Raw genomic sequence first — 200,696 nt, 5'->3', positions numbered from 1 at the left:
GGCGGTAGGTCTGCAAATAGTTCCGCTTTAAGGTCAGATCACTCGTGTTAATGCGCATAACAAGTTAACTTAGTTATTTAAAGTTAAGCTTGTCCCCGAATTATCTGACCTTTACAATTGCGAGCGTTAGCGTGGCAATCTCGCGGTGATTGGTCTCAACGAGATTGCCATGTCGCTATCGCTCCTCGCAATGACATGATAACTAAACTGCCATAAGTGCCCGGAGCCTTACGCCGAAATAGCGTTTATGATATCGTATTGGGTAATAATCTCAATCTTACCCTGCTCATCCTCTACCAGCACAGCAATGTTTTCTTTATTGATCATGGATGAAATCTTATCAATAGACGCATTCAGGTCAACGAATGGAAAAGGTGCCGTCATAATTGTTTTAAGCGGCTGTGATTTCAACGATGGATTTTCCAACAGGGCATCTAAAATATCGCTTTCAGTGATCTTTCCTATCACCATGCCTTGCTGGGTGACCGGGATTTGCGAAATGTTCAGCGTTTTAATGGTATTGATGGCTTCAATAACCGTCTTTTCAGTATCGATGGTTACAATTTCGGCACTCTCTTTTTTGCGTATAATATCACGGGCGGTCAACTTATCGTCTTTCAGGAAACCGCGCTCACGCAGCCAGTCTTCGTTATACATTTTGCCAAGATAACGTGTACCATGATCGGGGAAAATGATCACAACCACATCGCCTTCTTTAAAACGTTCTTTCATTTGCAGCACACCTGCCACCGCCGAACCGGTGGAGTTACCCGCAAAAATACCCTCCTGCATGGCTATCTGGCGGGTCATTAAAGCGGCATCCTTATCGGTTACTTTTTCAAAGTGATCTATCAGGCTAAAATCTACGTTTTGCGGCAAAAAGTCTTCACCTATGCCCTCGGTAATGTAAGGATAGATTTCATTTTTATCCATAATACCTGTTTCCTTGTATTTTTTAAATACAGAGCCGTAAGTATCAATACCCAAAACCTGAATAGCGGGGTTCTGCTCTTTGAGGTAACGGGCTGTACCGCTTATAGTACCACCTGTACCTACACCTACTACCAAATGTGTGATTTTACCTTCGGTTTGTTCCCAAATTTCAGGACCAGTTTGCTCGTAATGCGCCTGAGAATTAGATAAGTTGTCGTACTGGTTAGGTTTCCAGGAGTTAGGTACTTCGCGCTCTAAACGCGAAGAAACAGAATAATATGACCTTGGATCTTCCGGCTCCACGTTGGTGGGGCAAACAATAACCTCGGCACCAAAAGCACGCAAGGCGTCAAACTTTTCTTTCGATTGCTTATCGGTGCTGGTGAAAATACATTTGTAGCCTTTAATAACGGCAGCAATGGCTAAACCCATACCCGTATTGCCCGACGTACCTTCAATAATGGTTCCACCCGGTTTCAGGCGGCCATCTTTCTCGGCATCCTCTATCATTTTCAAAGCCATACGGTCTTTAATAGAGTTACCGGGGTTGGTAGTTTCTATTTTAGCCAGCACTGTAGCCTTGATATCTTTAGTTATTTTGTTTAGCCTAACCATGGGCGTATTGCCAATGGTTTCCAGTATATTATTACTCCACATAATTAGTAGACAAAGTTGGGAATATTTACCGGATTAATACCTTACAAGTTTTAAATATTACAGAAGACTACTTCACCTTGGTCACATTATAGTAATCTGGCCCACCTTCTATCGGATATCCGGGTATTTTTACTGCTTCTAAAGTAACCTGCTTATTCAGGTACTTATCTAAATCGACAGTTTTGCTTGTTAAAGCATAATTTATGTTGTTACTAATGATTGTATGAGTACCGTACATGTAAAAACTTGCTTCCAACCTTTTAACTTCTCCACTAAACTCAACAGCTACAGATTGGGTTTTGTCTTTTTTGCAGCCCAGGATTGCGCCGACCAATAGGAATAAAATTAAGATTTTCACCTTCATAACTAACAATACGGCTATTGCAAGTTATATGATACAAGCATGATTAAACAACCTTATTTAACTCATCAATCAAAGTCTTACTTAAACCGTTAAAATACCGCTTTATACCATAACCAATAACCCACTGTATACCACGGGATGCGTTGGTAATAAAAACTTCTTCGGCTTGGTGTAATATATCAGGATTGATCTGTGCTTCTGTAACAGGAATACCCCGGTCAACACATAAATTAATGACTACCTGCCGCATAATTCCGGCAACACAGCCCTCACTCAGTGCAGGCGTATATAAGTGGTCCTGATACCAAACAAATACGTTTGAGCTTATGGTTTCGCACAAAAAACCTTGCTGATTAAGCAGAAAAACATCATCAAGCCTGTGTTCGGTTTTATATAAGCCTGCCATTACATAGTTAAGCGAGTTACAGGTTTTGTAGTTGGAAAGGAAGTTAACCGGTTTTAGCATTTCGGTATAAACATCCATAATTAAACCCTTTTGATTTAAACGGTAACCCGAAAAATCATCGGGCACAAGTTCCAGGCACCAGGCAGATTTATTTTCGGTCGGGGTATACAATCCGTCCGAATCGCGAAAAACAGTGAACCGCAGGCGGCCATGTTTGGTTTTATTCCATACTGCCAGTTCTTCGGCCTTTTCCTTTAAAAACCACGAATCCAGTAAACTATATCCTTCAAGCTTAAGCGCTTTCATACCCATTTGCACACGGTTGGCATGCAAATCGGAAAACTTGAGCGTTCCGTTGATGAGGCGCATGCTTTCAAACAAACCATCGCCATATTTAAAAGCACGGTTGTTAACCGTTATCAGAGTAGTATCGGCCGGTAGTACCTGGCCATTATAATTTACAAAAAGAGGCATAATTGATTAAGATAAACAATGTTTTAGGTATTTTGCTCTACAGTGGCGGTAATATATTTTCGCCATTTTTGCAGTACCGCATCAAAGTCAGCAGGTAAAGGAGCCTCAAAGTGAACGTATTTACGTGTGGTAGGATGCACAAAGCCCAAGGTTTGAGCATGAAGCGCTTGCCGTGGCATAATTTCGAAGCAGTTCTCAACAAATTGCTTGTATTTATTAAAAGTAGTTCCTTTTAAAATTTTATCGCCGCCATACATAGCATCACTAAACAAAGGATGGCCAATATGCTTCATATGAGCACGTATCTGGTGTGTACGGCCGGTTTCTAACTGGCATTCTATGAGCGTAACGTATCCAAAGCGTTCCAACACCCTGTAATGCGTAACTGACCATTTCCCCTTCTGTTCGTCATCATAAATAGACATTACCCTCCTATCGTTCACACTGCGGCCTATGTAACCTGTTACGGTACCATCATGCTCAAGATCACCCCAGGCCAGCGCAATGTATTTGCGGGTAATAGTATGCTCAAAAAATTGGCGTGCCAGCCAGGTCATGGCGCGTTCGTTCTTACTGATGAGCAGCAGACCAGACGTATCTTTATCAATACGATGCACCAATCCCGGGCGGCCATCGTTACCGGGTAAAGTGGGTAATTGCTGAAAATGATAGACCAAGCCGTTTACCAGCGTACCAGTATAGTTGTTAAAGCCGGGATGCACCACCAAACCCGGTGGTTTATTTACTACCAGCACATCAGCATCCTCATAAGCAATGTTTAGAGGTATATTTTCAGGATAAACTTCGGTATCGCGCGGCGGATGAGGTAACACCACCGAGATCACGTCTAAGGGCTTTACCCTATAGCTCGGTTTGGCCTGCTTATCGTTCACCAGCACATTGCCCAATTCAATAGCGTTTTGTATGCGGTTACGCGATGCGTTTTCGATGCGGTGCATCAAAAACTTATCCATACGCAGCAACGATTGTCCCTTATCAACCACTATACGCAGGTGTTCATATAAATCCTGCTCTTCAGGTTCGTTCAGTGCGGCGTCATCTAACATTACTGCAAAAATAAGGGATTTTTCCGGGGTAGCCTATAGTATATATTACTGCCAGGTAAAGTGAAGACAATAATAGCATAACCTTATATTTGTTGGGCGCTACAATTAAGCTTTACAACGTTTCGCTCATGTTCGATTTAGAAATATTCAGTCCTGTTCATCAATGGCATCATCCCGAATTTGCCAAACAAGGGCTCCATGTTTTCATTAAGCGCGACGATCTCATTCATCCGTTAATATCGGGCAATAAGTGGCGTAAGTTGAAGTATATACTGCAAAAGGCCTATCAAGAGGGTAAGAATCACCTCGTTACTTTTGGCGGCGCTTACTCTAATCACTTGTTAGCTACTGCTGCTGCAGCCGCACGGTTCGGCCTTAGGTCTACCGGTATTGTACGTGGCGAGGAAGTAAACAACGATACGCTTTTTTTATGCCGTATGCATGGTATGAAGCTAATTTTTACTGACAGAGAAAGTTATCGTGATAAACCTGCGCTGTTCGATAAATTTTTTGGCCAAGACCCTAACGCCTACTTTATTGATGAAGGTGGCGCGTCGGCCGAAGCAGTTACAGGTTGCGCAGAAATGGTTGCCGAATTGCCAATAATGTACGATCACTTATTTTGCGCTTGTGGTACCGGTACAACAGCCGCCGGTATCATCACTGGCTTGCATGAAAACCGGAATCAAACTCAATTTCATGCCATACCAGTGTTTAAAAACGGGGAGTTTATGCGTGCGGAAATTGATCGTTATCTAAATATCAAAGCCAATTATGAGTTACATAAAGAGTACCATTTTGGTGGCTATGCTAAGACCACCCCACTCCTTACCCACTTTATCAAAAATTTTGTAGGTAGTACGGGGATACTCATAGAACCTATTTACACCGGAAAAATGCTTTTTGCTTTGCTCGACTTAGCCAAACAAGGGCATTTCAAAGCTGGTAGCAACATATTAGCTATACACAGTGGCGGATTGTTTGGTTTGTTAGGCATGAAAGATAAATTTAATTTCGAGCGTATTAGTTAAATTCGATCTATTCATTTCGTCTTTAAAATACTGTCATTTAACAACATAAGCATTGCTTACACATCCAAAGCTCAATAACTCATTAACCTAATAACCAAATAACTATCTTTGTGCAAGCAAAACGTTCTATCGCTGCCTGATTTAGGTTGGGCGGAGGAAAGTCCGGGCAACACAGAGCATCCTGCTTCCTAACGGGAAGGCGCCTCGCAGCGGGCGACAGCAAGTGCCACAGAGAATATACCGCCTTAATTTATTAAGGTAAGGGTGAAAACGTGAGGTAAGAGCTCACGGCTTACATAGGTAACTATGTTTGCGGTAAACCTCAGGAGTTGAAAGACCAAATAGGTCCTGAAATGAGAGCGGCTCGCTTTTGTATGCTGCGCAAGCAGTATCGTCAGGACGGGTAGGTCGCTTAAGCTGGTTAGTGATAACCGGAACAGATTAATGATAGAAACTGCCGCCAGGCAGCACAGAACCCGGCTTATAATTTTGCCGCTGTATTTAACCCTATAGGTGTAAGCTTGTAGGGTTAAATTTTTTTCAAATAAACTTAAAAGTGTTTGTTTTACTATACAAATCCCTATATTAGCAAGCGAAAAATACCCCCTAATACTGAAAAGAGAAACATGGCTAAAATATTAATAATTGACGATGAGCGTGCCATACGTAATACTTTACGTGAGATATTAGAATATGAAGATTATACCGTTGAGGATGTAGACAACGGCATAGACGGACTTCAGCTCATCTCTAAAATCGATTTCGACCTGGTACTTTGCGATATTAAGATGAATCGCATGGATGGCATGGAAGTATTAACTGAAGGCCTGGCCATTAAACCCGATCTTCCTTTCATCATGATATCTGGCCATGGTACGGTAGAAACTGCCGTAGAAGCCAGCAAGAAAGGTGCATTCGATTTTATTTCTAAACCACCTGACCTTAACCGTTTGCTTATTACTGTACGCAACGCGTTAGACCGCGGCAGCCTGGTTACTGAGGCCAAGGTTTTAAAGCGCAAAGTATCTAAGGTACGCCCTATCCTGGGTAATTCGCAGGGTATTTTAAAGATCAAGGAAACAATTGAACGTGTTGGCCCTACCGAAGCGCGGGTACTGGTTACTGGTGCCAATGGTAGCGGTAAGGAATTGGTAGCCCGTTGGTTACACGAAAAATCTAACCGCAGCAACGGGCCTATTATTGAAGTAAACTGCGCAGCTATCCCATCAGAACTAATTGAGAGTGAACTGTTTGGACACGAGAAAGGCTCATTTACTTCAGCTGTAAAACAGCGTATCGGTAAGTTTGAATCGGCTAACGGCGGTACTTTGTTTTTGGATGAAATTGGCGATATGAGCCACTCTGCACAGGCTAAAGTACTGCGTGCGCTACAAGAAAGCCGTATTACCCGAGTAGGTGGTGAAAAGGAAATTGAAGTAGATGTACGTGTAGTGGCGGCTACGAATAAAGACCTGCTGAAAGAGATCGAGGATGGCAACTTTCGGATGGATTTATACCACCGCCTGAGCGTTATTTTAATACATGTGCCACCGCTTATTGACCGCCGCGACGATATACCTCTGCTGGCTACCAGCTTCTTAGAGGAAATTTGCAACGAGTATGGTATGCCTACCAAGAAGATAAGCGATGCCGGGCTGGAAGCACTTAAAGCGTTACCGTGGACAGGTAATATCCGTGAGCTACGCAATATGATTGAGCGCCTTATTATCTTGAGCGACAAGGTTATAACTGATGCTGATGTGAAAGCTTTTGCCAATCCATCGGCTCCTATGACGGCTCCGGCGGCGGGCGCTGCAGCTCCGCAAACTGATTTTGAACAATTCAAAAACTTCCAGGAATATAAGGATTACGCCGAGCGTGAGTACATCAAATTCAAGCTGGAAAAGAACAATTGGAACGTGTCTAAAACAGCGGATGATATTGATATTCAGCGCAGTCACTTATACAGCAAAATAGAAAAGTTTGGTTTAAAAAGAGGCGAATAAATTTCGTTTTATTACAGTAAAACCTCAAAAAACTTCATTTAATTACATTTTTTTAAAGGTGGTTCACATACCGGTCAAAACCGGGTGAACCACCTTTTTTTTGTAAGGCTGAACAGTCTTATAGTGAAGTTTAGTTTGCCTTTAACTTCAATTGCTTCCCGGCAATATCTTCCCAGCGGTAATAGTGAAAAGTTTTATCATCGCTCATGGCTACAAATAAGCCATGCTTAAAGGTAGCATTGAGCGGCTGGTTCACTACATCCGAACCATCACTTTGACGGGCAACCACAGGAACTATCTTTAACAAACGGTGATCGAAAGGTTGAGCCTTGGTGCCCTCTCGGCTAAAAACCTGGAAGCGGTTGGCACCCTGGTCTGATACCAGGATATAGCCCGTGCTATCGGTTAGCTTGTAGATGGAAATACCTTCGTGATCTTCCTTAAAGCCGGTGGTGCCAAATATGGACAACTGCTGGTTGCCCCTGGCCGGGTCGGCGTAGTATTGCCTCACGCCTACCTGTTCGTCAGAATAATAAATATAGCCCAACTCGTTGTCAACTGCAATGGACTCAATTTCCTTTTTACCGCTATATTCTCCAAACTTACGTACCAGCATGGCCTTCACCTGGCCGCTGCCGTTGTCGGTCAATAAGTATTGCCAAAGGTAGCCGCCGTTTTTAGGGCCGTTTTTGCGGCCGGCTATGGCGTAACGTTTGCCGTCTTTGGCGGTATAGGTGGCAATGCCCATCAAATCGCGGTACTCAAAGCCAGTTTCGCCCTCAAACACCGGGATGCCCCCATTATCAACCGGTTTCATATCGGGCAGGGAAAACATGCGGAGCTTATGGGTCATGCGCTCGGTGGTAATGACTACGTCGGTGGGTTTACCGTTGAGCACTAAGCCTGTAATAATATCTACATTGTTAGGTCTTTTTAGGCCCCTTACCACTTTATCTTTCAGTATCTTACCTTTGAGATCGAACACGTAAAGCGCACCGTCCTCATTCTTATCTGTACCTACAACAAGGCTTTGCGCAGGATCGTGCGGGTTTACCCATATGGCCGGGTCATCGGTGTCAAACTTAACCGGCTCGGTAACTACTACCGGCTTAACATCGGGTGCATTAGCGCCTAACGAATCGGCTTTGGCCTGCTCGGCCGGTGAAGGTTGTTTGCAACCGGCAGCGAAAAATAGCAGGGCCAGCGGTGCCATAACAACAAGCGTATATTTCTTCATTTAAAAATTAAAAAGGCTGCGGACAAGCTCTATACCCGTCCGCAGCATCAATACTATAATATTAAGACAATTACTTAACACCAAATGCCCCCGCGTAAGCAGATGGCTCTGGCGATTGGTAGTTGATGCCGTTAAGGACAAGCCCTGCCGCGTGGTGGCGGGTAAAGTTGGTTTTGCCTTTGGCTAAAGCAGGTGAGCCTGCCTGCAGGTGAAAATCCCAGGCGGTGTTAAAAACGGCATTGCTGGTTGGCGTGTTCAATGGGTAATTAACAAACTTAGGATCATTTTCCCCCGCAACAGTTCCCCTCACGTTGTTAGTGCCCCCAACAATATCGGTAGCCGGTTGAAACTGGTTCACCGTAGTTTGGTCGTAGCCGTAGTAGTAATTGTTGCTGATGATAGAACGTGAATCTTCGGGACCCTTGGTATCTCTCTTAATGCCAAAACGCGTGTTAGCAAACATGTTGTTGTACAACTCGGCGCGCACGCTGGCTTCCAGCCAAATAGAACCACCTTTAGCGGTAGGCCTGCGCCAGCCGGTATTTACCATGGTGTTGTTATAAGCAATAATGTAAGCCTGCGGTGAACGGTCGCCTGCATTAGATAATTTTAAAGCATTGGTGTTGGTACTGTAAATTAAATTGTAAGCTACATCTGCCAAACACCCCGATTTAAAGTTCATGGCTTCGCCGCCGGTTACACCGGTAGTATAAAAAACGTTATTGGCAAAAATGATCTTGCCGCCTTCTATGTAGGTACAATCTTCCTGTAAATTACGGAATATGCTATTAGTTACCACCAGTTTGCCGTTAACATTAGAGAACCATAGGGCTGGCAAGTTTTCACCAGCTTTAGCTTTGTACAAGCCCTGCTTTACCGAGGTAGACGCATCGGAAGTGGTAGAACCGCCATACTCTATAATGGTATGGTCTAAAACCATTTCGGCGCAGCTTTGTGCCGCTAATATCCCACCCCAAAGTTTACCAAACTTCTTGGCATCAGTTTTATATAATTCGTTCACGGTAAAACGTACCGGGTTTTGCTCGGTACCTAAAGAGTATAAGTTACCTTTTACAATAAACTCCGGCTTTGCCAGGGTATCCATCAAAATGGTAACGCCTTCTTCAATAATCAGCGATTTACCAGCAGGCACTACCACGTCGCCTTTAATAACCTGGGTACTGCCTCTTTGCCATACGCCCGATACCTCTCCCATGGCTGTACCATTGCCCGGACTGGTATCTACATCAACGTTAGCCTTTTCGCAACCGGTGAAAACAATGGCCGATAATGCTAATGCGGTAATAACTTGTTTTAAGTGTATCATGTGCTTTGCTTTAATGTTTTGTTATAATTTATAGCGGATACCAATAAGGTAACTCTGTTTGTAATAATCGCTGCGGATGAGGGTTTGACCGTTTGATACCACATCGTCGGCAATGTTTTTATCGGCAGTATTGGTGCCTTTTACAAATAGTTTGGCCGGCGTGTTAAGTAAGTTACCCGCTTTAATAAACAGTGTAACGCCATGTTTAAATCTCTTCTCAGCCGAGGCATCCATCTGGACAAATCCTTTTTGCCACAAGTCGTTATTTAAAAATTGAGAGATGGTGTTAATACGTTCGCCGGTATAGGCTGCCGCTATTTGTGCATCCCAGCCTTTCTTAGTGTCTTTGTAGAGTAACGATACGTTGGCAACATGCTCCGATTGTCCGTAAAGCGGCCTGGTTTGGTCAACCAGGTAAGGCTCTACCTGGCCGGTACTTGAGTTTAACCTACGCATGGTTTTAGGCGTGGTAATGCGCGAATGAGTGTAGGTATAATTAGCCTTAATACCTATTTTGTTAAAAAACTTCATGTAGTCAAGCTCGACACCATAGTTACGCGCTGTACCAAAGTTTCCCGGCGTGTAGTAAATATCCTGTCCGCGGGTGGCATCGGCCTGGAAAGTAAACTCAATAGGGTCTTTAATTTTTTTGTAAAAAGCACCCACCAACAATTGCTCCGATGCGCTTGGGAACAGTTCGTAGCGCAGGTCGTAGTTATCTGCAAGCGAACGTTTTAAATCAGGGTTTCCGCGTTCTACATAGTCTTCGTTAATTGCTCCGCCCGGCACCAACTCAAAAAACCCGGGACGGTTAAGTCCTTTGAAATAAGCACCATGTAATTGCTGCTTGTTATCCAGCTTGTATTTTAAAGTCAAACTTGGTAACACATCGGTATACACTTGTTTACCCGTTGGGCGCAACTCGCCTGCCGGAAAAAGCATTTGATAACCTTGGTCTGTACGTTCTACGCGGGCACCACCAACTACTTCTAAATTTTGAACATTAAACTTAACCATACCGTAGCCGGCACCAACTTTTTCGTAAGCTTCATACGTTTGTGAATTGGCAACACCACCTGCGGGGTTAGTAACCGATAAAGCTATATTAGTATAATTACCACTGTAGTCTGCATAGTTGGTTGCAGCGTTAACGGCCGCAAAAGTGTAATTGTTAAAAAAGTTACTGCGTTGTTTGTCGCGGTACAGGCCGCCGGTGCTAAAATCAACGTTTGTTCCGCCAATATTTGCTTTGTAGGTTAAATCAAGATAACCGGCTTTGTCTTCATCTGTATTGCGCTGCCAGCGGCGTGTTACCGGCGCCGTGTTAACCAATACTGTACGGCTTTCGGCAAAATTAGTACGTAAACCGTTAATGCTAATGAGCGTATTATCGGGAACATCGTTTTTGGCTGATGAATAAACGCCAGACCACTGGATCTTAAACTTGTTGTTGAACAGGCTGTGATCGCCGTGCAGGGTGGTATTGTAAATTTGCTGCTCGGTTAAACGGCTTCGGGTGGTGTAAGTTAACTCGGCATTACCCGCCTGTGGATTGTAGATTGAGTTGTTAAAGTTCGTGGTTACCGCATCGCGCACCTGTGCATTATCCAACCGTACATACACGTTGTATAAGCTGATCTTGTTATTGTTGTTGAACAGGTAATCTACCTTGCCATGCAATGCATAACGCTTTTGATGGTCTGAAAACTGCCTGTCGCTACGGTTAACAATAGAGGCGAAAGGGTTGGTATCGGAAATAACGGAAGTACTTACGTTATAAAAAGTGCTGTTACTGCCCCGGTAAGTATTTTGATAACTCCCCGCTACAATAACTCCCAGTTTGTTTTTCAGAAAACGCTGACCTATAGATAAGCTACCTAATAGGTTTGGTGGCGGTACCTTTAAATTATAATCGAACACGCCTTTGCCAAAATCGTTAGGTGTTGCCTGGTAAGCACGACCATTAAGCTCGTAAGGTGTTTTATGATTAATGGACGATTGATCAAAACTCATAAATTTACGATCGAGAAATAATTGGTTGTAACCGGTAGAAAAGTTGCCGATAACCTGTAAACGGTCGGGCGCATTCTTCATTACCATATTTACCACGCCACCTACGGCATCGGCTTCCATATTAGGCGTAAGCGTTTTGTAAACTTCCAAGCGCTCCAAAATGTCTGACGGGAATATATCTAAAGGAACATAACGGTACTGGTTATCGGGGCTTGGAATTTTAACGCCGTTCACCAGCGTGTAGTTGTAACGTTTATCCATCCCCCTGATAATGGCATACTGGGCATCGCCGTTGCTATTACGCTCAACCGATACACCCGATACACGCTGAATTACGTTGGCCACCGTTAAATCGGGCGAAACCTCGATGGCCCGGCCCGAAACGATGTTCATGACCTGTACAGATTGCTGTTCTATACGGCGTGCCTCGCGTTCTGTGGAGCCGTTCTTTTGCGAAACCACGGTAACTTCCTGCAAGTCTTTACCGGCAGGCTCCAGATAGATAACCAGTTTAGGGTTATCTTCTTTAGCGATCTCGATTTCTTTGATCACCGTTTTGTAAGAAACATAAGAGATACGAAGGGTTAGTACTCCCCTGTCTACATCCTTAATTTCGAAAGAGCCATCCAAACCTGTAGATGTACCCTTGTTTGTTTTTTCGATGCGAACACTTGCACCTACAATGGGCTCGCCGGTTTTTTGATCGTATACATGCCCTTTTATTTTGGTGGCACTTGCGGTAGTGACAAAAATTAAAAGGTATAAAAGTGTCTGTAAAAGTTTGTTCATTTTTAAAATGATTTGATACAAATAGTGAGTTGGCTTATTGCTTGCACAAAGGTGTATACAGCACCCGTATCAAATGAAATTTATGCAGTTACAAAAAGGAAGCAGCGTTACATAAAGCGTATACAAAGCATGAACAATAAATTATAACTACCTAACAATAAGACAATTGAAATGCATTTCAATCTCCATTATCGTTTTATTACCGTTACATTAAGCCAATGTTAAGCCCAGCTATACAATAATTAACACTCGTCAACAACTAAAGTGCCTGGATGAAAGTGGACAGATTTTCGCCTTGCTCAATGTTCAATTTTTTACGCAGACGATACCTGGACACCCTTAAACTATCGAGCGAGATACCCAACAAACTGGCAATATCTTTAGAATCGAGGTTTACTTTAAGCAGCGCTATCAAACGTATATCGGCCGAGGTAAGCTCGTTACTGTGCTCTTTTAACTTCTCAAAAAAACTTTGGTGTACTTGTTCAAAAGCCGAAGTAAACTCTTTCCACTGCTGCTCGTGGTTAAAGCTTTGATTGATCTGGACAATGAGTTGCTGCATCTGGCGTTTTTGATCGCGCTTATCTTCTTTAACCATTTCCTGCAGCGTATTGCGCATACCTTCCAACAGCTGATTGTTTTTGATGAGGTTTAAGGTGTGTGTAGAGAGCTCTTTACCTTTAAGCTCTAACTGCTGTTTCAAACTTTCTTCTTCCAGCTTTTTGTTGCGCAACTCCAACTGCATTAATTCGTGCTGAGCCTCAAAAATAGAACGGTTTTGTTCGGCCAGCTTCTTCTGATCACTAATTTTTAAACGTTGCCTGCTAAAAATAACTACGCCGATAATAATAAGGAGCATCACAATGATGATTACCGAAATGGTAATAATACGGTTAGTTTTACGCAGGGTATTGAGCCTTGCTATTTCATCGCTCTTTCTATTGATATCATACAAAACCTGCAAAAAAGCGGTTTGGTTGAGGCTTTCCTTTGAATATACGTCCAATGAATAGCGGCGGCTTAATTCTACATATTTATAGGCGCTGTCCATTTGGTTGAGTAACTGGTAGCTTTTGCCTATATCGCGGCTGGAGGCTGCCAATTGGTACAAGTCGTTTGTTTTAAATGCCATTTGGTAAGCTATGCGTGTTTGCTTAATGCTTTGCGCGTATTGCCCCGTCTTTCGCAAAACATCGCCCAGGTTATTGATCACTTCAATACTGGCCACGCCATTTTTATCGTCCTCGTACAGGCGCTTGGCACGGTCAAAACATACGTAAGCCGAATCGTACCGGGTCAGATCTTCATAAATACTTCCCAGGTTCTCAAATATTTTGGCCGATCCCTGTTTAAAATTAATTTGTCTGTAGTTATCAAGCGCAAGGCGCTGGTAGTAAAATGCACTGTCGTATTGCTTACTTTTTTCGAACAGGTGACCTATATCGCCCAGCACCTCGGCCTGCCCTCTCCGGTTTCGTGTTTGGCGATATAAGGAAAGGGCCTTGTTATAAAGTATTCGGGAGTTGGCGGGTTGCCTATTGTAGTAATTTAGGCGGCCCATTTTGTTGTAGTTGTTTGCCAGCAGGTCTTTATTATTTTCCTGAGCGAAGATCTTGTCGGCGTGTAAATAGAAGTCGAGCGCTTGTGCATAATGGCCCTGGTTAAAACAGATCTGTCCCATTTGTTGCAAGCTCTGCCCGGCAACAGCCAGGTTGTTTTTAGTTAGCGCATCGGCGTGGATCTTTTTTAGCACGATCAATGCCGAATCGGCGTGGTATTGGCTCAGGGTTAGCGCTTGCTTTATTTGACCACTTTGCGCCCGGACCGGCAACGCTGACATTAACAGCAAGAAAGTAAATAGCCCGGTTACCAAAAAGCGGCAACCTGTTGGCATACTTTTAATGAACATATGAGCCACAGTTTTAAACTGCTTACTATACCTAAAATGAGCAGCAACGCAAATGAACGCTTTTAATGTTACCATAATGTTAAGTAACCTACACCAGCCTCTGCTAAAATATAACACGAGCATGGGCTGTTTTCCGGGTAATAGCTATATTTTTGCCGCATGAAAAACTATCAGATCCTTTTATGCGCTGCCGTAGCTGCCTTATCTTCCTGCAGTATGAACAGTCATAATTCGGCAGCCGGTTCAATTGATACAGCAAATACCGGAACCATGCCCGACACAACTGCCAAAGAATTAATTGCTGAGATGAGCATGCCCGCCAACGTTAAGGCAGGCGACTCGGTACTATTGAAGTTTACCGTTAAAAACAATACCGACAGTGTACAGCGCTTTTGCAAGTGGCATACCCCCTTTGAGCCTTTGCTAAGCAAGTACCTTGATGTAAAAAACGATAAAGGCGAAGACGTAGCCTACCAGGGTGCCATGGCCAAACGCATTATGCCACCACCCGAAAGCAGTTACCTTTCGCTAAACCCAAAAGACAGTATCTCTGCTAATGTGGACCTGTTAAAGGCTTATGCCATCAAAACTCCGGGAAACTATACCATTACTTATGTTGGAGAAAACATGAGCGGTTTAAAAGTTAAAAAGTCGGTTTCGTTTATTTACAGGTAAGCTAACACCGGTTGAAAACAAAAAGCCCCGGCCATTTAAATGGCCGGGGCTTTTTATTAATGGATTTGCTATTTCCAGCCTCCGCCAAGAGATTTATAAACATTGACCGTAGCGTTTAACTGCTCGGTCTTGGTGTCTATCAATTCCAGCTTAGATTCTAAAGCATCACGTTGAGTCATTAAAACCTCTAAATAATCGGCACGGGCCGATTTAAACAGATCGTTTGATATGTCTATCGATTTAGTGAGGGCATCAACCTGCTTGGCTTTCAGGTTAAAGCTTTTGCCAAGGTTTTCAATATTTGATAGCTGCGTAGAAACCTCCATGTAAGCATTCAATATAGTACGCTCGTAATTGAAGATAGCTTGTAGCTGCCTTGCATTAGCGCTATAAAATTCGGCCTTAATGGCGTTACGGTTAATAAGCGGACCTGCAATATCGCCGGCCAGCGAGTACAATAACGAACCCGGCAGCTTTACCAGATATGACGGCTTAAATGCCTGGAAACCCAAAGCAGCCGAAATAGAGAACGACGGATAAAACTCCGCACGAGCAACCTTTACATCCAGTTTGGCAGCTACCAAATCCAGTTCGGCTTGTTTCACATCAGGGCGGTTGGCCAACAATTGCGATGGTATACCTGCGCTTACGGCGGTAGGCGTTAAGCCCAAAATGTTCACCTTATCCCGCGTAATTTCCTGTGGGTATCGACCGCAAAGGAAATTGATCTTGTTTTCTGTTTCCTTGATCTTCTGCATAATATCAAACTCCAGGCTTTGCGATTTTAATACCTCTGCCTGAAATTTTTGTACAGCTAACTCGGTAACACGGCTGGCTAACTTTTGCACTTTAACAATTTCCAGCGCGTTTTTTTGTAAGGCAATATTTTGCTTCACAATTTCAAGCTGGCTATCGTAACCCCGCAATTCGTAGTATGAACTGGCCAGTTCGGCTATAAGGTTGGTAAGCACAAAGTTTTTTCCCTCGATGGTGGATAGATACCTGGCTACGGCAGCCCTCTTGGCATTATGCAGTTTTTTCCAAACATCAATTTCCCAATTGGCGGTAACCGCAGCGGTAATGTCGGTAAGCGGATCGGGTACTTCAACACCGGGAGCTATATCGGTAGAAGCATCGCCAGCACCCTGGCTGGTGTAACGGCCTACCTTTTCAACACCTAAACCCAGCCTTGCACCCACGGTAGGCAACAACTGTCCCTGCCTTACCCTGATGTCGTTCTTGGCAATGCTGATATCCTGCAAGGTAATGAGCAATTCCTGGTTGTTCTTTAACGCCGTATCTATCAGGTTAACCAGGTTAGGGTCGGTAAAAAAGCTGCGCCATTGCAGCGCAGCAGTATTGGTGGTATCCTGGCTGTTACCATTAAATGAGCCGGGAACTGTTTTATTTTCTGTGGCCTGCATTACCGCAGGAACCTTACAACTGGCAATGGCCAGGCAGATGCCGAAAAAGCCAATGCATTTGTATTTACTTAATTTATACATTGTGTTCTATTTCTTCGGTTAACGGACTTTCTTCTTCATCTTTTACGAGCACGTGTTTCTCGGCAATTCTGCCGAAAATATAGTACAAGCCCGGTATAATGAGTACGCCGAAAATGGTACCAAACAACATACCCCCTAAAGCTGCCGAACCAATGGTACGGTTACCTATTTTACCCGGGCCCGATGCAACTACCAGCGGCACCAAACCTGCAATAAAGGCAAACGAAGTCATCAAAATGGGACGGAAACGTACGCTTGCGCCTTCCATGGCTGCCTCTAATACCGATGCACCTTCCTTGTGTTTCTGGATAGCGAATTCGATAATCAACACCGCATTTTTACCCAGCAAACCAATGAGCATTACAAGGGCGGCCTGTGCGTAAATGTTATTCTCCAACCCGCAAATTTTCAGCATCAGGAATGAGCCGAAAATACCCGCGGGCAGTGATAATATTACGGCTAAAGGCAAGATAAAGCTTTCGTACTGTGCAGCCAGGATGAGGTAAACGAAGATCAAACAGATGAGGAAGATATATATGGCCTCATTACCACGGCCTACTTCATCTTTAGATATACCTGCCCAATCGATACCGAAACCACGTGGCAGGGTTTTTTCGGCTACCTCGTTAATGGCAGCAATAGCAGCACCGCTACTGTAACCCGGTGCGGACGCACCGCTTATTTCGGATGCATTGTACATATTATGCCGCGTAATTTCCGACAGACCGTACACCTTTTGCATTTTCAGGAAGGCAGAAAACGGCACCATTTCGTCTTTATCATTTTTTACATACAACTTCAAAATATCTTCGGGCAAGGCGCGGTATTGTGGCAGCGCCTGCACCATTACCTTGTATTGCCTGTCGTATTTAATAAAGTTGGTTTCATAGTTACTACCTACCAGGGTAGAAAGCGTATTCATGGCGTTATCAATAGTTACACCTTTTTGTTGCGCTATATCATTGTCAACCCGTAACATATACTGCGGGAAACTGGCACTGTAAAACGTAAACACCGATGCTAATTCGGGGCGTTTGCTTAGCTCACGCACAAAATCACGACTTACGGTTTCCATCTTCTTATAATCGCCCGAACCGGCTTTATCCAGTAAGCGCAGCTCAAAACCACCGGCTGCACCGTAACCCGGTACTGCGGGAGGTTGAAAATACTCAATAGTAGCGCCGGTAATTTCTTTAGACCGTTCTTCCAGCTCCTTCATAATATCCTGAACGGAGGCTTTACGGTCTTCCCAGCTTTTAAGGTTGATCAAACACGTACCCGAGTTAGAGCCGGTACCTTCTGTCAGGATCTCATACCCGGCCAGCGACGATACCGATTGTACGCCCTCAATACCCTCCGCAATTTTCTGAAGCTTTTCGGCCACCTGGTTGGTTCTTTCTAATGATGAACCAGGGGGCGTTTGAATAATGGCATAAAACATACCCTGATCCTCATTGGGGATAAAGCCCGAAGGCAGGGTGCTGTTTAAAAAGTAGGTACCAATACAAAATGCAACCAGTATAAGGAAGGTTACCGTACGGCGGTCAATCATTGAACGCAGCAAGGTTTGGTACTTGCCGGTTAACCGGTTAAAGCCGTTGTTGAAACCATCCAGAAACTTATCAAGCCCGTTCTTCTTTTTCACCTTGCCATGGTTATTGCGCAGCATCATGGCGCAGAGTGCAGGTGTAAGCGTTAACGCAACCAAACCTGATATGATAATAGCCGTTGCCATGGTAATAGAGAACTGACGGTAAAATATACCAACCGGGCCCGACATAAATGCCACCGGCACAAACACCGCCGCCATTAAGAAAGTAATGGCAATAATGGCCCCGCTAATTTCGTGCATGGCCTTTTTGGTAGCTTTTAACGGCGAAAGATGAAACTCTTCCATGTTGGCGTGCACGGCTTCAATAACCACAATGGCATCATCTACCACCACACCAATGGCGAGTACCAAGGCAAATAAGGTAATGAGGTTGAGTGTAATACCAAAAAACTGCATGAACATAAAGGTACCCACCAACGATACAGGCACCGCAATGGCCGGTATCAAGGTAGAACGCCAGTCGCCCAGGAAGAGGAACACCACTAAACCTACCAATATAAAGGCTTCTACCAATGTGTGAATAACCTTTTCAATAGAGGCATCCAGGAACTTGGAAACGTCATAGCTGATCTCATAGTCAAGTCCTTTAGGAAACGAACTTTTCTTGATCTCTTCCATTTTGGCTTTTACATCCTTAATTACCTGACTGGCATTACTGCCGTAAGATTGTTTAAGCGTGATAGCTGCCGATGCATGGCCATTAAGGTTGGAGTAGATATCGTACATGGAGCTACCAAACTCTATTTGCGCCACATCTTTCAGGCGAAGTATTTCACCGTCGGAGCTCGATCTTAAGATAATGTTTTCATACCCTTCCTTGGTGGTAAAACGGCCGGGGTATTTCAATACGTACTCAAAAGATTGCGAGCGCTTACCCGAGCTTTCGCCCGTTTTACCCGGCGATGCTTCTAAACTTTGCTCGTCCAAGGCTTTCATTACCTCATCCGAAGAAATTTTGTAAGCCAGCATCCTGTCGGGTTTAAGCCAAATACGCATCGCATATTCACGGTTACCCAAAATATCGGCAAAACCCACACCGTCAACACGCTTAAGCTCCGACAGGATGTTAATATCGGCAAAGTTAAACAGGAACTTTTGATCCATAGTAGGATCCTTGCTGTACACGTTGATGTACATCAGCATGTTCGATTCTTCGCGCGTGATTTTTACACCCTCGCGGACAACAAGCGGCGGAAGTTTGTTTACCACCGATGCTACCCTGTTCTGGATATTTACCGAAGCCTGGTTAGGGTCGGTACCTAAATTAAATACTACTTGTATGGTGGCCTCGCCGTCGTTACCGGCATCAGATGCCATGTACTTCATACCCGGTACACCGTTAATTGCACGCTCTAACGGTATAACTACCGATTTGATGAGCAGCTCGCCGTTTGCTCCGGGATACTCAGCCGTAATATTCACCTTAGGCGGCGATATAGACGGGAATTGCGTTACCGGCAAATGGGTCATAGCCAGCACGCCCAAAAACACAATAATGAGCGATATTACTATGGAGAGGACTGGCCTCTGTATAAATTTACTAAACATTTGAATTTACTTGTTTTAGGAGGTAACCACTATTCGGCCTTCAGGCGCAGGTTGGAAATAATTTCCTTTGGCGACACGTATTCAAATTTGATTTGATCATCATCCTTAACTTTTTGAACACCTTCCAACAGAATTTTATCATTTTCGGTAATGCCGCTGGCCACTACGTACAAGTCGGGCATTTCGCTGCGGATGGTAATTGCGCGGGAATGCACTTTACCTTTGCTGTCAATTACAAAAACGTAGGTTTTGTCCTGTATTTCGTAAGTAGCTTTTTGCGGAATAACTAATGCATTTTTAAGCGGAACGGTCATTTGAACCTTACCGGTTTCGCCATTTCTGAGCAGCTTGTTTGGGTTAGGGAAACGCGCCCTGAAAGCAATATTTCCTGTTTCGTTATCAAACTCGCTTTCAATGGTTTCTACATCGCCTTTATATGGTAAAGGCTGGTTGTTAGCTAATAGTAAGCCTACTTTGCGGTCGCCACGATCTTTGGTATTGGTTTCATAATCTAAATACTCAGGCTCCGAAACGTTGAAGTAAACGAACATCTGGCTATTGTCAGAAAGGCTGGTCAGTAATTCGCCCTCGTCAATTAAGCTTCCCAGTTTTTTAGGGATACGGTCAATGGTACCATCAAACGGGGCACGTATTTCGGTAAAAGATAAGTGAAGCTTGGCCAGTGAGGTTTCGGCACGTGCCTGGTCAAGTTTTGACTTAGCCATGGCCAGCTCATTTTTAGACACAATGTTTTTATCAGATAGTGTCTTGGTGTTTTGCATTTCAATTTCGGCAGACTTTGCTTCAGCTTGTGCTTTCAGTAATTCGGCCTCGTAAACCTTGGGCATAATTCTGAACAATAACTGCCCTGCTTTTACCGACTGGCCTTCATCAACATAAATGTTTTGCAGGTAACCTTTTTCTTGTGCGCGCAACTCAATGTTACGCACCGATTTAATTTGCGAAACATACTCTTTGGTAAACGAGGTGTCGATTTTTAAAGCACTGGTAACCGTAAACTTGTCGGCTTCTTCTTTTTTTTCTTGTTTAGGGGTGCAGCCTGTTTGATAAAGCACGGCAAAAAAGCCTGCCAGCATGAGAATTCTCTTCATGATTTTATATAAAATATTAAGCGATTGTAAACCTGGAAATCGGAGATTTCTTTGGACTTAGAAATGGGAATTCAGCTGCGTTAAAACAACCGGCACATGGTATTGCTAATTGAGTTTATACCAATAGCACAGGCAGGTATACCGGTGATACCTGCAGGCAACTGAACAATAAAATACAGATCAGATTCTTATAGCTCTTTGTACAATGTACTTGTAAGAGCTTATATAAGATAGATGCCTTAGTACAGGCAAACGTACTTCTAAGCGGGTAATTAGGTAGCTTAATACTAAAGTATAAGCAACAATGAGAGCGTATTTGGCCAACAGCACGTAACGCCTGGCCGAAGAATCGTTTTCATCCTCATCAAGATCACTCACCAGCGAGTCGCCGTCTTTAACCTTGCCATGTGTTTTTAAAATGGCGCCATCGCGTTTGAGAATAGAATAATTTAATTGTTTTATTTTATCGGTAGTTTGCGCCACAGTGGTCCTTGCTCTACTGGCAGGCACATTACTATGGGCATAGTAATGTCTTCCAACAAAGAGGAAACTCAGGAACAAGAAAAATAAAACAATAGTTCTCATTAAAAGCTCAAATATAATATTTAAGGCTATAAGTATACGTTGTTGCCATAATTTTATTGCAATTATTACATTTCAATTTTAAATGCAGCAATAACTTTCTTTAAATGAAATATTTACATTTTTTAAATTTAAAAACAGGACAAATTATGCCAGGGCAAAGCCAATCAAACTTGCCCTATCTTACTATGAAAGCTTCAATGATCCATTGATGAAATAAGGCTACACAGGTTCTGTTTAAAACTACAATTATTATAGCTGGACAGTAAAATAATTGTGCTACACGAATATGCCTGTGTTGGTCGGATTTTTGTTAATAAGAAAATATAATAAATACTGGTTAATAATTGCGTTGATAAACGTATATACACTTTTTTAACCTATTAACATTTACCCTTTGGAAAATAACCAGCACATTGCCATTTTAGGCGGAGGCCCGAGCGGTCTTTTCATGTTCAAACGCCTTGTGGAATCGGGACGTACCGACCTAAGCATAGATATTTTTGAAAAGAACGCCAAGCTTGGCGCCGGTATGCCTTACAGCGAAGACGGTGCCTGCTACGAACACATTACCAACGTATCGGGTAATGAAATTCCTGATATAGTTACCCCTATAGCCGAGTGGATAAAAACGCTACCCCAGGATACCCTTAACCGGTTTAAGCTGGATGCCAAAGCATTTAATGACTATAAAGTTTTGCCGCGCCTGCTGTTTGGCCAGTACCTTACCGCACAATTTAAGTTACTGCAGCAACAAGCCAAAGACTTGGGTATGGCAGTTACAGTGCATTACAATACCCGGGTAACCAATATTACCGATAAACCTGCACTCAATAAAGTGCTGGTAGAAGCCGACAACGAAAAAGAGTACTTATACGACCAGGTAATTATTTGCACCGGGCATAATTGGCCGGTAAAGCATGAAGGAAAAGTAGCCGGCTACTTTGATTCGCCCTATCCCCCATCAAAGTTGGCTTTTGAAGCCAACCATGCTGTGGCCATCCGTGGCTCATCGCTTACGGCTATTGATGCTATACGTACGCTGGCCAGGCGCAATGGTTCGTTCTCTAAATCTGAGGCAGGTTTGGTAAGCTATAAGTTGAATGATGGTACTCCTGGTTTTCGAATGGTGATGCACTCACGTAACGGTCTACTACCGGCGGTTCGTTTCCACCTGGAGGATTCGCATTTGCTGAAGGACTCGGTGCTGAGCAAAGAAGAAATTGATGACAACAGGGCACAAAACGATGGCTTTCTATCACTTGACTACGTTTTCGATCAAAATTTCAAATCGAAGATTGCAGATGGGGATCCGGAGTTTTACGAACAAATTAAGGACATGAAGATTGAAGACTTTGTGCCTTTTGTAATGGAACTGCGAGAAAAGCTGGATGCCTTTGAACTCCTGAAAGCCGAATACGCCGAAGCCGAAAAGTCTATAAAACGCAAGGAGTCCGTTTACTGGAAAGAGATGCTGGCCGTATTAAGCTTTGCCATGAATTACCCGGCCAAGTACCTGTCTGCTGAAGATATGCAACGCTTGCAAAAAGTTTTAATGCCATTAATTTCGGTAGTTATTGCCTTTGTGCCTCAAAGTTCTGCGCAAGAATTGCTGGCTTTGCATAATGCCGGTGTATTAGAATTGGTGACCGTGGGCGACGATAGTGAAGTAACCCCATTACCAACGGGTGGAGCAAACTACTGCTACACCGATGAAAACGGCAAGCAGCACGAAACCTATTATGCCACCTTTGTAGACAGCATAGGCCAGCCGCATTTCCCTTTCGAAAAATTCCCCTACCGCGGACTGCTCGATAACAGAACCATTAGCCCGGCCGTGCTTAAGTTCCAGGATGAAGATTGTGCTAAAGAAGCACAGGAAAAAGATCCGGCTAAAGTACGAACAGATGAGGCGGGCAACTATTATCTTCAGGTTCCGGGTATTGCTATCAATGATAACTTCCAGGTTGTAGATGCTTACGGCGCCCTGAACCCCCGAATATATATCATGGCAGTACCTTACATTGGCGGTTACAACCCCGATTATTCGGGACTTGATTTTAGCGAGGCGGCCTCGGCATTGATCATTAAGAGTTTAGTGACTGAAGAAGATGATATATTATTGGTATAATTAAACGAGTTTTTCTTAAAAGTTTAATATAGTATAAATTGATAAAATTTTAAACATAACCTGCGTTCTTTTGTAAGTAAATTGCTACAATTACGTTCAATGCACTATACGTTTGCCCCTGACAACGTGTACTTGACGAATTTAAACTGTAGACGCATACTATGTACTCAAGCTCTTTAGTAAAAAATACGCCTCAGGGCAACTGCCGCCTGGCCATGATTGATGATAACCCCATGGAGCACCTCATTTTTAAAAAATTGTGCGAGCGCTACCAGTTATTTTCAAATGCAACGCATTTTTCGGATGCGCGCATGATGCTCAATTTACTGACTCAAGAAGATGATACAGAGGTTTGTACACCCGACGTGATCCTGTTAGACCTGCAGATGCCGGATTTTAATGGATGGGATTTCCTTCAGCATTTGGAATCGGTTTATACGCAGTTTAAGAAGCCGGTTTACGTTTATGTTTTTTCATCCTCTATAGATCCGGCTGATAAGGCAAGATCGAGTTCATACTCTTTCGTGACCGATTTTATATCAAAACCTATGAGACCGGAGATTTTGCGAATGATGTATGAAAAACACGCTAACGTAGCTTAAGCACAATATCAAACTAATTATAGTTTCCCATAAAAAGGTTTTAAGCCGCCAAAATCAATAATTATACGGTTTAAAACTACCCCCGGGTCAATCATATATATCTTTAATTGATGCTTACCCGCAGGTAATGCACTTAATTTTACCGAGCGCATGGTTGTGTTGCTTAACACGTTTTGCTTCCACTCATTACTGCGTCCTACAGTCTTGAAATTAAGTATTGTTAACGGTCCATCATCAACACTTACCGCATAACGCATCCCAAAACTATTATTTACCGGGAACGTTGGCAAAGTGTAAACTTTTACCTCGGCCGGCTTGCTTGCCTGCGTATAGAAATCATAAGTCACGCTTGGATTATTTTTTATAGCCGAAGCGCTGGTATCAGGTACTGCGGCGGTGAAGGGAACAGCCTGCAAACTTTTGCCAGCGTACCCCAAGCCTTCAATAACGGTCCAGCTTTTTGAAACCGAATTAGTTTTTGCGCTATAATCAGCAGCATTCATGCTAATGTAACCGTTAGCTTTATAATCAGCAGTGAGTTGGTTACGCAAGGCTTCAACAGCAATGCTCACGCTTCTGTTACCCGCATTAACCACTACTTGTCCCTGTAATTTTCCATCTTTCGGTACGCTGTCCCAATCAATACTCACCCATATACGTTGCTGGCTTTGGCTGCCATCAGGCAACAATTTACCAGTCTGCTTTGAAACCCTGATCCATTTTTGCGATGCCGTTATTGTAAAATCCAATGCTTCGGGCTTGCATAAATAAACATCTAAAAAATATGGCTGAGCGGCTGCCTGACTAAACGTGGGCAGTATAAGGTTATAAAGAGAATCTTTAATAGCATAGCCTTCGGGCCTTACCTGCCAGCTTACAGGTTGCTGCTTAACATTCACCTCTAATTTGGGCTCCTGGTAAACCGGCAGATCCCGTGGTTTCATTGACATTATGTTAGCCCATTTACCGTTAGCCAGCTTTTCGTTGTAGTACCGCGTTTCCTTCGCAATTTCTTTATAAGCGCTATCCGACAGCTGTGCATAGTTTTCGGCACTTAAACGTCCTTCACCGGCATATAGTAAAGCCTTATCACGGTATAAAAACTTTTTGTTCATCAACGATGAACCCACCACGGGGTAATAAACCAGTTCGTAAAAAGCATCTTGTTGATCTTCTTTAATGAGCGACTTAATTGATCTGGCATTACTTTCCAGCGCAGCATAGCTGTTAATCCGTCGTTGGGCTTGGTCGCCATACTGGTAATGGTTGTAAGCCGTCATGTTTACCGGCGTAGTAGGTTCGGTTTGGCTCCAGCCCATAAATTCGGGCTTGCGCTCAAAGGCCAAATTGTAATACTGCCACATCAAACTGCCGATTGCAGCTGCATTAGCATCTCCAAAAATCTTACCTGCCCAGTTTGTCAAATGCATTTTTGAGTAAGCGCTGTTTTGAAAAGGCTTAATTTGATAAGCCATGTCCATAAATAACTGGATATTATATTCTGAAGGCTTAATATCACCCACGTTAATCACCCAAACGTTTCGGGCATCCAACTCGTAAGCCTTAGTCATTTCTTCCCTGATGAGTGCCGGATGCGTGGTACTCAACCATAAATAGTCATGCGGGCGTCCCCAGTAAGATGCATGGTAGTAAACACCAGAGCCACCTTTCCGTTTACGTTCCTGCGGATTACTTAGCCGTTGAATGTAACCGTAATTATCATCGGGCCAAACCAAGGTAATGTCTTCGGGCACTTTTAAGCCGTTATCGTAAACATCCAATACTTCTTTGTATGCGGTAAAAACCTGAGGTACTTTTGTAGCATCGGGGTTAATATACTTTTGGAACAAGCCGCGCTGGTCGGCTATAATTTGTTCCAGCAGTGGCACCGCTTCTTTCGGCCCTTTTACCCCTTCCATCCCACTATCATGAACACCGCGCATCCCCATAGTATAAATGGCCTGGTTGGTGCTGCTTTCTTTTACACGGCTTTCCCAGTAATTATAAACCTGCTGTTTATTGGTGATATAATTGAAATGCCCCATGGTTTTCTCATTCCATTCGCCAACGTTATTGCGCAACATAGGTTCGGCGTGCGAGGAGCCCACCACAATATCATAATCGGCCGCTATCTTTTTATTACCGGGGTACGAGTAAAATGCTTTAGTGCTGGGATGCATGGCCGGCCAAATCAAATTGGCTTTTAAACGCAGCAAAAGTTCAAATAATTTGGCATAGGTTTTCGGGCCAATGTCGCCGGTTTCGGGTTCAAAAGTTTTGGCAGCCCATGGCTGTAAACCCCAGTCTTCATCATTTATAAAGATGCCCCGGTACTTAACCGATGGTGGTGCCGACACTGTTTCTATAACATTTAGGCTTATACTTGCCTTACTGGGGGGCTTTACATCGGCCCACCAATACCACGGGTTTACTCCTATTTGTTCGGAAAGGCTAAACACACCATAAGCTGTACCCCGGCTATCGCTACCTGCAATGATCAACGCCTGGTTAATGCGGGCGGTGGGCTTGCTTACAACTTTGTAACCATAGCATTCCCACTTGCCCTCAAGTTGTACAAGGGTTCCATTTTTTCCCTGCGTCAGGCTTTTCAGCAGCGCAGAATTTATTTGACCAATTATAATGCAATTACCGTTGGCTTTATTAAGATTATTGTACACCGGAGCTACATAGCCCGATACCATTTTTATATCCTGCTGTAATAAATAGGCGGCTATAGAATCAAGCTTGCTCCCTTTGGCATCGTATACAATGCAGGTTTCGGTAGTCTTGCTAACTATCGTAAACTCTTTGGCAACTGCTGCATTGAAGCTGAATAAGCAAAGGACAAAAAACACAAACTTGAAGTTTCTTCTACTCATAAAGACAGACGGTTTGAGAAGTATTGATTTTTAAAATCCAATATTACCAAATTGTGCCGATGTAAAGGCTATTGATTTTACCCGTTGCCGGTAGAAAACTATATTAGTAGCGGTTTAAGCTAACTTTGTTGCCGACTAAAGGCTGTAATTAGCCACAACCAAATTGAGTAATTAGTTTATTATACACTTAATAAGTTTAATGGCTGTAACTTTATACTTCATCTGTACTATCCGTAAAATCAATAGATAATGAAATTGCAGCACAGCTGGATAATTTTTTGCATACTCTTACTACCTTTAAAACTAAGTGCCCAACGCACGTTGCAATACTACGACGATCAGGTATTGCTCGATCTGGCTAAGTCGCGTACCCCCGGTCAAACTAACATATACATGTTCTTATCGCGCAATTATAAGATCATTAATACAGCCATACCGGTGGGCCTGCTGTTAGGCGGCACAATAGGCAATAACAAAGAAATGCGTCAGAATGCCGTCTATATAGCCAGCAGTACGTTAGTAAGTTACGGCCTCAACGCTATTATTAAAGGTTTGGCTAAGAGAAGGCGGCCTTTTATCAGAAATATAACTATTGTACCGGTTTACGAGGCTAACCGTTATTCCTTTCCCTCGGGCCATACTTCGTCTACCATGAGTACGGCCACGGCTTTGTCTATTGCCTATCCTAAATGGTACGTCATCATCCCTTCTTTTGCCTGGGCAGGCGCCACCAGTTATGGGCGTATGTATTTAGGCGTTCATTACCCTACCGATGTGGCCGCAGGTTTGCTATTAGGCCCGGCCACGGCGGTCTCCATGCAATTTGTAAAACCCAAACAAGCTGTCCAGTAGCTGCGTTTGGTCACGAGCAGTTCATATTTGTGTTAAGAAAGTGCTAAATCGTATCTCCTACCCTCGAATTTTCATTAATGTTTGACATTTTTGTAAAACATTATGGCAATCAAAGATAAAGGCACCGAGCAACTCATTAAAGATACCGCAAAACGAATCTTCTTTGCAGAGGGCAAATTACACTCCACCACGCAGGATATTGCCAATGCAGCCGGCGTAAGCCGCACGCTGTTGCACTACTACTTCCGCTCTAAAGATCAGCTCATTAATATTGTTTTTAAAGATGCTATGGATGAGCTGGGAAGCAGGCTTGATAATGTGATGGATGCCGACCGGCCGTTTAAAGAAAAAATGGAAAACCTGATAGACGTTTTTGTAACCGAAGCTATGGCTTTCCCCTATCAGGAAACTTTCCTCATTACAGAGATCAATTCGGCAAATAGTGTTATCTACAATGAATACAAAACTGCCAAGCTGAAATCTTTTCTAAAACAGATAGAATCAGAAATGGTGGCAGGCAACATCGAAACCATGAATCCTATACATTTCATGATGAATTTATTTTCTTTAATGGCTTATCCGCTGGTTATGTCACCGCTTTATAAACAGTTCTTCAAACTTTCTGACAAGGCTTTTAAAAATCTCATCATCGAGAGAAAAAAATTGATCTGTAAAATGATATTTAAATAATTTTCTTACCCAATGATTGACAAAATTGTCAAACTAAATAATCAACTATACTTTAGCATCCTATGTATTTATCCTCAAAAATCAATCTGAATATGAAAACTCAGGCACTCTCTGCTTTTTTTATAAGCTCGGCCTTACTCCTGCTCTCCGCTTGCGGTAACAACCAAACCCAGGGAGGCGGCGCACCGGCGGGTGGTGCCCCACCTGTACAAAGTTTCCCGGTGTTTAAAATATCGCCTCAAAATACAACGCTTAACAGCGATTACCCGGCTACCTTACAAGGGCAGCAAAACATAGAGATACGGCCAAAAATTGACGGCTATATTGAACAAATTTATATTGACGAAGGATCGGTGGTAAAAAAAGGCCAGGTGCTTTTCCGCATCAGTGCACCACAGTACGCGCAAGAGGTTAATAATGCCGCCGGGGCGGTAAGCAGTGCCGAAGCCGATGTTAGCACAGCCCAGTTACAAGTAAACAAAACCAAACCACTGGTTGAAAAAGACATCATCAGCCACTACGAATTAGAATCTGCCCAGTTAACTTTACAAGCACGCAGAGCTGCCTTAAAACAAGCCAAAGCAAACTTAGCTAACGCCAGAACTAATTTGGGTTATACTACAGTAACCAGCCCGGTAAACGGCGTGGTAGGTACCATTCCTTATAAATTAGGTAGCTTAATTAACAGCAACACAGCACAGCCATTAACCACGGTATCAAACATTGGTAATGTTTACGCTTACTTTTCCCTGAATGAAAAGCAATTGCTCGATTTTTCACGCCATTATGAAGGCCGCACGCTCGATGCTAAACTGAGCAAGCTTCCGCCGGTATCATTAATCTTGTCTGACGGTACAAATTACCCTGAAAAAGGACGGGTAGAAACCATAAGCGGATTAATTAATACCGAAACAGGTTCGGCAAGTTTCAGGGCATCGTTTCCTAACCCAGTACGCCTTATTCGCAGTGGTGGAAGCGCTACGGTGCGCATACCGCAAGCATTCACCAATGCTATACTGGTTCCTCAAAAATCTACCTACGAGCTACAGGGCAAACACTTTGTGTATGTGGTTGATGCAGGCGGTAAGGTAAAAAGCACCGAAATACAAATTATGAACCAGGCAAGCGGTCAGTTCTTCGTGGTTACCGCAGGTGTAAAAGCGGGCGACACCGTGGTTTTAGAAGGCACCTCGAACCTGCAGGATGCCATGACCATTAAGCCCGAGATGCAAGCCGACAGCAAAGTATACCAGAACTAACCTAATTTATTAAGCAGAAAGCATGAAGCTTCTGCTACACTTTTCAACGTAAAAACATATTTATGTTACGCATATTTATTGAAAGACCGGTACTATCTACCGTTATATCGGTCATCATAGTTATTCTGGGTATTTTGGGACTAACCACGCTGCCCATATCCCAGTATCCCGAAATTGCGCCGCCAACGGTGCAGGTTTCGGCCTCTTACCAGGGCGCCAACGCCGAGGTGGTCATGAACAGTGTTATTGTACCGCTCGAAGAGCAAATTAACGGTGTAGAGAACATGACCTACATGACCTCTACTGCCAGCAACAGCGGTACAGCTACCATTACCGTTTACTTTAAATTAGGCACCGACCCCGATTTGGCTGCGGTAAACGTACAAAACCGGGTATCGAAAGCAACCAGCTTGCTACCGGCCGAAGTAACCAAGGCTGGTGTTACCACCAGTAAGCGCCAAAGCAGTATGGTAATGGTATTTACACTGCACAGTAAAAATCCATCGTACGACCAAACCTTCTTACAGAATTACGCCAATATTAACCTGTTACCACAAATTAAGCGTATTAACGGTGTAGGTGAAGCCAGCGTATTTGGTTTGCAAGATTACTCCATGCGTATATGGCTAAAGCCTGATGTAATGAGTACCTACGGCTTAATACCCGATGACGTAAACGCAGCCCTGGCTGAGCAAAACATTGAAGCAGCTCCGGGTAAATTAGGCGAAAACAGCAATCAATCGTTTGAGTATGTGCTTAAATATAAAGGCCGGTTAAAAAGCCCAACCGAGTTTGAAAACATTGTGGTGCGCGCTACCAATAACGGTCAGTTACTGCGCCTTAAAGACGTAGCAAGGGTTGAATTAGGCGCTCAAAGCTACTCGAGCAATACCCTTACCGATGGTAAACCGGGTATCGGTATCGCTATTTTTCAAACCGCAGGTTCCAACGCACACGAGCTTATTCAAAATTGCCAGGCTGCTATTGACCAGGCCGCCAAAACGTTCCCTCCAGGCGTATCGTACAGTAACATGTTCGATGTGAATGAGTTTTTGGATGCATCTATTGAGAAGGTGATCCATACACTTATTGAAGCCTTTGTGCTCGTATTTATCGTGGTATTTGTTTTCTTGCAAGATTTCCGTTCTACACTCATCCCGGCTATTGCCGTGCCAGTAGCTATTGTAGGTACTTTCTTTTTCCTTCAGCTATTTGGTTTTACCATTAATTTGCTCACGCTATTTGCCTTGGTTTTGGCCATAGGTATTGTGGTGGATGATGCTATTGTGGTGGTGGAGGCTGTACATGCCAAGTTAGATAACGGTGCCAAATCGGCCAAGAATGCTACTACCGAGGCCATGGGTGAAATTAGCGGAGCTATTATTTCTATTACCCTGGTTATGGCAGCTGTCTTTATCCCGGTGTCGTTTATTACAGGTTCGGCGGGTGTATTCTACAAACAGTTCGGTTTAACGCTGGCCATTGCCATCTTAATTTCGGCCGTAAACGCCCTTACACTAAGTCCCGCTTTATGCGCCTTATTGCTGAAACCTCATCCCGAAGGTGAGCATCATAAAAGCGGGTTTTTACAGCGCTTTTACACGGCCTTCAATGCAGGTTTTGATTCGTTGACCGGCAAATACAAAAAATCGGTTAATTTCCTGATCGGTAGAAAATGGGTTGCCATTGGCGGTATCGCTCTTTTCGGAGTTTTATTCTGGTTCCTGCTGAAAACAACACCATCAGGCTTTGTGCCTAACGAAGATCAAAGCTTCATCATGGGCGACGTATCGCTCCCGCCATCTTCATCGCTCGAACGTACTACCGAGATCGTTAACCATGTGGCCAGCATAGCGCGTACATTACCTGAGGTAGAAACGGTTACCCGTATTGCAGGACAAGGTTTATTGAGCGGTGCCGGCGGTTCGTACGGTATGATGTTAATTAAACTCAAGCCCTGGGATAAACGAGGCGGTAAAGGCTCTGACATTACAAGCGTTACCGGCAAGCTTTTCGGCATGACGGGTAATATTAAAGGTGCGCGAATTATCTTTTTTGCGCCACCAACCTTACAGGGTTTTGGTACCAGTAATGGTTTTGAGTTCCAGGTACAAGACCGTACAGGCGGTAACATCAGTAAGTTTTCGGAAGTGAACGGTAAGTTTTTGGCGGCCCTTAGTCAGCGCCCGGAGATACAATACGCTTCGACTTTCTTTAACACTAACTTTCCGCAGTACGAGGTTGATGTTAATGTAGCCAAGTGTAAAGAAGCCGGCTTAACAGTTAACGCGGTTTTAGGTACGCTGCAAGGTTATTACGGTGGTTTGTATGCATCCAACTTTAATGAGTTTGGCAAGCAATACCGTGTAATGATACAAGCCGATGCTCAATATCGCGGTACGCCAGAAAGCTTAAACAACATCTACGTGCGCAACGCCAATAATGTGATGGCCCCTATTTCGGAGTTCGTAACGCTTAACAAGGTTTATGGTCCTGAGTCTATTAACCGTTTTAACTTGTTCACATCCATATCGGTAACAGGTGCACCTAAACCGGGCTTTAGTTCTGGCGATGCCATTAAGGCTATCCAAGAGGTTGCAGCCAAAACGTTACCCGCAGGCTATGGCTTTGAATTTTCGGGTTTAACCCGTGAGGAACTGGCCAGTGGCAGCCAAACCGTTTTCATTTTTGCTTTGTGTTTGATCTTTGTATACTTCTTATTAAGTGCTCAGTATGAGAGTTATATATTGCCTTTTGCTGTATTACTTTCACTACCAATAGGTTTGGCCGGTGCATTTTTATTTGCCTGGATCTTTAAAATCGAGAACAACATTTACCTGCAAATTACGCTCATTATGCTCATTGGTTTGTTAGCCAAGAATGCGATTCTGATTGTGGAATTTGCCGTAGCACGCCGCCGCGAAGGTGAGAGCATTGTACAAGCGGCTATTAACGGTGCAGTTGCCCGTTTACGACCTATCTTAATGACCTCGTTTGCCTTCATCCTGGGTTTAGTGCCGTTGATGCTGGCATCTGGCGCGGGTGCCGAAGGTAACCGTTCTATTGGTACCGGTGCTGTGGGTGGTATGTTAATAGGTACTGTATTTGGCATATTTGTTATACCGGTACTATTTATCATCTTCCAATCGCTGCAAGAACGTATCAGCGGCAGACCGACACCAGAGGATACCGACAGCACTCCAAAGCTTGAGGTAATTTAAACCGCATTCATTCACCATTGAACACATCACCAACAATGATCACCATAGATAAAAAGAAAGCCTATGCCGTGCTGGCAGCAGCACTGCTATTGGCCTCTTGCGTAACCAAAAAATACCAGCAGCCGGGATTGGATTTTAAAGGTAAATTGTACCGCGACACCACCGTTACCGATACTACCACTATAGCCAACCTGCCCGTAAACCAGTTGTTTACAGATACCGTTTTACAAAACCTGATCAACGAAGGTTTGCGTGAAAACCTTGATTTGAAAACGGCCGTACAGCGCATTAACGAAGCGCAAGCTAATTTACAGCAAAGCAAGGCTGCGTTTTTGCCGAGTTTAAGCGGTAGCGTTCAAGCTACGCGTGCCAAACAATCGGCAGCAGGCTTAAACTTTCCGCCTGAGTTTGCAGGCGCTTTTAATTTAGTAACCACTACTTACCAGGCCGGTTTAAATACCAGTTGGGAAGCCGACATTTGGGGTAAGCTCAGCAGTGCAAAAAGGCAGGCTTTAGCCGGTTTATTACAAACTGATGCGGCCAAACGTGCTGTACAAACTCAGTTAATTGCCAATATTGCCAACAGCTATTATAACTTGCTGGCATTAGACAAACAACTGCAAATAACCGAGCAAACGCTAAAAAACCGCATTACTGATGTGGAAACGATGAAAGCTTTAAAAGAGGGTGCCATTGTTACCGGTGCGGCGGTAGTGCAAAGCGAGGCTAACCGCTATGCAGCCGAAGTAACCATCCCCGACCTGAAACGCAGTATCCGCGAAACAGAAAATTCGCTAAGTATTCTCTTGGCCAGAAGTCCGGGCAGCATCAAACGTGCCTCGCTCACCGAGCAGGTACCCTACCAAAACCTGCAAACAGGTGTGCCGTCGCAACTGTTAAAAAATCGCCCTGACGTGCAGCAGGCTGAGTATTCGTTCCGAAGTGCATTTGAAAACACTAATGTGGCACGCGCTTACTTTTACCCCTCACTAACCATTACGGCACAGGGTGGCGTATCATCGTTAAGGATCAAAAGCCTGTTCGACAACTCTATATTTTATAATATTGTTGGCGGCCTTACGCAGCCTATATTTAACAAAGGGCTAAATAAATCGAGGTTACGGATAGCTCAAGCACAACAGCAGGAAGCTTATTACGCCTTCCAGCAGTCATTACTTACTGCCGGCAGCGAGGTGTCTAATGCCTTGTATGCTTACCAAACCGCAGTAGAAAAGCAAAACTCAAGAGCCAAACAACTTAAAGCCTTAGAGAAAGCGGTTGATTATACGAAAGAATTGCTACGCTACAGTTCATCAACCAACTACACTGATGTACTAACCTCAGAACAAAGCTTACTGAGCGCACAGTTAAGCAGTGTTAACGACAGGCTGCAAGAGTTGCAGGCCATAGTAAACCTGTACAAAGCCCTTGGCGGAGGCTGGAAACAATAACCTGGATATTCATTGGCATCATGGTTCAATACAGTGATGCCAATGAATATTTATATTGCCTTTATGTAACGTGCAATTAGAAAAAAATAAATTATTCACTTGTATTACAGCCGTTAAAATAAGACAGGCCGTTTAGCCAGTCGATGTTAAGCACTGTGTATGAAAGAAAATTGTTAAGTTTGATGCGCTTTGAAAAAAGGTTCAGGAGAGATGTCAGAGTGATCGAATGTGCCTGATTCGAAATCAGGTGTACTGTTAAAGGTACCGGGGGTTTGAATCCCTCTCTCTCCGCAGATAGCAGTTTTTTTAAATAGATAAAATCCTGCAAATCAATGATTTGCAGGATTTCATTTTAGTGTTGAAATTGCTTTTTTATGCACTAAAGCACTTCAAATGTGTACGCATTTCGGTGCGTTATTACAGCACACCCACGAAGCCTCTTTATTTCTCAAAAGGAAGACTACATATCCATGAAAAAACTGTTAGAAAAAGCCAAAAAGATATTGAAGACTTCCAAAGCATCCTTGAGCGAGATCGCCTATGAACTGGGCTTTAAGCATCTGAACTCATTTGGCAATTGTTCAAGATCAAAATAGTACTTACGCCACTTGAATTTCGGCAGCCTTTGAGTCGAATTGATCTGAAATTTGAATCTGATAGATTTTCGGTTATGAATTACCTACATACGGACAAACACCAGTTCTTCATACAAGCAGTGCACAACTAAGATAAACACAGAAATACCGTTTTCAATATATAATAGCAGGCGCTTAGTTATTGAAAAGAATTCAAATTCATTATAATAAATTAAACCCTCTTCCGAAGGGCTTAATTCATTGATTTGAAACTTCAAAATTTGGAAACAATGCGAACCATTTGGTAGTAGATCAATCGAAAACTTAACCCCCCAAAATTAAACGTTGCTTAAATTATTCCCCATTAGGTTTGGCAGAGACTGACGGTGGCAACATCTTCTGGTATTTGATGAAATTTAATTCGTCGGTATTTAAAACTTCGCTAATATCAAATATATTAACAATCCAAATTTAATATCTGAGTAATGTAGCCAATTATCCTCCATGAAACTTCTTATTGATTAACTCATCGACATCTTCCCACGTTTCACTCAAACTTAATCAAGACACCGCTGTTAAAAGCATAATCTATTTGAAATGCTGACGAAGTTTGCTCACAATTATCCGTCTGTCTTATTCACTGAACCTCCCCATTCAGAAGTTAAACTGATGGTGATTGTACCTGTTAAGAACGAAGAAGATGGTCTAATACTTACCTTAAATGCGCTGAGGCTTCAGGTCGATGCTAATGGTGAACAACTCGATGAAAGTGTTTATGAAGTTTTACTACTAGTTAATAATAGCACTGATCAAACCCATCATTTAGCAACGCAATATCAACGAAGCTTTCCCGAATTCAAACTACATGTTGCAGTAATTGAACTGCAGAAAACTGATGCTCATGTTGGTATGGTAAGGCGCCTACTCATGGACGAAGCCTACGAAAGGTTTAAGAGTATTGGCAAACCTGAAGGTATCATCGTTTCTACCGATGGCGACAGCCAGGTAGATCAGCATTGGGTACATTATATTTTGAAAGAAATTAGTCAGGGCAATGATGTGGTCGGCGGACGAATACTCCCTAAAAACACACCCCAGCTATCGAAAATCCATCACTTACGTGATGTAAGTTACCGTTACCATTTAAGCAGGCTTGAATCGATACTTGACCCTTGCATGGCAGATCCCTGGCCGAGGCATTTTCAATGTTACGGACCTAGCCTGGCTGTGACCTGCGCTATCTACGATAAAGCCGGAAGAATTCCGCCGATTCCCTACCTTGAAGATGAGGAATTTAGGAAGGCCTTATACCGTATTGATGCCAAAGTACGAAAATCGCCGAAGGTTAAAGTTTACACTTCTGCAAGACTAGCCGGTAAAGTTGAGTTTGGTTTTTCTGTACAATTGCAACAATGGGGCAATATGACTCTTGAAAACCAGCAACAGCATGTTGAACCCCTTTCGGCACTTATCAAAAAAACAACGTTGAAAGGTGAGCTTAGAAAAATGTGGCGCAGCAGGCACGATGCTGCCGACCATCGCCTTCAGCTACTAAATGTCAGCAAAAAACTTCTGCTGGACGATGCCTGGTTGAAAGGAAAGTTTTACGCATGTCAGTACTTTGGCGAGTTGTGGGAGTTGGTAGAGACAGAACTTGAGCAAGGTAAATGGCGAAAGCAAAATGCACTTCAACCTATTTCGGAAGTAATTAAAACTTTTAGAAAATATTTTTCTGAGTTGCCCATAGCCTCATGACCGGGATATCCGTTATAACTATAGTAAAAGACAGAAAAGAGGCTCTCGATAATACATTAGCGGGACTGATGTTTAATTCGGTTCTTCCAGCTGAAGTAATTATCGTGCATATGAATGAAAATTTATATGAATTAAAGGCGATGCCTTTTCCAATTCATGCGGTTAAGTTAAATTCCCCGGTTTCGATGCCGCTTGCTGCAGCTCGTAATTATGGTGTTAGGCACGCCAAATATGAAAAGATAGTTTTCTTAGATGTCGACTGTATACCATCGCCCACGTTACTTGATGATTATGATGTAAATTGGGATATGGGTGCTTTACTATCAGGCCATGTACGTTACCTGTCAAAACATGCTGTGACTCAACCATTAACACCTGCTAATTTAGACCAACATAGTATGCCCGACCCTATCAGAGGCAATCTATCATCAATATCCTACGAGCTTTTTTGGTCGCTTAACTTTGCCTGTTCGAAATCTGTATTCAACAAAATTGGCGGGTTTGACGAAAACTTTGAAGGCTATGGCGGTGAAGACACTGATTTTGCATTTGCAGCAAGAAATAAAGGAATCAAAATTACAAGTGTTAACGCAACCGCTTACCATCAGTATCATGCCAGTTACGCTCCTCCAATTAACCACTTAGTTGATATTGTTGATAATGCGCAAAGATTCTATGGTAAATGGCAGTGCTGGCCTATGGAGGGCTGGTTGGTTAGATTCAGAGATTTAGGCTTAATTCAATGGGATCGTATATCTATTAGAGTATTACGAACGCCGTCTACGAACGAAACACAACAGTATTTGAAAGTTTAACTAGCAGGTTTTAAGTGATTCCACCGCTAAATGATGTACTGCCGAGGCTATTTCGTATAGCGCTTTTTGATTAATCATTCCTTTCCAATTGATTGATTCATGCTCAACGTTATCAAGTAATTTCGGCCAATCAGTAAGATACAGATCGGCAGGCAATACGATGTTAACGTAATGAACAGCAGCTATCATTTCGGCTTTGTGCAATTGTTCGTCATATGGCCGCCGCTCAGGAACGCATATGAATGTTTTGTTTAGTTGTGCCACTTCCATAACAGTATTATGACCAGCGTTACCAATTACAATACGGCAACTCTCTAATAATTTTAAAGGATCTTTTAGCTCACCATGTAAGGTGATGTTTTTTATATTACACGCTACTGTTTTTCCCATATCTCCAATACCATGAAAGTGATACAATGGACAACTTTTTGCCAGATGAATTAAAAATGCTGAAGACAAACTCGTACCACCTTTTCCACACATGACGGCTACTTGTTTAGGATCCCCTTCGTTAACGGCATATTTAGCAGAAGTATACTTACTAAAGCCGCCTGAAAACAACGATTTATCATCTACCCAAGTTGGACTGCCCGACTGTAATTGCCTTGCATAAGGAGCAATTAGTAAAGAAGCACTTTGATAGGCGGCTAAATGTGCCGGATCGTTTCGATGACCATGCTGCCGCATTACAATTGTTGGAATGCTGCAAAGCCTGGCCAGTAACGCGACCTCTACGGATACATCCACTATGAAAATCATAGGGAACGATGATGCAAAGAAGTTGCACAGCATTTTATTACGGTCACGGATGCCTTTCACATTTAAAGGAGCATAATGCAATACATTTACAGCATTGCCATCACGGTAACACTGATCCTGATAATCTTCAACATCCGTGGGCAAATGGATACAGGTTACCTTTTGCGGAATAAGATGTTCATATGGTTTTAACCCACTGCCTAATAAAGTAACGCTGGCATCAAGCTGTGAAGCAATGGCTAATGCACGCATTAAATGCCCTGAACCATGATGGTGGACGTAATAACCTATTTGATAATCCATGTTATATCAAAGTGAAAACATCAAGCCTGTAATCGGTCGTACGGGTGAAGGATTTATGCAATAACCGATCATCTTTCAAAAACACTTCATGCACCTGGTCTCCGGTAAGAGGGTAGTCTACCACATAATGTGTCCAGTGCACTAAAATGAGCGTACCGCCCTGTACTAAACTATTAACGATCTTATCTTTAGCAAGCAACAGATCTGGCATAGATAAATAATAGCCCACTTCGCTCATCACTACCAAATCATAATTTCCATCAGGGAAATTATGCGGAATTGCTCGTACCTCAAACTCTACTTCCAAATAATCTTTTAGTCTTTCCTTAGCTACCTGTAAGGCCGTGTCACTAATATCAATAGAAAGTAAGTGACTGCATTTGGTACGGAGCATGCTGGTTAATACACCAATGGAACAGCCAATTTCAAGCGCATTTGGATATGGCGAATCAGGTAAAAAGTCAAGCGTGGTTTGATATTTTTGCCGTTCATAGTCACTGGCCTCAAAATTCCATGGATCCCTGGTCTGCTGGTATAAAGACTGGAAATAATCGGCGGAAAGGGTTTTCTCTTTTTGAAGTGTTGCCCGCTCTAAAAAGTATTCTTTACCCGTCAAAAAGTTTTCAATCATGTCGGCGGTAAGCAGGAATCCTTCGGGGTCGTCATCAATTAGCCGCGTAATTTGAGATACATGGGTATGTATTGCCGCCGTTTTTTGAGGTAAGTATGAGGATATCTCAACGTATTTGAGTTCCCCTTCTTGTAGTTGAGGAATATCTTCAGGCTTAGCTAAAGCATATAGCCAAATGGGATATTCCCAAACCGTAATGCCATTATTTTTTATCTCACTTAACGCAGAATTCAATAGTTGCCAGGTAGCGCGGTGATCACAATGAGGATCCAGTTCATACGGCACCAGGCAAAGTTGTGGCTTAACCCCGACTAATATTTCCTTAAGTAAGTTTTTATATTTAAAGAAATCCGGATCTTCCTTAACTGGCAAGGCAGCATCTTTGCCATTCATGAAATGAATATCTTTTGGTGAAACCATCAATACAGACAGTGCCATTTCTATTTCCTGCTTACGTATGGCAATACGATCCCCTTTGGGGAATTTAACAGAATTAGGATGCGACTGACTACCGTCGGTGGTTACCACTATGGTTACCCGGCAGTTTTGCTGCCTAAGTAATGCAATGAGCCCGCCACAGCCCAAAGATTCATCATCCGGATGCGGAACCATTATCAAGCAACTGGTAATGGATTTTAAAAAGTCAGTATCTACGGCGATCGCAGCTTGATGAAAAGCGTGTTTGTCGAATGGGTTATGCATCTGGCAAATGGTTATGATTGATAAAATAATCTGCAATGGCAAGCCGGGTCGCATCAGGAGCTGGTTGTCGCAGGTAGAAGGTTAAGTCTCTGTTCAGCCGTTCTAAAGGCGATGCAGCCATCAACCCGCGTGCACCTACGCTCCTGTTACTTTCATTCATTACCCGTATACCAATTTCTTCAATAACCGTTCGGGTCATATTTGCAAACGCAATTAATCCATCCGATTTAGCAGCATCTGCAGACCATTCATCAAAATTCTTTCCGGCCTGCTTTATCCATAAGTCACCTGTTGTAATGTCAGTTATCATGGAGGCCAAGCGGGTTTTTTGCATAGGGTCTTCCGTTCTGTCCATGGAGCGCAAATAATTCAGCGTGTACTTTACTATAGCCTCTGCACCCCCCAGCTGCACTGCCGCAAAACGGATAGCACCACCATTAAAGTGAGGCTGACCAAAATAGTCGCCGGGTTCTCCTAACAATTCATTTTCGGTTACCTGGTAACCCGAAAAATCGGTAGTAAAACTACCTGAGGCCTTCATGCCTAACGTTTGCCAAGTATTACGATCTATTCGTTCATCCGCAATATTTCTCATATCTACTATGATCATTTGCCAGCCGTTACGGTGAGCAGAGCTAATGTTGCCTGTAATTAGCGCATGAGTTACAATGGCGGCTCCCGAACAAAATGTTTTCGCACCCTTGAGTACCAGATTATGTTCATCACTTTCGTAAACTATCCCATTCTGATTCTGCGTGTTCCAAACGCCAAACAATGCATTGTCACGAGTCACAGCATCGTACCATTGTTTTTTTTGTTCAGGGGTGGCGTATAAGTGAACAAGGTAAAGTGCATTAATATGCCCTTCGTAAATTCTTCCTACTGATAGATTTGCCGCACCAACTCGTTTTAGCAAATCCAATAACGCAGCTGAGTTTGGACGGTTAAAGTCCAGTTCCTGCCCGGGTAGCACAACTTTCAACGCTCCGCATTCGGCAAGCCACTTAAATTCTTCGATGGGCGCGAGCTGACTATCGTCTATCAGTGATGCATGGTCAGCTATTAGCTGAAGGCAGTCCTTTAGCTCTTGAGAGTCTGTGAAACTAGACTTAGATAGTTTAATATTAGGTATCATCACTGGTTGTTAGCTGGCTATTTTCGTTTTGTTTTCTACAAGAATTTCAAATAATTCTTCATATTGTGTAAGCATAGTTTCTATGCTCAAATTTGATTCGGCATACTGTCTTATCTTTTTACGATCAAGTTTCGCTGCCTGATGTATAGCTTCCGACAGACCAGTCAAATCACCAGGATTCACTAAAAACCCGCATTCATCGCCAAGCACTTCGGGCAATGCGCCAGCATTAATGCCAGCCACTGGAGTGCCGCAGGCTAAGGCCTCGGCTACCACCAAACCAAACGGTTCCTGCCATACCGGAGTAATCAGGCATACCTTAGCTTCGCCAATTAACTTGTTAATGTCTTTATGATTTAGTAAACCCAGCATTTCTATGTTTTCATCCAGTAAAGGCTGAATCTTATCTTTGTAATACCGCTGGTCTGCAATGCCTCCGGCCACTTTAAGTGTTAAGCCGGCAAGCTTTGCCGCTTTAATAGCTATATCTAACCCTTTATCCGGGTGTATTCTGCCAAACCAAACGGCGTAGTTACCTTGGCGACCAGTTTCGTAGTAGTCCCATTTTTCTACCTCGATACCATTTAAGATGACAGGGCAGTTCTCAATACATTCCCCCCAGTTATCGGCATTGCATTTAGAAACTGTAACATAATTTAGTGCTCCTTTTTTTTCTGCTGCGGTAATTGCATTCTTCAACTCGTAAAAAGGCGGCGTATGTAGCACCGTTACGAGTGGCGTAGTAATTAAATTAGCCATGGTTATAGGCACATAATGCAGGCAATTATTGAAAATAATATCAAGCCCGATCATATCGATATCTGTCATTAACTGATAGTAAGCATGATGCTCGGCAATATATTCCGAACTCATATCTGGCCGTTTGTGCCTTACACCTGATTGCTGCTCATAACTGCTATCATCTAAAATGGAGTACAATTTTCCGGAAGCTTCGGAAGACGAACTGGCAAATAAAATAACTTCATGACCTCGTTCAGTCAGCTTTTGTGCAACTTGGTAGGTAAAAGCTTCTAAACCGCCGGCAAAAGGCGCTTTTATAGGGTGTTTAAGATGGGCGATAATGCCTATTTTCATATCGGATTAGCAAACGCTTTGCGAAGTTGCAAGGCAGTTAATGCCGAACAAACGTATTTAACTACTTGTTTGATGTAAAATTAGTATAGTTAATCACGTCAAAGTGAAAGCGAAATACAGACGGTAAGTTAATGTTAGGCAGGGAGATCTTATAGCACGGCCAAATTTTACCTGGCTTAACAAGAAGCATAAGACATAGAAGCGCTATACTCTGGAAAAAGTGTTAGCACCTTGCCCGGCCAGCAGGCGTGCAAAAGACATTGCAGAATTAACTATTAGCAGCTAACAGCGGACTGTTGTATTGCCACCTCTGTTTTAATGGCTAAGCAATTATCGTATTACACATGTAACGTTTCCCCCTTTAATAATCGAAAGATCATTTACGAGATCACCAACATCATCGCTACAAATACACTCTGCTTTGCCGCCATTCACCGAGATAATATTTTTTTAAATTAGCCTACAAGGGAAGTCCGTTAACGCTTACATCAACATGCATTACTATAGGTAATTACTCTATTCGTTTTAGTTGAGACATAGGTAAAAAACCTACCGTTTCTTTACCGGTCTTGTTGATAAAATAAACATACAACCAGTTCTTTTTACTCGCGGCAATCCTGTCCATATCCAGTGTAACCTTATCTCCTTTCAGCACATAAGTTTTACGCTTTTTGCTGGTATCAGGCGTTTTGTAAAAGTATACTTTAGGCGTGGTTACCACATAATCGCCGGCCACGCCGTCGGTTATTTTAGTGTAAAGGCCGTTAAATGCGTCTGTTAGGTGGTCAGTACCGCAATTGGCGAAAGATGCTTTAACTTTATCCTGAAATACACTAAGAGTTACCTTGCATCCGGGTTCGTTTTCATCGCTATGCAGCACAGCCGTATTATTTTTCAATACACCGGCACCATTGTAATAACCGGTTTGTGCGTTGGTAGAATTCCACCACGCAAATATTTGTGCTTTTACCTGGTTTCCTGATCTTTGAAATGAAATGGCGCAGTATGCTCCGTCATAAGCTTTTTTTTCAAAAGTTCCGTTTTGAGCAAAAGCAGTTATACTTGAAGCTATTGCAAACGCTGACAAAATGAGCGTCTTTTTAAGTTGATTTTTGAAAACCGCAATGTTTGTTGTCATAAAGGCGTAGTAGTTTTTTTCATTGAAATAAAAGTATTGATTGCTTACTTTGACTTGATAAAATCACTCAGGTAGCTACATTCATTTACAGCTTTTTGATAAAATGCTGTTGATTTGTATTGCTTCATCTCTTTAAAGTAGCTGTTTTGCCTAAGCTGTTTGGTGTATAGTTTTTCGAGTTTATCATAAGTTTCATAGTTATCCCCATAAGATGGGGCTTCATGTTCCTTCTGCTCACACTTAGCCGCCATAAAGGTACATTTGGCTTTGATTTCCGGGTCTTCACTTAGCTCAAAGGCTTTTAAGTAATACTGTTTAGCTTTTGAGGCTTTAATATAATCTCCGTCATAATAATAAAGCAGCTTTCGGCCAACGTCGGTAGCCGACCAAGTGTAGGCGATAAGCCCCCAAGAATTGCCATAAGTAGAAGTGTTATATAAGCCATTAGCCATTTGATAATAAGCCGCAGCATTTTGTGGTTGTGTTTGAGTTTGGCGCCACAATTCTGCCATCTTTTGGGCAAACGTTAGTTTTGTATACCGTTTGCCAGCAAAGTTTTTGGGATAATCATTAATATCCACAACAAAAGGATCGCCCTGGTTACTTTCGCCGTCACTGTAATAATCCTGCCCATTGTATGCCTTATTAATGAGTTTCTTGTTTTTGATTTGCTGAAACGCAGTTACGGCTTCGGGGTATTGATGCTCACGCAGCTCAATTGTTCCTAACAGTTCATACAAGTTATCGGTATTCACCCGGTTTAGTTCCTTACTTAAAAACGCCAGGAATTGGTTTGCTGGGCGATTAGTTTTCCAGTCAATTAATTGTTTAAGCTGAGGTGAGTGTACAAAGTTGAACCAAAAATCAGGCATATCCTGGTTTATATACAAATTGTTGGCCGCCATACCATTACGACCGCTATTCAGCATAGCTAGGGCTGCCCTGGCGGTATCACCCTGGCGCAGGTAGGCTGGCGCCAATACATAGGTATAAAAATTGCGCTGGGTTATTGCAAATTGGTTATTGTTATCTGGTGTATAAGGGTATACATCTGTTCTAGGTTTACCACCTGCTATTACTTTAGCATTAAGCCATTGTAACGATGGTAGCAGTGAAGCCTCATCAACCCCTTTAAGTTGTTTAATGCGTTGAGCCAATAACAGTAAGTTTACAATTTGCTTTTGATCGCCGAGTTTTGCGCTAAGATTTTTCCCATCCAATTTCTTGAGTGCAGCAATACCATCGTCTGGCTTATTCTGCATGAAACATAGGTAAGCATTAGCTAATGTTCCTATTTGCGGTTCCTTGTACCTGGCGTCGCTTGTAAGTTTTGTACAAAAGCTTCGTAGCTTTTCAATATGCGAATCATATTTGCTTTTCAAACTGTCGGGCAGGGCAACAAAAAAGCTACCTTGTGGTAATTGTTGGGATTGGGGTGTTCCATTTGACCGGTGCGTGAAAAACCACACCATGCAAATAGTGCCCGACAGGGCTAACAGGCCACCGGCTATCTTAATAGCCGGCTTGCCAGACTGCCCTTTAAAACCCACAAGAAACACTACCGCACCAGCAACGAAAACCACCAGCCCAATCCATATCAGCCATTTTTTGTCATTGGTAGGCTGCGGTCTTTCAGACTTAGCTAAATGCCCATTACTATAAAACTGATCGGTATTATTGTTGAGCGCCGGTGTAAGATAATATTCCTCTAGTTTATTAATTTCTCTTACCAGTAGCACACCCACCAGCGCTGATGAAGGTGCATTGTTGTAAACCTCTTCTAGGTTGTCAAGTCCAATTTCAGGATTTGCAAAACCTTGTATGGCATAAAGGTTAGCCTTTTCTTCAGGTGTGTGCGCAAGTTTTATAACCTCATTAAATGGCGCATTAATGTAATGATAATTGCGATAGGCCTGTAAGCGGCGCTCGGGGTAATTGGCAAACACTTTCGAAAACAAGTAAGCAGCCTGAACAGTATCTCCCAGGCGGCGATCTTCCCCAGCTTTTAATGCCAAAGCCCAGCCTTTGATATGGCTGGACGATGTAGTTTTTGCAATATGTTGTTCGTAGATATTTTTAGCCTCGGCAAAGTTGCCCGCGTAATGGTTTAGTTTCTGCGCCTGATAGAAGTATCGTAACTTTAAAAAACTGTCGTTCTCTGCCATTGCAGCTTGTACGGCTTCATTGGCAGTATTTTTTAGCCCTGCTGTATCCAGCGGTGCAGGTTCCCAATAATTGTAATTTGATTGCCCCAAAAGTTCTGCCTGTATGGCAAACTGGTAATACTTTCTGGCTGCATCATGTACAGGATCTTTCAAACTCCACAAAAAACTGCTCCTTACCAAACTATCTGCCACTGGTAGATCTTGTTCAAAAAAGTGATAAGCCCCTTCTTTTCCTGCGGAGTCCAGGTGGTACATAATCTTTTCTACATCAGTAGTTTTTACCTTACCGCCTAAATATTGTGCCCATTCGGACGAATTAATAGCAGCTTCGCTTGCCGGTTCTTCATTGCCATAAGTAAACTGATAATCGGTGAAGTAAAAAGCGCCGAAATCTTTCTTGCCCTGAATGTCAGGGTGAAAAAACGAAGTGTAATAGTCGTAAGGGTCGGGCTCATCCGAACATGCCACAATGATGGCCACACTAACTAGGCATAAGCCGGTAATGCTAACGAAATACAGCAGTAGTTTTTTCCAGGTCTTCATAAGTGTAGTGTTTAAGTGTAGGTTCGTCTAAATGAAAGTAAATGATATTTACGGTATCTGAGGATATATATTTCTGAATATAGTTAGCAGCAGACAGCAGCTGGCCGGCAGACAGCTGTTCCCATCTAACCTCATCGCCACGCAATAACCCGTAGCGAGGAAGGTGCTTTTGCAATGTGTACAGGTTACCGCCATTTGCTTTAAATATTTGGTGATCGCTAAAGTCTTCCTGATGCAACCTTTTGGAAATACCAGCATACTGTTTTTGCCGGAAAACCACAGCCCAACTAAAAATAGGCAACCCAACATCTACCGGCATTGGATAATTACTTAGGTTTTTACCCACGTATTTCTCCAGTTCACTTTGCTCCAGTACAGAATTTTGATTCCCGTATTTGCGTAGGTTACCCATATTGTAACACATAAGCATTACTTTATTGACCGGTGGTATGCCACTGCTTTTTTGGTTCTTGAGTTGATGCAGACGTAGGGTGGCCGATATTCGCTTATTTTTAAGACTAATATTGGTTTTAATGCAATTAAGCAGGTAGAAATAGTTATCGCGGGTGGTTTGTGTCCAGTCGCAATCAAGCTGTAACTCCTTGTAAGATGCTCTGCCTGATGGTCTGATCCGACCATTAACATAATATACAATTTTACCGGCCAAGCCTTTTATTTGCTGGTGTGTTTGATGTTTGAGTACATCATTAACAATAAAAACGACAGGAACAAGTTCTACCGAATCGGGAAGTGTTCCATTGAAGATAACCGGCGATACAGGTACAGCACCGTTGTCGCCGTTATTCACATCCATAATGCGAATATATAGCTTTTTACAGTGTAGGGTGTCAAAATACCGTTTTTCGGTAGCATTGGTTTCATAAACTGTTTTCCAGTAGTAAAACGAGGTATTAACCACCCGGCTCTTGTGGCAGGATGCTAGTCCAAGCAAAATCATGAACGCTGTTAAATACGCAGGCACTTTAAGCATCCTTATACAATAAGCCGCCGAATATAATCATGCTATATTTATTATTTAGTGGAATTAATGCCGCAGATGAGCGCATGTTTAATATAATCGTATAAATAAACCGACTTGAACCCATCTAAATTCAAATGCTGTTTCATAAAACCTTAAAATTATAAAGCCGCTAACATGATGCCATGACTGTTATGAGCGAACATGCTGATGGCTAACCATCTCGATATGCTCTATGCCATCTTCATCATAAGGATCGCCTTCTGCGACGAACCCTAATGATTCATAAAATGCAGTGGCATACGTTTGCGCGCCGATACGGATAGTTTTGGTGCTGAACAGATCCAGGCAATTTTGCATAGCCAGCTCCATCACTTTTCTGCCTATCCCCTTACCTCGGAATGCAGGCGAAGTAACCACCCGCCCAATTGACACTTCTACATACGACAAACCCGCCGGAACCAACCTGCAGTAGGCCGCCAGTTGGCCTTCGCAAAACAGCAACAGGTGGTAGCATTGCTGGTCTTTGTTATCCTGATCCAGGAAGATGCAATTTTGTGCCACCACGAAGACCTCACTCCGTAGCCGTAACAGTTCGTAAAGTTCGTTCGTGTTCAATTCCCCGAATGCCTTAACCTTGTGAATATAGTCCATATAATGGCTGTAAAGATAAGGTTTAACGTCAGCTATACCGGAATTTCAAGCATTAAAGGAATTGCCGTTTATATTAAAATGTGTCAGGCATGGCAAAACGTTTACAATCATCACATTGAACGCTGTACCTCAATACGTTAGACAATCCTGTTTTATTCCTGAACATTTTTTGATAGCTTCGTTCCCTTTTTGCTTCAACTGCCATGAGTAAGTACCTGTACGGAATAGATTTTGGAACCACAAATTCCGCTTTAGCCATATATAACGAGGAAACTCAAATGATTTCCCATACGCTGATCATTCCTTCGCTCATTTATTTTTTTGCTGACCGAAACGCAGGCTATGTCGTAGGCGATGAAGCCATTGCCGCTTACCTGGCCGACGGGATGAAAGGCCGTTTCATCAAGTCTGTCAAACAGATTTTGTCCCGAAGCAGCTTTATTGAAACCCGTATTCAGGGCAAGCGGTACAACGCGTCCGACCTGGTGGCAATCATCCTGACCGAGCTGAAGCAACGGGCTGATCACTTGATACAAGAGAACTGCCGGAAAGCAGTGATCGGCAGGCCTGTATTTTTCGATGATGATGACACCCAAAAAGACACGCTGGCTCAAAACCGGCTGAACAAAGCCGCGGAACAGGCCGGCTTTACCGAGGTGCGCTATCAGTATGAACCCATAGGCGCAGCTTTTGCTTACGAAAGAACACTGATGCAAAAGGAAAACGTGCTGGTAGCCGACCTGGGTGGCGGCACCACCGATTTTACTTACCTGGTACTTGACCCAGCCATGGCTGGCAATAAAGACCGCAAAAAAGACATGATAGCAACGGGCGGCGTCTACGTTGGTGGTGACAGTTTGGATGCCGCTTTTATGTGGGAAAAAGGGACGCCTTACTTTGGCAAACATACCCAATACCAGGCAGCTCCAGGCAAGTATTTGACCGTACCCAAGTCGTTATTTGCCAATATCTGCTCCTGGGAGCAGATGAATTTCTTCAACAGCCTGCGCATTCAAAAAGACATGGAGAACTATTACCATTATTCGGGCAAGGACAGAAAGTTTAAAAACCTGATTACCCTGTTGGAAAACAACCTGGGCTATTCGGTCTTCCAGGCTATTGAGCAAACCAAAATTACGCTATCCGCTGATGACATTGCGCTATTCAGCTATCACCAGATGGAAATTGATATGGAAGAACAGGTGACCTTGGATGAATATGAGCAGGTTATTGCTAAAGAAGTTGACCGGATCGCGGTGGCACTGGATGCATTTATGAACAATCATGGTATTGAACCGCGGGATGTGGATACACTTTTCCTCACTGGCGGCACCTCCCAGGTGTGCCTTATTCAAAAACTATTCAGCAAGAAAATGCCTCACGTGAACCTCCGGTCGGGAGATAATTTTCAAAGTGTAGCTAAAGGCCTCGCTTATAGCGGCTATTTGTTCGGGTAAATAAGGTATAAAGCCAAAGGTTGATTCAATTATTGCGCTTGTATGAGTAAGTTTTACTAAATCAAGTGAAGGTAAATACTGCTACTGAAAGATGGTTGCTTCTACCCGGGTCTTCACTTTATAGGGAGTAAAGCCCCGTTCCATCTGCATAATCTCAAACTCACGGATATCTTCATTAGGCGTAAGTATGGTGCAGGGCTTATGCTCGAACCCATCATTTACGCCTGCATCCAAGAAGTCATAATTTTTTAATTTCTTCGAGGCTTTTAAGTTCGATGAACTCACCCCCTCCCTGTAACCCGCTGTTTGTTGCATTAACAGATACTTTTAATTTTGCTCCTGATTTATTGTGCTGTAAGCCTACCTATTATTTAAGCGTCGTCATAATTACCTTGCGGTACCTATCTCCAGAACTTTACATCGAGAAGATACATAACATGCTATTTTATGAACCTAACGTAATACATAGCATTCAATCCATTACAATTTTTGTTGTTCAGAGTCAATCAAATTGCGTATATTCTCGTCTTTAAAGTTCTTTAATAATATTTTAATGAGCCTGTTGGTCGGGCTGGACGGATACTTTTGCATAAACTGGTTAAACTCTTCTATATTCTCAGGGTTTATGTATGCCTTTTCAGAATTTTGAAATTCAATAGTCGAGGTATTATCCAACCCGAACAAATAATCGCTTTGATAAGATTGATATTGCTGTTTTATTTTATCGATGAGTTTGCTTGAAGGATATTGTGCCAACAGTTTTTCCCAAACAATAACCCTCTCCCCGATTTCTTTGAAAGAGATAAGCAGCCCTGCGTCAGCACTGTAGGGCACTTTATCTTCTTCCTTTTTAATTGCTAAATAAGCTTTATAGTCATCTGAAACATAGTTTTTAAAAATATTATCGTAAAAGTCGCTTTTGGTTTTTATTTCAACTATACCTTCTCCAATTTCATCATACTCTAAATCGTATTTTGCCAATAAGTTGCCTAACTTCTTCACTCTTGTTTGGTTTACAGCATCTTCATTATAGAATTTATCCAGTAGATTAAGTTCAGATAACATGACTTTCGCAACCAGCGCCTCATTTGTTTTCAAATAACTGTCATACAAGTCATTAGCTTCAGTTTTTGATAAAGTTGGCAACTTTGCCTCAATATCATCTTTATGCCTTCGAATCAGAGACAATAGCTGTTCTGTGGTCATGACATCATTTCGCCCAGCCATGATGTCTACTTTGGCCGACTTACTGCTATCAGGATTTGGAGAAACAACTTCTGTACTGTCTGTCTTAACTATGGTTTGATTGGATGTACCTGCCCCTTCATGACAAGATGTGATGATTAGGGCGAAAGAAAGGCAACAGTATAGTTTTTGTTTCATAGCGTAATGTGTTGACGGATTAGAGATACCTTTCATCTGTTTACAGAAATTGACTATTCATAAAACAAACGGAAGCTTAAAAGTTTAATTAATGTGATTTAGGTTTAAATCCAGCACACATTTTTCCAGTATCTATAGCATTTCAAAGTTTATATTATCTAAGTGTTGTGATCTAGGGCACGTCTTTCAACTGTTTACTTACAACAACTCGGTGCGGAGTTGTTGTGCTGGCTTAGTCTTTCCACCAAAAAGGGTTTTGTGAAGACTTATCATGATCTAACCAATTACTAAACCACTGCAAAAATGTCATGGCTGGTTTGGAGGGCGAGATACCAACATCAGTTATTTGCCAAACAAACCCTCGCTGTTCCCCCCGACACTATAAGTGTCCAATCTATTTTGCAACCGTCTGTGCCTAAGTATATGTTGCCGTCCAATATTCTGTCTTGTAATTCTACGTTTATAACCTCATCGTCTTCCCATATCCACTGTTTGGAAAACGGAAACGGGATTTTGATGTTTTCAAAAGTCAGCCATGCACTTCTTTGCTTGTTTAACCACCAACTTTCGCCTGTCATTAAATGTTTTATACCATACTCGGGCGGCCCATCGCCACCATTACCAATGTGTTGAATAAAGAGTTTGTAGTCAACGAGCCATACCTGCAACAATACTGTTATAGTCACGATGCTCTAACCCAAATTCCCTATTTTCCTCAAGCACTAACGCTTTAAACCCTATTTCATTTTTATATCATCAGCAGCTACTAATTCATTTTTTTATTATGATAAATTACAAGAATACATTTTAGCGTAGCTACACCATAAGGCCGGGCTTCTGCAAAAGGTTTCCATTAACATTCACCCCGTAAGTCTTCATAAGCTTTACTTGCGATCTCAGGGAATTTTCCGTTGAGCTTTTCGGCGGTAAAGTCAGCGGCGTTTAGCATATTTATACCAATACGTGGCTTTTTCTGAGATCGCTTTTAATACTCAATGTCCTGTAACTGCATTTAATTAAGTCTGAATTGGCGGTATATTATTATAAGATGCTGATCTGAGTAAAGTTTGAATTTAATGGCCACGGACCAATTAAAGCCAATTTAAAGGATTTGCCTATTAATTACTTGATAAATGATGTTTTTTGTACGTAACGTTAATTCATTGATAACTGATTATAGCGGCTTAAGGCCTAATAAATCTGGCCACCCTCAAACATAAACGTTGTTGAACGCTTGTTCAATTGGAGCCTTAAGGCTCCAATTGATCCATTACCCTTTCTCCTGGCTAAAGAACGGACCATTACCCAAATGCCCTTAAAAATTATATAATGACAACCATTCAAAATGTTAGCCCTTTAGGTGCGGAAAAGCTATTCGGTATTTTAAAAACCGAATTCGGAACTTATATAGATGCTAAACTCGGTACCAACCTGGCCATCGAGTATGCCCATGTGTATGATGTGATCAATGTGTCTTTTCCTGAGATTATTGAAGGCAAGGTATTTACCTTAATCGTCAATGACGTCAGCATCGAACTGTCTAATAATGGTGATAATGCAGAGTACAATACAGACTTGCTGGAACAGCATTTAATTGAATTCCTAAATCAGCACTGTAATTAAGCTCAATAACGAACGAATAAAACCAAGCACTATGGAAAAGAAACCGGATCAGTCGGTAGTCGAACACATCAGACAACTGACAGAAAAAGAAGAAGAATTATATGGCAAGGAAGACCTTACAGACGAAGATGTCAAACACCTGCACACTGTAAAATCTAAGCTGGACCAGTATTGGGACCTCCTCCGCCAGCGCAGGGCATTTCGCGATGCCGGCGAAGACCCGAACCGGGCAAAGATGCGTTCGAATGAAACGATCGACAATTATAAGGAATAATTGTTTTTAAATCGTAGTCGAAGTTAGCCTTATCAGTTAATCAATTAACTAACACAAGGCTAAATCCTAACGGGCTATACTTAGAAATTGATTCAAATGATGAGCAGAATGGTATTGGGTTATCCCTGGTAAGTTTACATGACCATTCCTAATGAAACTTTATATTTTATTTCTTTTAGATTTTAAGTTCAAATGCCATACTAATTCTGAGTTAAAACAAATTACTAATTTTTTTATTTAAAATTTGTTCGTTAAAATCACATAAGCCATGAAATATACCTTTTGCTTAGTTGTCCTGTCTTTTTTCGCGTTCAATACGTTCGCCCAAAAGATAATTGTACCAGGAAGCGCAGACATTAATACCTCATTTTTGAAAACAGGTACATCCTTGTATACAATTTACTATGTAAAAGGTACCATTTGGACAAAAAAAGGGTCTTTCACTAACGATGTCAGCATCTCTGGAAATAAACTCCGGCTGGTATCCGAATATAAGGATCAGAATGGCAAATGGTACCGAAAAAGGACATCGTTGGCCAACGTTACTACACTAGCACCAATCAGTTACAAACTTGAAGGAACCAAAAGCAATTTAGAACTCAACTTTGGAAATAACATTACAGGTAGATATTACGACCTGGGCACAAAAAAGGAAGTCCCCGTAACTTTGCAGGCCAAGGATAAATACGTCGACTATTCAATTGCAGATCATCTAATAACTACTCTGCCGCTTAAAACAGGCTATAAGGCCACCTTCCCAGAGTTTTATTACGACAGCAAGACGGAAAAGCTAATTACCAACTACATCATCAAAGAAGTGAAAAGTTATGTATACCGTTCACCTAAAACTGGCGACCATGAGAGTTGGCTAGTGAATGTACTCGAAGAAAGCACCGGAGCTCTTTATTACTATGTGGTAGATAAAGCCCAACACCGCCTGTGGCAAAGAGAAATGTCAGTTGCCGGCGGTACTTGGGAGATATGTGTGGACGAAGAACTTGATTATCAGCCAATCAAAAACAAATTCAACAAGGAAGAGGCGTTGGCAAAACTGGAAAAGGGAACTAGTGTAATCATTGGTACAAGTTATGCAAGGGATCACGCGCGCGGAGGGATTGCCCTATTGAATCTCAATAAAGCACAATTTGCACCCAAGGGAACCATAGTTACCATCATTCCTAATTCGCCTTATATAGAGGAATGGAAAGAAGTAAACAAAAAGATAAGAAAAGGCAAAAAGCTGATCGAAGTTCCAATAGATCCCAATGTTCAGGCCTGCATAAAAACAACAAAAGTGTATGATGATAAAGGCCATTTCGAATTTACTAACCTAATGCCTGGAGAATATCTGTTGAGCACCTCATTTGGTTACACACATAATTATGCTTACAGCTATCAGTCTGGCACCTCCTATCTGATGCATCCCAGTGGTGCTGTTCTTTCGTCCAATGCAGTTTACAGTACCGCAAGCGGCTCAACTGGTGTTAAAGCAGACATTGAAACGGCAGTCACCATCAAGGAAAATGGAGAACAAGTAAAAGTGAACCTAAAAGATGTAAGATAATAAAAGCTGGTTAGCAAAAGGGAAACGAAAAACAGTTCAAGGGATTAGGTACACGACTATACTTGGAAATTAGACCGCGGCATAGGTAGCGACTGCGTATTTGCCTGGAATTAACATGATGCGGCTGACTGTTTAGATGCTACTACAATTATGTGGTGAGGAAACAAGGCTTATCATTGGTTAGATTTAACCAAAAAAATAGAATTCTTAAAAATGCCGATCGAAGAGATGAGGCCAGTTTAGCTGCGCAGCTTATGTGTCAGATTAGCAAATATTTATAAAATAAAAAGCCAGAGTTATTTTGCTTATAGTATGACTTTGCAAAAAAAACTCATGAGCGAAGCAAGCAGGGAAGATTTTTATCTGAAAATATTTTAATCGATTGCCTTCTGATATTTTACTTGTTACATTTGGGACAACAGCATTGTGCTGTTTAACCAATTACCAACCGTCATCATGGCACACATTAAACTTACTAACGAGGAGTTACCGGGTATTATTGGCCTGCTTAACCACCGGCCCGAAACTGCAAAACCATTGCTAGATTTGGCTGAAACATTATTACGGGGTACGTCTACCCTCACCAGCGGCGAAAGGGAGATCATTGCAGCATCAGTATCTTATTGGAACGATTGCCACTTTTGCCATACCTCGCACGCGGCCGCTGCTGCTGCACACTTAAATTTAGGACTCCCTTTAATTGACGACATTAAAGCCGGTTTACCTGAAACGCCAATTAGCGCTAAAATGCGTGCATTGCTCAACATTGCTCACCAGGTACAGCGTGGCGGTAAAAACGTAAGCCTTGAAGATGTTGACGCTGCGCGTAATCAGGGTGCAACCGATGATGAGATCCACGATACCGTGCTCATAGCGGCTGCATTTTGTATGTACAACCGCTATGTAGACGGATTAGGCACCTGGGCGCCTCAGGCAAACGAAGATTATATAGAAATGGGCGAACGCATGGCCCACGTTGGTTATGGCAAATTTTAAAGTTCTTTTTATTTCAACCTAAACACCGATTGCAACCTGATATCATCAGAAGCGCTGCCTATCATCAATTTGAACTGGCCCGGCTCGGATACCCATTGCAGGTTGCGGTTATAAAATGACAGCATCTCATTTGTAATCGCAAACTTCACTATTTTGGATTCGCCGGGCTTTAGTGCAATTTTTTGGAAGGCTTTGAGCTCTTTTACGGGTCGGGCCAACGAAGCAACAGGATCTTGAAGGTATAGTTGAACCACTTCCTCCCCTGCATATTTGCCCGTATTGGTAAGTTCAAATTCTATGGATAAAACTTCATTTTTGTTTATTAAATCCTTATTTAACTTCAAATTCTCGTAAGAAAATGTAGTGTAGCTTAATCCGTAACCAAATGTATAGCGGGGGGTGTTCGGCATGTCGATGTAAGCCGATTTGTACTTGATGTCATTCAAATTTTTTATGGGCCTGCCGGTACTGTAGCTTGCATAGCTCAAAGGTATTTGCCCAACCGAACGCGGAAAGGTAGACGGCAATTTACCTGACGGATTGTAGTCGCCAAACAAAACATTGGCTATGGCGTTGCCCCCTTCGGCACCCAGCCACCAGGCATAAACTATGGACTGTGCCTTGTCCGAAATCGTATCGAAAATTAACGGACGACCTGCCATAAGTACCACTACGATAGGTTTGCCAGTAGCACTAATAGCCTTAAACAGTTCCTCCTGCCTGCCGGGCAGATGAATATCGGTACGGGATTTTGATTCGCCGCTCATATCCCAGCTTTCGCCCAGAACCATAATCACGACATCAGCTTTTTGGGCGGTGGCTACAGCCTCATCAAAGTTGTTCTGATCTTTCCCCATAATATCAGTCCCTTGGGCATAGATCAATTTCGTGTTTCTATCTAATTTATTTCGAATGCCTTCATATAGGCTGGTAACCAGCGTGGTATCTGATTGTCGAATCCAACTTCCCTCCAGATCACGTTTAGCTTTAACAAGGGGGCCTATAATGGCTATAGTTTTGGTGGTCTTAGACAACGGCAATAAACTTAGTTCGTTTTTGAGCAAGACGATGGATTTCTGTGCTACATCGCGTGCTATCAGCTTATTCTCCGGGTCGTTTAAAACCTGTTGCTCGCGTGTTTCATTGCAAAAGCGGTACGGATCATCGAACAAGCCGAGCTCAAATTTCTTATACAGAATGCGTTTTACAGCATCGTTTACCAACTTAATGTCTACCTTTTTACTTTTTACCAATTGAGCCAAGCTGGTAATATAAGCATGGCTTTCCATATCCATATCGCTACCTGCGGTGATGGCTTTTAAAGAGGCATCGGTATTGTTGGCTGCATAACCCCAGGCTACCATTTCGCCAATGGAACCCCAATCGCTCACCACAAAGCCTTTATAGCCCCATTTGTCTTTTAAAATATCGCGCTGTAAATAACTGTTACCAGTTGCAGGGATACCATTAAGTGTGTTAAACGAGTTCATGAACGTGGCCACCCCGGCATCTACCGCGGCTTTAAATGGCGGCAGATATGTTTCCCACAGCATGTTATCGCTCATATCCACAGCGTTATAATCGCGGCCACCTAAAGCAGCCCCGTAGGCGGCAAAGTGTTTGGCACAGGCCATTACGGCATCGGTACCGCCCAGCTTTTCACCCTGAAAACCTTTTACCCGCGCTTTAGCAATTAACGACCCCAGGTAAGTATCTTCCCCTGCTCCTTCCATTACCCGTCCCCAGCGCGGGTCGCGGCCAACATCAACCATGGGTGCAAACGTCCAGTGTATGCCTGCGGCTGCGGCTTCTTTCGCCGCTATATGGGCAGATGAACGTATGGCATCTAAATCCCAGGATGCCGCCTCTGCCAATGGGATGGGAAATATGGTTTTATAACCATGAATAACATCTAAGCTAAACAGCAGCGGAATTTTCAGGCGCGACTGCATGGCCACCGCCTGTATCTCGCGCGTAGCTTTAACCCCTTTTACATTCAGCATAGAACCTACCAGTCCGTGCTTAATGTCATTCAATTGGTTGGTTTTGCGCTCGCTTAAAGGTCCGGTAACTTCCTTACCTGAGTATTGATTGAGCTGACCTACCTTCTCTTCCAGCGTCATTAAATTCAGCACACTGTCTACCCTTTGGTTAATCGTCTTTTTTTGTGCCTTTACGCCAAAGAACGGCAGCATCAAAGTACTTAACAGCAGTGCTCTTACTTTATATCTTAACATCGTATTTTACAATAATTTGTTCCGGCTACTTAACGCCATCAAGTATGCCCTGGTACGCCGGCTTACGGTTATAATTACTATCAAACGGCAGTGGCCAGTCAGGGCGGTTATAGTTACCGGTTATCCAGGTGTCGGCATCACTCACGTTCCAGGTAGTAATGCCAAATTGCTGTGCTTTAGGGATGGCATTGTAGGCCTTAACTATAAACAGGTACTTTTGTGCCTGTGTTTCGGCCAGCGCCGTAGTAAGTGTTAGGTTTTGATTATTATCGGGGTTCAGCGCAACATCCAACTCCGATATATGCACCTTTAAGCCGGTTTGCGCGGCGGTGGTAATGGCGGCTGTCCAATTACTTTCGGTCATGTTGTAGCGCGTGTGCATTTGCATGCCTATGCCATTAATGGGGATGCCGCGGCTTTTCATATTATTAATCAGGTTTAATATGACTGTTCGCTTGGTAGCGCCATACTCATGGCCAAAATCGTTATAGAAAAGCTGTGCGTCGGGGTCTGCTTCATGGGCATACTGAAAACAACGGGCAATATAATCAGGCCCCAATTTTTGTACCCAGATGCTGTTACGCAGGGTACCGTCGTCTTCAAAGGCCTCGTTCACCACATCCCACGAGGCAACCTTACCTTTAAAATGAGTAACGATGGTTTGGATATGCGTTTTCAGCAAGTTTTCCCATGCGGCAGTATTACCTTGATAGTTTTTGATCCATGAAGGTAGCGATTTATACCAAACCAGGGTATGACCGTGTACGCGCTTGTTGTTCTGCCTGGCAAAGTCCACTAAATAATCGGCATCATCCCAATTGTAAGTGTTTTCCTGCGGATGAAGCGTAGCCGGTTTCATGGCATTTTCGGGCGTAAGGCTATTGTATTCTTTAATAACCAATGCCCGGTATGCCGTATTGTTTTTAAGCAGGTTTACGTTTACAGCGGCGCCGAATGGAAAAGGCAAACTGCCCTGCAATGTTACGCCCGCTGCCAATGGTTGTATAAATGGTGGAACGTACGTGGGATCGGTGGTTACGCCACGTTTTGAACATGCCGATACAATGGATACCGAAAGCATGGCGGCAAAAAATATCTTCTTCATAACTTGGTGATTCATGATTAGGAATTAAAAAAAACGTTTATCTACTTCTATAAATAGATAACTTATATAAACATAATAGTCTATTTATTAATAGTTTATATGTATCTACTTATACTTCTTTTCTAATTCATCGTAAAAGCTCTTAAGCACAAAAAATGCCTGTTTCTTTTTACCGGTTTCGGAAATAAGACCTTTACGGTTCCAGAAGGTTTGGTACACTGGGTGCTGGCGGCGTGGTGATCTGAAATCGGCCAGGATCCATGGAGTCATACCGCGCAGGGCGGTTATTTTACTCAGCATAGCTATCTGGTTTTTGTATAGCGCTTCCTGGTATTCTTCGCTCCAGCGGGTGTTAGCATCGGCATGATAGCCCGATAAGGCATCGCCGCCAAACTCGGTGATCACTACCGGTTTATTATACTTAATGTTGAAGTTATACTTGGTGATGCCAGATGGATCGCCACCCCAGTACCAGCCTGCATACTCGTTAAAGCTTACCAGATCCAGCTTCTCTCCCAACGGATCATCCACAATGGCCTCGTTACCCTTACGGTGAACTTCCAGTGCAGCAGCTACCAGCCGGGTATTATCTAAGCTGCGGGCTTTGCTTGCCAGGTTACCCATAAATTTCAGGCGTGGCTCGCTCACCGGTGTTTCGTTGCCTATAGACCATACAATGATACTGGCACGATTGATATCGCGAGTAATCAACCCTGTCAACTGATTTTCGGCATTCTGATAGGTAGCCGGGTTTTCCCAGGATATGGTCCAGTACACAGGTACTTCGGCCCAAACCATTAGTCCCATTTCATCGGCCAAACGCAGCATTTCCTCGTTATGCTGGTAGTGAGCCAATCTCACATAATTACAGTTCATCTCCTTTGCCCAGGTAAGCAGCATTTTAAGATCGCCGGTTGAACGGTTGCGGCCCTTCAGCAGCGGGTTTTCGTCATGAATGGATATTCCCCTTAAAAATACAGATTTACCATTGAGCATAATATCGGTCCCTTTTACCTGTATGGTGCGGAAACCAATTTTATCCGAAACATTATCAGTACCGGCAGCAACATTTACACTATACAATTTAGGGTTTTCGGGCGACCAGTAACTTATCTTTCTCACCGGGATATTAATTACCGCACGGCCTGTGGCATCTGTCTTTACCGTAGTTTTAATACCAGCTTCGGGAATATTCAAAGTAACATCCTGAGAAAGATCGTTGCCGTTTAACTGCACGTAGCCTTCTATGTGCGCGGCATCATTCTTAGCCAGTTGCACCTTATAATCGGCTATATAAGTATCTGGGACTTCGGCTATGAATACGTCTCGGGTTATGCCACCGTAGTTCCACCAGTCGGTATTAATGGTGGGTATTTCGTCTTGGTGGCGGGTGTTGTCGGCCTTTACTACAATGAAGTTCTCGCCTGCTTTTAGCTTTCCGGTAACCTCAAATTGAAACGAGTTGAAGCCACCTTTGTGCATACCCAGCTTCTTACCGTTTAAGTACACATGAGCTTCATAATTAACTGCAGCAAAGTAAAGTATATAACGCTTCCCTGGTTTAACCGCTGCGTTAAACTTGCGGCGGTACCAAACTGTACCTTCATACATTTCCAGCTTTTCTACCTGTGAGTTCCAATCGCCAGGAACATTGAGTGTAGGCGAATAATCAAAATCGTACTCGATCAGTTCGCCCTTGTCTTTCGGCTTTTTATCGTCATAAAAACCTCCTGTGCCCGATGTGGTTGCATCAAAAGCTTCGTGCCGGTAATCGTAGTAGCCGTTTTCGTAAGGGTCTACAATGTAATTCCAGCGGCCGTTAAGGCTTAGCACATTGCGGGCCTGAATGTTTTGAATAAGCGGTGCTTGCTGTGCAATACTGCTTTTCATGGTTACTAATAGTAATGCAATTAGTAAGTAGTGTAATTTGCGCATATGGTGTATTGTGGTAGTTCTTGTTGTTTGGGCAGGTTATGTTTTGAGTCTAATTAATAACCCGGGTTTTGCTTTAGGGCAGGTGCACGGTTCAACTCGGTTTGAGAAATCGGATACAGGTAGTTTTTATCGGTGAATACCCGGTTTTGCACCTGGAAACGCTCATAATTAAATGTTCCGGCGGCGTTGGGGGTAATGCGCATACCAGTAACGGGCACATTGAAAAAACGGGCTCCTTCTTTCCAGCGGCGTACATCAAAAAAGCGGTGACCTTCAAAGCAAAGTTCTACCCGGCGTTCGTTATGGATACGCTCGCGCATGGCCTCTTTGGTAGGCTGTACATAGCCGTTACCCGTGAGGTTGCCGGTTTGTAATGCCGGGAGCGCAATACCGGTACGCTGACGGATTTGGTTAACGTACCGCAATACATCGGCCGTAGGGCCTTGCGCCTCGTTCAGGGCTTCGGCGTAATTCAGCAAAATTTCGGCATAGCGAAAAATTACCCAAGGGCGACGCGAACTGGTATTGCTCTGCTGGTTCCAGGTAACACCATCGTTAAAAAACTTGCGCATATAATAGCCGGTTTTGGTGGCGTTTACGTTAGCGCCAATACCATCCTTACCGCCTATATAAGTGTCGATAGTTTTGCTTTTATACGTTTTGCCGTTATAATGGATAACGAGGTCGAAACGTGGATCGCGGTTGGTGTAGGGTGCCGAGGCACTGTAGCCCGAAAGCGGGTCGGTAATTAAACGGCCAGTAGTCTTCATTTCGAAAGCATCCACCATTTCCTGCGTGGGGTTAGTTCTTCCCAAGGCACCGTCGTAGCTTACCGGGGCATTGTTTTGTTCAATATCGTTACGACTGGATGGTTGTCCGGAAAAGATCACCTCTTTGTTATAAGGTGCCGTACCGAACAGGAACACATTGACATAAGGGTTGATGATGGAGTGCAGGTTGCGGTCTATTAATGCCTTGGCTGCATCGGCCGCTTTTTGCCACTTGGCAACATCGCCCGATGGATTGTATTGCGGACTTGCCGCATACAGCAGCAGCCTCGATTTTAAAGCCATAGCAGCAGTTTGCGTAGCACGCCCCTTGTTACTGGCCGACCAGGAATCGGTGTAGGGCGGCAATCTCAAAATCGCAGAGTCGCAATCTATCAGGATGCGGTTTACGCATTCATCGAAACTGTTGCGGGGCAGGTTAAGCTCCTCATCAGTATTAAACACACGGGTGGCCAATACGATGCTGCCATAGCGCTCCAATAACTCAAAGTGGAAATAGGCGCGAAGAAAGAAAGCCTCCCCTTTTAACCTTGATTTTTGCCCGGCCAGGGTCGAATCGTAAGATGCCCTTACGGGATCGGCATCCTTTACAACCTCCGATGGAGTGCTTACTATATTACTTGCATCAACATTCGCAATAAACATATTGGCACGCCTCAAGCCGGTATACATATTGCTGTATACATCATCTACGGTACGGAACGGGCTCCAGGTACCATTGGTAAACGTATAGATGCTGGAGTTTAGGTTAGAGTTTACGGCTTCATCCGTAGCTGATGCCTGCATGGCACCGTTATCGTCGAGGTTGTAACGGTCGGGCACAATGGTGTACGCGCTATTCAAAACACCGCGGGCATAATCATTATTAGCCCATACCTGCTGCTCGGTGATGGGACCTTCGGTAACGCTGCCATCATCCAAGTATTTTTTACAACCAGCACCTAATGCAGCAATGAGCATAATGGTTAGGTAGAGTATATATTTTGTACTTTTCATGTCATTCAAAGTATAGATCAGTTAAAATTTCACGTTTAGACCTAAAGAGTAGGTACGCAGGTTTGGATAGGCAAACACATAACCCGACTGAGGCATTTCGGGGTCTATATTTAAGCCATCAAGCTTATCGAACGTCAGCAGGTTAAAGCCGCTCACATACACGCGGCACGATGATATCTTGGCTTTGCTTACCCAAGCCGTAGGCAGCGTAAAACCTATCTCGGCATTTTTAAGGCGTAGATAATCGCCGTTTCGCAGCCAGAAATCAGAGTTTTGCGTATTGTTTGCCCTATCGGCCACTAACAGGCGCGGGTATTGTGCGGTTGCTGCGTTAGCAGGCGTCCAGCGGCCAACACTAAACTGGCTTAGGTAACCATTGCTTGCGGTGCCGCTGTTAACCAAGTTGTTAATAGATATAGTACGACCGGTAGTACCCTGAAACAGGAAAGCCATATCGAAAGCTGTATACTTAACCGAGCCACCGAAACCGTAATAAGCTTTGGGTACAAAGTTGTAATCGGTACGTACAAAGTCAAGGTTGTCGATCACGTTATCGCCGTTGATATCTTTATACTTAATATCACCGGCTTTCACCGTACCGGCAAAGCGCTGCACCGGCGAAGCCGCTACTTCGGCATCCGTTTGAAAAATGCCATTGGCCTGCAAAAAGTTGCTTACATAGCTGGTACTGCCCGAAGTGACCTGCATTACACTGGCTATAGAATGGCCTAAAGACTTTTGATAGGCGGGTAAGCCTGCTTCTTCGTTAATGGCTAACACTTTACTTTTTTGATAAGTGTAATTACCATAGATGTTTAACTCTACTTTATTGATCTTTTTGTAGAAGTTCAATTCGGTTTCATAACCGCGGTAGCGGGCTTTACCGGCATTGACTTGTATAACCGACTGACCAATGATTCCGGGTATTAACGAGTTGGTCAACAGATCGCTTCTTACTTCCTGAAAGTAATCGGCGCTCAGGGTAATCATTTGACCAAAAAGCTTGGTATCAAAACCTACGCTTGTCTTCTTAGCTTTCTCCCAGGTAAGGTTTGGGTTGGCCAGCGCGTTTTGCGTGGTGGCTGCCGGGGCGGCGAAGCCGGTTCCTAAAATGAAGCCTGTTTGTCCTCTGCTGAAATAGTTGTTATACGCATATCGGCGACCAAGGCTGTAAGCATCGCTGCCCACAATACCATAAGAACCGCGCAGCTTTAAATAGTTCAGTACTTTTACCGATTTCAAAAAGTTCTCGTCAGAGATGATCCAACCGGCAGATACCGCAGGGAAAAAGCCCCATTGTTTACCCGGTGCAAATACCTGCGAGCCCGAATAGGTACCTATTACATCAACAAAGTACCGTTGATTGTAGTTGTACGATGCACGATTAGACCATCCCTCCGACTTATTATCAAGCGTACCCGGCGCGGCCATTACGGTGCGGCTATAACGGGTTGAAAAATTGATGCCATGCTTGCCAAAGTTCCTATCGTAATCAAAGCCGCCCCAAAACTCATTGCTGCGTACGTTGCTGTTGAAATCGGTATTGGCAAATACCAGCGGTGTTGCTGTGCCGTAAGAATTGTAAGTGCCTGCAGTGCTGCCGGGTTCGTACACGGCAAAGTCCTGCGCATAGCCCGAGGTATAACTACTCCTGATATCGTATGAATACAATACGTTGGCCGATAAGCCCGGGATGAAATTGATCTTTTGACGAGCTGTTAAGGTGGCCAGCAAGCTGCGGGTCAAGTCAGTCGTGTTGCCATCTGCTGTAAGCAAGGCTAACGGATTGCTTCTAAACAATGACGTACCGCCAAACGAACCATCAGGATTTAGTAATGGGAACGCATTGGCCGGTGTGGTATAAATGGAACCTAAAATGGTGGCGTTAATAGCATCGGCGTGGGTAAAGCTGTTGATACGGCCGCCTACATCTACCTGCACATCAAGGTTCTTGTTCACATGCAGATCGAGGTTGGTGCGGAAATTATAACGTTTAAAATTATTGTTAGCATCGTAAGTTGGGTTACTTGCTCCCTTAAATAAACCGCCCTGATTAAAGTAACTGATCATAGTAAAATAGCGGGCAAAACCGTTACCACCGCTCACGGTAGCTACATAACGCTGCACCGGGGCCGACTTTTTAATAAATTGATCAACCAGGTTATTGTTAGGATACAAATTTGGATTGCTGCCGTTCTGGTAAGCATCCAAAGCTGCCTGGTTGTACAATGCCGTACCTCCGCTGTTTACCTGCGCCTCGTTGTATAAATTGGCGTAAGTAAAAGCATCTAACGGACGGGTTAAACTCATGGGTGTTTGCAAACCGCCCTGAGCGTCAAAAGTGATGCGGGTGCGGGTGGAAGACCCCCTTTTAGTGCGTACCGATACAATGCCGTTGGCGCCATACATGCCATACCACGATAGAGAAGCTGCATCTTTAAACACGCTTACGCTTTCTACCTCGTTCAGGTCCATATCGGTAAAGTTACGCTGAACGCCATCTACCAGTACCAGCGGTGCCTGGTTGCTGTTGTAAGAGGAGCGGCCGCGGATGAGGAAGGTTGCTTCATCAGCACCGGGACCAACATCGGTTTGTTGAATGTACAAACCGGCTAAACGGCCAACCAATACGTTGTTTAAAGTCGACGATGGCAACTGCGGTAACTGGCTGCCTTTAATAGCGCTGATGGTGCCCGTAAGCTGCCTTTTCTTTCGTACGCCGAATGGTATATAAACGTTATCATCGTCGCCTGCCTCAATAAGCGAAGGCTGCATGGTTAACGTTGCTCCGGTTAGTTCACCTGCAATTTTGGTAAAAGTGATGTAGCCAACGTACTGAAAAACGATAACATCTGTAGGTGCAGCGCTAAACGAAAAGCTACCATCGGCCCCGGTTTGTACCGCTTGCGATGACTCTTGTTTAAAAACGCTCACGCCTGCCAGCGGCTGTTTATCGGCGTTGACCACCTTGCCTGAAACGGTAACCGGTTCGTCGAGCCGTTGAGCCATAACTGTGCCTGCCATTAGCAAGCAGCACAGCATGGCAACTATATATCTGTATTTACTAAAGTTCATAATGGATCTTTGGTTGTAAAAATTCCTGATTGTAAACTGCCTGATCACCAGCCCGGGTTTTGGATAAGTTTGCCGTTACTCTTGTAGATCTCTGAGCGAGGGATGGGATACCTATGCATGTAATCTTTAAATACCTTTTGGTAATTGGCAGGCATCACTACCCTGGTGTAGGTAAAAGAACCATTGGCGTTTTTAACCACATTCATGGCATAAATAGGTTGTGCCACTATTTCAGGACCTTTTTTCCAGCGCATAATGTCGTACCAGCGGTGGTCTTCAAAGGCAAGTTCTACAGCCCTTTCATGACGGATGGCATCGCGCATGGCTGCTTGCGATAAGCCGGCGGGCAGTCCCGGCATGTTTACATCGCCGCGTGCCCTGATCTGGTTAATGGCTGCGTAAACACTGGCATCAGGACCAACCGCTTCATTTTGTGCTTCGGCGTAGTTTAATAGGATCTCTGCATACCTAAAAAACAGGAAGTTAATATAAGTTGCACCGGCTACTTTATTGATATAAACCTCGGGCCACATTTTACGGCAGTAATAACGGGTGGCGGTGTAAATAATATTATTAGCGTTATAATCACGACCGTAAGTTACGGTACCGTTGGCGTTTACCTGCGACCACATTTCTATTTTGCGCGACTGGTACGTTTCGTCGTTATAAATTACGTTCCAGGTCATGCGCGGATCGCGGTTAGCGTAGGGCTTTTGCGGATCGTAACCCGATGTTGGATCGGTGATGGCCTTTCCATTAGTCATCTCGTATAAATCCACATGGTTTTGAGTAGGATTCATCTGTCCGTTTTGACCGCTTGAACCCGGCGATTGTGCAAAGTCGATGATCTTACCATCGGTATTAGGACGGGTTGCCCTTACCTTCATCATGATGTACTCGGTTGATGAGGTAACGTTTAAAATGTCCTTGTAGGTAGGTTGTAAGGCGTAAGTACCCAAGTCCATTACCTCTTTAGCCGCCGCGGCAGCTTTTGACCATTTAGCCAAATCATTACTTTCATTATTGAGCGGACTGGCAGCATAAAGCAGCACTCTTGCTTTTAACGATTTTGCTGCGCCGATGGTAGCACGGCCGTTTTCTGATAATGCCAAATCTTCGGCGCGAGGCAATTGGGCTTCGGCCTTTTCCAGGTCGGCTAAAATGAAGTTTACACAGTCGGTATAGCTGGCGCGTGGAAAGTCAATATCATCATTAACGCCATAAACCTTGTCCAAAATGGGCACGCCGCCAAAGCGTTTGATCAATTCAAAATAGAAGAATGCACGCAGAAAACGCATTTCGCCCTCAATACGGATGGCGGTTTGCGGGTTTGTCCATGGCACTATTGCCATTTTCGATAGCATCATATTAGTGATGTTTATACCGTTATACTCACGGCTCCAAATGTTAACAATATCGTTTAGCGATGCCACCTTTTCAGAATGGTCGTGAAATAATCCCTGGTTCAGGGTAAGTACCGAAGGATCGAGGTTACCCGATACGGCTTCGTCTGATGCCTGCGAGGTGGTACCGCGGTGATCGTTGAAGCGCACGTAATCATCAACTAAAAAGTTATAGGCATTGATGGCATATTGTGAGGCAAGTGTGGGGTCTGCAAATACGGCATCTTCTGGCAGAGTAGCACCGGGTGTTCTGTCGAGAAAGTCTTTTTTGCACGATACCTGCGTTAACAGTAATACGGCAATTGTTATAGTGAATATTTTATACGTTCTCATGGTTATTAAAATTGAATGTTCACACCAAAGTTGTATACACGTGATGATGGGTAAAGCGACTGCTTAGAGAAACTGGTGTTAGAGAGATTGACGTTCTCGGGGTCTACATACATTTTGAATTTAGTCCAGGTAACTAAATTTTGCCCGTTGGTGAATACCCTGACATTACCCAGCTTCATGGCTTTAACCCAAGCCGATGGAAGCGTCCACGATAGTTCGGCATTCCGTATTTTAAGGTATGAGGCGTTTTGCAGAACGAAATCATTCAATTGATAATTGGGATACGAACTTGAGCGTGAGTGTATGGCTGGCCATGTGGCTGTGGCTGCCGTTTGCGGCGTCCATCGGTCGAGCATGAACTCGTACATCTGTTGACCGTTGTTCTGTTCAGACAAGAATACATCCGAGCTAACATTGGCAACGCCCTGGAACAACACCGACAACGAAATGCCTTTGTAAGCAACACGAGGTGTAAAACTGTAAGTATATTCGGGGAAGCGCGAATAGCCGATAGGTACGCGGTCATCCGAATTGATCAAACCATCGCCGTTGTAATCAACATATTTTAGATCGCCCGGGATAGATCTGTCGGTAAAAGTGATTTTTGGAGAATTATCTATATCCTGCTGCGAAGTAAAAAAGCCGTTGGTTTTGTAACCAAAGAACTGCCCTACCCTGTGGCCCTCCTGCTTTTGATAGTCGGGCGCACCAACAGGCTCATCCGCATTATCAATTCGGTTGCGTGCAAAGGATACCTGCGTATTGAAGCCTATGGTAAATTGGCCAACCTTACGCTGGTAGTCTATTTCCGCCTCATAACCTTTGTTGTATACCTTACCTACGTTAAGTGAAGGATACAAGTGACCAAAGGCTAAAAGTCCCGATCTTCTTTCGCTCAGAATGTCCGAACGTTTTTCATCAAAGAAATCGACGTTTACTTTTAAACTGTGGTTGAAAAATTCACTCTCGAAACCGATATTACGTTTGATACCAGTTTCCCAGGTTACCATATCATTACCCAAACCGTTGATAGCAGGTGTACCCGTTCCGTTAGGCAATACAACCACCTGCCCATTGGTTGGTGCAGTTACCTGCCCAAATTGCACGCCGTTTGCAGTAACTGCATAGTTTGTTAAAAACAGGAAACGCTGGTCTAACTGGTCGTTACCTACCTTGCCGTAGCTACCCCGTAGTTTCAGGAAGTCAAGCCACGATACATCTTTCAGGAAGTTTTCGTTTGATAAGGTCCAGCCTGCAGAAACCGCCGGGAAAAACCCATACTGGTTGCCCTTAGCAAAGTTCTCTGAACCATTGTAGCCGGCATCGGCTTCAAAGAAATACTTTTCTTTATAATTATAGGTAACTCTGCCCAATACACCTTGCGCAGCACGCGGAGGTATGGTGTATTGGGTGGTTCCTTCACCATTAATCAACTGGCGCGTACCCAATATTAACGCACTTACGTTATGATCTTTGTTGAACGAACGGTTATAGTTAAATCCTGTTTGAATGTTGGTTCTTAACGTACCGCCGCTTTCAGATATCAATGTGCTCAAAGGTTCGTCGCGCGGCCTGTCGCTCGATAGCGTGATTGCGCCGGTTAACCTGTCGTAGGTGTAAGCAGCCCATAAGGCGTTGCGGCGGGTATTGCTGGTGTAGTAAGAATCGTAGCCGAAGTTGGTGGTAAAGGTTAAGCCTTTGGTTAGCTTGTCCAGTTTCCAGTTAAGGTTAAAGGTGCTTTCTACGGTGTTGTTATCATCGTTACGGGTTCCCCAGCGGGTAATTACCGCTAAGGGGTTCCAAATATTGGTGCCTACGTCAACGTTTTGCGCAATGCGGCCATCGGGCAGCATAACCGGGTATGCAAAAGACGGCGTTTGCAAAATACGGGAGATCATACCCTCCAGGTTATCATACGAAAAGTTACCAGACGAAGCCCTTAAACCCGCAGGCTGATACCTTTGCTCTAACCTGCCGCCTAATTTAACACTAACAGTAAGGCTTTTGCTCAGGTTAATATCGATATTACTGCGGAAGTTATAGCGATGATAATCGGGCACGGAGTTTATACCGAACGGAGAATCAAACTTTTTGAAGATGCCGCTTTGCGCCAAATAACCAGCTGATACCGCATACCTTATTACATTGGTACCGCCACTTATGTTAACGTTATGTTGTGTTTGCGGATATAGTTTGCGGGTAAGGTAATCGAACCAATTCACATCGGGGTAGCCCAGCGGGTCGGAGCCGTCTTTAAACTTTTGAAGCTCGGCGTCTGTCCAGCGTGGTGCCAGGCCCTCGTTGCGCAAACCTTCGTTCATGAGCATGGTATTATCGTAAGCATTCAACGCTTTTGGAATGCCGGTATATCCTTGCAAGCTGAAATTACCTGTGTAATTTATCCGGGGTTTGCCAATACGCCCTACTTTGGTAGTTACCACAATTACACCATTGGCACCACGAATACCATATATGGCTGTTGAAGCCGCATCTTTCAGGATACTGATATTCTCTATTTCGTTCGGGTCTATATCGCCAAAGTTGGGACGCTCAATACCATCTACCACCACAATAGCGCCCGAATTATTATAGGTAGATTGCCCGCGAACGTTCAGGGCAGCACCATCGGCGCCCGGTTGCCCGCTACGCTGAACCGCGGTAACACCCGTAACCCTTCCCACCAAACTGTTGGTAGTGTTTGCTGTGGGCGATTGTAATATCTCGCGCCCGCTCACGGTACTTACCGCTGCCGTTAACGATGATTTCTTTTGCTGCTGGTTGTAACCTAATACAACTACCTCGTTAAGGCCGGTTGCATTATCGCCCATGGTTACATCTATAACCGTGCGGCTGCTAACCACCACTTCCTGCGTACCAAAGCCTATAAAGCTAAATACGAGCGTGGCGTTAGCGCTAACCCGCACATTATACTTACCATTGGCATCGGCAGTGGTGCCCGCCTGCGAATCTTTTACGCGGATACTTACGCCGGGCAGGGCCTCGCCTTTAGAGTCTTTAATGGTACCGGTTACGGTTATAGGCTGCTGGGCGTAAACATTAAAGCCTGTACAAAGCAACAGCATAAACAAGAGTTTATACCCTATTTGCCTTATACTAACGCCCGCAACAAACACTTTTACATTGTAAAGTTTGTCCATATTTGAGAGTATGTATGGTTAATTGATTTCGGGAAAATAACTGGAAACGTAACAGGAATTGGCGGAGCCGACATACCTGAACACAGCAAGGTGGCCAGTATACATACAGTCATCCTTACGCCGTAGCGGGTAAAGTGATCTTATCATAAAATGTTTATTTTGGTTAGGCAAATATGTAAGGAAACAAGCCTGCGCAGGGGTGTCAAACGTCCTTAATTGGGGGTAATATCTTCCTTTAGCAACTAATTAAAAGCTTTTAGCCGCTTAGAATTGAAGATTATAAGTAAAACAACGATTAGTTCATTGGAACTTCTCCCTTGTTGGAGAGGTACTCGGATGGAGAAAGATTATATTGCTTTTTAAATTCTTTGCTGAAATATTTGCGGTCGTTAAAACCAACGGCAAAGGCTACTTCTGCAATGCTTAATTTATTCGATTCGAGAAGTTGTGCGGCTTTTTGCAGGCGAATAGATTTGATGAAATCGGCAACGGAAAGATTGGTTAGTGCCTGCACCTTTTTATAGAGCACGTTCTTGCTCATGCCTATTTCGTCTATCAATTCGGTAACGCCAAATTCAGAGTTATCCATATGCTTTTCGATAAGGCTCATGAGCTTGCCCAGAAACTTTTCATCGGGCGAGAGCAGGTTTGACTTTTGCGGCTGCATCAGGTACTCGCGACTAAATTTTTGCCTGATGGCCAACTTAGAAGCCAGAATATTGCCTACCTGTAACAACAGCATTTGCAAGCTGAAAGGTTTGGTTATGTAAGCATCGGCACCATGTTCAAAGCCGCTAAGCTGGTGTATTAAGTTGGCCCGGGCCGTAAGCATTACTACCGGTATATGGTTTAGCCGTTCATCCGTTTTAATGTGGCGGCATAGTTCCATACCATCCATCTCCGGCATCATCACATCGGTAATGATCAAATCAGGAAGTTGTTCCAGCACTGCCGACAATCCCGCTACGCCGTTTTCACTTTGAATAATACGATAGTGCTCTTCGAGTGATTGAGTGATAAATTGCCTTACCTCTTCATTATCTTCCACCACCAGTATGGTATTTCCGGGTGTATGCGTTACCGGCGCAGCATTATCATCTATAATATGATCTACCTGCGAATGGATATAGTAATGCGAGGCTTCTTCCCCACCAGCATCATGTGCCACTATACGGTTGGGTTCGAGGTGAGCCGTGCCTTTTTGAAGTGATACAGCAAACTCCGTTTCACCGGGCTGTCCATTTATCGAAGGTTTGCTGTGTACCTTGATAGTGCCTTTGTGCAATTCGATGATATTTTTAGACAAAGCCAAGCCTATCCCCGTACCAATATGGTGCGCCTGCGGATCTTCTACCTGAAAGAAATCTTCAAAAAGCTTTCCCTGCATGTTTTCGGAGATACCCTTGCCATTATCTTTGATGCTGACGCTAACGGCATCTTCGCTATTGCTAATCACAACATTAATACATCCGCCATTGGGGGTAAACTTAAAAGCGTTGGAAAGCAGGTTGAAAAATACCTTTTCCAGCTGGTCCCGGTCAAAATAGATGAACTCCGGTGCTTCAACCGACTGAAAGTTATAGGTAATATTTTTGCTGAGGGCCAGATTTTGAAAAGAAACAAAAATCTCCTCTACGAATTTCACAATATCATTTTCAGCATAATAGAGTTTTAAATGACCGGCCTCGGCTTTTCGGAAATCGAGCAGTTCGGTAACCAGGCGCATCAGTCGGTCGGCATTGTTCTTCACATTGCCCAATTGCCGGTATACATTCAGGTTTTCGCGTGTGGCATCCATCAGCTTTTCCAGCGGACCTAAGATTAGTGTAAGCGGCGTGCGTATTTCGTGAGATATATTGGTAAAGAAATTAAGCTTTAACTGATACAGTTCTTGCTGCCGCTCGTTGTGCAAGTGCTCATGATATAGATCACGCTCCAACTTCGCCCTAATCCTGAAAAACCGGATAATAACATACAAGACCGATGCAAAGCTGAGTACATAAAACAGATAAGCCCACCACGTACGCCAAAAGGGCGGCAAAACGGTGATTGACAAGGTTGTTGGATTGTTATTCCAAACCCCATCATTATTAGCAGCCTTCACCTCAAACGTATAATGGCCGGGCTCGAGGTTGGTATAACTTGCCGTGTGCTGATGCCCGACGTAATGCCAGCCCTCGCCGTTGCTTAGCCCCTGCATGCGGTAGGCATACTGGTTATTTTCGGGATTATTATAGTTTAAAGCGGCAAAGTCGAGACTTATGTAGCCCTGGTCGTAACTAAGCGTAATTCGACGCGATTGGGTAATTGATTGTCTTAAGGGCGAGTTTGCGGTATTAATGGCAACTGGCTTGTTCTTTATAGCTAAGCCGGTTAATACAACAGGTGGCCGGTAACTATTTTTAAGCAGCTGGTTAGGATTAAAAATGGTTAAACCGTTTATACCGCCAAATAACAACTCGCCGCTCTTTATTTTCGTTCCCGAATTGGTTAGGAATTGGTTACTGGCCAAGCCATCGTTAGCGGTGTATTGCGTAACTTCTGTATTTGCTTTAGTAAACGGAAACTTTCCATCTTTAAAATAAATTCTGAACAGGCCATTATCGGTGCTCACCCAAATTTTTCCGGCACTGTCTTCAACAATGGTATGTATAACTTCATCATGTATGCCCAGGCTTTGGTCTATGGTGTAGAAACGCTTGCTATGCTCATCAAAACAGTTAAGGGCCCCACCCTCAGTTCCAACCCAAAGACGTTGTTTTGAATCGTAAAACAGATTAAGTATAGTTGCATGGCTCAACGGATACTTACCCGACCTTTTGTAACACGCCGTAATTTGCTTTAAAGCCTTATCATAGTAATTAAGCCCATTTTGTGTACCTATCCAAAGATTGTCTTTTACATCTTTAATTAAGGCAGTGACGAAATTATCGCTAAGCGAACGGGGGTCACTAGCATCATGCTTTAAGGTGATATAGCCTCCGGTATATTTTAAGAATTGCAGCCCACCGCCATTGGTACCCGCCCAAACGCCATTGGTGTCCGGCAATACATAGTTGATCAAATTTTCACTTAACTTCCCTTCCTGTATGGCAAACTTGTAGTAGCTAACTGCCTTGGTTTCTTTATTAAACTTGCAAAGCCCGTCCAGCGTACCTATCCATAAGTTGCCTTTATCATCTTCAGCTATGGATTTTACTCCATTGCTTGAGTTGCCTTGCCGGTTGCTCTTAACTGAAAAATACTGACTCGTACCCGTTTCTCTGTTAAGTAAATTAATACCACCTCCGTAAGTCCCTATCCACAATTTGCGGTCCGAGTCTTCTAAAACGGCATTAACCACCGGGTGGTTGAGGCCCATTTCGCCGCTTACACGTTCGCCTATGTTGCTGAAATTATTATTGCCCGGGTAGTAAATGTTGATGCCGCCTGCAAACGTACCTATCCACACGCCGTTGGCATTGTCCTGCAAAAAGCTCCATATGGTATTATCGTTCAGGCTGTTATTGTCTGTTGGATTGTGGGTATAATTTTCAAATCTGTTTTGGCTCTGGTTAAAAATGCTGAGACCACGACGTGTTCCTACCCAAATGGTGTTATCGTTTCGTACCAGAATGGCTTTGATCCAGTCGGATTGTAACGATTTGGGGTCGTTGTCGTTGTGCTGGTAAGATATGCAATTGCCTGTTTTGGCGTCGTAGCAGAACAAGCCCGAGGTTTCGGTGCCAAACCAAATGTTTTCATACTTATCCTGACGTATCACCAGCACTTTGGCAGCCATCAATGCAGCGTTGCCGGTTATGCTGGCTGGCAGGGGCAGCACCTTACCAGTTTTAGGATTGAAGCGCTTTACACCATTACGGGTACCAACCCAAACCGTTGAGGAATGATCCTGGTAAAGTGTGAAGGTAATGCCGCTGGCGATGTCTTCGTCGCCCGATTGTTTAAAAGCATTAACATCTCTTAACTCATGGGCCAGTGTATCTACACGTTTAACGCCACCAAAGGTAGCCACCCATAAATTACGGTTGCTATCTTCAATAACCGACGAAATATAGTTGCGCCCGCCTTTAATGCTTTTAATGATATTAATATGTTCAAAAACTTCTGTTTGAGGATCGTACCTGTTTAAGCCATTCGAGGTAGCTATCCATAAACGCTTGTTAGCATCCTGGCAAATGGCATTAACCCGGTTATTACTCAGGCTGTGTACATCGGTATCTTTATGTTTAAAGGTGTAAAACTCGTATCCATTGTAGCGGGTTAAACCCTTCCAGTTCCCAATCCAAACAAAACCTTTATCATCCTGAAAGATAGCCGAAATAGGACTCTGAATAAGCCCTTCTTTAAAAGATAAATGATTGAAATTTAAAGGCGCAGACTGAGCAGACACCTCTTTACAGAAAATTAACAGGGTGGCAACAAAAAGAAATAACTTTATTAACGATCTGTAAATAACCAAGGTTGGTCTATATTCAGGTTTAAAACGTAAATATAAAGTTTTAACTTTTGATAGATGAGAATTTTTGAAGGTTTAAATGAAGATGGTCAATTAAACAATTACTTATCATTTTGATGAAAAATGCGGAGGGTTTTCATGTAGCGGCCCATGTAGTAGGTATTTAAAGGGGTTTGGGTAACGCCGTACGCCTTCCCCGAGGTAGCATGTAGAAACGACAACGGCATACCGGGCTGGGCTACCAGTATGCCCATATGACCTACTACCTTAATTGCACTATCGGTTCCGGTGAAGAGGATAAGGTCGCCGGTTTTAGCTTCGTTGAGGTTAATTGGCCTGTTAACCGAGGTATATTCTACCGAACTACGCGGAACACTGATGTTAAAATGATTAAACACATAAGTAATAAAACCCGAGCAGTCGAACCCCTGTTGCGGGTCTGTTGATCCATATCTATAAGGAATGCCCTGCAATGTACTTGCAAATGTTACCAATTGTGCCGGTGTGATATTTCCAGTATTAATAATTGTTTGACTTTTTTCTGTGTTAAGTGTAGAAGCCGGCTGAGTATTAACCTGAGAGGTTTTTACTGTAGAGTCTGTAAGTTCGAAAGACGGTTTACGCTTACCTGCATCTCCACAGCTTAATAGTACAATTACGAATAAGATATACACGGCAGTTTGCATACGTAATAATATGCAAAATTACCGTAGTTTACACTACCCAGTAATTCAATATCTTAACTATACACGCAATTACCATCCTTATTTTAATGTCCGCCTACAACCAGTAACATACCGTTGGGTGTAGGACTACTGTTAAGTTTCTTATCCTCTCCTTTTATTAGTTCGGTTAAATTAAAATAAGATGCCTCCTCACCTTACAGCAATGCTTGGTTGACGATCAGGAAAAAGGGGTATCTTTTAAGAGGCAGACCGCCACCAATCATTGTAAGAGCTGACCTCAAGCGGCGGCAATTGTTTGATACCGACAACGTCCTTATATTTTTGTTTGATACTTTAAATAGCAAAATGGCTCAAAATTTGTTACCTCAATAGTACTATCGATGCCTTTTCAGGCATTTAAACCAATTATAGCCAGATACTCAATTATACCGTACTGAATTGCGTTGGTAATGACTAACCTTTTCAAGACTGTATATAACTGTACATCAAAGACTATAAATAAATGTATTATACTAATGGAAAACGAGAACTATAAAGTATTAAAGGGCTACGACAACTCATGCCTGGAGATCATACAATCTAAAGTGACCGATATAAAAATAAAAGTGTACAATTCGCAGCAGGCCTCCTTTATACCTGATCCGAACGAGATACAAATGTATGCCGAAGACAATAATACACGGCTCATTTTTGAAACTATGGACCTTTCAGTAACCAAAGGAATTGATGTATTTAACGCTATAAAGTGGTACGTAAGGCTGCGCTTCAACAATACCAGCCCGCTTATAAAACACTTCGAGAATTAAACGAAGCTTACAAACGCAACAAAACCCCTATTGTTAACCCTGCGTATAATTTAGTACTTAAATGAAGTAAAGGGCTATTGATTCATAACTTCGCTTTTTTACAAGTGAAGAATTAATGCGTCAACCCCAAAATAAGATAAACACCAAAGATCTTACCCTACGCCAGCGGCTGGCTGCTTTAAGTAATTTACCCGCTTTTTTTAAGCTGGCGTGGCAAAGCAGCCCGTCTAAAACGCTTTTGAGCTTTATTTTGAGGCTGCTGCGCTCGGCCATGCCTGTGGCATTGCTTTACGTGGGTAAGCTTATAGTTGATGAGGTTGTGTTGCTTAATCGTAACACATCGTTTGATAACCATAATTACTTATGGCAGCTTGTTGCCCTGGAGTTTATATTGGCTATTGTAACCGATGCTTTAAACCGCTTGATAAACCTGACTGACAGTTTATTGGGCGACCTGTTTTCCAACTACACTTCCGTTAAGATTATGCAGCATGCGGCTACTTTAGATCTTGATCAGTTTGAGGATTCGGTATTTTACGATAAACTGGAGCGAGCCCGCCAGCAAACCATTGGCCGCACCATGCTGCTTACGCAGGTAATGAGCCAAGTGCAGGATATGATCTCCATGGCGTTTCTTATTACTGGATTAATAGCCTTTAACGCATGGCTTATAGCCTTGCTCGTAATAGCCATTTTACCCGCCTTCTTGGGAGAATCGCACTTTAATAATCAGAATTATGCGTTATCGCGCAGTCAAACACCTGAGCGCCGGGAGCTTGATTACCTTCGCTACTTAGGTGCAAGCGATGAAACTGCCAAAGAAATTAAGATCTTTAACCTTGCCGGTTTTGTGATAGACCGGTTTGAAACCCTGTCTGATAAGTTCTATACCGATAACAGTAAGCTTGCCGTACGCAGATCGGCTTGGGGAAGCTTTTTTTCTATGCTGGGCAGCACCGGGTATTATGCGGCATATGTATTCATCATCGTTAAAACGGTGGATGGCAAGCTATCTGTGGGCGATCTTACTTTTCTGGCAGGTTCGTTCAGGCAGTTACGTGCCTTAATGGAAAGTGTGCTTTCGAGGTTTACCTCCGTTTCTCAGGGTGCTATTTACTTAGATGATTTTTTAGACTTCTTCAAAATAAAGCCGCGTATCACTATAGCTTCAAAACCTCTGCCTTTCCCCAACCCTATTAAACAGGGCTTTACCTTTGAAAACGTGGGCTTTCAATACCACAACAGCCAGGCCTGGGCCAACCGTTATTTAAATTTCACTCTGCACCCTGGCGAAAAACTGTCACTGGTGGGCGAGAATGGTGCCGGCAAAACCACCTTAGTTAAGCTATTAGCCCGGCTTTACGAACCCACCGAAGGGCGTATATTGCTTGATAGTATTGACCTTAGAGACTATGCCATTGAAGAGCTAAGATTAAACCTTGGCATTATATTCCAGGATTATATACGGTACCAAATGACGCTGTCGCAAAATATTGCTGTGGGCAATATCGCCGAAATTAATAACAAGGTTTTAATTGAAAAATCTGCCCAGGAAAGCCTTGCGGATGCTTTAGCGCAAAAACTGCCTAACCAATATGATCAATGGCTGGGGCGGCGTTTTAACGATGGTATTGAATTATCGGGTGGTGAATGGCAAAAGGTAGCTTTGGCCCGTGCTTACATGAAAGATGCACAGGTGCTTATATTGGATGAACCTACCGCCGCGCTCGATGCACGTGCCGAGTACGAAGTTTTTCAGCGTTTTGCAGAAATGACACAGGGAAAATCGGCCGTGTTGATCTCGCACCGATTTTCAACAGCGCGTATGGCCGACAGGATCATGGTGCTTGATAAAGGCCAGATCATAGAAATTGGTACCCACGAGGAACTGCTGTCGAAGAATGGACGCTACGCAGAACTGTTCTATCTACAGGCTAAGGGCTATCAATAAAGCTAAGCCAGTACTTCGTAGATAGTTACCGGTTTCGATTTATTTTTGAGTATCACATCACCAATTTTTTCGCAACTGAAAGATTCTTTGGCTTTATGATATACGTCTTCGGTAATGATAATTTGTCCGGCCTTAGCTGCCGATTGCAAACGTTGCGAAAGATTCACAACATCGCCAATTACCGTATAATCTAATCTTTTCAGCGAAGCCGAGCCAATATTACCTGATACCATTTCCCCCGAATTAATGCCAATGGATACTTCGGGTTTATAAGTTACATCTCCTGCCTGTATTTCAGGTGTTTTGCTCAATTGTTCCTTGGCAGCAAGAGCCGCGTCAATAGCCCTATCCAGATGGTATTCTCCTCTGAATACAGCCATCACAGCATCGCCCATAAATTTATCTACATGGCCGCCCTGCGCAATAATTTCTTTCACAATTTTATCGAACAAACCGTTAAGCAAATTAACTACCGTATTAGCGGGTATTTGCTCAGTAATAGAGGTAAAGCCACATACATCAAAGAAAACCACCGTTGCTTCGAGCACTTCATTCTTAAGCAGGCTACCTTCAAACTCCTTGTGTGTCATGAAGTTGAGTACGTTCTCGTCAACATACATTTTAAGGATGTTGTTCTCTTTAATAGCCTTAATGGTTTCCTGTAACTGCCTTACATGGAGTATGGTTTTTTCCATGGTTAGGTCCAGGTCGGCAAAGTCTACGGGCTTGGTAATGAAGTCAAACGCACCGCGGTTCATGGCGGTACGTATATTTTGCATATCGCCGTATGCCGATACCACTACCGCTTTAAGCATAGGGTTGGCTTCTGGAAGGCGGCTTAGCAGCGTTAGCCCATCCATCACCGGCATATTAATATCGCTAAGTACAACGTCTATATCGGGATGATCTTTAACGCGTTCCAGGGCTTCTTCCCCGTTTTGCGCGAATACGAACTCGTAAACGTTTTCCCTTATTTTTTTACGAAACTTTTGCTTAACCAACAATTCCAAATCGGCCTCATCATCTACCACCAGTATTTTAGCCATTATACAATTAAGGGTTTAAGTTTTTCTTTTAATAAGTTAAAATCGAGGGGCTTGGTTAAAAAGTCGTTAGCTCCCTTATCCATTGCCTGTTGGTAGCTTTCCTCGTCGCCATAAGCAGTAATCATCATTACCACAGGCGGCGGTGGTATACCGTAATCGTTTCTTATCCTGGTTAACAGGTCGAAACCACTCATGCCAGGCATGTTTATATCGCTCAAAATGAGCACAACTTCCGAATGCTTTTCTTTCAAATAGTCCAATGCTTCTTCGCCAGACAGGGCAAAGTTAAACTCGAGTTCATGATTGCGTATCTCTTTGCGAAACCGCTGTAAAAAAAGCGGCTGTACATCCGCCTCGTCGTCAACAACCAATATTTTCATATGAGGCTCAAATATAATTAAAAGTTAATGTGCTGCGGAGGTCCTTAAACAATCAAATGCTTTAAAAGCGCAAATTAATTGGTTAGGGGCAACTTTATGGTAAATTGAGTATAGTCGTTCTCTTTACTATCTATATCAATGGTACCGTTGTGAGCCTTTACAATAATGTCATAACTCAAAGATAAGCCCAATCCTGTACCTTCTCCTGTGGGTTTGGTGGTAAAGAACGGCTGCATAATTTTCTCCTTGATCTCATCAGGTATACCCGTACCGTTATCCTTTATCCTGATCTGTATAAAGCCGATCAGCAATGCAGTGCTTACCTCTACGGTAGGCTTATAATCAGAACTCGATTGCTTTTGCCTTTGTTGCACTGCATAGAAAGCATTATTAAACAGGTTAAGTATTACACGGCCTACATCCTGTTGAATAATGTTAACCTGTGGTAAGCCGGGCGTAAAGTTAGTGACCAGTGTAGCATTAAAAGATTTGTCTTTAGCCCGCAAACCATGATACGATAAACGGAAATATTCATCGGCCAGAACATTGATGTCGGCCAGTTCTTTTTGACCTGTGCTGGCCCGGCTATGCTGCAACATGCCTTTCACAATACCATCGGCACGTTTGCCGTGAAAGCCAATTTTTTCAAGGTTCTGTTTAACATCTGAAGCTATGGCTATAGCTTCTTCAATATCTCCGCGCTCCAGTTCCTGCTCCATTTCCTCGATAAGCTCCATACTTACCTCCGAAAAATTATTGACAAAATTTAGCGGGTTTTGAATTTCGTGCGCTATGCCGGCGGTTAGCTCTCCCAATGAAGCCATTTTTTCGGCCTGAATTAACTGCGCCTGTGTAGATTTTAGCTCGGTTACCGCCTGCTCCAGTTCGTTTTTCTGTAAGGTAAGTTCAGCTGTACGTTCTTTAACTAAGGCTTCAAGTTCTGCTTTCCGTTCTGCAGCCACCCTCAGGGCTTCGTCTTGCTTTTTAGAATTGGCAACCCGTGCAAATATCCAGATAAATGCACCTACTATAGCAATTTGAAAAACGCTTGAAAAATCTTCGTAGAAGTCCTCATTAATTAATCTCACACAGGCGCCTATGAATGCTGCGGCCAGCAAAGGCAAATGCGAAAAAAGGTAAGAATGAAAAGGTTTGAAGTCGGGTTCATTATATAAGTAGTAAAGCAAGCTTCCCAGAACCGCAACCCCCACAAAATCATTTAAAACACCATGCTTATCTTTCAAAAATGCGAAGAATAACACCACGATGGTAGCTGTACCTACCCAAAACATATTTTTCCATTTGGGCAATAACGGACTAAACTTCAGTGATCGTTGAAGATGTCTGATAAGTAGAAAGGCTGCCAAAAATGGAAAAAAATGCATGCTTTAAAGGATATAAATTATGATGGTGACGGTGTAAGTGATTTGTTGGTTAATTAACTACAAAATTTGCTAATAAACAAATACCTGCTATTAATATGTAGTTTATGGTATATTGTAACCATTTAATGCGTGTTTAGACGGGCATGGTACTGAAACATTTAATATCTTAGTCGGCAAAACGCGGAAAGCTTTATGCAATTTGAACAGTCAGGCAATTATATTATGAACAAGCTACGTAAAGAACTGCCTGCGCACCTGGTATACCACAGCATTGATCACGTTGCCGACGTTTATCAGGCTGCTGCCCGGCTTGCTGCGCTTGAGCACTTAAGCAAACCCGAAACTGAACTATTGCTTACTGCCGCACAATACCATGATGCCGGTTTCACGGTAAAAGCCGAAGGACATGAAGAGGAATCGTGCCGGATAGCACGGCAAGTTCTTCACGGTTTTGAGTATACACCCGAAGAAATTGAGCAGATCTGTAGCTTAATTAAAGCTACGCAGATTCCGCAATCGCCTAAGAACCATTTGGAAGAAATATTGGCAGATGCCGACCTTGATTACCTGGGGCGCGAAGATTACTTCATCATAAGCCAAAAACTTCATGAAGAGCTGGCGTTGACCGGAGAGATCAGCGCCAGTGAAGATTGGAAACAAACGCAAATCAATTTTCTCGAAAACCATCGTTATTTCACTTCAACTGCCATAAATTTGCGGCAAGCAGTAAAAGAAGAAAATTTAAGAAAGATAAAAGCATCCTAAACCACCAGCTTTATTTGAATGAAAGGCATACAACTACCCCATTGGCTTACTGATATAACATATACACTTATAGGTATCCTGTTTTGCGGCTTTGCCCTAAAAGGTTTCCTGGTACCCAACAAGTTTTTTGATGGAGGGGTTACCGGTATATCGTTATTACTTCATGAGCTTTATCATTTTAACATCGCTTATGTCATTGTGATTGTAAACTTGCCTTTCATCATTATGGGTGCATACCAGGTAAACAAGGCATTTGCCCTTAAAACACTGGTAGCCGTTATTGGCCTGGGGCTTTGTTTGTTGTATGTGCCTTATCCGCAAATAACGTCGGACAAGTTACTGGTTTCTATATTTGGTGGGGTGTTTATGGGTATTGGTGTGGGATTGGCCATACGTGGTGGTTGTGCATTAGATGGTATTGAGGTGTTAGCCTTATATACTGGTAAGCGTATCAGCTTCACTATCAGCGAGATCATCTTGGGAATAAACATAGTAATCTTTCTCATTGCAGCGTTTGAACTGGGCTTACCTACCGCCTTATATTCTATATTGACTTACTATACCGCATCGCGGACTATCAACTTTGTAATTGAAGGTTTGGAAGAATATACAGGAGTGACCATTATATCGGGCCAAAGCGAAGTGATTAAGCAGCAGTTAGTTATGCAATTAGGCCGTGGTATTACCGTTTACAAGGGTGAGCGTGGTTTTTTAAAGGACAGCTTCGATATTAGCCACCCGGTAGATATTGTATTTACCGTAGTTACCCGCCTGGAGATACGCCGGATGCGCAACCTGATCCACGTTATTGACCCTAAAGCTTTCGTGTTTACCAGTACAATTAAAGAAGCAACGGGCGGTGTGTTAAAGCGCCGTGCAAGACACTAATAAGCTCATAATGAACTAAAAACAAAAAGCCCTTGCTTTACAGCAAGGGCTTTTACGTTAAATTTATAGTGATATTTAAACCAATTTTACATTTACCGCGTTCAAGCCTTTACGGCCTTCTTCTACATCGTAAGTTACTTTATCATTCTCACGTACTTCGTCGATCAAACCAGATGAGTGTACAAAAACGTCTGATCTGTCTTCGGTTTGTGAGATAAAGCCAAAACCTTTTTCGGTATTGAAAAACTTTACTGTTCCTTCTTTTTGCATTGTATTGTATTTAATAAGTGCGCAAGATACGCATTAACATCCGCATATTTTCCTTATGGTGAAATTACTTAACAAAGCATTAAATTATGTAGCCGAAAGTTGTAATGTATTTTCAATTTACCACGCCTCACAGTTCCACACATAAATTCATATTTCCTTCAAAAAAGTTCATAGAACTTCAAATTATTAGATAACTGAACATCCTGGTTTTTCAAGGCTCGAAATTCAATTGAACCTCTGAAATGGAGATCAATAAAAAAGTGTTCTAAGAAAAAAAAATCGCCTGCAATGCGATGGCAATTAGTGCGGCAATTAAGGTGTTTAAAAAGTTAACGGCGTCATTCTTCAGAAACCCCTTGCGCTCCAAAACCGCACCCAAAATTGAGTCGGCCAGGTTGCCTGCCGTACCTGCCACTACAATGATCATGATGTACCATGCCCCGCCAAAACCTGCATAATACATTAAGGCAATTAAGACACTGCCCAACACGCCTAAAAATGTTCCCTCCAGACTTACTACGCCATCCAATCCGCGCTGGTCGGGCTTCCAGGTAATGATGTTGTAAAAGCGTTGACCATATAGAGTTCCCAGTTCGGAGGCCAGCGTATCGGCGGTGGCCGATGAAAAGCAGGCTGCAATGGCCAGGCTCCACCAATTGATATAAGCCGGAAACAACAAAGCTAATGCCCCGGCTATGGCGGCTACACCAGAATTTGCCAGTACCTGCCCGGCATTACGCCCGGCATGATCGGCTTCGGTAGTTTCCAGCTTTTTCTTGTCGGCTCTCCGCCATGAAGTGGCCGCAGTACCGGCAACAAAAAAGGCCGTCATCATGCCAATACCTGTAAAGCCGGCACCTGCAAAAGCTAATAAAGCGCATAATCCGCCGGCAATGGCACCCCATGCGGTAAGCTTTTTAAACCAAACGCTACACACCATGCCGGTCAGCAGGAAAACGGCCAATAAGAAATATACATTGAAACCTATCATATCATCAATTCAAATATATGAAGGTTTACAGGCTTGCGTGTATTATCCTCTAATAAGATTAATAGTTAGCTTTGCCTTCATGAAAGATGTACTGGGGCAAGCTATTTACGATCATCACACAAAAAACTCGCATGGCAAACTTTGGATACACAATACCTATGGTCCCAAAGAAGCCATGCCCATAGACGCTTACTTCAGGGAGGAAGACGACATGCCCGACCTGGAATGGCTGGCCCTGAACGAGTGTCGCGGCCGCGTGCTTGATGTAGGCGCCGGTGCAGGCAGCCACGCCTTGCAATTACAGGAGCGTGGTTTTGAAGTAAAAGCTATTGATATATCGCCGCTGGCCGTTAAGGTAATGCAGGAACGTGGTGTTAAAAATGCCGATACGCAAGATATATTTACTTACGGCGGCGAACAGTTTGACACCATACTATTATTGATGAACGGAATAGGCTTAGCCGGCGATATTAAAAACTTAAATAAATTATTAGCTATATTTAAAAATATGCTGGCCAAAGGCGGGCAGCTGTTGTTCGACTCGTCGGATATTGCTTATTTATATGATGGCAACTTACCGGCCGATAAATATTATGGAGAAATAACTTACCAGTACGAGTATAAGGATCAAAAAACGCAATGGTTTAACTGGTTATATATTGATGAGCATAAACTTACCGAGGTAGCCCTATCCGCAAGCTTTATTACAGAAGTTTTGTATGAAGACGAATTTAAACAATACCTGGTGAGGCTTACAACTGCTTAGTTAATGCAAATATTGTGTTAGCGCTTACTTTTTTGTAAAAAACATGATGCAAAGCCAATCATTTCCGGTTTTATTGGAGGTTTTGGTTAACTTTCATCGCATTATTACTGCTAATTAACTCAATAAGCTTTATGAAACAAACCCTATTTTGTGCCTTATTGCTATCAACCAGTGTTTGGGTAAAAGCCCAGGACGCCGTTGGATACCAAAAGCCGCCGCAGGCAATGACAGAGTTGCTCACGGCCAAACCAACCCCTACCGTAAGCATCGATTCGAAAGCCGAATGGATGGTATTGAGCGACCGAAACGCCTTACCTTCTGTTGAAGAACTTGCCCGCCCCGAAATGCGGATTGCCGGTATGCGGATTAACCCTAACAACTTTGCACCCAGCAGGCAGGTAATTTCTTTCAGTGGTTTAAGCTTAAAGAACATTAAAACCGGCAAAGTGTACCCTATTTTAGGTTTGCCAGCCGGTCTTAATGCAAGCGGCGTGAGCTGGGGCCCCGACGAAAGCAAATTTGTGTTCACGCAAACCAATGCCAAAAACGTTGACCTCTACCTCGTAAATGTACTTACCCACAAGGCAACCAAAGTAAACAAACTACCATTAAACAATGTAATGGGCGGCTTTGGCGGCGGCATTACCTGGGTAGATAATAACACCATGATGTATAAGGTTATTGTTAAACCTGCTACCATGGCGCCTGTACGTCCGCTTACCCCTACCGGTCCGGTGGTACAGCAAAACTTAGGAAAATCGGCACCAAGCGTTACTTACCAGGATTTGATCAAATCTCCTTATGATGAAAAATTGTTTGAGTTCTACTGTACTTCGCAATTAGTGATCAACAAAAACGGTATCGAAACTCCTGTTGGCAAACCGGCAATCTATGCTTCATTTACCTTATCTCCTGATAAGAAATATATCATGATGCGTACCTTGCACAAACCGTTCTCTTACCTGGTTACGGCACAAAGCTTCCCATCAAGCGTAACCATTACCGACCTGACCGGAAAAACCGTTAAAACGCTGGCCAACCTGCCATCGGGCGAAGTAAGGCCATCGGGTTATGATAACCTGCAAAACGTTCCGCGTAGTTTTGACTGGCGCGACGACGAACCGGCTACCATTACCTGGGCTGCACCGTTAGACAGTGGATTGATCCGCAAGAAAATGGATTATCATGACGTGGTATATGCTTTAAGCGCACCTTTTACCGGCGAACCTAAAGAACTATTCAAAACAGAGACCCGTTTCCGTAACATACAATGGGGCACTGCCGACCTGGCGCTGGTAAGCGAGGGTTTACGTTCTAAACAAACCTCAAAAGTTAGCCGCTTTAACCCAACTACTGGTAAACTGGAAAAACTTTGGGAACGCAACCAAACGGACGTTTATGGTAACCTGGGCGACCCGGTAACCAACAAAAATAAATATGGCCGAAGTGTAGTTATGCCTATCGAAAACGGCACTAAGTTGCTGATGAACAACGTAACCGGTTCGTCGCCTAAAGGTGATTTGCCTTTTTTGGCCACGTTTGATTTGAATACCAAAAAGAGTGATATCATTTGGCGGAGTAACGAAGGTCAGTACGAGTATGTTTACGACGTTATTGACCCGGCTAAGCTGACTTTGATCACCCGTAAGGAAACACAAACCGAGGTTCCGAACTACTACATCAAAAATCTAAAACTCAGAATTGCCGACCAGCAAATTACTTCGTTTACCAACCCTTACCCGCAAATGCAGGGTGTAACCAAGCAAAAAATATCTTACAAACGCGCCGACGGTGTAGATATGACCGGCGATTTGTACCTGCCTAAAGGTTATAACAAAGAAAAAGACGGACCGTTGCCGGTATTGATCTGGGCCTACCCTGCCGAATTTAACTCTGCCGATGATGCCGCACAGATTCGTGGTTCAAAAGACCGCTTCATCACCATTAACCCGGGTGGCCCTATATTCTTTGTTACCCAAGGTTATGCGGTTTTAGATAATGCATCAATGCCAATTGTTGCTAAAGATGGTAAAAAACCTAACGACACCTTTGTTGAGCAGTTAGAGATGAATGCCAAAGCAGCCATCAACAAACTATCAGACTTGGGCGTGGGCGACCGCAACCGCATGGCTGTTGGTGGCCATAGCTACGGTGCCTTTATGACGGCTAACCTGTTAGCACATACCAACCTGTTTAAAGCCGGTTTGGCCGAGAGTGGTGCTTACAACCGTACCCTTACGCCTTTTGGTTTCCAGAATGAAGAGCGTACTTATTGGGACGACCCTAAACTTTACTATGAAATGAGCCCTTTCAGCTATGCTGATAAGATCAAAACTCCATTGTTATTAATACATGGCGATGCCGATGATAACACCGGTACCTACCCTATTAATAGTGAGCGCTTATTTGCTGCGGTTAAAGGCTTTGGTGGTACCGTTCGCTTTGTGTTCTTACCATACGAAGCACACGGTTATCGCGGTCGCGAAAACCTGCTGCACAAATTGTGGGAGCAATACCAGTGGATGGAAACGTATGTAAAGAAAGCTAAACCAGCAACTACAGCACAAATGGATTAGTATATTATGCGGAGCTTACCGAAGAATTAGCCAGGCGGCGAATGATTCGATATGCGCAGCATGACAAGTTTTGACAAAAGAGCCTTCACTGCTATAGTAGTGAAGGCTCTTTTGTTTTTGTATCACTATTAATCGTGTCAGTCTGAGCTTGTGGAAGACTCAGCAAGGCGGCTAACGCTTCAGCAGGACCAGCATGATATGATCAAAAATCTACTTTTGCTTTGAAGCATTCTTACTTGCACCCTTTACCTTCATCTGGAAAGTGTAAACTGCTTTAGAGGCGGTAATAAAAAGCACATCGCGGTTCTTTCCGCCAAAGCATAGGTTTGCGGTCCACGGTTCAGCAATTTCAATCCAGCCTACCTTCTCTCCTTTGGGGTTAAAAATACTTACCCCCTTACCGGTTAAATACACGTTACCTTCATCATCCAGCGTCATACCGTCTGAGCCTTGGGCTGTAAACAATTGCTGTTCGGTTAGTGCGCCGTTTGCACCGATGGTAAAGCGGTAAGTTTTATCGCCGCCAATATCGGCAACGTAAAGGTATTTGCCATCACTGGTGCCGGCAATGCCATTGGGCTTTTTCAACTTATCGCTAACCATAATGGCCTGGGTTTGGCCAGGTGGCAGGTAATAAACCTTTTCACCGTCAATCTCAGGGTGCTTGCGGGTCCAGTAATCGCGCTGGTAGTAAGGGTCGGTAAAAAAGATACCGCCTCTACCATCAACCCAAAGATCATTAGGGCCGTTAAATTTATGTCCGTTATAGTCGTTTATCAATACTTTATACTTTGTGCCATCGGCCGCAATGCTCCAGATCTGGTTTTGCTCATCGGCGCAGGTCAGCAGGTTGCCATGCTTATCAAAGTACATTCCGTTAGAGCGGCCGGTGTGGTTGCTAAATAAGGTAAGTTTACCATCGGTGGCATATTTCCAAATCGAATTATTAGGCTGATCGGTAAAAAACACATCGCCATGTGTATTGGCAGCGGGGCCTTCAGTAAAAGCGAACTGCTTGCTAACTAATTGCGGCTTGGTTTGCGGGTCGAATAAATTTGCAGGGCCGTGCGTTATGGTATCCATGGGTTGAATGCTTATGGTTAAGTTTGCCCTCGGGCTGTTGCTAAAATGTATGGCAGAAAATAAGCTTAACGGTAACAGCACTGTTAAACATGCTTTAGGTAAAAAATTCATAGGTGATAATTTTTTCTAAACATCGTAATTAGCAATTTGTAAAACAACAACGGTTATAGCGTATTAGTTTACTCATGTATTCAAAAGAACAGGCATCGCAAATAAAGCAAAGTTTTTGGACCACCTTTGGCCAGTACATCGCTCCGCAATTATCGGCAGAGGGTATGAAAATTAATTGGGTTAATTACAAAACAGGGATTAAACATGTAAACTTTCGTATGCAGGCCGAAAGCCGTATAGCCAGCATTGGCATAGAAATAACCCATCCCGATGCCGGTATACAGGAACTTTTTTTTGAACAATTTAAAGAGCTAAAATTAGTACTGACCGGTGCGTTGAACGAAGACTGGGAATGGGAATTGCACGGGCACGATGAATACGGAAAAACGGTGAGCCGTATATATCATCAACTTAACAACGTCAGCATTTTTAACAGGAACGACTGGCCTGCGCTGATCTCCTTCTTTAAGCCCCGTATTATTGCTTTAGACGAATTTTGGAGCGATGCAAAGTACAGCTTTGATGCATTAAAGTAAATATATTTAATGCAGGGGCACGATTTGTGCTAAATAACTAATATGTTTCAATTAATAATATTAACGCTGTTGAGTGCCTACACTACTTCTTCCGACAAGAGAATGTTGCTCATTTTTGCAGACAAAGCCAGCAACCCGGCGCTAAAGGAACAAATGCAAGCGCTTAAAGCCGACACCAGGGGTTTAGCCGAGCGCGATATTGAAATACACACTTACTACGGCGACCGCGACATCAAGATGTTTAAGCATAAAAAGATCAGGTCAAACTACACCGTTATATTAGTTGGTAAAGATGGCGGCGATAAATTGAGGGTAACCAGCCCTGTCACCTTAAAAACGCTATTTTCTACCATTGACGAAATGCCCATGCGCCAAGCCGAAATGGCCCGGCTGGTGAAGTAGTGTATTTGTAAATACATTAAATACCTATATTTGCGCTTTATATAAAAAATCGTAGATATATGCCGGAGTTATCAGTTGTTATAACTGTGATGAATGAGAGGGAAAACATTAAACCCCTTATTGAAGAGATACGAAAAGCTTTGCCGGCTATTGACTATGAAGTAATTTTTGTAGACGACGGATCGGAAGACGGCACGCAGAAAGAAATTGTAGCCAACGCCGATGAACGTATTAAACTGGTTGAACTTCGTAAAAACTATGGGCAGAGCACAGCCATGACTGCCGGTATTGACCACACCACAGGCGAATACATTGCCCTACTAGACGGCGACTTGCAGAACGACCCTAAAGATATTCCCTTTATGTTGCAGAAGCTGAAGGATGAAGATTGGGATGTGGTAGCCGGCAACCGGGCTAACCGCCAGGACGGTGTGTTTCTACGCAAAATTCCAAGCAAAATAGCCAATGCACTTATCCGTAAAATGACCGGCGTTTACATTAAAGATTACGGCTGTACGTTAAAAATATTCAAGCGCGAAATAGCTGAGGATTTAGGCATATACGGCGAGCTTCACCGTTTTATTCCTGTATTGGCCAAATTACAGGGTGCCAGTATTACGCAGGTAGATGTTACGCATCATGCCCGCATATTCGGCAAGTCTAAATATGGTATTAACCGCACGTTCAAGGTTATCAGCGATTTGATCCTGATGGTGTTCTTCCGTAAGTATATTCAAAAACCAATGCACCTTTTTGGAAGCGTAGGTTTTGTAGCTTTCTTCCTGGGAATTATTATTAACGCTTACCTGTTGGTGTTGAAACTGATGGGCCACGATATTGGCGGCAAGCCTTTATTAATACTGGGCCTAATCTTTTTATTAGGTGGCGTACAACTCATTACCCTGGGTATATTAGCCGAGGTGAATGTGCGGACCTACTTTGAGTCGCAAAACAAGAAAACCTACCAAGTACGTAAGCTCTATGATGGAAAGAGGTTTATTAAACCACAAACCAGTCAGCAAATAAATACCATAGCATAAAAAAAGGGCTTCGAATCATCGAAGCCCTTTTTCGTTATCCACTATTGTGGAGGATTTGTTTTGGTAGTATCTCTTTTCATTGTGTCGCGAGCCGTACTATCGGTTGTGGTAGTAGTTGGCGTTGTCGACATGGTAGATGATGAGTCGGTAGCTGTGCTGTCACCGCTTCCGCTTGCTGCGCGCTCAGAGCTGCATCCTGCTGCTACTGATGCTATGATTGCCGTTATAAAGGCAAAACTTAAAAATTGCTTTTTCATAGGATTTCGATATTTGTTAAATCTTATAACAGGTATTATTCTGATATTGTTTAAGTTGTATTTAAAATAGTTGCATTTATACCTGTTTAACGCCTATTAGGCCACAAATTTTGCCGGTTTATACCAATCAATTTCTTCCATACGTTATATATTAGCGCCTGTATTATCAGCCAAAAGCATTAGTAACGTGAGCTTAACCGATCAACTTTTAAAAGCGGGGTATACCATATCAACAGATAAGAGCTTACTGGATATTGAGGCCATACACCATTACCTGGCGTATGAATCTTACTGGGCGGCCGGATTAAGCAAGGAGAAACTGCAACGTTCCATTGAAAACTCAATTTGCTTTGGTATTTACCACGAAAATAATACCTGCGGTTTTGCACGCGTAATAACAGATAAGGCTACATTTGCTTACATCTGCGATGTGTTTATACTTGAACCCTATCGTGGCAAGGGCCTATCAAAGTGGCTCATGCAAAACATTAAAGAACACCCGGAGTTAAATGGATTAAGGCGCTGGTCTTTAGCAACGGCCGATGCCCACAACTTATACAAACAGTTTGGTTTTGTACCCATAAGCAAACCCGACCTTTGGATGGAAATTTTTACGCCCTATGTCAAATCAGAACTACCATAATAAGGCAAATCTTAAAAGGCTGATCCTGGAGGGTGAAGGGGTATCTCTCGATTTTAAAAAAACCATAACCAGTTGCGAAAAGATAGCCAAAACCATGGTATCCTTTGCCAACAACAAGGGGGGCAAACTACTGATTGGCATATTGGATGATGGCACCATTAAAGGCGTAAAATCTGAAGATGAGGAACGCTACATGATAACCCGTGCGGCACACTTTTTTGCACGCCCTGCCCTGGAACCCATTTTTGAAGAAGTTTATGTAGACGATAAAGTTGTGTTGGTTGTAGAAATTGAACCCAGCATCACCAAGCCACACTACGCCCTGGCCGACGATGGCAAATGGTGGGTGTACATCCGCATAAAAGATAAAAGCGTACTGGCCAGTAAGATTGTGGTAGATGTATTGAAACGCTCGGAAGATAGCCAGGGCGTACTGATCGAATATTCTTCGAAGGAAAAAGCCTTGTTAGAGTACCTTGACCTGAACGACCGTATCACCGTAAAAGAATATTGCGTGCTCCTGAACATGAGCCGCCGACGGGCGCAGCGCATACTGGTTAACCTCGTATTATCTGGCGTTATACGGGTGCATACTACCGAGAAGGAAGAGTTTTACACAGCGGCATAACTCTAAATTTTCGCATTCAGGTTTCCTCAAAGTTTCAATAACCTTACCTTTGCTGTCCAATTGTTCACTATGTATTTCTCTATCCAGCAATACCGCCCCTTTTACCGCGAAAATTTACGACTGGCCGTGCCGGTGGTTATTTCGCAACTGGGCCATACGCTGGTGCAGTTGTCAGACAGTATTATCGTTGGGCACTTTGCAGGTACCACTTCACTGGCAGCCGTATCGCTGGTTAATAGTATTTTCATTGTAGCCCTGGTTATGGGTTTGGGCGTAGCCTATGGCATAACTCCCTTAATAGCACAATTTAACGGGCAAAAGAATTACAGCGAATGCGGCCGATTGCTTTCTAACAGCATTTTTATCAATCTTGTATTCAGCATCGTATTGTTTGTACTCATCTACTTTGGTGCCGGTAATTTGCTCGACCATCTGCACCAATCGCCCGAGGTATTGAAGCAGGCCAAACCCTTCCTTCTGCTTATGTCGGCCTCTATTGTTCCGCTTATGATGTTTACCACGTTTAAGCAGTTTACCGAGGGTTTGGGTTTTACCAGGCAGGCCATGAGCATCTCTATATGGGGTAATGTGCTGAACATTTGCCTGGGGATCATTTTCGTAAAGGGATTGTTTGGCGTAAAACCTATGGGAATCAGCGGCGTGGGTTACAGCACCCTGATAGACCGCACGGTGATGGCCTTAGTGATGGGAATTTATGTGTTCAGGTCGGCTAACTTTAAACAATACCTTATTGATTTTTCCATGACCTACATCAAACGTTCGCGCTGTTTGGAATTGGTGCGTATAGGTGCTCCTGTGGCTATGCAATATACCTTTGAGGTGAGTGCCTTTAGTGCTGCTGCGGTCATGGTAGGCCAAATAGGCGCCGTGCAGCAGGCCGCACACCAGGTGGCTATCAACCTGGCTTCCATGACTTATATGATTGCCAGTGGGGTTGCCTCGGCGGCGGCCATCAAGTCGGGTAATTACTTTGGCGCACGCAGCTTTACCGATTTACGGGCATCGGCCATTGCCAGTTATCATATTGTGCTGGCTTTTATGACCGTTACTGCGCTTGTGTTTGTGGTATGCAATCGTTGGCTCCCGTGGATCGTTACTTCTGATGTAGAGGTAATAGCTGTGGCTGCGCAGCTTTTAATTATCGCCGCCATATTCCAATTGTTTGATGGTGCACAGGTAATTGGCTTAGGTATTTTACGTGGAATGGGCGATGTAAACGTACCTACCATTATTACTTTTTTAGCTTATTGGGTAATTGGTTTGCCCCTCGGCTACTGGCTGGGCCTTTATTTAGGCTTGGGTGCCACCGGTGTGTGGTACGGGTTGGTAGCTGGATTAGGTGTAGCTTCCATCCTATTGTACCTGCGGTTTACCATAACAACCAAAAAGCACATTGAGAATTACATCTTCGATGAGGCCTTAAAAATATAGATCGAGCGCCATGCGGTAGGTGTTGCAATGCGCATCTACAATATCTTTAATTTGTGGTGAATAGCCACCGCCCATGCTTACCTGCACCGGGACGCCGGCTTGTTTGCATTGTTCAAGCACTAAGCGGTCGCGCTCTTTACAGGCTTCTTTACTCAGAGCAAGTTTTCCCAATTTATCCGATTCCAGCACATCTACGCCAGCCAGGTAAAATATAAAATCAGGCTTTTGCTGAGCAATTAACCGGGGCACCTGCTGCTTCACGATCGACAAAAATTCATCATCGGTAACGCCATCGGGCAACGGAATATCAAGGTCTGATCGCTCCTTTCGCGCCGGAAAATTATTAGCGCCATGCATGGAAAAAGTAAATACCCTCGATTCGTTTTCGAAGATCTGTGCCGTGCCGTTCCCCTGATGTACGTCTAAATCAATAATTAAGATAGAATGAGCCAAATTATTATGCAACAAATAATTAGCTGCAATAGCCTGATCGTTCAACATACAAAAACCTTCACCCCAGTTAGTACCGGCATGATGGGTTCCACCGGCTACGTTAAAGGCAACTCCATTCTCCATTGCAAAGTGGCAGCCGTCTATCGTCCCTTTGGCAATTCGTATTTCGCGTTCAACCAATTGCGCATTCAGCGGGAAGCCTATGCGGCGTTGTTCTTTTGCCGGCAGGGTAAGATCGCGCAGCTGGTGCCAGTAGCTTTCATCGTGCGTCCATAAGATAGTTTGTTCATCAAGAGGCTGTGGCGAAAACAAATTATCAGTAGTGATCAATCCCTCATGCAACAGCTGTGCGGGTATCAGCTCATACTTAAGCATTGGAAACCGATGGCCCTCGGGCAGCGGGTGTGCGTAAATGGGGTCGAAAGCTATTTTGAGCATATACCGGCTATCCCAAAATTTCGTTAACGTGTTTTTTGATGTTGCTTGCCAGGGTATCTAAGGGCAAATCATTTTCATCAAAACCAAATGGGTTCTCTATTTCCTCGGCAATCAGCTCAATACTGGCCAGCACATAAAGTACAAAAGCGATGATGGGAATAATGTAATAATGCAACTCAAATGCCCAGGTTAAAGGCAAACTCATTACGAAAAAGAAGATGAACTTCTTAATGAATACGCCGTAATTGTAAGGAATAGGCGTGTTCTTGATACGCTCGCAGGCACCGCATATATCGGTAAAAGACATTAACTCCGCATTAATGCTCATTAACTGCTCCGTATTCAATTGACCACCTTTATTGAGCTCGTACGACCTCCCAATCATTAACGAGGCTATCTGGTTAGGCAGATGCTTGCTGTCGTCTAAAAAGCTGTCGTAATTACCCTTCAAATCCTGCCGTAAATGGTCTTTTAATACCTCAGCATAAAGCGGAATATAACGGTTGTAAAATTGCACATCATCCTGGTTACCTAAATGCTTGATCTTGATAGCCAGGTTACGGCTGTTGTTGACCAGGCTTCCCCAGAGTTTACGGCCTTCCCACCAGCGGTCATAAGCAGAGTTAATGCGAAATGCCAACAGTAACGACAATACAAAGCCCAGCGTGGTGTGCACCACATTAGTTTTATGAATTACACTACTATCGGGCAGGTGCACATAATCCAGCAAGAGCCAGGTTACAAATGCCGCGTACACGCCAACCCCGATCAACAGCGGAAATAACTCACGCAGGGTGTCCGATTTATGGAAGCGGAACAAGAAAGTAAACCACTCTTTAGGGTTATAATTGATCATGCTTTGCTTATTTGGGTCGCGGCTTCGGCCATGTAATGTGCAGCCTCATAAACATCTGTAAATGTGTTGTATAAAGGCACCGGACTCAAGCGTATCACATCAGGCTCGCGCCAATCGCCAATAACGCCTTTGCTCACCAGGTGATCAAACATAGCCTTCCCGTTATGCTTGCATATAACAGATAACTGGCAGCCTCGCTCCTGCTTGTTTTTAGGGGTAATGATCTTAAAAAGCTGCTCCCCTTGTTGCTGATTGATTTGCTCGATCAGGTATTCGAGGTACCCTGTAAGAAGTTCACTCTTTCTTCGCAGCGCAGGTATACTACCGGCTTGCTCAAATAACTGCAAAGCTGCATTGTGCGCCGCCATCAATAAAATAGGGCTGGTACTTACCTGCCAGCCTTCGGCCCCCGGCTCAGGGTCAAAACCCGGTATCATTTTAAAACGCGTATCGTTTCGGTAGCCCCACCAACCGGCAAAGCGGTTTAATTCTTTATTTTGATGATGCTTTTCGTGCACAAATATGCCGCTAATGCCGCCCGGACCGGAGTTCATATATTTGTACGAACACCAGCAGGCAAAATCGGCCTGCCAATCATGCAATGCTAAAGGTACGTTACCGGCAGCGTGTGCCAGATCGAAGCCCACATAAGCACCTGCTTCATGAGCCGCACCGGCAATAGCTTTCAAACCAAAAAACTGGCCGGTGTAATAGTTAATACCGCTGAACAGGACCAGCGCCAGTTCATCAGAATGCTCTTCAATTGCGCTTAAAATATCAGCAGTTTGCAAGGTGCTTTCCCCCTCACGTGGAAACACCTCAATTACGGCATCTTTGGGGTCGAATCCATGGAATTTAACCTGGCTTTCTACCGCGTATTGATCCGACGGAAAAGCGCCGCCTTCCATCAATATTTTATAGCGTTTGCCTTTGGGCTGGTAAAAACTTACCATGAGCAAATGCAGGTTAATGGTAAGCGAGTTCATCACCGTAACCTCGTGCGGCAAGGCGCCTACAATATTGGCTAACGGCGGCAGCAACTGTTTATGGTACTCGTGCCAGGGGGCATCACCCTGAAACCATCCCTCCACGGCCAGGTTTTGCCATGCGCCTAATTGTGTTGCAATCTCTTGCTGTGCGGCTTTAGGCTGCAGCCCTAATGAATTGCCACACAGGTATATAATATCTTTTCTCTGATGCTGGGGTATCAGAAATTCATTTCTAAAATTGCTTAGCGTATCCTGCTCATCCAACCGCTGTGCAAATGCGGCGCTGTTTTCATATTCCATTAGTCAATATTACAAAAAAGGGCAGATTAAACTGCCCCTGCTTTTATAAATCAACTTTATCATGTTCGCCCGGCTCAAAGGGCGTACCGGTAATAACCGACTTCAACCATTTAAATGCTATGCCTACGGCACCTGCACTGCTATCCCAATACTCGGCATCGCTTACATCTACCCTAAGCAAAGTAAGCGCAGGGTCTTCTAAGCCGCCTTTAAAAAAAGCTTCCACAAACGGGTCCCATAGCTCCTGCATCTTCACACGATCATCAACCACCTGCGCTACGCCGTTAATGCTGATATAGGTAGTTGCGCTGCTATTAGAATAAGTAACATTCACTTTATTATCGTGAGATATTTCGGCAACTTTAGAGGAGAACTCATTAGTGAAAAACCAAAGACTACCCTCTACATCTAATTGTGCAGTAGCCATTGGGCGGCTATGAAAGCCATTATTTACAGTGAACGTAGTTAGCATGGCTGTTTTCGATTTATCGATCATGCCGCGCAGGTGTTCAATATTTTCCAGTTTCTTCAAATCATTTTGGTAATCCATGGCAATGTTTTTAGTTTGATAAACTATTAACCCACGAACACCGTTTTTGATTGAATTTTTAACGATTTGGTTTACTTACATACACATTACCCTTTACATAAAAGCGGTATGGCAGCAAAGCATCTTCGGCAGCATAAGCCACGCCAATGCGCGGTACTGCGGCTATTTCATCGTCGGTGAATGATAATCCCTGATCTTCTATCCACAGTTCATTACTCTGAAAACTAATGCAGTTCAGTTTGCGTGAGATACCTAACGCCTTACCTACTGAACCCGGACCGGCCGTAATATTGGGTTTCACCACGGTCATGTTACGGCGGTACAGCATTTCCTCAATACCCACGGTTGGATTTACCGCACGTATCAACACCGCATGAGGCTGACCTTCTACCGATGTAACCACATTCAGCATTTCATGTATGCCGTAACAGAGGTAAACGTAAGCTACACCTCCCTTGGCAAACATGGTTTGTGTTCTGGCAGTTTGCCGGTTGCCATAAGCGTGAGAGGCCTTATCTATAATTCCATTATAAGCTTCTGTTTCAACAATGTATCCTCCGGTAATTGCACCTTCAATACAGGTGAATAAATATTTACCCAACAGTTTGCGGGCAACCTCGGTTACGTTATTATTGAGGTAAAATGACTCAGGCAATTTCATTATTCAAAATTTTGAGGACGATCTTACTAATTTCCTTTCCGCGCGTGTAAACCATATCATGACTTCCGCGCTCTACAATGTGAGTTGCGGTTGATATATACTTATGCGGGAAGATGAGATCTTTGTTACCGATGATTTGATGAATGGGCGCCTTTAGCGGTTTAGGCTGCCACCGCAACACCGCGTGCATGGCCCAGCGCATAAACACCGGCGATGTATGGCGAATCATATCTACAAACAAGAAACCGGTTTTACCCTTGGTATCGCCAAACAAAGGTTTGATAATGTTACCCATAGAAGTATAAAAGCGGTGCGGCAATATTTTGTAAACGGGCAAGCGACGAAAGAATTTGAAATACGGCGGTATCTCTGCAGACTGTTTAATACTCGAAATAATGATGGCATTTTTTAACGACAGCAAACCGCTTATTTCTACCGTGAGGATACCTCCTAACGAAACACCGATCACATGATCGTTAGTCTGAATGCCGTAGTGGTCGATCAGCTTTTGAGCATACGACGGTATAGTATCGTGCTTCTCCGGCTCAATCCAGTCGGCATGTATTAACTCGTAGCCGGGCAGCACCAGTTTATCAAACAAGCGGCGGTCGGCTCCAAGACCGGCTATCAAAAACACTCTTTCCATTAAAAGTTAAGCAGTTTTACCAGTTCTTCCAGGTATAGGGCATCGGTTTCATCAAACTGGTCTAACAATTCGCTATCTACATCTAACACCCCTACTACTTCACCGTTGCTGAACAAAGGCACTACAATTTCTGATTGAGATAGCGAACTGCAGGCAATATGCCCTGGGAAAGCTTCCACATCGGGCACGATCAGCGTTTTCTTTTGCTCCCAGGCCGAACCGCAAACGCCTTTGCCTAAATTGATACGTGTACAGGCCACCGGACCCTGGAACGGACCTAACACCAGCTGACTCTCTTTAACCAAATAAAAACCAACCCAAAACCACTTAAACTGCTCTTTTAAGGCCGCAGCCATGTTGGCCAGGTTAGCCGTTAGGTCGGTTTCGCCATGTAGCAACGCCTCTATTTGAGGAAGTAACGATTGGTATTGTGCAGCTTTATCGCTGCTTTGGAGTATGTTTAAATCTTCGGCCATGATTAAATGCAGATGTCTTATATTTGGGGTAAAAATACAGGAATGTCAACAGTACTGCGACAAAGAAATATTTTTGTGACGAAAGTATTTGAAATAACTACTAAATCGTTGAAGGTTAAAAATTCTAATCTGTTCAAGTCTATTGAACATGATTTCTCATTTGAAGAAATGACTGATAAAATTATTAACAAGCGTTTTATTTCAATGCCATTAGTATGTTTAACGATAATATTTGCATTGTTATCATTTAAAGAATTTATATCAATTTATATTTCTGATAAACCAACCATTCCTCTCGATTACTTGGCGGCATATCTATTCATTACAATCGTATTAGTCGCAATTACTTTTTTGAAAAAAACTGAAATAACATATCTTGTTTTAACGAACGGAATTAGAATTGAATTATACAGTAATAAACCTAGCAAATTTATAGTTAACGATTTTTTAGCGCTTTTACAGTCAGAAAAGAGCACTTATCTTACTAAGAAAATAGTCTAATAAAATTTAAGCATATAACCTAAGCCTAAAGACTCCTTTAATAAAAATAAACTTAAACATATCGTTTAATTGACGTATAATTTATAATTTGATAGTTAGCCTCACCATAGTACGTTACCGCAAAGCTTTTATACCGTTTGCTTTATTAGCTATGGCTCTGCACCGCCTGCCTTTAATGTTACAAAAAGGTTGCACCTTTTGGAAGCTGATGGGCTGCGGCCGCAACGGCAGTTTTGACTTAACGCCCGACTGGCAGCAATGGGGCTTACTGGCCTCCTGGAACACCCGCGAAGATTTCGACCGCTTTTACCAGGGGTCTTTCATCACCGGCTGGTGGAAAAAATTAACCACCGAAAGCTGGACATTGTTGGCCGAGCCGCTGCAAGCGCATGGTAAATGGGATGGCACAGAACCGTTTGGACACCCTAACGTGAAAGATTATACCGGCTCTATTGCCGTGCTAACACGCGCTACCATCCATTTGAACCGCTTAAAGAATTTTTGGAGCCATGTAGATGTTGCCGCTCAATTAATGGCAAAATCAAAAGGATATATTACCTCTGTAGGCATAGGCGAAGCACCGGTTTTCAGGCAGGCTACCTTTTCTATTTGGGAAAGTGTGGACGATGTGAAAGCCTTTGCTTATGGCTCGCGCGAACACGCTGACATTATTAAGAAGACACGCAGCGAAGGCTGGTATAGCGAAGAAATGTTTGCCCGTTTTAAACCCGTTGCCGCCTGGGGCACTTTAAATGGTACCGACCCGCTGCAGGGTAAAATTAAATTTGATTAGTTATGAGAATTATTGCCGAAATACCTCACCCCGATTTTAAGGTGTCTATACTAAACATGAACCGCAAATTCATTGTCAAGATAGAGCAAGGCGCTTTAGAGCAAACCTACAAAGTAACCGAAATGGACTTGATGGACGGCGTAAACAGCGTATTCGAGCTCTTAGACGAGCCGTTCTACAAAGCCGTAGCCGCCCGCTTTACCGAAATGCGTAAAGATTGGAAAGAGACTTACAACCGGTATAATTAAGATTAGTGCTTACTAAAAAAATTGGCTGTCATGCTGAGCTTGTTGAAGCATTCGCCGCTTTGCTAAGTCTTCAACAAGTTCAGACTGACAGATCCGTCCCTGCAAACTCATATTCCCGTATAAACTTCCAGGGACCACCCAGATACTCAAACAAGGTCAAGCCTGTTCCGGTAATCTCAAAAGGAGTAAACTCCAGTTCCAGCACATCTTTTAGCTGTTTAGCCACATCAGGATTTACTTTATTCTGAACAGTGATATGCGGCCAGAGCTTTTGCCTGTCCTGGGGAATAAGCCATGGCTGCCAGGTGGTTTGTAGTTGTTTGTGTATTTGCTGCAATTCAGCACTTTCCATAGAAAAAGCCACACCGTTTCCAATACTCTTTAACCCGGTAACTTGTAATTGAATTTTAGAGTGATGTTTAGTTAAGTTTTCTAACGCTTCGGTAATTGCTTTTTCTGCTTGCGGTAAATGGTGAAACAAGGTCAAGTGTGCATCCAAGTAATTACGCTCAGGCGGAAAATGGGCTTTACGGAGACTATTGAAGTATTGCTGACTTGCGCTGTTTAATGTGAGTGTTAATATAAGCGGGGCTTCTGGCATTGTATTTAAAAGTTTCAGATGTTTTACAAGCCAGTAAGTAAAGTGTTTTGATTTGCTTCGATCCTACGCCATGAATTAATTTACAATACCATAACGTTTTAATAAACTTTTTACTTGCATAAATAAAATTTATTTGAATACTTTGCACAAAAAATAAATACACGTTAATACATCAGTAAAATAATGAACATTCAAAGCATACAAAAGCACGCAACTGCAGTTTCTACTGCCCGGTTTGCTGCCGCTTTGAACTCCAGTATTTTAGTGAATTTCCCGTCACGACGACGATTGTATATCCCCCGGGTTTGATCAGGTATCATCACAGCACTACAACCCAACTGAAGTTTATGCAAACTTCTTTCAATCAGAATCATTAATAACATAAGGCTTTTAAGCCGGTATTTTAACGGTAAGTCGTTTTATAATCATGACCTTACAAGATTTTAATATAATAGTTGCCAACGAACAACACGCCGATTACGCACCGCAGATATGCGATGAAATGGCTTCATCTGCCAAAGCACGGGGTACGGGTATTGCCCAGCGTTCGCCCGAGTATGTGGCTAACAAGATGCTGGAAGGTAAAGCAGTTATTGCGCTGCACAAAGATGGCACCTGGGCCGGCTTTTGCTACATTGAAACATGGAGCCATGGCGATTTTGTGGCTAACTCAGGCTTGATAGTTAACCCTGAATTCAGAAAAGTGGGTTTGGCTAAGGCCATTAAGGTAGCTGTGTTCGAACTTTCGCGTAAAAAATACCCTCATGCTAAGATCTTTGGCTTAACCACAGGTTTGGCCGTGATGAAGATCAACTCCGATTTAGGCTACGAACCCGTTACCTATTCAGAACTTACCCAGGACGAAGACTTTTGGAAAGGCTGCCGCAGCTGCGTGAATTACGATATCTTAACCTCTAAAGAACGCAAGAACTGTATGTGCACCGCCATGCTGTGGGACCCGGTGGAAAAACAGCGCGATTATGAAGAGCGCATGAAAAAGCTTACCCACAAAGCTACCCTGTTAGAGCGCATTGAAAACGCCATTAAAAACAGCGTAAAAACTATATCCTTTTAACAATAATATACATTTGGTTACCCCAAACTCATGAAGAAAAAAGTAGTATTAGCCTACAGTGGCGGATTAGATACCTCATTTTGCTGCATATACTTAACCCAGGATTTAGGCCTGGAAGTACACTCGGTAATTGTGAATACCGGTGGTTTTAGCGATGAAGAGCTAAAGCAAGTAGAAGAACGTGCCTACAAAATGGGCGTTACCTCACACCATGTGGTTGATGAAACCGCCAACTTTTACGATACCTGCGTACGCTTTTTAATTTATGGTAACGTATTAAAAAATAACACCTACCCCCTTTCGGTGAGTGCCGAGCGCGTGAGCCAGGCTACGGCTATTGCCAACTACGCCAAAGAGATTGGTGCCGAGTATGTGGCCCATGGTAGCACTGGTGCCGGTAATGATCAGGTTCGTTTCGATATGATCTTTAACATTCTGGTGCCTAACGTGCAAATCATGACACCAATCCGCGATCTGAAATTAAGCCGCGAAGAAGAAATTCAATACCTGAAAGATCATGGTGTGGAAATGAATTTCGAAAAGAATAAATATTCTATTAACAAGGGTATTTGGGGTACATCGGTTGGCGGTAAAGAAACGCTGACTTCTCACCAGGGCTTACCTGAAGATGCATGGCCTACCCAGGTAACTGCAAGCGAGCCTAAAAACCTGGAACTCGTTTTTGAAAAAGGTGAGCTGGTAGCTATTGATGGCACCAAGTACGATCATCCGGCTAAAGCCATACAGGCGTTACAAGCTATTGCCCAGCCTTACGGTGTAGGCCGCGATATTCACGTGGGAGATACTATTATAGGCATTAAAGGCCGTGTAGGCTTTGAGGCTGCTGCACCTATGATCATTATCAAAGCTCACCACACTTTGGAAAAACACGTGTTAACCAAGTGGCAGTTATCATGGAAAGACCAGTTATCATCTTTCTACGGAAACTGGTTGCACGAAGGTCAGTTTCACGACCCAATTATGCGCAACATAGAGGCTTTCCTGACCGATACCCAGCAAACCGTTAGCGGTAAAGTATTCGTGGAACTACATCCATACCGCTTTATGGTGACCGGTATTGAGTCTGACCATGACCTGATGTCTAACAAATTCGGTACCTACGGCGAGATGAACAACGCCTGGAGCGGGGAAGATGTTAAAGGGTTCTCCAAGATATTTGGCAACCAGGTGATGATCTACAACAAGGTGAACGGTAAATAAAAATGGAATCGCTTTTTTCAAAAGAAAATTGCTTGAGTCAATACCCATGGGGTGATGGCTGCCACAGCTGGAATTTTGTAGACTCCGATGCTTTATCGGTGAAACAAGAGCTGATGCCGCCTACTGCTGTTGAAAAGCTGCATTACCATGAGCATGCTACACAATTCTTTTTTGTACTGAGCGGCACCGCCATATTTGTTGTAGATGGACAAGTTATTTTGGTTAAACCACAACAGGGATTAGAAATACGTCCAGGCCAAAAACACCGGATCAGTAACCATGCAGAAACTGACTTAAAATTTATACTATACTCACATCCATCCACCAAAAACGATAGAATTGATTGTGAATAACTCAACAGAAACTGACCCCAACCCGCAGGTTGGAGGTTTTAAAATAAAAGCCGGTATTATAGGCGGAGCGGGCTACACTGGGGGCGAGCTACTTCGTATATTGATTAATCACCCGCAAGTAGATATTGCTTTTGTACATAGCAACAGTAATGCCGGCAACTACATCTACGAAGTGCACACCGATCTTTTCGGCGATACCGAATTAAAATTTACCGGTGAACTTTCCCATCAAATAGATGTATTGTTTTTATGTGTTGGCCATGGCGATGCACGAAAGTTTTTAGAAGCGAATCCGTTTCCTCAAAGCGTTAAGGTGATTGACCTTAGCCAGGATTTTAGGTTGAAAGAAAAATCTTCAATTTCTTATCAGGCAACAGACAACTCACAACCGACAACTGAAAGCCGCTCCTTTACTTACGGCTTGCCCGAGTTAAACCGTGAGGCCATTAAACAGGCCGATAATATTGCCAACCCGGGTTGCTTTGCCACTTGTTTACAATTGGGTTTGCTGCCTTTAGCCGCAAGCAATAATTTAAATAGCGAAGTACATATTACAGCCACTACCGGCTCTACCGGTGCAGGTCAAAGCCTGGCGCCTACTTCGCATTTCACCTGGCGCAATAATAATGCATCGGTTTATAAAGCTTTTGATCACCAACATTTGAATGAAATTGGTGAATCGCTTACCCAACTGCAACCAGCGTTTGATAAACCGGTAAACTTTATTCCTTACAGGGGAGACTTTACACGCGGAATTATTGCCTCGATTTACTTAGATAGCGATTTGTCGGCCGATGAGGTTGTAAAATTGTACAGCGATTACTACGCAGGGCATCCGTTTACGCATGTTACCACTCGCAACATTGATTTGAAGCAAATTGTAAATACCAACAAATGCTTTATTCAGGTTCAAAAGAAAGGCAATAAAGTATTCATCATCAGTATTATGGATAACCTGCTTAAAGGTGCATCAGGGCAAGCGGTGCAAAACATGAACCTCATGTTTGGACTGGAAGAAACAACCGGACTTCGTTTAAAAGCCGCTGCTTTTTAATTTATACATATATTTTCTAACGTTTTAAATTCATTGTGTAATGAAACTATTTGATGTTTACCCAATAAATCCAATAGAGATTGTAAAGGGTATTGGTAGTTTGGTTTATGACGACAAAGGTACCGAGTACCTCGATCTTTACGGCGGTCATGCCGTAATTTCGATAGGCCATACCAATCCACGATATGTAAAACGATTAGAAGATCAACTTCACAAAATAGGGTTTTACTCTAATTCCATCGAGATCCCTTTACAAAAAGAACTGGCCGAAAAGTTAGGACAGGTATCGGGCAAAACCGATTACCAATTGTTCTTGTGTAACTCCGGTGCCGAGGCTAACGAGAACGCCTTAAAACTGGCTTCCTTTTACAACGGTAAAAAGAAAGTAATTGCCTTCCGCAAAGCATTTCATGGCCGCACCTCATTAGCGGTTGCTGTTACCGATAATCCCAAAATTGTTGCCCCGGTAAACGAAACGGACAATGTAATTTTCCTGCCTTGGTGCGATGAGGCCGCTTTAGAACAAGCCTTTGCCGAAAATGAAATATCATCCGTCATTATTGAAGGCATACAAGGCGTAGGTGGCATACAGGTAGCTACAACCAGCTTTTTACAAAAAATAAGAGCACTTTGCGATCAATACAACGCCGTTTACATAGCCGATTCGGTTCAATGTGGTTATGGCCGTACGGGTAAATTTTACTCGCACGATTTTGCCGGTGCAGATGCCGATATATACACCATGGCTAAGGGCATGGGTAACGGCTTCCCTATTGGGGCCATCAGCATAGCGCTAAAAATTAAACCATCGTACGGTATGTTAGGTACCACCTTTGGCGGTAATCATTTAGCCTGTGCTGCTGCTTTAGCCGTGCTGGAAGAAATTGAAGCCAATAACCTAATGCAAAACGCTGCCGAAGTTGGCGCATACCTAATTGATGAACTTAAAAAGTTTGAGCAAGTAATTGAGGTACGCGGCCGCGGGTTAATGATCGGTATTGAATTGCCTGAAGAACTAAGTAATGTGCGTAAAAAACTGCTTTACAAGCACCACATCTTTACAGGCGAAGCTAAACCCAACGTGGTACGCTTGCTGCCAGCGTTAAACTTAACCAAAGCACATGCCGACCAGTTTTTGGAGGCCTTTGCACAAACATTAAAAGCTGCGCAAGTACCAGCGTAAATATATACTATGTCATTGCGAGCGATAGCGCGGCAACCTCCGACTGCATGTACAACCATCAAACTGAGATTGCCACGTTACTATCGTTCCTCGCAATGACATCTGAAATTTGATAATTTCCATAGAACACCGGAAAGATAAATGAAGCAATTCACCTCTGTACACGACGTTACCGATATTAACGCCTTAGTGACCGAAGCCCTGGCGCTCAAAAAAGATCCTTATGCGTTTCAGCATCTGGGTAAAAACAAAACCATAGGCTTGGTTTTTTTAAACCCAAGTCTGCGTACCCGCATGAGCACACAAAAGGCAGCGCTTAATTTAGGCATGAACGCCATGGTGCTCAACATTGATAAGGAAGGATGGGCTTTAGAGTTGCAGGATGGCGCCATCATGAACGGCACTACGGTAGAGCACGTGCGCGAGGCTGCGGCAGTATTGGGCCAGTACGTCGACTTTTTAGGTGTACGCTCGTTTCCGGGTTTAAAAGATCGTGAGGAGGATTATAGCGAAACCATATTTAACAAATTTGTAGAGTATTGCGGTGTACCGGTTGTCAGCCTGGAATCGGCTACACGACACCCGTTACAAAGTTTGGCTGATCTGATCACCATTACCGAACTTAAAAAGGTAGAACAACCTAAAGTGGTTTTAACCTGGGCGCCACACATTAAGGCCTTGCCACAAGCGGTACCCAATTCTTTTGCCGAGTGGATGTGCCATGCAGATGTTGATTTTGTGATTACACACCCCGAGGGTTATGCTTTAAGTGAAGAATTTACAAAAAACGCTACCATTACGCACAACCAGCAGGAAGCTTTGGCGGGGGCCGATTTTGTATACGTAAAAAACTGGTCGGCTTACGAACCATATGGTGAAATGCCCGGCAGCCATGAAGACTGGATGTTGACCAACCAGATGCTGGAAGCCACTAACGATGCCAAAGTAATGCATTGCCTGCCCGTCCGACGAAACCTGGAACTGTCTGACGAGATCTTAGACGGGCCACACTCAGTAGTAATTCATGAAGCCGGTAATCGTGTTTGGGCTGCACAGGCAGTATTAAAGCAACTGCTTGAAAGTATATAAAATCAGGAAGTAACAACAACTTTTCACATTAAAACACATCATGGCTCCACAAAATGGGGCCATTTTTATTTATATAAGTTATCATTTAATAATAACCTAATGCTCTATGTACATACCTAAACCATTTCTAATAACAGATCATCAAGAATCTGTAGCCTTTATGCAGCGTTACAGCTTTGCTACGTTAATTAACACAGCAGATGCTGTACCAGTTGCTACCCACCTACCGTTTATCGTGAAGCTGGAAAATGATCAGTTGATATTATCATCGCACCTGGCCGTTGCCAATCCGCAATCACAGCACCTAATCAATAACACTTCGCTGGTTGTATTTACCGAACCTCATGCTTACGTAGCACCTAAGTTATACGAAAAGACCTTAAATGTTCCCACCTGGAACTACATTGCCGTGCATGCATACGGCAAGGCAAGCATTGTAACCGATGAAGCGGCACAATTACTATCATTGGAAGAGATGATAGCGTCTTATGATGCTGATTATGTAAAGCAATGGAAAACGTTGCCTATAGACTACAAACTTAAAATGGCTAAAGGCATAGTGGTGTTTGACATATTGGTAACCGACTTGCAGGGGAAAAAGAAGCTAAGCCAGAACCGCTCAACTGCCGATTTTGAAAGTGTTGCCAAAGCGTTAACTCACAGCGCTGATTTGAACGAACAAACCATTGGCGAATACATGAATTTAGAACCAAGAGACTAAAAAGACATCGTTAAAAGAATAAGCCGGTTAATTACTTAATTAACCGGCTTATTCTTTTAATCTAACTTAAAAGCTTTTACTCACTGCCTTCTAATTTCACTAATTTGTTGTAAAGGCCCAGCAGCAAGAAAGGTGCAGGCCACTGACCAACAAATAAAGCTTCTTTGTCTTTTTTCATGATTTTAAGAACGGCAGAAGCTGCAATTGCTCCTACGGCTGCCCATAAAAACAGATCTGACGGCAGCTTTGCCGTCTGTTGTTCGATAGCTTTGGCTACTGGCCCTTCGCTATGTTCGGGATTGGAATTTGTTGGCATGATTGAAATTTTTAGTTACTTATTATAGTATCAACAACATTTATCAACTATTGTTAAGATAAATTAACTAAAAGTTTACAAATTTCTTTAATTGGCAAATTCTTTATTTAGCAATAGGATCAACCATTTTTGTTTCCGTGTCATAATACCTGATAATCAACCTATTATCTGTATTTTTTGTAAAATAGTTAATTAACCAATTACAAAATACCACCAACTTGTTGCTGAACCCAGCAAGGGACATAATGTGCACAAACAACCATACAAACCAAGCGAAAAAGCCCTGAAACCGAATTTTACCTAAATCAGCCACGGCACGGTTACGGCCAATGGTGGCTAACGAGCCTTTATCGTGGTATTTGAATGGCTCCGTGTGTTCGCCTTTAACCAGGTGGATAATGTTTTTAGCCAAATGCCCGCCTTGCTGTATAGCAACAGGTGCTACACCCGGGTGCCCTTCGGGCGATTCAGGTGTAATCATGGCGGCTACATCACCTATGGCAAATATATTTTGAAAGCCTTTTATGCGGCTAATTTCATCGGTTTGGATACGTCCGCCCCTTACAACAACGTCTTGCGGTATGCCGACGGGTACTTCGCCTTTAACTCCGGCCGCCCAAAATACATTTCGGCTTTTAATATTAACGCCGTTATCAATCACCAGTTGGTCGCCATTGTAACTGGTTACATGCACATCATTATAAATCGTGACACCCATATCCAATAAAAACTCCTTAGCTTTTACCGATGCTTGTTCAGACATGGCCGCAATAAGCTTAGGCTTACCCTCGGCCAGGTATACCTTCATATCTTCGGGGCGCAGGTCGGGGTAATCTTTGCAAAGCATATTAAGCCGCATCTCGGCTAACGATCCGGCAAGTTCCACACCGGTTGGTCCGCCGCCAACCACTACGAAAGTGAGTAAAGCGGCACGTTCGGCTAAATCTGTGGTTACAGCTGCCTTTTCGAGGTTTTGCAGGATGAGGCTCCGGATGTTCAAAGCTTCGGGAATATTCTTCATGGGCATGGTATTCCGCTCAATTTCCTTGTTGCCAAAAAAATTGCTGTTGGCACCGGTAGCAACCACCAGGTAATCGTAATGGATATCGCCCAAGGTGGTGGTAACAGTATTTAAACCGGGATTGATCTGCTGCACTTCGGTCATGTGAAAGCTAAACCCCTTTTGCCCTGTAAAAATACGGCGCAACGGAAAAGCCACGGCATCACTCTCAATGGCACCAATAGCAACCTGGTACAATAGTGGCTGAAACGTATGGTAGTTATGCTTATCTACCATTACTACGTCTACTTGGGTATGTTTTAATTTACGTGCCAGGTTAACGCCGCCAAAGCCTCCGCCTATAATAACCACGCGTGGTTTGCCCGTAGTTTTACCTAAATACATCTCTGCCATCTATCCTTATTTTTGGGAATTTCTATATAGAACCGCTATATATACTATATGTTTTGAAGCAAGTTTGTGAGCATTGAACTAAACGTTGTAAAAAACCTGGAAATGCTGCGCTAAATTGTCCAAGTCAGGTGTCTTCTCAAATATCCCAAACACCGATGCCCCACTCCCGCTCATGCTGGCGTACAAAGCGCCCGACCGGTAAAGTTCTTCTTTGACCTCTTGAATTATGGGAAAGGCTTTAAAGATATGATCTTCAAAATCGTTTTTAATGGTCGCCTTCCATTCGGTTACAGGCTTCTTAACCAGCTCTTGAAGAGATGATTGCACAGGTGCTGGTTTAATGCCCCCGTATGCCTGCGCGGTAGATACATGGGCCGGAGGCATTACCAGTACCAGTTTGTATATGGAAAGATCTAAGTCAATATCCTCAAAGCTGTCGCCTTTTTCGTAGGCATAAACCGCTTTATTGTTGATAAAAAAAGCGCAATCGGCACCCAACGGGCGGGCGTAATCCATCATTGCATCAGCGCTCAATCCTAAGTTAAATTGCTGGTTAATAAGCTTGATAACAAAAGCCGCATCAGCCGATCCTCCTCCCAGCCCTGCACCAATAGGGATGTGTTTATGCAAGTGAATACTTAAAGGTGGCAGATCAAAATCTTTTTTGAGCGCATAGTAGGCCTTTAAACAAAGGTTATGCTGCTCATCGCCCGGAATAGATATGCCTGATGATTGAAAGGTCAACACATCGCTTTCAACCGCCTCCAGTGCATCTTTGATCATGAGCGGATAGAAAATGGTTTCGAGGTTGTGGTAGCCATCGGGCCGGCGCTGGGTTATGTTTAAACCTATGTTGATCTTGGCGTTGGGAAAAACAATCATAAAAGCATCATATACCTGCCTAATTATACACATTAGTAGGAAAGCCAAAATAGATTAATTTTATTTGTAACCGCAAGCATTATGAAACAATACCACGACCTGATGCGCCACGTGCTCGACCATGGCGCCCAAAAGCACGACCGTACCGGTACCGGAACCATCAGTGTGTTTGGCTACCAAATGCGTTTTAATTTGCAGGAAGGTTTTCCGTTGGTGACTACTAAAAAACTACATTTAAAATCTATTATACACGAATTGATCTGGTTTTTAAGCGGCGATACCAATATCAAATATTTGAAGGATAACGGCGTACGCATTTGGGACGAATGGGCCGATGCAGAAGGCAACCTTGGCCCTGTTTACGGTTACCAATGGCGCTGCTGGCCAAAGCCGGATGGCGGTCAAATTGACCAGATAACCCAGGTGGTTAAACAATTGAAGACCAATCCCGACTCCCGCCGTATCATGGTATCGGCATGGAACGTGGCTGATGTAGAGCAAATGGCTTTGCCTCCTTGCCACAGCTTGTTCCAATTTTATGTGGAGCCTGCTGACCCTGTAAAGGGGGAGTTGAAAGGGAAACTTTCCTGTCAACTTTACCAGCGCAGTGCCGATATATTTTTAGGTGTACCATTCAACATAGCCTCTTACGCACTGCTTACCATGATGATGGCACAGGTATGCGATTTAGATTGCGGAGATTTTATCCACACGTTTGGCGATGCGCATATTTATAATAACCATATAGAGCAGGTTAACTTACAGCTAAGCCGCGAGCCCCGCCCCTTGCCTACTATGAAGATCAATCCTGAGGTGAAAGATATTTTCGGTTTTAAATTTGAAGATTTTACGCTGGAAAACTACGATCCATGGCCGCATATCAAAGGGGCTGTAGCAGTGTAACACAGAAAGATAATGAACATTAACATCGTAGTAGCCATTGCTGCTAATAACGCCATCGGCAAAAACAATAAACTGCTTTGGCACCTGCCTAAAGATCTTAAGCATTTTAAACAATTAACCACCGGCCACACCGTTATCATGGGCCGTAAAACGTTCGATTCGGTGGGCAAACCACTGCCTAACCGTCGTAATATTGTGGTTACCCGGCAAAACATTCAAATAGAAGGTTGCGAAGTGGTTAACTCATTAAACGCTGCATTGGAACTAGCCAAAGGCGAAGCCGAGGTGGATATTGTAGGTGGTGCAGAAATCTATCGGCAGGCTATGCCGATAACCAATTTCATCTATTTAACCATTGTGCATCAGGACTTTGAAGCCGATACCTTCTTCCCCGAAATTGATAAAAACCAATGGCAGGAACTCGACCGCGAGGACCATCAAACTGATGAAAAACATGCGTTTCCTTTCTCATTTATCACCTTAAAAAGCCGCTAACATATCGCGCGTTTATTTTGTTTTAATTAAGGTGCTACGCTTACGAAATTTTATTAGATTTGCCGTCTTAATTTAAAAAGCTTATAAATTAATTTTACACATAGATTACACCATGCAAGGTAAAGGGGTTATTAAATTTTTAGCCGTAGTGTTGGCGATAGTTTGCTTATATCAACTATCGTTTACTTGGGTTACCAAATCAGTTGAAGATGATGCAAGGGCCTACGCCAAAGGTAGTACTGAAAAAGAAAAAGCATATCTTGATTCTATTTCTGCACAACCGGTTTATCCGTTATTTAAACACAGTTACCAATACTGTAAAGACCGCGAACTGGCCTTAGGTCTGGATTTGAAAGGCGGTATGAACGTTACCATGCAGATCTCGTTAAGCGAGCTTATCCGCACACTGGCTAACAACAGCACCGATGTAACCTTTAACCAGGCTTTACACAATGCCGATGTAGCGTCGAAAACAAGTCCTGAAGACTACATCGACATTTTTATGCGCGAGTATAAAAAGATAAGCCCTAGCGGTAAACTTGCTCCTATCTTCTCTACACAATCAAACCAAGCCAGCCTGAAATTTGACGCCAGCAACGGTGATGTTGAGAAATACCTGCGCGATCAGTCTAAAACTGCGGTAGATCAATCATTCAACATTCTGCGTAACCGTATTGATAAGTTTGGTGTAACTGCACCTAACATTCAGCAACAAGCTGGTAACCGTATTTTAATTGAGTTACCGGGTGTATCTGAATCAAGTAAAGACCGTGTTCGTAAGTTATTGCAAGGTTCGGCCAAGCTGGAGTTCTATGCAACTTATGATAATAGCGAAGTTTACCAGTTATTAGGTAATATTAACGGCATTATTGCTGCTAAAAACAAAACTACCGGTAAAAAAGATACTACCGATGCACCGGCTACTACGCCTGCTGCAGCTACCGATACTGCTAAAAAAGGCGGTAGCTTATTAAGTAAGGTTAAGCAAAATGCAGCTAAAGACACTTCGGCTGCTGCGTTAAAAAACAAAAATCAACTGGCCGAAACCAACCCTTTATTTGCGGTACTGCGTCCGGCTATTGGCCAAGGTGCTAACGGACAAGCGCAGTTAATCCCTGGTCCTGCTGTAGGATACGCCGAAGTTAAAGATACTGCTAAGGTAAACTCATTATTAAAAAGCGACGACGTACAAGCGGTTATCCCTAAAAACATGCGTTTGCTTTGGAGCGCCAAGCCAAACAATAATACTAAAGTATTACAGTTATTTGCCATTAAACTTTCTGGTGCCGAAAACGGCCCGGCTTTAAGCGGTGAAGCTATCACAGATGCCCGCAGCGACATGGATCAAACCAATGGTGGCTACGAGGTAACTATGGAAATGAACTCCGATGGTGCTAAAACCTGGAGAAAAGTTACAGCCGAAGCTGCGGGTAACCCTGCCGACCAAAGCGACAACCGCGCCATTGCCATTGTATTGGACGATAACGTAGTATCTGCCCCTAACGTAAGCAATGAAATTGCCGGTGGCCGTTCTTCAATAAGCGGTACCTTTACACAAGATGAAACCAAAGATTTAGCCAACGTATTAAAAGCCGGTCGTTTACCTGCTCCGGCACGCATCGTGTCTGAAGATATAGTAGGTCCGTCATTAGGTCAGGAAGCCATTAACGATGGTTTAATTTCTTGCGGTGTTGGTTTGGCTATCGTGCTATTGTTCATGATAGTTTACTACAACAGTGCCGGTACTGTAGCCGATGTTGCCGTATTCGTAAATATCTTCTTCCTGATGGGTGTGTTAACCAGCTTAGGTGCGGTGTTAACGTTGCCGGGTATCGCAGGTATCGTATTGATCCTGGGTATATCGGTAGATGCCAACGTATTAATTTATGAGCGTGTACGTGAAGAATTAGCACTGGGCAAATCAAAACGTATTGCCATTGCCGATGGTTACAAACATGCCTTATCTTCTATCCTCGATTCGCAGATCAGTAGTTTCTTAACCGGTTTAATCCTGTTCATCTTCGGTTCAGGTCCTATCCAGGGTTTCGCTACCACGTTAATGATCGGTATCGTAACTTCATTGTTCTGCTCATTATTAATCACCCGCGTAATTTTTGAATGGATGTTGGACAAGAACATGGATATCAAGTTCTCAAACGCCTGGAGCTCAAACCTGTTCAAAGGTTCTAACTACGGCTTCGTGAAAAACCGTTTTAAATTCTATGCTTTCTCGGGTATTTTCATCCTGGCCGGTATCGTATCTATGGTAACCCGCGGTTTCGATTACGGTGTTGATTTTCAGGGCGGACGTAGCTACATCGTTCGTTTTGATCAAAGCACCTCTACCGAAACTGTACGTGATGCCATTGACCAAAGCTTAACCGGTGGTACCGAAGTAAAATCTTTCGGTGGCGATAAACAAGTACGTATCACTACCAATTATTTAATTGAAGACAACACTACAAGCGGCGACAATAAGGTAGAAAGCACCTTACGCACAGGCTTAAGCAAGGTGTCTCCTAAATTCACCATATTAAGTTCGCAAAAAGTAGGTCCTACCATTGCCAATGATATTAAGAGTTCGGCTGTTTGGACGGTTATCATCGCTATCCTGGTCATCTCTGCTTACATCCTGATCCGTTTCCGCAGATGGCAGTTTAGCTTGGGTGCCATGGTGGCAACCGCACACGATGCCTTGCTGGTATTGTCGTTCTTCTCTTTGTTCAGAGGTATCTTACCTTTTGCACTGGAGATTGACCAGGCGTTCATTGCAGCTATCCTAACAGTTATTGGTTATTCTATTAACGATACCGTGGTAGTGTTTGACCGTATCCGTGAGTTCTTAGGTTTACACCATGCCAAAACCGATGATCCATCGGTGGTAGTTAATCAAGCAATTAATAGTACGCTAAGCCGTACCATTATTACCGCTTTAACTGTTATCTTTGTGCTCATCGTTCTATTCATATTCGGTGGAGATGTTATCCGCGGATTCTCGTTCGCATTGTTAGTAGGTGTAGTATTTGGTACTTACTCCTCTATTTGTGTAGCAACCCCGATTATGCTCGATTTTGGTGGAAAGAAGCTCAATTCATAAGAATTAACTTATAATTTATTAAAAGGCTTCAAAGAACATTTGAAGCCTTTTTTGTTATACAAAAAGACATCAACCTTACACAACAACTGTGAAAAATAATATGGATGCAAAACAAAACACAAAATTTCCACTGGTAGTTATTGTAGGCGGCGGGTTTGGCGGTATTGAACTGGCTAAACACCTGGCTAAACAACCGGTAGAAATATTACTGCTCGATAAACATAACTACCACTCTTTCCCTCCGCTGCTATACCAGGTTGCTACCGGTAGTTTGGAGTGTGAAGCCATAGCTTTCTCATTAAGGAAAAATTTTGAAGGCCAAAAAAACCTTCGCTTCCGCGTAGCCGAGGTTACCGGTGTTAATCTTGAGAACAATTACCTGGAAACTACCATTGGCGAAATTGCTTATGATTACCTGGTAATGGCTACCGGCTCAACCACCAACTTTTTTGGCAATAAAGACATTGAGCATAATGCCATGCCAATGAAAACTATTCCGGAGGCATTAAACCTGCGCTATATGTTTTTGCAAAACCTGGAGCAGGCCGTAATTGCCACCACACCCGAAGAACGCGAACCTTACCTTAACTTTGTGATGGTGGGTGCAGGCCCTACCGGTGTAGAATTGGCCGGTTCGTTTGCCGAGTTGAAAAATCACGTACTGTCTAAAGACTACCCTGAACTTAATAAAGAAGAAATGCAGGTTTACCTGGTAGATTTTCTTCCCAAAGTTTTAGGGCCAATGTCTGAAGAGGCTTCTAAAAAAGCACAGGGCTACCTGGAAAAAATGGGTGTAAACCTGATGCTGGGTGTTAAGGTAGAAAGTTATGATGGAACTGAACTTAAGTTTGAAGACGGCCGTGTGATCCGTACCAAGAACGTAGTATGGTCTGCCGGGGTAATGGGCGTTGTTCCAAACGGTATTTCGAAAGATATACTGGTACGTGGTAACCGTATTAAGACAGACGAGATTAGCCGTGTAGCGGGTACCAAGAATGTATTTGCCATTGGCGACGTAGGTGCTACTATTACTGCCGATACGCCTAACGGTCACCCGGGTGTAGCCCAGGTAGCTATACAGCAAGGCAAGCAGTTAGCAAAAAACATTGTAAACCTTGTAGAAGGCAAGCCAACCGAACCATTCAAATACAACGATTTGGGATCGATGGCTACCATTGGCCGTAACAAAGCCGTAGCCGATTTAGGAAAGATTAAACTGGGCGGTTTTATTGCCTGGTGTATCTGGATGTTTGTCCACCTTATATCGCTACTCGGTTTTAAAAATAAGGTAATTACCTTTATTGCATGGCTGGGTAGCTACGTAACGTATAACGGTGGCACCAGGTTAATCATCAGACGGTACGTGCGCGAGGCTTCGCCACAAGCAGCTGCAGCGGTGCAATTGCCAAAGACTGATTGATCGGTATTGAATATACAAAGCCCTGATAGTTTTGCTATCAGGGCTTTTTTATGGAGGTTCTTGACGTTTTGTTGGGCTAATAATCTCACAACAAACGTTTGAATTGTCAGTCTGAGCTTGTCGAATACTTAGCAAGGCGTACAAGTCTTCGACAAGCGTAGACTGTAAAGCTTTCCGTTTCGAAGACTTGCAAGGCGTACAGGTCTTCGAAAAGCTCAGACTGACAGTGGGCGAATTAGGATTATAGTATTGATATCACTAACAATAGAAGTTGCTATACATTGTTAATGGCTTTAGTACCAACAAAAAAGCAGGCCAGGAAAAGTATCCCTGGCCTGCCTCAATCACTCTAAAACAATCACCTCTACTTTAAAGAAGTATTTTAAACGCATTTATAGCGTACAACATATTATCATTTTCAATTATTTGTCTTTGCAGGTTACGGATGACAACAGTACAGCATTGGTATAACTGCTTGAACCGGAACAAATAACTGGTTATTATTTAATTATTAACTTTCAAATCGTTAATCTATTGTAATACGCACAGGTAATTGTGAGCCAATTTCAAACAATTAATGGGCTTAATTACTTTAGTAAATTCACCCTAAAACTATGATAAAAACACAAGATGACTTGCCACCGGGTTTAGTAGAACTATCGCATAGCCTTCCGCCTTTCGTTTGGAATATTATTATTGCGGTTAGCGCCATTATCATAGGCCTTATCTTAAAAACTATTACCTCTGCCCTGCTCAAGCGGTATGCAAAAAAGGAAGAGACGGACTATTCGTTCTTTCGCTCTATTATCACTTACCTCAGCGTACCTATTACTTATTTTATTCCGCTGCTTATTCTAAAGCTGTCCATCCCGCTTATGCGGATGAATGTGGCATACATCAACTTGGTAGACCGCATTATCAGCATCCTGCTTATTGTTTCATTTGCCAGTTTGCTCATTAGGGCAATTAACGTACTGGAAGATTACGTGTATCATATTTACGATCTTAATAAAGCAGACAACTTAAAAGAACGTAAAATACGCACGCAATTACGCTTTGTGCGTAAGCTGGTGGTAGCCATTATCGTATGCGTAACTATAGCGCTCATACTCCTTAGTTTTGAAAGCTTCAGAAGGTTGGGTACAGGTTTGCTTACCGGTGTGGGTATAGGTGGAATTATTATTGGTTTTGCGGCTCAAAATTCTTTAGGCAACCTGTTGGCAGGTATGCAGCTGGCGTTTACACAACCCATCAGGATAGACGACGTGTTAGTGGTAGAAAACGAATGGGGTCGCGTGGAAGACATTACGCTTACCTACGTGGTACTGCGCATTTGGGATCAGCGCAGGCTAATTTTGCCTATCAACTATTTTATTCAAAAGCCTTTTCAAAACTGGACGAGAATATCGGCCGATATTATTGGTACCGTATTCATTTATATGGATTATACCATTCCCCTCGAGCCTTTGCGCGTGGAGTTTAACCGTGTGCTGGCGTTATCACCGCTGTGGGACAACAGGGTAAGCGTATTACAATTGACAGATGCCAAAGAGCATACCATTGAGATAAGGATGCTGGTGAGTTCCCGAAATTCGTCTGATGCATTTGATCTGCGCTGCTATATACGCGAGAACATGATCAGCTTTATTCAGCAAAATTACCCGGACAGCCTGCCTAAACTGCGGACAGATTTGAAAGACAAGTTTCCGCAGGCCATCCGGGATGTTGACCCTAAGCTGCTTTAGCCAAACCGGCACCGGCACCTACTACCAGTGCATCTTCAATGCCACCAATAATAGGATCAAAAATTTTAGTGCCTTTAACGGTAGCCTTACGCAAGTAAAAGCTGCCGAAAGTAGATAGTATAGCTGCGCTTCCGCCCAATATCGCACCTATATATGCCTTATGCCCCTTGGCTTTGTAGATGCTGGCACCAGCCAACGCGCCCGATAAAAAGCGCGTAGTTATTGCCGGGAAAGCAATACGGTTAGGTGTAGAAGGTAGTTTGTCGCCTGCAAATTCGGCCAAGGCCATAAGTTTAAATGCCAGTGCAGCTTTGTCATTTTGCATAAAGCTGAGCGGCGTATGGCTCAAGCCCTTTGATTGGTGATGGCTTAATATATGACTGGTTAAGGCCGGCGCCGACATTGAACGCAGCCCGGCTATAGTGCCTAAACTTATGGCCTGCCAAAACGGATTTGATATTTTAAGTTTCATAGATGCTGGTTTAATTATATTATGTGTACATCAAAAGCCGGCAATGTGTTTTACCACAATCATTTAAATCAATAATTAAATACTGTTGTTATACTCGAAATAAAAATTACTTATGAGAACACATCAGGACAATGCTTTGGGAGAATTAGCCGGCGCAATAGGTAAAGGTTTACTGGCCGGTTTAGCTGGTACGGCGGCCATTACTCTATCGCAAATGATAGAAATGAAAATAACCAAGCGTGAACCAAGCGACGCGCCGGTTAAAGTGGCCTCTCAAGTTACGGGAGCTGCCCCGGCAGATGATAGCCAAAAAGAAAAATTGAACAACGAAATTCATTATGCTTACGGTACCTCTTGGGGCATAGTACGTGGCTTGTTAGGTTTTGCCGGTTTAAAAGGCATACCGGCCACCCTTGTACATTTTGGCGCTATTTGGGCAACGGAATTAGTAATGCTGCCTAAATATGATGCTGCACCACCTGTTAATGAGCAGGAACCTAAATCGGTAGCTATTGATGCCCTGCACCACGCCGTGTATGCTGTAGCGGCCGGTTTAGTTTATGATGCTTTAGACGCGGGCAGTCCGCAACAGCAAAAACTGAACAAACTCAACAAGCTGATCAAAGGAATGAATGCTTCTGCTTTTTAATACTTTAAAAAGCCAGCAAAAAAGCTGCACCTAAACAGATGCAGCTTTTTTGTTTAAGGAAGTTACATTCCGGCTACTTTGTTAACTTTGGCAAAATTTTAATTTATGTCGCTAACCTCGCTTATGGCCATATCACCTGTTGATGGCCGTTATCATAATGCTACCGTATCGCTGGCTCCTTATTTTTCCGAATTTGCACTCATCAAATACCGGGTGCAGGTAGAAATTGAATATTTCATAGCCCTTTGCCAGCATCCGTTGCCTCAGTTAGCAGCATTCAATAAAGCGAAATACGCGAACCTGCGGGCTATCTACCAGCAGTTTTCAGAAAGCAATGCCCAGGTAATTAAAGACATTGAGAAAACTACCAATCACGATGTGAAGGCAGTAGAGTATTTTATTAAGCAAGAATTTGATGGTTTGGGTTTACAGGATTACAAAGAGTTTATCCATTTTGGACTAACCTCACAAGATATTAATAACACCGCAATCCCTTATTCATTTAAGCAAGCGCTACACGATGTTTATTACCCTGCTATTGATGATTTACTTGGCGTGCTAAAAGGTTATGCGCAGGATTGGAAAGCCGTGCCTATGCTGGCACACACTCACGGTCAGCCCGCTTCGCCAACACGTTTGGGAAAAGAAATTGAAGTATTTATTGAGCGCGTAGAAGGTCAGTTGATCTTAGCTAAAGCCATCCCTTATTCGGCAAAGTTTGGCGGTGCCTCCGGTAACTTTAATGCTCATTATGTAGCTTACCCTACTATTGACTGGACTACCTTCGGAAATAATTTCGTGAACGAAACATTAGGCCTTAAACGTTCGCAGCACACTACACAGATAGAGCACTATGATAACTTTGCCGCCCATTGCGATGCTTTAAAGCGCATCAACAATATTATTTTGGATTTAGACCGCGATATGTGGAGCTACATATCCATGAACTATTTTAAACAAAAGATCAAAGCCGGCGAGGTTGGCTCATCGGCTATGCCGCATAAAGTTAACCCTATAGATTTTGAAAACTCAGAGGGCAACGTAGGTATAGCTAATGCATTATTTGAGCACCTGGCCGCTAAACTGCCTGTATCGCGCCTGCAACGTGATTTAACCGACTCTACCGTTTTGCGTAATATCGGCGTTCCGGTAGCACATACCCTTATTGCCATTAAATCAAGCATTCGTGGTTTAAGCAAGTTATTGCTTAACGAAGCTGCAATACAACAAGACCTTGATGATAACTGGGCAGTAGTTGCTGAAGCAATCCAGACTATACTTCGCCGCGAGAATTTTCCAAACCCTTACGAGGCCTTAAAAGACCTTACACGCACCAATCAAAAAATAAACGCTGAAAGCATTGCCGAATTTGTAAACGGACTTGATGTAAGTGATGCCGTGAAGACTGAGCTAAAGCAAATTACGCCGTCAAATTACACCGGCGTATAAGTCATGTTGAAGTAAAATGACTATGCACTTCATTGTTAAATCAAAAAGCTGTTTAAATTTGTTCTAATTCAAAATAGTCTCTTATGAATATCAACGTATATACCGAATCTACGCCGAACCCGGCAACTATGAAGTTCATCGTGAACAAACTGCTGATTAATGGCAGCGTAGATTATCCAAATAAAGAAAGTGCAGAAAAATCTACTTTTGCGAAAGAGTTATACAAGTTTTCGTTTGTTAACGGTGTGTTTTTCGCCAGCAACTTTGTAACGGTAACTAAAACTGAGGGTACCGACTGGGAAGACATTGAACCTATACTGAAGGAGTTTGTTAAAGGTGCCGTTGAGTCGGAACTGACCGTTCAGGAAGCTGAGCAGGAAGAAGTGAACTTTGAAGGTACCGATTCTGAGATTAAAATACAGCAGATTTTGCACGATTATGTACGCCCTGCAGTAGAGCAGGATGGTGGCGCTATCAGCTATAAATCTTTTAACGAAGGCGTGGTTACTGTAGAGTTGCGTGGTTCATGCAGCGGCTGCCCGTCATCAACCCTTACCCTTAAATCCGGTATAGAGAACCTGCTAAAACGCATGGTTCCCGAAGTGCAGGAAGTAGTATCTGAAGCGCTTTAAGCAGCAAATACAGCATAAACAAAAAAACCATCGCTTCATAAGAAGCGATGGTTTTTTTGTTTAGCCTTATCTTGTTATACTTATCTGGCAGCTATTTAGCCAAATGCTCTTCTTGCTCATCTAAAACGCTTTGTATTTCCTTGATCAAGCGCATGTTAGCATCTTTAAGTGCAATGTCGCCGTCAAAGTCCTGGTCAAAAAGCACTTTCTTAGTTTTATCTTTATAAACAAACTCAATTAAGTAATGCAGGGTTTTGATCTTCTTATCGCCTGTTGTATCTCCTCTTTCAACTTCAGGGAAGTTCCAGAAACCCAGATCGGCTGCCTTACGGTGTAGGTAAAGGAGGTTATCTTTCGATAACTGCATGTTCATCTGTTTCAATTTGCCGCTCTTGGTGGTGTACTGGTAAAATCCGGTTTTGGAGTTATACTTATTCACCATACTATCGCCCAACCCATACTCAAAGCGCAGGTACTGGAAATCTGCAAAACGGTACGGGGCATTCTTAACCATCATACCATAATAGTAAAAGCAGTAGGCCAGTATAGGAACAATGATCGTAAGCGCGAAAAATATCTTCTTTGATTTATCAGTCATGTTTGTTCTAAAAATTGCTTCGTTATAAAGCCGCAAAAATAGACCAATTGTATTTAATTATACAGTCATTTTTACATGAATAAGCATATGCAGAAATTATGAGCAACACTCGCGGGCTTTGCAATTTTAATCTTTGAGTTCTCCCTCCCACTTGCTCACTACCGCAGTGGCCATGGCATTACCTAAAACGTTGGTAGCCGAACGGCCCATATCCAACAAAGGATCTATCCCGATCAGTAAAGCCAAACCGGCTTCAGGGATATTGAACATAGAGATGGTGCCTGCAATAACCACCAGCGAGGCACGGGGCACGCCCGCAATACCTTTACTGGTGAGCATAAGCACCAACAACATAGAAAGCTGTTGACCAAAACTTAAGTGAATACCGTAAGATTGCGCCAGGAACAATGAGGCAAAGGTCATGTACATCATACTACCGTCCAAGTTGAAAGAGTAACCTAAAGGCAGAACAAAGCTTACGATCTTGTTATTGCAACCAAAGCGCTCCAGCTCCATTAAGATGCGTGGATAAGCGGCTTCACTGGTTGAAGTACTGAAAGCTATCAGCATAGCATCTTTAATGCGATTAACCAGCGTTAATGCACGTTTACGCAATACCACGAACCCAGCCAATATTATAACCAGCCAAAGCACAATTAATGAGAAATAAAACTCACCAATAAATATGGCATACGTAGACAAAATTCCTAATCCCTGCCTTGCAATAACCGCTGTTATAGCGCCAAACACTGCCAGCGGCGCTACCAGCATTACGTAACCGGTTATCTTTAATATTACATGCGCAATGGCATCCATTGCTTTGATCACCACTTCTCCTTTTTCGCCAATGGCACCTGTGGCCACACCGAAGAACAAGGCAAACACTACAATTTGCAGTATCTCGTTATTGGCCATGGCTTCCACAAAGCTTTTAGGGAAAACATGGCTGATAAAATCGCGTAGGGATAATGCCGCTTTTTGAATACCTGTGCTTAAATGACTGTCGGGCAGCGGAATGTGCATCGTTTCGCCGGGTTTAAAAAAGTTAACCAGCAGCATACCCAACGCTAATGATACCAGCGTGGCACTTACAAACCAAAGCATGGTTTTACCCCCAATACGGCCAACGGCGCCAATATCGCCCACCTTGGCTACCCCTACCACCAATGTGGTGAATACCAGAGGCGCTACTATCATTTTAATAAGGCGCAGAAATATATCGCTTAAAATGCTAAAGCCAACCAGCTTGTCTTCGCGGATGGTATCATTCTCTTTACGTGTTGCAGCTACTTTTACGCGCTGGGCTTTAAGGGTGGCATACTCCGTTACGGTGGTATCGGTTAACTTAACCAATCTGGTATCTATAGTCTTTGTACGGGCTTCGGCAACGGTTATATTATTGTTATACTCGTTAATAACATATACGTTATATAAATAACCGGCAATAACACCGGCTACCAGGGCAATAAAAATAAAAAGGGTAAGTTTACTTTGTTTCATGCAACGGATTAAGGGAACTAAGCTACAATTAATTATAATTTTGGTAAAATTTAATGTGACGGTATGGGGGTAAACACTTACAATTTACAAGCAATAAAAAAGGAATTACAGCACTTAAGCGGCAGCCAGCTGGCCGATTTGTGCCTGCGCCTGTCTAAATATAAAAAAGAGAACAAAGAACTGCTGTCTTACCTGTTGTTTGAGGCCAATAATCACGATGGCTACATAGAAGGCATCAAGCAAGAAATGGACACCTTGTTTAACGAGCTGCCCTCCCATTACTATTATGCGGCTAAAAGCATGCGTAAAATTTTGAAATTGATTACCAAGCACACTAAATTTATGGCTTCTAAACCAGCCGAAATAGATCTGCTGCTCTACTACTGCCAGCAATACGTTAATCATGTAGACAAACGCACAGGCTATAAACCCCTGCGTCAACTGCTTCATAAACAGCTGGAAAAAGTAGCGAAGCTTATAGGTGCTTTACATGAGGATTTGCAATACGACCACCAGGCCGGGTTTGAGAAGGTGGTGCAAGAGGCTGATGAAAAGCTGAGCTGGATAAATAAACAAGATTACCTGTAACAATTCTTATCTTTCGCCAATCTAAACATCACAACTAATCATAATTTCAACCGTGGCTGATAAAGATGCTGCCTTCAGGCAGATATTTGAATCGAACTCAAAAAAGATATACCGTTTGTGTTACGGCTATACCGGCGATGAAGATGCGGCGCATGACCTGTTACAGGAAACTTTTGTGAAGGTTTGGCAAAACCTCGACAAGTTCCGCAACACGGCCATGATCTCCACCTGGATCTACCGTATAGCGGTAAACACCTGTTTAACTTATTTACGCTCAGAAAAACGACAAGCCAAAGAAGAACTGACTCCTCAACTGGCCGAAACCCGGAGGGAAGAGTTTTCGGAAAAGAACGAACAGATAGCTTTGCTGTACAAGTGTATTGCCAAGCTCGAAGAATCTGAAAGGATAATTATTACTATGGTGCTTGATGAACTGCCCTACCCCGAAATTGCCGAAATATCGGGTATATCCGAAGGTAATCTTCGCGTTAAAATTCATCGTATTAAACAAAGGCTAACCGATTTATATAACCAATATGAAAGACTTTGATCACCTGCTATCGGTTTGGCAAGAACAACCAAAGCAACCCAGGCTTTCGGTGGATGATGTGCTGAAACAGATAAAAAAGGGAATAAATATATTAGAGAATAAAGTACTATGGGGAATTATAAGTATCTCCATTGCTATTGTGTTTACCGTAGGCTTAACCCTGTTTGCCGTATTTGAGCAGCGCTTGAGTTATATCGGCTTATTTGTGATGCTGGCCGGGATGATAAGCTATCTGGTTTTGCAGATAGGCGATTACCGCACCATTTCGCGTCATGATTTAACGCTTAACCCTGGCGCTTACCTTAACAGCTTAAAAGAATATCAAAAACGCCGCGCTTACCTCAATGGCAGGTTTTACTATTGGTTTGCGCTGATGCTTTGCCTTGGTATTTCGTTGTACACCATCGAGGTATTTCAAAACAAGCCCCTAATATTCAAAATCATCTATTATACTGTTTGCGCGGCCTACATTTTATTTTCCATATTCTACCTTAAAGACAGGCTTATTAAACGCGAAGAAAAGCGTGTTAGCTATTTAATAGAGCGTCTGGAAAGATTAGAAGGGCAATTTGAATAGTTACGAGGATAATTAAATAATGACTCCTTCTGTAATTAAGATACAATCTATTACCGTGGCAGATGTTGACCTGTTGGCTAACATGAGCAGTGAAACATTTTATGCTGCTTTTGGGCATTTGAATAATGCCGATGATATGGATGCTTACGCAGCCCAGTCATTTACCATCCAACAGCTCACCAACGAATTGAAAACACCCGGCTCCAACTTTTACTTTGCGCTGGTTAGTAATGAGGTAACCGGTTTTTTAAAGCTCAATACCGGGACTGCCCAAAACGAATTTAAAGATCAAAACAGCCTGGAGGTGGAACGCCTGTATGTACTCGCTGCTTACCAAGGCAAACAAATAGGAAAACAACTGCTCGACATTGCCTTTACCCAGGCATTAAAAAACAATAACGACTTTATTTGGCTTGGCGTGTGGGAACACAATTACAACGCCATTCACTTATACGAACGCATGGGCTTTAGCCACTGCGGAAGCCACGACTTTATGCTGGGCAACGACAAGCAAACCGATTTGTTGATGAAAAAAGAGCTGAAGTAAATAAGCTTATCGCTCTAAACTTCTTTTCATTTCGAGTAATAACAAGATGACAGCATTCTCAATAAAATCCCGTGTCATTTCGAGTGATAACGAGAAATCCTGTTCGAACATGCGTGTCGTAAAACTTTGCATTTTGAACAGGATCTCTCACTGTCGTTCGAGATGACAAAGTCTTATAAAAACCCGTCATTGCGAGGTACGAAGCAATCTCTGCACGATAGGTAACCGACTGGTTTTTGTCATGCAGCGATTGACAATGTAACAGAGTACATACTACACTTTCAGTCTGAGCTTGTAGAATACTTGGTAAAGCGTACAAGTCTTCGACAAGCTCAGACTGACAAGCCATTAATAAGTATTACTTATTAGGCTGTGGCGTTATGCGCAAATATGGTTTAACGCGGGTATGTCCTTTAGGAAACTTGGCTTCTACGTCCTCATCTTTAACAGCAGGCGTAATTACAACGTCCTCTCCTTCTTTCCAGTCGGCCGGTGTGGCTACGCTGTACTTGGCGGTTAATTGCAGGGAATCAATCACCCGTAAAACTTCCTGGAAATTACGACCGGTTGATGCTGGGTAAGTGATGATTAATTTAATAGTTTTATCGGGCGCAATAATAAATAACGAACGTACCGTTGCCGTTAACGATGCATTGGGATGAATCATATCATAGGCTTCAGATATTTTACGATCCTCGTCGGCAATGATAGGGAAGTTTACTTCTACCCCTTGCGTTTCGTTAATATCCTGTATCCAGCCATAGTGCGACTCTACCGAATCTACACTCAAGGCAGCCACTTTTACGTTACGCTTTTCAAATTCATCTTTAAGGGCGGCAGTACGGCCTAACTCGGTAGTACAAACTGGTGTATAATCGCCGGGATGCGAAAATAATACTCCCCAGCTATCGCCTAAAAATTCATAAAAATCAATTTCTCCAGCAGAGGTTTGTGCCGTAAAATTTGGGGCTTTATCGCCTAATCTTAAACTCATGTTATTTATAATTTAGATGTTTAACGCTTTAATTGCTACAATGTTGATGAGCAAATATATAAAGCTTTCAGCAAAGTCTATAAACTTAGTAGAGAATATGATTTTAGGTAGACGGTATAGCTTTGGCAAATATTAAATGTCATTTCGAGTGTTAAAGAGAAATCTTGTTCGAAATAACAGTTACACTTAGCACCTCGAACAGGATCTCTCACTATCGTTCGAGATGACATTTTTGCATTTGCTTTAATTTCTTTATTGCTGCGGACTGGCGTCCTTCTTTTTTTTCAGCATAGCCATGCTATCTCTTATTAGAAACTTAGTTTCGAGCCAGCCAACTTTGTAAACATCCCAAAGTGCAAATTTCTCATATTTCTGCAGCCAGTGGTAGCTAATGATCATGCCGGTAATAATAGGCAATATGGTGGCCAGCGCAACCCCGTAAATATTACCAAATATCCATATGCCCGCAAAATCACCTATAACGTTGGCAGCCAGCATAAATATCAGCTTGATCATATTCACCTTGGGCTGGTTAATGGCATCCAGCGTGAGGGCCATAAAGCGCTCTACCGGGTAAAGTAGCGCAAAGGTCATAAATACCCGCAGCACGTTGGCCGCCTCGGTACTCAAATACTTTTTATCTACGATCCATATGGCCACTTCGGCAAAAAACAACGAACCTACTACCACAGGGATCAATATAATGGTAAGCAAGCCTGAGTACTTTTTAAGCAGGTAAATAACATGATACTTGTTACCCTGGTTGTACGCAGCAGATAATGGAGGCATTACGGTAGCAGCAAAGCTACGCAACGGAATTTCGACCAGTTCCATTAACCTCACGCCTAAATTATAAACAGCCAGTGTACCCGGACCCAGCATAAAGTTGATGATATAGGTATCTGAATTGCGAAACAGGTTACTGCCTAATGATGTACCCACACTGTATTTACCAAAGGCAAACAGGGCTTTCATGGTTTCGGTAGTTTTCTTGAAAATGGTGCCTATACGCGACCAGCCCAAAACAATGGTCATTAAACTGGTTGCACCACCGGCAATAAAGCCTGCATACACTAATGACATTAATGTAAGATGCTTGGTAAAGATTAGCGCCAGCACTAAAACAATAGATAAACCGGTACTAACCGTACGGATGTATAACAACCTATCGAAACGCTGTTCGGCTTGGGCTATGCAACTGGCTATGAAGGAAGGCAGGGTAATGATGAACACCAAACCGAACCATTTAATAAACAAGTCGGCACCTCCATCTGACATATGAAACGGAATTACGAGGTAGACCACGTTAACTAAAACGAACACACCTGTAATAAGCGCCGATAGAAACCAGGCCGAACCAGCTACTTCGGCCGAACGTTCTTTAGAAGTACCGGCGTAAGAAGTGATAAAAGCAGTAGTGAGTAAGCCAGCCCTAAAGGTATCTACCAGCCCAATAGTACTTTGAAAAATGATGTAGTTACCCATCCCCTCTTTGGAGAGGTAATTAAATATGATGGCCGCCTGTATAGTATTAAGCACCGTCATTATGGCGTTGCCTACCAGGTTTACAATGTGCGGGTTTTTTAGCTTTTCAAAAATTTGCTTTAACTTAAATAGCATTGCAATAATTATAGTGCTTTAATCTCTACCAAAAAATCTCTCTCTGAACGATGCTATCTTAGCTTATTAAGCTTCAACGTACTGTTAACCACCTTACCCTTCAGGTATACCGACCGGAGTAATTTTATAAATATAGAATTACTCAGCTTCCATTTGCTGCGTACCATGGTATTAGGTTCAATAGCACCATGCTCGTGCAGGAAAAGGTCGGGCCCTTTAAACATGAGCGCTTTACCACCCTTTAATATAAACTGCATGCACATGTTATATTCGGTTGGGTCGCCGCGTTGCCCCTCGAGGTAACGACCAAATTTTTCAAGAAAAGTAGATCTGCGTAAATGCGGGTGATCGCTGTATAACCTGAATTTTAAATGGTTAAGGTGCCATAATGTAGATTTGAACAGCATTTCTGCATAATTGTACTTGTAATCTTTGAGATACGGGAATGGTGCCCATGGAAAAGTGTAAAATCTTATGATATCCCAGTCTTCCGCATCCATTAACTTAACGGCGTTACCAAAATTGGGCGCAAAGTCGGCGGTGGGTTCAAAATCTTCCTGTACGTATAAGGTATAAGGCGTTTTAACAGCGTCTTGTCCCTTATTGATGTTATTACCCAAGCCTTTGTTAACCGGCGTAGTAATTAATCTGAAAGCATAGGTATCCTGCAGCTGTTTTACGTGAGCCAGATGCTCGGGCTTACTGCCATCATCAGAAATCACTACCTCTTCAAAAGACAGGTCCTCTTCGGCGCAGCGTTTAAGCAAATGCTCTAAAGATTTGCTCCTGTTATAGTGCGTTATTAAAAGGGTTACCCGGTCAAAATTATGTTTAGCCGCCATGTATCTATCTTAGTTATTAACCGGTTATTTTTCTTACAAAGCGTTTAATCATGCGAACGCGGCGGGTAAGTGCTCCTACCAGTTTGAAATCTTTCCAGGCGGTTTTATTGAGGTAATCAAAAAATATGTCTTTATATTTTTGACTATATGAGTAATTGGTATAAATAGGCTTATTGCCAATATAGTGCAGCAACTTAGCGCCTGGCTTTTCGTTATCTACCAGGTGGTTCCATTCGGGGTCAAGTTCCAGCCAGCGGTTGGCCAGCACGGCATTTAGGCAATACTGATCGCCGTATACAATATGCTTTTGATATTTTACCGCTGCATCAAGTGCTTTGGTACATACATCAAACTCGTTCCATTTTTTAAGGTTGATCAATAACAACCCGGCGTTCAGGTATTTATCTTCCGATTGATAGCCAAGCTCGGCATAGTTGCGTACACCCCCCCCCCATGAGCAGCCTAAAGTTTTAATACCCGGATCTTGCACCGCAGCAACAATCTTATCGCCAAAGTCTACTTCCCACAGTTCGGCAATATTACCCAGCACAATCATATCCGAATCGAGGTATAGAACCCGCTCGGTACCTTCAGGAATAAAGGTGTGTACAAATAAGCGAAAAAAGGTGGTTACCGGTAACGCGGCGTTATTAAAATACGGAATAGTGATCTTGCCAACCACATCTTTCACCAGCAAGAACTTTAGTGTAATTTCGGCTGTACCAATAGATTCAATCAGCTTTTGCTTGCTGGAAGCGCTTATACCATCGTCTATAATGTAAATGTCTTTTTGCGACCCGGCCGAATTAATTTCCAAACTTTTTATGGATGCCGCCAGTAGAGGTACAAAGTTGTTATCGCAGGCATAAACAACGCTTAAACGCCTATCAGTACTTATCATATTATAATATTCGGCTCTGTGATGTGTTAATTAGTTATAGCAATAAAATAGCCAGCTTGTGTAATCGTAAATCAAAGCCTCGCTCCTGCCCAATTGCAGTTATTATCTCTGTAAATCTACTATATATTTTTTATACGTAAAATTTGCAGTGCCGGTTATTATAATTTGTTAACAATTTCCGGGAAATACATTCCCAATAATTTCATAAAAAAGCCCCGTAAACAATTACGAGGCTATTATATTAAATATTACTGATTATACCTGGTAGGCCTTAACCGTTTGCTTTTGTGTGCCTAATCCGTCGATACCCAACTCAACTACGTCGCCGGGCTTTAAGTAAACAGGCGGATTAAAACCCAGCCCTACTCCTGCCGGTGTTCCGGTAGAAATAATATCGCCGGGCAGCAGCGTCATAAACTGGCTCACGTATGAAATCAGGAAAGGTATTTTAAAGATGAGATTAGCTGTAGTGCCATCCTGCATACTTTTACCGTTAACGGTCAACCACAAACGGAGGTTATCTATCTCTGCAATTTCATCGGGCGTGGCCATGAAGGGGCCTAATGGTGCAAAAGTGTCGCAGCCCTTACCCTTATCCCAAGTGCCATTGCGCTCCAATTGAAACTCCCGTTCAGATACATCGTTGTGCAGCAGGTAACCGGCTATACACCCGGCAGCTTCGGCTTCGTCTACATAACTGGCTTTCTTGCCAATTACTACGGCCAGTTCAACCTCCCAGTCGGTTTTTACCGAGCTTTTAGGAATCACCACATCATCATAAGGGCCAACAATGGCAGTGGTGCTCTTCATAAACAATACCGGTTCGGGCGGCATGGGCGCGCCGGTTTCTTTGGCATGATCGGCATAATTTAACCCTATGCATAATAATTTAGATGGCCGCGCAACAGGGCTGCTTAAACGCTCGTGGTTATCTACCAACGGCAGATTAGTACCATGCTCTTCAACCAGTTCTTTCAGCTTGGTGAGCCCGTCGGTTTCGAAGAAGGTTTCGTTAAAGTCGGGGATAAATCCCGATACGTCATAACGTTTATCATCTATTAATACTCCCGGTTTTTCCTGACCCGGATGGCCAAATCTTATTAATTTCATAGTTTATAAATGTATAAGGTTTTATAAAGTTTTTTGCTAATTATTTCTAACTTTTCCAACTTTCATCAACCTCATTCAGCAGCGGACGGATAACCGGCCACACCTTACCGGCAATAATTTGATACCCCACCGCAGTTGGATGAAGCCCGTCGCGCAGGTTAAGATGAGCTACCCCGGCAACGCCTTCTAACAAAAAAGGCACAAAAGCCATGTGGTTAGCCTGCGCTATCTGCTTAAATACCGCCCTGAATGCCCCCGCAAAAGCGCCCGGTATCCACTGTGGAAGTTCCATGCCCAGCAGCACCAGTTTAGCCTGAGGGTGGCGCGCTTTAACCTTGTTTACAATAGCCTGCAAATTAGCAGCGGTGGTTTGTGGTGGTATACCGCGTAATATGTCATTAGCGCCCAATTCCAGTACAAAAACATCTACTGGTTTAGTCAACAGCAGGTCTATTCGGGCTAAGCCGCCTGCGGAGGTTTCGCCGCTTACACCTGCGTTAATTACATGGTAAGGCAGTTTGTCGGTCATAATTTTTGCCTGAATTAAGGCCGGTAGCGACTCGAGCGATACGTTGAGCAAGCCATAACCCGCGGTAAGGCTGTCTCCAAAAAATAGTATATTCTTCAATGTTTCTTTCCTTCTAATTATAACAATTAAGCCTTTTGGCTATGATTATATAACGTTTAACTATCAGCAATAATTTTAAAAGTAAAACATGATGAAGCTTGTTTTACACTTTTTTAACTTAGCCGCATGATTAGCATTTTAGGTTGTGGGTGGTACGGCATGGCATTGGGCAAAGCCCTTGCACAGGATGGTGAAAATGTAAAAGGTTCAACAACATCTAACGCACGTTTCGATGCCATTACTGCTGCGGGTATTATACCATATTTATTAACACTTTCTGCAGAAGAGCTGATTACCAACGATGATTTCTTCGCCTGCAATACACTGATAGTGAGCATACCACCGCGTATGCGAAGCGGTGAAACCGACTACACAGCCAAAATACAGCAACTTATTAAGGCCATAATTAAGCAGGGTGTTCAGCAGGTTATTTATATAAGTTCAACCGGTGTATATCCAGACGGCAATAGTGATTTAAACGAAAACGACCATCCTGCACCGCAAAGCCAATCAAATACCACATTATTTGAGGCAGAAGAACTTTTTAGGAAACAAACCAATTTTAAAACCGCGATCATCCGTTTTGGAGGATTGGTTGGTCCTGGCCGTAACCCCGGGCGTTTTTTTGCAGGGAAGACCAACGTCCCCAACGGACAAGCACCGGTAAATTTGATCCATTTGCAAGATTGTGTGGCACTTACCAAATCCATATTAAACCAAGAAGCCTTCGGCTATACCTTTAACGCGTGTTCGCCACATCATCCACAAAAAGCTCAATTTTATACGCAAGCTACACTACACGCAGGTTTAGAAGCACCCTCGTTTAATGATGAGCTACTTGAGTGGAAAACCGTCAGCAGCATTAATGTACCGGCTGTGCTCCATTACGAATATGCAATTAACAATTGGGATGATTGCTTTGCCGGCAACTGCTTTTAATTAGTTTAAAAATACCTGGTACTGTACTACAAAGCTGTTTTTACGCTCAGTTTGAATAGCTTTAGCTCCCGGAGTCAGTGTTTCATACACTGGCCGGTTTTGATAGGCAAAGGTTAATTTTGAGGTATGGCCTTTGAGCAGCCAACTGGTGCCCAATTCATAATAATTTATTTTGTTAGCCAAACGATCATAGCTGGCATGTTGTAAACTGGCATAAGGCATTAAAGTGGTGCTGCCTATTAAGTTGTTCTTAAACTTATAGCCTACCTGCCCATACCACAAACTGCCGTTTCCAAAAGATGGATAACCATTGCCCGCCCCATTAAGTACAGAGGGTTGTGTGGAACCATTGGCCGGATTCATAGTAGCCTGGTTACGAATATAACCCTGACCATGATCTAAGTGCACATACGTGGCATAAGCACTAATGGCTGTTCCGGTTGATGCGTTCAGAGGTGCATCATAGAATGCATCAACAGCAAAATGGCGCATAGGTGTAGTTATAGTATCATTTATAGCGGTACCCTTACGCCACATGGCATCGGGCTGGTATTGGAAGCCTGCACCTATGTTGAACACACGCTTAGTACCTAAGTAAGTGCCTGTTGCGTAAGGCGTGGTGTTGGTTTCCTGATCTAAAAATTGCCATTGAAAATATCCCTGCCATTGCATTTTGGCAGGCATAGGCGAATATGTTGAATACTCTGTGAGTGCGGCCGAGTAGCCATTTGATTTTTGCACGGCCATAGGGCTACTCATTACCAGGCGATAATCCAATTGCCCCAATTTACCTTTGGCATAAACACTTAACTTTCTTAAAAATTGGTCGGTTACATCGTTTGTGGTTTGCTCAAAAAGCGGTGCATCCAAACCCATAATACTACCTACCGATGGTGCCGAAAACCGGGTTAAGCCATTCCAGGCGGTTAAGCCAGCACCTAACGACAGCTGCTTGCGGACAACCTCGTATTCGCCTGTAATATCGTGGATAAAGAAACCAGCTTTACGATCGGAAAGGAAATTGAAATTGTTCATTCCTATTTGGCTGTAGATAAACACCCTGTCGGCAATTTGTCCGTAAGCCTGGAGTCTTGCCCGCCTTATGCCTATATCGGTGTAGTTATTTTTTGCATAACCATTAATGGTGGTGCCCGGGTTCATATCAGTATTTCTGATCCATACCTGCGATATCAAAGTGACCTTAAAATAATTACTACCATCCTCATTAAGCCACAGTTTACCGTCCTGAATTTTTTGTGCCCCGGCGGTGAAAGCAGACATAGACAATAAGAGTAGCAGCAGAAATCGGGTAAGGTTTGTAATCATTATTCAGAGTTTGTATCTCCTTCAAACTTTGCGAAAATATACGACATTGTAAATTATAGTTCTACAAAACCCATTAATTGCTTTAAGGCTCGAAAGGTCTAAGATAAAACCTGGCTTGTTACAATCATTCAATCCATCCTTTGGCATGGTTATTAACTGTATGCAGGAAAATATTTAGTTCATGCCCGACTTTGATCCGAAGCAAATACTTTGTACACCCGATGCCTTGAATGAACGCGGGAAGCAACTGGCCGCACAATATCCTAATGCAATCACAACACCTGTTAAGCAGCATAATAAACTTACCGAGATAGGAGATATTCCGCATTATAAAGCAAAGTCAGACCTGCTGGTGTTAGGGCGTTTAAAAACGCTTGATATTAAATACAGCGGACGAAGCTCAGACTATATTGCGCCAAGCCTGGCAAATGGTTGCTTTGCCGGTTGCACGTATTGTTATGTAGACCGCCATAAAAAGATCAACCCCATCACCATTTTTACCAACGTAGACGAAATTATGGCCAAGGTTGATCAGCATGTCATGAGCCAGCCCTGGCCCCGGGTACCTAATCAAACCGACCCGATATTTTATACTTATGATGTGGGCTGCAATTCTGATGTTGCCATAGACTACGATATATCGCCGGGAATTGCCGATGTATTTAAATTTTACATTGCGCACTCACGGGCCAAAGCCACTTTTGCCACAAAGTTTGTGAACCGCAATATGCTGGAGCTTGACCCCGGCCGTAAACTGCGTATACGTTTTAGCCTGATGCCCGCCGATGTAAGCCGGTTAGTTGATGTACGCACCGATAGTATTGAAAAACGACTACAAGCCATTAATGATTTTTACGAAGCAGGATATGAAGTGCATGTTAACTTTTCACCCGTAATAGTTTACGACCGTGTACGCGGTGTTGACCGCGATTGGGAAGAAGATTACCGTGAGCTTTTCAGGCAGTTAAATGCCGCGGTTAGTGCTGCCGTTAAGGAGCAGATGCAGTGTGAAGTTATCTTCTTAACGCACAACGAACAACAGCACATCAGAAATATTGATATTAACCCCAAGGCCGAAGAGCTACTTTGGTTGCCAGCCTTACAGGAAACCAAACGCAGCAGTTATGGCGGCATTAACATACGCTACCAGTACCAGTTAAAAGCTCAAATGATCAATACATTTGTGAATATGCTTACCGAAGAGATTCCATGGTGTGGTATCAGGTATATATTTTAGCTAAGAATAATTAACTGTAAAAAACGCCTTTTTTAGTTATGTTTAGTTAGCCGACGTTTTACTAAGCGTTTCTTCCGACTCTTTTACGATGGCCCTAATTTTATCATCTAACTCATAAATGGTAGTTTCCATCATGGGGTAATAACTATTGTAAACGCACGATTCATCTAACTTTAAAACCTCAATTAAACCCATTAATGAAGCAACCGGACGGCGCAACTCATGCGATTGTATAGTGGCTATGCGCTCCAATGCAGCGTTTTGCTGTTCAATTTGCTCCGCATCAAGTTTATTCGAAGTAATATCAGTAGCATTGATAGCCACGCCAATTACGTTTGAATTACTGCCTTCAACAGGTTCAAAAATTATGTTTAGCCAGTTAGCGGCATTATCAGCAGTTTTAACCAACCAATCTACGCTAACAATTTCTCCGTTAAGTGCCTGTTCAATGTTATCAATGGTCATCTTGGCAAAGCCCTCGTTGGTAACGGTAAGCAAATGCGCCCCCGTTTTTAATTGTTTGCCGTAATTGGTTTTGATGTAATTATAAGCTGCTTTATTAAAAGCCAATACTTCCATATGGCGGCCTATCAATAAATGAATATCGCGCGAACTATCAAACACAGCTTTTAGTTTGATCTCCGAGTCTTCAATAGCCCTTCTTTGATGCTGTGTGCTCAAGTTTTGCTCCATCAGGCTTTGCATGCTCCAATTCAGCTCAATCAGATTTAACACCTGTTTAGATAAAACTCTCATTGTATTTATCTGCAATTCCGATAGTTCAATGGAATCTACGTGAAGTATACACATGCTGCCCACGGCATAACCATCGTAAGTGATGAGCGGAGCACCTGCATAGAACTTTATATGCGGGGGGCCGGCTACAATAGGCAGTTTTGAAAACCGTTCATCTTTAACAGCATCAGGAACAATGAGAATATCGTTCTGCAATATGGTTTCCTGGCAAAAAGACAGGTCTCGCTCATTGCAATTAATATCACCAGTGCCTACACTGGCTTTAAACCATTGCATTTTATCATCAATAAGACTTATCAGAGCAACCGGCACATTACATATCTGCGCTAAAAGGTTTACCAATTCATTTAAATCTTTTTTGATACCAATATCCAACTTCTTGAAGCGATTAACCGCTTTAAGCCGCTCTATCTCATTGATCATAATTAAGGTTTATAACCAGGTGAATAATTTAAAAATTTAATTTATCTTAATGATTTAGTGTTATAATGCAAGGCAATATTTACAACTAAAAGTAGTGTAAATATTGCAACTAAAAAAACACATTACTGTTTGAGTTTGGCTTTGAAAACTTTCTCAAGCTTGTCAACCTTTGGCAAAATAACCATGCGGCAATATGGTTCGCGGCCATTTAACTTAAAATAGTTTTGGTGGTAGTTTTCGGCCACGTAAAAATTGGAGAAAGGTGCTATCTGCGTTACAATTGGATCAGGATAAACCTTTTCCTTATTCAGTTCAGTTTTGTAGGCTTCGGCCAGTGTTTTTTGCTGAGGGGTATGATAGAAAATTATGGAACGGTATTGTGTACCTACATCGGCTCCCTGGCGGTTAAGCGTAGTAGGGTCGTGCATTTTCCAGAAAATTTCCAATAACTCTTTGTAAGAGATAACCTCAGGTTCAAATGTTACCTGCACAACTTCGGCATGGCCGGTATTACCGGTACATACATCCTCGTACGTAGGATTTTTGTAATTGCCGCCCGCATAACCAGATTCAACCTTCACCACACCTTTTAAACGCTGAAATATAGCTTCTGAACACCAAAAGCATCCCATACCAAAGGTTGCCTTTTCGATTTTAGCAGATTGTGCTTTGGCGGCAGTTAGTCCATTAACTACGAGAGCTATGCCCAGTACAAATGCCAGTACTTTAATTTTACTCATACTTTAAAGTACGAAACTCTTTGCTAAATAGTTCAATGCTGTTTGATAATTACAATATGCTGATTTAGCTATTATAAGAGTGCTCGCCAATTTCGCGGCCAAGGTGCTGTATTTCTTCAGCATCGAGTAATAATGCTGCATGCGCATGGGGTTCATATATCCACACGCTGTTTTCGTTTTGAAACATACAGCCGCATAGCTGATCGCAATAATACAGGTCAAAAACATTAGCCGATTTTTCATCCTCTCGGCGTTGTACTATCACCGACATAGGGTGATCTTTTCTCGGTATATCAATTTCAAAAGAATTAGCCATAGTTGTTATAACTTTTAAATAGCAGGTTGGTTGGCTCCTGCCCCATTATTATTTTTATTAAACTGTTTTAAAGGTAGATTTATTCTTAGTTGCTATTTAAATTTAATTCTGTACCTAATTTCTTAACCTCAATTATGTCGCCTATTTTAATTATTCCATCGCCATCATGAATAAGATTTTGGCCAAAGTAAATTTTCTTATTGGCTTTACGATAGCCGGATAAGGTTTTCAAGGGTTCGGCACCACCAATAGCAGTACCCTGATCAATGGTAGTCATTACACAACGTGCGCAAGGCTTTACACCGTAAAAGTTAATATGGCCGGCAGTAAAGTGAGTTATCCTGTCTTCTTCGTAAGGTGCGGTACCTTTAATAACCATATTAGGTCTAAAACGATCCATAGAAACCGCCTGACTTAAGCGGCCGTTCAGATCATCTAAAGAAGATTGCCCTATCAATAACATAGGGTACGCATCAGAAAAAGAGGTAATAAGCCCGGGAGCTGCATATTTTGGATCGACCGGGCGGAGATCATCATCGTCCATGTACACCAACCGACAGTTGATTTGCAAAATATGGCTGAACCATTGGTTGACCTCTTCGCTCACCACCGTTGCACTGCAGCTATCATCCCATATACTCACCGTTATCTTTTCGTTAGTTTGCGGCTGATATGGAATGGTAATAGTTGCGTGGGTTGGTTTATAGGTTACCACTATCCCCACTGAAGTTACAGCAAGCGCAAACAGCGCTAATTGAGCATGACTGCGTTGCGAAAGAAACCGGTTATTGTTATCGATCAGCATCCAGCGCCTGTCATGCTGTAAGCCCCGGCTGGTTACCTGGGCCTGCTGCAAAGCAATGCCGCCCAAAGATTTTACCGGGTAAATATATAGCTGACTAATTTGCGCCATGAGACATTATTGTGACCGCAAATATACACCTCTTAAGGCTATTAAAAATATTGACTATTTGTGTTTGCCTTTATCAACCCAAATTTGCATATTTGCACCGCAAAAAACATTAGGGTTTCCCTTAATATTTGATGTGATGGTCCCATAGCTCAGCTGGATAGAGCAACTGATTTCTAATCAGTAGGTCTCAGGTTCGAATCCTGATGGGATCACTTTTCAAAAAGCGGTTTTATTTATAATTAAAGAGGCTTTTCCTGTTCAAAAAGGCGCTTTTGAGTGCCTGACCTCCTGTTTCAACTACCGTTGTTTCGTCAGCATTTACATGTTTTGTGATTAACTTAACGTAAAAACGTCACAAATACTTCACAGAATTTGCATTCAAAAAATCATGCATAACTATCCTATCGTATTTAAACATGATAAAATGAAGATCATTATTGTTATGTAAAATTTAAATTTATCATAATGGTGAGAAAAGGTATTGACAAGAAAATATTCTTGAACCGATAGCACGGCACGAAAAGATTTGACTTTAAACAATGTTTATAATGTAATTAAATCAACAAACGCTCAATGTTGATTGGGTTTGTCGTCCAGAAAAAAGTCAGTGATAAAAACAATTGGTATCGGATCTTATTTATAAAAGCATGATCCCTATTAACAATTTAGTTATACCAGCAGCACGTAAAGGCGAAAAAGCTGTGTTACAGGAATTAATTAAGCAAGGTGCTGATTTAAATATCAAAGATGAAAAGGGGTACACACCTTTGATCATTGCCTGCTATAATGAGCAATATGAGGCTGCAGAGTTACTGCTTGATGCAGGTGCTGATGTTAACGCAGCTGATTTGGGCGGCAACACAGCACTTATGGGCTCAGCCTTTAAGGGCTATCCTGAAATTGCCAAATTGCTGATAGATCGAGGAGCCGATTTAAACCTGCAGCACGGTAACGGCGGCACGGCGCTAATGTTTGCTGCCATGTTTGGCCGAAATAACCTAGTTAAGCTCTTGCTGCAAGCCGGTGCGGATAAAAACATTCATGATTCGAGAGGCTTAACGGTGCTTGACCTTGCTGTTCAACAAAACAACGAAGAAGCTATTCAGCTTTTACAATAGTTAACAAGCTTATAACTAAAACAGCCCTGCGATATTTGCAGGGCTGTTTTTGTTATAAGCTTGTTATTGATAATTAAGCAGGAATTTTACGGGGCTTTTCGCGCTCCCAAAAACGGTGTTGCTTAATGGCATCAATAAACGATGTGGCCAGCTGTGCGGCATCACCACTTACAATTACGCCTTCATCGCTTTCCATTTTTTTGCTAAAATACGTAGCTTCTAATACCTGTATGGCTTGGTCATCAGCAGCTATTGCCTTGCAGTGTTTAAAGGCTTCGTTTAAAAAGTATACCGCATCGGCATCTGCTTCTAACGTGGCTACACTGTTTAATCCACCCGGAATATACACGGCATCAAATAAAACCGATGCAGCACCAAGCAAGCTTTCGTCTACATGGATCTTTTCATCGTTAGCCGATGTTAAAAAGCCTAAGCGTGGTGCAATAACCTCAGTTACACCCCCAGCTGCTTCAATAGCTGCCTTAACAGTGTTTAATGATTTTTCATCTACACCATCGGCAGCCAGTATGGCCACCTTACGGGTATTAATGCTGTCTTTAATGGTATTAGCCATGCTCAAGGCTTCTGATTTAGTTAAAGAAGCCTCCACCTGAAGTGAAGCGTAATCAGCCGGATCAGCATCTGCCGGGATATTTTGATTCAATTCGTTTTCCAACTTTTCAGGGATATGTAAGCCAAGAGCATAAGCCACTTCTGCTGCCAAACCCTTATCTATTTGGGTAAGATATACCAGCATACGCTCTCGTATGGCAACAGCCTTTACCTTACCTAACTCAAAGCATAAAGCATCGGTCAAGTGGTTTTTTTCCGGGTCAGACTGACTGTTCAAAAACAATTTGGCTTGGCTAAAGTGATCAAAGAAACTTTTGCTGCGTGCTCTTATTTTACTGGCCGAAATTCTTTCGGGGTAAGTCACAAAACCGCCTTCGGCCGCTGTGGCCTGGCGCGGATCATTGTCACCAATGGCGTTAGGGCTGTAACTTGTTTTACCTTTATTAATGGTTTGGCGCATATGGCCGTCGCGTTGGTTGTTATGCACCGGGACCACAGGACGGTTAATTGGTATCTCCTGGAAATTTGGACCACCTAAACGGGTTAGTTGCGTATCAGTGTACGAAAATAAACGACCCTGCAATAACGGATCGTTACTAAAATCAATACCCGGCACAATGTGTCCTAAGTGATAAGCTACCTGTTCAGTTTCAGCAAAAAAGTTATCTGGGTTACGGTTGAGTGTCATTTTACCTACGCGCTGTACCGGCACCAATTCTTCAGGAATAATTTTGGTTGGATCAAGCAGGTCAAACTCAAATTTTAATTCATCCTCCTCGGATACAATTTGTACGCCTAATTCCCATTCAGGGAATGCGCCGCTATCAATGGCATCCCACAGGTCACGGCGGTGAAAATCGGGGTCTTTACCTGAAATATTTTGTGCTTCGTCCCAGGCTACCGAGTGAACGCCTAACAACGGTTTCCAATGAAACTTAACAAAGCAAGCCACACCTTCGGCATTCACCAAACGGAATGTATGTACTCCAAAGCCTTCCATCATACGGTAACTACGTGGCAGGCCGCGGTCGCTCATGGCCCACATGACCATATGTGCCGATTCGGGTGTTAGTGAGATAAAATCCCAAAAGGTATCATGTGCCGATGCAGCCTGTGGTATTTCATTATCAGGTTCGGGTTTAACAGCATGGATCAAATCAGGAAACTTAATGGCATCCTGTATAAAAAATACGGGCATGTTATTGCCCACCAAATCAAAGTTACCTTCCTGGGTATAAAACCTAACGGCAAAGCCGCGCACATCACGGGCTAAATCAGTAGAGCCCTTTGAGCCTGCTACAGTAGAAAAGCGTACAAAAACGGGAGTTTCTGTTTCGGTATCATTTAAAAACAGTGCCTTGGTTACCGGGGCCAATGATTCGTAAACCTTAAACACACCATGTGCACCTGAACCACGCGCGTGCACAACCCTTTCAGGGATACGCTCATGGTCAAAGTGAGTAATCTTTTCGCGCAGGATAAAATCTTCCAACAATGTTGGTCCGCGATCACCTGCTTTTAACGAGTTATTATCGTCATTAATCTTCAAGCCGGTATTAGTGGTCATGAACTCACCGGTAGAATCAGCCGTATGTGGGGCCAGGTTTTCTGTTTTAAGGTTAGCCACCTGTAAACCTTTATCTAACTTTTTGGTATCGCCTGTAGCGTCAACACCTTTATCTGTAACTTTCTTGGTTGCCATATTTTTGATCAATAAAAGGTTATGCTTCTTCAGATGCTTTGTAATTCACATCGCTTTCGGCAACATCGGTCAATAGCTGATCGGCAGCCTTTTCTTCCGTAAGGGTTTGATACAGCAATTCGGCCACATCATGATGCCCCAGGGTTTTAGCCAGTTGAGTTAAACCACCATAAGTAGCAATCTCATAATGTTCAACTTTTTGAGAAGCCAAAATAATGCCTACATCACGTGTTGCAGTACCGGCTTCGGTACTTTCCACAATACCCTCGCCTTCTTTTGTAAGGCCTTCCATGGCATCACATTTTTTGGCTAATACTTTTTCACCTAACATTTCAAATACCTGTTCCAAGCGGGTTACGTGTGTTTTGGTTTGTGCCAAATGGTCAGTTATAGCATTCTTCAATTTGTCGGAAGTTGCAGATTCGATCATTTTAGGAAGGTTTTTTACCAAATGGTTTTCTGCCCAAAAGATATCCATAATGCCGTCCATAAATAATTCATTTAAAGCGGGTTCGGCTTTAGGCGAGGTTTTGGTGGTGAACTTAGGTTCGGCACCCGTTTCTTTTTTCATAAGAATATTTAATTAATAATAGAGAAAAGTAATTTATATTTAACCTATAAAAATTGTTTATGTTTTGATTTTGGCTACTTTAACAGGCTCTAACCCAAATAAAAATGAGATGATCTGAGAACCTTGCCTGGATGACATTTATAACTTCGGTTAACTTCCTATCATCCGCCGGTGATAAAGCTTGCCACTTAATTGCAAGAAAGATATTGCTTTGCAATAAACTTTAAAAACCATATATAGGATGAAGATGGAAAAGAAAATGTGGAAGTGGTTTCAACCAATAAGAATTAAAGATACATTTCACGCTCAATTAGAACTAATAAGTACGGAGCGGATATAAATATTGTATTCAATAACACGGAATTGGTAGGGTGTGTTTTAATCAGCTATTTTGACAACTAAAATTCCTGTTTTAAAATATTTACTATGAATTTTTCTTTATCTATGAAAAAAGACTATTTAAATTGGGTAAAATGGTGAGGCTCTAAGCCAAGAACTTTTGAACTTGTACGTACTACCTTCGCTATCAGATCTTCTATATATTGCCTGAGATTGGCTGACCAAAGAATGATATCAATTACAGAAGTTTGTTACACTTGGGTAAGACAGTTTGATCATTTCTTAACGTAACAATTGATTACGACCAGCAAACAATTAACTTAGTGTAACTACCGCTATTGATGCAATTTCTTACTTTTCAAAAATTCAAGCATTTGCTTAGGCCTGTCGGTTTGTATGCATGTTGCGCCGTGGGCTATTAACCAGTCCCAGCTATCTTTGGTATTGCCTTGCTCTACCGCCAGGTCATCTTCATGTCCGGCGTTAAGCGATGCCCAAAGCGAGTTTAACCAAACCCTGGCGCCTGTGTTAGTAATGAACCGGTTATCTTTTAACACCGACGAAGTATCCTTGCCAAAATTTAGTTCAAAAGCAAAAGGCTTCATCTTATTAAGATAATCCGTAATGATCTTTTTGGCACCAGGTTTATCCAGGTTTACAATGGGCATATATATAATGCTGTCTATCAAAGTCGGGTACTTTTCTTTCAGTTCAGCATAGGTAACTTCTGCTTTAAAGATGGCTTGTTTAAGCGTGCCGGTTTCTTTCAGTATACCATAAGCCTCATGATAATAAGGATAACTTTTATCAAGATTAACCATCACCTTTTTTCCTTTAATAGCCAGCATAACGTCTTTAAGGGTTGGAATATGATTGTATGTAACCCGGCCTAAGCCATTTCTTAAACCAAATTTGCTTATGTCTTCAAAAGTATAATCGGCAGGTTTGCCTTTCCCATTTGTAGTACGATCAATAGTTTGATCGTGCATGATGACGATGACACCATCTTTGGTCTTATTCAGGTCAAGCTCCACTACATCTACCCCCATGGCGGCCGCATTTTTAAAAGCCAGCAAGGAGTTTTCGGGAGCATTGCGCCAGTCTCCACGGTGGGCAACCACCATAACCTTGTTTTGGGCAACAGCGCAATAGGTTACGGCTTGTAAAGCAATTGCGGTAAAAATTATCTTGATTTTCATAGGTGATTTAAGAATGTTCAGTTATTGCATATCAATGTTAGATATCCATTGATCTTTTGTTCCCCACAGTTTGTTGGGTTTATCTGATGCGGTAATCATCAAAGTCCCGCCTTTTGATATTTCTTCGTGGGTTAACCAATTTCGGTTAAGTGCTTTACCGTTTAATGTGGCCGATTGTATGTACCGGTGGTTAGGCGCATAGTTGGCCACTTTAATGGCAAACTTATTTTTGCCTGTATTAATTGCCACTTCATTAAACAACGGCACACTCAGGTAATAAACCGGCCAGCCTGTGCAAGCGGGAAAAATACCTGTGGCTGCAAAAATATACCAGGCCGACATAGCCCCGGCATCATCATCCATGGTGCGAATATAAGTATCGGGTTTGTTTTGGTAAATGACATCCACAAACGGGTCTATACCGCGGCTGTTATCGTTAAAGTAGTATTGTACTACGGTGTCTACCGCATATTTTTGAACGAGGTATTGAGACCTCCAGGGCTGCGATGTTGCGTTAAACATTAACGGGGCTTGTATATCGGGCTCGTTGGCGTGGTTGTAATAATCATCGTCAAAAAACCGGTTCAGTTCTTTCAGGTAGCCCTCTTCCCCACCCATCAATTCCATCAGTCCTTTGTTATCAAACGGTACAAGCCAGCGATATTGCCAAATAGTTCCCTGGTACATGCCACGGGCCGATACGCGGTCAACGTCGGGCTTGGTAAGGTCTTTAAAATCCTTGTTCCAGTAACTTTTATAGGCTAATGCTTTTTGTTTGTACTTAGCGGCTAGTTCGGTTTTACCGGTAATGCTTAATATCTGCGACAAAGCCCAGGTATCGTAGCTCGATTCCAGTGCCTTATCGGGCGTTTTAAAATCAAGGCGGTCTACCTCGGCAACGAGCGAATCGGTTATACTTTTGAAATCAACCTCAAAACCTTTGCGGTATGCATCCAGTAAAACTACAATAGCATGCTCGGTACGCACCGTGTTAGAGGGCTCGTGCTGGGTGGCATAATCTTTTTTGCCGTATTTATACATTTGGGCAATGGAGTTTACCATGTACTTGTACTTTTCGGGATAAAGCATAGCCAGCAAAGGCAGCTGCGTACGGTAATTATCCCAAATGGCCCAGCCATTATAAATCTCGCCCGTGGTGTGCTGTAAGCTGCCATCGGTAGTACGGTAGCTGCCATCTTTTTCTGATACCAGGTAAGGCGATTGCACCGTACGGTAAAGCAGCGAGTAAAACAGTTTTTCGCGGGCCGGGTCGCCCTTAACGCTAATGCGGCCAAGCACATTATTCCAGCTTATTTGGCTGCTTGCTGCAACTGCATCAAAACCATTGGTGTTTAACGCTGCTTGCGCGTGTGCCACATCAACGCTGGAGAAAGCTATATTTAACTGTACCTGTGCGGCACCAGTACCGGCCAGCAACTGATGATTATTAAGGGTACTGATTTGCACAGGAACATTGAATTTAAGCGCGTAATAGATACGGTAAGTTCCTGCATTGCAGGTAGTGCGCGAGTCTATCCAACCGCTTATACCATTGTTTTGCAGTTGGTGTTCTTCGGCTACAAATTTATTGGACAATGTATGGCTTAGGTCTATATAGAAGCCCCTTTTTGAGTTTTCGGGGAAAGTGTAATGCTCTGTTCCGGTGTTATTATTAACCGCAATATTCACTTTTATATGATTGGTAAAGGCAACTTTATAAAAGCCCGCACCAGCACTTTCTAACGATTTAGTTAAAACACATTGACCTGCATCGGCACCAATGAACGGTTTAATTAAGATATTGCCACCGCTACCCTGGCAACCTACGCCCTCAAAACGGTTGTGCGTAAAGCCTAAAAACGTTTTGGCTTTATGCTCGTAGCCCATGTGCAGCTTTGGATAAGTTTGCGGCCCAATGCTCAGCAAGCCAAACGGAGACGAAGCCGCAGGCGACATTTGACCATGATCTCCAGAAGAGCCTAAAAATGTATTGACCTTTTGGGCGGTTTGCGCTGGAACATAAACCCAGGAAAATAAAAATAAAATAAACAGTAATAATTTCATGCCTTTAAATAACTAAAAAGGAGAGACATATTATATCCCTCCTTTCTATGTGAATATCAGAATCTATCTGTAACCCGGGTTTTGATACATTTTTTCCGGATTGAGCTTATACTCATCAAACGGAATCGGGAAATACCTGTCTTTCGTGGTAAAGTTGGCCAGCTTGGCTATACCAAAATCGGCCTGGCTTTTACTTTTGAAGTAATTAACCAGTTCATCGGTACTAAAGGTACGCAGTAAATCAAACCAGCGGTGATGCTCAAAGGCGAGCTCAACACGGCGCTCATGCAAAATTGCCAGGCGCAGATTTGGATATTTTGCGTTATAAGTTGAGTTAGCTGCCGATACTGCATAAGAAGGCATACCCGCCCGTGCACGTATCATGTCGATGTATGAAATAGCACCGGCACTATCGCCCAGGTAATTGCTTACTTCGGCCAGCATCAAAATTACATCGGCATAGCGTATCAAGATCCAATCGTTGCCGCCGTAGCCTAAATTAGAGGCACCTGAGCTGGCATCGCGAAATTTGGTGATGAAGTAATCTTTAACAATGGGGTCGTTCGCAAATTTTACAGAGAAGGTCATACGGGGGTCATTAGTCTCATAATCTTTAATCAGATCGGGTGTAACGTTACCACCAGAGCCTGATGAGGGTTTCAGAGAATTAATAGTTTCGCCTTTGGCTTGGTTATTAGCTGCAATTGATGAACTGTAAGTTGGGTCGCCTTGTTTGTTAACAATCTGCCATATAATTTCGGGGCAGGTTGCTTTCTTGGTCACATCAAATACATCGGCATACGGGATAGTACTTAAATCGCCGAACGTGCGCATATTATAAGCGGCTAAAAGGTAGGTTTTTGCATCGTTAAGGTTGGCCTGGCGATTGGCCTGATCTTGCGTAGTAGCCATGGTTAAACAAACCTGACCCAAGGTGGCATTTATAGCCGCCTTTGAAGCGCGCCCAATGCCTGCACCAGTTTGCAGGTTGGGCAGGTTGCTATTCAAAGCATCTTTTAAGTCGGCCACAATTAGTGCGTACACGGCAGCCTGCTTTTCGCGGAAGGTATTGGCAGAAAGCTCATCCAGATCGCTGAAAGCGACAGTAACCAGCGGCACATCGCCCCAGGTACGTACCAGTTCAAAATACATTACCGCACGTAAAAATTTAGCTTCGGCTATGTATTGTTGTTTCACAGCCGCGTCGGTAAATGTCACCTTATCTATATTAGCTAAAACCGTATTTGAGCGCGATATAGTATTATATAACGATACCCAATGGCTTTTTAAGTAAGTGTTACTTGGCAATATAGAAAAATCGCCGAATTGGAACGGCTCACCGGCATTACTCTGGTTGTCGTTACGGCCAGTGTCGTCAGAGCGCTCATCTGTCCAGAGTCCGCTGTTTTCGCCAATATTGTTACTGCTGCGTAACGATTGGTAGATACCATTTACTGCTGTGAGCACATCATTTGGCGTACGAAAGCTTGTAGAAACTTCTACCTGGTTGGGAGGTACCTGCTCTAAAAAACTTTTTTTGCATGAAGTACTTACCAGCGTTAAAGCTGTAAGGCAGGATATGGTTATAATTTTTGTCTTCATTTCTAATTCATTAATACTTTAGAAAGTAATTCTCAGGCCTAAGTTATAAGAGCGCACCAACGGGTAAACGCCGTAATCAACACCTGGGGCAAGGTTGGTTGGCTGTGTGCTGTTAGACCCGCCCGAAGAGTTGTTATAATCAACTTCAGGGTTATATCCCTTATACTTTGTTATAGTAAAAGCATTCACCACCGTTGCAAAAATGCGGGCATTGCTTATACCTAATTTAGCATCAACAGCTTTGGGTAGCGAGTACCCCAGGCTGATGTTGTTACAACGCAAGAAGGAACCATCTTGCAGGTAAAAGTTAGAAAGGCGGGTACTATTGCTTTGAGTGCCCGCACGTGATGCACGGAACACGGTTCCATCGCCCGGCTGTGCGGCATTACGGTAGCGGTTAGCTACATCGGCATAGTTATTACCCGAACCCTCCATGTTATACAAGTAGTAATCTTGTCCGTCTAGAACATCGTTACCTTTTGATCCACTGAAAGATGCGTTAAAATCAAACCTTTTAAAAGTAGTGCTTAGGGCAAAACCGTAAGTAAAATCAGGGTAAGGGTTACCAATAACGGTTTTATCGGCATCGTTTACAATACCGTCTTTGTTGGTGTCTTCAAAGTAAAGGTCGCCTACGTGTAACGGGTTAGATTGCGAGGCCGATGGTGCCACAGTACCAATGTTTTGTGGGGTTACCATGCCTGCTACTTTAAAGCCGTAAAACATACCTACAGGCTGGCCCTGCTGTGTTATATTAGTTAAGTAAGAACGTTCTGCACCATTAATGATAATACTGTTATTTGCAGGAAACTTAGTTACCTTATTACGATTCACAGATATGTTACCGCTTAAGTTAAAGGTAAAATCTTTAACGCTCACCACACGGCCATCAAGCTGTAAGTCAAGACCTTGATTACGTATTTGTGCGTTACGCAAGTTGGTTAAAACAGATGTACTGCCCGAGATGGCTGATATAGGCTGCGTGTACAATATATTGCTTGAGTTACTGAGGTAATAGTTAACAATAGCCGATAACCTGCCTTTTAACAGACCTAAGTCGGCACCGAAATTGTACTGGGAGGTAGATTCCCAGCTTAGTCTCTCGTCGGCAATACCGTTAGAGTAAGTTCCCGAAACCACCGCACTGGTGTTGCCAAATACTACACCTGTTGGGCTTGATAAAAATTGCAAGTAGCCGTAGTTAGGAATGTTATAGTTACCACTCTTTCCCCAACTGGCCCGTAATTTAACTGTTGACTGCTCGCCTAACCAGCTATGATAAAAAGATTCTTGCGAAAGGTTCCAACCGGCAGATACAGATGGGAAGTAACCATACTTATTTTTAGGGCCAAAACGCGATGAGCCGTCGGCCCGGAAAGTACCCATCAGAAAATACTTACCGTCATAGTTATAGCTTACCCTGCCTAAATAAGACAGCAGCGTATTGGTTGCTTTTCCGGTGGGTGTTAAACCTGTTACACCTAAACCTGTGGCTGTGTTTAAATTAGCCTGATATAACCTGAAAAAAGCTGCATCGGCTCCCTTGCCTGTAATTTCAGGAACGTTGTCATTTTGAAAACCTGTGGCAATAACGCTCACAATATCCTGGCTGTTTTTTTGAATGGTGTAACCACCAATTGCATCAAAATGGTTTTTACCAAAATCTTTTTTGTAGTTGAGTGTAAACTCAGCCAGTTGATCGGTTACATCGGTAGTTTGAGCTGCTGCGGTTGCCGCTGCAATAGATTGTGGCGAGCCCGGAGGGTTGGCACCGTTACTTAAGTTGGTAGGCAAATAGTAATCGTACTTTTCGTTATACTTAGTTGTACCAAGAGTTGCCTTAAAAGTAAGATCGTTTAATATCTTGTAACTTGCATTGGCATTTATTAATGTACGGTAGCCCCTACGGTTTATTTTGGTGCGGGTAGCCAGCGCAACAGGGTTTTCGATGCTTTGATAACCATATGCACCCGATTCTGCAGCAGCCCTGTTGGTAGCCAACGAGCCATCGGGGTTATAGGCCGGGAAGAAAGGCATGTAGATTAGAGCGCCCAAAATTGGGCCGTGGTCAAAACGGCCTTCCTGAATTTCGCGGTTGTAATTTTGAGTGTAAGCAGCACTGGCTCCAACATGAAGCCTTTTGCTAACGTCGGCATCAATATTACTTCTAAAGTTATAACGCTCCTGTCCTGAACTAACAATAATACCTCCCTGGTTTTGATAACCACCACTTAAATAATACTTAACACCGTTTGCACCACCCGAAAATGATAGTGTATGACGCTGATAAAAGGCATTACGGTAAAGCTCATCCTGCCAATCGGTGTTTACCGTTTGCGGAATTAGTGACTGGGTAGCAGAATTGTATAAATAAGTTGGAATACTCACGCTGGCGGCGTTACCTACATTGGCAATACGGGTAGCATTATTGTCTGAATACATAGCATCGTTCCATGCTTTGCCAGCGTTTGTCCACAGATCATAATAAGCGTTGTTGCGGCCATCAATTACCAGTTGTGCAAATTGATCTGAGTTAAGCAGATTTACTTTTTTAGCAAGCTGGCTATAACCCGTCTGTACATCGTAATCAAACCTCCCTTTACCCTCTTTACCGTGCTTAGTAGTTATAATAACTACCCCACCCGATGCTCTTGAGCCGTAAATAGCGGCCGAAGCAGCATCCTTTAAAATGTCTACAGATTCAATGTCTTCAGGATTGATATACACATCGTTATTAGCCGGATAGCCGTCAATAACGTATAAAGGATCTGAACTGGCAATAAGTGAACCAACACCACGTACCCTTATTTTAGTTGTTTGGTAAGGTGCACCGCTGGTTTGCGAAATTTGTACACCGGCAACCTTGCCTACCAATGCCTGGCCCAAGGTTGGGGCGGCCAGGTTAAGCTCGCTCGCCTTTACGCTGGAGATAGCACCGGTAACATCGCTTTTGCGCATGGTTTGGTAACCAATGGCTACCACCTGGTTTAGCTGATTGTATTCTGGTTTTAAGGTTACGTTTATTGAGCCATCGCTAACGGTTACTTCCTGGGTTATGTAACCTATAAAACTAAACACTAATACAGTGCCTTTGTCGGCATTTAAAGTGTATTTACCATTAGCATCAGTAACTGTCCCGGTGGTACTATTTTTAATATGTACCGATGCGCCGGCAATAGGCAGGCTATTTTCGTCATACACGGTGCCCGATACAGGCATTGCTCTGAAACTTTTGGCTGTGGCTGCAGTAGCCGTTAAGGTGGTAATTAACAGTAATACAAGAAATATGCTGTTAAAAATACCTTTCAAAAGATTAGGGGTAATCTTTTTATTCATACTTTTATTAATTAGAGAGTTGAGAACTTATGCAATGAGTTAATTGACAACGAATAACACAGAACCGGATGATTGTTGGCGCACTCTCCGGTTCTTGTATTACTTAAGTATTTGTGCGGAGTTGTTTGAACTTGTTTACATTTTACATAGGCAATGTTGTGAGCGAGGGTGGCTATTTATTAATAATGCTTAAGATCTAATCCTGTCTTGAATAGTATTTAAAACTTCGAGATATTTTTTATCATTATGGCAACAAAGCTACCTTCAATATCTTAAGCCAATGGGCTTTGCGTATTAATTTTCCATTAAGAAAACTTTAGCTATATTAACTTTGTGTAAATAAACATGGCGTTAATTGATAGCGAATAGATATTAGCATCAGATCCTTTAAAACAAAAAAGCCGTACTTCTTAAAGACGGCTCTTAACAATGGTTAAGTTGATTTACCACATGGTCGTGGTGTAATTGATATTATTCTTGCGAGCAGATGTTACCGCAATTCCTTTTTGGGTATTGTTTAAAAAAGTAAAGCCTTCCAATTCATCGGTCCGGTTATTAAGGTCTGTTTGTTTAATAACCACCATTTTACCAGCTTCTACCGATTTGGCAAAGTCTACATAGGTAAAGCGCCACCTGCGCCCTTCAACCTGGTTTTGGATAAGCACCAAAACGCCTTTTGAGTTAATCCAGTGCAGGTTTTGTACCCAGGGCGTACAAGTAAACTTCTTGAACAAGACACCGGCTTCAGAGGTTTTTTTGCATTTGGCCAGCTTTTCAGGATCGTATAGGCGTACTTCGTTACCATGTTCGCCATAATCGGCGGTGGCTACATACCATCTTTTATTATATTTCACATACTCCGGGCGGGTGCCTTGTATACATACATCATCCTCTATGGTATTAAGCAGGTTGCCGTCAAGCGTTCCGGTTTTAAGCAAGCCGTTCCAGTTCACGTTGTATATTACGGCCTTCCATTGCGTTCCTTCGGGGTTTAACCTTATTGAATTACCTATGAAAACCGGAAGGCTCGAATGGTAAGCGATACCTGTTGGGTGGCCAATTACATCAATACCTTTAAGCGTTAGTTTATATTCTTTACCAAGATAGGTCAAACTATCTTTTTGCAATTTAAACTCGCGGATGATGCCTGTTTCGCGGTCGCCGTATAAAAACACACGACCGTTTTGGTAAGACACACCCTGGCATGCACCCAACGAGTCGACAGTTGTTTCGCGTTCAATGGTCGTGGTTACTTCAGCGTTTATAAAGGCTGTTGCACCGAAAACCAGGAGGACTGCTGGTATTAGCCACAAATTTTTCATCATATGAATACTCAGTAATAAATTAAGGATCCATTGGCTCGTCGGCATCAATCTGCAGCGAGGTGATGACCGGATAAAACTCTAATGCTGTTTCTGAAATACGCTTGCCCAATTTATAGGGAACATATTTTAACTCGTTAAGGCATCGTTTTTCCATATTGGCGATGCTATTATTTTGAAATTTATCAGTTATAATAAGCGCGGGTTTATCCATTGGTATACCATACCTGAAAATCAATCTAACATCGTTACGTATGTTGGTTGTGGTATGGCGGGCATGTGGTTCAATAATTACTGCATTTTCGGGTACATGCAGTGTGCCAACCATGTACTTCTTCATTTCCACAGCCTCATTATACTTGGTTTTATAGGGATGCACACTTCCACCCGAAACTACCACAAAAGGCGCCTTACCCAATTGATATTGCCGGGCTGCGGTTTTGCAGCGTAGCATACCCTCACCGCTTAATGGTGTTGTCAGATTTTCGGGGCCGGCACCAGGCACCAGGATGTGTGAATAAGGGTACGATGCCCATTTGATTTGCTTTACACGTTCGGCAGAGGTTTTATTGGCGGTGGTTGCCATAGGCTCATAGTCGGCGGCATTTCTTCGCTCGTTTACTTCCAGGTACAATAATGCTGCTTGCAATGCCGGTTCAAAAAATAACGAACCTGGCTTAATTAAATCAGTTACCTCGGTTGAACAGTTGTACATCAAAGCGAAGTAAGCCCGCTGTTTAGTATCATAACTAATTGAATCTATTTGCGGATAATTAGGTTTTTTGCCTTCGGCATAAACACCAATGGTATAATTTACGGCTTTTGCGTCCTGCTCCCACGCATTAATCAAAAGTTCGGCAGGGGTTTTCGCATCGTACATGATATAAGTGCCAGAGGGTATCAATTGATTTTTCACCAGCAAATCCAACGCATTGCCGGGCTTGTATAATGCGGTTAAGCGTGCGCTTACCAGGCTAATTTCCTCATCGGTGAATTTAATTTGTGCAGGTAAGCATAAAGCATCTTTACATTCGGTAAGTGAACTATGTAATGCATTTGTCTTCTGCTGCATCAATTTTAAAAGTTCGGAATCGGCTAATAAAAGATTACTAACAGCTTTATCTTGTTCAAATAATGTGAGCAAATAATAATTCTTGGCCTTTACCCAGTCGTTACCCGAAACAAGTTTATAGTTTGGATTGGCTGATTGTAATTGTGCAAATGCCGACGTGCCCGTAAAGCACAGGGCAAATGATAATAATAGTAGTTTATGCATGCTCATATTTCTTTTGCAAATTAGAGTTTTGTTTATGAACAAGAGGTTAAGATAAAATTACGAAGTTCTCTTAACAAGAAGTTTTACAGCTCGTATTTATAAAAAGCAATACCTGTAAGTGCTGCTTAAAGTAGGCGCTACAACTTATTTGATGCCGTGCTTGTTAAGGATATCTATTATTTGAGGCTGTATATGTTTAAGCATACGGTCGTAGCCTAAATCGTTAGGGTGTGTGCCATCTATAGTGCCCTCATGATCGTTACCAATCATATTTTCGGAAGTGATAAAATATAGATTTTTCATCCCCTTTTGCAGTAAATAGAGCACTTCGGTTTGCACATTTAAGTTTTGCTGTTTAACCTGCGCTCCAAGCTGTTTATCCCAATATCCGGTTTCACGCACCAAACTTTGTAATACAATTATTGGTGCACTGCTATGCTTATTCCTTATGGTGTTGATTAGATTGGCTGTACGCTCGGTTACTAATTTGGGGTTGGTATTAGGTACGCAATCCAATATGTAGGCGTCAGCATCAATGGCGGCCACCATGTTGGCTACCTCAGGTTCCATTTTGGCGCTGCCGCTTAAACCTAAGTTTATAAAATTAATTCCGCTTGCCCTTGATAATCTTGCCGGGTAAGCCATGCCCGGCCGGCTGGCTCCTGTTCCCTGCACAATACTCGAACCATATATCAGAACCCGTTTTTTAAACGGATCTTCGTTGCTGCTGATGGATGCCTGCTTTTCGATACCAATTTCCACCTTATCAACCACATCGTATAACGGCAAGTAAAGAAGGCACTCCTTTTCTCCTTTGTCCATGTGGCTAATGAGTATCTCATCATTGCACACACCACTCACCCGCCCAATTCCAGCAAACTGCCATTGATCTCCATTTTTTATGTAAAGATCTACCCCCTTTTGTGCTGTGGGCATCATGTTGGGCAAAGCCCTGCTTTTTGACACACACCACTTTGCCGCTATTACGGAACTATTTGTTTTGAAAGAAATTGCCAACCCGGCAGCATTGGTAAGCAACTGTGCTACTCGCGGCGGTAAACCTTTGTATTTATTAGTGTCAATACGGTCGTACCTGTTAGGAGTTTCCTCACTCTTACCAACTAAGGTAAATGAGCTGGCACTGGTAAAGTTCAGGTTTTCCACTTTTTGTGCGCGTGCTTCAAAATAAAGGGCACAGCACAGTACAATCAATAAATATCTCATCATCTAAAGCGCTTTTCTTTTTAAAATTAACAGCATGGGGTAATGATCCGAAAGTGTATCGGTAAGATTGTCCTTTACCAGGGTAGCATCAACCAAATATGGAATGAGCGCCTGGCTTACGTTGATGTAATCGATACGGGTATAATTTTGGTGTTTTCTCAGTTTGGTTGGCGCGCTTTTATCGTACGTTGAATTGAATTTGCGCCAGGTATCTATGAGTCCGGCATCTAATAATTTTTGTATCGCGGTGTAGTCAATCTCGCCGTTCCTGGTTATTTTAACATCAGCATTGTTCTTCTCACTGTTAAGCACCAGTTTCATTTTCGTGTCGTTGTTATAATCAGACTTATCTAAGGGCGACATGTTATTAAAATCGCCCATCAGGATAAGTGGTTCATCTTTGGGTACACGGTTTATATACTTTAGCAAAGTATCAACTTCTATAATCCGCTTTTCATAAGTTTTAGGATCAAGATGCGTAACCATGATGTGGTAGCCAGCTGTTTTTACATACAGCATCCCATGCTGCATGTCTTCTGTAACTTTCACAACATCCGTAATGGGATATTTGGACATAAGCGCCAACGGAAAACCGGCTCTTTTCTGCAGCACAGTATAAGGATAGCCCATAGCTTTGGCCATTTCTACCATTTGAGCCTTTGATATGCCATTGAACTCCTGGAAAGCAATTACGTCCGGGCTTCTTTTGCTCACCCATTCCTGAAAAGATCTGATTAGTGCGCTGTCTCTCCTAAAACCCTCCAGCACATTGTACGAAAGCACCTTAAAGAGCCTTGGGTCTTGTTTCTTCGAAAACAGTGCCTTGGTTTTTTCGTAGGCAGCAAGATTTTCTACCGTTTGTGCATTTGCTGCGAAAAACCCAAGGCACATAAATGCAACAATAAACAGATGCGGTTTTATATTAACCATTTTATCTGTTTAAGATCAGCACCATTGGATAATGGTCAGAAGCATAATCGGTAAAGGTGTCTTTCACCAAGTATGAATCAACATAACTATTCACTAAGGTGTTGTTCATCCATATATAGTCTATCCTTGTAAAGTTGTTGTGATTACGAAGTTTAGTTGGTGCACTTTTGTCATACTTATTGGCGCGAAATAGTTTCCAAGTGTCTTTGTAGCCCTCATTAATTACACTTTGAATGGTACTATAATCTATCTTCCCATTGTTTAAGATCTTCGTGCCCGGGTTGTTGATCTCCGAAGCTCTCACCAAATTCATCTTGCTGATGTTGTTATCGTAAAATGAAGAATCTTGCGGCGACATGTTGTTGAAGTCACCCATCATTAACACTTTTTCGGTACTGGGAATAAGCCTGGCCCGGTCAAGAATAATACCTATTTCTTCTTTACGTTTTTCGTAAGTATCGGGGTTAAGGTGTATAACAAAGAAATGATAATCGAGCACGCTTGCCTCAATAAGGTGTAATGTGGATGGTTTTGATTTGATATCGGTGATTGGAAATTTGGAGATCAAAGCTACAGGCAATCCGTTTACATGGTGTATAAGCGAATAGTTGAAACCAATGCTGGTTGCTAAAGCTTTCAAACCGGTTGGTCCAAATCCCTTCATTTCCTGAAAAGCAATCACGCTGGGTTTAAGGGTGTCTACCCACTGTTTAAACTGTGCTATACGTGCAGTATCACCCCTAAAACCTTCATAAATATTGTAAGAAAGCACTTTAAACTTCGTACTGTCAATGTTAATACTTCGGGCTTTCTTTACCCCGCTTACAGGAACATCGGTGGTTAGTTTAGCCGCTTCTTTGCGGCATGAAATAAAAATGCAGCTTAGCACCAGCATAAGTGCTGCAGCGCGTTTCAATAAAGATAATTTCGTTTTCATATATTGTTTTTTAGTTTTGCCACCATACTTTGGTTGATAAATTATCGCCACCTATTCGTGCTGCAGCAGCAGTGTAACTTGCGTTATTGGTGGCTTTTGTAATTAACGGATATTCGAACCGCTTGGGCAGTATACCGTTGTTGCCTGTTGCCGGTCCTATAGGTAATACAGGGTATCCGGTGCGCCTGTAATCGTACCATGACTCAAAGCCCGAAAAGAACATTGCAATATATTTTTGACTCATTAGCCGTTCCATTGTGGCTGTAGTGCCGGTAAACCTAACGGTAGACCTGGCCAAATAGGTGGTACCGGCGGTACCATCCCAAGTACATTTCCACTGCTTCCACGACGCTTCAACGCCTTTATTGTAATAAGACTGGGCATCAGCCGTTATCCAACCCTTCAATGCGGCTTCGGCCAGTAAAAAATTAACTTCAGACCAGGTAAGGATGGGAAACGGATAATCGTCTTCCTTCAATGTGGTTGCCAAGGTAGAGGTCTTTAGTCCACCGTTGTCGGCAAATGCAATGGTTTCCTGTTCATTATAGCCGCTGGGAATGCCTACGTAAGCTCCCGGCGTATTTTTAGTAGCATACCTGAACCTGCGGCCATCAACCGTAGTATTCATTATATCCATCAATGGTTTCCCCATTCGCCTGCTTCCGCTAAACTCGGCTGCAGCCATTTCAAAAAACAGGTTGATGAACGGCTTTACACCAGTATATTTCATCATAGCCTCATCATCATTACTGCCTATAAGCGGGTATTTAGTGGGGTTAGTAAACATTTCGGCAATTTGGGCCGGTGCATTCATTTCACTTCTGTTAGATACACGTACCAATAAACGCAGGCGCATTGAGTTGGCAAACTTTTTCCATTTCGCAGCATCACCCGCATAAATCAGGTCTGTACTTTCAAACGGTTTAGTTTCGTTAAAAAGATCATTCGCCGTTTTCAGATCAGCCAGTAAGGAGGTATAAATAGACTGCTGGGTATCATATTTTGGATAATCAAGATCTTCTCTGCCTCTTAAAGCCTCGCTATAAGGTATATCCCCAAACATATCGGTAAGATTGGAAACAAACCAGGTTTTCATTACCAATGCAGCTCCCATATTATTTACATCATTGCGCTGCTTCGCAATCTTATACATCTCGTTCATGTCATTAGCCTTCACATAAAGCCCCGACCAAATGGCATCAAATTCATTTTCTTTAAATTCATAACGGGCAAAGTCGTTGAGCGCACCAGTTTCTACCGTATACTGCATCAATTCATTGTTAAGCCGGTGAGCCCTCCTGGTAATTATCCACATGCCGTCAAATTGTGCCGGTGCTAATAAAGTGCCGGGAGCTACGTTGGTAACCTTAACCGGATCAGTATTCAGCTTTTCAAAATCTTTAGTACAAGAGGAGGTCAAACTCACAGCGATAATAGACGTGAGTAATAAGATGTGTTTAGATAAAAATTTCATATCAAATTGTTAAAATGATGCTTTAATAGTAGCTCCAAAACTTCTTGTGGATGGGAATTGCCCTGTTTCAAAACCCGGTTCTATACGATTTCTGTTTAAGGTGGCTATTTCGGGGTCATATAATGGAAACTTGGTGAATAACAACAAATCCCTGCCATACACGCTAAATGCGGCATTTTGAACACCTATGTTTTTGAGCAGTTTAGCTGTGAACCTATATTCTATTGACACTTCACGCAGTTTGATGAAAGAAGCGTCGAAGATGTTGGCTTCAGCATTATCTCTTAAGTATTTCTGGTTATAGTAATCTCCGGGAGTGGCCACAATGTCGTTAGGGCGGTAACTCCCATCGGCATTTTGTACTACTCCTTCTCCAATGATACCCTCGTATCTTCCAGGCAACGTTGATTTCAACTTACCGGCTCCTGCCAAAACCGAGTTTGAGAACGAATAGATATCGCCTCCTTTTTGACCATCAAACAAAAATGAAAGACTGAAACGGCCATAGTTCAACTGATTTTGTATCCCAGCCTTAAAATCAGGAACAGCTGAACCTAATACTTTCATATTTTCAGTGTCGATTAAAGGGAGCCCTCTTGAATCATGTACAATTTGCCCATCAGGAGAACGGACATACCCCGATGCATAAATGTCGCCAATGGCACCACCCACTATAGCTTTAATGAAGCCTCTTGGCCCGGTAGCCATAATAATTTCACTAACATTGGGCGCCAGTTCTTTTACACGACTTTTGTTAGATGAGTAGGTTAACGTTGTTCTCCATTGCAATTTACTGCCTTTGCTTAGCAGGCTGGCATTAGCAGCGAGTTCGAACCCCCTGTTGTTAATTATTCCGGCATTAAAAGTTCGGCCGGTGAAACCTATCGCTGGTTCTCTAGGAACAGTTAAGATCTGGTTGGAACTGTTGGCATTATAATAAGTTAAGTCGAAACCCAGCCTGTTGCCAAAAAACCTCACGTCAACGCCTATCTCCCTGTTAGTTATAATTTCCGGCTTCAGGTTATTACCCCCCGGCAGTGTGGTGGGGTTGGTGTAGCTTCCACCAAATTCAGAAGGTGAAAAGTAATAATCTGTACGGTAAGGATCGGTATCGTTACCAACCTGAGAAACAGAACCTTTGATCTTGAGGTAAGATAATGGCTTTATGGATGACAGGTTGAACAGTTCACTGACTATTACACTGCCCGAAGTAGAATAGTAAAAATATGAGTTGTTAGCTTTAGGTAATGTGCTCGACCAGTCATTTCGACCGGTTACATCTAAAAACAAATAGTCTTTGTAGTTAAACTGCGCCAAACCATAAAGGCTTTGTACCTCTTTACTTGCCGGCGCAAGTACTATCAGCGGACGGTCTTTAGCATTACCCAAGGTATAAATTCCGGGGGCACTAAGCCTTTCGGCTGTGATAGTATTGTTTTTTATGTTGTTTTTAAATATACTTCCACCAGCCGACAGCGAAAGACCAAGCTCTTTAAACAATTTATCGTCGTACTTATACAGGAAATCGTAGTTCTGTTCCTGCATAGTAACCGATTGTTCTTGGTAACGGCCTACAGCAAAGCGTATGCTGCTATATGGCCTGCGTGTAGTTCTAAATGATGAATTTTGATCTATACCGCCCCTTACCATTAAACTCATCTTTTTGTTAAAGCTATAGGTTGCTGTAATATTTCCAAAAATTCGGTCTTGGTCCAGGGTATTCAGATTTTCGTACAAGATGAAGTAAGGATTATCAACCGATGGGTTGAGCAAGTTATTTTGATCAACATCTTTAATATCCCAATAATCTCTGTACCAGTTGTTAGGAATGTTGGCCGAGCGGTACATTAGCCCATACATAAATGAATTAGTGTTGTAACCCGATAGCGGCAGGTTATCACTTTGCTTGTGGTAATAATTTACCCTTGTTGATAGCTGCAACTTGTTCAACTTGCTGTTACTTGAAAATGCCAACCTATTGAACATATAGCCAGTATTGGGCAAAATGTAATTATTACGCACATCGTTATAAGAAAGCCTGACCGAATTTTTACTATCGCCACCTGTAAGTGTAAGACTGTTATTATAAGTGGTACCTCTTACAAAAGCATCTTTTATATAATTTTTATCGGCCACCCAAGGCGTTCTGTTAACACCCCTCGCTTTGGTTGCCGGATCGAACTGATAATACAACTGACCATTAAAAGCCGGCCCAAACGAACGGGTAGAATTGGTACTTGGCCCATCAGGGCTGGCACCATAAGAAAAATAGGTGTTGATGGCATTACCTGCACCATATTCGTATTGAAAATCGGGGTAGTGTAACACTTCATCGAAAGTTACACTGCTGGTAAAAGACACACCCAGCTTTTCTTTTTGATTGGTATTGCTTTTGGTGGTGATTAAGATAGCACCAGCACCAGCCCTTGAACCATACAGAGCAGCGGCAGATGGACCTCTTAAAACAGTTACTTCCTTAATATCTTCGGGGTTAATGTCGCTCAGGGCGTTGCCGTAATCAACCGGTGGTTCTGTATTACCGGTGGCACCATAACTTAAACCGTTGTTACCTACCATACCGCTCAGCACGGGAACACCATCAATAACAATCAGGGGTTCTCCTTTATCAAGATCTAATGAATTTTGCCCGCGCAGGGTTATCCGTACCGTGCCTCCCGGACCTGCCCCGGCACGCGTTATATTAAGGCCCGGTACTTTACCAGATAAGGCATTTACCCAATTGCTAGGCGCTGTTTTAGAAATTTCGTCGCCATCAATTTTGGTGACCGCATAGCCTAAACTTTTTTCGGCTCTTTTGATGCCTAATGCGGTTACCACAACATTGTCTAACGTTTGTACTTGTGCCGCGAGTTCAATAGTTAACGCACTGCTTCCGGATTTTATATTTTGTACGAGTTTTGTTTGGTAGGATACATGGCTAATTTCAAGATTATAAACTCCTTGCGGAACAGATAGCCTGAAAATGCCATCTACATTGCTGAATGTGTTTTTACCTGTTTCAAGCACCGTTATGTTTGCACCTGAGAGTACTTGCCCTGTGCCATCTATGATCTTTCCGCTGATGGCAGCTTCTTTGCCACTATTGATCGTTTTGCTTACAATAACAATTTTATTGGCCTGAAAGATATATCTGAGGCGGGTATCTTTCAGTGCTTGTTCCAAGGCTTGTGATACCGGAAGGTTGTCTGCATTAACAGAAACGTTATTGTAGGCCTTTATTAGTTGCTCATTAAAAACAACTTGTATGCCCGAAGTTTTTTGTATGCCCGAAAGCACAGTTCTTAAATTTTGATTTTTTAACTGCAGTGTGATCTTCACTGCGGCAGGCGATTGAGCTTTTGAATTTGTAGCCAGGAATAACTGACTACAGATCAAAAGCAATAGAATGTGATAAAGAGGTTTCATTTAATGTCTTCTTGTCGTTTTACACAGCTATATCCATGAAACCTACCGTTGGTAGTAGAAGAAATTGAAATATTTTAAAGAGAACTAAACTTGGGAAATATTTACCTTATTGCTTACGAAAAGTTACCGTTTGCCCCTTTCTATCAAACAACAGATTATTTGCGCTTGCCAGTATGCTCACGATGTCGTTAATGTTGTCTTTAGCCACAAACCCTGCTGTGATGCGGTAATCTTCAATTTCCTTTTCGCGAAATTGAAAATTAAGCTTGAATTTTTTTGAAAGTGCAGCGCATACGTCAATCAACCGATCGTTATTAAACGAGAACCCGCCACGTTGCCATGCGGTGATTGCCGGCATGTCTATTAACCGCTTGCTCATGCTGCCGCTCCGGCCGTCAATAGTTAATTGCTCGCCAGGCATTAAAATAGCAGAATTTATTCCGGTAGTATCTGAAACGCGAACTTTACCCCGGGTTACCGACACCTGAAGGTTACTGAGATAATGATAAGCCTTTACATTGAACGCAGTGCCTAACACCCTTGTATTAATATTTTTAGAAGTCACAATAAACGGATGAGCAGCATCGTGGCTTACCTCAAAATAAGCTTCGCCTTCTAACAAGTATACCTGGCGTTTACCTTGGGTAAAGCGGTTGGGGTAACTAAATTTACTACCGGCATTTAGCAAAACTACAGAACCATCGGGAAGGGAAAGTTTGAATTGCTCTCCATCGCCAACCTTTTTCTCCAGCATCACCACAGGATCGGTGAAATTCCGAATCTTATCTCTGAACAGCAAGGCGCTGCCCGCAACTAAAAACAATATTGCCGCAATACGTAATAAGTGCCACATTGGCCTGCTTGCAAACAGTTGCTGGTCAATGTTATTCTTAATGCGTTTACTCGCTGCGGCTTGTTGTGGTTCACTCCACTCCCAATCGCCTTTTGCAGCGTGGGCGTCAAACCATTCTTCTATAGCCTTTTTTTCCTCAACAGTACATTGACCATTGCGGTAACGTTCCAGAAGTTGGTTTACACCCTTTAAATCCATCATTTAACTATATCCCGAAAAATAGGTGTTGGTAGTAGATATTTCAAAAATAAATTTACGAATTGTGGCGAATTAACGATAATGTGCTCTGTTAAAGAAAAATTGCCCAGTGAATGACTAAGCCCACACACAATATAGCGTCTCTGCTTAGTACCAGTTTAAAATGCTTAAGAGCATTATTGATCTGCTTTTTTACTGTCTTGTCCGAAATCTGTAACTTCTCCGATATTTCCTTATGGCTGAGCTGATCGCGCCTGCTGAGCACAAAAACATCGCGCATTTTAGGAGGCAGCTTTTCTATTTCCTTGTTGATAATGAGGTTGAGCTCTTTAGCCTCCATCAAGTCGTCCAGTCCGTCTTGCGATGCATTAAAATGATTGATGAGACTGTCGGCATGTTTCCCTTTTTTTAACTGATCTTGCACATAGTTAATTCCCTTGAAACGTGCCGCCGTAAACAAATAGCCTGAAAGTGTACGCTGTTCGGTGATCTCTTGTCTCCTCAACCACAACGAAACAAATATCTCCTGTACAATGTCTTCGGCTGCTTCACTATCTTTAATTACCTTAACTACGTACAGAAACAAGCGTTTCCAGTACAAATTGTAAATTTGATCGAAAGCTTCCTTATCTCCTTCGCATAACAGGCGAAAAAGTTTTTCTTCATCCGGGGGGAGTTGCTGAGAAACGTGCATCTTATATGCTGCGAAACTAAATCAGCAACATTAATTCAGCGTTTATTAAACATTACTAAAAAGCTCAGGATTGGTATGAAGAAGTCCTGTATTAAAACAAAAACGTGTCCTGCCGAATTTGTACAGTTTAAATGACAACAAAGAATAAAGCTTAACCGGGCGGGCTCTTAATTCAAAAATTATCCCGCACGGGTAAAAATAATAGACAAGATGCTTCCCATTAATACGCGACGATACCTTGGCTATTATTGGATGATATAAAGATGAAAGCAACTATCTGTCCATCTATTACTGTTAATCTTGTTACTTTCTTTCATATATATATCATTTAAGATACCATGACTTTAAAAGTTATCGATCCGTTAAATCTTCATAAATTGTTTGGTCATTTTTTACAATCTAAGTAGAGCGATTTGTTAATTTGTTATCAATTGCATAAATGAATTGGTGTGTTGGCTTAATAGTACTGGTCTACTTTCGTCCAAAAATTAAGCACAACAATATGTTGAAAACCCTACACAGTCTTTTTACTGTACTACTATTGACGATCTGCCTTTGCCAAACTACGGCTACACAGGCACAAACCTCGCAAGCTGGCATCACCGGAACCATTACCGACGACAAAAAAGACCCTATCCCCGGGGCTACTATTCGTGTGCGTAATGAATCTACCGGCTTTAATACCACCACCTTAACCAACCAAAAGGGAGAGTATAACTTTAAGCAACTCCCTTTGGGCGGCCCTTACAGTATTGATATAACCTACGTAGGTTATGGTGCGCAAAAAAGAAGCGGCTATATGCTTAACCTAAGCGATGTACTGAAACTGGATGTGCAGCTGCAGGTAACTAACAATACGCTGAATGTGGTAGAAGTGAACGCCAACAGTATGCAAAACAATATCCCCAACCTGGGCGCCTCTACTTCGGTTAACGCCAGGAACATTCAAAAGCTGCCTGTTAACGGGCGTAACTTTACTTCACTAATCGATCTTTCTCCACTAAGCCGGGGCGGTAGTGTTTCGGGCCAGTTAGCTACCTCCACCAATTACACTATTGATGGTATGAGTGCAAAAAACCCAACCTTTGGCGGCACAGCGGCGCCAAGTTCGCCATACTCCATCTCTATTGAGGCCGTGCGCGAATTTAAAGTGGTTACCAATCAGTATGATGTTACTTACGGGCGCAGTGGCGGTGGTACTATCAATACAGCAACTAAATCAGGTACCAATACCTTAAGTGGAAGTGCTTTCGGCTTTATGAGAGCCGATGAGTTATCTTCAAAGTACGATACCCGTGGTAATAAACGCAATGTTCCCTTTTCTACCTATCAATATGGTTTTTCGTTAGGAGGACCTATCATTAAGGATAAAGCACAATTTTTTGTTGCCTTTGATAACCAGCGCGACTCGAGACCACTTCAGATTGCCGATATACAAGGCGCTGCTGATGAAGTGCGTTATGGTATTAGCCAGAGTACTTTAACTAATTTTGTAAATATAGGTCGTAGTAAATATGGCTTAGCTGCTACGCCACAGGTTGGCTCTTTCGATAAAAAAGAAACTACAAGGGCATTATTTGCACGTGTCGATTTCCAGCTGAACAGCAAAAACCTGTTAACTGTAAGCAACAACTACATTTATGATTTGAATAACCAAAATATTGGTGATAATACGGCTATTACGTTGTACGAAACTTATGGAACCACGCGTAATAAAAGCAATAGTACGCTTGCTACCTTGCGTTCAACCTTGTCGCCACGTTTAACTAACGAGTTAAAGTTTCAGCAAATGTCTGCATCGTTAGAAAGCCTTCCCGGCAATCAATTACCGCAAGGAACTGCTACTATACCAAGGGCAATTGTATCCAATGTATCCTCCATCGTTGGTAGAGATACCCTGAAAACTTCGCTGCAATTAGGCGGACAGCGTTATGCACCCGAATATTTTTTCAGTAATATTTCACAGCTAACCGATAATTTATATTTCAACACCGATAAGATCAACTTCACCTTCGGTACAGATCTCATGTATACCCACATGAACTCCAGGTATGGCAGTGAAGTTAACGGCCGTTTCTATTTTACCGGTATAGATAACTTTAACAATTTATTGCCGGATCGTTATGCGAGAGAAATACCCTTGGTTGAAGACCCGAGCGTAAGACAGAACTTTATTAACACTGGTTTATATGCCCAAATGCAAACCAAACTGGCCAAAGGTTTAGATGTAATGGCCGGCATCAGGGCAGATTATACCAACTACTTAAACAAGCCTAATTTTAACCAGGTAGTATTTAATGATCTGGGCTTAAGAACAGATCATTCTTTAACTACCTTTCAATTACAACCACGGGTACAATTTACCTGGGATGTTAATGAGCAGCATAAAGATATTATCCGCTTAGGTGCTGGTATTTTTGGCTCAGATATTTTGAATTATACCATGATCAACAACATGGTTTTCGACGGAACAAAATTGGCAGCTGTTGATATTACCCGCCCGAACTCAGGCCCTAACCTAGTGCCGGTTCCCAACTTTCCCCTTTACCGTGCCGACCCATCTAAATCGCCGGGTGCCGAATTATTTAACATACCTGGTGTGTCTAAGCTATCTACCATCAACTTAAACCGTGAAGATGTTAAGATACCGGTAGTCTATAAAGCTAACTTTTCGTACAACCGTTTTATAACCGAACGTTTAAGATTAGGTGTAAGTGCCTACTTAACCCTGGCACGCAACAACTATATGTATACCGATGCCAACATGGTTGAACAGCCGTACTTTACCTTATCAAATGAAGGTAACCGCGGGGTATATGTGCCTGCTTCTACCATAGTAACCAGAAACGGCGCTGCCGATTGGACCCAAGGTCGTAAAACGCAAAATATTGGCCGTGTGCTTGCCTTAAACAGCGATGGTAAAGTAAACCAGTATGCTTTTGTATTTGATGGTACCTACCGTTACTGGAGAGACGGCGAAGTATCATTTAGCTACACTTATAACGACACTAAGGATAATACTTCCTATAATGGTAACGTAGCCAACTCGGCAACACTGGCGTTGCCGGTAAAAGACGACCCGCGCGATTTAAGCAAGATGACAGCTTCAGACAACCAGTTTCGCAACAAGATAGTATTTTACGGTACACTGCCAAGTTTATACGGTTTTAGCGTTGGTTTCCGCTACTCGGGTATTGGCGGTACAAGATATTCGCTATTAGCCGGCGGTAACGTAAATGGCGACTTTGTAGCCACCAATGACCTGGCTTACGTTTTTGACCCCAACAACCTGGCTGTACCGCAGGCAACCCGCACTGCCGTTCAAAAGTTGTTAGATAACCCGGATGTAAGCTCGAGCCTGAAAGACTATGTACGTAAGAGCATTGGTAAGGTAGCAGAAAGAAATGGCGGTATTAACGGCTTTTATGGCCAATGGGATATTCGCATTGCAAAACGCTTCAGAACTTTTACCAAGAAACAATACATTGAGTTTTCGGGCGATTTGTTTAACGTAGCCAACTTATTTAACAAAAACAGAGGTGTATCAAAAAACCTGGGTGCTACTAATATTTACGCCTTAAATGGTTTCAATACTACCACTAATAACTACAATTATACCGTTAATCCTAATGCGGGTGTGGTTGTGCCCGGCGGTAACCCTTACCAATTTCAGTTAGGCTTTCGTTACGGCTTCTAATTTAATATAAAACTATCAAAGCAATGACTAAGTTAATTATGTCAGCATTGTTGTGCCTTGCCCTTACCGGGGTTAAGGCACAGCAATTAGCCGCCCCTTTACAAAAGAACATACAATCGCCGCAGGTTGAAAAAAACGGTGCAGTAACCTTCCGTTTCCAGGCGCCTAATGCGCAAAAGGTATTGCTTATTATGGATGATGCCAAACCGCGCCTCATGACCAAAGATACCGGCGGGGTTTGGAGCTACTCGGAAAACTTTGCACCTGACGTTTACCGCTATACCTTTTCGGTTGATGGCACCGTTTTGCCCGACCCTAACAACCCTTGCATTAAACCCTTATTTAAACGCGCTTTGGGCCAAAGCCTGGCCCATGTGCCCGGGCCGGCAAGCTTAAGCTGGGAATTGAACGATGTACCACATGGTGTTTTAAGCCAGCATTTCTTCAAATCAAAACTTATTGGTGACAACCGTGATATGCGTGTTTACACGCCACCCGGTTACGACCCTAAGCGCAAAGAACCCTACCCTGTGCTGTATCTTTTTCATGGACTAACCGATGAAACAAGTGCATGGGTAACTGCCGGCCGCGAAAACATTATCATGGATAACTTAATTGCGCAGGGCAAGGCCAAACCCATGATCATCATTAACACGCTTGGTTATGGCGCACCGGAGATGTTTGACCCGGCAACAGGCCAACGCAGTAAAGAAGCGTATCAAAAAAATGAAAAACTATTTGTTGATGCGCTTATCAATGAGGTGATCCCTATGGTGGAGGGTTTATACAACGTGGGCAAAACCAAAAAGTACCGGGCAGTTGCTGGTCTGTCAATGGGAGGCGGCCAATCGCTCGATGTAGGCTTTAATCATGCAGATCTGTTTGATTATATGGGTTCGTTCAGTCCGGCAGTCGTGCTTTTAGATCCGGATTTTAATAAGGCCTTTCCAAACTTAAATGAGTCGGTAAACAAACAATTAAAGCTGGCATGGATAGCCATAGGTAAAGACGATTACCTGGCTCCATATGACCGTAAATTTATTGACTGGCTTAAATCTAAAAACATCAATCACCAATACAAGGAAACCGAGGGAGTGCATAGCTACCAGGTTTGGCGCAGGTATCTTACCGAGTTTGTACCTTTACTTTTTAAATAAACACTTCACAATCGATATATGAAAGCTTTATTAATATTACCTTTTTGCTGCCTGCTATTAAATGCAACAGCGCAAAAATTAGATACTCAAGGCCACCGCGGCGGGCGAGGCATTATGCCCGAAAACTCTATTCCGGCTATGATAAATGCCGTTAAGCTTGGCGTTAGAACTTTGGAGTTGGATTGCGTAATTTCTAAAGACAACCAGGTGGTGGTATCGCATGACACTTATATGTCTGCCGATTTTATGATCAAGCCGGATGGCAGCCCTGTTAGTAAAGCCGAAGAGAAAAACCTGCTAATTTACACCATGCCATATGATAGTGTTAAGCTTTATGACGGGGGCACAAAACCGCATCCGCAGTTCCCGGATCAGAAGAAAATGAAAACGTATAAACCGCTGTTAGCCGAGTTAATTGACAGTGTGGAACGCTATATAAAGATCAATCACTTAAAACCGGTTTATTACAATCTGGAAATTAAGAGTGCACCTGCACGCGACGGAATTGAACACCCGCAACCGGAGGCTTTTGTTAAGCTGGTAATGGATGTGCTAAACAAAAAGAAAGTGGCTCAAAAAGTTACTATTCAATCGTTTGGCGCAAGGCCCCTACTGGTATTACATCAAAAATATCCAAAGCAAACCCTATCATATCTTATTGCCAATAAAGATAGCTTTACAGATAACATAACTAAGTTAGGATTTACCCCACAGGTTATTAGCCCCTATTATACCCTGATAGACAGCAATTTTGTAGAGCAGGCCCATCAGGCTAAAGTACAGGTATTGCCCTGGACCGTTAATGATGAGGAAGGCATGAAGAAAATGGCAGACCTCAAAGTAGACGGCATTATTTCTGACTTTCCTGATAAGTTGATCAAGTTGTTTGGTAGCTATCAGCAATAAGCGTTACCGGGTGCTTACAGCTTAAATGTGAGGAAAATCATTTATCAAGCGCAGTTTGATTTAGCATTATTGTGCCCGTTTGAATACTTTAATTTATAAGTCTTCAAACGGGCAATCAAACGGCGGTGATGTTGATAGTGCAGAACTTACTTTAAACTCTGCATCAATTATCAATAGGCTTAACGGTATTGTCAGACTCCTTTTCTTTCTTAAAATCGAGCTTACCAAAACGCCATGAAAAACTCAGGCCGAACGACTGATAAGGTACGCGCCTTAAGTTATAGCTGTTGTAGGTTTGGCCGTTGGTGGTAGCGGCTTGGGTAACGGTGGTTAACTGGTTTACATATTTAGCAAATGGGTTGGCGGTGGTAAAACCAACACTCGCCTTTTTATTCATAAACTGCTTACGAATGGCAAAATTGTAAGTTAGAAACATAGGCGTACGTCCCTGAATGTTTTTCATGGGCGAATTGTAATTGCCAAAGGCTTCGGCCACAAAAGTATTTGAAAGCTGGTACGTAAGGTTAACATTGGCGCGCACAACTACTGCATTAACTGATGGACCGCCGTACACTTTATTCACAATGTACTTATCAGTTACAGTGGTGTTAGTCCGCAGATTTAGTTTTTTACTGAAAGGCACCGAGCTCGAAATACTTACACCCGTATTTTGCTCGGTGCCTATATTTTGCCGGTTAGTAACAGATACATTGCGGTAGACGGAATCGCCAACACGGTATTCGCTGTAAAAGTTGGTATAGGTTTTAACATCATTGCTGTTATGACGCGAAAATAACGCTACATACAAGTTGCCCCCCGCCTCTAACGATTTATTATAACCCAGCTCAAATACGTTACCAATTTCGGGCTTTAGCAGTGGGTTGCCGGTTGTAATGTTATAGGGATCACTCAGGTTAATAAAAGGATTTATTTCCCGGTATTCGGCCCGTTCTACCCGTTTGGTGTAGCTTATTTTTATGGTTGATGATGTATTTATCTTGTGTGATATTACAGCCGTTGGCACCCAGGTATTATACGAAGGGATAACGGTGCCCGGAAAATCTATATGGGTGTCGGTATGTTCAAGGCGGCCACCCGCTTTAATGTCGAAAAAATCGAACGCAGTAAAGCCTAACGAAATATAGCCTGCATATATCTTACGATTGTATTTGAGGCTGTATGATTGATTGGGGTCAAAAGCGTAAACGGTCGAATTTGGATCGTAAGCAATAACAGCGGCAGTACTGTTAATGTCTTGCAAAACAGTTTTAGCACCGGTTTCAAAAGTGATCTCTTTAGATAAGGGCTGAGTATAATCAATAGAAATATTGGTTTCCTTATCTGTTCCCGGGTTGTTACTCGATGACGCTGAAAAAGGGTTGGCTTGCCCGTTATAAACCTGGCTTTGACTATAGGCCGAATTATTTTTTCCAAAACTCGAGTTGTATAGCACTTCCAGTTCCTGTCCGTCGGTTTTAAACTTGTGCTTATAATCCAGGCTCCAATCGTAGCTGTGTGCGTTAAACTTGCTTAACGAATTACGTTGACTTAAAACATCGGCCAGGCCGCTTGTTTGCAGACTTTGTGCTGTTGCTCCTACGTTTTGATTATTAAAATAGTCGTAACCAACAGAGCCGGTAATATTGTCTATTTTTGATAGCGACCAATCAAAGTTTATACCCGATTCGTAACCGCCTCTCTTAAAATTGCTATAACCATCTTGCACTAAACGGGTGCTCCTGCCCAATGCATCTGTTGAAGTACGATTATTAATATTTAATGTACGGGTATTTACCTGTGCGTTGCCACTAAAAAAAGCTGATATTCCAAAATTTGCATTGCGTACATTCAAGTTGGCTGAACCGTTATTCATACGAGTTCCGGCCGAAAAGTTGATGTTTCCATTAATACCGCGTACCTTATTGTCTTTTAGTATAATATTGATGATACCGCCCAAACCCTGTGCATCATATTTGGCACCCGGACTGGTGATCACTTCTATACTTTTTATCTGGCTTGCAGGTAATGATGCAAGCACATCGGCCAAACTGCTGCCAAACATGGTTGATGGTTTTCCATTAATTAAAAACCGTACACTTGCTATACCTTGTAACTCTACATTACCATCAATATCAACACTTACCTGCGGTACTTTTTTCAGTATATCCAAAGCTACGCCGCCCTGAGAAGTGATATCGTTGGCGGCATTGTAAACCATCTTATCAATTTTGTTCTCAATTACGGGTATTTTAGCCGTAACCGTTACAGCACCCAATTGCTTGCTTGATGGCTGCAAACTTATGCTGCCAACATTTACAGTATTTTGCTTAATGTTGAAAGGGCCTGCTGTGTAAGACTGGTAGCCAATGAAATTTACAACAACCCGGTACTGCCCATCGGCCAGTCGATCAAGTATAAAATTGCCCTTATCATCGGTAATGGTTCCGCCCGACGGTTTTTCGCTTCCCTGCTGATATATGCTTACCGTAGCGTAGTCAATGGCTGCTTTGCTATTGCCATCAACTATTTTACCCGTTATCTTTCCCTTGTTTTGTGCTGATACGATAGTGCTTACCAAGGCGAGCAAAAGTGTAGTGATCCATTTCATTGGCTGCAAAACTCAAGGTCGAATTTGGATTAAATCTGTAGTTTGTATTTTCATACTGTTATTACAAGATGATTATATTAGCCCATTGTTAGGCTTACAGATTTTCTCCAGAATTATACAGTAACTTTAATTAAAAACAACAGTGAAACTACTGGTTATTGAAGACGAAGCCGGGCTACGGGAAAGTATTGAAGAGTACTTTACCGAAGAAGGCAACATTTGCGAATCGGCTTTCAATTTTGGTTCGGCCATGGCGAAAGTTAACCTCTATCGTTATGATTGTATAGTGCTTGATATTACCCTTCCTGATGGCAGTGGTTTAGATATCTTGAAGCATCTAAAACTGGAACAGCATACGGATGGAATACTTATTATCTCAGCAAAAAACTCGCTTGATGATCGCCTTAATGGCCTTGATTTAGGAGCCGATGATTACCTCACCAAACCTTTTCATCTTTCAGAACTTCGGGCCCGTGTAGCTGCCATTGTACGGCGAAAATCTTTTGATGGCAATAATCATTTACGGTTTAACGAAATAGACATCGAACTTTCGGCAAAAGAAGTAAAGATAAATGCACAAACAATTAAACTAACCCCAAAGGAATATGCTTTACTGCTTTACTTTTTGGCCAATAAAGGTAAGGTGGTATCTAAAAGTGCCATCGCAGAGCATCTATGGGGAGACAATGTTGATACTGCCGACAATTTTGACTTTATTTATTCGCACATTAAAAACCTGCGCAAAAAAATGACGGAAGTAGGCGGTAATGATTATATTCAGGCAACCTATGGCATGGGCTACAAGTTTAACACCGCATGAAACTCCTTACCCGCTATAACCGCTCCACAATTGCCATTACTACGGCTATTATGCTGGTTGCCGCGATAGCCTATTATTTTGCTATAACAGCTGTACTGTCACGGCAGGTTGATAAAGCGCTTGAGGTTGAAGAACATGAAGTTCACGATTATGCTAAGCTGAACGGCACTTTGCCACACGTTTTTAGCACCAATCACCAAGCTATAATTTTTACACGTGTTAACAGCGCCATCGAAAGAAAATTTGCAGATACGGTTTACCGCGACCTTAAAGACGAAGAACTGGAACCTGCGCGGGCGCTTTATACCTGGGTTAAGGTGCAGGGTAAGCAATACAGGGTGGTAGTGGTTCAATCTAAGGTAGAAAATGAAGACCTTGTTAAAGTTATATTCCTTATTACACTCGGGCTTATTGCAGCTTTACTGGCGGCACTGTTCTTCCTCAACCGCATCATCCTCTCCAACATATGGAAACCATTTTACAAGATACTCGAGCAAGTGAAAGCATTCAATCTTGCCGATAAGCGTTCTATTAAAACAGTTCCATCTGATATTGATGAATTTAAGGAATTGGATAGCGCAGTTAGCTTAATGGCTGACCGCGTTGAAGATGATTACCACGCGCTGAAAGCTTTTACCGAAAATGCTTCGCATGAGTTAATGACGCCCATTTCGGTGATTAACTCTAAACTGGATACTTTTCTGCAAACCGGTGAGTTCTCTAAGGCTCAAAGCAAATTGCTGACTGATATGTATGCTTCGGTAACCAAGCTCACCCGCTTAAACAAATCGATGCTTTTGTTGGCTAAGATTGAAAACGGACTGATTACCGACAAGCGGGAGATCAATCTAAAAACGCTGATTGAAGATAGTCTTGATCACTTTGAAGATTTAATAGCAGGACGTGAAATTGTTATTGAGCGGCTGCTTGATGATAAAACAATGAAGGTTAGCTTACTTTTGATGGAAGTACTCATTGGTAACCTAATCAGCAACGCGTTAAGACATAATGTACCGGGAGGATTTATAAGTATTGAACTTAACCATCTTAAATTACACGTGAGTAATAGCGGAAACCCGGAAGTACTGGATATGACTAATATGTTCAGAAGATTTAAAAAAGCCGCTTCGTCTGAGGGCTCGGGACTAGGCCTTACCATCAGTAGACAAATTTGTGATATGTACGGCTTTAATCTCGATTATGTAAACCTCAACAGCGTGCACCATTTTATAGTAACCTTTGCACCCGGTGTATCATAATACAGGATTATAACAAACTATAAATATACTGTAAATTAAAAGCTGGCAACAAAGGTCAACCCCAACGCTCCGTTTTGGTAAGATGGCATTAATAACGAAGAATTTGTCTTTTCTTTCCGTTTTATTTCTGAAGCTTTAGTTTTTTCATTCTCCTTAGCTTTGAAAAGTGCGTTACGTAAATATGGGTATAACAGATATGCTCCCTTGGTAGCCAGAATACCAAAACCTGCTCCTGCAATTACGTCGCTTAACCAATGATCCTGGTGGTAAATACGAAACACACCAGTTGTTGTGGCAAATGCATAACCTAAGGCGCTGTAATAGGGCGACACTCCACCTAGCTCCTGCGCCATAAATTCTGCCCCTGCAAAAGCGTTACCGGTATGCCCCGATGGGAACGAAAGGCGGTCACCTTCGTTAGGGCGTAAACGCTGAGTTGAATGCTTTATGGTATTCAAAGTCAATTGCAACATTCCTTGCGACATTACGAAAATCAGGGTACGGTCAATAAAAGTATTTTTACCGTGTACGCCCACCAGGTTAAGTCCGTAAACTAAAATAACCGGTGCATTTTGAAAATAATCTTCCAATGAAGCACGTGTAGCTATGTTATGTTCATTTGCTTCTTTATAAACATAATGATCCAGCCTGCGAAGCGGCCGCACATAAAACGATGCCACACCATAACTGATCAGTGCAGCGGGTGGTATAAGTGATGCAAATTTACTCCGCAGGTGCTGCACTGTATCTGGGACCGTTAGCAAGTCTTTTTTTAGCGTGTCAACAATGTTTATACGGGTGGTATCCTTGTTACCTGTTTGGGCAAATACATTGATCGAGGTAAAGGATAAAATGAATAGTATATAAATAAAAAATTTCATAAGTAAAATCAAGACCTGCTATTTACCAAAACAAATTGTAGAAATTCTGTAGGCTTAGTTAAGTACATAAACGAACTATTAAGCGTACTACTTTTAATGAAATAACCATCATTTGAATTGACTAAACGGATTAGCAAACCAATAAGCAATCGCGATGCCATTTTAACCGCGTCAATTCCACTTACTTGAGCAGATACTACTTTTTTATAAATTGTTGCATGCAATTTCCGTCTTGCTAAATCGTAGTCAGACATTAAATATACCAACATCCATAGCCTCTTTTAACCACTAATTCAAGAATATTAGTCGATCTATAAAACAATATACACTTTGAAAGTTTAACCAATTATCATGACAAACATCTATATATGGTTAATTTCATTTTTAGCCATTGCCGGCGTTATTATCCGTCCGTTTAAAATACCCGAGGTTGTATGGGCTTTATTGGGCGCTGTTATATTGTTAGCATTCGGTTTTATAAATCTTAATGATGGCTTTAGCGGTGTTGCCAAAGGCACCGACGTTTACTTGTTTTTAACTGGTATGATGCTGTTAGCCGAAACAGCCCGCGAAGAAAAACTTTTTGACTGGCTGGCAGCCCATGCCACCCGCATGGCAAAGGGCTCGCCTAAACGCTTATTTTTGCTGGTGTATTTGGTTGGTGTGGTGGTTACCACTTTCTTATCTAATGATGCTACAGCCGTAGTGCTTACACCTGCGGTGGCAGCTGCAGTCAAAGCAGCCAGGGTTAGCAAACCTTTACCTTATTTGTTTATTTGTGCATTTATTGCCAATGCGGCATCGTTTGTATTGCCTATATCAAACCCGGCCAACTTGGTTATCTACGGTAACCATATGCCTACCCTACTGGTTTGGATGTCGCATTATATCATCCCTTCCGTTGTATCAATTGTAGTCACCTATTTAATACTATTCGCCACACAGCGCAACCAATTACAAGAACCCATAGAGACCGATATAACCATTCCTGAACTTACCGCCGGAGGTAAAACAGCTATGATCGGAATTTGCGCTACGGCAATTATCTTACTTATTTCTTCCGCTTTGGATGTTCAGTTAGGCTTGCCTACGGCAGTAACGGGTATCTTAACCTCGGCCATTGTAATTTTAAGGGCTCGAAAAAATCCGTGGGTGGTAATCAAGGGTGTTTCTTGGGCGGTACTGCCGCTGGTTGCCGGTTTATTTGTAATTGTAGAGGCTTTGAATAAAACCGGGCTTACCGAAAAACTTGCCGGCTTATTACAGCCAAGTGCTGCATCCAATCTAACTGCCGCTACCTGGGGAACCGGGTTAATAACAGCCTTTGCCTGCAATTTAATGAATAATTTGCCTGCTGGGCTAATTGCCGGTAACGTAATACAGGCAGGCCATGTACCCGAAATGGTGAAGAGTGCTACACTCATTGGTATAGATCTGGGGCCAAATTTATCGATGACGGGCTCATTGGCTACAATATTATGGCTCGTGGCATTGCGCCGCGAAGGGCAAGAAGTAAGTGCCTGGCAATTTTTAAAACTCGGCGCTGTAGTAATGACTGTTACCCTGCTGTTCGTGTTAGCCTCACTTTGGATTTGATAAAAAAGCAAAAAGCCCCGGCTATTTAAACCAGGGCCTTTACGCTACAGATAAGAAATTATTTAGCGGTAATAGCTATCATGCCATTTTTTAAACCTTTAGCCGAGGCAGTTACTTGTATTTGACCTTTGCTTTCTTTAGAATTGATAACGGCTACCAGCATGCCGCTGAAAGCATTCATCATCGGTGCCTGGAAAGACTGAAGATTTGCAGCATCGCCGTTGGCAATTGCATTAAAGCTGCCTGCACCGGTTACTTTGAAATTGAGCAGGTTAGTTGCATCGGGGCATAAGTTACCGGCTGCGTCACAAACTTTTGCCGTTACAAAGGCTAAGTCATTTCCATCAGCATCTATGCTTGTGCGGTCGGTTACCAATTCAATATGATGTGGTTTTCCGGCTGTTTTAACAGTTTCTTCACCAACTGCTTTGCCGTTGTCATCATAGGCTACTACTTTTATGGTTCCGGGTTCGTATTTCACGTCCTTCCACATCAAACGGTAACGGGTTTGATTATCTTTTTTGTTCTTGGTTTGTTTACCCATGCTTTTGCCATTTATAAACAATTCAGCCGAGGGCGAATTGGTGTAGCAAAAAACTGGGGTAACCTGTCCTTCGCGGCCCGGCCATGTCCAGTGTGGCAACACATGCAATGTTGTTTTATCCGGGTTCCAATGACTTCTGTACAGGTAAAACCTGTCCTTAGGTAAACCAGCCAAATCTATAATACCAAAATATGAGCTGTGCGAAGGCCATTTGCTATCGTAAGGTGTAGGCTCGCCCAGGTAATCAAAACCGGTCCAGACAAACTCGCCTATCACAAATCCAAGATCATCTTGCTTTACAAACTCATCATCGGGCACCTGCGACCACGGGCAAGCCTCAAAATCGTAAGACGAACTTTGGTTATCATCGTATTGCTTATCCTTGAAAAACTCTACCGGAAACTTATATACACCTCTCGAACTTACGGTTGAAGCCGTTTCTGTTCCTAATATAAAGCCTTGCGGTAGTTTTCCGTTGGCTTCATCATACCTGGCAGGCTTGTAATTGAAACCCGGAATATCTAATAACGAAGCAAAGTTATTTTTCAAAACATCGTCTAAACGGTCCATGCCTGCTGTTACCGGGCGGGTAGGATCTTCGCGGTGACAAATATTCTGTAGCCACTTAGCTATTTTGTTTCCATCTTTCTTGCTTTGATCGGGCACTTCGTTGCCTATACTCCACATTATAACGCTGGGATGGTTGCGGTCACGATGTATCATGTTCATCATGTCTTTTTCGGCCCACTCATCAAACAACAGGCTGTAACCATTTTTAACCTTAGGCGTTTTCCACTCATCAAACGGCTCAACCATCATCATAAAGCCCATTTCGTCACACAATTTAACCAATTCTGGTGCTGGCATATTGTGCGTTGTACGTATGGCATCGCAGCCCATATCTTTTAAAATGGTTAATTGCCTGCGTAAAGCAGCTGTATTTACGGCAGCACCTAACGGACCCAGGTCGTGGTGGTTACATACTCCCTTAAATTTGCGCACTTGTCCGTTTAGAAAAAAGCCCTTACCGGGTTCCAGCTTTATGGAGCGTATGCCAAAACTGGTACTGTACTCATCTACCTCGCGCCCGTCATCATAAAGCTTTGAAACTGCTGTGTAAAGTACCGGGGTTTCGGGCGACCACAATTGCGGATTTTTAACCACCAGGTTTTGTGCAAAAGCCAGTTGATCAGTTTCAGTCAGGGTTGAAGTATTTTCTGAAACTGTTTTACCTTGCGGGTCTTTGATGATGGTAACCATCTTGAGCGGCTTAAATGCCTGATCTCCTGTTTCAACGTTGGTTTTGATGGCTACTTTGGCAAAATCTTTTTCAATAACCGGCGTAGTTACGTAGCTCCCCCATACGGGGATGTGCGTAGCATTGGTAACCAGCAAATGTACATTGCGATAAATACCGGCACCTGGATACCAGCGCGATGATTGCGGCAGGTTTTCCAAGCGCACAGCAAGCATATTTTCTTGACCGGCTTTCAATGCACTGGTAATATCAAAGTGAAAAGAGTTGTAGCCATAAGGCCATGAGCCAATTTCTTTACCATTTATAAATAGCCGGGCATGGCTCATGGCACCATCAAAAATGAGGCTTGCCTTTTTACCTGCCGAAAACTCGGGCACTTTAAACTTAAGCCTGTACCAGCCTATACCTACAAACGGCAAGCCACCTGTTCTACCCGACTTAACCGATGCTTCCTTTTCACCGTTTTGCTCTATTTTTACCTTTTGTATATCGTTATTACCACTGAAGGGGCCGGCAATAGCCCAATCATGCGGCACGGTAACGCTCTCCCATTTAGCATCGTTATAACCATTAGCTTGAGCGCCCTCCTGCTCATCTTTGCTAAATTTCCAGCCTTTTTGGAGCAGGTATTCTTTGCGGCTTTGCGCCCGGGCCGTTACAATGGTTAGCACGGTGAGTGCGCACAGCAGGGTAGTTTTACAGTAACTTTTAATAGTTAATGATGATGGCATAAGTAGATCTTTAGTTTTAATGCTATTGATAGATAAAAGTAACGGCTTGATAAAACACGAAGCTGTATTGTACCCGTATTTTAAAATTGGGGTAAATTAGTAATAGTTGTCCGATAAGACAAATTTGCTTCGATAACTCAACACATCCACCCTTCGCAAAAGTGGGTCTTGAGCTTTGCTTAATCTCGCAGGGTTTATTTAACCTTTCGTCAGTTATTCACAAACCAATTCGTTACTTTTGCAGCGCTTTTGGTTCCCGCAGCATCGCTCTACGGGATTAAAAGGGAATCCGGTGTAAATCCGGAACTGTCCCGCAGCTGTAAGTTCTATTCAAACCAAAGTCCATTCTTTAGTCACTGTGCACCTCAGCGTGCATGGGAAGACGGATCAAGGGGAACAAGTCAGAATACCTGCCTCGAGCATTTATAATTCATAGCTTTCGTGGATTGAAGCTAAGTGAAGATACTTTTCGTGTTTTTCATTTGTAGTGTACAATTTTCGGTTTGCTGTGGGGTAACTAACTCACAACACACATGAAATTAACAGTGCTTTTTACGCCTTTAAAGCGTAGTGGCCATGGTTTGCCTTTTCAGTTTGCTGTTGCGCTTTTCGCAGCGGCCCTGTGGTGCTATGCCCCTGCTTTAGCACAAGTTAAAAAGCCGGTTAACTCACAAAACAGCGATACCACCCGTACCTTGAAGGAAGTACAAATCAACGCCAAACGCGCTACGGTACCCAATATCTCCCCTACATCTGTACAGGTACTCAAAGGCGGAGAACTGCAACGCCTCAACAGCCTTTCTGTAGCCGATGCCCTGCGCTATTTTGCCGGTGTGCAATTGAAAGATTATGGCGGCATAGGCGGATTAAAAACAGTGAACGTACGCAGCCTGGGCACTAACCACACCGGAGTTTTTTACGATGGTGTAGCTATTGGTAATGCTCAAAACGGACAAACCGATTTAGGCCGTTTTTCCTTAGATAACTTAGAAGCTGTAGAGCTTTACAACGGGCAAAAAAGTAGCCTGTTGCAACCGGCACGCGCCTATGCATCTGCCAGTACACTTTACCTGCAAAGTAAACAACCACATTTTTCCAACAATGAACGCACACATGCACGGGTAAGTTTAAGATCAGGCTCGTTTGGATTGATCAACCCGGCGCTGCTTTTGGAGCAGAAGCTAAGCAATACTGTTTCCGGCAGTTTTAGTACCGAATGGATCAAAGCCAACGGCCGTTACAAATTCAGGGAAACTAACGGAACTTATGATACCTCCGCCACACGCACCAACGCCGATATTGATGCCTACCGCTTAGAAGCAGGCTTAAACGGTACACGACCCGATAGCAGTACCTGGACCGTTAAGGCCTACTTATACCACTCAAACCGCGGCTTGCCGGGTGCTATTGTACGGGGTAGGTTTGATTACGCTGAACGTCAGTGGGACAATAACTTTTTTATTCAGACCAGCTATAAAACAGCCGGTAAATATTACAACTTGTTAATCAACGGTAAGTATGCCAACGATTTTACCCGCTACCTCAATCCGCAATATAGCAACATCAATGGGTACCTTGACAACCGGTATCGTCAGCAGGAAGCCTATCTATCGGCAGTTAATTTGTTTCACGTAGTTCCGCAACTGGATGTCTCCCTGGCTACCGACCTTCAGTACAACGTGCTTAAAAAGCTGGATGCCGATCAATATCGCTTCGTATATCCTGAGCGCTACACAATGTTGAACGCCTTTTCAGCCGAATATCATATCGCTCGCTTTAAGCTACAGGGAACCATCCTAAATACACTGGTTAAAGAACAGGTAAAGTTATACAGCGGCGCGGCTAACCGTAATATCTTTTCACCCTCGCTTTCGGCCATTTGGCAACCGTTTAAAAGCAACGATTTGCACCTGCGTGGATTTTACAAGCATATTTTCCGGATGCCCACTTTTAACGATTTATACTATACCTTAATTGGCAATACCAGCCTTAACCCCGAATACACCACCCAATACGATGCAGGTATTACCTACCATAAACTATTTGAGCACCAGCATTTACAAAAGCTTTCTGTAGAAAGCGATGTTTACTATAACCGCGTTAAAGATAAGATCGTAGCTATACCTACCACCAACTTATTCCGTTGGACGATGCTCAACATTGGCCTGGCCGACATTAGGGGCATGGATCTTAGCATCAAAACTACCTGGTATGGAAATCAAAAGCTTAGCTGGCATACAGGCGTTAACTACACCTATCAAAACGCGCGAGACGTTACGCGCGGAGCCGATTCCTCTCCCTTGCAAGGTCAAATTCCTTATGTGCCTAAGCACAGCGGGTCGGCTATCGTGGGATTGGATGTTTCACGCTTACAGCTTAATTACAGCTTCATTTATACAGGTGAGCGCTACAATGCTAAAGACAATATCGCCGCAAACTATGTGCAGCCATGGTATACACATGATGTTTCAGCCTCGTGGCTGCAGGGCTATCACTCGTGTCAGCTTAAGTTCTCGGGGGAGATTAATAATTTGATAAATCAAAACTATGATGTGGTTATTGGCTATCCGATGCCTGGCCGCTCCTATCGTTTCACTTTAAGTATAAGCTATTAAATATATGAAAAACAAATATTTACATCTGATTACTACCACTGTGCTACTTTGCATACTTGCATCCTGCCGTAAAGATGGCGGACAACTCCCCTCCGAAGAGGAACAGGTAGGCGGCGGCAGCACTGGTAAAATAAAAGGCCTGTACGTAGTTAACGAAGGCAATATGGGTTCTAACAAGGCCAGCCTCGATTATTACGATTACGCTACCGGCATATACAAGCGAAACCTGTTTGGCGAAACCAACCCAGGCATTGTATTAGGCTTAGGAGATGTAGCTACCGATGTGGCCATCTACGGCGCTAAAATGTATGTGGCGGTCAACGGCTCAAACCTGGTAGAGGTCATGAATGCGCGCACTGCCAAACACATCAACACAATTAAGGTACCCAATTGCCGTTACCTTAAGTTCTATCAAAATAAGGTATACGTTACCTCATACGATGGCTATATAGCCGTGGCAGATACCGGGTCATTAACCGTTCAAACCACCATTAAAGTGGGCCGCCAGCCCGAACAAATGGCTGTAGTAGGCACTAAAATGTACGTGGCTAATTCGGGGGGATATACACCATCCAATTATGACCGCACCGTATCAGTGATAGACCTAAACACCAGCACCGTAATCAAAAATATAGAGGTAGCCATAAACCTTGATCATATAGTTGCCGACCAGTATGGGGACGTCTACGTTACCTCCCGCGGCGACTATTACAACATATCTTCCAAGCTTTTTGTTATTGATACCAAGACCGATGCCGTTAAAAAGCAATTTGATATTCCCGCCGGCGAGATAGCCATTAATAATGACCTGGCTTACATCTACAGTGTGGAATTCAATTACAATACCGGCGTTAACAAAACGAGCTATACCCTGCTCGATGTGAAAACCGAAACCCTTCTTAACCGCAGCTTTATTACCGACGGTACAGAGAAAGATATCAAGACCCCGTATGGATTAGCCATCGATCCCATCTCAGAAGACATTTACCTAACCGATGCCCGCGATTACGTAAGCTCGGGCATGCTGTATTGTTACGATAAAACCGGCCGGAAAAAGTGGTCGGTTACTACGGGAGACATTCCTGCACATTTCGCATTTCTCTATCAATAATATATTAATCAAGTACTCAAATGAAAAAAATGTTACCCTGTTACTCAAAAACCGCGCTGACTTTATTGGCCGGGTTAACCCTGTTTTTAGGCTCCTGCAAAAAGGATGATGATAGCAGCTTTAAAGAGCCTGAAATTAGCAGCACCAAAGGTGTATACATGCTGTGCGAAGGGACATACGGCTCTAATAATAGCGATATATCCTATTATGACATTAGCAGCGGCACCACACAAAAAAATTACTATAAGAAAGTAAACGGCAGTAATTTAGGCGAAACAGCTAATGATTTACAACGCTATGGTAGTAAAATGTACTGTGTAATTACCGGAATAAAAGGTACAGCCCAATCATTTGTCGACGTAATGGACGTGGCTACAGCCAAATCTATTAAACGAATTTCTTTTAACTCGGGCAATGCTGGCTTTTGTCCGCGTTCAATTGCTTTCTATCAAAATAAGGCTTATGTGTCTTGCTATGATAATAAGGTAAGGCGCATAGATACCGCTTCTTTATCGATTGATGGCGAGGTTACATTAAGTGAAGGATTAGAAGGATTAGCGGTGGCAAATGGCAAGCTTTATGTAGCCAACTCAGATCATTTTCAATTTGTAAACGGTCTCAAAAATGTGGTATCAGTAATAAATCTCAGCACATTCACCAAAATTAAGGATATAGTGGTGACCTACAACCCACTTAAAGTAGCAGCCACTGCAACCGGCAATGTGTATGTAATCAGTACCGGCGATTATATCAATGTGGCTCCCAGTCTTGACATCATTAATAGCGCAAACGACACCAAAATACAATCAAGCACAGGTGTTGATGATTATAGCGTTCTAAGTATCTCGGGTAATAAGGCTTTATTGACTACCGATATCTACAGCACTGACGCCACCGTTAAAAACATTGATTTATCAACAGGTAAAATCGGAAATAAGTTCATTTCGGATGCTACGATCGTTACGACCTTCTATGGCTTAACAATTGACAGTTTTAACAATGATGTTTATGTAGCCGATGCAAACCGCTACAACAGTACAACTGGCAAAGCTATTTGCTTTGGTGCCGATGGTAAAATAAAATTCAACTTCGAAACAGCTGGCCTGCCTCAACACGCCGTGTTTATCTACAACTATAAAAAATAACACCTATGACTATCTTCAACAACACCAATAAGTTTTTACTCACCCTGTTAGCTGCAAGCACTTTATTAACAGCCTGTAGTAAGGATGGCCATGAAAACCCCGAGCCCGAACAAGTAGCTACTATTCGCCCGGTTACAGCACAAAGCAATGCCTATGTAACTACGTTATTAGGTTATACACCGGCACCCGGCCAGGCCATAAACAAAGGCATTGGTACGCCCGATGCTGCTAAAACCATACTCGGCACAAAGGGTTTGGTTAGCCTGGGTGCTTTTGGTGGTAACATTATTTTAGGGTTCGACCATACCGTAATTAATCAGGACAATAAAGAAGACCTAATGATCTACGGTAACGCCTTTACCGGTTTTGCCGAACCGGGCGTGGTTTGGGTAATGCAGGATACCAACAACAATGGTCTGGCCGATGATACCTGGTACGAACTCACCGGAAGTGCCGAGGGTACAGCCGGCATTGTCCGTAATTATGCCATTACCTATACCCGCCCGACTGCGGGTACCGGCGACGTAAGCTGGACAGATAACCGGGGAGGATCGGGTGTTGTTAAGACTAATGTATTTAACACGCAACCTTACTACCCGCAATGGATCACTACTAATACCTATACGCTAACCGGTACGTTGTTACCTGCAACCAATATTAATACTTCAAGTTCGGGTATTATTACCAGTAATGCTTTTGCTTATGGCTACGCTGATAACACTGCTGGAGGCGATAAGGTAGATATTGCAAACGCTATAGATGCACAAGGCAAAAAAGTCAATTTGAAAGGAATAGATTTCGTAAAAATTCAAACCGGTATTCCTTACAATTTAGGTGCGCTGGGCGAACTGTCTACCGAAGTTTCGGGGGTGGCCGACATTAGTTTACTTAAGTAAACACCAGTTTAAATAAGAAAGGCTGCACGTTGCAGCCTTTCTTATTTTATTGAGCTTGTTCAATAACCGACAAAATATTTCCGGCCGGGTCTTTAAACCAGGCAATCAAAGGACCGCCATCCCGGAATATGCCTCGTTCATCGGTTTTGAAATTTTCTTCATTATAGATCTCAAACTGAACACCCCGTGCCGTTAACTCATCAACGGCCTTGGCTATATCAGCTACCGGGAAATTAAGGATAGTAAAAGTTGCAGGTGCATGATTAGGCTTGGTATAAATTAAAATGTGGCTGCCACCTGCTATATGCAAACTCAACAAGCCGGGCATTTCTAATTCTTCAACGTCGATGCCTAATATATTGCCGTAAAACTCTCTGGCTTTTTGCATGTCGTCTACCGAAAATCCGCTGAATGCTTTGGTGTGTTTAAACATGATCTTGTATTTGATATAACTACTATTTCAAATTGGCGCGGTCACCAAATAATAACCGGTCTAATGAAAACCGGCCTGCCCCTGCTGCCAGTAAAACTACAGCTACGCAAAAATAAACTGCAGCCGGTTCAAATGAGCTACCTCCTTTAGGATTCATAAACGGATCGCCCATGGTAAACGCATGCGTGTATACTGCTACCGCCATAGTACACAAAATACCCAAAGCAGCCAGGCGTGTAACCAGCCCTAAAATGATGGCTATACCACCGCCGAATTCGGAAACAGCCGCCAGCAATTGTAAAAATCCCGGCGTGGTAGATTGCGGGCCCATCCAGTCCATAGGGTGCTGAATTTTACCCCAGCCATGTAGTATGAACGCGTAACCACAAACCAATCTAATTAATAACAGGGCTAAATCTAAGCCAACAGGCAAATTGTAAGGTGCAAAAAACTTTTTCATCGGGTGTTTATAATTGAGGCGAAAGAGCCGCCACAATTAACAACACAACGATAATGCCGGCAATAATTCCTAAAATAGTAACCATCATAAAAGGTTAATAAGGGTGATTTATGAAAAGTAAATATAAACACCAAAAAATGAATAATGCGGTGTAAATGCGGCAAAATCAGGGTGAATTAAGACTTTTCTTCGTTTTATAAACTTACTTGTGGACGGTCAAAACAAATTAGAGTAAGGTTTACTTTAATTCTGTATCGGGCTTTGAGCAGTCATAGCCTATTTAAACAAGACTTACCTAATATTATATAATTGCCATGGCCGCCTCAAAACCGCATTCCTATTTCTACCGCAATAGCTTAACTATCGTATTCCTTATTCTTTTCGTAGTCACACTGGTGGCACAGGCGTTTACCGGTTGGAAAGAGAACAACCAGGAAATTGAAGATCAGGGCGGCAAACCACTGGAATTTGCGCAATACTTAAATACCGGGCATTTTATTTCGGCCACATTCGAAAACTTTCAAAGCGAGTTCCTGCAAATGGGCCTATATGTTATTCTAACCGTCAGCCTTAGGCAAATTGGCTCTGCAGAATCTAAAAGTTTAGACGAACCTGAAGAGGTAGACCGCGAACCACAAGCTACTAAAGACGCACCATGGCCGGTAAAACAGGGCGGCTGGATATTGTATTTATACAGTCAGTCGCTCTCGCTAATATTCATCATCTTGTTTTTTGCAAGCTGGGCACTGCATTTTTACGGCAGTTGGTTAGACCATAACGATAAACAATTACTAATGCACAAGCCAACCGATACTGCACTCCAGTTTATAGGGGAGCCTACCTTTTGGTTCGAAACCTTTCAAAACTGGCAAAGTGAGTTTTTATCAATTATAGCTATTGTGTTTTTTACCATCTATCTGCGCCAAAAAGGTTCGCCGCAATCAAAACCGGTTGATGCACCACATATGGAAACCGGCGAATAATAACTTATGCATCTTCGATCTTAGAAGTTAAATCCACATCTCTTTTAAGATCGCGCCTCATTTAAATTGCTCGCATAATTTTTACATTGCAATCGATTGCGTATTTCAAATATAAATACGATTTTAGCCATTCGTTAACCAATTACTTCCCGTATATCTATTGAATATGAAACTCGTAACCAGGCTTTCCTTATTATGTACCACGCTATTTACGCTTGGCGCCAATGCGCAGGTGCGCTTACCTCAATTGGTGAGCGATGGTATGGTTTTACAGCGCGATGCCAAAATAAATTTGTGGGGATGGGCATCGCCCGGCGAAAAGCTGTCTGTTAAGTTTAATGGTAAAACTGTTCGCACTGCAGCAGGAGCCGATGGTAAATGGGCCACTGCCCTACCTGCCCAAAAAGCCGGCGGACCTTACACCATGCAAATTGATGCAAGTAATCATATTACCTTGAAAGATGTTTTAATAGGTGATGTTTGGTTTTGCTCTGGCCAGTCTAACATGGTGGTGAATATGGAGCGGGTTAAAGAAAAATATCCGCAAGATATAGCCAGCGCTAACTATTCGCAAATACGTAACTTTTTTATACCCACTATATCTGATGTAAAGAGTTTACATGATGATCTTCCGGCAAGCCACTGGGTAGCTGCAAGCCCGAAAGACGTATTAACATTTGGTGCCGCTTCTTACTTTTTTGCCAGGCAGTTATATTTGAATTACCATATCCCTATAGGTATTATAAATTCCAGTGTTGGAGGTACTCCAATTCAAGCCTGGATAAGTGAAAGCGGTATACAAAGCATACCGCAATATGCCAGCCGCGTTGGGCAGTTTAAAGACACTGTTTACCTTAATAAACTTTTAAACCCAACCAAACCGGTTGACAACGGAAAACGGAACTTACAAAAGCCGGATAAAGGTATGACGGAATCCGTAAAATGGTTTGATAGTACTTACGTTGCAGAAAATTGGCATAAATACTGGTTGCCCGGTTATTGGGCAGACCAGGGCATCAGAGGACTAAACGGCGTTGTGTGGTTTCGTAAAGAAGTTACGGTGCCTGCCAGCATGATTGGTAAGCCGGCAATGCTGTTTATGGGCCGCATCATAGATGCCGACGAAGCCTACGTTAATGGTAAATTGGTGGGCAACACCACCTACCAGTATCCACCCCGCAGATACGTGATACCTGCAGGTTTACTTAAAGCTGGTAAAAACATCATCGTAATGCGCATAACCAACACCTCGGGTAAAGGTGGCTTTGTTCCTGATAAAAATTATTCATTAACCAACGGCACTGAGAACATAGATCTTCGCGGCGATTGGACGTACAAGGTTGGGCAGGTTTTCGTACCTTCTGGTAACTTTAATTTCAATGCTTTTTCTGCACAAAACGAACCTACAGGTTTATACAACACCATGGTGGCGCCTGTTCTTAATTATAATATTAAAGGTGCAGTATGGTACCAAGGCGAATCAAATACAGGCAAGCCTCAGGAGTATGCGCCAATGCTTAAAGCTTTGATAGCCGATTGGCGCGCTAAGTGGAAACAGCCCAATTTGCCTTTTGTATATGCACAACTACCAAATTTTGGCGAAACGCAATATTCACCAACCGAAAGCCAATGGGCCGAACTTCGGGAATCGCAGTTAATGGCATTATCGGTACCTCACACAGCTATGGCGGTAAACTACGATGCAGGCGAATGGAATGACATTCACCCCTTAAATAAAAAAGATGTAGGCGAACGCCTGGCACTGGCAGCCCGCAGCGTGGCTTACCATGATACTAAAGTAGTGCCAATGGGTCCTATCTATCAATCGGCAACGGTGGAAGGTAACCGTATTATTGTTACCTTTAACAACATTGGCAGCGGACTAATGGCTAAAGGCGGCGGAGAGCTAAACTACTTTGCCATTGCCGGTGCAGATAAAAAGTTTGTTTGGGCCAAGGCAGCTATCGAAGGCAACAAAGTCATTGTATCGAGCGATGACATACCTAACCCAATGTATGTAAGATATGCTTGGGCCGATAACCCGGAAGGTGCCAATTTATACAACAAAGAAGGGCTGCCAGCCTCCCCTTTCCGTACAGACAAACCGGGCCAGTAACCATAAAGCTACATTTTAAACATGAAGAACATCATCCTTTTAGCCGGCCTACTATCCATCTGTTCTTTGACAGCAAGCGCACAAAGCCCACAATTGTGGAATAATAAGCAATGCGCCGTTGTGCTTACCTATGATGATGCTATTGATGTTGATTTGGATAACGTTATACCAGCCCTCGATTCGATGAAATTGAAAGGTACTTTCTACCTCATTGGCTCGTCGCCGGTAGTTGATAAGCGCATGCCGGAGTGGCGCCTGGCTGCCAAACACGGGCACGAGTTAGGCAACCATGCGTTGTACCACCCCTGCGATGGCAGCCTGCCCGGCCGCAGCTTTGTTAGCCCCGACCATGACCTCAGTAAATACACGGTGAGCCGTGCTGTGAGCGAAGTAAGACTGAATAATACTTTACTCAAAGCTATTGACGGTAAAACCGAACGCACCTTTGCCTATCCTTGCGGCGATCTTTCTATCGGCGGCGTGCTGTTTTACGATCAGCTGAAAAAAGATTTTGCCGGTGCCCGTGGTGTAAGCCCGGGTATGCAAACTGCAGCCAATGTAAAGCTGGATAACATCAGGTGCTACGGCATCAACGGGCAATCGGCCGAGTACATGATCAACCTGGTGAAACAAGCGCAGCAGAGCCATACCCTGCTGGTTTTTCTTTTCCACGGTGTGGGCGGTGGTCATAGCTTAAATGTTGACCTTCAGGCACACAGCAAGCTTTTACATTATCTTAAAAACAATCAAAAAACTATTTGGGTTGCGCCAATGGTTGATGTGGCGAAAATTATTGCGGCACAACAGGCAAGCAAAACAGCCATCCCTAAAAATATCATGAAAAACTAAATCAACTTCGGCCCTATTTCTGTTCCATTTAGCCTATATATTTGGGCTCGCGCTAAAACAGACAACCGATGACGATCAACTATTTTGAATTTTACGATATACCCGAGTCTTTTGAACCGGATGAGGCACTGCTTAAAAAGAAATTTTATGCCTTAAGCAAGCAGTATCATCCCGATTTTTATGCCAACGAAGATGAGGCTAAACAACAAGAGATACTCGAAATATCAACCATCAATAATAAAGCTTACCAAACGCTGAGCAACCCGGCCAAGCGCCTGGAATATATCTTAAAACAGCACGAACTGGTAAACGAAGGCGCTAAACCACAACTCCCCGCCGACTTTTTAATGGAGATGATGGACCTTAACGAGCGGCTTATGGAGGTAGATGATGCCGAACAATTGGCCTCTATACGTGCCGAAGCATTAGCTGTAGAAGATGATTTGAGCAACGAACTTAAAGGACTTACTGCTGACTATGAGATGCTTAATGACACTGCTAAAGAAGACCGCCTTAACAGCATTGCAGATATTTATTACAGACAAAAATATTTGTTGCGAATTAAGGAGAGTTTGAATACATTTGCATCCCGCTTCTGAGGAAGTGGTTGCTAATGCCCAGCTGGCGGAATTGGTAGACGCGCTGGTCTCAAACACCTGTGGGAAACCGTGCCGGTTCGACTCCGGCGCTGGGTACAAAGCCTGATACGAAAGTATCGGGCTTTGTTGTTTTAGTACCGTCCGTAAGCAATCGTTCAACTTACCCTCCCCAGATACCTTTGTAAGTATAGCCGTTAGCAATATTGTAGCAAATTTTCGTTTTTGCTATAAATACGGCAAAAGTCAGCGGCATTCAATTACAACCTACAAGAATATTACTTAAATTTGCCGACTGAAAATTGTAATTGAACTCAACTTTTAAAGACGATACTTTACGGCTTACCACTAACGCCGATACGATGATTATGACCGAACTTGTCAGAGATTCTGCCTTATGGGATTTTTTTCAACTTAATAGTTTACCCATGTGGGTGTTTGACCTTCATTCGCTCAAATTTTTAGAAGTTAACCCAGCTGCCATTATCAATTACGGTTACAGCCGGGCCGAGTTTTTAGAAATGACCATTCAAGACATTCGCCCGCCCGAAGCGCTCAAAAGCTTGCATGAAGAGCTCAGCAAAAAGTTAGATAGTTTTGAAGACCAAAACAACTGGGACCATCTTAAGGCCGATGGTTCGGTAATTTGGGTAAAGGTGACCAGCTTTTTGGTGAATTACCAGGGCCGCGAAGCTAAACTCGTGAACGCCATTAACGTTAGTCAGCTTATTGCAGAAAAGGAAGTACTGGCCGAGGCACACCGCAAAATCTCATGGCAACACTCGCACATCTTGCGCGCACCGGTGGCCAACATCCTTGCATTATCCAGGTTGTTTAAAAATGGAGAGAACACCGAAGAGGTCGCCCACCTCTTAGAGCAGGAAACTACCCGGTTAGATCAGATCGTGATTAATATTATTAACGCTGCTAATATCTAAACAGCTCTAAAAAATCTCAGCCCTCCTTAAAACTTCATATCCAGATCCCACTTTTTGGCCAGCCTTTGTGCTTCCTTGCGGGTTATCTGTATAACAGCCGGATGCTTAGGCACGCTAAAATTGGTAGATTTCATCACCCCTTCGTTAAAACGACCAAGGTTTTTAAAATTTATAAAGTCAGAGGTTTCACTGAAACCGAAGTTGTGGGGATTAATGCGATAGATGTCGTAAATAAGCACCCATTTGTTTTCTCCTATCCGTTTGTAAACTGTAGGAGCCTCGCAGCCCACAGGCTCAGGGTCGTACCATTTAGGATCGTATACGTAGCCGGTATTCACCGAATCGGAGACAGCCTGTTTAACTCCTGACGTTCCATCGTGCGAGGCATAAAACATATGATACTTGTTGCCCACTTTGGTTATATCGGCATCAATATAAGGCACACCGTTCGGGTATTCAAAAAGCGGCTTGGGCAAGGTCTCCATTGCTGTAAAATCTTTATTCATATAGGTGTAATACACCTTTTCCTTACCCGTTCCAAAACGCATGGTGAAGTAAAGCATTGTACGCTTTTTAGCTTCGTCATATATCATTTCGGGTGCCCAGGCACAGCCAATATCTGCCAATTCAGGGAAAGCTTTATCTACCCGCAAAACCGAGTGCGTCCAGTTAACCAAATCGGCCGATTTCATGAGTACAAGTCCGCGGTTATTGCCCCAGCCATATTGCTTGCCGTCGCGCTCCCACTGGGTGCTGCGGTAACCGGCCTTGTCGCCATAAATATGCAAATCGGTTAAGGCGAGGTAAAACATCCCATCAGGACCGCGGTAAATATAGGGGTCACGGATGCCTTTTTGCTCGGCAATGGTATCGCCTGCTATAATGGGCTTACCGCTGTTTACATCGGTAAAGCTATAACCGTCTTTACTTAAAGCCATATATAAACCATGAGTATCATCCTTAAAATATACCATCAGGTAGGCACCCATATCTTTTTCCTGCGGCACTTTTACCTTTTTTTGTGCCAAAGCGTCAAATGCTGACAGGCATAAAAAGATCACTATATATTTAAGACGAATGCTATTCATGGTTTATAAGCGGTTTGAAATATTGGTGCAACAAATCTAAAGATAAGTGTCATAGCAACAATTAAATACTTTTACACAGCTTACAATTCACATTTATCGACATTATGAATTGTAAATTCTCTTTAGGCAACAATGCGTTTACAAATTTCCCAATTTATGTAATTAATAATATATTTACCTCTTACAATTGATTCTTACATGAGATTAAACTTCGGAAATTGGATGCTTGCAGCCGCCCTTTGCGTTTCGGCAAATGTGTATGCGGCTGATGGAGGAAAGCCCGGGAAAGCGAAACCGGCTCCGCCTAAAAAATTTATTGATCCTGCCAACATGGATCTGACGGTAAAACCCGGCGACGACTTCTTTGAATACGCCAACGGCGGCTGGATGAAAACCAACGCCATCCCGGCTAAAGAAACCCGCTGGGGAAGCTTTAACATCCTGAACGATGATAACAAAAAGAAACTTCAGGGTATTGTTAAAGAAGTAAGTGCTAAATCGGCCACGGCAACAAAGGGCAGTATACAGCAACGCGTGGGCGATCTGTTTGCAAGCGCTATGGATACCATGTCTATTGAAAAACGTGGCTTCACTCCTATTGAGGCCGATTTAAAACGTATTGATGCCATTAACAGCATTGATGGCGTAGTTAACGAAATAGTTTACGAGCGTGCCAACGCTATTGGTAGTCCGCTTTACAGCTTCGGCGTACGCCAGGACCCTAAAAACGTAAGCAAATATGTAGTTGGCTTTGGCCAGGGTGGTACCAGTTTGCCAGATCGTGATTATTATCTGAAAAACGATGCCCGTACGGTAAAAATTCAAACCGCGTACAAGCAATACATAACCGATTTATATACGTTAACCGGTAGCTCTCCCGAGGCTGCTGCTAAAAATGCCAACACTATATTTGGTATAGAAACCAAACTGGCCGAGGCACAAATGAGCCGTGTGGCCATGCGCGATCCAAACAAAACTTACAACAAGTTTGCAGTGGCCGATCTTAGCAAAACCACCCCTCACTTAAACTGGGCGCAAATACTGCCTAAGCTTAAAGTGGGCAACCAGGATACTGTATTGGTTTCTTCACCATCGTTTTTGGTAAGTGCAGATCAGTTATTGGGTTCTACCCCGGTTGAAGACTGGAAAGTATATTTAAAATGGGGCATTTTACGTGGTTCGGCAGGTTCTTTAAGCTCGCCTTTCGTAAAATCGCAGTTCAAATTCAGCAGTGTGCTTAGCGGTCAGCAAGTTCAGGCACCACGCGATGAGCGTATGGTAGGCCTGGTTGATGGCAGCTTAGGCGAACTGTTAGGCCAAATTTATGTAGAAAAGTACTTTACCCCTGCTGCCAAAGCATCAATGCTGGCATTGGTAAACAACCTGAAATCTACCCTGGGCGATCGTATTAAGCGTTTAGACTGGATGACCCCGGAAACTAAAGAGCGTGCGCTTAAAAAGCTGAACGCCTTTACGGTAAAAATTGGTTATACCGACAAATGGGAAACTTATGCCGGTTTAACTATTGACCGTAACGATTACTTTGGCAACCTGCGCCGCATTGGTACCTGGAGCTATAACGACATGGTAGGCCGCTTAGGCAAACCGGTTGATAAAACAGAATGGGGTATGACGCCGCCAACGGTTAACGCGTACTACAACCCGGTAAATAACGAGATCGTTTTCCCGGCCGGTATTTTGCAATTTCCGTTCTACGACTTTAAAGCCGATGACGCCGTTAACTACGGTGGTATTGGTGCAGTTATAGGGCACGAAATGACCCACGGTTTTGACGACCAGGGCCGCCAGTATGATGCTGATGGTACCCTGCGCGACTGGTGGAAAAAAGACGATGCCGATAAATTTAAAACCCGTGCCGATATGGTAGTTAACCAATACAGTGCCTTTACTGCTATTGATACCCTGCACGTAAATGGTAAGTTGACCCTGGGCGAGAACCTTGCCGATTTAGGTGGTGTTAACATTGCTTACGAGGCATTTAAGAAAACCAAACAAGGCCAGTCTACCACTAAAATTGACGGCTTTACGCCCGATCAGCGTTTTTTCCTTTCTTACGCACAAGTATGGAGAGGTTTACAACGCCCTGAAGCATTAGCATTACAGGTACAAACCGATCCGCACTCGCCGGGCCAGTTCCGTACCAACGCGCCTATTACCAATGTTGATGCATGGTATAAAGCGTTTGATGTAAAACCAGGCGACAAAATGTATAAAGCGCCTGCCGACCGCATTAGGATATGGTAAGCTGCAAGAGCAAACCGTTCTAATTTTAAATCCCAAAGCCCGGCCAATAGGTCGGGCTTTTTTGTGGCCTTTGTCTCGTTTACGTGGTACATTTCTATCTTTACGGGCACGGCACTACATTTCAACAGCACCGATACAACCCTACCGCATATCAATTATCTATAATGAAGAAGAACAAACAGTGGTATCTTATTTTAATTGGTGTATTTTGTATACAAACAATTTATGTAGCATGCAGCGTTAAGCGAAGTGATAGAGGTTTTAGTAAAATTCAAAAATACAGCAACACAGTTTTGGCAGAACAATACAAAAAAGCTTTGCTAAGCACTAATAATGATGTTTTTGTCCCCTTTACCTACTTGAGTTCTGATTCGCATACAATTAAATATAGGTTGTTAAGCCCCGCCAAAGTAAAGTCAGGCGAAAGCTATCCCCTTGTTTTGGTACTACACAGCTCAGGGCAAATAGGAGCAGATAATGTTTCTCAGTTGGGTGTATTGGCCAAGCTTTGGGCAACGCCTGGTGTAAGGGAAAAGTATCCGGCTTATGTTATTGCTCCTCAATTTCCTACACGTTCATCTAATTATGTGTCACTTAATGGCAGCAATATATTAACGTCTTCGCCAGATTCTAGCCTGAACAGCGTTTTACGACTAATTGACTCTTTAAAGGAGGTACTTCCCGTGGATAAAAGGAAAATATATGTAATAGGATTTTCTATGGGTGCGTCAACCGCAATAAATTCGGTTAGCTTACGCCCTGATTTGTTTGCAGCGGCAGTATCCATATCAGGCATTCCCGAATTTAAGGCTATAGCAACGCTTGCTAAAACGCCCGTATGGTTTATACACGGCAATGCCGACACCGAGAACCCTATTACGAGCGATTCTTTATTATATACGCAACTGCAATTAAAGCATGCCAAAGAGATTAGGTACTGGGAAATTAATCAACTCGAACACACTATTTACCCTCCTTTATTCATGGAACATTTAATACCCCAATGGCTTTTCAGGCATAAGAAGCAAGAAAATCAACTGCTTTACGCCCCTCATTTGCAGGCACATACTTGTCAGCATTTAAACCTCAAGGCAAATGATGTATTTATAAAGCCTAATAAGTATTCGTATCTATTTCACCGCCGTTAATCCGAAAAAACGATATTGCCCACCCTCTTTTACAAACTGAAAAGCATAGCGCTGGCTTTCAAAGCCTTTGATCTTATCGCTTTCAGGCGTTACATACCAAACGTCATATAATTCCAGCATGGCATCATCGTTGAGCTTCAAATTCTGCGGATGATAATTCTTAATGCGTTCGGTTAGGATGCGTTGTTTGTTACTCTTAATGGCGGTCCACAACCTGGTTTTAGGTAAGGTGTATAGCATGCTCTTAATAAACGCATCAGCCGATACCAAGTCATAGTCCGTTCCGGCCTGTATGGCGCAGGGCTGGCAATATACTTGGGGTAAAGAGAGCCGCTTTAGAGTACGTGTATTTTTAGACGATAAGGCTTTTACATACTGCTTCCAAACGCCAGACACGGCAAGCGAATCGGCCGCAGGAGTTTTAACCATTTTCATTTGTTGTCCGCACGAAGCAAAAAGGAAGGTAGCAATACAGCCTATTAATATTGAGTATCTGATCATAGTAAGTGAATATAATGTATGGATCGGTTTGATCTAATTTACTAACGTATCCGGGCATGACTCCCGTATAAACGTAATTTGTTGCATAGTGTGTGTTTGAGCAGGGCGTTTTTATTGAAGATCAATTTTGCACCACGCTTGATGGCACTATGCTGACCAAAAGCGGCAATAACTAATTTCTACAAAGCACTGTAAAACTTATCTTTGCGCCAACATGCTTATACATCAATTTTACGATACTGATCTTGCACATGCATCTTATGCAGTTTTACGTTCCGGCCAGGTCATCCTAATAGACCCGGCGCGTAATCCGCAGCCGTACTATGATTTTGCTGAACTGCACGAGGCCGATATTACCGGTGTGGTTGAAACACACCCTCATGCCGATTTTGTAAGCTCACATTTGGAGATTCACGAAACCACAGGCGCCACTATATACGTAAGCCACCTATTGGGTGCAACATACCCTCACCAAACCTTTGATGAAGGCGATGCAATAGAATTGGCTGATATCAAATTAAAGGCCATCAATACGCCCGGTCATTCGCCCGATTCTATTTGTGTGCTGGTAGAAGATGAAAATGGCATAAGCACCGCCCTCTTTAGTGGCGATACGCTTTTTGTGGGCGACGTAGGCCGCCCCGATCTGCGGGAGGAAGCCGGTAGCATTACAGCTAAAAAGGAAGACCTGGCCCGGCAGATGTATCACAGCACCCGACAAAAGCTGATGAAATTGCCGGAAGATGTAATAGTCTACCCTGCTCACGGGCCCGGTTCGTTATGCGGTAAAAGTATGAGCCCCGATTTGCAAAGTACCATAGGCCGCGAACTGCGCGAAAATTACGCATTGCAGTTGATGGATGAACTCAAATTTGTGCAGCAATTAACCGCAGACCGGCCGTTTGCACCGCGATATTTTGGCTACGATGTAGAACTTAACAAGCATGGCGCACCATCCTTTGCACAAAGCCTGGCCGGTATACCGCATTTGAAAGCAAATGACGAATTTGAGGCAGAAACCGTCATTATAGACACCCGCCCAAAAGCTTTATTTAACCAGGGACATATTAAAAACGCTATTAACCTGCAACTACAAGGCAAGTTTGAAACCTGGCTTGGCTCAGTAATCAATCCGCAGGAGCCCTTTTATTTGGTTGCCGAAGATGATACTAAGCTGGAGTTGGCTTTGGCACGTGCCGCGAAAATAGGTTATGAACAGCAGATCAAAGGCGCGCTGTCATCACCGGTAAATGCAACTGAGCAGTCGGCCGAGTTAGACCTTGATGATTTTAAGGCCAACCCCGACCAGTATACCATTATTGATGCCCGCAACTGGAACGAGATCAACGCAGGTTTGCTTTTTGCAAACGCGCTCACCATTCCGTTGCCTGAAGTTCGCAGCCGCTTACAAGAGATCCCGACCGATAAACCTATTGTGGTACATTGTGCAGCAGGTTACCGTTCGGCAGCAGCCAGGAGTATCATTGTGAGCAAGATAACCACCGTGCCGGTTTATGATTTGAGTGATGTTGTCGTAGAGTTTAACCCCTCCCCATCCCTCCCCGGTAGAGAGGGTGATAAAACAGGAGATTTGCAAGTCCTCCCTACCGGGGAGGATTTAGGAGGAGCTGATGTCTAATCTGTCTATAGTCACCACAGCTGATGGTTCTAAAACCATTTTTAATGCCCAAGTAGGAGAAAATTATCACTCCAAACATGGAGCCTTGCAGGAGAGCCAGCATGTATTTTTAAACGCCGGTCTTAGGTATTATCTGGCTGATAAAGAGCAAAATGACATATCTATATTAGAAGTTGGTTTAGGTACAGGTTTAAATTTTCTTTTAAGTGCGGAGTACTGTGCTGCAAAGCAGATTGAACTTAATTATGTTGGTATCGAAGCATTTCCTTTAACAGAGGAAATGATCGCACAGACCGGATATGACGAATATGTATCATCAACACTATGGAACAACTTTATGCAAAATTATCCGCAATCCTTGCAGCAAAGTGTGCGGTTAAATCCATTTGTTCAATTGCAAACAGCGCATACCCAGCTTATCAATTTTCAAAGTGATCAACTGTTCGACGTCATTTACTTTGATGCCTTTGCTTCCATCCATCAGCCCGAAATGTGGAACGAAGAAGCCATTGCCCATACCGTTCAATTTTTGAAACCCGGCGGTGTTTTCGTCACTTACGCCATCACCGGTAATTTAAAGCGTATGCTGAAAGCCTTGGGCTTAAAGGTGGAAAAAGCACCCGGCGCACCCGGTAAACGCGAAATGCTGCGTGCCACCAAGCCTTTATAACAGCCAACAATCTTACTCAACCAGGTAAGCCTTATCGCATCAATACTTACTTTTGTTTAAAACATCTGCCATGCCAATCATTCCTCCTGTTACTGCCAACGAACCGTTAACTGCGTTCGACCGCCTGCTCACCATCATGAATGACCTGCGCGAAAACTGCCCCTGGGATAAGAAGCAAACCCTCGAAAGCCTGCGTCATCTTACCATTGAAGAAACGTATGAGCTATCAGATGCTATCCTGGGAAATGACATGAACGAGATCAAGAAAGAACTGGGCGATGTTATGCTGCACCTCGTTTTTTACGCGCGCATAGCCTCAGAAACCAACGCCTTTACCATTACCGATGTACTCAATAGTATTTGCGATAAGTTGATCAACCGGCACCCCCATATTTACAGCGACACCGACGTAAACAATGAAGAAGATGTGAAACGCAACTGGGAGCAAATTAAGCTGAAAGAGGGTAACAAATCTGTCTTGGGTGGTGTACCCGCTTCTTTGCCGGCACTGGTCAAAGCATCACGTATTCAGGAAAAAGCACGAGGCATTGGCTTCGATTGGGAAAACAAGGCACAGGTTTGGGAAAAGGTGGAGGAAGAAATGCAGGAGTTCCGCCAGGAATACAATGCTGAAGACGATACCGTGATTGACCAGGACCGCGCCGAAGGCGAGTTTGGTGACCTGCTGTTCTCGCTCATTAATTACGCCCGTTTCATCAATATAAACCCTGAGAACGCATTGGAGAAGACCAACCGAAAATTCATTAAACGGTTTCAGCACCTTGAGGAGCGCGCCCGCGAAAATGGCAAGCAACTACAGGATATGACCCTGGCTGAAATGGACGTTTATTGGAACGAAGCAAAAACGCTGTAATTTTTTATTGCCTGCTGTTACAATAGCCCTGCAAGTTTCGTATGGGCTTACAACAGACAAGTTGAGGCGTTTATGAAGAAACAATTATTATATATTTTATTGGGTGTGACCATACTTTCGGTAGGATGTATAAAAAATACGAATGATAGCGACCCGGTGCAACCGCCGCAAGGTAAATTTGCGGGTAAGTTTTTCAGGATACACCGCAGTTTAAATAGTTTTATAAAGGATACGGTAAAAATTGACGTGACCATGGAAATGGTAAATGATACCTACAGGTTCACCGGCGATACCTCCAAACATGCAGGCAGTTATGGTAAATTCAATTACAATCAATCGTACATTGAGTGGGTAGACAATACCGTGCCTGCCGGGGTTAACAGCACCACTTTACCAAAACCACATTTGAACGGCCTGTACCCATATGTTTATGATGGTACTACTTTTAAATTTGCGGCAAGCAGCGTGCCCGATACCCTTACCTATTATTACGAATTAAAGAAACAAGCTAACTGATCCGAATATCGGGTTAAGAGCTAACTACCTCCTGAATGCTTGAAAATACAAGCAATGCCGAATATGAACTGATACAGCATTGCAAAACAGGCGGCTTAAAACACCAGGAAGTGCTGTATAAACAGTACTATGGCTATGCTATGGGTGTTGGTCTTCGTTATTGCGCCAGCCGCGACGATGCCATGGAGGTAGTCAACGATTCGTTCATTAAGGTTTTTAACACCATAAAAACGTACAATGCCGAGCGCTCATTCAAAGCGTGGATGCGCCGCATCATTATTAATACGGCTATTGACCGCCGTCGTAAAGATTTAAAGTACCAGCTACATACCGATATGGAATATGCCAGCCATATAGGTAATCATAACACTGCCATACAGCAGTTAAACGCAAAAGATATATTGAAGTTAATGGACGAACTGCCCGCTTTGCAACGGGCCATATTTAACCTGTATGAAATTGATGGTTACAACCATGATGAAATTGCCGAAATGCTCAGCATCCCTTCCAGTTCATCGAGGGTGTACCTGAGCAGGGCCAAAGAGAAATTAAGAAAGGCATTAACCACAGAAGCACAGAGCCATGAGTGAACAGTTGGATAATGAATTAAAGAACCGCATTAACCAGGTATTCGATAACTATGAGGATACCGCACCTGCCGAAGAGGGTTGGTTGTTGCTGCGCGAAAAATTCCCGGAGAAAAAGAAACAGCGTATACTTCCTATCTGGTGGAGTGCAGCCGCTGTATTTCTTCTGTTGAGCATTTTAGGCGTGTGGATTTACACACAACCAACAAAAAATAATATAGTTACTACTAAACCGGTATACAAACCGCTGGACAAAAGTGAACAATCAGCAAAGCCACAGGAAGATACTCTACCAAATAATCAAACTGAAAGCACTTTGGATAATGGTTTGCCAGCTGTAGAACAGCAGTATGTTGCGTCAAGTGGTAAAAATCTTCATAACTCCTCACCTACTGTTGAAAGGGTACCCGATGGTTATGTATATCCTGATAAGGTAGAATCCTCTGATCAGCTTGCAGTAAACGCTGTAACGAAATTAAGCGCACCAACGGTTATCACTTTACCTAAAAATATAATTAAGACAGCAGATAGCCTTAAACAGGCGCATTATTCAGCGCCTATTCAGCAAGATGTGTTAGCACAGCAAACGGTTAAATCCCAACAAAACACCAATCCCGCTTTGAAAGCAGACTCTGCCCAAACCACTGGTCAATCTAAAATGAGCATTTACCTGGCTAACGAGCAGAAAAAAGAAGCAGCTAAAATGCAGAAAGCAGACACCAAGGCAGCCGCCGATAGAAAGGTTTTGTACAGCGTATACGCAGCTACCTATTTTAATTATGCCGAGGGCAGCAAAAGCCAGATCAATACAGGTGCAGGTGTTAGTACCGATATTAAGTTAGCGGGTAATTTTAAACTATCTACGGGCTTAGCCATCGGCAAAAACACCTTGAACTATAATAGCCAACCGGTGCAGGCCAGCATAACGCAAGATGCTGTACGTGCAGCATCGGCATCCGCATCAAGATCGGGTGTGGCTTATGATGCCGTACCCAATCCGTCGGCATCACAATTTGGTTTTTCGTCGCTAAAGGTTTTGTCTTCGCCGGTGGTATCGGCTTATAACGTGAGCCTTACCGGGCTTGATGTGCCCATTAACCTGAAATATGAATTTAACCCTGCAAAAACGGATAGCTATATTTCGGCTGGTTTAAG

The 200,696-nt window shown here is 43.0% G+C and carries 165 protein-coding genes, 3 tRNA genes, 1 other RNA gene and 1 riboswitch (1 of these 170 running past the window's edge); of the genes, 82 read left to right on the top strand and 87 right to left on the bottom strand.

What is annotated here, in order from left to right; genetic code table 11:
* Window positions 1–228: 228 nt before the first annotated feature.
* From IEV61_RS10085 to IEV61_RS10070, 4 genes are all read right to left on the bottom strand, one after another.
* Window positions 229–1,590, bottom strand: a complete 1,362-nt coding sequence (locus IEV61_RS10085) for a cystathionine beta-synthase (protein WP_188416223.1) — start codon at window positions 1,588–1,590, stop codon at window positions 229–231.
* 67 nt (window positions 1,591–1,657) lie between these two features.
* Window positions 1,658–1,954: a hypothetical protein gene (locus IEV61_RS10080; RefSeq protein WP_188416222.1), complete on the bottom strand. Its 297-nt coding sequence runs from the start codon at window positions 1,952–1,954 to the stop codon at window positions 1,658–1,660.
* A 43-nt stretch (window positions 1,955–1,997) separates the two neighbouring features.
* Complete coding sequence (locus IEV61_RS10075) at window positions 1,998–2,834, bottom strand: aminotransferase class IV (protein ID WP_308472324.1); 837 nt, start codon at window positions 2,832–2,834, stop codon at window positions 1,998–2,000.
* 23 nt (window positions 2,835–2,857) lie between these two features.
* Window positions 2,858–3,901 (bottom strand): RluA family pseudouridine synthase, encoded by a 1,044-nt coding sequence (locus tag IEV61_RS10070; protein ID WP_188416221.1) that lies wholly within the window; start codon window positions 3,899–3,901, stop codon window positions 2,858–2,860.
* Between the two features lie 128 nt (window positions 3,902–4,029).
* On the opposite strand from IEV61_RS10070, the gene IEV61_RS10065 reads away from it, so the two are divergent.
* From IEV61_RS10065 to IEV61_RS10055, 3 genes are all read left to right on the top strand, one after another.
* Complete coding sequence (locus IEV61_RS10065) at window positions 4,030–4,932, top strand: 1-aminocyclopropane-1-carboxylate deaminase/D-cysteine desulfhydrase (protein ID WP_188416220.1); 903 nt, start codon at window positions 4,030–4,032, stop codon at window positions 4,930–4,932.
* A 113-nt stretch (window positions 4,933–5,045) separates the two neighbouring features.
* An RNA gene (rnpB, locus tag IEV61_RS10060) (RNase P RNA component class A) lies at window positions 5,046–5,432 on the top strand.
* 126 nt (window positions 5,433–5,558) lie between these two features.
* Window positions 5,559–6,938 carry a sigma-54-dependent transcriptional regulator gene (locus IEV61_RS10055; RefSeq protein WP_188416219.1) on the top strand — a complete coding sequence of 460 codons (1,380 nt, stop codon included), beginning with the start codon at window positions 5,559–5,561 and terminating at the stop codon, window positions 6,936–6,938.
* Between the two features lie 130 nt (window positions 6,939–7,068).
* Here the strand turns inward: IEV61_RS10055 and IEV61_RS10050 are convergent, their stop codons facing one another.
* From IEV61_RS10050 to IEV61_RS10035, 4 genes are all read right to left on the bottom strand, one after another.
* Complete coding sequence (locus IEV61_RS10050) at window positions 7,069–8,175, bottom strand: phytase (RefSeq protein WP_188416218.1); 1,107 nt, start codon at window positions 8,173–8,175, stop codon at window positions 7,069–7,071.
* Between the two features lie 70 nt (window positions 8,176–8,245).
* Window positions 8,246–9,502: a right-handed parallel beta-helix repeat-containing protein gene (locus tag IEV61_RS10045; RefSeq protein WP_188416215.1), complete on the bottom strand. Its 1,257-nt coding sequence runs from the start codon at window positions 9,500–9,502 to the stop codon at window positions 8,246–8,248.
* 21 nt (window positions 9,503–9,523) lie between these two features.
* Complete coding sequence (locus tag IEV61_RS10040) at window positions 9,524–12,304, bottom strand: TonB-dependent receptor (RefSeq protein ID WP_188416213.1); 2,781 nt, start codon at window positions 12,302–12,304, stop codon at window positions 9,524–9,526.
* A gap of 259 nt (window positions 12,305–12,563) precedes the next feature.
* The gene (locus IEV61_RS10035) at window positions 12,564–14,288 is read right to left on the bottom strand and encodes a tetratricopeptide repeat protein (RefSeq protein ID WP_229747089.1); all 1,725 of its coding nucleotides are present in this window, start codon (window positions 14,286–14,288) and stop codon (window positions 12,564–12,566) included.
* Between the two features lie 84 nt (window positions 14,289–14,372).
* Between IEV61_RS10035 and IEV61_RS10030 the strand changes: the two genes are divergently transcribed.
* Window positions 14,373–14,888, top strand: coding sequence for a protease (locus tag IEV61_RS10030; protein WP_188416211.1), 516 nt, complete (start codon window positions 14,373–14,375; stop codon window positions 14,886–14,888).
* 68 nt (window positions 14,889–14,956) lie between these two features.
* Here the strand turns inward: IEV61_RS10030 and IEV61_RS10025 are convergent, their stop codons facing one another.
* From IEV61_RS10025 to IEV61_RS10010, 4 genes are all read right to left on the bottom strand, one after another.
* Complete coding sequence (locus IEV61_RS10025; protein ID WP_188416209.1) at window positions 14,957–16,393, bottom strand: TolC family protein; 1,437 nt, start codon at window positions 16,391–16,393, stop codon at window positions 14,957–14,959.
* Complete coding sequence (locus tag IEV61_RS10020; RefSeq protein ID WP_188416207.1) at window positions 16,386–19,553, bottom strand: efflux RND transporter permease subunit; 3,168 nt, start codon at window positions 19,551–19,553, stop codon at window positions 16,386–16,388. Before IEV61_RS10020 ends, IEV61_RS10025 begins: the two co-directional genes overlap by 8 nt.
* Before the next feature lie 29 nt (window positions 19,554–19,582).
* Entirely contained in the window at window positions 19,583–20,665 is a 1,083-nt protein-coding gene (locus IEV61_RS10015; RefSeq protein ID WP_188416205.1) for an efflux RND transporter periplasmic adaptor subunit, read from the bottom strand.
* A gap of 180 nt (window positions 20,666–20,845) precedes the next feature.
* On the bottom strand, window positions 20,846–21,250 hold the full coding sequence (locus tag IEV61_RS10010; RefSeq protein WP_188416203.1) for a hypothetical protein: 405 nt from the start codon (window positions 21,248–21,250) through the stop codon (window positions 20,846–20,848).
* 394 nt (window positions 21,251–21,644) lie between these two features.
* On the opposite strand from IEV61_RS10010, the gene IEV61_RS10005 reads away from it, so the two are divergent.
* Together IEV61_RS10005 and IEV61_RS10000 are read left to right on the top strand one after the other, a co-directional pair.
* Entirely contained in the window at window positions 21,645–23,378 is a 1,734-nt protein-coding gene (locus tag IEV61_RS10005) for an FAD/NAD(P)-binding protein (RefSeq protein WP_188416201.1), read from the top strand.
* Window positions 23,379–23,539: 161 nt separating this feature from the next.
* Entirely contained in the window at window positions 23,540–23,980 is a 441-nt protein-coding gene (locus IEV61_RS10000) for a response regulator (RefSeq protein WP_188416199.1), read from the top strand.
* 17 nt (window positions 23,981–23,997) lie between these two features.
* On the opposite strand, the gene IEV61_RS09995 is transcribed toward IEV61_RS10000, so the two are convergent.
* Entirely contained in the window at window positions 23,998–26,859 is a 2,862-nt protein-coding gene (locus IEV61_RS09995; RefSeq protein WP_188416197.1) for a glycosyl hydrolase 115 family protein, read from the bottom strand.
* 249 nt (window positions 26,860–27,108) lie between these two features.
* On the opposite strand from IEV61_RS09995, the gene IEV61_RS09990 reads away from it, so the two are divergent.
* From IEV61_RS09990 to IEV61_RS09955, 9 genes are all read left to right on the top strand, one after another.
* Window positions 27,109–27,711 carry a phosphatase PAP2 family protein gene (locus IEV61_RS09990; RefSeq protein ID WP_188416195.1) on the top strand — a complete coding sequence of 201 codons (603 nt, stop codon included), beginning with the start codon at window positions 27,109–27,111 and terminating at the stop codon, window positions 27,709–27,711.
* Between the two features lie 102 nt (window positions 27,712–27,813).
* The gene (locus tag IEV61_RS09985; RefSeq protein ID WP_188416193.1) at window positions 27,814–28,401 is read left to right on the top strand and encodes a TetR/AcrR family transcriptional regulator; all 588 of its coding nucleotides are present in this window, start codon (window positions 27,814–27,816) and stop codon (window positions 28,399–28,401) included.
* A gap of 92 nt (window positions 28,402–28,493) precedes the next feature.
* A complete protein-coding gene (locus IEV61_RS09980; RefSeq protein ID WP_188416191.1) occupies window positions 28,494–29,660 on the top strand; it encodes an efflux RND transporter periplasmic adaptor subunit in 1,167 nt (388 codons plus the stop codon).
* A gap of 62 nt (window positions 29,661–29,722) precedes the next feature.
* Complete coding sequence (locus IEV61_RS09975) at window positions 29,723–32,881, top strand: efflux RND transporter permease subunit (protein ID WP_188416188.1); 3,159 nt, start codon at window positions 29,723–29,725, stop codon at window positions 32,879–32,881.
* Window positions 32,882–32,916: 35 nt separating this feature from the next.
* Complete coding sequence (locus IEV61_RS09970) at window positions 32,917–34,332, top strand: efflux transporter outer membrane subunit (protein WP_188416186.1); 1,416 nt, start codon at window positions 32,917–32,919, stop codon at window positions 34,330–34,332.
* A 204-nt stretch (window positions 34,333–34,536) separates the two neighbouring features.
* Window positions 34,537–34,623: transfer RNA gene (locus IEV61_RS09965), tRNA-Ser, on the top strand.
* A 179-nt stretch (window positions 34,624–34,802) separates the two neighbouring features.
* Entirely contained in the window at window positions 34,803–34,928 is a 126-nt protein-coding gene (locus IEV61_RS20685; RefSeq protein ID WP_262890600.1) for a hypothetical protein, read from the top strand.
* 576 nt (window positions 34,929–35,504) lie between these two features.
* The gene (locus IEV61_RS09960) at window positions 35,505–36,662 is read left to right on the top strand and encodes a glycosyltransferase (protein WP_188416184.1); all 1,158 of its coding nucleotides are present in this window, start codon (window positions 35,505–35,507) and stop codon (window positions 36,660–36,662) included.
* The gene (locus IEV61_RS09955) at window positions 36,659–37,477 is read left to right on the top strand and encodes a glycosyltransferase family 2 protein (RefSeq protein WP_188416182.1); all 819 of its coding nucleotides are present in this window, start codon (window positions 36,659–36,661) and stop codon (window positions 37,475–37,477) included. The genes IEV61_RS09960 and IEV61_RS09955 overlap by 4 nt, the downstream gene beginning before the upstream one ends.
* Here IEV61_RS09955 and IEV61_RS09950 read toward each other — a convergent pair whose 3' ends face one another.
* The 8 genes from IEV61_RS09950 to IEV61_RS09915 form a co-directional block, all read right to left on the bottom strand.
* The gene (locus IEV61_RS09950) at window positions 37,478–38,539 is read right to left on the bottom strand and encodes a glycosyltransferase (RefSeq protein WP_188416180.1); all 1,062 of its coding nucleotides are present in this window, start codon (window positions 38,537–38,539) and stop codon (window positions 37,478–37,480) included.
* Window position 38,540: 1 nt separating this feature from the next.
* Complete coding sequence (locus IEV61_RS09945) at window positions 38,541–39,872, bottom strand: bifunctional PIG-L family deacetylase/class I SAM-dependent methyltransferase (RefSeq protein ID WP_188416178.1); 1,332 nt, start codon at window positions 39,870–39,872, stop codon at window positions 38,541–38,543.
* Window positions 39,865–40,845: an acyl-CoA dehydrogenase family protein gene (locus IEV61_RS09940; protein ID WP_229747091.1), complete on the bottom strand. Its 981-nt coding sequence runs from the start codon at window positions 40,843–40,845 to the stop codon at window positions 39,865–39,867. The genes IEV61_RS09945 and IEV61_RS09940 overlap by 8 nt, the downstream gene beginning before the upstream one ends.
* Before the next feature lie 171 nt (window positions 40,846–41,016).
* On the bottom strand, window positions 41,017–42,102 hold the full coding sequence (locus tag IEV61_RS09935; RefSeq protein WP_188416174.1) for a glycosyltransferase family 4 protein: 1,086 nt from the start codon (window positions 42,100–42,102) through the stop codon (window positions 41,017–41,019).
* A gap of 511 nt (window positions 42,103–42,613) precedes the next feature.
* Window positions 42,614–43,240 (bottom strand): hypothetical protein, encoded by a 627-nt coding sequence (locus IEV61_RS09930; protein WP_188416171.1) that lies wholly within the window; start codon window positions 43,238–43,240, stop codon window positions 42,614–42,616.
* 44 nt (window positions 43,241–43,284) lie between these two features.
* Complete coding sequence (locus IEV61_RS09925; protein ID WP_188416169.1) at window positions 43,285–45,948, bottom strand: hypothetical protein; 2,664 nt, start codon at window positions 45,946–45,948, stop codon at window positions 43,285–43,287.
* Window positions 45,911–46,906, bottom strand: coding sequence for a hypothetical protein (locus IEV61_RS09920; RefSeq protein WP_188416167.1), 996 nt, complete (start codon window positions 46,904–46,906; stop codon window positions 45,911–45,913). Before IEV61_RS09920 ends, IEV61_RS09925 begins: the two co-directional genes overlap by 38 nt.
* Window positions 46,907–47,119: 213 nt before the next feature.
* Entirely contained in the window at window positions 47,120–47,491 is a 372-nt protein-coding gene (locus IEV61_RS09915) for a GNAT family N-acetyltransferase (RefSeq protein ID WP_229747088.1), read from the bottom strand.
* A gap of 293 nt (window positions 47,492–47,784) precedes the next feature.
* Between IEV61_RS09915 and IEV61_RS09910 the strand changes: the two genes are divergently transcribed.
* Window positions 47,785–49,038 carry an Hsp70 family protein gene (locus tag IEV61_RS09910; protein ID WP_188416163.1) on the top strand — a complete coding sequence of 418 codons (1,254 nt, stop codon included), beginning with the start codon at window positions 47,785–47,787 and terminating at the stop codon, window positions 49,036–49,038.
* A gap of 81 nt (window positions 49,039–49,119) precedes the next feature.
* On the opposite strand, the gene IEV61_RS09905 is transcribed toward IEV61_RS09910, so the two are convergent.
* The 3 genes from IEV61_RS09905 to IEV61_RS09895 form a co-directional block, all read right to left on the bottom strand.
* Window positions 49,120–49,353, bottom strand: coding sequence for a hypothetical protein (locus IEV61_RS09905; RefSeq protein ID WP_188416161.1), 234 nt, complete (start codon window positions 49,351–49,353; stop codon window positions 49,120–49,122).
* 165 nt (window positions 49,354–49,518) lie between these two features.
* Window positions 49,519–50,421, bottom strand: a complete 903-nt coding sequence (locus IEV61_RS09900) for a hypothetical protein (RefSeq protein ID WP_188416159.1) — start codon at window positions 50,419–50,421, stop codon at window positions 49,519–49,521.
* 338 nt (window positions 50,422–50,759) lie between these two features.
* Window positions 50,760–51,107, bottom strand: coding sequence for a hypothetical protein (locus IEV61_RS09895; RefSeq protein ID WP_188416157.1), 348 nt, complete (start codon window positions 51,105–51,107; stop codon window positions 50,760–50,762).
* A gap of 643 nt (window positions 51,108–51,750) precedes the next feature.
* Between IEV61_RS09895 and IEV61_RS09890 the strand changes: the two genes are divergently transcribed.
* The 4 genes from IEV61_RS09890 (at window position 51,751) to IEV61_RS09875 (ending at window position 54,878) form a co-directional block, all read left to right on the top strand.
* Window positions 51,751–52,044 carry a hypothetical protein gene (locus IEV61_RS09890; protein ID WP_188416156.1) on the top strand — a complete coding sequence of 98 codons (294 nt, stop codon included), beginning with the start codon at window positions 51,751–51,753 and terminating at the stop codon, window positions 52,042–52,044.
* Window positions 52,045–52,075: 31 nt separating this feature from the next.
* Window positions 52,076–52,318 (top strand): DUF2630 family protein, encoded by a 243-nt coding sequence (locus tag IEV61_RS09885; RefSeq protein WP_188416153.1) that lies wholly within the window; start codon window positions 52,076–52,078, stop codon window positions 52,316–52,318.
* A 268-nt stretch (window positions 52,319–52,586) separates the two neighbouring features.
* Complete coding sequence (locus tag IEV61_RS09880; protein ID WP_188416152.1) at window positions 52,587–53,882, top strand: DUF3108 domain-containing protein; 1,296 nt, start codon at window positions 52,587–52,589, stop codon at window positions 53,880–53,882.
* Between the two features lie 456 nt (window positions 53,883–54,338).
* The gene (locus IEV61_RS09875) at window positions 54,339–54,878 is read left to right on the top strand and encodes a carboxymuconolactone decarboxylase family protein (protein WP_188416150.1); all 540 of its coding nucleotides are present in this window, start codon (window positions 54,339–54,341) and stop codon (window positions 54,876–54,878) included.
* An 8-nt stretch (window positions 54,879–54,886) separates the two neighbouring features.
* Here IEV61_RS09875 and IEV61_RS09870 read toward each other — a convergent pair whose 3' ends face one another.
* The 9 genes from IEV61_RS09870 to IEV61_RS09830 all read right to left on the bottom strand — a co-directional run bounded on the left by IEV61_RS09870 (window position 54,887) and on the right by IEV61_RS09830 (window position 75,053).
* A complete protein-coding gene (locus tag IEV61_RS09870) occupies window positions 54,887–57,115 on the bottom strand; it encodes a glycoside hydrolase family 3 N-terminal domain-containing protein (RefSeq protein WP_188416148.1) in 2,229 nt (742 codons plus the stop codon).
* Between the two features lie 25 nt (window positions 57,116–57,140).
* Window positions 57,141–58,235 (bottom strand): endo-1,4-beta-xylanase, encoded by a 1,095-nt coding sequence (locus tag IEV61_RS09865; protein WP_188416146.1) that lies wholly within the window; start codon window positions 58,233–58,235, stop codon window positions 57,141–57,143.
* A gap of 90 nt (window positions 58,236–58,325) precedes the next feature.
* Window positions 58,326–60,110 carry a glycoside hydrolase family 2 protein gene (locus tag IEV61_RS09860; RefSeq protein WP_229747087.1) on the bottom strand — a complete coding sequence of 595 codons (1,785 nt, stop codon included), beginning with the start codon at window positions 60,108–60,110 and terminating at the stop codon, window positions 58,326–58,328.
* A gap of 98 nt (window positions 60,111–60,208) precedes the next feature.
* A complete protein-coding gene (locus IEV61_RS09855; protein ID WP_188416142.1) occupies window positions 60,209–61,939 on the bottom strand; it encodes a RagB/SusD family nutrient uptake outer membrane protein in 1,731 nt (576 codons plus the stop codon).
* Window positions 61,940–61,960: 21 nt separating this feature from the next.
* Complete coding sequence (locus IEV61_RS09850; RefSeq protein WP_188416139.1) at window positions 61,961–65,014, bottom strand: SusC/RagA family TonB-linked outer membrane protein; 3,054 nt, start codon at window positions 65,012–65,014, stop codon at window positions 61,961–61,963.
* A gap of 44 nt (window positions 65,015–65,058) precedes the next feature.
* A complete protein-coding gene (locus tag IEV61_RS09845; RefSeq protein WP_188416137.1) occupies window positions 65,059–66,750 on the bottom strand; it encodes a RagB/SusD family nutrient uptake outer membrane protein in 1,692 nt (563 codons plus the stop codon).
* 5 nt (window positions 66,751–66,755) lie between these two features.
* Window positions 66,756–69,908 carry a SusC/RagA family TonB-linked outer membrane protein gene (locus IEV61_RS09840; RefSeq protein WP_188416135.1) on the bottom strand — a complete coding sequence of 1,051 codons (3,153 nt, stop codon included), beginning with the start codon at window positions 69,906–69,908 and terminating at the stop codon, window positions 66,756–66,758.
* 295 nt (window positions 69,909–70,203) lie between these two features.
* Window positions 70,204–74,301, bottom strand: a complete 4,098-nt coding sequence (locus tag IEV61_RS09835) for a hybrid sensor histidine kinase/response regulator transcription factor (RefSeq protein WP_188416134.1) — start codon at window positions 74,299–74,301, stop codon at window positions 70,204–70,206.
* 167 nt (window positions 74,302–74,468) lie between these two features.
* Complete coding sequence (locus IEV61_RS09830) at window positions 74,469–75,053, bottom strand: C40 family peptidase (protein ID WP_188416133.1); 585 nt, start codon at window positions 75,051–75,053, stop codon at window positions 74,469–74,471.
* A gap of 515 nt (window positions 75,054–75,568) precedes the next feature.
* Between IEV61_RS09830 and IEV61_RS09825 the strand changes: the two genes are divergently transcribed.
* Entirely contained in the window at window positions 75,569–75,859 is a 291-nt protein-coding gene (locus IEV61_RS09825) for a hypothetical protein (protein WP_188416132.1), read from the top strand.
* A 115-nt stretch (window positions 75,860–75,974) separates the two neighbouring features.
* Entirely contained in the window at window positions 75,975–77,810 is a 1,836-nt protein-coding gene (locus IEV61_RS09820; RefSeq protein ID WP_188416131.1) for an ABC transporter ATP-binding protein, read from the top strand.
* Window positions 77,811–77,812: 2 nt separating this feature from the next.
* On the opposite strand, the gene IEV61_RS09815 is transcribed toward IEV61_RS09820, so the two are convergent.
* The 3 genes from IEV61_RS09815 to IEV61_RS09805 all read right to left on the bottom strand — a co-directional run bounded on the left by IEV61_RS09815 (window position 77,813) and on the right by IEV61_RS09805 (window position 80,621).
* Complete coding sequence (locus IEV61_RS09815; RefSeq protein ID WP_229747086.1) at window positions 77,813–78,856, bottom strand: adenylate/guanylate cyclase domain-containing protein; 1,044 nt, start codon at window positions 78,854–78,856, stop codon at window positions 77,813–77,815.
* Complete coding sequence (locus IEV61_RS09810) at window positions 78,856–79,236, bottom strand: response regulator (protein ID WP_188416130.1); 381 nt, start codon at window positions 79,234–79,236, stop codon at window positions 78,856–78,858. Before IEV61_RS09810 ends, IEV61_RS09815 begins: the two co-directional genes overlap by 1 nt.
* Before the next feature lie 74 nt (window positions 79,237–79,310).
* A complete protein-coding gene (locus IEV61_RS09805) occupies window positions 79,311–80,621 on the bottom strand; it encodes a sensor histidine kinase (protein ID WP_188416129.1) in 1,311 nt (436 codons plus the stop codon).
* Window positions 80,622–80,813: 192 nt separating this feature from the next.
* Here IEV61_RS09805 and IEV61_RS09800 point away from each other — a divergent pair, with 192 nt between their 5' ends.
* Both IEV61_RS09800 and IEV61_RS09795 read left to right on the top strand, forming a co-directional pair.
* The gene (locus tag IEV61_RS09800; RefSeq protein ID WP_188416127.1) at window positions 80,814–81,386 is read left to right on the top strand and encodes an HD domain-containing protein; all 573 of its coding nucleotides are present in this window, start codon (window positions 80,814–80,816) and stop codon (window positions 81,384–81,386) included.
* An 18-nt stretch (window positions 81,387–81,404) separates the two neighbouring features.
* A complete protein-coding gene (locus IEV61_RS09795) occupies window positions 81,405–82,274 on the top strand; it encodes a YitT family protein (protein ID WP_188416125.1) in 870 nt (289 codons plus the stop codon).
* 75 nt (window positions 82,275–82,349) lie between these two features.
* On the opposite strand, the gene IEV61_RS09790 is transcribed toward IEV61_RS09795, so the two are convergent.
* Both IEV61_RS09790 and IEV61_RS09785 read right to left on the bottom strand, forming a co-directional pair.
* On the bottom strand, window positions 82,350–82,544 hold the full coding sequence (locus tag IEV61_RS09790; RefSeq protein ID WP_188416123.1) for a cold-shock protein: 195 nt from the start codon (window positions 82,542–82,544) through the stop codon (window positions 82,350–82,352).
* 265 nt (window positions 82,545–82,809) lie between these two features.
* Window positions 82,810–83,535 carry a DUF92 domain-containing protein gene (locus IEV61_RS09785; protein ID WP_188416120.1) on the bottom strand — a complete coding sequence of 242 codons (726 nt, stop codon included), beginning with the start codon at window positions 83,533–83,535 and terminating at the stop codon, window positions 82,810–82,812.
* A gap of 79 nt (window positions 83,536–83,614) precedes the next feature.
* On the opposite strand from IEV61_RS09785, the gene IEV61_RS09780 reads away from it, so the two are divergent.
* The gene (locus IEV61_RS09780) at window positions 83,615–84,301 is read left to right on the top strand and encodes a class I SAM-dependent methyltransferase (protein ID WP_188416118.1); all 687 of its coding nucleotides are present in this window, start codon (window positions 83,615–83,617) and stop codon (window positions 84,299–84,301) included.
* A gap of 131 nt (window positions 84,302–84,432) precedes the next feature.
* Window positions 84,433–86,877 (top strand): alpha/beta hydrolase family protein, encoded by a 2,445-nt coding sequence (locus IEV61_RS09775; RefSeq protein ID WP_188416116.1) that lies wholly within the window; start codon window positions 84,433–84,435, stop codon window positions 86,875–86,877.
* A gap of 210 nt (window positions 86,878–87,087) precedes the next feature.
* Here the strand turns inward: IEV61_RS09775 and IEV61_RS09770 are convergent, their stop codons facing one another.
* The gene (locus IEV61_RS09770; protein ID WP_188416114.1) at window positions 87,088–87,960 is read right to left on the bottom strand and encodes an SMP-30/gluconolactonase/LRE family protein; all 873 of its coding nucleotides are present in this window, start codon (window positions 87,958–87,960) and stop codon (window positions 87,088–87,090) included.
* A gap of 185 nt (window positions 87,961–88,145) precedes the next feature.
* Here IEV61_RS09770 and IEV61_RS09765 point away from each other — a divergent pair, with 185 nt between their 5' ends.
* The 3 genes from IEV61_RS09765 to IEV61_RS09755 are packed head-to-tail and all read left to right on the top strand — an operon-like array spanning window position 88,146 to window position 90,049.
* Window positions 88,146–88,607 (top strand): DUF4268 domain-containing protein, encoded by a 462-nt coding sequence (locus IEV61_RS09765; RefSeq protein WP_188416112.1) that lies wholly within the window; start codon window positions 88,146–88,148, stop codon window positions 88,605–88,607.
* A gap of 42 nt (window positions 88,608–88,649) precedes the next feature.
* The gene (locus IEV61_RS09760) at window positions 88,650–89,009 is read left to right on the top strand and encodes a DUF4174 domain-containing protein (protein WP_188416110.1); all 360 of its coding nucleotides are present in this window, start codon (window positions 88,650–88,652) and stop codon (window positions 89,007–89,009) included.
* Between the two features lie 59 nt (window positions 89,010–89,068).
* A complete protein-coding gene (locus IEV61_RS09755; protein ID WP_188416108.1) occupies window positions 89,069–90,049 on the top strand; it encodes a glycosyltransferase family 2 protein in 981 nt (326 codons plus the stop codon).
* Between the two features lie 41 nt (window positions 90,050–90,090).
* Here the strand turns inward: IEV61_RS09755 and IEV61_RS09750 are convergent, their stop codons facing one another.
* Window positions 90,091–90,306, bottom strand: a complete 216-nt coding sequence (locus IEV61_RS09750; RefSeq protein ID WP_188416106.1) for a Vmc-like lipoprotein signal peptide domain-containing protein — start codon at window positions 90,304–90,306, stop codon at window positions 90,091–90,093.
* 187 nt (window positions 90,307–90,493) lie between these two features.
* Between IEV61_RS09750 and IEV61_RS09745 the strand changes: the two genes are divergently transcribed.
* From IEV61_RS09745 to IEV61_RS09735, 3 genes are all read left to right on the top strand, one after another.
* Window positions 90,494–90,949 carry a GNAT family N-acetyltransferase gene (locus IEV61_RS09745; protein ID WP_188416104.1) on the top strand — a complete coding sequence of 152 codons (456 nt, stop codon included), beginning with the start codon at window positions 90,494–90,496 and terminating at the stop codon, window positions 90,947–90,949.
* Window positions 90,927–91,577, top strand: coding sequence for an AlbA family DNA-binding domain-containing protein (locus tag IEV61_RS09740; RefSeq protein ID WP_188416102.1), 651 nt, complete (start codon window positions 90,927–90,929; stop codon window positions 91,575–91,577). Before IEV61_RS09745 ends, IEV61_RS09740 begins: the two co-directional genes overlap by 23 nt.
* A 69-nt stretch (window positions 91,578–91,646) precedes the next feature.
* Entirely contained in the window at window positions 91,647–93,029 is a 1,383-nt protein-coding gene (locus IEV61_RS09735) for an MATE family efflux transporter (RefSeq protein WP_188416100.1), read from the top strand.
* Here IEV61_RS09735 and IEV61_RS09730 read toward each other — a convergent pair.
* The 7 genes from IEV61_RS09730 to msrC are packed head-to-tail and all read right to left on the bottom strand — an operon-like array spanning window position 93,018 to window position 98,398.
* The gene (locus IEV61_RS09730; RefSeq protein WP_188416099.1) at window positions 93,018–93,920 is read right to left on the bottom strand and encodes a histone deacetylase family protein; all 903 of its coding nucleotides are present in this window, start codon (window positions 93,918–93,920) and stop codon (window positions 93,018–93,020) included. The two genes, IEV61_RS09735 and IEV61_RS09730, sit on opposite strands and share 12 nt — an antisense overlap.
* A gap of 7 nt (window positions 93,921–93,927) precedes the next feature.
* On the bottom strand, window positions 93,928–94,776 hold the full coding sequence (locus tag IEV61_RS09725; RefSeq protein ID WP_188416096.1) for a bestrophin family protein: 849 nt from the start codon (window positions 94,774–94,776) through the stop codon (window positions 93,928–93,930).
* Window positions 94,773–96,065 (bottom strand): kynureninase, encoded by a 1,293-nt coding sequence (gene kynU, locus IEV61_RS09720; RefSeq protein ID WP_188416094.1) that lies wholly within the window; start codon window positions 96,063–96,065, stop codon window positions 94,773–94,775. Before kynU ends, IEV61_RS09725 begins: the two co-directional genes overlap by 4 nt.
* A 43-nt stretch (window positions 96,066–96,108) precedes the next feature.
* Window positions 96,109–96,615 (bottom strand): pyridoxamine 5'-phosphate oxidase family protein, encoded by a 507-nt coding sequence (locus IEV61_RS09715; protein ID WP_188416093.1) that lies wholly within the window; start codon window positions 96,613–96,615, stop codon window positions 96,109–96,111.
* Between the two features lie 58 nt (window positions 96,616–96,673).
* Window positions 96,674–97,276 carry a DNA-3-methyladenine glycosylase gene (locus IEV61_RS09710; protein ID WP_188416092.1) on the bottom strand — a complete coding sequence of 201 codons (603 nt, stop codon included), beginning with the start codon at window positions 97,274–97,276 and terminating at the stop codon, window positions 96,674–96,676.
* The gene (locus tag IEV61_RS09705) at window positions 97,263–97,922 is read right to left on the bottom strand and encodes an alpha/beta hydrolase (protein WP_188416091.1); all 660 of its coding nucleotides are present in this window, start codon (window positions 97,920–97,922) and stop codon (window positions 97,263–97,265) included. Before IEV61_RS09705 ends, IEV61_RS09710 begins: the two co-directional genes overlap by 14 nt.
* On the bottom strand, window positions 97,922–98,398 hold the full coding sequence (gene msrC, locus IEV61_RS09700; RefSeq protein ID WP_188416090.1) for a free L-methionine (R)-S-oxide reductase MsrC: 477 nt from the start codon (window positions 98,396–98,398) through the stop codon (window positions 97,922–97,924). The genes IEV61_RS09705 and msrC overlap by 1 nt, the downstream gene beginning before the upstream one ends.
* 12 nt (window positions 98,399–98,410) lie before the next feature.
* On the opposite strand from msrC, the gene IEV61_RS09695 reads away from it, so the two are divergent.
* From IEV61_RS09695 to IEV61_RS09685, 3 genes are all read left to right on the top strand, one after another.
* Window positions 98,411–98,899 (top strand): hypothetical protein, encoded by a 489-nt coding sequence (locus tag IEV61_RS09695; RefSeq protein WP_188416089.1) that lies wholly within the window; start codon window positions 98,411–98,413, stop codon window positions 98,897–98,899.
* Between the two features lie 88 nt (window positions 98,900–98,987).
* Complete coding sequence (locus IEV61_RS09690) at window positions 98,988–99,692, top strand: DUF3291 domain-containing protein (protein ID WP_188416088.1); 705 nt, start codon at window positions 98,988–98,990, stop codon at window positions 99,690–99,692.
* Window positions 99,693–99,694: 2 nt separating this feature from the next.
* Window positions 99,695–99,940, top strand: a complete 246-nt coding sequence (locus IEV61_RS09685) for a hypothetical protein (protein WP_188416087.1) — start codon at window positions 99,695–99,697, stop codon at window positions 99,938–99,940.
* Between the two features lie 79 nt (window positions 99,941–100,019).
* Here the strand turns inward: IEV61_RS09685 and IEV61_RS09680 are convergent, their stop codons facing one another.
* A complete protein-coding gene (locus IEV61_RS09680) occupies window positions 100,020–100,541 on the bottom strand; it encodes a 2'-5' RNA ligase family protein (protein WP_188416084.1) in 522 nt (173 codons plus the stop codon).
* Between the two features lie 427 nt (window positions 100,542–100,968).
* Between IEV61_RS09680 and IEV61_RS09675 the strand changes: the two genes are divergently transcribed.
* The 7 genes from IEV61_RS09675 to IEV61_RS09645 all read left to right on the top strand — a co-directional run bounded on the left by IEV61_RS09675 (window position 100,969) and on the right by IEV61_RS09645 (window position 107,237).
* The gene (locus tag IEV61_RS09675; protein WP_188416082.1) at window positions 100,969–101,616 is read left to right on the top strand and encodes a GNAT family N-acetyltransferase; all 648 of its coding nucleotides are present in this window, start codon (window positions 100,969–100,971) and stop codon (window positions 101,614–101,616) included.
* A 30-nt stretch (window positions 101,617–101,646) separates the two neighbouring features.
* Window positions 101,647–102,837, top strand: coding sequence for an argininosuccinate synthase (gene argG, locus IEV61_RS09670; protein WP_188416080.1), 1,191 nt, complete (start codon window positions 101,647–101,649; stop codon window positions 102,835–102,837).
* A gap of 2 nt (window positions 102,838–102,839) precedes the next feature.
* Window positions 102,840–103,190, top strand: a complete 351-nt coding sequence (locus tag IEV61_RS09665) for a cupin domain-containing protein (protein ID WP_188416078.1) — start codon at window positions 102,840–102,842, stop codon at window positions 103,188–103,190.
* The gene (gene argC / locus IEV61_RS09660; protein WP_188416076.1) at window positions 103,183–104,244 is read left to right on the top strand and encodes an N-acetyl-gamma-glutamyl-phosphate reductase; all 1,062 of its coding nucleotides are present in this window, start codon (window positions 103,183–103,185) and stop codon (window positions 104,242–104,244) included. The genes IEV61_RS09665 and argC overlap by 8 nt, the downstream gene beginning before the upstream one ends.
* Window positions 104,245–104,284: 40 nt before the next feature.
* Window positions 104,285–105,427 (top strand): aspartate aminotransferase family protein, encoded by a 1,143-nt coding sequence (locus tag IEV61_RS09655; protein ID WP_188416074.1) that lies wholly within the window; start codon window positions 104,285–104,287, stop codon window positions 105,425–105,427.
* Between the two features lie 141 nt (window positions 105,428–105,568).
* Window positions 105,569–106,516: an N-acetylornithine carbamoyltransferase gene (locus IEV61_RS09650; protein ID WP_188416071.1), complete on the top strand. Its 948-nt coding sequence runs from the start codon at window positions 105,569–105,571 to the stop codon at window positions 106,514–106,516.
* Between the two features lie 106 nt (window positions 106,517–106,622).
* Complete coding sequence (locus IEV61_RS09645) at window positions 106,623–107,237, top strand: FMN-binding negative transcriptional regulator (RefSeq protein ID WP_188416069.1); 615 nt, start codon at window positions 106,623–106,625, stop codon at window positions 107,235–107,237.
* Window positions 107,238–107,313: 76 nt separating this feature from the next.
* Here IEV61_RS09645 and IEV61_RS09640 read toward each other — a convergent pair whose 3' ends face one another.
* The 3 genes from IEV61_RS09640 to ispE form a co-directional block, all read right to left on the bottom strand.
* Entirely contained in the window at window positions 107,314–107,553 is a 240-nt protein-coding gene (locus IEV61_RS09640) for a hypothetical protein (RefSeq protein ID WP_188416067.1), read from the bottom strand.
* A gap of 103 nt (window positions 107,554–107,656) precedes the next feature.
* On the bottom strand, window positions 107,657–108,967 hold the full coding sequence (locus IEV61_RS09635; protein WP_308472323.1) for an NAD(P)/FAD-dependent oxidoreductase: 1,311 nt from the start codon (window positions 108,965–108,967) through the stop codon (window positions 107,657–107,659).
* Between the two features lie 78 nt (window positions 108,968–109,045).
* Window positions 109,046–109,849, bottom strand: coding sequence for a 4-(cytidine 5'-diphospho)-2-C-methyl-D-erythritol kinase (gene ispE / locus IEV61_RS09630; protein ID WP_188416065.1), 804 nt, complete (start codon window positions 109,847–109,849; stop codon window positions 109,046–109,048).
* 81 nt (window positions 109,850–109,930) lie between these two features.
* Between ispE and IEV61_RS09625 the strand changes: the two genes are divergently transcribed.
* The 5 genes from IEV61_RS09625 (at window position 109,931) to IEV61_RS09605 (ending at window position 117,509) form a co-directional block, all read left to right on the top strand.
* Entirely contained in the window at window positions 109,931–110,752 is an 822-nt protein-coding gene (locus IEV61_RS09625; RefSeq protein ID WP_188416063.1) for a thymidylate synthase, read from the top strand.
* Window positions 110,753–110,764: 12 nt separating this feature from the next.
* Window positions 110,765–111,247, top strand: coding sequence for a dihydrofolate reductase (locus IEV61_RS09620; RefSeq protein WP_188416061.1), 483 nt, complete (start codon window positions 110,765–110,767; stop codon window positions 111,245–111,247).
* A gap of 112 nt (window positions 111,248–111,359) precedes the next feature.
* Window positions 111,360–114,344 carry a protein translocase subunit SecDF gene (gene secDF / locus IEV61_RS09615; RefSeq protein ID WP_188416059.1) on the top strand — a complete coding sequence of 995 codons (2,985 nt, stop codon included), beginning with the start codon at window positions 111,360–111,362 and terminating at the stop codon, window positions 114,342–114,344.
* A 100-nt stretch (window positions 114,345–114,444) separates the two neighbouring features.
* A complete protein-coding gene (locus tag IEV61_RS09610; protein ID WP_188416057.1) occupies window positions 114,445–115,764 on the top strand; it encodes an NAD(P)/FAD-dependent oxidoreductase in 1,320 nt (439 codons plus the stop codon).
* 614 nt (window positions 115,765–116,378) lie between these two features.
* The gene (locus tag IEV61_RS09605) at window positions 116,379–117,509 is read left to right on the top strand and encodes a mechanosensitive ion channel family protein (protein ID WP_188416056.1); all 1,131 of its coding nucleotides are present in this window, start codon (window positions 116,379–116,381) and stop codon (window positions 117,507–117,509) included.
* Here IEV61_RS09605 and IEV61_RS09600 read toward each other — a convergent pair.
* Window positions 117,496–117,981, bottom strand: coding sequence for a DUF4126 family protein (locus IEV61_RS09600; RefSeq protein ID WP_188416054.1), 486 nt, complete (start codon window positions 117,979–117,981; stop codon window positions 117,496–117,498). The two genes, IEV61_RS09605 and IEV61_RS09600, sit on opposite strands and share 14 nt — an antisense overlap.
* Window positions 117,982–118,093: 112 nt before the next feature.
* Here IEV61_RS09600 and IEV61_RS09595 point away from each other — a divergent pair, with 112 nt between their 5' ends.
* The 3 genes from IEV61_RS09595 (at window position 118,094) to IEV61_RS09585 (ending at window position 120,711) form a co-directional block, all read left to right on the top strand.
* Complete coding sequence (locus tag IEV61_RS09595; RefSeq protein ID WP_188416052.1) at window positions 118,094–118,630, top strand: hypothetical protein; 537 nt, start codon at window positions 118,094–118,096, stop codon at window positions 118,628–118,630.
* Window positions 118,631–118,735: 105 nt separating this feature from the next.
* Complete coding sequence (purB, locus tag IEV61_RS09590; RefSeq protein WP_188416050.1) at window positions 118,736–120,079, top strand: adenylosuccinate lyase; 1,344 nt, start codon at window positions 118,736–118,738, stop codon at window positions 120,077–120,079.
* 83 nt (window positions 120,080–120,162) lie between these two features.
* A complete protein-coding gene (locus IEV61_RS09585; RefSeq protein WP_188416048.1) occupies window positions 120,163–120,711 on the top strand; it encodes a NifU family protein in 549 nt (182 codons plus the stop codon).
* Window positions 120,712–120,802: 91 nt separating this feature from the next.
* Here IEV61_RS09585 and IEV61_RS09580 read toward each other — a convergent pair whose 3' ends face one another.
* Both IEV61_RS09580 and IEV61_RS09575 read right to left on the bottom strand, forming a co-directional pair.
* Window positions 120,803–121,309 (bottom strand): hypothetical protein, encoded by a 507-nt coding sequence (locus IEV61_RS09580; protein ID WP_188416046.1) that lies wholly within the window; start codon window positions 121,307–121,309, stop codon window positions 120,803–120,805.
* A gap of 126 nt (window positions 121,310–121,435) precedes the next feature.
* On the bottom strand, window positions 121,436–122,809 hold the full coding sequence (locus IEV61_RS09575; protein WP_188416044.1) for a dicarboxylate/amino acid:cation symporter: 1,374 nt from the start codon (window positions 122,807–122,809) through the stop codon (window positions 121,436–121,438).
* 63 nt (window positions 122,810–122,872) lie between these two features.
* Here IEV61_RS09575 and IEV61_RS09570 point away from each other — a divergent pair, with 63 nt between their 5' ends.
* Genes IEV61_RS09570 through IEV61_RS09555 form a run of 4 tightly spaced genes read left to right on the top strand, consistent with a single transcriptional unit; the run spans window position 122,873 to window position 125,071 of the window.
* Window positions 122,873–123,397: a hypothetical protein gene (locus IEV61_RS09570; RefSeq protein ID WP_188416042.1), complete on the top strand. Its 525-nt coding sequence runs from the start codon at window positions 122,873–122,875 to the stop codon at window positions 123,395–123,397.
* Window positions 123,398–123,449: 52 nt separating this feature from the next.
* Window positions 123,450–123,947, top strand: coding sequence for an RNA polymerase sigma factor (locus IEV61_RS09565; RefSeq protein ID WP_188416040.1), 498 nt, complete (start codon window positions 123,450–123,452; stop codon window positions 123,945–123,947).
* Entirely contained in the window at window positions 123,934–124,524 is a 591-nt protein-coding gene (locus IEV61_RS09560) for a hypothetical protein (protein ID WP_188416039.1), read from the top strand. The genes IEV61_RS09565 and IEV61_RS09560 overlap by 14 nt, the downstream gene beginning before the upstream one ends.
* A 19-nt stretch (window positions 124,525–124,543) precedes the next feature.
* A complete protein-coding gene (locus IEV61_RS09555) occupies window positions 124,544–125,071 on the top strand; it encodes a GNAT family N-acetyltransferase (RefSeq protein WP_188416037.1) in 528 nt (175 codons plus the stop codon).
* A gap of 358 nt (window positions 125,072–125,429) precedes the next feature.
* Here the strand turns inward: IEV61_RS09555 and IEV61_RS09550 are convergent, their stop codons facing one another.
* From IEV61_RS09550 to IEV61_RS09525, 6 genes are all read right to left on the bottom strand, one after another.
* On the bottom strand, window positions 125,430–126,065 hold the full coding sequence (locus IEV61_RS09550) for a peroxiredoxin (RefSeq protein WP_188416035.1): 636 nt from the start codon (window positions 126,063–126,065) through the stop codon (window positions 125,430–125,432).
* A 252-nt stretch (window positions 126,066–126,317) separates the two neighbouring features.
* Complete coding sequence (locus IEV61_RS09545) at window positions 126,318–127,685, bottom strand: lipopolysaccharide biosynthesis protein (RefSeq protein WP_188416033.1); 1,368 nt, start codon at window positions 127,683–127,685, stop codon at window positions 126,318–126,320.
* A 53-nt stretch (window positions 127,686–127,738) separates the two neighbouring features.
* Window positions 127,739–128,527 (bottom strand): glycosyltransferase family 2 protein, encoded by a 789-nt coding sequence (locus IEV61_RS09540; protein WP_188416031.1) that lies wholly within the window; start codon window positions 128,525–128,527, stop codon window positions 127,739–127,741.
* Between the two features lie 16 nt (window positions 128,528–128,543).
* Window positions 128,544–129,428 (bottom strand): glycosyltransferase family 8 protein, encoded by an 885-nt coding sequence (locus IEV61_RS09535; protein ID WP_188416029.1) that lies wholly within the window; start codon window positions 129,426–129,428, stop codon window positions 128,544–128,546.
* Window positions 129,429–129,683: 255 nt separating this feature from the next.
* A complete protein-coding gene (locus IEV61_RS09530; protein WP_188416027.1) occupies window positions 129,684–130,538 on the bottom strand; it encodes a fumarylacetoacetate hydrolase family protein in 855 nt (284 codons plus the stop codon).
* A gap of 46 nt (window positions 130,539–130,584) precedes the next feature.
* Entirely contained in the window at window positions 130,585–131,166 is a 582-nt protein-coding gene (locus tag IEV61_RS09525) for an arylesterase (protein WP_188416026.1), read from the bottom strand.
* A gap of 126 nt (window positions 131,167–131,292) precedes the next feature.
* Between IEV61_RS09525 and IEV61_RS09520 the strand changes: the two genes are divergently transcribed.
* Window positions 131,293–132,105 carry an NAD-dependent epimerase/dehydratase family protein gene (locus IEV61_RS09520; protein WP_188416024.1) on the top strand — a complete coding sequence of 271 codons (813 nt, stop codon included), beginning with the start codon at window positions 131,293–131,295 and terminating at the stop codon, window positions 132,103–132,105.
* Here IEV61_RS09520 and IEV61_RS09515 read toward each other — a convergent pair whose 3' ends face one another.
* Window positions 132,106–133,386, bottom strand: coding sequence for a hypothetical protein (locus IEV61_RS09515; RefSeq protein ID WP_229747084.1), 1,281 nt, complete (start codon window positions 133,384–133,386; stop codon window positions 132,106–132,108).
* 226 nt (window positions 133,387–133,612) lie between these two features.
* On the opposite strand from IEV61_RS09515, the gene IEV61_RS09510 reads away from it, so the two are divergent.
* Complete coding sequence (locus IEV61_RS09510; RefSeq protein ID WP_188416020.1) at window positions 133,613–134,668, top strand: spore photoproduct lyase family protein; 1,056 nt, start codon at window positions 133,613–133,615, stop codon at window positions 134,666–134,668.
* A 42-nt stretch (window positions 134,669–134,710) separates the two neighbouring features.
* On the opposite strand, the gene IEV61_RS09505 is transcribed toward IEV61_RS09510, so the two are convergent.
* The 4 genes from IEV61_RS09505 to IEV61_RS09490 all read right to left on the bottom strand — a co-directional run bounded on the left by IEV61_RS09505 (window position 134,711) and on the right by IEV61_RS09490 (window position 137,816).
* Window positions 134,711–135,847: a GAF domain-containing protein gene (locus IEV61_RS09505; protein ID WP_188416018.1), complete on the bottom strand. Its 1,137-nt coding sequence runs from the start codon at window positions 135,845–135,847 to the stop codon at window positions 134,711–134,713.
* 122 nt (window positions 135,848–135,969) lie between these two features.
* Window positions 135,970–136,587 carry a peptide-methionine (S)-S-oxide reductase MsrA gene (gene msrA, locus IEV61_RS09500; protein ID WP_188416017.1) on the bottom strand — a complete coding sequence of 206 codons (618 nt, stop codon included), beginning with the start codon at window positions 136,585–136,587 and terminating at the stop codon, window positions 135,970–135,972.
* A gap of 64 nt (window positions 136,588–136,651) precedes the next feature.
* Complete coding sequence (locus IEV61_RS09495) at window positions 136,652–136,903, bottom strand: hypothetical protein (RefSeq protein WP_188416016.1); 252 nt, start codon at window positions 136,901–136,903, stop codon at window positions 136,652–136,654.
* A gap of 85 nt (window positions 136,904–136,988) precedes the next feature.
* Window positions 136,989–137,816: an MOSC domain-containing protein gene (locus tag IEV61_RS09490; RefSeq protein ID WP_188416015.1), complete on the bottom strand. Its 828-nt coding sequence runs from the start codon at window positions 137,814–137,816 to the stop codon at window positions 136,989–136,991.
* Window positions 137,817–137,954: 138 nt separating this feature from the next.
* Between IEV61_RS09490 and IEV61_RS09485 the strand changes: the two genes are divergently transcribed.
* Both IEV61_RS09485 and IEV61_RS09480 read left to right on the top strand, forming a co-directional pair.
* Window positions 137,955–138,028 (top strand) — tRNA-Arg (locus tag IEV61_RS09485).
* Between the two features lie 435 nt (window positions 138,029–138,463).
* Window positions 138,464–138,934, top strand: coding sequence for an ankyrin repeat domain-containing protein (locus IEV61_RS09480; RefSeq protein ID WP_188416013.1), 471 nt, complete (start codon window positions 138,464–138,466; stop codon window positions 138,932–138,934).
* A 73-nt stretch (window positions 138,935–139,007) separates the two neighbouring features.
* Here the strand turns inward: IEV61_RS09480 and IEV61_RS09475 are convergent, their stop codons facing one another.
* The 15 genes from IEV61_RS09475 to IEV61_RS09405 all read right to left on the bottom strand — a co-directional run bounded on the left by IEV61_RS09475 (window position 139,008) and on the right by IEV61_RS09405 (window position 162,654).
* Window positions 139,008–141,209 carry a catalase gene (locus tag IEV61_RS09475; RefSeq protein WP_188416011.1) on the bottom strand — a complete coding sequence of 734 codons (2,202 nt, stop codon included), beginning with the start codon at window positions 141,207–141,209 and terminating at the stop codon, window positions 139,008–139,010.
* Window positions 141,210–141,228: 19 nt separating this feature from the next.
* Window positions 141,229–141,780: a YciE/YciF ferroxidase family protein gene (locus tag IEV61_RS09470; protein WP_188416009.1), complete on the bottom strand. Its 552-nt coding sequence runs from the start codon at window positions 141,778–141,780 to the stop codon at window positions 141,229–141,231.
* Window positions 141,781–142,454: 674 nt separating this feature from the next.
* Window positions 142,455–143,318: a glycerophosphodiester phosphodiesterase family protein gene (locus tag IEV61_RS09465; RefSeq protein ID WP_188416007.1), complete on the bottom strand. Its 864-nt coding sequence runs from the start codon at window positions 143,316–143,318 to the stop codon at window positions 142,455–142,457.
* A 21-nt stretch (window positions 143,319–143,339) separates the two neighbouring features.
* Complete coding sequence (locus IEV61_RS09460) at window positions 143,340–145,382, bottom strand: glycoside hydrolase domain-containing protein (RefSeq protein ID WP_188416005.1); 2,043 nt, start codon at window positions 145,380–145,382, stop codon at window positions 143,340–143,342.
* A 63-nt stretch (window positions 145,383–145,445) separates the two neighbouring features.
* On the bottom strand, window positions 145,446–146,984 hold the full coding sequence (locus IEV61_RS09455) for a RagB/SusD family nutrient uptake outer membrane protein (RefSeq protein ID WP_188416003.1): 1,539 nt from the start codon (window positions 146,982–146,984) through the stop codon (window positions 145,446–145,448).
* 18 nt (window positions 146,985–147,002) lie between these two features.
* Window positions 147,003–150,320, bottom strand: a complete 3,318-nt coding sequence (locus tag IEV61_RS09450) for a SusC/RagA family TonB-linked outer membrane protein (protein ID WP_188416001.1) — start codon at window positions 150,318–150,320, stop codon at window positions 147,003–147,005.
* A 443-nt stretch (window positions 150,321–150,763) separates the two neighbouring features.
* Window positions 150,764–151,645, bottom strand: a complete 882-nt coding sequence (locus tag IEV61_RS09445) for a hypothetical protein (RefSeq protein ID WP_229747083.1) — start codon at window positions 151,643–151,645, stop codon at window positions 150,764–150,766.
* 19 nt (window positions 151,646–151,664) lie between these two features.
* Window positions 151,665–152,918, bottom strand: coding sequence for a YdcF family protein (locus tag IEV61_RS09440; RefSeq protein WP_188416000.1), 1,254 nt, complete (start codon window positions 152,916–152,918; stop codon window positions 151,665–151,667).
* A gap of 144 nt (window positions 152,919–153,062) precedes the next feature.
* Complete coding sequence (locus IEV61_RS09435) at window positions 153,063–154,145, bottom strand: SGNH/GDSL hydrolase family protein (RefSeq protein WP_188415999.1); 1,083 nt, start codon at window positions 154,143–154,145, stop codon at window positions 153,063–153,065.
* Window positions 154,146–155,072: an endonuclease/exonuclease/phosphatase family protein gene (locus IEV61_RS09430; protein ID WP_188415997.1), complete on the bottom strand. Its 927-nt coding sequence runs from the start codon at window positions 155,070–155,072 to the stop codon at window positions 154,146–154,148.
* Between the two features lies 1 nt (window position 155,073).
* Window positions 155,074–156,009 carry an endonuclease/exonuclease/phosphatase family protein gene (locus IEV61_RS09425; protein ID WP_188415995.1) on the bottom strand — a complete coding sequence of 312 codons (936 nt, stop codon included), beginning with the start codon at window positions 156,007–156,009 and terminating at the stop codon, window positions 155,074–155,076.
* A 10-nt stretch (window positions 156,010–156,019) separates the two neighbouring features.
* Window positions 156,020–157,483 carry a SusD/RagB family nutrient-binding outer membrane lipoprotein gene (locus IEV61_RS09420; protein ID WP_188415993.1) on the bottom strand — a complete coding sequence of 488 codons (1,464 nt, stop codon included), beginning with the start codon at window positions 157,481–157,483 and terminating at the stop codon, window positions 156,020–156,022.
* Between the two features lie 9 nt (window positions 157,484–157,492).
* The gene (locus IEV61_RS09415) at window positions 157,493–160,909 is read right to left on the bottom strand and encodes a SusC/RagA family TonB-linked outer membrane protein (protein WP_188415990.1); all 3,417 of its coding nucleotides are present in this window, start codon (window positions 160,907–160,909) and stop codon (window positions 157,493–157,495) included.
* Window positions 160,910–161,015: 106 nt separating this feature from the next.
* On the bottom strand, window positions 161,016–161,963 hold the full coding sequence (locus tag IEV61_RS09410) for a FecR family protein (protein WP_188415988.1): 948 nt from the start codon (window positions 161,961–161,963) through the stop codon (window positions 161,016–161,018).
* A gap of 88 nt (window positions 161,964–162,051) precedes the next feature.
* Window positions 162,052–162,654, bottom strand: a complete 603-nt coding sequence (locus IEV61_RS09405) for an RNA polymerase sigma-70 factor (protein WP_188415986.1) — start codon at window positions 162,652–162,654, stop codon at window positions 162,052–162,054.
* Window positions 162,655–163,156: 502 nt separating this feature from the next.
* Between IEV61_RS09405 and IEV61_RS09400 the strand changes: the two genes are divergently transcribed.
* The 3 genes from IEV61_RS09400 to IEV61_RS09390 are packed head-to-tail and all read left to right on the top strand — an operon-like array spanning window position 163,157 to window position 168,414.
* The gene (locus IEV61_RS09400) at window positions 163,157–166,351 is read left to right on the top strand and encodes a TonB-dependent receptor (protein ID WP_188415984.1); all 3,195 of its coding nucleotides are present in this window, start codon (window positions 163,157–163,159) and stop codon (window positions 166,349–166,351) included.
* A gap of 23 nt (window positions 166,352–166,374) precedes the next feature.
* A complete protein-coding gene (locus tag IEV61_RS09395) occupies window positions 166,375–167,508 on the top strand; it encodes an alpha/beta hydrolase-fold protein (RefSeq protein ID WP_188415982.1) in 1,134 nt (377 codons plus the stop codon).
* An 18-nt stretch (window positions 167,509–167,526) separates the two neighbouring features.
* A complete protein-coding gene (locus IEV61_RS09390; RefSeq protein WP_188415980.1) occupies window positions 167,527–168,414 on the top strand; it encodes a glycerophosphodiester phosphodiesterase family protein in 888 nt (295 codons plus the stop codon).
* A 163-nt stretch (window positions 168,415–168,577) separates the two neighbouring features.
* Here the strand turns inward: IEV61_RS09390 and IEV61_RS09385 are convergent, their stop codons facing one another.
* On the bottom strand, window positions 168,578–171,022 hold the full coding sequence (locus tag IEV61_RS09385) for a TonB-dependent receptor (RefSeq protein ID WP_188415978.1): 2,445 nt from the start codon (window positions 171,020–171,022) through the stop codon (window positions 168,578–168,580).
* A gap of 142 nt (window positions 171,023–171,164) precedes the next feature.
* On the opposite strand from IEV61_RS09385, the gene IEV61_RS09380 reads away from it, so the two are divergent.
* Both IEV61_RS09380 and IEV61_RS09375 read left to right on the top strand, forming a co-directional pair.
* On the top strand, window positions 171,165–171,842 hold the full coding sequence (locus IEV61_RS09380; protein WP_188415976.1) for a response regulator transcription factor: 678 nt from the start codon (window positions 171,165–171,167) through the stop codon (window positions 171,840–171,842).
* Window positions 171,839–173,101 (top strand): sensor histidine kinase, encoded by a 1,263-nt coding sequence (locus tag IEV61_RS09375; RefSeq protein WP_188415974.1) that lies wholly within the window; start codon window positions 171,839–171,841, stop codon window positions 173,099–173,101. The genes IEV61_RS09380 and IEV61_RS09375 overlap by 4 nt, the downstream gene beginning before the upstream one ends.
* 35 nt (window positions 173,102–173,136) lie before the next feature.
* Here IEV61_RS09375 and IEV61_RS09370 read toward each other — a convergent pair whose 3' ends face one another.
* Window positions 173,137–173,982: a phosphatase PAP2 family protein gene (locus tag IEV61_RS09370; protein ID WP_188415972.1), complete on the bottom strand. Its 846-nt coding sequence runs from the start codon at window positions 173,980–173,982 to the stop codon at window positions 173,137–173,139.
* Between the two features lie 351 nt (window positions 173,983–174,333).
* Here IEV61_RS09370 and IEV61_RS09365 point away from each other — a divergent pair, with 351 nt between their 5' ends.
* Window positions 174,334–175,578: an arsenic transporter gene (locus tag IEV61_RS09365; RefSeq protein ID WP_188415969.1), complete on the top strand. Its 1,245-nt coding sequence runs from the start codon at window positions 174,334–174,336 to the stop codon at window positions 175,576–175,578.
* Between the two features lie 58 nt (window positions 175,579–175,636).
* Here IEV61_RS09365 and galB read toward each other — a convergent pair whose 3' ends face one another.
* Window positions 175,637–178,111, bottom strand: coding sequence for a beta-galactosidase GalB (galB, locus tag IEV61_RS09360; RefSeq protein ID WP_188415967.1), 2,475 nt, complete (start codon window positions 178,109–178,111; stop codon window positions 175,637–175,639).
* A 233-nt stretch (window positions 178,112–178,344) separates the two neighbouring features.
* A riboswitch (cobalamin riboswitch) is annotated at window positions 178,345–178,543 on the top strand.
* A 101-nt stretch (window positions 178,544–178,644) separates the two neighbouring features.
* Here galB and IEV61_RS09355 point away from each other — a divergent pair.
* From IEV61_RS09355 to IEV61_RS09340, 4 genes are read left to right on the top strand one after another with little or no spacing between them, the layout of a single operon-like run.
* On the top strand, window positions 178,645–180,726 hold the full coding sequence (locus tag IEV61_RS09355; protein ID WP_188415965.1) for a TonB-dependent receptor plug domain-containing protein: 2,082 nt from the start codon (window positions 178,645–178,647) through the stop codon (window positions 180,724–180,726).
* Between the two features lie 4 nt (window positions 180,727–180,730).
* Entirely contained in the window at window positions 180,731–181,837 is a 1,107-nt protein-coding gene (locus IEV61_RS09350; RefSeq protein ID WP_188415963.1) for a YncE family protein, read from the top strand.
* A 20-nt stretch (window positions 181,838–181,857) separates the two neighbouring features.
* Complete coding sequence (locus IEV61_RS09345) at window positions 181,858–182,982, top strand: YncE family protein (RefSeq protein ID WP_188415961.1); 1,125 nt, start codon at window positions 181,858–181,860, stop codon at window positions 182,980–182,982.
* A 5-nt stretch (window positions 182,983–182,987) separates the two neighbouring features.
* A complete protein-coding gene (locus tag IEV61_RS09340; protein ID WP_188415959.1) occupies window positions 182,988–183,878 on the top strand; it encodes a cell surface protein in 891 nt (296 codons plus the stop codon).
* Window positions 183,879–183,924: 46 nt separating this feature from the next.
* On the opposite strand, the gene IEV61_RS09335 is transcribed toward IEV61_RS09340, so the two are convergent.
* On the bottom strand, window positions 183,925–184,311 hold the full coding sequence (locus IEV61_RS09335) for a VOC family protein (RefSeq protein ID WP_188415958.1): 387 nt from the start codon (window positions 184,309–184,311) through the stop codon (window positions 183,925–183,927).
* 22 nt (window positions 184,312–184,333) lie between these two features.
* Window positions 184,334–184,771, bottom strand: coding sequence for a DoxX family protein (locus IEV61_RS09330; protein ID WP_188415957.1), 438 nt, complete (start codon window positions 184,769–184,771; stop codon window positions 184,334–184,336).
* 314 nt (window positions 184,772–185,085) lie between these two features.
* On the opposite strand from IEV61_RS09330, the gene IEV61_RS09325 reads away from it, so the two are divergent.
* The 6 genes from IEV61_RS09325 (at window position 185,086) to IEV61_RS09300 (ending at window position 190,253) form a co-directional block, all read left to right on the top strand.
* Complete coding sequence (locus IEV61_RS09325) at window positions 185,086–185,754, top strand: DUF6766 family protein (RefSeq protein ID WP_188415956.1); 669 nt, start codon at window positions 185,086–185,088, stop codon at window positions 185,752–185,754.
* A 166-nt stretch (window positions 185,755–185,920) separates the two neighbouring features.
* Entirely contained in the window at window positions 185,921–187,870 is a 1,950-nt protein-coding gene (locus IEV61_RS09320) for a sialate O-acetylesterase (protein ID WP_188415955.1), read from the top strand.
* A gap of 21 nt (window positions 187,871–187,891) precedes the next feature.
* The gene (locus IEV61_RS09315; protein ID WP_188415954.1) at window positions 187,892–188,719 is read left to right on the top strand and encodes a polysaccharide deacetylase family protein; all 828 of its coding nucleotides are present in this window, start codon (window positions 187,892–187,894) and stop codon (window positions 188,717–188,719) included.
* Between the two features lie 68 nt (window positions 188,720–188,787).
* Window positions 188,788–189,318 (top strand): Fe-S protein assembly co-chaperone HscB, encoded by a 531-nt coding sequence (gene hscB / locus IEV61_RS09310; RefSeq protein ID WP_188415952.1) that lies wholly within the window; start codon window positions 188,788–188,790, stop codon window positions 189,316–189,318.
* Between the two features lie 16 nt (window positions 189,319–189,334).
* A tRNA-Leu gene (locus IEV61_RS09305) sits at window positions 189,335–189,414 on the top strand.
* 209 nt (window positions 189,415–189,623) lie between these two features.
* On the top strand, window positions 189,624–190,253 hold the full coding sequence (locus IEV61_RS09300) for a PAS domain-containing protein (protein WP_188415950.1): 630 nt from the start codon (window positions 189,624–189,626) through the stop codon (window positions 190,251–190,253).
* 26 nt (window positions 190,254–190,279) lie between these two features.
* Here the strand turns inward: IEV61_RS09300 and IEV61_RS09295 are convergent, their stop codons facing one another.
* Window positions 190,280–191,341 carry a glycoside hydrolase family 43 protein gene (locus tag IEV61_RS09295; RefSeq protein WP_188415948.1) on the bottom strand — a complete coding sequence of 354 codons (1,062 nt, stop codon included), beginning with the start codon at window positions 191,339–191,341 and terminating at the stop codon, window positions 190,280–190,282.
* Window positions 191,342–191,539: 198 nt separating this feature from the next.
* Between IEV61_RS09295 and IEV61_RS09290 the strand changes: the two genes are divergently transcribed.
* Together IEV61_RS09290 and IEV61_RS09285 are read left to right on the top strand one after the other, a co-directional pair.
* Complete coding sequence (locus IEV61_RS09290; RefSeq protein ID WP_229747082.1) at window positions 191,540–193,606, top strand: M13 family metallopeptidase; 2,067 nt, start codon at window positions 191,540–191,542, stop codon at window positions 193,604–193,606.
* Between the two features lie 164 nt (window positions 193,607–193,770).
* Window positions 193,771–194,754, top strand: coding sequence for a carboxylesterase family protein (locus IEV61_RS09285; RefSeq protein ID WP_188415946.1), 984 nt, complete (start codon window positions 193,771–193,773; stop codon window positions 194,752–194,754).
* Here the strand turns inward: IEV61_RS09285 and IEV61_RS09280 are convergent.
* A complete protein-coding gene (locus tag IEV61_RS09280; protein ID WP_188415944.1) occupies window positions 194,737–195,255 on the bottom strand; it encodes a hypothetical protein in 519 nt (172 codons plus the stop codon). The genes IEV61_RS09285 and IEV61_RS09280 overlap by 18 nt on opposite strands.
* A gap of 214 nt (window positions 195,256–195,469) precedes the next feature.
* Between IEV61_RS09280 and IEV61_RS09275 the strand changes: the two genes are divergently transcribed.
* The 6 genes from IEV61_RS09275 to IEV61_RS09250 all read left to right on the top strand — a co-directional run.
* Window positions 195,470–196,894 (top strand): MBL fold metallo-hydrolase, encoded by a 1,425-nt coding sequence (locus IEV61_RS09275; RefSeq protein WP_188415942.1) that lies wholly within the window; start codon window positions 195,470–195,472, stop codon window positions 196,892–196,894.
* A complete protein-coding gene (mnmC2, locus tag IEV61_RS09270; RefSeq protein ID WP_188415940.1) occupies window positions 196,887–197,564 on the top strand; it encodes a tRNA (5-methylaminomethyl-2-thiouridine)(34)-methyltransferase MnmC2 in 678 nt (225 codons plus the stop codon). The genes IEV61_RS09275 and mnmC2 overlap by 8 nt, the downstream gene beginning before the upstream one ends.
* A gap of 70 nt (window positions 197,565–197,634) precedes the next feature.
* Window positions 197,635–198,438, top strand: a complete 804-nt coding sequence (gene mazG, locus IEV61_RS09265; protein WP_188415938.1) for a nucleoside triphosphate pyrophosphohydrolase — start codon at window positions 197,635–197,637, stop codon at window positions 198,436–198,438.
* A gap of 72 nt (window positions 198,439–198,510) precedes the next feature.
* A complete protein-coding gene (locus IEV61_RS09260) occupies window positions 198,511–198,954 on the top strand; it encodes a hypothetical protein (protein WP_188415936.1) in 444 nt (147 codons plus the stop codon).
* 35 nt (window positions 198,955–198,989) lie between these two features.
* Window positions 198,990–199,544: an RNA polymerase sigma factor gene (locus tag IEV61_RS09255; protein WP_188415934.1), complete on the top strand. Its 555-nt coding sequence runs from the start codon at window positions 198,990–198,992 to the stop codon at window positions 199,542–199,544.
* Window positions 199,537–200,696: the 5' portion of a hypothetical protein gene (locus tag IEV61_RS09250; protein WP_188415932.1), read on the top strand. The gene runs 295 nt beyond the window's last position; the window shows 1,160 of its 1,455 coding nt (coding positions 1–1,160); it begins with the start codon at window positions 199,537–199,539; the stop codon falls past the right edge of the window. Before IEV61_RS09255 ends, IEV61_RS09250 begins: the two co-directional genes overlap by 8 nt.

Origin of the sequence: Mucilaginibacter galii (genome assembly GCF_014635825.1) — a bacterium.
GTDB classification, from domain to species: domain Bacteria; phylum Bacteroidota; class Bacteroidia; order Sphingobacteriales; family Sphingobacteriaceae; genus Mucilaginibacter; species Mucilaginibacter galii.
Note: the sequence above shows the minus strand (reverse complement) of the source record. Positions and strands in the feature narration are given on the sequence as shown.

Bases quoted from the DNA above. Each gene is read 5' to 3' on its own strand.
- galB (WP_188415967.1), bottom strand. From the start codon at position 178,111: ATGCCATCATCATTAACTATTAAAAGTTACTGTAAAACTACCCTGCTG.
- purB (WP_188416050.1), top strand. From the start codon at position 118,736: ATGTCGCTAACCTCGCTTATGGCCATATCACCTGTTGATGGCCGTTAT.
- IEV61_RS09320 (WP_188415955.1), top strand. From the start codon at position 185,921: ATGAAACTCGTAACCAGGCTTTCCTTATTATGTACCACGCTATTTACG.
- IEV61_RS09345 (WP_188415961.1), top strand. From the start codon at position 181,858: ATGAAAAAAATGTTACCCTGTTACTCAAAAACCGCGCTGACTTTATTG.
- IEV61_RS09980 (WP_188416191.1), top strand. From the start codon at position 28,494: ATGAAAACTCAGGCACTCTCTGCTTTTTTTATAAGCTCGGCCTTACTC.
- IEV61_RS09455 (WP_188416003.1), bottom strand. From the start codon at position 146,984: ATGAAGACAAAAATTATAACCATATCCTGCCTTACAGCTTTAACGCTG.
- IEV61_RS09810 (WP_188416130.1), bottom strand. From the start codon at position 79,236: ATGAAAATATTGGTTGTTGACGACGAGGCGGATGTACAGCCGCTTTTT.
- IEV61_RS09920 (WP_188416167.1), bottom strand. From the start codon at position 46,906: ATGATTTTGCTTGGACTAGCATCCTGCCACAAGAGCCGGGTGGTTAAT.
- IEV61_RS09855 (WP_188416142.1), bottom strand. From the start codon at position 61,939: ATGAAAAGTACAAAATATATACTCTACCTAACCATTATGCTCATTGCT.
- IEV61_RS09540 (WP_188416031.1), bottom strand. From the start codon at position 128,527: ATGGCGGCTAAACATAATTTTGACCGGGTAACCCTTTTAATAACGCAC.
- IEV61_RS09930 (WP_188416171.1), bottom strand. From the start codon at position 43,240: ATGACAACAAACATTGCGGTTTTCAAAAATCAACTTAAAAAGACGCTC.
- IEV61_RS09450 (WP_188416001.1), bottom strand. From the start codon at position 150,320: ATGAATAAAAAGATTACCCCTAATCTTTTGAAAGGTATTTTTAACAGC.
- IEV61_RS10080 (WP_188416222.1), bottom strand. From the start codon at position 1,954: ATGAAGGTGAAAATCTTAATTTTATTCCTATTGGTCGGCGCAATCCTG.
- IEV61_RS09585 (WP_188416048.1), top strand. From the start codon at position 120,163: ATGAATATCAACGTATATACCGAATCTACGCCGAACCCGGCAACTATG.
- IEV61_RS09375 (WP_188415974.1), top strand. From the start codon at position 171,839: ATGAAACTCCTTACCCGCTATAACCGCTCCACAATTGCCATTACTACG.
- IEV61_RS09625 (WP_188416063.1), top strand. From the start codon at position 109,931: ATGAAACAATACCACGACCTGATGCGCCACGTGCTCGACCATGGCGCC.
- IEV61_RS09820 (WP_188416131.1), top strand. From the start codon at position 75,975: ATGCGTCAACCCCAAAATAAGATAAACACCAAAGATCTTACCCTACGC.
- IEV61_RS09550 (WP_188416035.1), bottom strand. From the start codon at position 126,065: ATGAGTTTAAGATTAGGCGATAAAGCCCCAAATTTTACGGCACAAACC.
- IEV61_RS09695 (WP_188416089.1), top strand. From the start codon at position 98,411: ATGTCTTATATTTGGGGTAAAAATACAGGAATGTCAACAGTACTGCGA.
- IEV61_RS09365 (WP_188415969.1), top strand. From the start codon at position 174,334: ATGACAAACATCTATATATGGTTAATTTCATTTTTAGCCATTGCCGGC.
- IEV61_RS09990 (WP_188416195.1), top strand. From the start codon at position 27,109: ATGAAATTGCAGCACAGCTGGATAATTTTTTGCATACTCTTACTACCT.
- IEV61_RS09960 (WP_188416184.1), top strand. From the start codon at position 35,505: ATGCTGACGAAGTTTGCTCACAATTATCCGTCTGTCTTATTCACTGAA.
- IEV61_RS09800 (WP_188416127.1), top strand. From the start codon at position 80,814: ATGCAATTTGAACAGTCAGGCAATTATATTATGAACAAGCTACGTAAA.
- IEV61_RS20685 (WP_262890600.1), top strand. From the start codon at position 34,803: ATGAAAAAACTGTTAGAAAAAGCCAAAAAGATATTGAAGACTTCCAAA.
- IEV61_RS09385 (WP_188415978.1), bottom strand. From the start codon at position 171,022: ATGAAATGGATCACTACACTTTTGCTCGCCTTGGTAAGCACTATCGTA.
- IEV61_RS09255 (WP_188415934.1), top strand. From the start codon at position 198,990: ATGCTTGAAAATACAAGCAATGCCGAATATGAACTGATACAGCATTGC.
- msrA (WP_188416017.1), bottom strand. From the start codon at position 136,587: ATGAGTAAAATTAAAGTACTGGCATTTGTACTGGGCATAGCTCTCGTA.
- kynU (WP_188416094.1), bottom strand. From the start codon at position 96,065: ATGGAATATGAAAACAGCGCCGCATTTGCACAGCGGTTGGATGAGCAG.
- IEV61_RS09335 (WP_188415958.1), bottom strand. From the start codon at position 184,311: ATGTTTAAACACACCAAAGCATTCAGCGGATTTTCGGTAGACGACATG.
- IEV61_RS10055 (WP_188416219.1), top strand. From the start codon at position 5,559: ATGGCTAAAATATTAATAATTGACGATGAGCGTGCCATACGTAATACT.
- IEV61_RS09975 (WP_188416188.1), top strand. From the start codon at position 29,723: ATGTTACGCATATTTATTGAAAGACCGGTACTATCTACCGTTATATCG.
- IEV61_RS09545 (WP_188416033.1), bottom strand. From the start codon at position 127,685: ATGCTATTTAAGTTAAAGCAAATTTTTGAAAAGCTAAAAAACCCGCAC.
- IEV61_RS09510 (WP_188416020.1), top strand. From the start codon at position 133,613: ATGCCCGACTTTGATCCGAAGCAAATACTTTGTACACCCGATGCCTTG.
- IEV61_RS09275 (WP_188415942.1), top strand. From the start codon at position 195,470: ATGCTTATACATCAATTTTACGATACTGATCTTGCACATGCATCTTAT.
- IEV61_RS10000 (WP_188416199.1), top strand. From the start codon at position 23,540: ATGTACTCAAGCTCTTTAGTAAAAAATACGCCTCAGGGCAACTGCCGC.
- IEV61_RS09995 (WP_188416197.1), bottom strand. From the start codon at position 26,859: ATGAGTAGAAGAAACTTCAAGTTTGTGTTTTTTGTCCTTTGCTTATTC.
- IEV61_RS09515 (WP_229747084.1), bottom strand. From the start codon at position 133,386: ATGTCTGCTTTCACCGCCGGGGCACAAAAAATTCAGGACGGTAAACTG.
- IEV61_RS09520 (WP_188416024.1), top strand. From the start codon at position 131,293: ATGATTAGCATTTTAGGTTGTGGGTGGTACGGCATGGCATTGGGCAAA.
- IEV61_RS09400 (WP_188415984.1), top strand. From the start codon at position 163,157: ATGTTGAAAACCCTACACAGTCTTTTTACTGTACTACTATTGACGATC.
- IEV61_RS10020 (WP_188416207.1), bottom strand. From the start codon at position 19,553: ATGTTTAGTAAATTTATACAGAGGCCAGTCCTCTCCATAGTAATATCG.
- IEV61_RS09870 (WP_188416148.1), bottom strand. From the start codon at position 57,115: ATGTTAAGATATAAAGTAAGAGCACTGCTGTTAAGTACTTTGATGCTG.
- IEV61_RS09295 (WP_188415948.1), bottom strand. From the start codon at position 191,341: ATGAATAGCATTCGTCTTAAATATATAGTGATCTTTTTATGCCTGTCA.
- IEV61_RS09775 (WP_188416116.1), top strand. From the start codon at position 84,433: ATGAAACAAACCCTATTTTGTGCCTTATTGCTATCAACCAGTGTTTGG.
- IEV61_RS09685 (WP_188416087.1), top strand. From the start codon at position 99,695: ATGAGAATTATTGCCGAAATACCTCACCCCGATTTTAAGGTGTCTATA.
- IEV61_RS09330 (WP_188415957.1), bottom strand. From the start codon at position 184,771: ATGAAAAAGTTTTTTGCACCTTACAATTTGCCTGTTGGCTTAGATTTA.
- IEV61_RS09260 (WP_188415936.1), top strand. From the start codon at position 198,511: ATGAAGAAACAATTATTATATATTTTATTGGGTGTGACCATACTTTCG.
- IEV61_RS09325 (WP_188415956.1), top strand. From the start codon at position 185,086: ATGGCCGCCTCAAAACCGCATTCCTATTTCTACCGCAATAGCTTAACT.
- IEV61_RS09935 (WP_188416174.1), bottom strand. From the start codon at position 42,102: ATGAAAATAGGCATTATCGCCCATCTTAAACACCCTATAAAAGCGCCT.
- IEV61_RS09350 (WP_188415963.1), top strand. From the start codon at position 180,731: ATGAAAAACAAATATTTACATCTGATTACTACCACTGTGCTACTTTGC.
- IEV61_RS09790 (WP_188416123.1), bottom strand. From the start codon at position 82,544: ATGCAAAAAGAAGGAACAGTAAAGTTTTTCAATACCGAAAAAGGTTTT.
- IEV61_RS09640 (WP_188416067.1), bottom strand. From the start codon at position 107,553: ATGCCAACAAATTCCAATCCCGAACATAGCGAAGGGCCAGTAGCCAAA.
- IEV61_RS09535 (WP_188416029.1), bottom strand. From the start codon at position 129,428: ATGATAAGTACTGATAGGCGTTTAAGCGTTGTTTATGCCTGCGATAAC.
- IEV61_RS09850 (WP_188416139.1), bottom strand. From the start codon at position 65,014: ATGAACTTTAGTAAATACAGATATATAGTTGCCATGCTGTGCTGCTTG.
- IEV61_RS09890 (WP_188416156.1), top strand. From the start codon at position 51,751: ATGACAACCATTCAAAATGTTAGCCCTTTAGGTGCGGAAAAGCTATTC.
- mazG (WP_188415938.1), top strand. From the start codon at position 197,635: ATGCCAATCATTCCTCCTGTTACTGCCAACGAACCGTTAACTGCGTTC.
- IEV61_RS09730 (WP_188416099.1), bottom strand. From the start codon at position 93,920: ATGCTCAAAATAGCTTTCGACCCCATTTACGCACACCCGCTGCCCGAG.
- IEV61_RS09705 (WP_188416091.1), bottom strand. From the start codon at position 97,922: ATGGAAAGAGTGTTTTTGATAGCCGGTCTTGGAGCCGACCGCCGCTTG.
- IEV61_RS09430 (WP_188415997.1), bottom strand. From the start codon at position 155,072: ATGGTTAATATAAAACCGCATCTGTTTATTGTTGCATTTATGTGCCTT.
- IEV61_RS09860 (WP_229747087.1), bottom strand. From the start codon at position 60,110: ATGAAAAGCAGTATTGCACAGCAAGCACCGCTTATTCAAAACATTCAG.
- IEV61_RS09530 (WP_188416027.1), bottom strand. From the start codon at position 130,538: ATGAAATTAATAAGATTTGGCCATCCGGGTCAGGAAAAACCGGGAGTA.
- IEV61_RS09765 (WP_188416112.1), top strand. From the start codon at position 88,146: ATGTATTCAAAAGAACAGGCATCGCAAATAAAGCAAAGTTTTTGGACC.
- IEV61_RS09595 (WP_188416052.1), top strand. From the start codon at position 118,094: ATGAGAACACATCAGGACAATGCTTTGGGAGAATTAGCCGGCGCAATA.
- IEV61_RS09735 (WP_188416100.1), top strand. From the start codon at position 91,647: ATGTATTTCTCTATCCAGCAATACCGCCCCTTTTACCGCGAAAATTTA.
- IEV61_RS09410 (WP_188415988.1), bottom strand. From the start codon at position 161,963: ATGATGGATTTAAAGGGTGTAAACCAACTTCTGGAACGTTACCGCAAT.
- IEV61_RS09650 (WP_188416071.1), top strand. From the start codon at position 105,569: ATGAAGCAATTCACCTCTGTACACGACGTTACCGATATTAACGCCTTA.
- IEV61_RS09770 (WP_188416114.1), bottom strand. From the start codon at position 87,960: ATGGATACCATAACGCACGGCCCTGCAAATTTATTCGACCCGCAAACC.
- IEV61_RS09465 (WP_188416007.1), bottom strand. From the start codon at position 143,318: ATGAAAATCAAGATAATTTTTACCGCAATTGCTTTACAAGCCGTAACC.
- IEV61_RS09315 (WP_188415954.1), top strand. From the start codon at position 187,892: ATGAAGAACATCATCCTTTTAGCCGGCCTACTATCCATCTGTTCTTTG.
- IEV61_RS09740 (WP_188416102.1), top strand. From the start codon at position 90,927: ATGTCAAATCAGAACTACCATAATAAGGCAAATCTTAAAAGGCTGATC.
- IEV61_RS09830 (WP_188416133.1), bottom strand. From the start codon at position 75,053: ATGCAAACTGCCGTGTATATCTTATTCGTAATTGTACTATTAAGCTGT.
- IEV61_RS09655 (WP_188416074.1), top strand. From the start codon at position 104,285: ATGAAACTATTTGATGTTTACCCAATAAATCCAATAGAGATTGTAAAG.
- IEV61_RS09785 (WP_188416120.1), bottom strand. From the start codon at position 83,535: ATGATAGGTTTCAATGTATATTTCTTATTGGCCGTTTTCCTGCTGACC.
- IEV61_RS10015 (WP_188416205.1), bottom strand. From the start codon at position 20,665: ATGAAGAGAATTCTCATGCTGGCAGGCTTTTTTGCCGTGCTTTATCAA.
- IEV61_RS09805 (WP_188416129.1), bottom strand. From the start codon at position 80,621: ATGCATTTTTTTCCATTTTTGGCAGCCTTTCTACTTATCAGACATCTT.
- IEV61_RS09395 (WP_188415982.1), top strand. From the start codon at position 166,375: ATGACTAAGTTAATTATGTCAGCATTGTTGTGCCTTGCCCTTACCGGG.
- IEV61_RS09880 (WP_188416152.1), top strand. From the start codon at position 52,587: ATGAAATATACCTTTTGCTTAGTTGTCCTGTCTTTTTTCGCGTTCAAT.
- IEV61_RS09575 (WP_188416044.1), bottom strand. From the start codon at position 122,809: ATGAAACAAAGTAAACTTACCCTTTTTATTTTTATTGCCCTGGTAGCC.
- IEV61_RS09875 (WP_188416150.1), top strand. From the start codon at position 54,339: ATGGCACACATTAAACTTACTAACGAGGAGTTACCGGGTATTATTGGC.
- IEV61_RS09840 (WP_188416135.1), bottom strand. From the start codon at position 69,908: ATGGACAAACTTTACAATGTAAAAGTGTTTGTTGCGGGCGTTAGTATA.
- IEV61_RS09445 (WP_229747083.1), bottom strand. From the start codon at position 151,645: ATGATGAAAAATTTGTGGCTAATACCAGCAGTCCTCCTGGTTTTCGGT.
- IEV61_RS10030 (WP_188416211.1), top strand. From the start codon at position 14,373: ATGAAAAACTATCAGATCCTTTTATGCGCTGCCGTAGCTGCCTTATCT.
- IEV61_RS09985 (WP_188416193.1), top strand. From the start codon at position 27,814: ATGGCAATCAAAGATAAAGGCACCGAGCAACTCATTAAAGATACCGCA.
- IEV61_RS10050 (WP_188416218.1), bottom strand. From the start codon at position 8,175: ATGAAGAAATATACGCTTGTTGTTATGGCACCGCTGGCCCTGCTATTT.
- IEV61_RS09620 (WP_188416061.1), top strand. From the start codon at position 110,765: ATGAACATTAACATCGTAGTAGCCATTGCTGCTAATAACGCCATCGGC.
- IEV61_RS09470 (WP_188416009.1), bottom strand. From the start codon at position 141,780: ATGAAAAAAGAAACGGGTGCCGAACCTAAGTTCACCACCAAAACCTCG.
- IEV61_RS09580 (WP_188416046.1), bottom strand. From the start codon at position 121,309: ATGACTGATAAATCAAAGAAGATATTTTTCGCGCTTACGATCATTGTT.
- hscB (WP_188415952.1), top strand. From the start codon at position 188,788: ATGACGATCAACTATTTTGAATTTTACGATATACCCGAGTCTTTTGAA.
- IEV61_RS09600 (WP_188416054.1), bottom strand. From the start codon at position 117,981: ATGAAACTTAAAATATCAAATCCGTTTTGGCAGGCCATAAGTTTAGGC.
- IEV61_RS09725 (WP_188416096.1), bottom strand. From the start codon at position 94,776: ATGATCAATTATAACCCTAAAGAGTGGTTTACTTTCTTGTTCCGCTTC.
- IEV61_RS10085 (WP_188416223.1), bottom strand. From the start codon at position 1,590: ATGTGGAGTAATAATATACTGGAAACCATTGGCAATACGCCCATGGTT.
- IEV61_RS09605 (WP_188416056.1), top strand. From the start codon at position 116,379: ATGATAAAAACACAAGATGACTTGCCACCGGGTTTAGTAGAACTATCG.
- IEV61_RS09910 (WP_188416163.1), top strand. From the start codon at position 47,785: ATGAGTAAGTACCTGTACGGAATAGATTTTGGAACCACAAATTCCGCT.
- IEV61_RS09340 (WP_188415959.1), top strand. From the start codon at position 182,988: ATGACTATCTTCAACAACACCAATAAGTTTTTACTCACCCTGTTAGCT.
- IEV61_RS10075 (WP_308472324.1), bottom strand. From the start codon at position 2,834: ATGCCTCTTTTTGTAAATTATAATGGCCAGGTACTACCGGCCGATACT.
- IEV61_RS09460 (WP_188416005.1), bottom strand. From the start codon at position 145,382: ATGAAATTATTACTGTTTATTTTATTTTTATTTTCCTGGGTTTATGTT.
- IEV61_RS09285 (WP_188415946.1), top strand. From the start codon at position 193,771: ATGAAGAAGAACAAACAGTGGTATCTTATTTTAATTGGTGTATTTTGT.
- IEV61_RS09815 (WP_229747086.1), bottom strand. From the start codon at position 78,856: ATGGCTAAAATACTGGTGGTAGATGATGAGGCCGATTTGGAATTGTTG.
- IEV61_RS09490 (WP_188416015.1), bottom strand. From the start codon at position 137,816: ATGGCGCAAATTAGTCAGCTATATATTTACCCGGTAAAATCTTTGGGC.
- IEV61_RS09440 (WP_188416000.1), bottom strand. From the start codon at position 152,918: ATGCATAAACTACTATTATTATCATTTGCCCTGTGCTTTACGGGCACG.
- IEV61_RS09495 (WP_188416016.1), bottom strand. From the start codon at position 136,903: ATGGCTAATTCTTTTGAAATTGATATACCGAGAAAAGATCACCCTATG.
- argG (WP_188416080.1), top strand. From the start codon at position 101,647: ATGAAGAAAAAAGTAGTATTAGCCTACAGTGGCGGATTAGATACCTCA.
- IEV61_RS09945 (WP_188416178.1), bottom strand. From the start codon at position 39,872: ATGCATAACCCATTCGACAAACACGCTTTTCATCAAGCTGCGATCGCC.
- IEV61_RS09505 (WP_188416018.1), bottom strand. From the start codon at position 135,847: ATGATCAATGAGATAGAGCGGCTTAAAGCGGTTAATCGCTTCAAGAAG.
- IEV61_RS09370 (WP_188415972.1), bottom strand. From the start codon at position 173,982: ATGAAATTTTTTATTTATATACTATTCATTTTATCCTTTACCTCGATC.
- IEV61_RS09420 (WP_188415993.1), bottom strand. From the start codon at position 157,483: ATGAAATTTTTATCTAAACACATCTTATTACTCACGTCTATTATCGCT.
- IEV61_RS09755 (WP_188416108.1), top strand. From the start codon at position 89,069: ATGCCGGAGTTATCAGTTGTTATAACTGTGATGAATGAGAGGGAAAAC.
- ispE (WP_188416065.1), bottom strand. From the start codon at position 109,849: ATGATTGTTTTTCCCAACGCCAAGATCAACATAGGTTTAAACATAACC.
- IEV61_RS09435 (WP_188415999.1), bottom strand. From the start codon at position 154,145: ATGATGAGATATTTATTGATTGTACTGTGCTGTGCCCTTTATTTTGAA.
- IEV61_RS09560 (WP_188416039.1), top strand. From the start codon at position 123,934: ATGAAAGACTTTGATCACCTGCTATCGGTTTGGCAAGAACAACCAAAG.
- mnmC2 (WP_188415940.1), top strand. From the start codon at position 196,887: ATGTCTAATCTGTCTATAGTCACCACAGCTGATGGTTCTAAAACCATT.
- IEV61_RS09480 (WP_188416013.1), top strand. From the start codon at position 138,464: ATGATCCCTATTAACAATTTAGTTATACCAGCAGCACGTAAAGGCGAA.
- IEV61_RS09795 (WP_188416125.1), top strand. From the start codon at position 81,405: ATGAAAGGCATACAACTACCCCATTGGCTTACTGATATAACATATACA.
- IEV61_RS09405 (WP_188415986.1), bottom strand. From the start codon at position 162,654: ATGCACGTTTCTCAGCAACTCCCCCCGGATGAAGAAAAACTTTTTCGC.
- IEV61_RS09925 (WP_188416169.1), bottom strand. From the start codon at position 45,948: ATGAAGACCTGGAAAAAACTACTGCTGTATTTCGTTAGCATTACCGGC.
- IEV61_RS09955 (WP_188416182.1), top strand. From the start codon at position 36,659: ATGACCGGGATATCCGTTATAACTATAGTAAAAGACAGAAAAGAGGCT.
- IEV61_RS09780 (WP_188416118.1), top strand. From the start codon at position 83,615: ATGAAAGATGTACTGGGGCAAGCTATTTACGATCATCACACAAAAAAC.
- IEV61_RS09885 (WP_188416153.1), top strand. From the start codon at position 52,076: ATGGAAAAGAAACCGGATCAGTCGGTAGTCGAACACATCAGACAACTG.
- IEV61_RS09680 (WP_188416084.1), bottom strand. From the start codon at position 100,541: ATGCCAGAAGCCCCGCTTATATTAACACTCACATTAAACAGCGCAAGT.
- IEV61_RS09610 (WP_188416057.1), top strand. From the start codon at position 114,445: ATGGATGCAAAACAAAACACAAAATTTCCACTGGTAGTTATTGTAGGC.
- IEV61_RS09475 (WP_188416011.1), bottom strand. From the start codon at position 141,209: ATGGCAACCAAGAAAGTTACAGATAAAGGTGTTGACGCTACAGGCGAT.
- IEV61_RS10070 (WP_188416221.1), bottom strand. From the start codon at position 3,901: ATGTTAGATGACGCCGCACTGAACGAACCTGAAGAGCAGGATTTATAT.
- IEV61_RS10035 (WP_229747089.1), bottom strand. From the start codon at position 14,288: ATGGTAACATTAAAAGCGTTCATTTGCGTTGCTGCTCATTTTAGGTAT.
- IEV61_RS10065 (WP_188416220.1), top strand. From the start codon at position 4,030: ATGTTCGATTTAGAAATATTCAGTCCTGTTCATCAATGGCATCATCCC.
- IEV61_RS10025 (WP_188416209.1), bottom strand. From the start codon at position 16,393: ATGTATAAATTAAGTAAATACAAATGCATTGGCTTTTTCGGCATCTGC.
- IEV61_RS09635 (WP_308472323.1), bottom strand. From the start codon at position 108,967: ATGGCAGAGATGTATTTAGGTAAAACTACGGGCAAACCACGCGTGGTT.
- IEV61_RS09825 (WP_188416132.1), top strand. From the start codon at position 75,569: ATGGAAAACGAGAACTATAAAGTATTAAAGGGCTACGACAACTCATGC.
- IEV61_RS09570 (WP_188416042.1), top strand. From the start codon at position 122,873: ATGGGGGTAAACACTTACAATTTACAAGCAATAAAAAAGGAATTACAG.
- IEV61_RS10045 (WP_188416215.1), bottom strand. From the start codon at position 9,502: ATGATACACTTAAAACAAGTTATTACCGCATTAGCATTATCGGCCATT.
- IEV61_RS09710 (WP_188416092.1), bottom strand. From the start codon at position 97,276: ATGAAATTGCCTGAGTCATTTTACCTCAATAATAACGTAACCGAGGTT.
- IEV61_RS09950 (WP_188416180.1), bottom strand. From the start codon at position 38,539: ATGGATTATCAAATAGGTTATTACGTCCACCATCATGGTTCAGGGCAT.
- secDF (WP_188416059.1), top strand. From the start codon at position 111,360: ATGCAAGGTAAAGGGGTTATTAAATTTTTAGCCGTAGTGTTGGCGATA.
- IEV61_RS09665 (WP_188416078.1), top strand. From the start codon at position 102,840: ATGGAATCGCTTTTTTCAAAAGAAAATTGCTTGAGTCAATACCCATGG.
- IEV61_RS09845 (WP_188416137.1), bottom strand. From the start codon at position 66,750: ATGAGAACGTATAAAATATTCACTATAACAATTGCCGTATTACTGTTA.
- IEV61_RS09390 (WP_188415980.1), top strand. From the start codon at position 167,527: ATGAAAGCTTTATTAATATTACCTTTTTGCTGCCTGCTATTAAATGCA.
- IEV61_RS09415 (WP_188415990.1), bottom strand. From the start codon at position 160,909: ATGAAACCTCTTTATCACATTCTATTGCTTTTGATCTGTAGTCAGTTA.
- IEV61_RS09900 (WP_188416159.1), bottom strand. From the start codon at position 50,421: ATGAAACAAAAACTATACTGTTGCCTTTCTTTCGCCCTAATCATCACA.
- IEV61_RS09675 (WP_188416082.1), top strand. From the start codon at position 100,969: ATGACCTTACAAGATTTTAATATAATAGTTGCCAACGAACAACACGCC.
- IEV61_RS09425 (WP_188415995.1), bottom strand. From the start codon at position 156,009: ATGAAAACGAAATTATCTTTATTGAAACGCGCTGCAGCACTTATGCTG.
- IEV61_RS09865 (WP_188416146.1), bottom strand. From the start codon at position 58,235: ATGAATCACCAAGTTATGAAGAAGATATTTTTTGCCGCCATGCTTTCG.
- IEV61_RS09760 (WP_188416110.1), top strand. From the start codon at position 88,650: ATGTTTCAATTAATAATATTAACGCTGTTGAGTGCCTACACTACTTCT.
- IEV61_RS09290 (WP_229747082.1), top strand. From the start codon at position 191,540: ATGAGATTAAACTTCGGAAATTGGATGCTTGCAGCCGCCCTTTGCGTT.
- IEV61_RS09905 (WP_188416161.1), bottom strand. From the start codon at position 49,353: ATGCAACAAACAGCGGGTTACAGGGAGGGGGTGAGTTCATCGAACTTA.
- IEV61_RS10010 (WP_188416203.1), bottom strand. From the start codon at position 21,250: ATGAGAACTATTGTTTTATTTTTCTTGTTCCTGAGTTTCCTCTTTGTT.
- IEV61_RS09355 (WP_188415965.1), top strand. From the start codon at position 178,645: ATGAAATTAACAGTGCTTTTTACGCCTTTAAAGCGTAGTGGCCATGGT.
- IEV61_RS10040 (WP_188416213.1), bottom strand. From the start codon at position 12,304: ATGAACAAACTTTTACAGACACTTTTATACCTTTTAATTTTTGTCACT.
- IEV61_RS09645 (WP_188416069.1), top strand. From the start codon at position 106,623: ATGTACATACCTAAACCATTTCTAATAACAGATCATCAAGAATCTGTA.
- IEV61_RS09715 (WP_188416093.1), bottom strand. From the start codon at position 96,615: ATGGATTACCAAAATGATTTGAAGAAACTGGAAAATATTGAACACCTG.
- IEV61_RS09280 (WP_188415944.1), bottom strand. From the start codon at position 195,255: ATGATCAGATACTCAATATTAATAGGCTGTATTGCTACCTTCCTTTTT.
- IEV61_RS09555 (WP_188416037.1), top strand. From the start codon at position 124,544: ATGACTCCTTCTGTAATTAAGATACAATCTATTACCGTGGCAGATGTT.
- msrC (WP_188416090.1), bottom strand. From the start codon at position 98,398: ATGGCCGAAGATTTAAACATACTCCAAAGCAGCGATAAAGCTGCACAA.
- IEV61_RS09970 (WP_188416186.1), top strand. From the start codon at position 32,917: ATGATCACCATAGATAAAAAGAAAGCCTATGCCGTGCTGGCAGCAGCA.
- IEV61_RS09750 (WP_188416106.1), bottom strand. From the start codon at position 90,306: ATGAAAAAGCAATTTTTAAGTTTTGCCTTTATAACGGCAATCATAGCA.